This window comes from Agrobacterium tumefaciens, from assembly GCF_031801495.1.
GTDB classification, from domain to species: Bacteria; Pseudomonadota; Alphaproteobacteria; order Rhizobiales; family Rhizobiaceae; genus Agrobacterium; species Agrobacterium tumefaciens_K.
In genome coordinates, this window is the sequence record NZ_JAOEGC010000002.1 from 1,756,678 (window position 1) to 1,987,363 (window position 230,686).

Here is a 230,686-nt window from a genome sequence, read left to right on the forward strand (position 1 = left end):
AACGTGACCGATCGTGCCAATGTTGACGTGCGGCTTCGTCCGCTCAAACTTGCTCTTTGCCATTAGTGGCTCTCCAATTTTGTCCCGAAGCGGGAGTAAACTTCAAATCTCGTTTGGGGATACCCCGGTCATTTCTGACCGGAGTACTTTGCCTGGATTTCAGCAGCAACGTTGCTTGGAACCGGCGAATAGTGATCGAACGTCATCGAGTACTGTGCACGGCCCTGCGACATGGAGCGCAGGTTGTCGACGTACTTGAACATGTTCGCAAGCGGAACGTGTGCGCTGATCACGATCGTGATGCCGCGCGATTCCTGACCCTGGATCTGACCGCGACGCGAGTTCAGATCGCCGATCACGTCACCGACGTAATCTTCCGGAGTCACGACTTCGACCTTCATCATCGGCTCGAGAAGCTGTGCGCCAGCCTTCTTCGCTGCTTCACGGAAGCAGGCACGCGATGCGATTTCGAACGCCAGAACCGACGAGTCGACATCGTGGTATGCGCCGTCGAACAGGGTTGCCTTGACGCCGAGCATCGGGAAGCCAGCCAGCGGACCCGAAGACAGAACGCTTTCGATACCCTTCTGAACGCCCGGGATGTATTCCTTCGGAACAGCACCACCAACGATCTTCGACTCGAACTTGAAGTCTTCGCCTTCAGGGTTCGGTTCGAACAGGATCTTCACGCGAGCGAACTGACCGGTACCACCGGACTGCTTCTTGTGCGTGTAGTCTTCTTCATGCGCCTTGGTGATGGTTTCGCGGTAAGCAACCTGCGGAGCACCAACGGTCGCTTCGACCTTGAACTCGCGACGCATACGGTCAACGAGAATGTCGAGGTGAAGTTCGCCCATGCCTGCGATGATCGTCTGACCGGATTCTTCATCCGTCTTCACGCGGAACGAAGGATCTTCAGCAGCCAGGCGGTTGAGCGCGAGGCCCATCTTTTCCTGGTCGCCCTTGGTCTTCGGCTCGATCGCGATCTGGATGACCGGCTCGGGGAATTCCATGCGCTCGAGGATAACCGGCTTCAGCGGATCGCAGAGCGTATCGCCAGTCGTGGTTTCCTTGAGGCCAGCCAGAGCAACGATGTCGCCTGCAAAGGCTTCTTCGATGTCTTCACGGCTGTTGGAGTGCATCTGCAGCATACGGCCGACGCGCTCGCGCTTGTCCTTGACCGTGTTGATGACAGACGTGCCCTTTTCGAGCTTGCCCGAGTAGATACGTGCGAAGGTGAGCGAACCGACGAAGGGGTCGTTCATGATCTTGAACGCGAGCATGGAAAGCGGCTCGGAATCGTCGGCATGACGCTCGATTTCAGCTTCTGTCTTGAAGTCGATACCCTTGATCGCAGGAATGTCCAGCGGAGAAGGCAGGTAATCGACAACGGCGTCGAGAAGCGGCTGAACGCCCTTGTTCTTGAACGCGGTGCCGCAGAACATCGGGTGGAACTTCACGTCGATGGTGCCGCGACGAACGAGTTCGCGAATCTTGTCGTTGTCCGGCATGTCGCCGTTCAGGTAGGCTTCCATCGCTTCTTCGTCGATCTCGACAACAGTCTCGATCAGCTTTTCGCGATATTCTTCAGCCTTGGCCTTCATGTCTTCCGGGATTTCAACGACATCCCACTGAGCGCCGAGCGATTCGTCGCGCCAGATGAGTGCGTTCATCTCGATCAGGTCGACAACGCCCTTGAACTCGGTTTCTGCACCGATCGGCAGCTGCATGACGACAGCCGTTGCACCGAGACGGGTCTTGATCATCTCAACCGAGCGGTAGAAGTCCGCGCCGGTCTTGTCCATCTTGTTGCAGAAGATCATGCGCGGAACGTTGTACTTCTCAGCCTGACGCCAGACGGTTTCCGTCTGCGGCTCTACGCCTGCGTTGGCATCGAGAAGAGCGATCGCACCGTCGAGAACGCGCAGCGAACGCTCGACTTCGATCGTGAAGTCAACGTGGCCGGGGGTGTCGATGATGTTGAAACGGCGCATCTTGCCATCGCGACCCTTCCAGAAGGTCGTCGTAGCAGCGGAGGTGATGGTGATACCACGCTCCTGCTCCTGCTCCATCCAGTCCATCGTGGCCGCGCCGTCGTGAACTTCGCCGATCTTGTGCGACTTACCGGTGTAGTAAAGAATACGCTCGGTGGTCGTCGTCTTGCCGGCGTCGATATGCGCCATGATACCGAAATTGCGGTAGTCTTCGATTTTATATTCGCGAGCCATAATGGACTGCCTTTCGATATTCGACCGGTTAAGATTACCAGCGGTAATGCGAGAATGCGCGGTTGGCGTCGGCCATCTTGTGCGTGTCTTCACGCTTCTTGACAGCGGAGCCGCGGTTGTTCGCAGCGTCCATGAGTTCGCCGGAAAGGCGATCGATCATGGTCGTTTCGTTGCGCTTGCGCGCAGCAGCGATCAGCCAGCGGATAGCAAGAGCCTGACGGCGCTCGGGACGAACGTCGACCGGAACCTGGTACGTTGCACCACCAACGCGGCGCGAACGAACTTCAACGTGCGGAGCAACGTTGTCGAGCGCGGAGTGGAACACGCCGAGCGGCTCCTGCTTCGTCTTGCCCTGAACGACGTCGAACGCGCCGTAAACGATGCTTTCTGCAACGGACTTCTTGCCATGAAGCATGATGGCATTCATGAACTTGGTGACGATCAGATCGCCGAACTTCGGATCCGGGTTGATCTCACGCTTTTCTGCACTATGGCGACGGGACATATTCTTTGTCTCTCAACTGTTATGGCGCTTTACCACGCGGAGAACCTCGCGCAGCGCCGGAATCTGTTTAAACCGAATTACTTCGGACGCTTCGCACCGTACTTCGAACGGCGCTGCTTGCGGTTCTTGACGCCCTGGGTATCGAGAACACCACGGATGATGTGGTAACGAACACCTGGCAAGTCCTTTACGCGGCCGCCGCGGATCATGACAACGGAGTGTTCCTGAAGGTTGTGACCTTCACCAGGAATGTAGCCGATGACTTCGAAGCCGTTCGTGAGGCGGATCTTGGCAACCTTACGCAGAGCCGAGTTCGGCTTCTTCGGGGTCGTCGTGTAAACGCGGGTGCAAACACCACGCTTCTGCGGGTTTTCCTGGAGAGCAGGAACCTTGTTGCGCTTTACCTGTGCCTGGCGAGGCTTGCGGATAAGCTGGTTTACGGTAGGCATATAACCATCCCTTGTAAAAACTACTTTAGCCACCCTTGCGAGTGGCGGTTATGCCGTTGCCGGCGACGAAGCACGCATATATCCTCATGCGCAAAACGTGGCCCGACCCGCTTTCACGGATGGACCACCAAGAGCAGAGGACGACCTAGAAGGCGTCGTGCGTGCAACATTCGTGTCTTCTACGTGCGATGAAGATCTGTTTATGAAGAACTTCAGGAAAAATATTCCCTGACGGCCAGCACATACAGAGGCTCCGATGGCGGGCGTACTACTGTTTTAGCCAGCTTTCGTCAAGGGCGAATCCACATATTGCCCTATGGCATCGGGGGTTAAGGCGATCCGGACAGCCATTTCAGTTCCCTTTTAACACAAGTCGGGGTCCAATGCTGTGAATTTCATATGCAGCCTTTGGCTTTTCACAAAATCCGTCTATTGATTCCCTCTGCTCCGCAAAACATGCGCCAGCAGCATGAAGGGCCGATTCCCGATCGGCCGACAGGAAACGAACCCGAGATCAAGGAACCGCGTCATGAATGCATCCCCAGACAACGACAACGGACGCGATGAGCCAATGGTCTTCATCGTCATCGGCAAGGCGTACGAGCAGGAGGGCTCCGAGGGGATCGATATCCACGTCATCTTGAAAGCTCCCGACGACGACACGGCCGTCCGCGAGACGCTGAACGCCCTCTCCGAGGAAGGGTTCATCGAGGCCGACCTCGACCAGATCGGCATGCTGACCGACGTGCCGGACGATGAGCCGCATGCTTCTGCCTATCAGGGCGCCCTAGAGGGCGAAGTCGCAATCATCCGCTTCGCCTGACCTCAGAAGGCTGCGGCGCGCAGCGAGGCTCCTGCCTCAGCCAGATAGGCATATCGCGCCCGCCACTGAACGTTCTGCCATTCAAAAAAAACGCCCGGATCACTCCGGGCGTTTTTTGTATCTGGGTGATCAGGGGCTTTGAAGCCCCCTGCCCGGCTGCCTTATTCGGCTGCCGGAGCCTGATCTGTCATGTCCTGCAGCATCTGCGTCGCGGAACCTGCACCGGTACCCTTGCGGCGCTCCTCCAGGATGAGGTCGTCGCGCGAGGTGGCGATGCGGCGGATCTGCGTCATGGTGCCGCCGGTACCAGCCGGGATGAGACGGCCGACGATGACGTTTTCCTTGAGACCCTGCAGCGTGTCCGTCTTGCCGGCGATCGCAGCTTCCGTGAGAACCTTGGTGGTTTCCTGGAACGATGCGGCCGAGATGAAGGACGGCGTCTGCAGCGATGCCTTGGTGATGCCGAGGAGAACAGGATCGCCGTAAGCCGGCTTCTTGCCCTCTTCGATCAGACGGTCGTTCATGTCGTCCAGTTCGATCCGGTCGACATTGTCGCCAACGATGTACTGGCTGTCGCCAGCATCGGTGATTTCGACCTTCTGAAGCATCTGACGGACAATCACTTCGATGTGCTTGTCGTTGATGATAACGCCCTGCAGACGATAGACTTCCTGGATTTCGTTCACGAGGTAGGAAGCGAGTGCCTCCACGCCCTTGATCGCCAGAATGTCGTGCGGTGCCGGGTTACCGTCGAGGATGTATTCACCCTTTTCGATGTAGTCGCCTTCCTGAAGGTGGAAGGGCTTGCCCTTCGGGATCAGGTATTCGACCGGCTCGACACCGTCTTCAGCAGGCTCGATCATGACGCGACGCTTGTTCTTGTAGTCGCGGCCGAGGCGGATCGTACCATCGATTTCGGCGATGATAGCGTGATCCTTCGGACGACGCGCTTCGAAGAGTTCGGCAACGCGCGGCAGACCACCGGTGATGTCCTTCGTCTTGGCGCTTTCCAGCGGCGAACGTGCAAGCACGTCACCCTGAGACACCTTGGAGCCCGGCTCGACCGACAGGATGGCGTCGACCGACAGATGGAAGCGAGCTTCACCACCACGGGAGAGCTTCGCAACTGCGCCGGAAGCGTCCTTAATGACGATCGCAGGCTTGAGGTCCGAACCACGCGGTGTCGAACGCCAGTCGATAACCTGACGCTTGGTGATACCGGTGGATTCGTCGGTGGCTTCCAGAACGGACAGACCGTCGACCAGATCCTCGAAGTGAACGGTACCTTCCACTTCCGTCATCATCGGACGGGTGTAAGGATCCCACTCTGCGAGACGCTGACCGCGCTTAACCTTGTCGCCATCATCGACGAAGATCTTCGAACCGTAGGCAACGCGCTGCGACGAACGCTCCTGACCACGCTCATCGAGAATGGTGACCGCCATGTTACGGCCCATTGCGATGAGAGTGCCTTCGGAGTTGCGCAGGATGTTGCGGTTTTTGATCGCAATCGTGCCTTCATAAGAGGCTTCGAGGAACGACTGGTCAACAACGTTAGCCGTACCACCAAGGTGGAACGTACGCATGGTCAGCTGCGTGCCCGGTTCACCGATCGACTGTGCGGCGATGACGCCAACGGCTTCGCCCATGTTGACAGGCGTACCGCGTGCAAGGTCACGACCGTAGCAGACGCCGCAAACACCGACCTGCACTTCGCAGGTAAGAGCCGAGCGGATGCGAACGGACTGGATACCAGCCTTTTCGATGGTGGCCACATCGGCCTCATCGATCAGCGTGCCAGCCTTCACGATGTTTTCGCCGGTAACCGGATGATCGATGTCGTCCAGAGCCGTACGGCCGAGGATACGTGCGCCGAGCGAAGCAACGACCTGACCGGCATCGACGATGGCAGTCATGGTGAGGCCCGTTTCGGTGCCGCAATCCCTGGAGTTGACGATGCAGTCCTGCGCCACGTCGACGAGACGACGGGTCAGGTAACCGGAGTTCGCGGTCTTCAAGGCGGTGTCTGCCAGACCCTTACGGGCACCGTGCGTCGAGTTGAAGTACTCGTTAACGGTCAGGCCTTCCTTGAAGTTCGAGATGATCGGCGTCTCGATGATTTCACCCGACGGCTTCGCCATCAGGCCGCGCATGCCGCCCAGCTGGCGCATCTGGTTCGGAGAACCACGAGCACCCGAGTGCGACATCATGTAGATGGCGTTCATCGGCTTCTGGCGGTTGGTTTCCGGGTCGAACTCGACGGCCTTAATGCGGGCCATCATGTCCTCGGCGACCTTTTCCGTAGCCTTGCCCCATGCGTCAACGACCTTGTTGTACTTCTCGCCCTGAGTGATCAGGCCATCGTTGTACTGCTGTTCGTATTCCTTCACCAGCGTTTCGGTATCGCCGACGATCTTCGCCTTGGTTTCAGGAATGATCATGTCGTCCTTGCCGAACGAAATGCCGGCGCGGCAGGCATGAGCAAAGCCAAGCTGCATGATTCGGTCGCAGAAGATGACCGTGTCTTTCTGGCCGCAATGACGGTAGACCGTGTCGATCATCTTGGAGATGTTCTTCTTGGTCATCTCCTGGTTGCAGATATCGAACGGAATGTTGCCGTTCTTCGGCAGCAGTTCGCCGATGATCATGCGACCTGGCGTCGTCTCATAGATCTTCGAAACCGGGTTGCCGTCGAGGTCGACGGACTTGAAGCGGCCGCGGATCTTGGCATGCAGCGTGACGACCTTGTTTTCCAGAGCATGGTGCAGTTCGCCCATGTCGGAGAAGGCCATGCCTTCACCCGGCTCGTTCTGGTTCAGGATCGACAGGTAGTACAGGCCGAGAACCATGTCCTGCGAAGGAACGATGATCGGCTGACCGTTTGCCGGATGCAGAATGTTGTTGGTCGACATCATCAGCACGCGCGCTTCAAGCTGGGCTTCCAGCGAGAGCGGTACGTGAACAGCCATCTGGTCACCGTCGAAGTCGGCGTTGAAGGCCGTGCAGACGAGCGGATGCAGCTGGATGGCCTTGCCTTCGACCAGCGTGGGTTCGAAAGCCTGGATGCCCAGACGGTGCAGCGTCGGTGCGCGGTTCAGGAGAACCGGATGCTCGCGGATGACCTCATCGAGGATATCCCAGACTTCCGGCTTTTCCTTTTCAACGAGCTTCTTGGCCTGCTTGACGGTCGAGGAGTAACCCTTCGCGTCGAGGCGGGCGTAGATGAACGGCTTGAACAGTTCGAGCGCCATCTTCTTCGGCAGGCCGCACTGGTGCAGCTTCAGTTCCGGACCGGTCACGATGACCGAACGGCCGGAATAGTCGACGCGCTTGCCGAGAAGGTTCTGACGGAAGCGGCCCTGCTTGCCCTTGAGCATGTCGGAGAGCGACTTCAGCGGACGCTTGTTGGCACCCGTGATGACGCGACCGCGACGGCCGTTGTCGAACAGCGCGTCCACGGATTCCTGCAACATACGCTTTTCGTTGCGGATGATGATGCCCGGTGCACGAAGCTCGATGAGACGCTTCAGACGGTTGTTACGGTTGATGACGCGGCGGTACAGATCGTTGAGGTCCGACGTCGCGAAACGGCCGCCATCCAGCGGAACCAGCGGACGCAGGTCCGGAGGAATGACCGGAACGACCTTCATGATCATCCACTCGGGACGATTGCCGGACTCCATGAAGTTCTCGACGATCTTCAGGCGCTTCATCAGCTTCTTCTGCTTCAGATCAGACGTCGTTTCCGCCAGATCGGTGCGCAGTTCGCCCGCAATACGCTCGAGGTTCATCGACGCGAGCATCTCGTAGATGGCTTCGGCGCCGATCATGGCCGTGAACTGGTCTTCACCGAATTCATCGACGGCGATCATGTATTCTTCTTCGGAAAGAAGCTGGTTCTGCTTCAGCGAAGTCAGACCCGGTTCCGTCACGATATAGTTTTCGAAGTACAGAACGCGCTCGACATCCTTCAGCGTCATGTCGAGCAGCGTCGAGATACGCGAAGGAAGCGACTTCAGGAACCAGATGTGTGCAACCGGCGCTGCGAGCTCGATGTGGCCCATGCGCTCACGGCGAACGCGCGACAGCGTGACTTCAACGCCGCACTTTTCGCAGATGATGCCCTTGTACTTCATGCGCTTGTACTTACCGCACAGGCACTCGTAGTCCTTGATCGGTCCGAAGATACGCGCGCAGAACAGACCGTCGCGTTCAGGCTTGAACGTACGGTAGTTGATGGTCTCCGGCTTTTTGATCTCGCCGTAAGACCAGGAGAGGATCTTCTCAGGCGACGCAATGGAAATCCGGATCGAATCGAAGTGCTGCGCGGGCACCTGCGGATTGAAAAGATTCATGACCTCTTGGTTCATGCCTTGTCTCCTTGAGGGGTTTTGCCCCTTGCTTGCATCTGGCGCGATTTATTCCCGGGTAACCGGCCAGTGCCTAAAAACACGATTAACCGCAAAATGCGGCGAAAATTTCCGCCTGAACGATCACGTCCTGCGGCGGAAACCGGCAGGCGCCTCTAAAGGCGCCCGCCTTCTCGTTTCTTATTCCGCTGCGTCCGGAAGCTGCCCTTCCGCCGCCGTGTCGATCTTGGAGTTCTCCAGTTCGACTGACAGACCGAGCGACCGCATTTCCTTCACGAGAACGTTGAAGCTCTCCGGGATACCGGCTTCGAAGGTGTCGTCGCCACGGACGATCGCTTCGTAAACCTTGGTGCGGCCCGCCACGTCGTCCGACTTGACGGTGAGCATTTCCTGCAGCGTGTAGGCTGCGCCGTATGCTTCCAGTGCCCAGACTTCCATTTCCCCGAAACGCTGTCCGCCGAACTGCGCCTTACCACCGAGCGGCTGCTGGGTGACGAGCGAGTAAGGACCGATCGAGCGAGCGTGGATCTTGTCGTCGACAAGGTGGTTCAGCTTGATCATGTACATGTAGCCAACGGTGACCTTGCGGTCGAAGGGCTCACCCGTACGGCCATCGTACAAGACGGACTGACCGCTCTCGTGCAGACCCGCCTTCTTCAGCATGGCAGCAACGTCAGGCTCATGCGCACCGTCGAAAACAGGCGTAGCGATCGAAACGCCGCGCTTTGCTTCTTCGGCAAGCTTCACCAGGGACTCATCGTCGAAACGCTGAACCTCGTCATGCGATTCACTCGCATAGATCTCGGTCAGCTCCGAACGAAGCTCGCTGATGTCCATCGTCTTGCGATACTCTTCGAGCATCTCGCCGATCTTCTTGCCCATACCGGCGCAAGCCCATGCGAGGTGCGTTTCGAGAATCTGGCCGACGTTCATGCGCGAAGGCACGCCCAGCGGGTTCAAGCAGATGTCGACGTGCGTACCGTCCTCGAGGAACGGCATGTCTTCGACAGGCACGATACGCGAGACAACGCCCTTGTTACCGTGACGGCCGGCCATCTTGTCACCCGGCTGGATCTTGCGCTTAACGGCAACGAAGACCTTGACCATCTTCATGACGCCCGGAGGCATTTCGTCGCCGCGCTGGACCTTCTCGACCTTGTCCATGAAGCGCTGCTCAAGGCGCGACTTGGATTCGTCGTACTGACCACGCAGAGCCTCGATCTCGGACTGAACCTTCTCGTCCTCGACCGCGAACATCCACCACTGCGAGCGGGGGTATTCGGAGACGACGGCGTTGGAGAGTTCAACACCCTTCTTGAAGCCCTTCGGACCGGCAATCGATACCTGACCACGAAGCATGTCGATCAGGCGACCGTAGACGTTGCGGTCCAGAATGGCCTGCTCGTCGTCGCGGTCCTTTGCCAGACGTTCGATTTCCTCGCGCTCGATAGCCATCGCACGTTCGTCTTTTTCGACGCCGTGACGGTTGAACACGCGGACTTCAACGACCGTACCGAACGTGCCCGGAGGCATACGCATGGACGTGTCGCGAACGTCGGAAGCCTTTTCACCGAAGATGGCGCGCAGAAGCTTTTCTTCCGGCGTCATCGGGCTTTCGCCCTTCGGCGTGATCTTGCCGACGAGGATATCGCCCGGCTGAACTTCCGCACCGATGTAAACGATACCGGCTTCGTCGAGGTTCTTCAGCGCTTCTTCCGAAACGTTCGGAATGTCGCGCGTGATTTCTTCTGGACCAAGCTTGGTGTCGCGCGCCATCACTTCGAATTCTTCGATGTGGATGGAGGTGAACACGTCGTCGGAGACGATGCGCTCGGACATCAGGATGGAGTCTTCGTAGTTGTAGCCATTCCACGGCATGAACGCGACGAGCGCGTTACGGCCGAGTGCCAGGTCGCCGAGGTCGGTCGAAGGACCGTCCGCGATGATGTCACCCTTGGAGATAATGTCACCGACGGATACCAGCGGGCGCTGGTTGACACAGGTGTTCTGGTTGGAACGCTGGAACTTCTGCAGGCGATAGATGTCAACACCGGACTTCCCGGCATCGAGGTCTTCCGTTGCACGGATAACGATACGGGTCGCATCCACCTGATCGACAACACCGCCACGGCGGGCTGCGATGGCAGCGCCGGAGTCGCGGGCAACGATCGGCTCCATGCCGGTACCGACAAACGGTGCCTCGGCGCGCAGAAGCGGAACGGCCTGACGCTGCATGTTCGAGCCCATGAGAGCGCGGTTGGCGTCGTCGTTTTCCAGGAACGGAATGAGAGCCGCCGCGACCGAAACGAGCTGCTTCGGCGAAACGTCCATCAGGTTGATGTTGTCGCGCGGTGCGAGCATAACTTCGCCCGAGTGACGGCAGACAACGAACTCTTCCGAGAAAGAGCCGTCTTCGTTGAGAGGTGCGTTGGCCTGCGCGACGTAATACTTCGCCTCTTCCATTGCGGAGAGGTAGATCACGTCGGTCGTGACCTTGCCGTCAACGATCTTGCGGTACGGGGATTCAATGAAGCCGTACTTGTTGACGCGGGCAAAGGTTGCAAGCGAGTTGATCAGACCGATGTTCGGGCCTTCCGGCGTTTCGATCGGGCAGATACGGCCGTAGTGGGTCGGGTGAACGTCGCGGACTTCGAAGCCTGCGCGCTCGCGGGTCAGACCACCCGGTCCAAGAGCCGAAAGACGGCGCTTGTGGGTGATTTCCGAAAGCGGGTTCACCTGGTCCATGAACTGCGAGGAACCGAAGAATTCACGAACAGCGGCAGCTGCCGGCTTCGCGTTGATCAGGTCCTGCGGCATCACGGTGTCGATTTCGATCGAGGACATACGTTCCTTGATCGCACGTTCCATGCGCAGAAGGCCGAGGCGGTACTGGTTTTCCATCAGTTCGCCGACCGAACGGACACGACGGTTACCGAGGTTGTCGATATCGTCGATCTCGCCCTTGCCGTCGCGCAGTTCGACCAGCATCTTGACGACAGCAAGGATGTCTTCCTTGCGCAGCGTGCGCACGGTGTCTTCCGCGTCGAGGTCGAGACGCATGTTCATTTTCACGCGGCCAACAGCCGACAGATCGTAACGCTCTGCGTCGAAGAACAGCGAGTTGAACATGGCTTCCGCGGAATCCATGGTCGGCGGCTCACCCGGACGCATGACGCGGTAGATGTCGAACAGGGCTTCCTGGCGGTTTTCGTTCTTATCCGCAGACAGGGTGTTGCGGATGTAGGCACCGACGTTGACGTGGTCGATGTTGAGAACCGGGATTTCGTCGAAGCCGGCAGCAAGGATGATGCCAAGCGTCTTCTCGTCGATTTCATCGCCTGCTTCGAGATAGATTTCACCCGTCTCGTAGTTGACGATGTCTTCAGCGAGATAGTTGCCGTACAGATCGTCATCCGTCGCCTTGAGAGCCTTGAGGCCCTTGTCGGTCAGCTGGCGGATCAAGCGCGGCGTCAGCTTCTTGCCACCTTCGACAACGACTTCGCCGGTGTCGGCGTCGATCATGTCGGTGATGACCTTGGTGTTCTTCAGCGCTTCAGGCTGGAACGGAATGCGCCAGCCATCGCCGTCGCGCTCGTAGGAAGCCTTGGTGTAGAAGGTCGACAGGATGTCTTCGCCGTCCATGCCGAGCGCCATCAGCAGCGACGTCGCAGGAATCTTGCGGCGACGGTCGATACGGGCGTAGACGATATCCTTGGCGTCGAATTCGATATCGAGCCAGGAACCGCGGTAAGGAATGACGCGGGCAGCGAAGAGCAGCTTGCCGGAAGAGTGGCTCTTGCCCTTGTCGTGGTCGAAGAACACGCCCGGCGAACGGTGCATCTGCGAAACGATGACGCGCTCGGTGCCGTTGACGATGAATGTACCGTTGTTGGTCATGAGCGGCATATCGCCCATGTAGACGGACTGTTCCTTGATGTCCTTGATGGACTTGGCGCCCGTATCCTCATCAATATCGAATACGATGAGACGCAACGTCACCTTTAGCGGCGCTGCATAGGTCAGGTCGCGCTGACGGCATTCCTCGACGTCAAACTTCGGCGCTTCGAATTCGTAGGAAACGAACTCGAGCATCGAAGCACCGGAAAAGTCGGTGATCGGGAATACGGATTTGAAAACGGCATTCAATCCCTCGTCGGGACGGCCACCCTTGGGCTCGTCAACCATGAGAAACTGGTCGTACGAAGCCTTCTGAACCTCGATGAGGTTCGGCATTTCCGCTACTTCTGGAATCTTGCCGAAAAACTTGCGTACGCGCCTACGACCGTTAAACGAAAGGGTCTGAGCCATCGTCGCTCCTTTAAAATTGCATCCGGGCCTGCAACGGACGGGAACCGATGGCCAGTCGATCCCGTCAATCAATGGGTAAATTCAATCTCGTTCCACATCCCGGATCGATCAGGCCGGATTGCCTTGATGAGCCGGTTCGGAACCATTCTCTTGAAGAACCCATTACCCAAGAACCGTTTTCACGCGGTTCTTGGGTAATCGGTTTCAACAAAGCGAAAGATGGGAGAAGGATTTCCCTCTCCCATCCAGCAATCGCGAGATTACTTAACGTCGACCTTAGCGCCGGCGTCTTCGAGCTTCTTCTTGAGGTCAGCAGCTTCAGCCTTGGAAACAGCTTCCTTGACAGGCTTCGGAGCGCCTTCAACGAGGTCCTTGGCTTCCTTCAGGCCGAGGCCCGTGATGCCGCGAACTTCCTTGATGACGTTGATCTTGTTGGCGCCAGCGTCAACCAGGATAACGTCGAATTCAGTCTTTTCTTCTTCCGGTGCAGCAGCGGCAGCAGCGCCACCAGCAGCAGCAACTGCTACAGGAGCAGCAGCGGAAACGCCCCACTTTTCTTCGAGCAGCTTGGAAAGCTCAGCAGCTTCCAGAACGGTCAGAGAGGAGAGGTCTTCAACGATCTTTGCGAGATCAGCCATTTTATAGTTCCTTTAATTCGGTTCGAACCGGTTTGAATATTTACAGCGAAAAACCGCCTTAAGCGGCTTCGTCCTTCTTGGAGTAAGCCGAGAACACACGCGCAAGCTGGCTTGCTGGTGCTGCGACAACCGTAGCGACGCGAGTTGCCGGGGCATTGAGAAGGCCCAGCAGCTTTGCGCGCAGCTCGTCCAGCGAAGGCAGGGTCGCAAGCGACTTGACTGCTTCCGCGTTGAGCGCGGTCGCGCCCATGGCGCCACCAAGAATAACGAGCTTGTCGTTGGTCTTGGCGAAATCCATGACGACTTTCGGAGCGGTCATCGGGTCATTGCTGTATGCAATGAGCGTCTGTCCCTTGAAGAGATTGGTGATCTCTTCCGACTCCGTACCCTGAAGAGCGATCTTGGCCAGACGGTTCTTCGCGACTTTAACTGTGCCGCCCGCAGCGCGCATTTTCGAACGGAAGTCGTTCATCTGCGCAACGGTGACGCCAGCATAGTGGGCCACAACAACCGAACCGGAAGCCTTAAAGACTTCGTTCAGCTCTGTGACGAATTCGCGTTTTTCCGCTCTTTCCACTGTCTGTCTCCAGTTGACGGGACCGCAATCATGCTGGCCCCATCGGGTTTGCCTTTGCCCCAAGGAACCTTGAAACCAAGGTTCCGAGTGACGCTCGAGGATCCTGTCCCCCTGCTCTCTCACCCGAAGGCTGAAGGCACAAGGCACACCAGGTTCGAACCGGATTATTAAACACCGTGAACGATGCGAAAATCCGGGTCTTACCCGTCTCATGCAGGTTAAACGATTAAGGCCAACATCCCGAAGGACAGAGACCACCTGCAATCTCGGACAGGAATTCCGGGTTTCCCCGGAAACTTCCGGCCGGTGAGGGCCGGAAATCTGTATTGCCGCGCCTTACGAAAAGGCGCGGCGAATTCATTAGGCCGTGACCGACGACGGGTCGATCTTGAAGCCCGGACCCATGGTCGAAGAGATCGCTACGCGCTTGACGTAGTTGCCCTTGGCGCCAGCCGGCTTCGCCTTGATGACGGCGTCAGCGAAAGCCTTGATGTTCTCTTCCAGCGCCTTGGCGTCGAAAGAAGCCTTGCCGATGCCAGCGTGAACGATACCGGCCTTTTCGACGCGGAATTCAACAGCGCCACCCTTGGAAGCCTTAACGGCACCAGCGACGTCCATCGTAACCGTACCGACCTTCGGGTTCGGCATCATGCCACGTGGGCCGAGAACCTTACCGAGACGACCGACGAGCGGCATCATGTCCGGGGTTGCGATCACGCGATCGAAATCGATCTTGCCGCCCTGGACGATTTCCAGCAGGTCTTCTGCACCGACGATGTCTGCACCGGCAGCCTTGGCTTCATCAGCCTTGGCACCACGAGCGAAAACAGCAACGCGAACGTCGCGGCCCGTGCCGTTCGGCAGGTTGACAACGCCGCGAACCATCTGGTCTGCGTGACGCGGGTCAACGCCGAGATTCATCGCGACTTCGACGGTTTCGTCGAACTTCGCAACAGCCCGTTCCTTGACCATCGAAATGGCGTCGGTCAGGACGTAGAGCTTGTTCGGGTCAACGCCTTCGCGGGTCTTCTGTACGCGCTTTGCAAGCTTAGCCATGATCAACCTACCACTTCCAGGCCCATGGCGCGGGCAGAGCCCTCAACCATTGCCATTGCGCCTTCGATGTCGGCTGCGTTCAGATCCTTCATCTTGGCTTCTGCGATCGTCTTGACCTGAGCCTTGGTGATGGAACCGACCTTGGCGCCCTTGCCAGGCGTCTTGGAACCGGAGGTGATCTTTGCTTCCTTCTTGAGCCAATAGGTCATTGGCGGCTGCTTCATGACGAAGGTGAAGGACTTGTCCTGGTAATAGGTGATGACGACCGGAATCGGCATACCCTTTTCCATTTCCTGCGTGGCGGCATTGAACGCCTTGCAGAATTCCATGATGTTAATGCCACGCTGACCAAGCGCAGGACCGATTGGCGGGGACGGGTTAGCCGATCCTGCCTTGACCTGAAGCTTGAGCTGGCCTGCAACTTTCTTAGCCATTTCTCTCTGCCTTTCAATTCGAGCCGGTTACCCGACCCCTCTAATGCCGGAAACCCGGCGGCTGCGGTTGCGTGGTGCGGCGCCCTGCCCCGGCTTCAAGAGCCAGATTGCCTTCCACGCGGTTCGGGGCTTACCGCCCCGGCACTCAGACCTTTTCGACCTGAGCGTATTCCAGTTCGACCGGCGTAGCGCGGCCGAAAATCGAAACTTCAACCTTCAGGCGCGAACGCTCTTCATCGACATCCTGAACAACGCCATTGAACGACGCGAACGGACCATCGGAAACACGAACCTGTTCGCCGATCTCGAACGAAACCGAAGACTTTGGACGCTCGACACCTTCCTGAACCTGACCAAGGATACGCTCGGCTTCATAGTCAGGAATCGGAACAGGCTTGCTGTCCGAACCAAGGAAACCGGTAACCTTCGGCGTGTTCTTGATGAGGTGATACGCCTCATCCGTCAGGTTTGCGCGCACCAGCACGTAACCCGGGAAAAACTTGCGCTCGCTATCGACCTTGCGGCCGCGACGCACCTCAACGACCTTTTCGGTCGGCACGAGGATTTTCTCGAAAAGATGATAAAGACCCTTCTGACGAGCCTTCTCTTCGATCGACTCAGCGACCTTCTTTTCGAAATTCGAATATGCGTGAACGATATACCAGCGCGCTGCCATCTTTACTCTCCGTTCAATCCGTTACCGGCCAACGCTCAGCACAAGGCCAAGAATCCAGCCTATGAGCTGATCGGCAGCAAAGAAGAACAGCGCCGCAAAAATAACCATCACCAGCACCATTGCCGTGGAAATCATGGTCTCGCGGCGCGACGGCCAAGTGATCTTCGACGCTTCGGCGCGAACCTGCTGCAGAAACGTAAACGGATTGGTTTTGGATGCCATTGACTGCCCACGCAATTACGGCGCGTAAAGCCGAACTAATCAGCCCCACGCACCGCGTGTCTGTTTTGACCCTACATAAACACCGATTCCAATTTTAACAAGAGGAAATCGACATTCGGCGAAATTCGCCGGAAAACCGGCACCTCATCCGCCATGCAGCGAAATGCGCGCTTGCGAGTGAGGAAGTGGCAGGGGCAGAGGGGCTCGAACCCCCGACCTGCGGTTTTGGAGACCGCCGCTCTACCAACTGAGCTATACCCCTTTAGTCCCGAATCCGGCTGCGAAATCCGCTTGGCGAAATCGGTATGGCGCTCCTTTAAGGTGATGCGGAAAGAATGGCAAGCGCTTTCTGCACGCTTCGGGAATAATATACACAGACCATAGGGTTGCGCGTTTTGGCTAGTCGGTGGCGCCCGTGCGACGGCGGACGTCCCCTGACATCCGCCACACAAGATGCGTCACGAAAACCGGCATTGAAAAGCAGTCTTACCGGCAGCACGCATCACGCCGGAAACGAAAAATCCTCTGCCCTCACCTCGATAAAACGTCGACGCGCGACGAAAAAGCGGAAGATACGACCGAAGAAAAGGCCGAGCTGCTCCGACACCCGGCGCCGCTTCAGCCTCAGAAACAGATACAAGGGGATATTATAATCCGGCTTGCCGCCATCACCAATCGACGAGACGGTCTGCAATGGCGCAGGCAGATCATAATGTCCGCACATGTCGAGTTGCAGCGCATAAGCAGGCGTTGTCTGATATTTTTCGAGATAGCTCGCAGCCGACAGAACAGCATCCGCCAGACCTGCGCGCAGCTCCGTGTCGGCGAGCAGTTTGCGAGCTCCCGCGGGCCAAAGGACGTAAGCAGCCGCCCCTCCACCGCTTTGATATAGCCTGTACACCTCCGAAAGCCCTCGCATGGGCTCCCGGCCGAGCAGCTTCCGTTTACCCCGAACCTCGAGATTGAGAAGATCCAGATCGGCTCGCCCGGCAAGCGACTGCAGGAGCGCCGGAAGGCGCCTCGAGAGCAGCGCGTCATCTTCAAGGATCAGCATCGGCTCGTTGGCTGCGACAACAAAACGCCATGCCTCGACATGGCTTAGCATGCACGCCTTTTCGTTGTTCCGCAGGGGGCGCTGCCACGTAAACCAGTAATCACGGCTGCGCATGGCGTCAGCCTGATCAGCGAGAACCGCGCCTATACGGGTAAATTCCAGCCCCAGACGGCGCATCTGTTCTGCCTGGAATGCCATGCGCTCCTTGGCGGACGGAAGATTGATGATGAGAACCCGCATTTTAAACAACCCTGGCAGCCGTCCGAAACATGATCTGCCGCCATTTTTCAGCATGCGGCAGACAACAAAAAAGCGGCGGTGTTGTTCACACCGCCGCCGTACTGCATTTCAGATCGAGAGATTACTCGACGATCGAACGTGACCGATCGTGCCAATGTTGACGTGCGGCTTCGTCCGCTCAAACTTGCTCTTTGCCATGTGAATTTGCTTCCTGTGAACGTGAAGTAGTTTCCCCGGCGAACCGGTTTGGTGTCGCCGTTTAAGGCTTTGTAAGCGAATGCGCAAGACTTAATTGTTAAAGCGCTCTCACACGCGCATGAAGCGCGACTTCGATGCCCACATATGGTGCCGTTGACGCGAAAGTCAAACTCGATCACCCGAATAACCTTGCCAACCGTACATTGAAAATACTGTCTGCGTCTGCCTGTTCTTCCGAGACGGCGACAGCACCCTGATCGATAACGAACTATTTATCGCCGATCACGCACTCTTTACCAGCGACCATATCTTGGCTTATGGAAACGGACACGTCCGGGGAGAGACGCCCACCGCCTTGCACCGAACGACATCTCGGCCGGCCGCTTTCTCCGGCTCGCACACTTCCATCCGTTTCAGGGCATTCACATGGAAATCTTCACCGCTGCCGGGTTCATGGCATTTCTACAGGTCATCGCGATCGATCTTGTTCTGGCAGGCGACAACGCCATCGTGATCGGCCTCGCCGCCGCCGGCCTGCCGGCGCATATGCGTCGCAAGGCAATTCTCGTCGGCATCATTGCCGCAACGGTGCTTCGTATCGGCTTTGCCGCTGTCACCGTCCAGCTTCTGGCCCTTGTCGGCCTGCAACTTTTCGGCGGACTGCTTCTGGCGTGGGTCTGCTGGAAAATGTGGGTCGAGCTTCGCGAACAGAACGGCTCGATGGAGGACGAGGTAACCGACGAAGAAGCCGACCTCACCAAGGGTCACAAGACATTTTTGCAAGCAGCGACCCAGATCGTCATCGCCGACGTTTCGATGTCTCTGGACAATGTTCTCGCCGTCGCTGGCGCAGCACAGGAACATGTGACGGTCCTCGTGATCGGCCTGATCGTCTCCATCGCCCTGATGGGCCTTGCCGCAAACTTCGTGGCGAAACTGCTGCACCGTTATCGCTGGATTTCCTATCTCGGCCTGATGGTCATCATCTATGTGGCGCTGAACATGCTCTACCACGGCATCCTGGAAGTACTGCCGCACATCCAGCCCTACTTCAGCTGACATCAGAGAAAAAATCAGACGACATCACGGCCCGGAAACGCAATGTTTTCGGGCCTTTTTTATTGCCCGCACGAGGCGGTGAATCACGCATGCGTTGCGCTGCAACATTTCACAACGGTCCGAAAATCACCAATTTTCGCCCCTCGCTTTTGACAGTTGAGGTCAGCCACGGGCAAGCATAGGGAGCTAAACATCAGGTTAATAAAAACAAGAAGAAAGGCATAACGAACAATGGCTTATGACTGGGGTGGTGGCCGTACGCGCCGTCTTCGCTGGATGAAGCTCGGTTGCGTCGGAAGCTCACTTGTCCTGACTGCCCTGCTGGCGACGTTCTTTCTCCATTAGGACACGCCAACTGAAATTTTGACATCGACCGGCGGCACGGCACGGGCCTGAAAGCCCCGTCCTGCCGTCGGTTTCATTTACGCGGCAAGCATATCGCTCAGGATTTGATAGCCGCGCAATGCAGCGGCTTCTGCATCTGCGGGTCCGCCATCAGATCGTAAAGATCGGCCTCTTCTCCCTTGGACCACCAGACGTAAGCACCCCCCCTGATATTTCGCGCCCGAACCGGAGATGACGCTCGACGCGACAATGATTCGGCCAGCAAATGCGATTCGCACAAGGCCGACATCCCCGGTGGTGAGATAGGTGGCGCCGACTTTTTCGCTGCCGCACTGATAAACGGCTTCCGTTTTCTCGACCGTTGTCTCCTCCGGCAGCGGAATCACGAGATTTTCCGCAATCGCACCGGTGAAAAAGAGTGAGGAAACGGCGGTCATGAAAGAGATGATTGCTGCAGATTTTTTCACGGGTTTCCCTCGCCTTAGCGACAAACATAAACGCATCGCATAAGGGCAGGAATCAGGCATACCGGCATCATGCAAAGAATCGGTACGCGCCTCTTTGCATGGCAGCCCACAATATCAGACAAAATGACCAGCACGACGAGATAATTTCCAAGTCGTTTTGTCATTCGCGTCCATTCGCCTGGCAGCTCGCTTTACTGACGACACACCGTCTGACTGGCGAAAGCGTCTCCGCCCCTTCAAGTCTATGTACCAAGGAAAAAAAGCAAACTCTTCGGATATTCTACCCGATGGAATGCGCAGGTGCGTCAGTCAAGCGCACAATCAACCGCGCAGAGACGATCAAGCACTTACAAAAGCTGAATCCGAGCATGCGGACGCGTTATACGCGGCATCCTGCAACATGGAAAACGGAATTTAGCGCGAAAACAGTAGTTCAAATTTAACGGAGAAATTGGAGCGGGTAGCGGGAATCGAACCCGCGTATTCAGCTTGGAAGGCTGCTGCTCTACCATTGAGCTATACCCGCGGCGGTGATTCGATCCGTGCAGAATGGTGGAGGAAGTTGGATTTGAACCAACGTAGGCTGAGCCAACGGATTTACAGTCCGTCCCCTTTAACCACTCGGGCATTCCTCCAGTATTCTGCGAGGATCAAGCGACCAAGCTTTATCCAGATTTCCGTCCGGCGCTGCGCCGTTCGTCGTCTGTTGGGGGCGTATATGACGGCCTCATTCGCTTCTGTCAACACGCTGTCACACGAATTTTTCCGAAAAAATTCGTTCGCCTTCAAAGCCCTGTGGATTGTTCGTGGCGGCAGGAGATAATTGCGCCCGACGCTGTAGGGGCTGGTGCAGGCAACAGGCCGGAGATATAAGGCGACATGAGCAAAGACGCCCCCAAAGACAAATCCACCCGCGATACGCACTACGCCAATCTTCGTCGCGCCGTGCGCGATGCAAAGCGCGAGCGCGGCGAAATTCCAACCCCACCGCAACAGAAGCGCAAACATAAAGGCGCAGATGACTGGAAACCGCCGCAACTGGCGCCGGATCAGGTCTACCTTTATGGCCTGCATACGGTGCGTGCCGCCCTCTCCAATAAAGAGCGACAGATCATCAAGCTGTCGGTCACGCAGAATGCTTTCGTCCGCCTGGGCATCGGCGACGCGGAAGGCCAGCCCTTCCCGGTCGAGTTCGTCGCCCCACAGGATATCGACAAGGTGCTTGGCCCCGAGGCGATCCATCAGGGCGTGATGCTGGAAACGAAGCCCCTGCCCGTCAAAAGGCTTGGCGCACTGAAAGACAGCCCGCTGATCCTCGTTCTCGATCAGGTCACGGACCCGCACAATGTCGGCGCCATCATGCGCTCGGCCGTCGCCTTCAACGCGGGCGCGCTGATCACCACCATGCGCCACAGCCCGACCGAATCCGGCGTGCTCGCCAAATCCGCATCCGGCGCGCTGGAAATGATCCCCTATATCCAGATCACCAATCTGGCCGATGCATTGGGAGAGCTGCACAAGCTGGGCTTCACCTCCATCGGACTGGATTCGGAAGGACCGGCCCCCATCGAGAAGACCTTCAGCGGCGACAAGATCGCTCTGGTCCTCGGTGCAGAGGGCAAGGGGCTGCGCCAGAAGACGCGCGAAACCGTGTCTGCACTCGCACGCCTCGACATGCCTGGTGAAATCAAATCGCTGAACGTGTCGAATGCGGCGGCTATCGCCCTTTACGCAACGCAGCAATTTCTTGGAAAAGCGTCGTCTTAAGCGACGTCTTTCTTGCGAAAGAACAGCGCGCGACGCATGCTGCGCCTTATTCTGACGCATGGAGACAATGAAACGATGCCCGATATGATCAAACCGGCCGGCGAACTGACGCTTAGAACGCTCGCCATGCCCGCAGACGCAAACCCTGCGGGCGATATTTTCGGTGGCTGGGTCATGTCGCAGATGGACTTGGCAAGCGGCATCCGCGCCGCCGAACGCGCCCGCTGTCGTGTCGTCACGGCAGCGGTGAAGGAAATGGCCTTCGAACTGCCGGTCAAGATCGGCGACACCCTGTCGATCTACACGGAGTTCGTTCGCGTCGGACGAACCTCCATTACCCTTTCAGTGGAAGCATGGGCGCAGCGCTCACGCTTCGACAAGCTGGAAAAGGTCACAGCCGGAACCTTCATCATGGTGGCAATGGACGAAGAAGGTAAACCCACCCCCATTCCGCCTGCGGAGTAAGTCCGTGGAGGCCGCCGTCAACGCTGCGGAAGCCTATTCGCACATTCGTGCCGTCATGGGCATGATCGTCGGCCTCAGTCTCGCCCGCCTTCTGACCGGGCTTGCAGGGTTCGTGCAGCACCCGAAGAAGGAGCGAATGTACCCACTGCATCTGGGCTGGGTCGCGTTTCTCTTTCTCATGCTGGTGCATTTCTGGTGGTGGGAACACCGGCTTGCCGCCACCGGCCACGTTCTCGGCTTCGGCGCGTTCCTGTTCCTCATCCTGTTCTGCTCGCTATTCTATTTTCTCTGCGTGCTCCTCTTCCCCACGGACATGAAGGAATACACCGGATACGAAGATTATTTCTTCTCGCGCCAAGGCTGGTTTTTTGCGTTTCTGGCCGCGCTCTTCGTCACCGATATTGCCGACACGCTGCTGAAAGGCCGCGACTATTTCGCCGCTCTTGGTCTGGAATATATTCTCCGCAACATTGTGTTCGTGGCCTTGTTCACGACGGCGGCTTTCGTCGCCAATCGTCGCTTCCACCAGGGCCTCATCGCCTTCGCACTCATCTACCAGGTCGTCTGGATTTTCCGCACTTACGACCTGCTGACCTGAGCAGTCGTCAGACATCATGGCCCGGGAGGGCCGATGCCTGTTTCGAAGCGACCGGCACCACGGGCGTAAGCGTACCTCCTCGCATGAAAGCAAGCTCAACGTACTTTTTGTAGCAATACATCGAGCAGAACCGGCTCGTTGCCATAACCCAACGGATCTGCGGATTACCGCTCGAGGGCAGCTTCGGTTGGCTTTTCTCGATCATCGGCACTCTTGTAGAACGAATCCGGGTTTCCGACGATTGCGCCGCTTGGCGTCAGCAACCCGGGATCACCTTTGTCGCAGTGACAACGGAAGAAGAATGTGGCACCTCAGAAGCCATGAGATTTATTCGCAGGATCATGCAGGATCGCAGTTCGGCTGGCGCCATCGCCACGCTGGCGCTTTTGCTGTTCTTGCTGCAGGGCCTTGTAAATGGCGCTGCTAACGGCGGCATGGCGGCCGCCGCTGTGGCAGCGGGTGACATCATCTGCTCCACCCATTCGCCTGACGGTACGACTGGCAAGGAAAATCCGGCTTCCAGACTGGCCAACAATTGCTGCGGCACGCTTTGCCGCCTTGCTTCCCTCTCCACGGCCGCACTTCCCGTCACACCCGATGACCTGCCCGTCGAAATCACCCCGAACCTGCGTATCGCCGTCCTGCCAGCCGACGCGCCCCTGCCGCCCTCTCCGCCCAACAGGGAATCGCGAGCCCGCGCCCCACCCCTTTCTCTGCAGATCTGACGCATGAACCATCCGGCCGGGAAAAGCCGGACCACCCTTATCTTGCGGAGACATCCATGTCCGTCACAACCTCTTTCGAAGGGGAGCGCCCGAGTGCGCGATCTTCGTCCACCAGCCTTTACCGCGCCGTCTGGCGCTGGCACTTCTATGCTGGTCTTTTCGTCCTGCCGTTCATGATTTCGCTCGCCATCACCGGTGCGCTGTATCTTTTCAGGGATGAGCTGGACAATATCATCCATGCCGATCTGAAACGCATCGAGGTGGTCCAGAACGCACCGAAGGCACTTCCTTCCGATATCGTCGCGGCTGCCCTTGCAGCCTTTCCCGGTACGGCAATCAAATATACGACACCAGCCGATACCGGCGTCTCAACCGAGATAACCGTCAATACTGCGGAAGGCAGACGCGCTGTTTATGTGAACCCCTATAACGGCCAGGTTCTCGGCTCGCTGCAGGATCGCGGCACCGTCATGTGGACGATCCGTTACCTCCACAGCCTGAAATATTTCGGCGCCTACACCCGTTATCTTATCGAGATCGCTGCCGGATGGTCCATCCTGCTCGTCGCAACCGGCATTTACCTGTGGTGGCCCCGCAATCAGACAGGCGGCGTCCTTTCGGTGCGTGGCACACCGAAGAAACGCGTCTTCTGGCGCGACACCCATGCTGTCATCGGCATCTTCGTTGGTGTCGTCATCGTTTTCCTCGCCATCACCGGCATGCCCTGGTCCGGCGTATGGGGCGCGAAGGTCAATGAATGGGCCAATGGCAATAATTTCGGATATCCCGCAGGCGTGCGCGTCGACGTTCCCATGTCCACAGAAAAGCTGGATCAAATCTCCAAGACATCATGGTCACTGGAACAGGCACAGATCCCCCTGTCAGAGGGCCACGATCACGGTCAGCACGATAGCGGGAACGTGGCGCCGACGGTCGCCGAAACTGTCCAGCCTGCCGGTTCCATCGGTCTTGATAGAGCGATTGCCCGTTTCGATGAACTCGGCCTCACACCGGGATACGCCGTGGCATTACCGATCAAGTCGAGCGGTGTCTACAGCGGCTCGATCTATCCGGACGACCTGTCGAAGCAACGCGTTATTCATCTCGATCAGTACAGTGGCAAACCGCTGGTCGACGTGAGCTATGCGGATTACGGACCGCTGGGCAAGGCGCTGGAATTTGGCATCAACATCCATATGGGCCAGCAATTCGGCGTCGTGAACCAGATCGTGCTTGCCCTTGCGTGTCTGGGCATCGTGCTGCTTGCCGTCTCCGGTGGCGTCATGTGGTGGAAACGCCGCCCGAAAGGCTCCCTCGGTGTGCCGCCTATGCCGCAGCAAAAGCGCATCCTTTACGGCCTCATCGCCATCCTTGCCATTGGGGGAATCATTTTCCCATTGGTCGGAATGAGCCTACTTGTCATGTTGCTTGCTCGATCTCTTCATACAGTCGCGCGCAAAGCGCGCTGGCGTCTGAAAAACAGCGGCCGGGAGCAATCCCGGCCGCTGCGCTTTGGCCGTCAGGATCTGAAGATGAACGACGCACCCAGCGCGATCAGCGCAAAACCGATGAGGTGATTGATGGTGATGCTTTCCTTCAGCCAGAAGACCGAAAACAACGCGAACACCGCCAGCGTGATGACCTCCTGAATGGTCTTCAGCTGAGCGGTCGAGTAGACCTCCGATCCCATTCTGTTGGCGGGTACGGCAAGGCAATATTCGAAGAAAGCGATGCCCCAGCTCGCCAGAATGGCCATGAACAGCGCACTGCCCTTGTGCTTGAGGTGTCCGTACCAGGCGAAAGTCATGAAAACGTTGGAGGCGACGAGCATCAGGACAGGCCAGATGTGAGCGGGGCTGATGGAGAAAGGCATGATCGACCTTTGAAAACCGGGAGAGGGAATAGTCTGCGAAGCAGGGAACCTGTTTCGATTTGCGGCGTATTGCTTATAGCATCGGGTAAAAAAATGTAGCGGTTTTCTGATAAGCCGACGCAGATGGGAAACATTAAGAGCGGGAAATGCTGAAGCCTCCATGCCGATTGCCTCTACTCATGTTTCCTTTTTGTACTCATTTTTTCACTGCTGCCCCTTTCCTTTCAACCGGACTGTCTCCATATTCCGACCATGGCCAGATCACCGAAAAATTCTACCGATAGCTCCCTTTCCGACGGCTTCGAAGAAATGCCCCAGGCAGATTTCGAAGGCGCACCGCTTTCCGGCAGCGTTGCCGACTGGGTGAAGCAGCTCGAGGCCGAGGCGGAAGCATCGTCCGTGGAAACGCAGCGCGAGATCGCCTCCAAGGCGGGCAAGCATCGCAAGAAGATCGAGATCGAGGCGCGCAAGCAGGCTCTGGACGAAGCGGCGAAGGAAAAATCCGGCGCAAACAAGAAGGCTACGGCACAGAAGACCGCACGCGGCGTTTCCATCGGCGCCTCCAGCGACCCGAAAACCCGTGCTGCAGCCGGCCTCAATCCGGTCGCGGGTCTGGACGTCTCGCTTGAAGACGCCGCCAGCCTCGCCACGGGCTCGGTCACGGCCACGGTCGATGCGCTGGCGAAGCTCATCGAAAGCGGCAATCCGCTGTTCAAGGACGGCAAGCTGTGGACACCGCATCGCCCTGCCCGCCCGGAAAAATCCGAAGGCGGCATTTCGATCCGCATGGTTTCGGACTACCAGCCAGCAGGCGACCAGCCCACGGCGATCGCCGATCTGGTGGAAGGCATCAATTCCAACGAGCGCAGCCAGGTGCTGCTCGGCGTCACCGGCTCCGGCAAGACCTTCACCATGGCAAAGGTCATCGAGGCCACCCAGCGCCCCGCCGTCATTCTCGCCCCCAACAAGACGCTGGCCGCCCAGCTCTATTCGGAGTTCAAGAACTTCTTCCCCGATAATGCGGTGGAATATTTCGTTTCCTATTACGATTATTACCAGCCGGAAGCCTACGTGCCGCGCTCGGATACCTTCATCGAAAAGGAATCCTCGATCAACGAACAGATCGACCGCATGCGCCACTCCGCGACCCGCTCGCTGCTGGAACGCGACGACTGCATCATCGTCGCATCCGTTTCCTGCATTTATGGTATCGGCTCGGTCGAAACCTACACTGCCATGACCTTCCAGATGGCTGTCGGTGACCGGCTGGATCAGCGCCAGCTTCTGGCAGACCTCGTGGCGCAGCAATACAAGCGCCGCGACATGGATTTCCAGCGCGGCTCGTTCCGCGTGCGTGGCGATACCATCGAAATCTTCCCCGCCCACCTGGAAGATGCCGCATGGCGCATCTCCATGTTCGGGGATGAGATCGATGCCATCACCGAGTTCGATCCGCTGACGGGTCAGAAGACAGGCGATCTGCAATCGGTCAAGATCTACGCGAACTCCCACTATGTCACCCCGCGCCCCACGTTGAACGGGGCGATCAAGTCCATCAAGGAAGAGCTGAAGGGCCGCCTTGCCGAACTGGAAAAGGCCGGACGCCTGCTGGAAGCACAACGGTTGGAGCAGCGCACACGCTACGATATCGAAATGCTGGAAGCCACCGGCTCCTGCGCGGGTATCGAAAACTACTCCCGTTACCTCACCGGCCGCAATCCCGGTGAACCACCGCCGACGCTGTTTGAATATATCCCGGACAACGCCCTTCTTTTCATCGATGAAAGCCACGTTTCCGTCAGCCAGATCGGCGGCATGTATCGCGGCGACTTCCGACGCAAGGCGACACTGGCTGAATACGGCTTCCGCTTGCCCTCCTGCATGGATAACCGCCCGCTGCGTTTCGAGGAATGGGACGCCATGCGCCCCCTCACCGTTGCCGTGTCCGCCACCCCCGGTGCCTGGGAACTGGAGCAATCAGGCGGCGTCTTCGCAGAACAGGTCATCCGGCCCACCGGCCTCATCGATCCACCGGTCGAGGTTCGCTCGGCCCGCACGCAGGTGGATGACGTATTGGGTGAAATCCGCGAAACCGCCGCCAAGGGTTATCGCACCCTCTGCACCGTGCTGACCAAACGCATGGCGGAAGACCTGACCGAATACCTGCACGAACAGGGCGTGCGGGTGCGTTATATGCACTCGGACATCGACACTTTGGAACGCATCGAGATCATCCGCGACCTGCGCCTCGGCGCATTCGACGTACTGGTCGGCATCAACCTGCTGCGCGAAGGGCTGGACATCCCCGAGTGCGGCTTTGTGGCCATTCTGGATGCGGACAAGGAAGGCTTCCTGCGTTCGGAAACATCCCTCATCCAGACCATTGGCCGCGCCGCCCGTAACGTCGACGGCAAGGTCATTCTCTATGCGGATAACATCACCGGCTCCATGAAACGGGCAATGGAAGAAACCAGCCGTCGCCGCGAAAAGCAGATGGCGTATAACGCCGAGCATGGGATCACACCGGAATCGGTCAAGGCGAAGATTTCCGATATTCTTGATTCAGTTTATGAACGCGACCACGTAAGGGCCGATATATCCGGCGTTTCCGGCAAGGGCTTCGCAGATGGCGGCCATCTCGTTGGCAACAACCTGCAGGCCCACCTCAACGCACTGGAGAAATCCATGCGCGACGCCGCCGCGGATCTCGACTTCGAAAAGGCAGCCCGCCTGCGCGACGAAATCAAGCGCCTCAAGGCTGCCGAACTCGCCGCCATGGACGACCCTATTGCGAAGGAAGAAGCAAAATCGCTGGAAAGTGGCGGAAAAGGCAGGGCCGCATCCGGCGGCGCGAAGGAAAAGTCCCTTTTCGCCAAACCATCTCTGGACGATATGGGACCGGGCACGGATACCGCCAAACCGCTGTTCCGCAAGAACACGCTCGATGAAATGACCGTTGGCCGCACGGAAAAACCCGTGCGCGGCGACATACCGGAGAAGCCTGCGGAACCCGGCAAACGTTTCTCACCGCTTCTGGAAGGCCAACCGGAAAAACGAACCGACGACCCCCGCCCGCTGGTGCGGGGCAAGATCGGCGCTGGCTCCTACGAGGATCCGGTCGACGAAAAACGCAAGGGCCGCACCAAGGGCAAGACAGGACGGCCAGGGCGGTAGTCGAAGTGCTGAACGTCACGAACAACTAGCGAGACCGTGAAATGGAAGTAATGAGGGAATAGGCAAGTTATCGCCTATTCACTGCCTTTCCCTTCCCATTCACCTCCACCGCGGCCCGAATGAGCGCCGCCAGCGCCTCCTCATCCACCTCGTCGCCCTCATGAAAATCGATGGCGCGGCGGGTGTTGCCTTCTAGGCTGGAATTGAACAGGCGGCTTGGGTCTTCGAGAGACGCGCCTTTCGCAAAAGTCATCTTCACGACGCTTTTATACGTCTCGCCGGTGCAGATGATGCCGTCATGTGACCACACCGGGACGCCACGCCATTTGACCTCCTCCACTACATCCGGGTCGGCTTTTTTGATGACTACTCTGAGGCGTTCCAGCAGGTCGCCGCGCCAGTCGCCAAGCTCGGCAATCTTGCGGTCGATAAAGAGGGACGCCGAAGCTTCGTCGTTTTGATTTTCCGCTCGCTTTTTGACCACGAAATCCTCCCGGTTTCCTTTGTTTTGACGGCTGCATCCTCCACGCAAGTGGCCACAGGCATCATAAACTCGATTTTTCATTCCGTCGTGGGCGGAACCAAATCTGCCTCGCCTCGTTTCCTCCCCGAACGCAACGTTCAGCATGCAAAGGGAAGAAACATCATGAAAAACAAGGTTTTCGTACTGGCTGCCGCCGCAGCCCTGACCTCTTCTGTTGCCTTCGCGCAGACGGCTACAACGGCCCCTGCGGCTACGGCACCTGCCGCGGTTGGCGCCGATGCAACACTGTCGGGTCCGGGCTTCACCATGGGCACCAAGGCCACTGGCCCACTGAAATTCATCAATGTGCAGAAAACCGACCTGACCGCCTCGCAGCTTGACGGCATGGATATCTACAACGCCCAGAACGAAAGCATCGGTGAAATCGAGGATGTCGTCATCGGTGACGGCAAGTCGGTCATCGGCCTTGTGGCCAGCGTCGGCGGTTTCCTCGGTATCGACAAGAGCTATGTCGTGCTCGATCCAGCCTCGGTCGCCGTGAACAACGATAACGGCACGTGGAAGGCCTATGTCGACACCACCAAGGAAGCGCTGCAGAACGCTCCGAAGCTCGATTACGACAAGCTGGACGACTGATCTCCCCTCCAGTCGCACGCTTGCCACACCCCCGCGCTCTGTCGCGGGGGTTTTTCGTGACGGGATGAGCGAAACACGCAACCGGGCTATCGCACACCCTTGCCTTGCCGCCCGGCCCTCGCCTATCTTCGGCGCGCCAAACCATTCAAGGATCGATGCGTGCCTGCCTCAAGATTTCCGTCCCTTGCCTTCATCGCGGCTGTTGCACTGTCGGCACTTTCCACTCCCGCAGCCAGGGCCGCAGACTGGAAACCGGCTGAACAGATCAAGACCTACGCCATTACCGGCAATACGGGTGCGGCTCTTTACGATTCCATCGGCGAGCGCGGCCCCATGGCTGGCGTACAGGCCATAGCACACACCACATTCAAGCTGACATGGCGGCGCGATTATCGCCCGCAGCCTGATGGAGCCTGCGTGCTGGCTACGGCGCGCCCGAACCTCACCATCATCTACACCTGGCCGAAGGCACCGGCGAAGCTGCCGCCCGCCGTCGCGGCAAGCTGGAAAACCTTCATCAGCGGGGTCGAAACGCATGAACGCGTGCATGGCGAGCATGTTCTCGACATGGTGAAAAAGATCGAGGCATTCAGCGTCGGTCTGCGGGCGGAAAGCGATCCGGGCTGCCAGAAGGTCCGCGCGGTGTTGCAACAGCGGCTGGGCGAGCTTTCCAACGAACAGCGCCAACGCGGCAGGGATTTCGACCGCGACGAGCTTTCGCCCGGCGGCGAGGTGCATCAGCTTATTCTGGCACTGGTCAACGGACCCTGACGGATATGGGGCTGAAGCGGTTTACTCCGCCGCCTCGCCTTTCAGGATCGGTTCGGGCAAGGAGATGGCCTCAAGCTCGTATGAGTATCCTTCCAGCATCGTATAGGCCTGCTCGATAGCCTCGATCTGGGTTTCGGCATTGCGGATCGCCTCGGCGATCGACTGGCTGCGGGCGCGCAGCATGGAGCCAAGCACATCTGCCTCCGGCTTTTTGCCCAGCCTGTCCATGTGTTTGCGAACGCGGGTCCGGTGACGCTCAAGCTCCAGAATATGGAAACGGCTTTTCAGGATATCGTCCGTCAGCTTGCGGCGCATCGCCGCCACCGGATCGAAGCTGCCGGGCTCACGCTCGTCCAGAATGAATTCGTTGACCAGCGTTTCCAGCATCAGCAAGCCCTTGAGATCCTTGGCATCAGCCAGTTGCGGATCGTATCCTGTGTCATCGAACACCTTCCGGCGCACCGGGTCTTTCAGCAGTTCGTAGGCCGTCTGAAGTTTTGCGAACTGCTCGGCGTCGCCACCGCTGTCCGGATGGGCGGTCTTCACCACCTTCCGATAGGCGGATTTGATCGCGGCATCATCGGCATCGCGCTCCACGCCAAGCAAAACATAAGGATCGATCACGAAAACACCTTCAAACGCAACTCTTCACCAGCGTGCCGACCATATCCGACGGCAGCGGACCTATCATAGGCGAAAACCGCGCTACGGGGCACCCCTGCTGCACCAGTCAAAGCGACGCCCCCCCAAAAAAGGATGCTCTGCCATGGCGATATGAAACCGGGCGAAAAGCCCTTGGCCCCGAAATTTGTCGAGGCCAAGGCCACGATGACGACTGGCCGGACAAAATTGGGGACAGCCGAAACGAAAGAACTTTCTCCGCCTGTCTATCGCACGAACGGAGGCGTCCTGGCGGGCGGCGAAAAATCGCTAAAACACTGTGTGACAAGGGGTTGTGGCGAAATGCCATCAACGGGTGTACTCTCGATCATCGATCTGAAGGGAGGGTCAGTCCGATGCCGCAAACGATCACACAGACCGTCACGGACTATGTTCATGCCATGGCCTACGCGGATGAAGGACTGATGCGCGATGTTTTCCATCCGCGCGCCTCAATCGTCGGCAATTACCTTGGCGAAACCGAGTGGCTTTCGCTCGATGATTTCGTCGGCCAGATCCGGGAAAACGAGCGCGGCCTTCCCGATCACGACCCGTCCTTCGAGATACTGGGGATAGACAAGGAGGGTGACAGCGCCTCCGTCAAACTCACGACCAGCTTCGACGGCATGGATTTCTGCGAATATCTGTCACTGCTGGAGCGCGATGGAAACTGGTTCATCGTCCACAAACTCTATCACTTGAAACCGTAACAAGCCGCGCAAATGCACGGACTGAATGAAACGGCAAGCAACGACGCTTGCCGGATCATTTATGGCTTGCCTTACAGCCACTTCGGGACTTCAACGCGCTGATAGGTCTGCAGTTTTTCGATCAGGGCTTCCGCATCCGCGTCGACAGAGGCCGACTGCCGATGAGCTGCAGGCAGGAATTTTTCGACAACCATGTGGTCGATGAAACCCAGGAAGCTATTGAAAAAGCCTCTTGTATTCAGAAGGCCGATCGGCTTGTCGATTTCGGAAAGCTGGTTCATCGTCCACACTTCCATGAACTCTTCCATGGTGCCGATGCCGCCAGGCAAAGCGATGAACGCATCCGCCAGTTCGGCCATGCGCTGTTTGCGTTCACGAAGCGTCTGCGTCACCTCGTAGAACGTCAGCCCCGCATGCGAGTGACCTTTTTCCTGAAGGCGGGCAGTGATGACGCCGTGGACGTCACCACCGGCTGAAAGTGCGGCATCGGCAACCACGCCCATCAGCCCCTTGGTCGTGCCACCATAGATCAGCTTGATCCCGGCCTTGCCGAGCGCGCTCCCAAGCGCCCTTGCTCCGTTCGCAAACTCTTCCGAAGCACCGAAATTGGAACCGCAGAACACGGCAATCGATTGGATAGTGCGGGTCGTCATGGCATTCCCTTGGTCAGACGTGGCGAGCGAAAGCGCCGATCCGGGATCATCACATGCGCCAACTGCTTCAGGTTGGAGAGCGCGATGTCCGGACGTCTATTCGTGCCCGTTCGCTGCCGCTCTTTACGGAACCCCATAAAGAGCAGATGAGTCGGTGTCTCGGCAAAAAGATCATTGCATGAAGATGGATTGGAGAGCGTCGAAGGAACGCGAGGAACGTCCTGAGCTATAAAACGATACGTAAGCGTTTGAAAATACTGGTGCCCCCGACAAGGTTCGAACTCGTGACCCCCTGATTACAAATCAACCAAAAGGTAAAACACAACCTTTTCGGGTAATGTCTTGCTCATCAGGAACCGCCACTATCGCTCTGATATAACTATGAAAAGTTTACATTTTAACGATTTAAGAAAGCTATTGAGAAGACCTCCAGTGCTACCTGTTCCACTCTTGCACAAGAAACACGGTGGCCCCAGGGTGGCCCCAATCAGAGTTGGTGGCCCTAAAAAATCAGGAGGTCTGAGTGGCCGAATACATCGATAAGAAAACCATCGAGAAGGCGCGGTCCGCCGCTCAGTCTCGTACCGCCGCCGTGTTCCGGGACAGCGACGTCGCCGGCTTGTGTATCCAGGTGAAGAACGGAAGTGCCCACTGGTGGGTCATGACCAAGAACAACAAGATTTCCTTCTCACCGCTGGATGGGTTCAGGGTCGACCAGATGCCTCTCGTTCGAGAGATCGCCGCAAAGATCAAGGCAAGCTGGAAGGCTGGTCGGAAAAACGACGACATCAAAATTATGGTTGCCGCTCTTTTATCGCAGCCTACGGCTACACCATCCGTCGAAGTTGCGGAGAACGTCGCCGCCGTGAAAATCGACGGTGCATGGACGTGGGAGGTTTTACGGAACGAATATCTCGCGTGGGCGAAGATATACAAGAGCGATGCGATGTACTCGACTTATCGCTCGGCGCTGGGAGCCGCGAAAAACAGTAAACTGGCCTCCGACTTCGCCCACATCGCAGGCCGGCCTATCGCGAACATCACTCAACTCGACATTCTCACCGTCCGTCAGAATATTCTTGAGCGCGGAGGGATGGTCAACGGGATTCCGAAGGACAATGTTCGTGCGGCTGAGCAAACAGAGAACGGGCTGAAAGCAGCCTTCAAGTTTGCGATGGACCCTCGGCGCGTCACTGGGTTGAAAATGAATCCGACCATCGGATTGCCTGCGGTCGATCAACCCGATTTGAAGAAGCGTGACGTCATAAACGCAGACGACATTTTTGATCGTCCATTCATGTCCCTCAAACAGCTTTACGATTTCCTTTTTTGGGTAGATGAGCAGGACTTTGCCCACGAGGCGAAGAGGGCTGTCACACTCCAAGCTCTCACTGGGCAGAGGATAGAAACGGTTACGACGACATTCCATAACCAGATGGCTCGAACCTACAATACCTCTGGGCGGTTTGATTACGTCTGGTATTTAGGTCCCGATAAGAACAAGCGATACCGTCCTCTGCCCCTGCCGTCTTGGGCGGCATGGGCAGGGCATTCCGCCCTGATGCGATACCGCGAGCGATCCCCCGATAAAGATGCCAATAACTTCCTCTTCCCCCAGTTGAAGAAGCGTTACGCCCACATCCCTGGCAACGGACATATATCAAACAAGCTCGTCAACGATATTTTTCAGGCTGCGCGAAAGCCTGGGGGACCGTTAGAAGGAACGGACTTCGCCAGTCACGACCTGCGACGGGCCTTCGTCACTCACATGGGAAAAAAGGGCCGCAAGCTCGGATTCCCTTATGACGATATCGTAAGCGAGGTTGCGAAGGTCACGCACAAGGGCGAAGGCAAGATTAGCGTCATCCAGAGGTTCTATGATCTCGACACTGATTCATCGCTGAAACTGCGCATGCTGGAACTCTGGCAATACATGATCCTCGGAGCACACGGCGAAGCCAAGCGCCCAGATGAACGCTGGTTCGAACTGGATGAACCCGAAGTGCCATTAACCCGTGAAGAATGGCTCCGGATACAAGAGCAGACAGAAAGCGATTTTCAGGAGTACGGCGTGTTTGGGGAGCACCGTGTTTGATTAGGCTTTCATCCGTCTGAGAAGAAGGGCCTCTCTCAATTATGAACCAGCCTTTGCGCTCAGTTCGACGGTCGAGGATCACACCTGCCGTATGTCCTTTGTCCCTACGCGCTTTCGATAATGGCGATTTCTTCGGGCTTCAGCCCATAGAGAACGTATACCTGAGCGTTCAAATCGACCTCGGTATTTTTGATCTCGACTTCGATCTCTTCAAGCTTCTGCTGCTTCTCAATGATTTGCGCGACCAGCGCGGCGTTGCTGCTTTCCCCGATCTTCCTAAGGGCGCTGGCAAACTTCTTGCCATCTGTTTTCTCCGTGACGGAATAGGTGGAAGCCAGCACCTTCCACTGGGCAGCAATGAACTCCCCCTCAGCGTTCGCTACGAAGATTTGGTCAATGGCGGTTTTCCCCCCGATGAAAAACTTTAGTTCGCCATCCCTGAACTCTGCATCGAGCTCGACGCCGGGTGCCAAGTTCGAACCCAGATCGTCAAGAATCGCTTCCAATGCCAATTGATACCGCTGAGCCGCCCATGCTTTTTTCTGATCAACGCCCAGGTTGACTGGAGCGTCGCTTTCGAACTCCTTCTTGCTTCTCAAGGTGGGGAACAGCCACGTCTCTGGTTTGGAACGGTATTTGAGGACTTCGGTTCGTCTGGCGATGTCTCGCAATAACGCCCGTCTTTGTCCATGCAATGTCTGAAGACGCTGGGCTGCGGTGCTAAGCGATATACGATCCGCCTTGTTCGTCACAGGTATTGGAAGAGGTGCAATGAACTGCTTATTCGCTGAACGATATTCTCCTCTAAAGGGCTTGGATATTAAGCGGAATACATAGTTGGCAGCGTGCGAATTCAAAATGGCTGCCAAAACATACGTGCTCGCGCTGTTTCCAGGTGATATGCCGCCTACGTCAACGTTATCCAAGTAATAGACACCAGATTCGTCCACGGAAACTGCGAGACGCGACACTAGACGAGGAACTATTACTTTTGGATGTTCCTGCTTATCTAGGTTTTTTGGATAGTTATAGGCCCACCAGCTATTGTCCTCATCCATTTTTCCTCCCTCACGATTTCTCAAGGTTTCTTCCCAAGATCGCAGATAGGACCACGCCTTCGGATAATATTCGGATAGTTCTTCTTTGGTGAGCAAATCTACTTTTCCGCTATCGCTCTTGTAGGGAAACAGCAGAAACGTTGACGTCTCGGGTTCAAGGTATCGCTTTGCTTCAGAACCAGACACCAGAGGCTTCATAATGCCGTCTTCAATTTCAACTTCATACGGCGGCGGTGCGTCGTCGCCCTTAGGCGTACAAACATATCTTCCTGGCGAGATCATCTGAAGATGATATATCGAGTCTGCACTTGTCTGAATTCCAACAAAGATGCTCTTGCTATGATCGCCATGATCAAGCCTGTTGCTTTTCTTGTACATCTTTTTTAGGACACGGCGCTCGTTGCCCGTTATCAGGAGCCATCGATCACCGAATTGCATTTCGGCGTAAGACAGCGCCGTATCTGAACCAGCCCAGGGTTCGTCGGCTATGATACCTTTTGGAGAGTAGGCGACTTTGACTGAATCGTTGGGGGTTTTGGAGAAGAACTGCAACGCAGTGTAGGTCGTCGCTTCGTCGAAAATTTGAAATGCTTGGAAGTCTATCCAACCATATAGATGCTTGCCAGCGGCGACGAACTTCCGCAGACCATCGCCATACTCGTTCATGATCCAGAGACTGGGGGCAATGTAACCGAGCCTGCCATCGCCGTTGAGTAGCTGTATGCCTTTCTCGATGAATGGAAGGTACAGGTCGAAATTGCCCGTCTGGGTACTGGCATAGGTTTTATTGCCGGCTCGATCGGTTTTCAAGAATCCCGCCATGTCGGCATGGACCTTCCGAAAGTTCTGCAACTTGACGTAAGGTGGATTACCCACGACCGCATCGAAACCACCGCGCTCAGATACCTCCGGGAATGCGGTCCACCAATCGAATGCGTTGATGCGCTCCTGCTCTTCGGCGTCGTATGGTAGCAGACCCGTGTAAAACGACGTGTCGATCAGGCTGTTGCCCTCTCGTATGTGCGTGTCCAGGGAGGATAGGGGCTTGTCCCCTCTGGCGGTGTGAAGCCACAACGCGAGTTTGGTAAGCTCCACCGAGGCCGGATTGATATCAACGCCATAGATGTTCTCGCGCAAAATATCTCGGATGAGTGAATCCACCTCGCCTTCGCGGGTCGTAAAATCCTTACTGACCTGCTTGCGCACCTCTTGCGTCGCACGCCATTCATCCACCAGGAAGCGCAGCACAGTGATCAGGAATGCGCCCGAACCGCAAGCGGGATCGACGATTTTGAGCTTCTTGAATTCCTCCTCGAAGGCTTTGATCGCTTCCTCAGACGGAAGCTTGTTCGCACCGATCGCCGGCCAACCGCATTTAGATTTTAAGTCTATGATTCTGGAACCGACAGTCTCGGAGACAATCCGTTCGACCACCCATTCCGGGGTGTAATAGACGCCGTCTCTCTTGCGCTTTCCTTCTTTATTGACTGAGGGCCTGCCATCAGCCTCAGCTTCGAGGATTTCAAGTTCGGTAATCGATTGTTCAAAAATGCGTCCCAGAGTGTAGAGACCAAGGCTTTTGGATGGGTCCAGCTTGGCGGCCTCGCCCAGTTGTGGTTCGCCATTCAAAGGGGGCTTCGTGAGGCCTTCGGCCCATCCGGACGCATAGTTGTAAGAGGCCGAAAGGTATAACAGGGTGAGTTTGTAGCCGTACAGGCTTGCCTCGTTTTGACCCTGACCTTGCTGGCAAAATACCTTGTTCGGCACTTTGAGGCGCTCGAGTTCTGCATCCGCGGCGAAAAGCCCGCCATTGAACTTGTTGAGCTTCTTCTCCCCGAATGCCGTTCCATCGTTCATGGCGCGAAACAGGGACAGAAGCTTTTCCCAAATCGTGGTGCCGTTCGGATCGAAATACGGGTCCTTGCTCTGGTAAATTAGGAAATCTCGAAGCAGTTGGGGCGGAAAGCCAAGGGCTCCGCCCATGTCTTCGCAGAAAAACACGAACAAGCACCGATCAAGAATCTTCTGCGCCAGGCGCACCAGCCGACCGCGCGTGCCAGGGAAGCGATCCGTCCCTTCCGGATTGTTTTCAAGCAGGGCTTGGTAGAGGTTATCCCTGAAGGCCCGATATTCCGCATAAAACTCAGACTCAAGCTTTCGCTCCCGAACCCACTGTTGCGCGATGATCTGAGCAAGCGGTGATTTTCCAGCGAGACCTTGAACCAAAAGAGTGTCCCGGTGGAACATCCGCGCAAACAGAAAACGGTCAAAACGGGCGTCTTCACCATCCCCCAATAGCCCCTGACCTTGAAAGAGGTCCTTGGGCTGAATGGTGAACCGCATAAATTGTTGATGGCCACGATCGGCCCAGTACAGGCGGAACTCGTTCATGTCGGTAATGATCGCCCACGTTGGCAAGATGGGGTCATCGATCATGTAGTCACGACGGGCAGCCGCCAGATAATCCAGTCCCTGTTTGACTGGCGACCTTGTATTGCCTTTCCGCTTCTGTGGGGCGTCCAGTGAACTCTTGATGTCTTTAAATTCACACAAGACCTGTGGGACGAGCGTGGGGTGATCCTTCTTGAAGTGACCGAGTGCCGCGTCGGCCTCGCCCTTTCCACCGCCGGCACCGGCTCCCTTCACTTGAAATTTGGGATAGAGCGAAAACGCCTCGGCTTCGTCCTTTTGGCCGGATTCCGAATAGCCCCATGTCTTTTTAAAGAACTCATCGAGAAGAGCAGACTCCGCCGACGTCTCCTTCAGGTCTGCGCGTTTCGACCAGTTTGCGAGGCGCGTCAGAAGAGCCTTTTCTTCTTCGCTGTCCTTGAAAGCCTCATAGTCGAGCGCCCACACCGACCGCAGAAATAACTTAGTGACGAATGGATTATGAAGATCACGCATTGAGGGCCTGAACAAAAAACTGATTCTGTTGAACCTCACCTTCCTCAATCGCTGACTGTATGGCAAGGAGACGTTATGAGGACGTCGTCGAGCATAGTCTGAGACCTTATCGGTTCTCATGCCGCAGCACGATCTTGCCAGACTTCGTCAGGCTGCCCTCGGAGAGCCGACACTATGACCGAAGGGAATAGTGGTAGTCGGTCACTACGTCTGATTTTTCCTTTCCGCCGGCGGTATTCGGGGGCACTCTTGGGCATTCCTTTGAGTGCCTGTGATGCCCTGCTACGAACGTCCTGTTGTAATCGTTCATGAGGATAGAACCGAAGAAGGTCGACTGCTCGGAACCCGGGGAACCAACTTCTGGCGGGCAGAGGTTTGGGAGGGACCTTGGCTTCTCACCAACTTCGATCACACCGGAACACGTAGTAGCCACGATCTCTCCAATCTCGGTATGCCCGCCTTTTTCGAAAGGCTCCGAACGATTGCGGAATGCGCCCACGGGGTAGATTTCGATTTCAGGGCTGGGGGCTGATCTATGGCCTACCAGTTCGTCCATCTCGAATCCTGGTCGCGGAAGCCTGACGATAAAGGCCGTTCCACGGATTTCATTTTCGACGAGGCGAGCCGCAAGCCGGAGGCGTCCGTCCACGTCGCTAAACCGAAACCGCCAACAGTCATCTATGGCCTTGACGTCGAAGAAGTCCGGGCGATGCACGACGTGGCGGCTGCCGTGGCGACGACGACGGTGAAGGGCAAGCCTCGCAAGATCAGGCTCGACCAGAAGACGCTCCACAGCGTCGTCGCCTCGCATCCGTACACCGTCGAGGAAGTCCGAGCCGATCCGAAGAAGGCCAAAGAGGTGAGGAAATGGGAACGGCTCACGGTCGTCTGGCTCAAGCGCCAGTACGGTCTGGCGCTCAAGTCGGTTATTCGCCACACCGACGAGCAGCAATGGCACATCCATGCCTACGTACTGCCGAGCGAGGACCGGGAACTCAAGGCGGCGGTCTTTCATCCAGGCGTCGTGGCAAAGCGGGCGGTGAAGGCGGCCGGTGCCCAACCCGGCGAAGACGGGAAAGCCCTCAATAAAAGAGCCGATGTCGCTTACAAGTCGGCCATGCGGGACTGGCAGGATTCTTATCACGACGCCGTCGCTGTGCTTTGCGGATTGACGCGTCTCGGCCCTGCGCGTCGCCGTTTGACGCGCGAAGAATGGAAGGCCGAGCAAGCCCAGGCCAAGGCGCTCAAGAACGCCGTCGAGCGGGCGGCGGTCGTGAAGCGGCAAGGGCAGGCCTACGTTGCCAGAACGAGGGCGGACGCGGCGGCGATCAAGGCGGATGCCGCCCAGATCAAAGTATCCGCCGCCCGTCTGGCGGGGATCGGCGGGGCCGTTCGCGCCGTCGTAGACGGAATCAAGGAGTCCCGTATCCGTGCCGAAATTCGTCGGGAGTTCGCCCGCGATCTCGCTGCGGCGAAGGCTGCCGCGGCGAAAGCGAAGTCCGAAGCCGGCAGGGAACGCGCCTCGCGGCGTGAGACGGAGAAACAGGCTTCCGAGCAGCGCCACGTGTTCCGGCAACAGGGGCAGCGCCTCGCATCCGCCCAGCAGGAAATCAGGACCTTGTCTGCCGCGCTCGCCGCAGCGCTGGACGAGCCGACACCAACACCGGGAGGAGTACCTACACCATGACGACAGGCGAGAATATTTTCTGGCAGCAGGCGCGCGCTGTCCTCTGGGACATCGACATGCTGCGCCTCGACCCGGCGCATGGGGCGGCGGTGGAAATCGTGCGGTGGTGCCTACGACACCGAGGCCGTCCGACACACCACCGACAGGCATTCCTCGAAGCGGAGTGTCTGCCGTTGCTGGTGTACCTCGAAAAACTGGCGTCCACTGGAGAGGCGTCAGACTGGCGGACGCTGGAAGAGCGTATACGGCTCCGCCTCGAAATCCTCCGTGAAGGCGAGATGCAACCCTGCGCGAAGCCTTGGCTCGCGGCAATCTGGCACACCCTGCCCGAACTCGCGGCCATCGGCCAGACGATTCTCGACGAGGCGGACAAACCCAAGGGCGTTGCCGCATTCGAAGTCGCGCCCGTGTACACGGACGCCGACCCGAATTCCGGCAGCGGCGGCGATGACAAGGGAAGTGCGGGGAAATCGGGATCGGCGGGAACGGCGGCGAAACCGAAACCCTCGCCGCGGCTGGCTCTGCCGGTCGTCTCCATCGTCTTGACCGAGGCCGAAAAGAAGGCGCTCGGCCTCGGCAAGCGCAATTCGGACGCCCACGCGAAGAACGAGGCCACGCCTGACGATCCAGATGGAACGAGCGGCCCAACGGGGCCGAAGATGCCAGGAGGCCCGAAATGATAGACCTGTTTGCTGAACCGTCGGCCTCGAACCTGGCATGGCAGCTTGTCAAAGCTGTCCTGCCGACGGACACGACGTCGGCATGGGGCCAGACATTGCAGGTATTCACGTCGGCGCTCTTCGGGTTCTGCACCGTGATACTCAGCTACGGTGTCATTTCCGGGATCGTACAGTCGGCGTATACAGGTAAAACGCTTGGGGACCGCTGGCATCAGATATGGATGCCACTGCGGGTTATCGTCGGTTTGGGCCTCCTGATTCCGACGCCGTCGACGGGGTTTTCTCCGGTACACTACCTGCTGCGTGACGTCGTTGCCCGAGGCGGCATCAATTTGGCGGACGCCTCGTGGAGCGTGTTCGTGAAGACTGTGGCGTCTGGGGAAACGACAATCCTCCCGGTGTCGTCTTCGGGATCGACGGTCGCCATGGCTATCCTGCAACACGAAATTTGCGCCGCGACCTACAATCAGGCGGGCTCCCTGTGGGGTTGGCAAGCGCCGTTGCCTGAACCGGCCGGCGATGTCGCGGGCCTCGGTATCCCTGGTTTCGGCAAGAAGGTCGTATGGAGTTACGGGCCAACATGCGGGCATTTTTCGTATACTGTCCCCGACAACCGGGAGGATTTCTCGAACGCACGGCGTGAGGCGGTCAAGGAAATCATTTCCGCCTACAGGACCGAAGCTCAACGTTACACGACGCTGGCCGCCGAGACTTCGGGCCTCTCGTCCGCCGACGCCATGACGAAGGCGCTCGGCAGCAAGGGCCTGTCCCTGACGATCGTGCAGGATATCCGCGCCCGTGGGGCAGCCTTCGACGTGCAGATATCCGAGGCGGCGAAAACGGAGGCCGCAACGGTCGAAAAAGAGTCGAGGTCAAAGCTTGTCAAAAATGCCGAGCTCGAAGGCTTTTTAAGCGCGGGGACTTACTTTCGCGCGCTGGGCCAGATCAGCGAACTGACGACGGCGCTTTCGAACGAGACCTTGGAAGATGTTGCGCCTCGGACAGATGGAGATTTCGGGTTGGCGTTAGATCGGGCCTTCGCAGTCCTGCGCCTACAGGTTTCCGGAGAGACTGACAGGGCAAACCTGACGGCCAATGACTTCGCCGGTGCAGGAGATGAAGGTTCGAATTTTCTCGTCAAGCTCCTTGCGCCAATTTCACGTGGTCTTGCAGAATGGGGGGCGTCATCATCGGCCAAATCGGGTGACGCGATGTCGAACCTGATTTCCTCGGGTCACGCGATGTTGTCGATTGCCTGGACGGCCATTGCCGCAGGAGCGACGTTGATGGTCGCGTCCTCCAACTGGTTTTTGTCCGCGGTCGGTGCAGGTGGGGCAGCCGATTTCCTGCTCGGCTGGGGCAACTGGGTCATCGGAGCCCTCATGTTCATCGGCGGCTTACGCGCCTACGTGATTCCGATCCTTCCATTCCTATTCGTCCTTGCCGCCGGGATCGCTCTTGTCGCCGCCCTGCTTGAGGCGATGATCGCACTGCCGTTGTGGTGTCTGAAATGGCTGAAAATGGAGGGCGGCGACGACTTCGCCGCCGAGGGCGTGCGCATGGGGTTGATGCTGACCGTCAACGTCTTCCTGCGTCCGTCTCTCGCGATCCTCGCCTATTGCGGCTCCTACCCGGTTTTCAACGTCGTTCTCAGGACGATGGATTCGATGTGGGCGACCGCCTTCCTCGCGCAGACTGGCGGCGCGGTCGTTGGCCTCATCGGTTTCCTCGTGATGTCCATCATCCAGCTATACCTGACCTGGTACGTCAGCCTGAAGTTGTTCGGACAATCGTGGGCGCTTCCAGATCGAGTTCTCGGCTGGCTCGGCCTTCCGGGAACGGCGGGGGAATCGGGCATCGCCTCCGGGGCTATCGGCGGAATGCTCGGTCTTGCCGGACGCGGGTTATTGCCGAAAACTGGTATGGCGATGCTCACCAAAGGAGGCAAATCGAAATGAAGAAACTGATCTGGTGGACGGCTGGCGGGCTTGGTCTGGCAACGGCCTGCGGGCTGGCGGGACTTCATCACTTGTCGGCGTCAGTGGTGACGTTGACGGCATTTTGCTCGGTTCAAGGGGGCATCATTATGGCACTCGATACCCTTTCGCGCATAAGGGCTTCCTCATGACTCCGCTGGACCTTCACATGGATAAAGCACAAGGGGTGATCGGGCAGTTTCTGGAATGGACTATACGGACGCCTTGGCGAGTCATCGTTGGTTTGGGGCTCCTGATACCAATGTCATCGACGGGGTTTTCTCCGGGGTACTACCTGCTGCGCGATGTTCTTGCCTTGATTACCACCGTCATCCTGATGGCGATCTCGACGGGGAACGCGAGCGCCGAAACCTTCCGGTTTCCTGCTGCGGCGCGGGCGGCTTATGGTGTCCCGCAGGTCGACATTGCCATGTCCGTGTACATGCACCCTGATTGCGCAGGCCGTTGGTTTGTCGAATATCCGCCAGGCTTCGCGTTTCGGCGGGGGGGACCTAACGGGGGGAACCTCTACGGTAATCCTGGCAGGGGTTCGTATGACGTCGCCATAAAAACAGACGCCTGCCCGTCGTGGGATTCCGATTACGTCGAACCTGCTCGCACAACCTGGCACAAAGTGGTCGTTTACTGAGAGGCCCCATGAAAACGCTCCTGACCACCCTTTTCCTCGCCCTGGTGACCCTACCGGCTAACGCGGGATCGCTCCTGCAGCCGCCCGCCGACGCGCTACGCGTCGAGTTCACAAGTCCCGATACGTCGCCCGCTGATCGTCTCAAGGCAGGTCAGACGTTGACCGTGGGCGTCGTGGTCTCACGGTCGACGGGGGCCGTGGAGGTCGTGCCGACGGCAAAACCGGATTGGATGACCTACGACGCTGCCGCTCGCCAGTTTTCAGGGGTTCCCGTAGTCGGTGATCACGAGCTTTCGGTGCGCGTGACGGACGCCGAAACGGGGCAAACGGCAACGGGTGTCCTGTCCTTCAACATCGATGCGATGCAGAGCAAGTTTTAAAATACAATTTGCAACTTACTGTTTTTATTGATGTAAGGTCGTTTCCTTGTTGACGGATGTCGCGGGATCGCGCCATCCTTAAAACATCGAAGGAACGCAAGGAACTTCTGTGGTTATCTTCCCCCTTGAGGGCTCAGAAGAACCGTAACGGCGAGAAATTGCCTTTGCACTGTTATGTTTCCCCATGAGGGATTAGGAGAGATCAGGTCTTTGACTTGAAATGTCCGTCATCGTTCCCCGCGAGGGATCATTTCGACCACCCAAAGGCGGCTCTGAAACATATGGGTTTGTCGGAATTCAAACTGACGAGACCACCGTTGACCGCCTCACAGGCGGATTTGGAAAAGGGCGGCAGAAATGCCGCCCTTTTGGCTTAGGGTGGTCAGTCAGATTCCCCCTTTATGCGTCATGTGAAAGTCCGTGACATCATCGGGTGCATCGCCTTGCTCGGAATGGTACAGGCTTGGAGCTACGCCCCGCATCAACTCCTGAAGATCGATCGGGCGCGGACGACGGCGCTCTTCTCCGCCTTGCACGGGTTCCGGAGTATTGCCGTTGCGGGCGTTTTCAAAGGCGCGGTAATGGCGCAATGCCTGACGAAGATCAGATTTGGTGCTATTGCGGAGGCCTGCGAAACCGGGCGCACGTTCCAAAGCCGCGATCTCCAAGGCCTCATTCTCGAAAGTGCGGCCCAAGAGCATATACCGGGCACGTCCAAGGCTTGATTTGATGTTGCGGGCGGTTGCGCGTGAGCGCTGATTGCCGCGGACAAGCCACTGCATGAAGCGCTCCTCCGTCTCCGGGGAAATCTTCCCTATCTGGCGGTCGAGAATGACCTTTCCGATGATTTCGGCTGCGGTCGGTGGAACGGCGTTGGCGATCATCACCATGATGCGGCGCTTGTTCTTCGAACACCATTTCCAGCCCTCAGGAAAACCTTGGATACGGGACAGGAATTTCTGGTGGCCAACAGCGGCGTCCTCCAGCGGAGCGCTGTCGTTCGGGTGTGCCTCGTACTTTGCCTTCAGCGCTGCCGACGGAGGCTCGCCCGAGGTTCTGGTAATCGTCGCATAGGGCTCATCAACGCTACGGACGGCACGGCCGGCGCGAAGCGGCCGCGTGTAGACATGTCCTTTCACGACGATATCGAGATTGTATTCCGGTCGCCACTGGTTCTCCGCAGTCGGCATTTCTCCCATCTCTTTGGCGAATGCCCGCCGCACGGATTTCGGAACGTCCGTCGCCGCGTCCGAAATGGCACCTTCGATAAAGCCGTCACGTTCGCCGAGGCGTCCCACGACGATCAGGCGACGTCGCGCCTCTGGTGTGTTGTAGTGGGAGAAATCGACCCGGCACTCTGAGATACCGTAGCCAGCTTTTTTCAGCATGGCGCGGGCTTCTGCCCATGAACGGGACCGCGCAGCCTGGATGACATTCTCCATGATGAACCATTCCGGGCGGACCGATGCGATCGTGATCGCGTATGCCAGGGTCAGTCGGGCGTTCTTGCCCTCCGCACGCTTGCCGGCCACGGAGAAGTCTTGGCATGGAGGGCCACCCGCGATGAGGTCGGGTTTCAGGTCCACGATATCCGGGATGATTCCGAGAAGATCGGACAGATCGCGTTGATGGACGTGGTCGCCAATGTTGGTGCGGTAGGTCTCGACGGCGTCTGGCATGCTGTCATAAGCAGCGACAACGTCAAAGCCGGCGCGCTGGAGCCCCAGCGACATACCACCTGCACCACAGAAAAGTTCCACAACCTTCATTCGCTCTTCCTTTCGCACGGCCCGTTTCACGAGCTGTGTAGCGGTGGCGTGTTAATGGAAGTCCGAAAAAGTCGTTAAAGGTTTATCGAAGGTGTAAATTCCTTGATATCGAAATTAAACACCCATCACGTAGTTCTACATGACGCTGATGCGGGCAGATGCCCGCCATTTAATGCTTCGCTTCCCGGTGCCCGATTTCGCTGATCAGTTCCCATGCATCGCCAAGAGCGGCGTGGATTTTCTCCATCTTTTTCGCGACCGCTGTCCCGTTTGGTGTTCCGAGGTCGGAAAAACGGGCTGCTATAGAGCCTACCTCATTGCGGAGACGACAATATGTGTCGCGGTTCATGGGGAATTTTTCGACTGGTATATCGGAGAATTTGGTCATGATTTTTCACGGGTTCTCATGTTGAAAGGCGAACGTAAGCAGTCGCAAGCGAATTTGCCGCGCCGTAAACAATCATGGCGGCCCCCAGGAAGTTGAAGACTTTGTTTTGCCAACGCGAACAGAGACTGTTGTCGCCAAGGATAGCGAAACCGAGGAAAAGGAAGAGTACATTGATATCGTCCACCTTCCTCAGGCCTCGGTCTCAAAGGATTGTACTCCCACCGGCCTGAACGCCGCTGCCAAAAAACGGTCCCGTGCCGCCTCGGCCTTCTCCCCAGCCCGGATGACGTCCTCCATGTCGCTGAAGTCACATTCATATTCGGTCGTGTAACTTCCGAGATGCTGACGCAGCACACGACGGGCATCTTCATCGCCCTCGCCATCGCTCCCGATGAGATCGAACCGGACGCAGCTCTTGCCTGGGATGCCCTCAATGATGGGCTCGACCCATTCGAAGTTTCCCGCTGGATCGACAATCGCCAGTTTGCCGTCGAAGCCGAAGTCGTCGAATTTGAATTTCGCGTTCATGCATGTTTTCCTTGTTTGATGGCTTTTTGAACGAGGGTGGTGACAACCTCCCGGATCGTCATTTCATGTTGCGCGGCGTGAACCTTCAGCGCTGTCAGCGTTCCGGAAGGAAGGTCCACCGTCAGTCTGTCCGCGCGGCCTCGTCGCGATGGGCGGCCTTGTTTGGTGAAGGATGCCTGAACCATGTCACGCATCTTCGATAACAAAGAAGCGGGCAATCGTGTCTTCGTTGGCGTGCTGTTCGGCGAAATCGCGAGCTTCCGACGTGTCAATAGCATGCAGCCCCTCGCCACCTGACCGCCCGCCCTGGACAGACTGAGCCCACCGGGTCATCGCTCCTCCGTGCCCAGCGAGGAAGAAACGTCCGCGAGGCGTTCGGTACAGAGACGTGACCTCGTAACGAAAATCTCCCCTATCGGAGTCGCTCTCGAAAGAGCAGATTTCCTCCGCCGTCGCCGTGTTGTAGCGGAGACCGTCGATGATTTTGCTGATGTTCATTCCATTCCCTTTCCATTGACCTTCGGGCAAAGCTTCGCCGCCGCGCGAAGGCGCGTTATTCTCTGTTTCTACTTCCGTTTTCAGGAACTCATTTGATGTGGACAGGTGCGTTTGTGACTGCCCACATACAAAGTGTTGGAGCATTCCGACGGTGACGCAAGAGCGAAAATGCGCCGACGGTGAAGTTTTTTACGACACCAGAACAGGGCCGCTGACGATGCGGCGGATAGCTTCCTCGACAGCCGCGACGGCTTCTTCCCGGGTATGGACGATGCCGTTGGCAAGGGAGCGGAGGCGCTGCGGATAGCCGTCCTTGTCGCGAGACTGCATGGCTGGAATGTCGACGGAATAAACCCACCGTGCATCGGGGCATTTCCGGAGCTCTTCGATCCAGACGCACATCACATGCGGATATGATGGATGATCGACCTCAGCGGCATCGTGGACGGCGAACTCGTATTCGGCGTTGTACCAGTCAATCGCGATAGCGGTCATCATGCATGCCTCCTGACGAGTTTGCCGACGATCAGCAATGGGAGCACGATCCAGACAATGAGGTTGCCGGCCTCGACCGCATCCGGGGCTTTGATGGCGACGGTGTAAAGGATTGCAAAAAATAGCATGGCAATTGGCAGGCAGAGGACTCGTAAAACAAGCATGTCATGTTCCTTTATGTGGGAATGTGGGTTTCAGGTGCGCGAAAAACGCCGAAATGCCTGGATACCGTCACGTTGGATTTCCCGTTTCATCTCGTCAGCGGCACCGGGTAGACGTGACTTCCCGACGAGGCGGCGCACGGACGTCGCCTTCTCTACCGCGTAGATGGATGCCACGTAGCAGAGGAGACCCCCGCACGGTGCCCGCTCGTTAACCTCCTCGATCAACAGGTTAAAGGTCAGACTCGGAATGAGTGTGGTCTTCACTGCCATTTGAACCTCGAAAGCGACTGTTTTCATTGATCTATTTATAACATTTAGAAAGAATCGAGCCCAGGGAATAACGCGGAAGGGTTGAGTTGTGCCGGAGGCGGAGTTAACGGGATCGCTAGAACTTTAAGGGTTCTTTTTGAAAACCGTGCTCCCTGTTCGATGCGGGCCGCAGGCCAAGCTTCGAACCCGCGCGCAGCGTGGTCTTGTGATGCTCCCCGTCCCGATGCCTCCAATCCGACCGGCACGCGCAACGGCAGTCACCCGAAGGGCCGAAGCAACGCGGCGGACGGCACCGCCGTTGACATAGTGAGCATGTCGGTAGGCTTGCTGGTGAGGGTGGGGAAATGGTTTCAGGGGTATCTTGGCCCATCCGAACGTACAAACTTGTTGTACGAGGCTCTATACGCGCCCGCAGAACGCCTTTGACTACAAAATGGTCCCGTGGACCATTGGGGCGCGGGAAGCGCGTCTGCGACGAAGAAGAACGCACCAGAGCTCCAAGCATAGCGGTCCCCGGTGACGGAGATGGCGCGGGAATTCGCACATGCCAAGAACGATCAAAAGGGCCACCGCGAGAGATTCAACACAGATGTGCTAGTCGGCTTCATGCCTTTTTTATCTTGCCACATGAGAAGTTTTAACCGCCATCAGTTTGACGCAGACCGCGCTACCACCTTTAAGAGGGACCTTTTTCGGGCAGGAGAGTGCCAAGTGCCGCCATCTGTGCCGAAACGGAAATTCAAGATGAAGAAACGGTCATTGCTACGACAACAAATCATCCTTTTTTTGCTCGGCAGGCCATGCGTCTGCAGGTAGTATAGGCTCGGAGAGAATACTGACCAGGTTTTCAACTTTCACTCACACTCGTGAATAGGGATACGCATTCTTAATGTAGGTGTTCAAAAATTGTCCCTTTGAAGGGGCGCTCATTAGTTGCTCGTAGAGAGCGATAGAAACATTGTAGTACTGATACACAGTCCCGCTAGTGAACTCCACTTCGAGGGTTTCTGTCGCTTCATCATAACCAATGGATACCAAATTTGTTGATCCAACATGTTCACGCATCATTGTCCTTACCCTCGTCGTGGTCTTCAATGGAGGTTCGTTCGATGTTGAGGTCATTGACGACAGCCGTGGTGCGCTGGGCTCTCCATGAAGCAACTACGCGATCATAGCCCTCGGCCGTACGTTTAGATTTCCAAGCTTGCGTGACTCTCGGATCGGAACTCTGTGGCATTTGATCAACAGACGGCAGAAATATCCGCGTCCTAACGGGCAAGCGGGCTGCTTCCCCGGTTATAATTGCTTCACCTGTACGCAAAACAGGCAGCAGGTCTGTCAGGCCCGCAAGGTTGTCAGGCAATGCGCCTCGGACGCGACCGCGATCCGACGGGTTCGACAGCCTGAGGGCTATTAGAGTGCCGCATTGGGATAGGATTGTCTCATCTATCTCCGCCGGCCGCTGCGACACCACCATAGCGCCGACACCGTATTTACGTCCTTCCTTTGCAATGCGCTTGACAACGTCAGCCGCTACGTCCCCGCTGTCTGACGAAACGTAACGGTGAGCTTCCTCCATTACAACGAGCAATGGCCGCAAAACGCCGCCTTCTGTCTTTTCTCGGCTCCAGAAAAGCGCTTCATAGACGATCCTTAGGATCGACCCTATCAGCCGAACCAAAACTATGCTTGGGACGCCCGAAAGATCGAGAATGGTAATTGGCTTTTCGTGGCCCAGCCAGTCCTCAAGCAAGACGTCCAAATCTTGCTCGGAGAAACCTGCAAGGTCCGGTTCCCAAGGACCGGGGTGAAGAAGGAAGTCAAAGCGGCGGTCCAATAGCCTAGAGCGCAACAAATTCAATTGTCGCCGGATACCTCTCGCCGCAGTATTCGTAAAAGGGCCAGTTGAGCCCATGGCATGGGGCTGATATTTGGGAGGGGCTAAGGTCGCCGCATCCCCCTCATCCTCAACGGCGGGCTGGTCTCTGTTCACACCGACGAATGTCTTCGTCTCAAAGTCCACGAGATCATACCAGAGCTTTTTCAGCGAAAAGGGGACAGGACTGTCAACTGTCAAAGATTGGGCCGGCAGGCCCGGAAGCGCCTCAGCCTCAATCCGTTGAGTTTTGAGTTCCTGTATCTTGTCGGTGAAAGCGATGAGCTGGTTATCATTGAGGCTTCCTGCTAGAAATTCTAAGAGTTCTCCTGTTTCCAATGCCCAATATGGGACATACAGCGGACGCTCACCCGATTGGGGCGTGGCGCTGAACACCTTCGCGACATCCCCTAGAGCAGCCGCATATTCACCGTGAATATCTAACAAGAGGATGCGTGCCCCCGGCGATCCCTCGGAGCCGCCGCGACCAACAATCGACCGCAGAATACTCGCCACCGTCGTGGATTTTCCAGAGCCTGTCGAACCAAGAATGGCGGAATGGCGGGTCACCAAGGCGTCTAGCGACAGTCGCACAACGATATTCTCGGCGCTCGAAAGCGTTCCAACCGCAACCTGGTTCTCCTCTTCTCCACCGTAAATTCGGCGGAGATCGCCCTCCGTCACTATATGGACGGTATCATTCACGTTCGGATGCTGGCTAAGGCCTCGTTCAAAATGCGACCCGATAGCCTCTCCTGCGAGTTCGATCCGCATCCAGCGACCTGAGTCCACATCGTCTAAAGCGACACTGGCGGGCGCTGCCGAGGCACCAACCTCCGAGACAATCCCGAAAAGGTCCTGATACCCTTGTGGGATTCGGACGAAGCTGCCGACTTGTCCGACCCGGTAAGCGTGCCCAGCGATTATAGCAGTACCCGAGGCCAAAGACTCGGAGAGCCTTACGGTAATGGAGGCACCGGAGACGGCCGTCACTTTGCCGAGATAAGTGGGATCGGTTAAAGTTGCCACGTTGTTTGCACCTACGTCCCTGGGGCGGCCGGCGGCGCGACATCCGCCGAATATGAGATCGCCAGAAATCTGCAGAATGTGGCGAAGTCACCGAGCAAGAATACAGGATCGCCCTGTCCCCAGCGCTGACCCCAGAAGCTGCTTCTGATCTCACTCCAATTCTTTGGAGGATCACCGAGCCTCCACTTACCTGCAACCCCGTTTATAACCGCTCCGTCCGAAGCGTATACGGACACGTTAGGCCGGTCATAAGCCAGTTTACACGCGGGTTGTTCCGAATTCAGGTCAAGGAATTGGAAGGCGAATACCGACGTGTTCGCGTTTACCGCGAGTGCCTCATCGATGACAGCGCATATATGCGCGTCCCTGAAGGAAAAACCTGTTGTGAGAAGGAGCGTATCGGGCGTCATGAGAAAGCGCTTCAGCCGTTCGAACAGAGCTGCGTATGGTTGCTTCTGGGTCAAATCGTATTTCAAATGATCAGGATAGATAAGCTCGGTACTGTCATAGCTTCCTGTTCGGACTACGCGCCCATTCTCGACCATCCAGCCGAGAGAACCATGCATTTTCCAGAGCCGAACCCATCTCGCAGGAAGATCGTCTCCTGCAACGGTCACAGGATCGAAAAAGGGGGCATGACCTCCGCTGAAACCATCAAAATATGGCACCTTGGCTGCCTCCAACGCGGTTTCAAAAAGAAGGTCGTAGTTCGTCGTGAACAGTTCCACGGAATGAGGTCTCTGCGCCCCAGCAATCCAGGCAACTAACTCGTGAAACGCGCTCCGGGCGTTCGGTAGCTTCGCGCCGACGATTTTGCCGATCCCTTCGCAGATTTTCTCTCCAAGCGCTTTGTATCCGTCCCCATCGAGTCCGTTGGCCTTGACGTCTCCCAAAGCCGTCTGCATCAACCTGACCTTGGAGAGGATATTCTCGATATTCCCATTTTGTGGGAGTGAAGCACGAATTGCGTCAACGGCAGCTTTCTCGTCTCCAACGAAGTCCTTGAGCACTGCGTCAGTCAAAGCATCCACCCCGGGAATGAGCGGAGTTCCGTTCGGGTCCAAATTACCGTTCTGATCGATCCGAACCGAGAGTGGCGCTCCCGCGCCAACAAGCAAGCCGATACGTTTACGACCTTGGGATAGCACTTGACGGAGGTCCGCCATGAACCGATCCGGATTATGAACGGACTCCATCGCCAATTTTTCCTCAACCACCGCGTTATTGTTCGACCCGAACTCTACACACTTTCAGCGAGTATTAGCTAGCAGAGATACAGGTGTTGTCCAAGTTTCCGCTTTCGGGAGCGTTGATAGACAAGCCATGGAGTGAGCGTGAACCAAGCTTTACTTCGCCTGCCGATTGGAAGCGCCTGTCGCGACTTGAACCGGGACCAACTACCCCCGGATCGGCATACCGTTTCATGTGATGGTGCCGAGGGTAAATCTACCTTTGGAAATTGCGGTTTTCCTAACCGAGTTTCTTACGCAGCCTTTAATAGCCGTCGGGCACATCTGACCCTGCTTTGATTGAGCAAAGGGGATAAGACATGAAACCAATATTGATATGCGTGATGGCGGCGCTGCTGCCGTTCGCGGCGCATGCCGAGGAAAGCGTCTGGCCGGGAGAGTATGCCGGCGATTGCGGCAACAAGGTCCAGTGCATCATCGAGATCGCTGACGACGGCGGCGATGAGGTCGACGTCAAGCTCGTCGTCGCCAACCGCGTCGACTTCCAAGACGTCAAATGCAGGCTCGAAGGGCGCTTCAGGCGTTCGGCTGTACTTGGAATATCCGGAACATTCAAAGGCGCGTCCGATGTCATGATCGGCAGGTACCGGGAGGGTCTCGAGGTGTTCGGCATACCCAAGAAGGCCTGCGGCCTATCATTAAACAAGAAGTACGTGATGTTCGGAGACTGAGTCTATGAAGACGCTTTTGAGAATGGCTCTGTTGTCCGCCGTCGTGCTCGCATCGCCCGTCCATGCCGGGACACTGGACACGTCGATCCTCGACCTCAAGATCGGCATGCCTTTCGACACTGCTAGGAAGTGGGTGAACGAACGCATCCCGAATGCCAAGACGCGGATGGCGGACCAGGCACGGGGATCGGACGGGAAGCAGTTCTTCACGTACCTGCAACTGACGACGTCGGGAACCATGAGCAAGGGCATCGAGAAACTGAAGGCCGAGAACGGGTTCGTTGGGGAAACCTGGACGCTATACGGTGGCGGGCCGGCCACTGGCGCGCAGGCTGTCGGACTTGCGAGGTCCGTGCGCTACGAAGATGGCAAGGGACCCGACGTCGAGGAGACGAGAAAAGCGCTGGTCGCCCGTTATGGCGAACCGTCGAAAACGGAAGATGACGGCGAGAAGCTATACTGGGTCTCGAAGGATACGGCATTGGAGCAATCCTCCTCGACCTGCGCGCCCGATTATCGCAGCCTGAAGTATTCCCCGGATTGCGGGACCTACATCTTCGCATCCATCGATGCCGGCCAAGACCGTCTTGTCACAGAACTGTCGATCTCGATCCTCAACCATGATCTGGCGATTTCCACGATCAAGGCGGAGCGGGCAGCATTGCAGAAGGCAGCGGACGAGAAGATGCAAAGCGACCGTCAGAACCGGGCCGCCGTTCCGAAGCTCTGAGAGATCATCTCGGCCCGATGGCCGATACGATTGAGAGCGTGGCGAGATGCGCCACGCTGCGGGCACCGAACGCGGCCTTGAGCTTTTCGAGCTTGTGCTCGACGGTGCGGGGTGAGAGGCCGATCCGAACGCCGATATCACGTGCGGTATATCCTTCCCGTAGCAACTGGAGGATCGCGAGTTCGGCGATGTCCGGTTCGGGTGCCGGCTTTGTCGTAGGCAGCAGGCAGCGGATGCGGACCAGCGAAACACACCATGAGCCATGCCGTCCCGTATTTCTCGATGGAAGGATGATGCGGTCCCCGAACATCCTGACATTGGAGAGACAGGCGTCAACGCTGTCGATCTCCGGGCGCGCCTGCGTGATCGCCCGCTGCCTGCCCCTAACCAGAGTGCCGAGCGTGAATTCTCGATCCGGGAGGCTGTGAAGCGGCGGGTCCGTTCCGACGGGCACGATGTCGGCGAGACCAGACGGAACCTCGTAGCCACGAATGAGCGAAAACGTCCAGTCGAGCGGGTCAGTCGCCGTTGTCCCGGTGATGGTGAGGATCATATCGGGCGCGAGGTAATCCAGCACGCTACCGCAGATGATATCCGCGCCGTCGGTATCGGCCCCGGCGCTGATCCAAGGCATCCATGAGCCGTGCCGCGCATCGATCGAAACTGAGCGGCTGCCGTGTCCGGTATGGAAACGAACCCTTTTGTCATCACCGCCGAACAGGCTTTGTTCCTTGCATAAGCCCTTGCCACGATTTGCAAATCGAAAGGGTCGCACGACCGCATGTCCACCCCACGAAAGGGTTCCATTTTGTCAAGGTGGCGGTGCTACGGGGAGGCCGGCACAGGGTTTCGGACAGCATGGCAATGATAGGATATGCACGGGTATCGACGAACGACCAGAATCTCGACCTCCAGGTGAACGCATTGCGTTCGGCGGGGTGCGGACGTGTGTTCGAGGATCATGGCGTCTCCGGCGCTGTCGAGAAGCGACGCGGCCTGAATGCGGTCCTCAGGACCCTGCGCAAAGGCGATACGCTGGTTGTATGGCGGCTGGATCGCCTCGGGCGGTCGATACGCCATCTGATCGACGTCATCACCAGGCTTCAGGCGCGTGGGGTGGAATTCCGTTCGGTAACGGAAAACATCGACACCAACTCGGCCGGCGGACGAATGATCTTTCATGTCATCGCCGCCATGGCCGAGTTCGAGCGCTCGATGATCAGCGAACGGACGGTTGCCGGGATGGCGGCCGCACGCCAGCGCGGACAAAACCTTGGACGCCGCCGCTCAATGACGGAGGAGCAATGCGCCGAGGCAGTCACGGCGCTGGGACAGGGTGGTGAAAGCCTCGCCGACGTCGCCCGGCGTTACAAGGTCCATCCCCGGACGCTCAAGCGGTTGATCAGTTGAATGATCGACGTCGAGTGCCGTAGATTGCTCTGCGAGTATGAGGATGTTGGCAGCCTGTGTGCCGACAACATCTGGTCTGGAGGTATTCATCTTCCCCTGCCTCTATAAGAATAATCCCTTACTATATAAGAAAAACGGGACACTTCCTGTTATCCACTTGATGTTACATAGCAATATCAAAAATCGTTTCGTTTTCCTCCTCGGCCTCGGTACTTGCCGTGACAGGGAGGTATGGTGCCAGCGTTGCGGGATCAGGAGCCTGCCATTCGCCGGCCTTCTCTAACTCCAGCATCCGTGCCAGATGATCCCGGACGTCGAGGTAATCGTCACCGCCGGTTTCGAACCAATCCCGGATATAGGCCAGCCTTGCAAAGCTTCCAGGAGCGGTCTCAGCGGTCTTGTCCATGAAGCCGAGCACGAAATCAGCCATCTGGAACGCATCGTAACAAGTCGGGTATCCACCCATGAACGCTTTCAGGTCATGCAGGATTTTTGCAAGGCGTCTGGTCGCCTTCTTGACTCCAGGATCGTTGATCTTGTCCGCAAGGTCGTAGAGATTTTGCGCCATGTCGTCGCCAGCATACGAATGATAGGCCCGTTCGATCCATGGCAGGACAGGCGTCATGTCCAGCAGCAGGCGCTCCAAACGGAAAATCGCGTTCAGCTTGTCCAGAGGATAGAAATGGCCGGACACGCTCATGTCTATTACCGACATGACGTCTGCCACAACTGGGTCGGCCCAGAAGTAGTTCTGTTCGGCCACGGCTACAGGCTTGGGGCGCAGAATGGCGGGATAGCGTCCCAGGCGCTGGGCCTCCGCGATCCAGGTGTTTGCTTCGGACAATGAAGGAAAGCGACGCCCCCGACGGATGCCACAGACATCCCCGATGGTGATGATGCTATACCCGACGCCCGCTTTCGAAATTTCCGACAGCAGCGTGGCAAGTTTCTTCTTCCGTGAGGCCTGTGTCGTGACTGGAACATGACGCGGCTCACCGTCATCCCACAGAGTTGCTCCCAGTCTGCCCAACTGAAGGATGCCTTCGGCTTTTGTGTCAAATGTCGCATCGAGGATGCGGACAAGCTGCTGCGCTGTCTTGGAGAGCTTACGGATTTTGGCATCCCGCCGTGGGGCGATACCCTGCCTTGCCAAATGCCTGGCAACTGTGCTTTTCGACTGCTCGGTGATCCGGGCAGTGTTGCGGACGGACGCCCTTCCGAAATCCTCCCCGGAGAGTTGAAAGACCACGGGGGTTGCGAGGAAGTCTCTGGCCCGTTGTTCACGGCTGCGCTTGGGCTTGTAACGGGGGATATTGTACCTGTTCATCGTCCAGCGGAAGACATCGTTGATGAGCCTGCGATCATCGTGGCCGCTCGGGCCGTGGGTTTCACGCCAATTGCGTATGAAGTCTTCGCAGAAGACGTGCAGACGGCCGGCATCCTTCCCGTGCTTATTCACGAAAGAATATGCCGCCTTGCGCAGCGCTTCGAATTCTTCCTGGTTGTCGCTCAGCGATCTCATCCCCTTTCTGAGTTGGTAGTTGTCTATAAGGTTGGCTGAGAGCGTGAGAAAGGCAAGTGCATCGAAACACTCACCACTACCCGTTTACCGCGCATTCAGTTTTTGAAAGCTAATGAAAGGTAGATGTGCAACGGGTTAGGAAACCTAAAGATTCTGCGGCTGGGTTCATGACGAAAATACGTCGAATAAAAATTGAAAACTTTCGATCCATCGCCGAACTCGATATGAGTGCGACAGACCTAACTGTCATTGTCGGAGATAACGATTGTGGCAAGTCGAATGTCCTTCGCGCGTTGAATTTGTTCTTCAACGGACAGACCAATCCGAGCACGCCGTTTAGTTTCGCGAATGATTACAATCGATATGCCGAACCTCGTGCCAAAAAAGCACCTGAGATCGCTGTAGAGTTACGCCTCGAGCTCCCAGAATCTTATCGGGGTAACAACGGCGAACAGGTCATGTGGCGAAAGAGATGGCGAGTTGATGGCCTGCAATCTCGCACAGAAATTAAAGGCATCAGATTCATTAGAAAGAAGCGAGGCAATGGCTTTGTTGAAGAACTATTCGATTTGCCAGGTAGGTCCAAAGTCCCCTCGCTCCTCAATCGCATACAATTCGAATACGTTCCTGCAGTGCGCGACGCGGATTTTTTTCGGAGCCTGCGTGGACGAATATTTGAGGTGATCGCCCAAGCCTCGGAAAGCGTTGTCAGAGAAAGCAGCGAACAATTTGAAACAGTGATTGGCGATTCTGTTGCGGGGCTTCTTACAGATATTTCACAAGAGCTGAATGATAGCTCGAAGTTGAGGCTCCCGAACGATCTGACCTCGATCTTCGAAAGCTTAGACTTTCTGAACGGCGAAAAATCAATATCTCTGGAAAGTCGAGGAGATGGGATAAAAGCCCGATATATTCCTCTTATTCTAAAATTTATCGCCGAAAAAAGCAGACAGTCGCCCGGTCTATCGCCGACTTTCATTTGGGCATACGAGGAGCCCGAGAATAATTTGGAGTTTCGTCGGGCAAAAGCATTAGCAGATTCATTTAAGAAACTCGCTCAAGACGAGTTTTCGCAAGTTATTTTGACTACGCACTCACCCGTTTTCTACAATATGCACCTGTATGAGGATCACGGTGGGTTGTGTACGGCGTACCATCTCTCTAATACGTCAACCAGGTTGGGAACAAAAGCCAACTCGGCTGCGGAGGCCAACATTTCGTTGGATGAGTCCATGGGGGCGATGGCTATAATCGCGCCGCACATTCAAGCAGCGCAGGAGGCCCTGGCAGAAGCTTCTGCCCAGTCGGAGGACCTCCGCCAGAAACTGTCAGCTTTCAATTCGGACAATCTCCCAACCATTTTTGTTGAGGGTCAAACGGAGTATCTCGTTTTCACGTCTTTGCTACATCGGTTTAGGCCTGAAAAAGCAGCGCTTACCTTTATCGCAGAGCCGCCGGCTCGAGCCGGATCGCACTACGTTACAAATATGCTTCGATCTTGGGAGTACAGAACTAGACACATACTCCCTGTAGAAAAACGCATGAAAGCGGTAGGAATCGTCGATTCCGACAGCGAAGGCGATAAGGCGGCCAATAAGTTTAATGAAGAGCAGGGAAACTGGAAATTTGTGAATCTAATGCAGTTACCAGTTCCCAGTCACCTGATGCCAGTTCGCGAGCTTGGTATCGACCTTCCGATATGTTTCGAGGAAATGTGGCCTGAAACTTGTTGGACCGAGGCAAAAAATAAAAACTGGTTAGTTGAACGATCCAAGAAAGACTTACTGAGTAGCAAGCTTGTTAATCGCCTCGCCGCGGAAGACCTCAAACTTAGTGAAATTATCGACGCATCTTGGCAGGAATTTTATAATTACGCAGTCGATGGTAGAAATGAGTCGCACGCTAAAATGGCGTGGGCTCAGTATATGGTCAATTTGAGCGATGATATACTTGAGCCAATCGCGTCCGAACTTCTAAAGGCGCTGGACGCAGCTTTGTTGAAAATTGGGTTGTGAAGACGACGTGCAGTGCCGTCAACGTCAGGCAGTAGAAGTTGGCTGTTTTCGAGTAGGTGGGCCGCGCTCGGTCGGGAGGTTTCCAATTGCACGGCCCGAGGAAATTGATCAGTCGATGTGCCCAGCTTCGCGCAGGATTGATATCTGCTCCTGCGTCTTCGGCTGAAACGAAATGAACTCGTCGGCGGTGACCGGGCCAAGGCCAAGTTGATCAATCAATGCTCGGTCGCGCTGTCGCCAAAGCAACGCAATACCTTTCGGTGCAAGAATGTCCCTCGCACCACCGTTCCTCCGGATACGTTTCATGTAATCATGTTGATCTAGCCTCCCAACAGCTTAGATCATACCGAAGATGGGCGTGCCAATAACAGCCTCGTACTTCTATGATCTTTCGCCGTGGTCCAAAGGTCAGGTCGGGTTTCCCAGGGAGGTTCTTACGATGTAGCCTATATCTGTAGCCGAGAGAATGGACGAGCCGGCGAATAAGCACTTCTGGCTTTGTGTCTTTGGAGCGAATACGGGACATCGTCCTGCTTCGCTGCTCGATGGTTTTAACAATTACCCTCTCCCGCCCCCCCATAAAGCGTACAATACAGCGGTATATTCAGAGGAGCGCCGATGTGTCGGAGCCAACAAAGTGATGACACTACACCGAAAGCGCGAAATCAAACAAAGCTGTTAACAACTGCCAGAAAAATCGCGGTGGCCCCAGGGTGGCCCTAAAAACAAAAACGCTGCGTCTCTCTTCCGAGAATAACGCAGCGTTTTCAGTGAATTAGATGGTGCCCCCGGCAGGGTTCGAACCCGCGACCCCCTGATTACAAATCAGGTGCTCTACCAACTGAGCTACAAGGGCAATCCAGTGCCATGCCAACTAGCAGATTCTGATTTTCTGTAAAGCAAAAAACTCGCAATTTTCTCCCGACAAGTGTTTTTCCACACAACACCGGCCGCAAGGCACCACAAAAAGGCTCGGGCGGTTTGGAGAGTAAGCGAAGTGTTTACGCGACATGGCTAGAATTGAGGTTAAATAAAAACAGGCAAAGAGAATTATTCCGGCAATGCGCGCCAGCATTCAAAAAATACAGCTCACCGGCACCATCCTCATCGCTGTGAGCTCTATCCTGCTTGCAACGCTTGCTGCCTTCCCCAGCGTCACCAACTATCTTCGGTCGAACAAGAATACGCAACAACTGAGCCGTTTTGAAATCGCTCTGCGTACAGCCTGGCTGGTGTCGAGCGAACGTGGACCTTCCAACAATCTCCTCGGTTCGGATGTCGTCACCGATGAACTGACATCAGAACTTGCCGCCGCCAGACATGCGACGGATGAAAAATTCGCGCAATTGCGCATCTCCTTTGCCGACGAACTCCACCGGAGCCCGGAACTGGAAAAATCCTTTGCAGAAGCCGAGCATCAGCTTGTGCTGTCGCGAAGAGACGTTGACGCTTTTGTCCAATCCCCTGTCAGAACTCGCGACAAAAGCCGGATACCTGCCATCATACAGTCGATGTTCCTGGCTGCGGACAAAACCAATGCGTTACGTGGCAGGCTGGCTGGCGTCATCATCCACGAAAGGCCGGATGTGGCCATGGAAGTTGCAGCAACGGCAACGGCGGGCGTCATGAGGGATCGCATCGGGCGCCTCGGATCCTACGTTGTCATGAGCCTTTCGGCGAGTGCATCTGAACGGCGCGCCTACCAGCTGAAATTCGAGGGTGACCTGCAAAGCCTCGCGCTGCTGAAATCATCGTTGACAAACTACACGGCAGCCTATCTTTCGGCTCCCGGGATCGATGCGGCCCTGAAGGAGCTTGAAAGCTCATATTTCGGTGAAGCCCTCGGCTATGCGCAAAACACGATCGCCATGGCGGTGCCTGCGGCAAGGCCAAGCGTCGTCGACTTTTCGGAAAACTATATTCGCGGCATGAAGTCTGCCGATAAGCTGCGCGATCTGGTTGTTGCCGAAACCGCTGCAAGGACAGCTGCTGTGCGGGACAGGGCGCTCTTGTCCGTAATCGCATCCGTTCTGCTGGCCGCTCTCGCCATGTACGTGCTGCTGCGGCTGGCCGCGGTTTACAAAACGGCGCTGTTCCAACCCATGCAGTCCGTCAGAGCACAGATTGCCGCCATTGCGGCTGGCGACCTTTCGGACATCAAATATCAGACGCGTGCGGCGCCAGAAGTCCATAAGATGTTTCAGGAGCTGGATTTTCTGCGGGAACAGTTACGTCAGAAACGGCAGATGGAAGAACAGCAGCAGGCGCTGGCGGAGCGGTTGCGGCAGCTTTCCGAAACTGATGCCCTGACGGGCGTGTTCAATCGCCGTGCGCTCGAAAAAGCCGTTCACACGCTTCTCGACACCAAAGATCCCCATGGCACATTGGGCGTGATGATCATTGACATCGATCATTTCAAATCAATCAACGATCGCTACGGCCACGCCATGGGCGATCTGGCACTGCAGAAAACGGCGGAACTCCTCACCGGAGCCCTGCGGGAAAGCGATATCCTTGCCCGCTACGGCGGTGAAGAGTTCGTGATCATCCTGCAGGACGTCAGCCACGCGACGACAACCGCGACGGCGGACCGTCTACGACGCCTGATCGAAACGAATATCATCGATCCGGAAATCGGGCTTTCGCTGACCGCGAGCTTCGGCGTTATCTGGCAGGAGACGCGCACCGTCAGTAGCTGGGATAACCTGATCGCAATTGCCGACGAGCGTCTCTATCAGGCCAAGAGAGCCGGAAGAAACCGTGTCTGGGCAACCTACTACCAGAAAATCGCCAGCGCCTAAGCGAACGCGGCAAAATACCTCAGATCAGATCGAGCGTCATCACCACTGCGCAATGGTCAGATGCCTTTGGCCGATCCCAACCCGTGCGGGGATAACGCTCCACTTCCTGACCCGGCGGGAAGATCGTGCGATATGGCTGGCCGTTACGGACGACTTCCGGAATACGCGTCGCATTCGTCTCGGCAAGATGGGGCGAAAGCCAGATGTAATCGAGCTGGCACAGGTGCTGCTCCTGCGGCCCGCGGGAATGGTAAAGCGTCCAGCGGTCCATGACGTCCCGACGCAGCATCGGGTTAACGGCAAAACCATCGTTGGAGAAGATGTCGAGCGCGCTGCGTTCCTCTTCAACCGGCGTGAATGTATAGCCGTCGCGCCTGTCCCCGGAAATCACGACACGTTCCTGATAGTCGTTCATGTCACCGCAGATGGCAAAGTTCTTGCGCCTTGCGCCATCGGGACCCCACCGCTCCTCGATGATGCGCCGAACGGCCCGTGCTTCCGCCTCCCGGATCGGCATCGTGCCAAGACGTGCATCTACCGCTTCACGGGAATTCGTCATGGATTTGAAATGGGTGACGTAAAGCGTCAGCGGTTTGCCGCCAATCCTGAGATCGATCTCAAGGCAATCACGCTTGAAGATCTTGTCATCGATCTGATGCGTCAGGGCGATATCGGCGTTGAACAACCCGAGATTTCGGTAGGTTACGGCTGCATGGCTCTTGATGTCCACCACTTCGATCCGGTCGCCATCTCGCGTCTCCTCACGCATGACAACAGCAACATCGATGCCTCGGCTGTCGTTGCCTTCCACCAGATATTTCTGCCGGTATCCGTTGCCGACCATACGGTAGAGATAACCGTATTCGAAAGCCTGGAGGGCGGCCATGTTGTCAACTTCCTGAAGGCAAAGAATATCGGCATCCGTGTCGGCGATGGCGAGTGCGGAAAGCTGCCGCGTGTCATCCGTCGAGGAAACGAGGCGGGCACTCTCCAACGCCTGATAGGTCGCCTCATCGCGAATGTCGTAGAGCTGGATAGCCCGGTCCCGCCGCGTCTGGTTGCGGAAACCGGTAAAATCGAAACGGGTCAGAAGGTTCTCGATATTGAAGGTGGCAAGCCGAAGCGACATGTCTCATTCCTGTTGCACTTGTCGAAGCTTAGCCGTTCGGCAGGTGGCTTGCCAACCTCCAGTTTCAGAGCCGCCATGCCTCCCGGATCACGACCGGCAGGCGCTCACCTGCGACGGCAGGAAAACGCGAATAGGCTCTGAGCGTCTGACCGTTTGGCAGCTCGAGGCGCACCGCATAACGCTCGCCCTCGTAAAGAGCAGAAGTGACGGTGGACATGATCCCGCCGTCCTCGAAAGCGACATCCTGCGGACGAACCAGAACATCAGCGACAGGTAAATCGCCCGCGCCGCCGTTCAACGCCGGATGCAAGGCTGGCCAGTCGAGTTCGCGTGGGGCGCCCATCGCGACAGGAAGGGACAGAATGGCGCCCTGCCCCACCAGTGAGCCGACAAGCTTGCCTTCCGGCCGCGCATATAGCTCGGCGGGCGGCGCCACCTGCAACAGCTTGCCATGCGCCATGACGGCGACATCCGTGGCCAGCGCCATCGCTTCCGCCTGATCATGGGTGACGTATACCATCGTCGCACCGGAGCGGGCGTGAAACTCACGGAAAGTTTCCTCCATCTCCTGCCGCAAATGACGGTCAAGATTGGCAAGCGGTTCGTCGAGCAGCACGACGTCCGGCTCTGTCACGAGGCAGCGGGCCAATGCCACGCGCTGCCGCTGTCCACCGGAAAGCTCAGACGGGCGACGATCGGCAAAGGCTTCCAGCCGAACGGCGGCAAGCGCCGAGCGCACCTTCTCGCGATATTTTTCGCCGGAAATTCCACGCACCTTCAGCGGATAACCGGCATTATCGGCGACCGACATATGCGGCCAAAGCGCGTAGGACTGGAACACCATCGCCATGTTGCGCCGTTCAGGGGCCACCATGGTTGCCGCATCGGCCATCACGCGCTCACCGAGCAGGATCGAACCGTCCGACGGCTGTTCAAAGCCGGCAATCATGCGCAGCACCGTCGTCTTGCCACATCCGGACGGGCCGAGCAGCGCCAGAAAACCGCCCTCGCGAACGGTAAGCGATACATCATCGACGGCGGGTTTCGCGTTCGCTGCGAAACGCTTCGAAAGACGATTGAGGATCAGTTTCGCCAAGGGACGACTCCTTTCGGCAGATAGCGCCCCAGAACTTCGAGCAGCAACATCAGCATTATGACCATGATGACGACCAGTACCGAAAGCGCCGAGGCAAGATCGAAGCTGCCACTGTCATCGAGATTGTAGATCAGCACACCGAGCGTCTGGGTTCCCGCCGACCACAGCAGCGCGGACACCGTCAGTTCGTTGCAGGCGATCAGGAAAACGAGGATCACGGATGCGCCCGCCGCAGGTCCGACCAGCGGCAGGATGATATCCCTCATCCTCTGCCAGAACCCTGCACCTGACAGCCGCGCAGCTTCTTCCAGCGACGGATCGAATTGCAGGAATACGCTGACCATGGGTTTGAGGCTGACGGCAAAGAAGGACGAGAAATAGGCCAGCATGATGATCCAGATCGTGCCGTAAAGAGTGACGCCGAGCAACGGAATGGGCGCCGCAAACAATAGAACGAAGGATACCGAAATGACGACACCCGGCAGCGCGTAAGGAATATCGACGAGTGCCGAAAGCAGGAACATGAAACGGCTTTTGCCACGCACCAGGAAATAAGCTGTCAGGACAGTCACCGCAAGGAGACATATGGACGTGGCCGACGCAAGAAACAGCGAGTTGCGGAAAGCGGTGCGCGTGACCGTCTGCCGGTAAAGCAGTTCCTCATAGGCATGCAGGGTTGCCGTCTTGAGGCTGAGCGGCACGCCGTAAGCGGGGGCGAGAGAGCTGGCAACCAGCGCCGCGAGCGGTGCAACCAGCATGAAAAACAGCATCGTCCATAGTGCGATTTCGACCACAGGGCGCAAGCGTGACAGACGAAACGTCGCCGCCTTTCCGGAAAGACCGATGATCCGATAGTCCCTGCCCCTCAGCGCCCGCTCCTGGAGCGCAAGTCCGGCGACGGAGATGACGGCGATCATCGTGGAAAGAACGGCAATATCGCCGAAAGTGCTGGAACCGAAGCTGGCGAAACGGCTGTAAATGAGTGTCGGCAGCGTGAAGATCGACGCGGGGATGCCGAGGATCGCCGGAATACCGAAGTTGCCGATCCCCGAAACGAACGAGATGGCCGCGCCCGCGATCAGCCCCGGCGTGGAGAGCGGCAGAATGATGTCGAACAGCACTCGACGTGGCGATGCCCCCGAAAGCTTCGCGGCCTCGATACCGTCCTGCGGCAAGGCCAGCAGCCCAGACCGTAATGCTAGGAACACCAGCGGAGCATGCTGCACACCGAGCAGCAAGGCGATGCCTGCAACGGAATAGAGCGGCTGCGGCGAGCCCATCGCCGGGGCAATGCCAAGAGCCTTGAGAAGCGTGCTGGAGGGACCCGTCATGCCGATCCACGACAGCGCCGTGACCTGCGGCGGGATCATCATGGGCAGCATGAACAGGAAGCTCAGGATCGATTTTCCGCGCACGTCGCAGAGCGTCAGGGCAAGCGCAAAGGCGCCACCGATGGCGAGCGAGATCAGCATGCCGAAAAAGGACGTGGACAGCGTGTTGAGAACCGCATCCCACAGGGCCGGATCGCCAAGCAGGCGCCAAACGTCACCATTCAGTGACGAAATGATCCCGGTATAGGCCAGCCGTCCGAGCGGCAAGGCGCTCAGTACGAAAACGACACTGACCACAAAAGGAAACAGCCAGCGTGGCTGGCTGCCTCCATAAGCATTGGAATGCGACATGCTCGCTTATCAGCCCTTGGAGCCGAAGATATCGGAGAAGGTCTTCAGATCCTGCTCGGAGTTCTTCAGTGCATCGGCGGCGTTGAGCGGCAGCACCTTGATCGTCTCACGAGCCGGGAAGCCTTCAGGCATGCCCGCATCGGCACGAGCCGGAATGTAACCGAGCTTCACGAAGCCCTGCTGACCCTTTTCCGACAGCACGTAGTCCACGAACTTCTTGGCAGCTTCCTCGTGCTTGGTACCCTTGAGGATCGCGACCGGCTCGGTCACGGCAGAAACGCCCTCTTCCGGGAACACGAACTCGACTGGAGCGCCCTTGGCCTTTTCGCGGATCGGCATGTAATCGACCACGACGCCGTACGCCTTTTCGCCAGAAGCAACCGACTTCAGGATGGCGCCGTTGCCACCGGCGGCGACCGCTTCTTTGGCCTTGAGAGCCTTGTAGTAGTCCCAGCCGAGATCCTTGGAGCCGGCAAGCGTCTGTGCGTGGATAAGAGCTGCACCAGACGTCAGCGGGCTCGGCATGGTCACAAGGCCCTTGGCTTCCGCCTTGGCAAGATCCTTCCAGCTCGTCGGCTTCATGGCAGCCGACGTGTTGTACATGATGCCGGTGGTGATGAGCTTCGTGGAGTAATAGAAGCCGTCAGCATCGTAGAGCGAGGCGTCGATGTTCTTGGCTTCAGCAGACTTGTGGGCGAGAAGCTGGCCCGCCTGCTTCATACGCTCCAGCGTAACGGTGTCGGCGATCAGCAGAACGTCGGCAACCGGGTTTCCAGCGTCGATCTCAGCCATCAGCTTGGCCATGATCTTCGGCGTTCCGTCACGAACCCACTCGACCTCGATGCCGGGATTGGCAGCCTTGAAGCCGTCAACGGTCGCCTGTGCGTCCTCGTTCGGCTGGCTGGTGTAAAGCACCAGGTCGGCTGCATTGGCAGCGGTTGCGATAAAGCCGAGCGAGACGATCGCGGTGAAAGCGGAGAGCAGCGTCTTCATGGGTCCATTCCCTGTTGAAATTCGGGACCGCTAAAACACGCTTCCATAACATGTATATGACAGACAGGATTTCCGGCTGCCGTAAATGAAAAACCCTCCCGCTTTATCTGCGGGAGGGTCCTTTTTCAGCCCATCGGAAGATCAGATGGCGGGGATCGTCTCGGTTGGCAGGGGACTCGCCTGCGCGCCAGCAATCAGGCGGCCGAGTCGCTTCATGCCTTCCTCGATCATCGCCTCGTTGGCGCACGAGAAACTGATGCGAAGCGTGTTCGCTCCCGAACCATCCGCAAAGAAGGCGCGGCCCGGAACGAAGGCAACCTTTTCCGTTGCGATGGACTTCGCAAGCAGTGCGGCGCCGTCCATGCCCTCGGGCAACGTCAGCCAGATAAACATGCCGCCCTCCGGCTTTGTCCACTGCGTCCCCTGCGGCATGTATTTCTCGAGCGCAGCAAGAAGTGCATCGCGACGGGCGCTGTAGGCGGCCTTGATCTTGGCAACCTGCTTGTCGAACCCGCGCGAGGCGACGTGTTCGACGGCGATCTGGTTGATGGTCGAGGAATGCAGATCGGCGGCCTGCTTCATCAGCACCAGCTTGCGGATGACCGGCGTGGCCGCGACGATGTAACCAACACGAAGGCCCGGTGCGAGCGTCTTGGAGAAGCTCCCGCAATAGATGGTGCGGGTTTTCTCGATGCCGCCGGAACGGGCGATATCGAGCGAAAGGATCGGCGGAACGGCCTCCCCATCGTAGCGCAGCGATTGATAGGCTGCGTCCTCGATGATCGCGATGTCCAGTTCGTCGGCCAGCGCCAGCAGTTTTTCGCGGCCTGCGAGATCAACGGTTTCGCCGGTCGGATTGGAGAAGTCCGCCGAAAGGTAGGCAAACTTGACCGAACCACCGAGCTTGGCTGCATTTTCGCGGTAGGTTGCCGGTGTGCGATTGCCGCCGGGATTGAGCTGGTCGTAGTTCGGCTCATAGGCATTGAAGGCCGAGAGCGCGCCGAGATAGGTCGGCCAGGTTACGAGTGCGGTATCTTTCGGAGACAGGAACAGCTTGCCGAGATAATCCAGCCCTTGCTGCGAACCCGAAACGATAAAGACGTTCTCGGCCGTGCAGTCGATGCCGATCTTGCCCATTTCGCCAGCCAGCCAGTCGCGCAGCGGCTTGTAGCCTTCGCTGACCGAGTACTGAAGCGCGGCGCTGGCCTGCGGGCCGGAGAAAATCTCGGAATAGGCCTGCTTGAAGTCCTCATCGGGAAACAGCGCCGGGTCGGGAATGCCGCCCGCGAAAGAGATGATATCGGGCTGTTCGAGCAGTTTCAGAAGCTCGCGGATTTCAGACGCTTTCATGCGCGAAGAGCGCGTGGCGAAAATATGTTCCCAATCAAGCATGGGCACGTTTCCTCTTGTGTCGTTTTTATGCGCGCTTGTTTACATATATTTCGATAAGTCAGCAATACTGACTTATCAGTTTTTCAAACTATTTGTGGCTCGGCACCGCCGCTTTTCGGTTGTCGGCAACGCCAGATATACGCTTCGGCCTAGCTTAACAATTGTCCGTTTGCGATTGACGCGAGAACGTTTTCCAGCTGGATTGCGAGGGAATGCCGCAAGGCGGCAACAGCATGAACGGGAGGCTTATGACATGCTCAAGAATATCGATCCGGCACTCAACGCAGACGTCCTGCACGCACTTCGCGCAATGGGTCACGGCGACACGCTGGTTCTGACCGATACGAACTTCCCATCCGACAGCGTGGCGCAATTTACCAGCGTCGGTCAGGTTCTGCGCATGGAAAACATCTCCGCCGCCCGCGCCATGAAGGCCATCCTTTCCGTGCTGCCGCTCGATACGCCATTACAGCCTTCGGTCGGCCGCATGGAAGTGATGGGTGCGCCCGACCAGATCGAGCCGGTTCAGGCTGAAGTCCAGAAAGAAATCGATGCAGCGGAAGGACAGTCCGCCCCCATGTACGGCATCGAGCGCTTCGCTTTCTATGAAAAAGCGAAGGAGGCTTACTGCGTCATCACCACCGGCGAAACGCGTTTCTACGGCTGCTTCCTGCTGACCAAGGGCGTGATTGCACCCAGCGCCTGACCCCTGCCGTCAACAGAAAGGCCGGAGCTTTCGCTCCGGCCTTTCGCAATTCAGTTGATGTACTGAAGCCTGGTTGACAGCCTTTGCCGACCAGCTTGTTCTTGCCGATACCGCATCGCCGAGGCGTGCAGGCGAACAACGGGGATCGGCAATCCAGCTTAGTTGACGGCCTTGTCGACCAGCTTGTTTTTGCCGATCCACGGCATCATGCCGCGCAGCTTGGCGCCGACTTCTTCGATCTGGTGAACGTCGTTCATGCGGCGGATGCCCTTGAAGCGTGCGCCGCCAGCCTTGTATTCCTGCATCCAGTCAGACGTGAACTTGCCGGTCTGGATGTCGTTGAGAACGCGCTTCATTTCAGCCTTGGTTTCGGCAGTGATGATGCGCGGGCCGGTGACGTATTCGCCCCACTCGGCCGTGTTGGAGATCGAGTAGTTCATGTTGGCGATGCCGCCTTCGTAGATCAGGTCTACGATGAGCTTCACTTCGTGCAGGCACTCGAAATAGGCCATTTCCGGAGCATAACCAGCTTCCGTCAGGGTTTCGAAACCAGCGCGGATCAGTTCGACGAGACCGCCGCACAGAACGACCTGTTCGCCGAAGAGGTCGGTTTCGCACTCTTCACGGAAGTTGGTTTCGATGATGCCCGAACGGCCGCCGCCAACGCCGCAGGCGTAGGAAAGCGCAAGTTCAAGAGCGTTGCCCGAAGCGTTCTGGTGAACGGCAACGAGGCAGGGAACGCCGCCGCCCTTCTGGTATTCGCCGCGAACCGTGTGGCCCGGTCCCTTCGGCGCGATCATCACGACGTCGAGCGAAGCCTTCGGCTCGATGAGGCCGAAGTGAACGTTGAGGCCGTGTGCGAAGGCGATTGCAGCACCATCACGAATGTTGTCGGCGATCTCGGCCTTGTAGATGTCGGCCTGAAGTTCGTCCGGGGTCGCCATCATCACGAGGTCGCCCCACTTGGCGGCTTCGGCAACGGTCATGACCTTGAAGCCATCGGCTTCGGCCTTCTTGACGGTCGGAGAACTGGCCTTGAGCGCGATGACGACGTTCTTGGCGCCGGAATCCTTGAGGTTCAGCGCGTGCGCGCGACCCTGGGAGCCGTAACCGACGATGACGACGTTCTTTGCCTTGATCAGATTGAGATCGGCATCACGATCATAATAAACGCGCATTTGATAATCCTTCCCTATGCTTGTCTCTGTTTGTCTGGACCGGAACCGTCAGGCGACCTTGCCACCCAGTTCCGAATGAACTTTTTCCGTTCCATAAAGGGTCAGAAAGGCAATAACCGCCTTCTTCGCCCGCATGGAAAAATCCTTGCCCGGCGCTTCGCCCAACAGCATGCGAACATGCAGGTCCGAAACGATCAGGCCGTAAAAACTGCGATACGCCTCCTCGACGTCATCGAAACGCAGGTAACCGGAGCGACGGCCAGCCTCGATCAGACCACGCGCACGGCGATCGATCTGGCGACGACCACGCTCGAGAAGCAGATCGCCGAGCTTCGAACCGTCGCGGCTTGCCTGCCCGATGGCCAGACGATTGAGCGCCAGCGAAACATCGCCCGCCAGAACGTCGAGCAGATCGTGGGCAAACACTTCGAGGTGGTCGGAAAGCTGCGGCGCGGAAACACGGTCACCAGCCTTTTCAAAGGTACGGACCTTGCTCTGCTGGAAGGTAATCATCGCAGCCAGCAAGCCGTCCCGATCACCGAACCATTTGTAGAGGCTTTCCTTGGAACAGTTGGCGGCCCGCGCGAGGCCGGATGTGGTCAGCGCTTTTTCGCCACCCTCGACCAGGAGACGCAATGCCTGGTCCAGAACAACGTTCTGGCGCGGCGAAAATTCCTGCGCTGAGATCGTATCCGAGGCCACGTATCCACTCCAGAGGCTCGATTAATGTACCGTACGGTACGGTTCGAAAGACGTTTATGCGCAGACTGCTTTCCGGTCAAGCGCTTTCTTAAGGGCAGGAAAAGAATTGGTGCGACGCAGCAATAATCCACTTAACGACAACAGACCGAAAGATTGTTGCGCGACGAAACAGTTGGCGGCTATTCGACGGCCATGCTCTCGCGCGCTGCGCCGATATCGCGGGATGGAGATACCCCATAAACACGACTGTATTCGCGGCTGAACTGCGACGGGCTTTGATAACCGACACGATGGCCCGCCGTGCCTGCATCCACCCTCTCGAGAAGCATCAGCCGGCGCGCCTCATGCAGCCGCAACTGTTTCTGATACTGAACCGGCGTCATCGCCGTGATGGATTTGAAGTGGTGATGGAAGGAAGAAACACTCATGCCGATGTGCTCGGCGAGTTCCTCGATACGCAGCTGGCGGGCGAAATTCTCTCGCAGCCAGGCTATGGCGCGCGCAATCCGGTTGCCTTGGCTGTCCGCCGCCACGATGTTCATCAACTGACCACCCGCTGGACCCGTCAAAATGCGATAGAGAATTTCCTGTTCGATCAATGGCGCCATGGCCGGAATTTCGGATGGATGATCAAGTAGACGCATTAGCCGGATTGCAGCATCGAGCAACTCCGGCGTTGCCGTGTTGACCATGATGCCGCGCTGTCCGTTCGCCTTCTCCGCAGGACGCTCGATGTGGGCGCGGCTCATCAGATCGAGCAGCTTCTCACTGCTGAGCGCGAACGAGATGCAAAAATGCGGCACCGCCTCGCTCGCCTCCACCACACGCCAGGCAACAGGAAGATCGAGCGACGTCAGCAGATAATCGCCAGCGCCGTAATTGATCGTATCCGTTCCTAGCTGCAGGCTTTTCGCGCCTTGTATGACCATGGCGAGGCAAGGGCGATAGCTGCCGTGGCACGGCGCGCTTGGCGCTGATCTCCGGCTGATACCGAGCGCCTCGATTGCCGTCTGGTTTTCACCATCCGCGGGCGCGTGACGCCCGGCGATGGAGACGATCTCCTGATAGAGACTGAAAGACAGGGTCATGGCGAATGTCCATAAATGCCGGCAACGTGGCTGATACCGTCTATCTAGAGGATGGCACGGTTTCCGCAAAGAGCGCCACAGAGATTTTTGCAGGATCGTGCAAGAAGCTCGGAGGATCGCTCTAACGCATCAGCGCCCGCGCATTGCATGATCCGCCATCTCCTTCCCAACCCCGAAAGGACATTCAGATGGCTATCGCAAGAGGCTATGCAGCCACCGACGCATCGAAGCCGCTCACGCCGTTCACCTTCGAACGCCGCGAACCGAACGATGACGATGTGGTCATCGACATCAAATATGCCGGCATCTGCCACTCGGACATTCACACCGTCCGCAACGAGTGGAAGAACGCGGTTTACCCGATTGTTCCGGGCCACGAAATCGCCGGTATCGTAACCGCCGTCGGCTCCAAGGTCACGAAGTTCAAGGTCGGCGATCACGTCGGTGTCGGCTGCTTCGTAGACAGCTGCGTCGGCTGCGCAACCCGCGACCTCGACAACGAGCAATACATGCCGGGGCTGGTCCAGACCTACAACAGCGTCGAAGCCGACGGAAAGACCGCGACGCAGGGCGGTTACTCCGACTCGATCGTCGTCAAGGAAGGCTACGTCCTGTCCATTCCGGACAATCTTCCGCTCGACGCTTCGGCACCGCTGCTCTGCGCTGGTATCACGCTCTACTCGCCGCTTCGCCACTGGAATGCCGGACCGGGCAAGAAGGTCGCGATCGTCGGCATGGGCGGCCTTGGCCATATGGGCGTCAAGCTCGGCGCGGCCATGGGCGCAGACATCACAGTGCTTTCGCAGACGCTGTCGAAAAAGGAAGACGGCCTGAGGCTCGGCGCGAAGGACTATTACGCCACGAGCGATGCCTCGACATTCGATAAGCTGGCTGGCACCTTCGATCTCATCATCTGCACCGCAGGTGTTGCCATCGACTGGAACGCCTATCTCGGCCTGCTGAAAGTCAACGGCTCGATGGTCATCGTCGGCGCTCCGGAACATATGATTCCGGTCCATGCCTTTTCGCTGATCCCCGGTCGCAAGAGCCTCTCCGGCTCCATGATCGGCTCGATCAAGGAAACCCAGGAGATGCTGGATTTCTGCGGCAAGCACAACATCGTTTCGGAAATCGAGAAGATCAACATTCAGGAGGTCAACGAAGCCTATGAGCGCGTCCTGAAAAGCGACGTTCGCTACCGCTTCGTCATCGACATGGCTTCGCTCGACGCGTGATCCGTCGTCTCGAACGACCCTTTGGCCGTTCCTCACACACAAAAAAGGGCGGGATGCAGAAGCATCCCGCCTTTTTTATATTTTATTTGAGACTGTCAGGACTCGTCCTTCAACGTTTCCTTCTGCGTGATCAGGCGAGCGCTGTGCTGGCCGCTCAGATAGATCCACAGCCAGCTCCATGCGACGGCGAGCCGTGAGCGTGTGCCGATCAGGAAGTAGATGTGGGCCAGCCCCCATATCCACCACGCAAGACCGCCCTTGAGCTTGATCTTTCCGAAATCGATAACCGCGGCGCGTTTGCCGATCGTCGCAAGATTGCCCTGATGTTTGTAGCGGAAAGGTGCAGGCTCAGCCTTGCCCGCAAGGCGGGCCTTGAGGAGTGCGGCAACGTAGCTTCCCTGCTGTTTTGCAGCGGGCGCGATACCCGGAACGGGCTTTCCGTCTTCTTGCGTGACGGCAGCGGTGTCACCGATGACGAAGATATTGGGATCGCTGTCGAGATAAAGATGCGGCCCGACCACCGTCCGCCCGGCCCTGTCAGCGGCAGCGCCAAGCCACTTGGCGGCAGGAGACGCCTGCACGCCTGCTGCCCAGACGACCGTGCGGCAAGGATAATATGTCTCGCCAACCGTAACGCCCTCATCCGTGCACGCCGTCACCGGCGTCCCGAGCAGAACCTCCACGCCGAGCTTTTCGAGCGCTTCCTTGGCATAAGTGGAAAGTTCTTCGGTAAAGACCGGCAGCACGCGCGGCCCCGCCTCCACCAGCAGTACCCTTGCCTTGGTCGTATCGACGTTGCGGAATTCCGGCGGCAGGACCTTGTGCGCAAGCTCGGCAATCATGCCCGCCATTTCCACACCGGTCGGGCCTGCCCCGATGATCACGAAGGTCAGCAGCGCCTGCCGCTCTTCTTCACTGGTCGCAAGCTCCGCCTTTTCGAACGCCAGCAACAGGCGGCGACGGATCGTTGTAGCGTCCTCAAGCGTCTTCAGGCCGGGAGCGGAACGCTCCCATTCGTCACGGCCGAAATAGGCGTGTCGAGCACCGGTCGCCAGAACCAGGGTGTCGTAACTGATCGTTTCGCCGGAACTCAAGTGCACCGTACGCGCATCCCGGTCGACGCCGGTCACTTCCGCCAGAAGCGTGGTGACTTCCTTGCGGTCGCTGTAAAGCCGCCGGATCGGCCAGGCGATTTCCGATGTCGCCAGGACCGTGGTGGCAACCTGATACAACAATGGCTGGAACAGATGATGATTGCGACGGTCGATCAGCGTTATGCGTACAGGAGCCCCCTCCAGCCCATGTACGAGTTGCAAGCCGCCGAAGCCTCCACCCACGACGACAACATGATTTTCTTGCATAGTCTTCTGCCTTCAAAAAAGCGCGCGCACGGAGCATGCGCGCACCTGACTATAGGCAAAAAAATTGACTTTAGTTATGAAATAGACTGCCCGCAGGCGCGACAAAAACGCCGTACCGTCTCAGCCATTCCATATTCCAGCGCATCGGCCGTCAATCCGTGGCCAATCGAGACTTCGGCTAGAAAAGGAATACGTTCCATGAGCTTAGGCAAATTGGCAACAGTCAGATCATGCCCCGCATTGACTTCAAGCCCCAGCTCTTTCGCATAATCGGCGGTCTGGCCGAGTTCTTCGAGAAGAGCAGCACCCCGCTGCGGATCGTTAAAACACCCACCATAAGGTCCGGTATAAAGCTCGATGCGTGCGGCACCGGTTTCGGCCGCCAGTTCCACCGGTTCCCGCTCACCGTCTCCATCCGCGAAAAGCGAAACCCGCATGCCGCCAGCCTTGAGGCGCGAAACCGCGTCTTTCAAGAACGTCGCATGCGTGCGGAAATCCCAACCGTGATCGGATGTTGCCTGTGCCGGATCGTCCGGAACCAGCGTCACCTGCTCGGGCTGCGTTTGTTCGCAGAGAACGAGAAAATCTTCGCTCGGATACCCCTCAATGTTGAATTCCGCCGCCGGAAAGACGTCGTCAATCAGGGAGCGCAGCACCGGAAGATCCGAAAATCGGATGTGGCGCTGGTCCGGACGGGGATGCACCGTCAGTCCGCTTGCCCCCGAGGACAGGGCGATATGCCCAAATTGTGCAACATCCGGCCAAGGAAGATCGCGACGGTTGCGCAACATGGCAATTGCGTTCAAATTGACAGATAGTTTTGCAGGCATAGCAATCGGCTCACATTCGGAATCTCATTCCTGTTTCACGCAGCTTGTGGCCATTCGCAAGGAGGAACACCAAAATTTTTGCAGCGACGGAACGAAAATAGAAAATATACGTTCGTGTCATTTAACGCGTTCTGCATGAAGCTGAGATATAATAACGGGATAGCCGCCGGGGATCAAAGCGGCCTCTCTCCACATCAGCAGACTGTCATGCGGCGCAGAAGGGGGAGACAATGCAGGATGGCCGGATGCCGTTTGATAAACACGGCGACGAGGAAAGAGCGCATCAACGTCCGGGTAGCTTTCTTCCGGATATAACCCTGCCTTCACCCATCCCCCCCGAACCCGTCCCCATCGCCGATATGGCAAATATATTCGGCGTGACACACCGGACCTTGCATTTCTACGAGGAAAAAGCGCTCCTGACATCCAAACGCGTCGGCCAGATGCGCGTTTACTCCTATCGCAACGTGCACCGGATGGCCGTCATCAATTTCTGCCGTGAAGTAGGCATCTCAGTTGCGACGATTACCGAAATCATGGAGCGCCTTGCGCGTTGCCCCTCGCAGGACGAGGCGGATGACATTTTTCATCGCGCCCTGCAGCAACGCAAAAGGGAGCTGACCGCTGAGCTTTCCACCATCCAGCGACAGGTCCAGCAGATCGAAGACGAACTTGTGACCGGCCCGGATTCGGACGAACCGGATCATCGCCGGCCCGGCTACACCAATGATATTTCTCTTACGGAAAACGAGCGCAAATGCCTCGAGCTCATGGCAGAGGGTTACGCACCCGTGCGGCTTGCCCGCGCTCTCGGCCTGTCAGGCGAAGAGCTCCATGAGCTTGAAACAAGAATTATAGGCAAGTTCAGCGCCACCAACCGCTTTCAGGCGGTTGCCAAGGCTGTACTGCTCGGCGTCATCCGCGCCTGACCGCATTGTCGGAAAACGTGGAAATCCTGGCTGTCAGCGAACGATGGTCAGTGTTTCCGCGGCACGGGTAATCGCCGTATAAAGCCATCGCTCGCGCGAATCGCGGAACGCGTAGCTCTCATCGAACAGAACGACATTGTTCCACTGCGAACCCTGAGCCTTGTGCACGGTCAGTGCATATCCGAAATCGAATTCGTCGTAACGCTTGCGCGTGGACCAAGGAATTTCCGTTTCCGTCTCCTCAAAGGCCGCCTTGAGAAGTTTGATTTTCGCGGCACCGCGATCCATGTCGTCGTCTTCGGGCCGGATCATCAGGTTGATGCCCGGCTTTACCGTTTCGCGCGATGAACTCATCACCTGCCACAAAGAACCGTTCAGCAGTCCCTTCGCCGGGTCGTTGCGCAGGCACACCAGCTTGTCGCCGGACTGCGGATAATCGGCGGAGAACCCTTTCAGCTCGCGGAGCCGCTGATTGTAACGGCGTCGGGTACGATTGGTGCCGACCAGAACCTGATCCGCGTCGAGAACGAGCGATTGCGTGACGTCGGCTTTGGAAATCACCTGTGCCGAACCGTAGTCACCGCGCATGATCTCACGGCCTTCGCGAACATCCATGGCAAGCTGGATGATCGGATTGTCTTTTGCCTGGCGGTGAATTTCCGACAGCAGGAAATCCGGTTCCTGCTCGGTGAAGAACCCGCCACCCGTCACCGGCGGCAACTGTCCCGGATCGCCGAGCACGAGGATAGGCGTGCCGAAGCTCATCAGATCGCGGCCGAGCTGTTCGTCCACCATCGAACACTCGTCGATGATGATGAGAGCCGCTTTGGCGAGCGGACTCTGGCGGTTGATCGAGAACATCGGCGAAATGGAGGTCTTGCCAGTTTCTTCGTCCGCCACCTCTTCCTCCCCGCGCGGGCGGTAGATCAACGAATGGATGGTGCGAGCATTCGATGCGCCACGCGAACGCAGAACCTGTGCGGCCTTGCCTGTGAAAGCCGCAAACAGCACCTCTCCGTCGACATTTTCCGCAAAATGTTTGGCAAGCGTGGTCTTGCCCGTTCCGGCATAGCCGAACAGCCGGAAAACCGGCGACCGGCCTTCCTTCAGCCAGTGTGAAACAGCCTTGAGCGCTTCGTCCTGTTGCGGTGAAAATTGCATCAGCCCTCATCGCAGGATTCGAGCGCGAAGCGCAACCGAAAAAGAACGAAAGAGGAATATTCGCCACTCTACGCCGCATCTGATCGAGACCATACGCATTTTTTTCTGAAGCCATGGAATAAATACCCCACCGACGGTGTCTCATACTCGTTGGCGGCCTTGCACCGCCCGAACCTCTGGAGGAAATCCAATGAAAATGCGCGTTGTAATCTCGCTGGCCGCTCTCGCCATCGCAGGCATGGCCTACGCCGCACCGATGGTCGAGACCGTCAAGACCGACAAGGGCGATGTGCTTGCGGGCGCAAAGGGTATGACGCTCTACACCTACAAAAAAGATACGAAAGGCGCGTCCAGTTGCTATGACAAATGCGCCACGAACTGGCCGCCCTTCCTTGCATCGGACAGCGACAAGGCGGATGGTGCCTATACCATCGTCACCCGCAAGGATGGGAAGAAACAATGGGCCAAAGACGGCATGCCCCTTTATTACTGGGTGAAGGACATGAAAAAGGGCGATATGACGGGCGATGGCATGGGCGGTAACTGGGATGTCGCAAAGCCATAACGGCAACGGTACTGACCGGCGGGGACAATTCGCCCCCGCCCCCGGTTCTTTCGAGTCCGAAATGCTGGCGCTGATCCCCATGCTTCGACGGTACTCCCGCAGCCTCTCTAGAAGTGACGCCGATGGCGAGGATCTGCTTCAGGACTGCGTGGAAAAGGCGCTCGCCAATCGCAGGCAATGGCGCGGGACCGGTTTGAAATCATGGGCTTATACCATCATGACAAACCTTTACCGCAACAGGCACCGGTTCGAGGTTCGGCACCGTGCCGAAAGCCTCGACGATCATGAAAACATAAGCGGCACGGAGACGCTGAGCGATACGCTCGAAAATGATCGCTTGCACGGCGCTCTGGCTCTACTGTCGCCAGAAATGCGCGCGGTGCTGATGCTGGTCACGGTGGAAGGCTACAGCTATCAGGAAGCGGCGGATACCATGTCGGTGCCCGTTGGCACCGTCATGTCGCGACTTTCCCGCGCCCGTGAAACCCTGCGCCGCCATCTGGAGGCTGATAACATCATTCCCATGCGGAGACCGAAATGACGAGGCTGGACGCCGTTACCGAAGACGATCTGCACGCCTATGCCGACGGGCTTCTTCCCGACGGGCAAAAGGCCATCGTCGAGGCGTGGCTGGCCGAACGGCCGGAGGAACAGCAGCGTGTCGATGCATGGAAAAGACAGGCCGAGATGCTGCGTGTCGCATTCGCGCCTTATGAGACGCCCCGCCCGCATGACACGGCATTGCTGAGCGTGAAAAAATCGCCCTCCGCGTTCCGTTTGAAACCGCTGCTGATACAGGCCTCCGCCGCTTGCCTGATCTTTGCCCTGGGAACTGCGACCGGCAGATTTCTGCCGTTCACATCCCCCGCAGACGAGGCAACGCCAAAGTCGTCCGATATTTCGGCCCAGGCGAAATCGGCGTATCTGATCTACGCCAGCGAGGTGCGCCACCCCGTAGAGGTCGGCGCTGGCGAGCAGCAGCACCTTGCCTCATGGTTGGGCAAGCGGCTGGGATATCCCTTTGCCATCCCGGATCTGACGAAGCTCGGTTACGATCTCGTTGGTGGCCGTCTCGTACCCGTCAGCGGCAAACCCGGTGCGATGCTGATGTATCAGGACAAAACCGGCAAACGCGTGACAGTCCTCATTGGCCACAACGAGGAAAACCGCACGACCAGCTTCCGCGTGGCAAGCGCTGGCGGCATCGAAACGTTCTACTGGATCGACGAGGAACTCGGTTATGCCGTATCGGCGGAATTGACCCAGGCCGAAGTACAAAAGATCGCCGAGGAATGTTACCGGCAGTTTCCGACGTGAAAGACGACGCTCATGCTCCGGGTTCGGGAAAGAAGTCCCACTCGAAGTCGCGGATGACAGAAGCCCAAAGCGTATTTTCGAGGGGTGGCAATATCTCGCGAACCTGACCGCCTGCGTCCTTGATAACTTTGGCGACGTCCTCCGGAGTATTACTCACCGGAATAGCGATCTTCCCCAGCCTGAAAGCAGACTGCACTCCGTCTCTCAGTTCGCTTTTGTATAGCTGCAGCGGCCCGGATGCCTTCTCGCCCGCAAAATAGATGGACCAGTTTCCCGGACTTTTCAGAATACTCAGCGGAGTTTTGCGCTCTTCATCCGCCAGCTGACGCAATTCGTCCCCAGCTTCGACGGTATAAACGAAATCAGACTTTGTCTGCACTTTCCCGAAGGCCTGCGCGTCTTTTGGAACTTCAAGCACGGGAATTATGTTTCGAACAAAAAGAAGATCAGCAATTTCGATGTCTTTAGGGCCATGTCTGTATGTCGTCACTTTCATCGGCCATCCCCTTGCCCAACTATTTCAAACGATAGTTGCATGTCGGATATTTTCCCGCAAGCGGGTGCCTACGCCAGCATGGGCCAGAGACTGACGACCAGCAGCACGGCCATCGTGATGTTGAACCATTTGAGCCGGACCGGCACCGACAGCCATTCGCGCAGCGCCGAACCGAACCCTGCCCATGTCGAGACGCTGGGCAGGTTTACGGCGGCGAAGGCAACACCCACGAGCATTACGGTAGCGAAATATTGCTCTTCACTGGTATAGGTCGCCATGGCCGTGACGGCCATGACCCATGCCTTCGGGTTTACCCACTGGAAGGCGGCCGCACCGAGAAACGTCATGGGTGAAGCGCCCGCCGACCCTTCCGTCAGGCTTCTCGACGTCCCGATCTTCCAGGCAATCCACAAAAGATAAAGACCGCCCGCAAATTTCAGCGCCGTGTAAAGCAGCGGGACGGAGTGCAGCAACGCGCCCAGCCCCAGACCGACACCGATCAGCAGCGACAGAAACCCGGCCCCGATGCCCAGCATATGCGGGACGGTGCGGCGAAATCCGAAGTTCACACCCGAGGCGAACAGCATCATGTTGTTCGGGCCGGGCGTGATGGACGTGGTGAAGGCAAACAGCACCAGCGCGATGAAGGTTTCGATTGTCATGACATCTCCTCAGGCGAAGGAACGTATCCGCCTGAGCGTCGGCTAACCAGCCAGAACGTCTAATCGGCTAGGTCAATTCTTTTGATGGATCGCCACGGCTCTCTTGGTTGTTTGAGAAGGGAGAACAAGACGCTATTGTCTTGCGGACAACCATGGGAGCACACCGATGCACGACGACATTCCTTCCGTCACCTTGCCTTCCGGAAAGGAAATTCCCGCACTCGGCCTCGGCACCTGGAACATGGGCGAGCAACGAGCAGACGAGGCACGGGAAATCCGTAGTATCCGCAAGGCAATAGATCTCGGCATGACACTGATCGACACCGCCGAGATGTATGCAGACGGCAGATCGGAGGAAGTGGTCGGCAAGGCGATTGCAGGTCGCCGTGACGACGTGTTTCTGGTCAGCAAGATCTATCCGTGGAATGCCAGTGCCGCAGGAACCGCAGAAGCCTGCGAACGCAGTCTGGAAAGACTCGGCACGGAGCGCCTTGATCTATATCTGCTTCACTGGCGCGGCGGGCATCCGCTGGAAGAAACGGTTGCCGCCTTCGAAAAACTGAAAGCGCAGGGCAAGATCGCCGAATGGGGCGTGTCGAACTTCGATGTCGAGGACATGGAAGCGCTCCATTCCGTTGCCGATGGAAAAAAATGCGCTGCCAATCAGGTGCTCTACAATCTGTCCCGACGCGGTCCGGAATTCGACCTGCTACCGTGGTGTCAGGAACGGGGCATTCCGCTCATGGCCTACTCGCCCATCGAGCAGGGCCGCATCCTCGACAATCACACACTGATCCACATTGCAAAGGCCTATCAGGCAACTCCGGCCCAGCTTGCGCTGGCGTTTCTGCTGGAACGCGATGGCGTCATCGCCATTCCGAAATCGGCAAGGGCGGAACGTGTCGAGGAGAATCGCGGCGCGACCGATCTGGAAATCAGCGATGAGGACTGGGATGCGCTCGATGCCGCCTTCCCGCCACCCCGTCGCAAGATCGCGCTCGAAATGCTGTGATATTTCATGGAGATGAAAGCGTTTCCGGAATCGATCCGAAAGCGCCTTGAATCAGATTGTGAAATACTGGATGCGCAAGGAAAATTAAGATCAGGTCGCCCGATCCGTCCGGGCGACCGTTTGCATATGAACCCGCTCAACGCGGTATTCTGCCGTCATATTCCTTTTTCAGTACCAACCAGCGGTCCCAGAATGGACCCGGAATCTTGTCGTGCAGAAGATCGGCAAGAATATCGAGATGGACATGCCAGCCCGAGCTGACACCCAGCATTTCCGCACGGTTTGCCAGCCGACGATGAACGAGCGTCAACAGGACCTCCTTGCCCAGAGCCTCGAGTTCGATCGACACCTCCCCGGCCTCATCCCAGCTGAAAACAAGTCTGTGCGGTGGAACGACGGTGATGATGCGGCTCGCCATCCTGTGTTCTTCCGAAAAACCGTCCGGGCGCTTGCCCGGCGGATCCGTCAGCTCGTCATTACGCCAGACCAGTTCGAAAGGCGCGCCGGCGGCAAGTTTCATCTCGCCCGAAGCCAGCCATCGACGACGGAGATCGCTGTCCGTCAGATAGGACCACACCCGCTCGATCGGCCCCGGCAGAAGCCGTTCGATCTTCACCGTCGCGGGCTCGACAATACGACCATAAGCGTCAGGCACTACAATATCAGCCATTGTCATTTCCTCCGTTTTCAATGGGTTTGTCCCGATCCTGCTCCCTGAGCATCCGCTCGAGGACATCGAGGCGAGTGCTCCAGAACTGGCGATAGAAACCAAGCCACTCATGCGCCTCCGCCAGCGGCCCGGGCGCCAGACGGCAGACATGCGTCCTCCCCCTCACCTCCCGCTTGATGAGGCCCGCATTCTCCAGCGCCTTGATATGCTTCGATGCCGCCGCGAGCGACATGTCGAAAGGCTCCGCCAACTGACTGACGGTCCGCTCTCCGCGAGATAACTCGCGAAGCATCGTACGGCGCGTTGCATCGCCGAGAGCATGAAATACCGTGTCGAGATGTGAATCAAGAAATTCAACCATGTTGTTGAATATACGCTTGCACATCCAAAAGTCAACCGAATGGTTGAATGAAGTGTAGCGGACATGGCGCAAACAAAAACGCCCGCGGTTTCCCACGGGCGTTCGATTAAGCGGCAAGGATTGCAGAACAGTTTTACATGCCCTGCGAACCGCGGTTCATCGCGGCAATGCCCGTACGGCAGATCTCGATCAGGCCGAGCGGCTTGATGATCGCCACGAACTGGTCGATCTTCGAGGACTTGCCGGTGATTTCGAAGATGAAATGCTCAACCGTCGCATCGACCACCTTGGCCTGGAAGGCATCGGCAAGACGCAGGGCCTCGGCACGGTCTTCGCCCGCACCGGCAACCTTGATAAGCGCCACTTCGCGCTCGATCGGACGCTCCTGCCCCAGTTCGCGAGCGCGGACGGTCAGGTCGAGAACCCGGTGTACCGGCACGATGCGCTCGAGCTGCGCCTTGATCTGCTCGAGAACGACCGGCGTGCCGCGCGTAACGATCGTGATACGCGACAGATGCGCCTCGTGTTCCGTCTCGGAAACCGTCAGGCTTTCGATGTTGTAGCCGCGGCCCGAAAACAGGCCGATGACGCGCGCAAGCACGCCGGGCTCGTTATTGACGAGAACCGAGAGGGTATGGTTTTCCGCGACCGCCGTTTCCTTCTGAATGAAGTAGGCCGAGCCGGTAGGCTGTAGGTGTGCGTTCATGTCCTTGTCCTCTTCCCGCTCTTAGACTAGCTGACGGCCCTTGGCGTCGATGGCATTGGCAACGGCTTCGTCCGTCGCCTCATCCGGCAACAGCATCTCGTTATGAGCCTTACCAGACGGGATCATCGGGAAGCAATTGGCGAGATTGGCAACGCGGCAATCGAAGATGACCGGCTTCTTGACTGCAATCATCTCAGCAATCTTGTCGTCCAGTTCCTTCGGATCATCGCAATACATACCGACCGCGCCATAGGCTTCCGCCAGCTTCACGAAATCCGGCATCGCTTCGGTGTAGGAATTGGACAGGCGGTTGCCATGCAGCAGCTGCTGCCACTGGCGAACCATGCCCATGTACTGGTTGTTGAGGATGAAGATCTTTACCGGCAGACCGTACTGGATGGCGCAGGACATTTCCTGAATACACATCTGGATCGAGGCGTCGCCGGCAATGTCGATGACGAGCGCTTCAGGATGCGCAACCTGGACGCCGATGGCGGCAGGCAGGCCGTAACCCATCGTACCGAGGCCGCCGGAGGTCATCCAGTGGTTCGGCTTCTCGAAACCGAAGAACTGCGCCGCCCACATCTGGTGCTGGCCAACTTCCGTGGTGATGAAGGTGTCGTGCGCCTTGGATGCCTCATACAGCCGCTGCAATGCATATTGCGGCATGATGACATCATTGGAGTTTTTGTATGCGAAGGAATTGCGGGCGCGCCAGCGGTCGATCTGGTTGTGCCACTCTTCCGTCTGCGCCTTTTCCGGCTTCTTCGGCAGGGCGCGCCACAGGCGAACCATGTCTTCCAGAACGTGGCTGACATCGCCGATGATCGGCACGTCGACACGAACGTTCTTGTTGATCGAGGACGGATCGATATCGATGTGGATCTTCTTGGAATTCGGCGAAAACGCATTCAGGCGGCCGGTGATACGGTCATCGAAACGCGCACCGACGCAGACCAGAACGTCACAGTCATGCATGGTCATGTTGGCTTCATAGGAACCGTGCATGCCCAGCATGCCGAGCCAGTTCTTGCCCGATGCCGGATAGGCGCCGAGGCCCATCAGGGTCGACGTGATCGGGAAATTGGTCAGCTCGACCAGTTCACGCAGCAGACGGGTTGCTTCCGGACCGGAGTTGATGACGCCGCCGCCGGTGTAGAAAACCGGCTTCTTCGCCTTCGACATCAGTTCGATGGCGGCATTGATGGCGTTCAGGTCGCCCTGAACCTTTGGCTTGTAGCTCTTCTGCTGAACGGCAGCGGAAGGTGGCGTATAAGTGCCGGTGGCGAACTGGATATCCTTCGGAACATCGACGACGACCGGACCCGGACGGCCCGTCTGGGCGATGCGGAAGGCTTCATGGATGATGCCAGCCAGCTCGTTGACGTCCTTTACCAGCCAGTTGTGCTTGGTGCAGGGGCGCGTGATACCGACGGTATCGCACTCCTGAAACGCATCGGAACCGATCAGCGTGGTTGGAACCTGTCCGGAAATGCAGACGAGCGGAATGCTGTCCATCAGCGCGTCCTGCAGCGGCGTCACGGCATTGGTGGCACCAGGACCGGACGTGACGAGCATGACGCCGACCTTGCCGGTCGAACGGGCGTAACCTTCAGCGGCGTGGCCTGCACCCTGCTCGTGACGCACGAGAATGTGCTGGATCTCTTCCTGCTGGAAAATCTCGTCATAGATCGGAAGTACGGCACCGCCAGGATAACCGAAGATGTGCTCCACACCGTTATCCTTCAGGGCTTTCAGAACGATTTCCGCGCCCGTCATACGATTGCTGTTTTCCGTATTGTCCTTATCCGTCATTGCCTGTTCCATCCCGAGTTGGCTTTGGATATCGCCTGAGCCTTTCGGCCCATGTGAAGACATAAAAAAAGGCTCCTAGAGGAGCCTCGTTTAGCGCATGGGTGCTTTCGCCGGATGGTTACACCATCCTGCCCATGCGCCGTCCCACCACGATAAGTACGTTAAGATTTTTCATGGGGCGGAGTGTTAGACACAAAAGCGGCAGTCGTCAACGCATATTGCGGAAAAAATCATCTTCCGTTCATTTTGTTGCGGCAATCAGCCCCAAAACGAAATTTTCGAATCGTATCGCTACACCAGTTGTTAAATACGATCATATAGCCTTTGAACCACAGAGGCTGCCCGAAATGCGGTTCTGTCCAGCGCCCGGGATGACATGTGAATAACGGCGAGTTTCATACATCGTCCAGGATGGGCGAAAACGAGCGGCGATCCAGCCAGCAGGCACCCGGCAGGCAGCTTGGGCGCGTGATCGCCTGCGACGGCGCACGCGCGACGATTGCCGCCGATATAGACCCCGGCTCCACCGAACTTTCGCAACTCTGGTCCGTCGGCCGCCTCATCTCCATCGAAATGGGCACGAGCCGCGTTGCTGCTCTCACCTGCTCCATGCGCACCCGAGACGAAGGATGGTCAAGCGACGGCGGCAACACCCTGCTGATCGAAGTCGATCTTCTTGGTGAAGTCTACCGCACCGAAGATGGCAGTGAGCGCTTCTCGACGGGCATTTCGCGATATCCGTATCTCGGCGCCGTTGCGCATCGCATCCGCACCAGCGACCTGTCGAAAATCTACGATAGCGGCAAACGCGATGACTGCGTGATCGGCAAGCTGACGCAGGATGACGCCATCGACGCGACGATCAACATTCAGCAGATGCTGGCCAAACACTTCGCCGTTGTCGGCTCGACCGGTGTGGGCAAATCCACCGCCGTGTCGCTGCTGCTGAACAAGGCGATTGAAACCGATCCGAAGCTGCGCATCCTCATTCTCGACCCGCACAACGAATTTGCCGCCGCCTTCCCCGGCAATTCGGTGGTGATCGACACTGATACGCTCGACCTGCCCTTCTGGCTGATGCGTCTGGATGAATTCGCTGAAGTCGTGTTCCGCGGACGAAAACCCGTTCCCGAAGAAATGGACATCCTTCGCGACCTCATTCCCGATGCCAAGCGGGCCTTCCGCGGCTCGGAGGGGTCCGGCGTGCGGCGAACATCCGACAAAAGCGCGGTGACCTCGGATTCGCCGATCCCCTACCGGATCGCGGACCTGCTGGCGATGATCGATGAACGCATCGGCAGGCTCGAAGGACGAAGCGACAAGCCCGCCTTGCGCTCCCTCAAGATCCGCATTCTCTCGGCGATCAATGACCCGCGCTACCACTTCATGTTCTCCAGCAACACGATCAGCGACACGATCATGGAAACGCTGGCGCACATTTTTCGCGTGCCGGGCGATGGCAAGCCGATCTCGGTTTTCCAGCTGTCCGGCATCCCGGCTGAAGTCGTCAATTCCGTCGCGTCCGTTCTGTGCCGCCTGTCGTTTGAACTGGCCGTTCTCGCGCGCGGTTCGCTGCACATGCTGGTAGTGTGCGAAGAAGCGCACCGCTATGTTCCGGCCGATGCCGAAAGGGGCTTTTTCCCGACCCGGCAGGCCATCGCACAGATCGCCAAGGAAGGCCGGAAATACGGAATTTCGCTCGGCGTCATCACCCAGCGGCCAAGTGAACTGGATCAGACGATCCTGTCGCAATGCTCGACCGTTTTCGCCATGCGCCTCTCGAACGAGAACGACCAGAAGATCATTCTCTCGGCGGTGCCGAACGCGTCGACCTCGACCACAAGTTTCCTGTCATCTATTGGCAACGGCGAAGCGATCGCATTCGGCGAAGCCGTCAGCGTTCCGATGAGGATGCGCTTCGACCGCGTTCCGACCGCCAAGCTGCCAAAAGCAAGCGGCGCGACCAGTCATGCGGTTCCGGATACGCCGGACACGGTCGATCTCAGTTCCATCGTCACACGCATGCGCTCCGCGGCGCGGCCTGCCATCACCGGTTTTCAGCAGAGCTTCGACGCAGCCTTTGCGTTTTCCGATACCCCGGAACCGCTGGCCGTGGAAACGGAACTCTGGAAACAGGAACTGCATACGCCTGCAAGCCCCGTCGAGAGCACCGGAAACTATGAACCTTACCGGCCCGACATGCTGCCTGGACGCGCAGTGAAGGTGAGCAGCGCCGCCGAACCCGATCCCGTCAACGACCTGCGGCGCGCCTCTTTCCAGTTGCAGGCGCAGAACGCCCCACCGCCCGTCGAGAACAGACCGTCGCTGCGCGAAAGCCTGCTCAAGAAACCGCTCGGTAGCCTCTACCGCAAGGATTGACGCCGGTTTTCAGGGCTGGATGCGTTCCCAGTCGTCGCCCATCTGATTGCGGAACCAGGTCATCTGCCGCTTGGCATATTGACGCGTCGCTGCTGCAGACTTTTCGATGACGTCCGCCTCGCTCATACGGCCATCCAGCATCGCTGCGATCTGCGACACGCCGATCGCCTTCATTGCGGTGGCATTGTCATCCAGCCGCAGCGCGAGCAGCGCCTTCACCTCTTCGACAGCGCCGTTTTCCATCATCTTTTCGAAACGGCGATTGATACGGTCGTGCAGAAGCGGCCGCTCAGGCAGGACGACGAATTTCCGGGCGCGCTCGGGATCGACGATGACCGGACCACGCACCAGCTGGAAGTCTCGGATGGATTTTCCGGTCGCTTCCAGGACCTCCAGCGCGCGCACGATGCGCTGTCCGTCGCCCTCGTTCAGCGTCTGCGCCATATCTGGATCGCGAACCGCCAGTTCCGCGTGAAGAAATTCTGCGCCCTCATCGACGAGGCGGCCTCGAAGCCGGTCACGTACATCGTCAGGAATGGCGGGCATATCCGACAGGCCGCCGGTCAGCGCCTTGAAATACAGCCCTGTACCCCCGACGATGACCGGAGGGCGTCCCTGCCCGTGCAATTCCTGCAGCAAGGCGCTGATATCCCTCAGCCACTCGCCGGTGGAATAGAGACTGCTGGCCGGCACATGGCCATAAAGGAGATGTGGCACGCCCTGCATATCCTCCTCGGAAGGCCGGGCGGTCAGCACCTGAAGCGTATCGTAAACCTGCATGCTGTCGGCATTGATGACGACACCATCGCGCTCCCGTGCCAGACGAAGCGCAAGCGCGGACTTGCCGCTTGCCGTCGGGCCGGTTATCAGGATCGCATCAAAATCGTCATCAAGGTTTTTCATCATGGCTCTCGTTGCCACGCTTATCGCCAATCCGTCAAATCCTGTTCTGACACCTGCCCTAGGCGAAGCGGCCGCGAAGGCCGTCAATGCCTCCGGTCTGTACTGGCTTGCAGACGGTATCGCCTGCGATCTCGCCCTGCCGGAAGGCACCGATATCGCATCGGCCTATGACGTTCTGCGCTTGGCGATCCTTGACAGAAAAATCGATGTGGTCATCCAGGAACAGGAAACGCGCCGCAAGAAGATTCTGATTGCCGATATGGACTCCACCATGATCGGACAGGAATGTATCGACGAACTGGCCGCCGAAGTCGGATTGAAGGAAAAGGTTTCCGCCATCACCGCCCGCGCCATGAATGGCGAGATCGCGTTCGAACCCGCTCTGCGGGAGCGCGTGGCCCTGCTCAAGGGACTGCCGGTCTCCGTTGTAGACGACGTCATCGAAAAGCGCATCACGCTGACCCCCGGCGGCAAGGAGCTGATCGCCACCATGAAGGCGAAGGGCTATTACACTGCACTGGTTTCGGGTGGCTTCACCGTCTTTACCGGCCGCGTGGCCGCTATGCTCGGCTTCGATGAAAACCGCGCCAATCTGCTCGGCGAAGAAAACGGCCTGCTGGATGGCACCGTCGCCGAACCGATTCTCGGCAAGCAGGCCAAGGTCGATGCCCTGAACGATATCGCCGGAAAACTTGGACTTACCCCGGACGAGGCAATGGCGGTTGGCGATGGCGCCAACGATCTCGGCATGCTGCATCTGGCTGGCTCGGGCGTCGCCCTGCATGCCAAGCCCGCCGTTGCCGCGGAGGCGCAGATGCGGATCGACCACGGCGACCTGACTGCCCTTCTTTACATTCAGGGCTATCGGAAGACGGATTTCATCACGGCATGATCATTCGCGAAACACCCCGGCTCATCCTGCGCGAGTGGAAGGAAAGCGACCGCGACCTGTTCCGCGAAATCAACGCGGACGCCAAGGTCATGGAGTTCTTTCCTTTCCGCCGCAGCCATGCGGAAGCGGACGCGGTGCTCGAAACCATCAATGGCATGATCCGCGGCAGCGGTTACGGCTTTTACGCCATGGAACTGAAGGAAACCGCGGAGCCTATGGGGTTCTGCGGTATCTCGCCGGTCATGAACCTCGACCCGCCCTTCCCGCTCGGCACGATGGAAATCGGCTGGCGGCTCGCCACCCGGTACTGGGGGCACGGTTATGTGACGGAAGCGGCCAAGTCGCTTCTGACCATGGCCTTCGATGAAAAGGAGACGCCGGAAATCGTCTCCTTCGCCGTCGATAACAACCATCGTTCGACGTCCGTGATGGAGCGCATCGGCCTGAAACGCGACCCGTCCCGCGATTTCGACCACCCGCGCGTGCCCGAAGAGACGCATCCCCATCTGCGTCCGCACGTCACCTATGCGCTGACGCTTGCGGAATGGCGGGCGAACCGGCAAACGACCGACGACTAAACGAAGGCCGCTACTTCACGGCCGCATTGCCGCCATCTGCATAGAGCGCCGATCCCGCCACGAAACTGGACATGGAGCTGGCGAGGAACAACGCGGCCTGCGCCAACTCTTCTGGTTGTGCGATGCGCTTCAATGCGTGCAGGCCTGCAGCCCAGTCTTTCTGCGCCTCATCGCCTGCCATGGCGGTATCGACACCGCCAGGCAGCAGGGCGTTGGCGCGAATACCCTGTGCCGAATAATCGGCTGTAATGCCCTTCACCAGCCCCATCAGAGCAGCCTTCGCTGTGCCATAGGCAGACATGCCCGGCAGGCCGACGCTGGTTCCGACGAAACTGGAGGTAAACACAAGCGAACCACCGCCGCGTTTGAGCATCGCCGGAATCTGGCTCCGCGCCCCGAGAAATCCCGACGTGAGGTTGGCCGTCAACGTGTGGTGCCATTCCAGCGGTAAAATCTCGGCCAGCGGCTTCATTGCGCCGACCGCGCCGGCATTGTTAAACGCGACATCAAGACCACCAAAGATGTTTTCCGCAGCGTCTACGAGACGCGTATGGGTTTCCGGCAAACCGACATCGCCAGCTATCGCATGCGCGCGACCGCCACGTTCGACAATAGATTGGTAAACCGCCGCCAATGCAGCCTCGCCCCGTGCATTGATGACGACGGATGCGCCATGCTCGGCGAAAAGAAACGCAGTCGCCCGGCCTATGCCCGACGACGCGCCAGTGATGATCGCAACTTTATTGTTCAGAAGTTTCATATCCTTGCCCTCCATTGATGAGGGCAAGGAATAAGATCAGCGACAAGCGCCAGCCACCCGATTCCTGCGTGCTGACAGGATCGTCTTATTCCAGTGGAAGCGCGACGACCCGCAGGTTGCCCTGTGCATCCGCCACCATCATGTGGGCGTTCTTGCGACCTTCGGATTTCAGGCCGTTCACACGAACCAGAACGTCGCCCGGAACCTCCATGAAATCCTGGCCGACTTCCACGATCACGTCGCCCGCCTTCATACCCTTCTGTTCGGCGGTCGACCCGGCCTCGACGCTCGCGACGAGAACCCCCTCAACACTCTCGGCAATGCCTTTCTCGGTGCGCAACTCATCGCTCAGCATCACGAGGTTCATGCCGAGCACCGCCTGCGGTGCTTCGCGAACTTCCGGAGACTGGTCCTGTGCCTGACCGTCCGTACCGCCATCCTCTTCCGGGGCGATCACGCCTCCATCGCCGTCCTCGCCCTGCGGATCCTCGGCCGATGCCTTTTCGTCAGCCGTATCCTGTAGCTGACCTAGCTTGACCTTGACGGTCTGCTCCTTGCCGTCGCGCAGCACGACGACATCGACTTCCTTGCCGACCGGGCTTTCCGCAACGATACGCGGCAGATCGCGCATTTCTTGAATGTCCTTGCCGTCGAATTTCAGGACCACATCGCCCGCTTCGATCGGGCCATTTTCGACCGGTCCACCCTTGACGACGCCGGAGATCAGCGCGCCCTTGGCAGTTTCCATGCCAAGGCTTGCCGCCACGTCATCCGTAACCGGCTGGACGCGCACACCGAGCCAGCCGCGGCGCGTTTCACCAAACTCGATAAGCTGCTGCACGATGTTCTGCGCAAGTTCCGTCGGCACGGCAAACCCGATGCCGATGGAACCGCCGCTTGGCGAAATGATCGCGGTGTTGATGCCGATGACCTCGCCCTTCATGTTGAAGAGCGGTCCACCGGAATTGCCCTTGTTGATCGCCGCATCCGTCTGGATGAAGTTGTCATAGGGGCCGGCATTGATGTTTCGGCCGCGTGCGGAAATCACGCCGACCGTCAGCGATCCGCCGAGGCCGAACGGGTTCCCGATGGCCATCACCCAGTCACCGATACGCAAGCTGCGGGAATCACCGAACTTGACGGCCTTCAAGGGCGCCTTCGGCTCCACTTTCAGCACGGAAAGGTCGGTCTTCGTATCGGTGCCGACAAGTTTCGCCTTGAGCTTCGTGCCGTTCGGGAAAATCACCTCGATGGCGTCAGCACCTTCGATGACATGGTTGTTGGTCACGACATAACCGGTCGGGTCGATCACGAACCCCGAACCAAGTGAGCTGACCTTACCGCCATTGTCCGGCTTCTGATTGTCGAAATAATCCTTGAAGAATTCCTGGAACGGCGAACCTTCCGGCAGTCGTGGTGGCGTTGGTCCCTTGCCCTCGCTCTTGACGTTCTGGGACGTCGAAATGTTCACTACCGCATCGAGAAGCGGTGCTGCGAGATCTGCGACCGAATCCGGCCCGTGGCTTTGCGCTCTTGCTGCAACCGGCATGGTCAGCCCACCGGCGACGACAGCGATGCCTGCAACGGCGGCAAGGCTGCTGCGAAAGGGCGAAAGAAGGGTCAGGGCCATAAGCGTCCTCGCGTTTCAAATAAACTCGCGTTGAATATATGCTCAAAGCATAAGGCGGAATGATGAAGTGTAAAAATACCTTTTCGTGAACAGGCAAATCCTCCCTGCCCCGCAACGACAAGCCCTACAACAAACCGCTACAGGTTCAAGGGTTGCCTGGGAGAAATCCAGAACCACGCAAAAGAAAGGGCCAGTTTTCACCGGCCCTTTCAATCGCAGACGTTCCGCCGTCAGTTCGCCGGTGCGGCGGGCGCCGCGGGCGTTACAGGCGGCGTACCGTTGATGTTGTTGAAATAGCGGAAGAAGGTCGAATCCGGCGAAAGCACCAGCGTCGTACCGGTTCCGTTCAACGCCGTGGCATAGGCACCCATCGAACGATAGAACTCGAAGAAATCAGGATCGCGCTGGAATGCTTCGCCGAAGACCCTGTTGCGTTCCGCGTCGCCTTCACCGCGCAGCACTTCCGACTGACGGTTTGCATCCGACTCGAGTTCGACGACCTGACGGTCGGCGATAGCACGGCGGCGCTGTCCTTCTTCATTACCGCGGGCGCGGATGAGTTCAGCCTCGGCCAGACGTTCCGCCTTCATGCGGTCGAAGGTCTGCTGCGACACTTCCTGCGTCAGATCGGTACGGCGGATACGAACGTCGACAATGCTCAGGCCGAGCGATTCCGCATCGGGACGGAGATCGTCGCGAACGTCCTGCATCATCGATGCACGTTCATCCGACAGGGCCGCTTCGAAGCCACGCAGACCGTAGACACGGCGCAGCGAGGCATCGAGACGGGTGCGAAGACGAGATTCCGCCGACATCTGGTCGCCCGAGACGGTTTCGCGGAAGCGGCGCGCATCCGTGATGCGATACACCACGAAAGCATCGACTTCGTAGAACTTGCCGCCGGAAACCTGAACGCGGATGTTGTCGTGATCGAAACGCAGTGCGCGGTTTTCGATATACTGCACGCGGTCGGCATCCATGAAGGCGAACGGGAGCTTGAAGTAAAGACCTGGTTGGGTCTTTACATCCTGAATCTCACCGAAGCGCACGACGATGGCCTGCTGGCGCTCGTTGACGACGAAGACCGACGAATAGACGAAGAACATCAGAACGGCGAGACCGAGAAGAATGGCCGTAAAACGGTTGCTCATATCAGTTGCCTCCCTGCTGTGCTGCGCCGGTATTGCCGCGCATGATTTCGTTGAGAGGCAGATAAGGCACGACGCCCTGCTTTTCGTCGATGATGACCTTGTTGGAACCCTTCAGAACCTGTTCCATGGTTTCCAGGAACATGCGCTGGCGCGTTACATCAGGTGCGGTGCGATACTGGTCGTAGATCGACACGAAGCGCTGCGCCTCACCCTGAGCCTCGTTGACGACACGGCTCTTGTAGGCGTTCGCTTCTTCGAGGATCTGCGCGGCCTGACCGCGTGCGGCACCGAGCTTCTGGTTTGCGTACTGGTTGGCTTCCTGCACGAAGCGGTCTTCGTCCTGTTCGGCACGCTGAACTTCGTCGAAGGCGTCGGCAACTTCGCGCGGCGGGGCCGCATCTTCGATTGCCACGGCATTGATGGAAATGCCGGCGCCGTAACCATCCATGGTGGACTGGATAATGCTGCGCACGTCGGCGGCAATTGCCTGACGGTTATCGCGGAAGATATCCTGCGCCGGGCGGCGACCGACGATCTCACGCATGGCGCTTTCGGCGACCTGCTGCAAGGTTTCCGCTGGGCTGTCGACGTTGAAGAGATAGGACTTCGGATCGGAAACCGTAAACAGCACCGAGAACTGAACGTTGACGATGTTCTGGTCGCCGGTCAGCATCACGCCGCTGCTGGAGGACGAGGACGCACGGGCGCCGATGTTCTGCTGCTGCTCCGTAACCTTGACGATTTCCACCGTCTCGATGGGCCAGAGATGGAAGTGCAGGCCCGGCATCGAGACTTCATCCTTCGGACGACCGAAACGAAGTTCCACGCCCCGCTCATCCGGCTGGACGGTGTAGATGGACTGAATACCGAGGAAGACCAGAACGACGAGAGCGATGATCGCAACGACGCCGCCGTTGAAATTGCCCGGCATGACGTTCTTGAAACGATCCTGGCTGCGACGAATGATCTCTTCCAGATCCGGAGGACCACCGTTTCCACCGCCGCCACCGCGAGGCCGGTTCGGTCCCTGTCCCCACGGGCCACCGCCGCCGCCCTGATTGTTACCTCCACCGCCGCCGCCCCAAGGGCCGCCGCCGCCTCCATTTTGATTGCTCCAGGGCATCAATACCTCTTTATATAAGCCTCCCGCCTCCGTTCGAACCGGTCGCTCGCGTCCGGCGGGAATATCGACCTCGTTATAGGAAGGAGAAGCGCCCGTTTCAACGCAGAGGTGGTAACTAAATACCCACTTGGGGCAAATAGTTCACTTTGACGCAGCTCTTCGTAAATAAGTGGCAAATCTGACGGGGTAATCGTCCTTTTCCCCGGCAGGAACGGCAGTTTCTTCGACTTTCTCAAAAACCGCGAAATCGATTTCCGGGAAAAACGTATCACCTTCGAGCTCAACGCCAACATGGGTGACGGAAAGTTGATCGGCTAACGACATTGCCTGGCGATAGATCTCCCCACCACCGGCGACAAAAACCTCATCGACGCCCGCTTGCACGGCCTTGGCCTTCGCCAGCGCCAGAGCCTCTTCCAGCGACGACGCAACGTCCACACCATCCGGGCGGTAGTTGCTGTCGCGGCTGACAATGACATGCGGCCTGCCGGGCAAAGGACGCCCACCGACGGATAGAAACGTCTTGCGACCCATGATGAGCGGCTTGCCCATCGTCAACGCCTTGAAGCGCTTCAGATCCGTGGAAAGCTTCCAGGGCATGTCGAGATCACGGCCGATGACACCGTTCTCCGACACCGCGACGATGATCGTGACACGAGGTTCACTCATACTGCGATCGGTGCCTTGATGCTTGAATCGGCTTCGTAATTTTCCAGCGTAAAGTCTTCGAACTTAAAGGCGAAAAGATCCTTCACATCCGGGTTGATGCGCATCGTCGGCAATGGTTTCGGCGTGCGCGTCATCTGCAACTGGGCCTGCGCGAAGTGGTTCGAATAGATGTGCGCGTCACCCAGCGTGTGTACGAAATCTCCGGGTTTCAGCCCCGTCACCTGCGCCACCATCAATGTCAGCAGCGCATAGGACGCGATGTTGAACGGTACGCCAAGGAAGATATCCGCCGAACGCTGATAGAGCTGGCAGGACAGCTTGCCGTCCGACACATAGAACTGGAACAGGCAGTGGCAGGGCGGCAGAGCCATCTCGTCCACCAGCGCCGGGTTCCATGCCGAAACGATATGGCGACGGGAATTGGGATTGGTCTTGAGGCTTTCGATTAGAAGCGCGATCTGATCGATATGCCGACCGTCCGGCGCAGGCCATGAGCGCCACTGCGCACCGTAGACAGGACCGAGATCGCCGTTATCGTCGGCCCACTCGTCCCAGATCGTCACGCCGTTATCCTTGAGATAGGCGATATTCGTATCGCCTTTCAGGAACCAGAGCAGTTCGTGAATGATCGAGCGCAGATGCAGCTTCTTGGTGGTGAGTACGGGAAAGCCTTCCGAGAGATCGAAACGCATCTGGTACCCGAACACGGAGCGTGTGCCGGTGCCTGTGCGGTCTCCACGGTCGGAACCGGTTTCCATCACATGCCGGAGAAGGTCGAGATATTGCTTCATGCGGTCCGCCGTCGTTTCAGTCACTATACGGAATATAGTGGCAAGCGGCGGCGGAACCAACGAGAGATTGGGGTTTTTCCCCGAAAAAGCTGGGGGGCTTCAGAGCGTCTGAAGTTTGCCGAGTTCCTTGGCGACAAGATAATAGAAGGTGACGCGGGACTTGGAGCGATCCGCCGACATGGCTTTCGCCGCAGACGCGATTGCCTGATCGGCGCTGTCATCCGTCACGCCGAGCTTCTTGCCGCACCAGCTTGCCTTCACGCGCGCAAGCTCATCCGGATCGGAAGCGGACACAAGCGAGGAGTCCCGGTTGCGCAAGGCAATGCCGAGATGCTTGACGATCTTGCCCACGACAGCCTCGTCGGCCAAGGCGTCGTATTTTTTCACATCTGCGAAGTAGTCAGTCATGTCTGCTCCTTGTGTGCCCCGGCCCGGTGTTTCTTGAAGCGACCGGTTGCGGGAAGAATGTGCCAGCAATTTCTTCGCGTCAAGGATGCGCTGGAGCAGAGCGAATGATAAAAGCCTTCACCGATTTGTCACGTTCCCTCTTTTCTCGCGCCTCGGAAACCCCTATATGAGCCGTGCCGGGATTTATCCCGGCTATGGCGATAAACGGTCGGTGTAATAAACCTATTGGACCCGGGGGCGGTACCCGGCGCCTCCACCAAAAACCGGCGGACCTTTTGCAAGGCCGGCTTTTGATGGGGGCGAAATAGGATCGACAAGGGCGTAAAGATCGAACTTTTGCTCGGCATGATACCGCCGTTATCGGGTCACAAGTGTAGTTGCAAACGACAACAACGCTAAGGAATACGCTCTCGCTGCCTAATGGCGGTGCGGGAATTCCGCTCTAAAGCCCTTACGGTTAGCCCCGTAAGGCGGGGTTCGGAGGTACCTGGCAACAGAAACCTCCACCTTCTCCATTTTGCCGGAATTCGTTTTATGATAGCTGAGACGCATGCGGCTTCGGCTTTTCCGTTGCTGCGCTTTAAGACATTGCGTATACTTGGTTAAAAGACGTTCGAATAAGGAAAGACAGGACCGCATGGGGCAGGATCATATCCGTTACGACATTCTCGCACAGGATGCCCTTCGCGGCGTTATTCGCAAGGTATTGAGTGAGGTTGCCGCAACCGGCCGCCTTCCCGGCGACCACCACTTCTTCATCACCTTCCTGACGGGTGCGCCCGGTGTGCGCATCTCCCAGCATCTCAAGGCGAAATACGCCGAACAGATGACAATCGTCATCCAGCACCAGTTCTGGGACCTGAAGGTGACGGAAACCGGCTTCGAGATCGGTCTTTCCTTCTCGGACACGCCGGAAAAGCTCGTTATTCCTTACAACGCCATCCGCGGTTTCTACGATCCGTCCGTCAACTTCGAGCTGGAGTTCGACGTACCGCTGTCCGACGAGGAAGAGGTGGAAGAGGCCGAGATCACCGCTTACCCCGTTTCCCACGAGGCGAAGCCCGCAGCGTCTGCCGAAGCACCGAAGGCCGGTGAGGAAAAGAAGGAAGGCTCCGTCGTCTCCCTCGATGCATTCCGCAAGAAACAGTAAGCAGTTCGCGTGAACTGACGAACAGAATTCAAGGAGAGATATCCGCATGGCTGCCGATATCGTCAATCTGCGTCAGTTTCGGAAACAGAAAGCGCGAAGTGAAAAAGACAGGCGGGCGGAACAGAACCGTCTGTCTTTCGGTCGCACGAAGGCCGAGAAAAATCTGACATCCGCCCTCAACGACAAGGCAGAAAAGACGCTCGACCAAGGGCGTCTTGAAAAGCCCGATGATGCGCCGAACAAGGGCTGACGCTCCGCAACCGCACCGGCAACACCCCCGGAAAAGAATCGTCAAACAGGGACTTGCGGAGAAAACATGATCCAGATTTCGAACCGGAAAAGTGTACACCGGAGGCAAATCTGATGATCCGCAAACATTCCGCGACATTGCATGGTCATCGTACAAGCATTTCCCTTGAAGATGCATTCTGGGATGAGCTCAAGATCATCGCCGAGAAACGCAAGATCAGCTTTGCGACCCTTCTGGCGGAAATCGACGACAACCGTCCCGCCGACAGCAACCTGTCTTCGTCCCTGCGCGTCTTCGTGCTGAACTGGCTGAAGGGTACCTGAAACGCTTCGCGTGCACTATAATTCAATTCTGCCGAAAACTCGTAATGCCGTGAAAGCATTCCTTAATCATTCACGGTCTAATTTGCGCTGCAAGGCATTTTTGGTATTGCGTAGCCTTGTTCCGATAGCTGTTCCGGCACCCCGTCTCCCGAATGAAACCATCGTTTCCGGAACAGGTGCGACGGCAAACCTCCCCGATGATACCAATCCGATAATTCCGAAAAACAATCGACGCACGGCCGACAGGCGTCTGGCGCGCTTGAACCGTGTTGTACCGTACTTGCGCTGTCGCCCTTCAAGGCGTCGCAGCGCCCCCATCCGGTGGAGCCAGTTGCCTGATGGCATTTTCGGTCGGTGGAACAGTCAGCACCGGCGCTGATTGCCGCTCAGGCACGGGCTGCTGTTGCTCTTGCTGCTGCAAGCGTTCCTGCTGTTCCTTCTCCTGACGAAGCCGTTCCTCCGCCTGTGCTTTCAGGCGCGCTTCTTCCTCTGCCTTCGCTTTCGCTTCAGCCTCGGCGCGCTCCTTGGCTGCCTGCCGTTCCGCAGCCTGAAAACGGTAGAGCGCAACCTCGCGGCGCAGGCGCTGTTTCTCAAGCACGCTCGCCTGCATGGCTTCGACGCGCCGTCTTTCCCGCTCGAAGGCCCGAAGCGACAGATAGCCTGTCAGGCCGGATACGTCCGTCGTCAGCGCCGGCGCAGCAAGAGGTCCATTGTAGTCCAGCCGAAGCGAGGGATCGGCACCGGCAAGCGTTTCCGTGCCTGCATTGAAAAGAAGATCGAGATCGCCTTTCAACGTCGCTCTCGCAAGATCGATCGATGCCTCGGCGGAAAGCATCACCTGCGGCTGCTCCACACGCAGGTTTTTGAAATGAACGGCGCCACCGCTCAGCGAAAACGGCAGGGAAACATCACCGAGCGGAATATCGCCCTGCCACAGGTTCTGGTCGACAAGCGGACGAACCTTCGCCGCATCGATCGGCGGCTGCAGCGCATCGGCGGCTTGCAGGATCGGCTGGAAGGCAGCCGGATTAAGTCCCTTCAAAACAAGTCCGCCAGTGCGAATTTCACCGGATCCTCCAGCAGATCTGAGAATTTCGCTGACGCTCTTGCCAGTGGATTCGGCCGTGAAGTCGAGGGCCACGCGACCGGTTGCAACCGGTCCGTTCGCATTTGCCCAGAGAACGGATTGAGGATCGGCGTCCGAAAGCGCGATCTTGGTGCGGAAAATGCCAGCACCTTCGCCTGTCGACATGGCCAGACGCCCGGAAATCTTCCCTCCCAGGAAAGCACCGGACATATCATCGATGGAGAACGTACCGGCCTTTTGCGCAAGATTTGCGGAAAAACTCGTAATCGTTCCGAATGGCCCAGTCTCGAAGCTTTCCGCTTTGAATGAAACAGCGGCATCGAGCCCCGGAAACGCCGCCATGGCCAGCGTTTTCGCATTCAACGCGCCAGTCTCGGGATCGATCACCGGACCGTAAACGGCATCACCGAACCAGGCAATATCGGCGGTCCTGACGGAAAGATCGCCCGTGACGGAATACGGCGCCGCCCTTTGCAGGGTCAGATTGCCGGAAACAGGATTGCCACCCGCCTGCCCGTTGATAGCGGACAGCGCGATCTTTTCCGGGTCGATTGCGACTTTCGCGCCCGCTTTCAGCGCCATGCCCCCGCCAAGCTGGGGAAGGCCGACGGCGTTCATGATGAGATAGGGCTCGATATCGGCGCTCTCCAGCGCAACATCGGCCTCACCGCTGCCAAAATCGGCTGCTCCGAGTGCCAGCGATCCGTTGAGCGAAAAATGCGTCCGCTCCGTCGAAAAACGGATATCGGTCTGCGCAGCGGAACCGAGTGTGCCGTTGAGCTTGACGGAAAGAAGCCCCTCCCCGTCCGCATCGAATGGCAACGGATCAAGCCCGGCCTGTCCGAACAGGATCGCGGTGGACTGGTTCTTGAGAACCGCTTCCAGTGTCATCGCCGTGTCGTCGGTGATCGACAGGAAATCCGGCATCTTGGCGACCGCCGAAAGCCTGCTGCCATTGACCGTGCCGGACACGGCAACGTTCGCGCCACCATTTTCGCTGTTGACCGAAACATCGACTGCAAGATCGGAATTGGCGTACCAGGATGCGCTGGCCGCAAGGCGGTTCAGCAAGGGGTGGTGCGGCAGCTTCTGTTGCAGCATCGCGAAGAACGGCTGCATGTCCGCCGCGCGCAGATTGATCGTTCCCTTGCCGGCATATTTCAGCAGCGAACCCTGCAATTCGCCCCGCGCCCGAACCTCGGCACCGGCAACATCGCCCGCAGTCAGGTTGTCCAGCGAAAGCACGCCACCCGCCAGCGTAAATGCCGTCTGCACGTGGCTTGCCGCGACACCCGCCATGGTGAAACGATCCGCCTTGAATTTCGCCTCGATGCGATGATCGAGCACCGAACCTCCCACCTGGTCGCCAAGAACGAGACTTCCAAGCGCTCTTAGCGCATCGACGTCGATCTCGTTGCCGGACAGGTCGATTGCGAGGTTCTGGGCTTTGCCATCCGAACTGCGATCCAGTTCGCCCTTGAGGGAGGCGTCACCGATGGCAAGCTCGAGATTGGCAAATCGCTGATGTAGCGTTGTGAGGGAAACGTCTGCAGAAAAGCCCGCCGCATTCAGCTGGCGGATTGCCGGATCGACGGAACCTGAAAGCCAGTTGGCCAGCCCCGACGGCTGGTTTGACGCGACAAGCAGATTGCCGTTGAAGGCAGGACCGCCTGAAAGCGTCAGCAAGCCCTTTGCTTCAAGCTGGGTGCGTCCGGGCAGCGTCGCAACGGCATTGACCACCTGCCAGCCGCTTCCTTCGGGTCGGACATCAAGGCGGATATCGCGAATGGTCGTGTCGTCGGATACCAGCGCCGGAAGCCGGATGCTCGCCTTGCCGGGCACAGGTGGCACGGGTATGCGCGCCACCATAGCCGCAAACGCTTCTATGCGCTGACGAACCGACGTCGCGGGCATACGGGACGTTTTGCCGGATTGGACGGCAGTCGGCGCAAACCGCTCCACATCGATCTGCTGTCCATCTGCCGTCAGCAGGAATTCCGGCTTGGAACCGGTATCGAGCGTTGCCTCGCCCGTCACGATGTAGGGATTGTCACTGCCGCCAAGCTCCATGCGGTAACTCGGGATGCGAACGCTTTCGTTCGTCAGCTCGAAGTTGCCGCGCGTGCGCGGAGCGGAGAAGATCGACTGGGCCGCCTGCTGTTTCTGCTTGTCGTCCTGACGGAACAGGAAAGAGAACGAACCGCTATAGACCGGCTTACCCAGAGCGGCGGAAACAATGCCATCGAGATCGATTTCGACCGGATGATCGTTCGGCATGATGCGAACGCGCAGGCCCATGCGCCCGGCCGCATAGTCCGGCTCGCTGCTCGACAACGAAAACGATCCGGAATTGCCGTCAACCGTCGCGTTGCCTTCGGCTTTCCACGGGCCAACCAGCGAACTCGCCGACATGTCGGCATTCAGGCCGGTGACGACGCGATTCCGGCCGGACTGTTCATCGATGAACTCTATCTGTCCGCCTTCGATCTGTACGCTTTCCAGAACGACGGTTCGCGCCGGAATTGAAGCCCGGCTGCCACGCATCCAGTCCAGCGTTCCATCCTTCAGAAGCCGGATGCGGGCTTTCGGTTCCTCGATACGCATATCGAAGATACGCGCTTCTCCGGACAGGAAAGGCGCCAGCTCGGCGTCCATCGAAAAACGGGCGATCTGGATAAGGGGCGATCCGTCGGCATCCGTTCCCGCCCGCACGTCATGCAGCGTCACGGATGGAAACGGCAGAAGCCGCGCCTCTACCGGACCATGAACGACAACTTTCTTGCCGACGATGCGGCTTGCCTGATCCTCGAAATCGCGCCGGAAATCCGTCCAGTCGATGAAATAGGGAATGAGCAGCGCCGAAAACAACGCCACAACAAGCAGTCCGCCCAGGAAAACCAGAATGCGTCCGAGCACTTGACCTGCATCTCCCTTCGCGATGCTGAAAATCTATTGCCTTCTGCCTTAACGGCAATCAGCCTTTTGTACCAATCAAATATGATACTGTTCAGGAAAGCCGAAAAAGTTTACCGGGATTGAAGATATTGTCGGGATCAAGCGACATTTTGATGGCACGCATGACATCAAGCGCATTACCCGCCTCTTCGGCAAGAAAGCTCATCTTGCCCTGCCCCACGCCATGTTCACCTGTGCAGGTCCCGTCCATGGCGATGGCCCGGCGGTTCAGCCGCGCAACGAATGCTTCCGTCTTGGCAACGCTCTCGGCATCCTTGCCATCGAAAAGAACGAGGACGTGGAAGTTGCCGTCGCCCGCATGACCGACGATCGGCGCCAGCATCCCGTTTTCAGCGATATCACGCTGCGTTTCCACTACGCAGTCGGCAAGCCGTGAAATCGGCACGCAGACATCGGTCGAAAGGCCGTCGAGATGCGGTGCAAGCGCCCGCGATGCCCAATAAGCGTCGTGGCGGGCCTTCCACAGCTTGTTGCGCTCGGCCGCATCGCTCGTCCATTTGAAATCGGTGCCGCCGAATTCGGCAGCGATCTCGGCGAACTGCTGAGACTGCAATGCAGCCGTTTCTTCCGTACCGTGAAATTCCAGGAACAGGGTCGGCTTTTCCTGATAATTCAGCCCGGAGTAAGCGTTGCAAGCCCGCACCTGCACCTCATCCAGAAGTTCGATCCGGGCGACCGGAATACCCATCTGGATCGTCATGATGACCGCGTCGCAGGCCGCCTTGATCGTATCGAATGTGCAGACACCACCCGCGATCTTTTCCGGAATGCCCTGCAGACGAAGCGTGATCGAGGTCAGAACGCCAAGCGTTCCTTCGGCGCCAACGAAAAGCCGTGTCAGGTCATAACCGGCGGAAGATTTACGGGCACGTCGCGCCGTGCGGATTTCCTCACCATTTGCCACGACAGCGGTAACGGCCAAGACATTGTCCTTCATGGTGCCGTAACGCACCGCGTTGGTGCCGGAAGCACGGGTCGAGGCCATGCCGCCGATGGAGGCATTCGCACCCGGATCGATCGGAAAGAACAGGCCCGTATCGCGTAGATAGGTATTCAGGTCTTCACGCGTCACACCCGGCTCGACGGTCACATCGAGGTCTTCGGCATTCACCGCAAGAATACGGTTCATCCTGCTGAAATCGATGGAAATACCGCCGTTCGGAGCATTGACCTGACCCTCCAGCGAAGATCCGGTTCCAAAGGGGATGACAGGCACCTTGTATTCGGCGCAAACTTTGACGACGGCTTTCACGTCGTCGGCATTCTCGGCAAAAACCACACCATCTGGTGCCTGCAGTGTCAGATAGGTCGTGGTATGGCCATGCTGCTCACGGAATGACTGCCCGGTCTGGATCTTGTCGCCAAGCTGCTGCTTGAGGATGCCAAGCACGGCGGCGATACCGTCTTCATTCCGTTTCCCCGCCACCACATCCTTCAAAGCCATCGCTGAATCTCCGCCATAACATCTGCGCGTAACGGACTCAGTCCGTTAACGAATTTCGACAGGTGGTATGGGATACGCTCACGGCTTTGTCCAGCATCGCAACGATTGCCGGAAAGGAATTTCCGGCAATCGTTTTCTATTCGGCGGCGAGCAGAGGCTTGTCTTCCTCCAGCGCCTTTCGGCGTGCAGCCATTTCCAGTTCGCGGTGCAGGCGCACTTCTTCGTCGGCCTGGGGCTTGGCGAAGCGTGCGATCAGCAGATAGGAAACCGGCGTGATGTAAAGCGTCACAAGCGTTGCGAAACCGAGACCGCCGACGATGACCCAGCCGAGGGCGATGCGCGCTTCCGCGCCCGCTCCCTGCGCCAGCACCAGCGGTACACCGCCGAGGATGGTGGCGATCATCGTCATCATCACCGGACGCAGACGGATGCTGCAAGCTTGCTCGATTGCCTCGCGGACACTCGCCCCCTGATCGCGCAGGTGATTGGCGAATTCCACGATCAGAATCCCGTTCTTGGCCATGACCCCGACCAGAAGCACAAGCCCGATCTGGCTATAAACGTTGAGGCTAGAGCCGGTGACCAGCAGTGCGATCACGGCACAGGCAAGACCAAGCGGCACCGTCGACATTATGATGATCGAACTCAGTACACTTTCGAACTGCGCCGCCAGAACGAGGAAGATGATGGCGATCGCAAACCCGAAGGTCAGCAGCATGCCGCTGGAATTCTCCTCCAGCGTCGCCGCCTCGCCGAGTGGCAGCAGGCGTGCGCCGGTCGGCATGATCGACTGCGACAACTCGTTGACCTTGGCAACGGCCTCGCCGAGCGACACTCCGTCCCTGAGGTTGGCCGTGAAGCCGACGGACGCGAGCTGCTGTTCGCGATTGAGCTGTGGTGCAACCGCATTTTCCTTGAGCGTTGCGATCACCGACATCGGAACGATCTTGCCGTCACCCGTCTTCAGGAAGACGTTTTCGAGATCGGTAGGATCGTTGATCGGCCGGGTGGAGGACAGAAGACGCACGGGGATAGCATCGCCATCAACGAACACATCGACAATCGAGCGACCTTCCAGCAGCGACTGCATGGAACGCGACAGGCCGGTGATATCAATACCGAGATCGGAAGCGCGCTCGCGGTCGATGGAGACGGAAAGCTGCGCCTGATTGGGCTCGGTGTCGAAACGGGGTGTATCGAACAACCCGCTTTCCTCCATGGAAAGAAGCAGCTTCTGAGTCGCTTCGGTCAGTGCCGGATAGTTGCTGCCCACCATGGCCATCTGCAGGCCATTGCCGGCACCGCGAATGCGAAGGCTGTTCGGCTGCATGACGTTGCCACGCAACGCAGGTACCCGGTTGGCCGCCGATGTGACATCCGCAGCAATCTGGTTCTGCGTCCGCTCTCGATCAGCCCACGGCGCAAGTGTGAGAACCATGAAGCCGCTATTGGACGAGCCATTCATGCCGGTGATGGAATAGATGTTGCGGATTTCTCCACTGTCGCGAAGCGGCTGAAGGCTTTCCTCGATGCGCTGCAACTGATCACGCGTGTATTCCAGGCTGACGCCCTGCGGCGCAGTCACGCGCATCATGATCGACGAGCGGTCTTCGCGGGGCGTCAGTTCGTTCTGGATCATGCCGAATGCAATCCAGGACAAACCGGAAAAACCAAGTGCAACGACAATAACCACAAGCGGATTGTTGAGGCATGACGAAAGCGTTGCCTTGTAGGTCGAGGAGAACACATTGCCGAACCAGGCAAGCGGGCCGGTCGGCTCCTTCATCCCATGCTTCAACATGCGCGAGGCGAGCATAGGGCACAATGTCAGCGCCACGATGGACGAAAGGCCGACGGCAAAGGCAAGCACGAAGCCGAATTCGCGGAACAGACCGCCAAGCTGCCCGGGCAGGAACGACAGCGGAATAAAGACGGCCGCCAGCGTCGCCGTCGTTGCAATAACGGCGAAGAACACTTCCTGCGTACCGAGTACAGCCGCAGCACGCGGTCCCATGCCTTCCGCACGGCGACGCACGATGTTCTCCAGAACCACGATGGCGTCGTCCACGACAAGACCCGTCGCCAGCACGATGGCAAGCAAGGTCAGGATATTGATCGAGAACCCGACCATATAGATCGCGACGAGCGTTCCGATCAGCGCAACCGGCATGGTGATCGCGGGAATGAGCGTCGCACGCCAGTCGCGCAGGAAGAGATAAAGGACCACAACGACGATGAGGGCGGAAAGACCGAGTGCCAGCTCGACCTCGTGCAAAGCCCCTTCGATGAAAACGGCGTCGTCGCTGGTCACGACCACACGAGTACCCTCGGGAAGGTTCGGGGCCATGGCGTCGACCGCGGCCTTTACACCGGTCGAAATATTCAGGGTGTTGGACTGCGCCTGGCGAATGACACCAAGACCGACGCCCTGCACGCTGTTGGAACGCAGCGATGTGGATTCGTCGTCGGCGCCGAGCATGACGGTCGCCACGTCACGAAGACGGATATTGTCCTTGATAAGGAGATTGGAGAAATCCTCTGGCTTCGTCAGGCTTGCCGTGGCGCGTACGACGATATCCTGCGTCGTGCTTTTCAGCGATCCGGCCGGAACGTCCAGAGCCGCGCTCGCAAGCGCATTGGAAACATCCGTCACCGTCAGACCGCGACCGGCAAGTGCGGCCTGGTTGAGATCGACGCGGAAGACTTTTTCCTGATCACCGTAAAGCTCGACGTCCGCCACGCCATCCACGGAGGCCAACCGATCGATGATCTCGTCGTCCACCAGCTTTGTCAGGTCTTCCATGCTCAGCGACGATGACGTGACCGCAAGGCGCATGATCGGCTGGCTATCGGAATCCGCCTTGATGATCTGGGGCTCGTCGGCGTCATCGGGCAACTGGTTCGTCACACGGCCAATCGCATCGCGTACGTCGTTCGCGGCAACCGCCAGATCGACATTATCGCCAAACTCGAGCGTCACGCGGCTGGTGCCGAACTGCGACTGGGACGAAATCGTCTTCACGCCGCTGACGCGGGCAACAGCACCCTCGATCGTCTGTGTCACTTCCTGATCGATCGTTTCCGGCGCGGCACCGTCATAGGTCGTACGAACGCTGATCACCGGCCGGTCCACGTCCGGCAGTTCACGTACTTCCACGCCCACCAGCGCCGCAAGCCCCGCGACGACCAGAAGCGTGTTCAGAACCGCAGCGAGAATGGGACGGCGGACAAAAAGCGCCGTGAAAGCGAGTTTCGAATCCTGACCTGACGGCGTTTGTGCTGTCATTGGCTGGCAACCTCCGCCGGTTTTTCGTTGGAAACACGGACCGCGCCGCCTTCACGGACACGCTGCAGACCCTCGATGACCACCGGTTCGCCCTGCGCCAGCTCACCCCTCACCAGAACCGCGTCGGGATTGCGCTGTACGATCTGCACACGCACCTTGGACGATTTCTTATCCGCGACGCGCCAGACATAGGAGCCTTCCGCATCCCATTGGACAGCAAGCGGATCGACCGACGCGTATGTCTCACCCGTAAAGCGCATGGTCACGCCAAACGACATGCCCGCGCGCAGCTCATCCTTTGCGTTGTCGAGTCGGGCACGGACGCGGATGGTGCGACTGGCCTCATCCACACGGTTATCGACGGCCTCGATCTCACCCTTGAAGGTTTCACCCGGACGCGAAATCGACGTCGCTTCGACCGGCATCCCGGCACTGATCGCGGTCGTGAAGCGCTCGGGCGCCCAGAAATTCACGAAAATCTTCGAGCGGTCATCGATACTGACGACGCTCGACTGGGTTGTGACGTTATCGCCGATGTTGACCGCCACGATCCCGGCTATGCCGTCGATGGGCGCCACGATATCGCGACGCTTGAGGTTCAGCTCCGCAGTGCTGAGCGCAAGCTTTGCAGCCTCTTCCGCAATCTGCGCATCGAAGACATCGAGACGCGAAACCGACTTCAGGTTCTTGTAGGAACTGGATTTTTCAATCGCGCTTCGCAACGCGACCTGCGCCTTGTCGCGTTCGATGATCTGTTCGTCGTCGTCCAGTCTCGCGAGCACCTGCCCCTTTTTGACCTTCGCACCCGAAGAAATGAGAATTTCAGCGATCGTACCGGAGGTCTGCGGCATGACGACGACAGACTGGATCGCCTCACCGTTACCGATGGCATTCAGCCTGTCATTGACAGTCCCCTGCTTGACGGGAGCCGTCGCCACGAGCGTCGCGTTACCGCCGCTCCGGGCAGGTTTCGCAGCCTGACCGCCAGACGTTGGCTGCGCGACCTCAACCGCGGCAGTTTTCTCAGTAGCCAGACCGAGACTTGCGAGCACATTCCGGGCGTCGGGCGACAAAAAAGCCCACGAACAGAGCCCCGCCCCAACGACGGCAGCACTGACACCCACCTGTTTCCAGACCCGCATACATATCTCCGATTGATCCGCGCAGCAAAATGCATTCCCATTGACGACAGCCACCGGGATTGCTTGCAGTATTCCCACTCGCCGCCAGCAAGGCAACGCACAAATACGTTCCTTACGTAATTGTAATCTGACTGTTTTTCCGACCACCGCCGGGAACTGCGCATTCGTATCGCAAATATCCGCCGTTCAGATAATCTGTCGTTCAACGCTCAACGAAGCAGCCGATACCGGAGGACACCATGAGCACCATAACAAAACGCGAAAATCCGGAAGCAGACCCGCGCGTCAAAGCTGTATTTGACGATATCCGCACGACCAGAAAATCGGATTTCATCAACAATATGTGGCTTTATCTGGCCTTCGATCCCGATCTTCTCGAAAAGACATGGGGTGAGGTCAAATCCGTGATGGCGACGCCATCGGCGCTCGATCCGCTGGTCAAGGAGATGCTTTATATCGCCGTTTCGGTCACCAATGGCTGCTCCTATTGCGCTCATTCGCATACGGCCGCGGCCAAGGCCAAGGGCATGACGGCCGCCGAACACGCCGATCTCATACGCGTCATCGCCCTTGCCGCCAAGACGAACCAGCTGGCAACGGCTTTACAATTGCCCGTCGACCATGCTTTTGACGCCGATACACCGTCCTGAATCGAAAATGCCTTGGAATAGGCGCTTTGGCGGGCGATACCAGAATAAAAGCAGAACGTAGTTCTGGCCTTTACATCCCGAATCACTACATTGGGCCGCATGAGCAACAGTTTCGACGATATGCCGTTCTTCGATGAAGAACCCTCCGAGCCACGCCGACAATCACCCGCGACGCCCTCCGCTGGCGGCCTGGGCATTGCCGCACGTGCCATGGCGGCCCGCGATCAGGCCCGTTCCGCTCCCGACTATCTCTCCGGACTCAACCCGGAACAGCGTGAGGCCGTTGAAACGCTGGACGGCCCGGTTCTGGTTCTCGCAGGCGCCGGCACCGGCAAGACCCGCGTTCTGACGACACGCATCGCACATCTTCTCGCAACGGGCAGAGCCTATCCGAGCCAGATCCTCGCCGTGACCTTTACCAACAAGGCCGCGCGCGAAATGAAGGAGCGCATTGGCGTTCTCGTCGGCGGTGCGGTCGAAGGCATGCCGTGGCTCGGCACCTTCCACTCCATCGGTGTGAAACTGCTGCGCCGTCATGCCGAACTCATCGGCCTGAAATCCGATTTCACCATTCTCGACACCGACGATGTGATCCGCCTGCTGAAGCAGCTCATTCAGGCAGAAGGTCTGGATGACAAGCGCTGGCCGGCCAAGCAGTTCGCTGGCATGATCGACAACTGGAAGAACAAGGGTCTGACGCCGCCGGATATTCCCGAAGGAGACAGCCGCGCCTTTGCGAACGGGAAAGGCCGAGAACTTTACGCCGCCTATCAGGCCCGTCTGAAGACGCTGAACGCCTGCGATTTCGGCGACCTGCTGCTACATCCGATCACGATCTTCCGACGCAACCCGGATATACTGAGAGAATATCACCAGAAGTTTCGCTACATTCTGGTGGACGAATATCAGGACACCAACACCGCACAATATATGTGGCTGCGTCTTCTCGCCCAGCGCCCGAAGGGCGAGCCGCAGAACGTCTGCTGCGTTGGCGACGACGACCAGTCGATCTATGGCTGGCGCGGCGCGGAAGTGGACAACATCCTGCGCTTCGACAAGGATTTTCCCGGTGCCAAGGTCATCAAGCTGGAACGCAACTACCGCTCCACAGAACATATTCTCGGTGCGGCCGGTCACCTGATCGCCCATAACGAAGGTCGCCTCGGCAAGACGCTGTTCACCGAAAAGAGCAGTCCGGACGACGAAAAGGTTGTCGTGCATGCCGCATGGGATTCCGAAGAGGAAGCCCGCGCCGTGGGTGAGGAAATCGAGCAGCTTCAGCGCAAGGGCAACAATCTCAACGACATGGCGATCCTTGTGCGCGCATCCTTCCAGATGCGCGAATTCGAAGACCGCTTTGTCACGCTTGGCCTGAACTACCGCGTCATCGGCGGCCCGCGCTTCTATGAGCGCATGGAAATCCGCGATGCCATGGCCTATTTCCGTCTTGTCTGCCAGCCTGCTGACGATCTGGCATTCGAGCGCATCGTCAACACGCCCAAACGCGGACTTGGGGATACCACCGTTCGCGCGCTGCACGATTACGCCCGCGCCCGTGACATTCCGATGCTGGCGGCTTCAGCCGACATCATCGAGACGGACGAACTGAAACCGAGGGCGCGCAAGGCGCTGTTCGATGTGGTGCAGGATTTCCGCCGCTGGCAGGGCCTTCTCGAAAACACCGAACACACGACGCTAGCCGAACAGATTCTCGACGAAAGCGGCTACACCGCCATGTGGCAGGCCGACAAATCCGCGGAAGCGCCGGGCCGGCTTGAAAACCTGAAAGAACTCATCCGCTCGATGGAATCATTCGAGAGCATGCGCGGGTTCCTCGAACATGTCGCGCTCGTCATGGATGCCGAACAGAACGAGGAACTCGACGCGGTGTCGATCATGACGCTGCATTCGGCTAAGGGTCTGGAATTCGACACCGTGTTCCTGCCGGGCTGGGAAGAAGGATTGTTCCCGCACCAGCGTGCACTCGATGAAGGCGGCCGCTCCGGCCTGGAGGAAGAACGCCGTCTGGCTTACGTCGGCATCACACGCGCCAAGAAGCTGTGCCATATCTGGTTCGTCTCGAACCGCCGCATCCATGGCCTGTGGCAGTCCACCCTGCCCTCCCGCTTTCTGGACGAACTGCCGCCCGCACATGTCGACGTTGCCGCATCCGACAGCAATTACGGCGGTTACGGCGGGCGTGGCGGTTATGGCCAGTCGCGCTTCGACAAGGCCGAACCATTCGCCAACAATTACTCGACGCCCGGCTGGAAGCGCGCGCAGGCCAACAAGACCGATGCCACCCGCGACAACTGGGGCACCCGCTCCGGTCACGCGGTGGAACGCATCGGTTACGGCGAAAGCGGCCCGAAAACGCGCACCATTGATGGCGAACTCGTTGCGAAATCCGTTGCGACCACCCCATCGAAGTTCTTCGTCGGCGACCGGGTTTTCCATATGAAATTCGGCAACGGCAATGTCTCGGCCGTGGAAGGCAACAAGCTGACGATCGATTTCGACAAGGCCGGACAGAAACGCGTTCTGGACGGCTTCGTGGAAAGGGTCTGATCGACCGCCCTATGCGTGGCCCACGACGATAGCGAGAGGACGGACTCACCCCTAATCCATCGCCCTCCCTTGGGCGATGATCTGCTAGGCACTAACGGCCTGTCGTGAAATCGGCCAGCTGGATCGCAGATCAAACCTCTCCCGGCGTGAACCCGATGAGATAGATCGCTGCGATGACGGCAGCGGCGATGAAAATTGAAATGACGAAAATCGTCATTCGCGTCAGGGGCTTGCGTGTCGTTTTCTGCATATGTTGATAACGGCGTCTCCGCCGTTTTTGTTCCGCGTCGCGGAAACATGGCTGATGATGACCGTGAGAAAGCCCGACAATTCGTTTCCTCCGCCACGGTATAGCCGCCAGGGCGTTTTCGTGTTGAAGGGATCAAACAGAACCGGTTCCATTCAACGAGGAAACGCTCTACAGCTGAGGAACATCCTCAGTATTTCGGCTTTCCATGACTGACCCCGTCCATTCCCGTCTCAATCCGCTGCATCTCGCCGCCGCATTCGCAAGCGGTGGCCTGTTGACCTTGATGGTGCACTTCAACGGCCAGCTTGCCCATTATGGCAATGCGCTGTTTTCCTCATGGACTGCGCATGGCACGGGCACGGTGGCAGCGCTGATCTATCTCGCCATACTGCGGGGAAATAGCACCCCGGATGGAGCCGCCAAACCCAGGGCACCGCTCTGGGCCTATTGTGGCGGCGTTGTCGGCGCAGCGATCGTCATTCTCACCTCTACTGCCGTCAACTCGCCTCTCGCCCTGTCGGGTACGATTGCGCTAGGGCTTGGCGGACAGGTGATCTTCAGTCTGCTCGCCGATCTCTTCGGCCTCTTCGGCCTGCCGAAACGTCGGCCGGATTTGCGCGACATGGCAGCCGTCGCGCTGATCCTCGGTGGCAGCGCGCTCATCATTCTGGTCGGGAGAGCGTCATGATTCTCTGGATTGCGATGGCATTCGCCGGCGGCCTCTTCGTGTCGCTCAGCCGGCAGATCAACGGTCGCCTTAGCCTCTCCACCTCGCCGCTGATGGCGTCGTTCTGGAACCACATCGTCGGTTTTGCCGTGCTGACCGTCATCGGCATCATCGTCGGCGGGCTGATCCCGCCGGGAGCCGCCGATGCGCCGTGGCTTGCCTTCATCGGTGGGCCGATAGGCGTCATCTTCATCGCGTCGGGAAGCTGGCTCATTCCACGTATCGGGGCAGTCAACACGGCGCTTCTGGTGATCAGCGGACAGATGGTATCGGGCGTCATTCTCGACCTTTTCAGCGAGAACCCGCCCCATGTCTGGCCGAGCGCACTCGGCATTCTCCTGATCCTCGGCGGAATGGCGCTGACGCAGCGACGCGGGAAATAAAGATCAGGAATCTGTCCCGCGGGAGAACATGCCAAGCAGCGTCTTGCCGCCGCTTTTCGTGCCGCTTTCGCCGCCCGTGCTGGCCAGCGTCGGACGGTTACCATTCAGCTTCGGCACGACAACCATGCGCTTGACCTCACCGCGTTTGAACGCGGCCAGGAAACGCGGATAATCCCTGAAAACCACACAGCCGTTGGATTCACCGCGCTTCGCCAGCATGTAGGTATGCGCCAGAAGGCCGTCGCGTCCATGCGGCTTCACGCCGTTTTCCGGCGTCAGGCGAATGGCCTCGACACCATGAAACAGTGCTTCGCGCATCGTCAGCTTGTAGCTGGAAGGCGGCGTCGAGCCGCGCATCTTCACATGCACGAAATCCGGGTTGTCGCGCATCTTGCCAATACCGGAATGCGCTTCGAGCTTCTCGCCGTTCGGCATATGAACGACGCCTGCGGAAATGTCGTAAATCGCCGTGCCACCACCACGATTGGGCCACGGAACGGCGTCCATCTTGCTTGGCTCGCGAACCGGATTATCCGGCTTCGCGAAGGCGAGCATGGCACCCGTTCCGTGTCTCTGCTGTTCCGGCGCACGCGCAGGAACCGGCGCTGCGGCCATCTGCGGCACGCTGTCGCTTGCTCTCGGCAGCGCTGGGCGGGGCGAAGGCTCGACCGTTTCGGCCTTTGCCAGTTCCGGCCGGAAACTCGGCAGCGGAACTTCGTCCGGAAGGGCGGCGCTTGCCTCTTCCTCGATCTGCGGCCGAGCCAGCGCGACCGCAAAGGCGGGATGCTCCGCCTCGGTGCCACGATAGGCCACTTCCGACGTACGGCCCAGAGCTGAATCGACGATGGCGGCCGGTTTCAAAGCTGCCAGTTCACCAGCATTTGCGGGCGCTTTTGCATTCGCGGCCCCACCGAAACGGCTGGCGAATTCCCTGGAGTTGATCTGCGGCGCAAGGCTGGCAACGCGCGTCGCCTTCTGGTTCCCGTGGCCCTGATCGTTCAGACGAGAAAATTTCCGGACATGGATGTTCCGCTCGGCCGTTTCGATCATCGCGTCCTTCGCCAGATCCAGCCTGGCGACCACGGTCTTTTCAAAATTGCCGATCCCGTGCGAGGCTGCAGCCATCGAATGGAGCGAAGCGAACGCGGTAATGGCACAAACACCGGCGAACACGCCGCCACCGAGGAGGGCCGACAAGCGGCCAAGAGATGAGGTTTCGCCTCTCTTTAAAGAAGACGCACCGGCAGGGCCGGAGCCGTTAAAGGCTGCCGCAGAAAACGCCATGATACTCGCTACTCGAACCGTTCACGCATGTCCGGCTGACGCCGGAGAAATTCGGGGACATCCGAATCGGGGGTAAGTACCACGCCGGTTTCGGAATTGACTGGCTCGAAGCATGACGAATTATGGTAACCAAATTCTTTACATGTCCCCAAAAAATGAAAACCCATCGAGCTCGATGCATTGACGTGAAACAAGGCAGCATGTCTTTCGTGAAAGCTGGAACGCCTGCAAAACCGGCATTTACCCCACCGCATGGTCAGGTAACGGGGGACTTGGCCGGAAGTTTGCTGCAATTGCGGCAGCACCGGGACAACATCGCCTCACAACGCCCCCTCATCGGCGGCCATAAAACAACCTTCACAAAGGGGCTTGATCGACCAAACCGGCCTTGGCATCCTCACGGGTAAAAATCCGGGAGGTCACCATGAAGACGCTGCTGCTCATCGATATTCAGAACGGTTTTTGCCCGGGCGGCAATCTTGCCGTTGCGGATGGCGACAAGGTGGTACCCATCGCCAATTCCCTGATTGAAAACGGCGGCTATGACCTCATCGTCGCGTCGCAGGACTGGCATCCGGCAAATCACGGCAGCTTCGCATCCCAGCACCCCGGCAAGAAACCCTTCGATATGGGCGAGCTTTCCGGCAAGCCGCAGATGATGTGGCCCGACCATTGCGTGCAGGGAACGGCGGACGCGGAGTTTCACCCCGACCTCAAGACCGACGCCTTCGACTATATCCAGCAGAAGGGCGAAAACCCTGCCGTCGACAGCTATTCGGCGTTTCGTGACAACGACCAGTACGCGGCCACGGGTCTCGCCGACTATCTGAGCCGTCAGGGCGTAACCGTGCTCGACGTCTGCGGTCTGGCGACGGACTACTGCGTCAGCTTCTCGGTGCTCGACGCCATCGACATGTTGCCGGGTGTCAAGGTGCGGTTCATCGAAGATGCCAGCCGGGGGATCGATCCTAAAGGCATCAAGGCGGCAATCGCAGCGATGCAGGCCAAGGGCGCAGCCACCATAAAAAGTCGAGACATACTGCGCGCCTAACCCTAACGCCGCGCAGGCTTTTCCAGAACGTCGATATCGCTCGCCGCATCGTCGAGGCGGCGCATGACTGCTGCATGGGCATCGCGAAGCCCCTCGTTGTAAAACGAGGCGCCCACCTCTTGCGCCAGAAAGTCGACAAAGATTTCCGCCTGCAACAAACCGATCTCGATATCCGTTTCCTGTGCGAGATAATCCCGGATACGGGCGGCCAGCGCGCTCTTTTCCTGTTTCTGCAGCATCGTCATGCCTCTGTTCATTTACTCAGGGTTTCTAGCGTGGCGCGACTGTCGGGCAAAGGTTCAAGAGAATCAATCGATCCATTCATGCAATTCGTTTGTCATGTCGACAGGAGGAATATACGAGCTGCCTTGTCAGGAGTTACCAGAAATGTTTGACGCAGATTTTCGCGAGGGTCTTCGCAACGGCCTTCCGATTGCCCTTTCCGCCGCCCCCTTTGGCGCGCTTTTCGGCGCGGTCGCCGTCGACAATGGCCTGAGCGTACTTGAAGCTACGATCATGAGCGGCACCGTCTACGCAGGCGCAAGCCAGCTCGTGGGCATCGAACTGTTCGGCCAGAAGGTCGCCCCGTGGCTCATCGTGCTGTCGGTCTTTGCGGTCAACTTCCGACACATTCTCTATTCGGCAGCGATTGCGAAGATGATCGCGCATTGGACCTTCGCCGAGAAAACAACGGGCTTTTTCCTTCTCGTCGATCCGCAGTTCGCGGAGGCGGTCAGACGTTATGAAAACGGCCAGAAGCTCGGCTTTTCCTGGTACATGGGCTTTGCCGCGCCGGTCTATGTCTTCTGGCTCGTCATGACGATCATCGGCGCATCACTGGGCAATCTCGTCGGCGATCCGAAGGCCATGGGCCTCGATGTGCTGTTGCCGATCTATTTCATGGGCATGGTCATGGGCTTCAGGACACGCGCCAATTTCTATCCCGTCATGCTGGCAAGCGCCTTAGGCGCAACCGCAGCCTACCATTTCGTCGGATCGCCGTGGCACGTCAGCATCGGCGCTGTGGCAGGCGTTCTCGTCGCTGTTCTTTATCCGCCAGCGGCAAACGGCACTGTAACAGGCAAAGGGGAAAAACAGTGAGCGATATCCTTCATGTCGATACGCTGCTGCTGATCGCTCTTGCAGCCATCGCCACCTATCTGACGCGTATTGGCGGTTATGTGCTGATGACGCGCATGAAATCCATTCCGCCGCGTATGGAAGCGGGCCTGAACGCCGTTCCCGTCGCAGTTCTGACGACACTCGTCGCACCCGCCTTTTTCGAGGGCGGGTACGAGTTCAAAATCGGAATGATTGCGGCGCTTGTCATCGCCCTGCGCTTTCAGGGGCTGACCATGCTGGTGGCGGGCTGGGCGATCGTCATCGCGCTGCGCCATTTCGCTATCGTGTAAGCGGCTTCGTGGCCTCGGCCAGCCATGCCTTCACAGTCGCATCGCTGATGATCGGCGAAACCTTTTCCGATACGGCAGCGTGATAGGCGTTCAGCCAATCCAGCTCTTCATCGGTCAGCAACGACGTCACGACCAGCCTGCGGTCGATGGGGCACCACGTCAGCGTTTCGAATGACAGCATCGGCTGATCGCCGCCTGCCACCTCTTCAGCCTCGCGCACATAGATGAGGTTCTCGATGCGGATGCCGAAAGCGCCGGGTCGGTAATAACCCGGCTCGTTGGAGAGGATCATGCCCGGCAGCAGTTCCTGTGTCGCGAGCCGGGAAATACGCTGCGGCCCTTCATGAACCGACAGGTAGGAGCCGACACCATGCCCGGTGCCGTGAGCATAATCCGCGCCCGCCTTCCATAGAGCGATGCGCGCCAGCGGATCGAGATCGCATCCACGCGACCCCTTGGGAAACTTTGCCAGACTGATGGCGATCATGCCCTTGAGGACCAGCGTGAAAAAGCGCTTCTGCTCTTCCGGCACAGAGCCAATCGCGACCGTGCGGGTGATGTCCGTCGTGCCGTTGATGTATTGCGCGCCGGAATCGACGAGGAACATTTCCCCATCCTTCAACAGACGGTCGCTTTCCGTCGTCACGCGGTAATGGATGATCGCGGCGTGTTCCCCTGCCCCGGAAATGGTGTCGAACGAAATGTCCTTGAGAGGGTTCTGCATCGCCTCACCGATACGCGCCCTCGCCGCCTCGAGCGCCTTGACGGCCGTGATTTCGCTAATGCTGCCGGGTTTCTGGCCATCCAGCCAGCAGAGATATTCGACCATGGCGGCACCGTCCTGCACATGAGCGGCAGCCGAACCCGCAAGCTCGGCACCATTCTTGCGGGCCCGCGGCAGACGAACGGGATCGGCCGCCTCCACCAGATCGCCACCAGCCGCGGTGATCGCACGCGTCAGAGCGACCGGCGCCAGATCGGCATCGACCATGATGCGCCCACCGGCACTCGCAATGGCATGCAGCCGGGGCTCGATCTGCGACGGCGGCAGCTGCGTCGAAAGCTGGGCGAGATAAGCTTCGGCCTCGATCTTCGTTTTGCGCTTGTCGAGGAAAATATCTGCCCTGCCGTCGGCATAGATGATGGCGCGGGCCAGCGGATGTGGCGTGTGCGGCACATCATTACCGCGGATATTGAAGATCCAGGCAATCGACGAAGGGTCCGTCACCAGAACGGCCTGTGCGCCCTTTGCCACGACCGCTTCGGCCACCTCGGCAATTTTCTCCTTCGCCAGCTTACCGGTGAAGGCATCGGGCTGGATCGTCACCGGCTCCAGAGGCTCGGAGGGGCGGCCCTCCCACAACGAATCGAGCGGGTTCCTGTCCAGAAGGACAACCACGCCCCCCTTGGCCGCCAGCGCCTTTTCCAGACGCTTCAGCTCCGCATCGGTGTGCAGCCATGGATCAATACCGAGACGAAAACCCTGCCCTGCATGCTCTGCCAACCAGACCGGGGGCGGCGCGCCGACCAGATCGCCGCCGCTGAACACCGACTGGTCCACCTGCGAGGTAAGCTGTGTCGTATAACGCCCATCGACAAAAACCACAGCCTGATCGCGCGTTATCAGCGCGATACCGGCGGAACCGGTGAAGCCCGTCAGCCAGGCCAGACGTTCCGATGCCTCGGGAACATATTCGCCCTGATACTCGTCGGCACGCGGCACCAGAAATCCATCGATCCCCAGAGCGTCGAATTGACTCCGCAGGGTATCGACGCGAGCCTTGCCGAACTGCGGGGTGGATTTGTTTTCGAAGGTCTGGAACATGGGTGTTTTCCGGAAACTGTCATCTGGATGTGATTGTCGATTGCAACCGGCGAAGCGGCTGCGAAGGGCGACAATGGCATGTGCGGCGATGTGGTTTCAAGCGGCTATATCAAGCGCAAAATTTACGCAGACTTCAGCTCAATAGTCATACATAAATTCACGACTTATGCGAATAACGCATGCCTACCGTGACATCTCGCCACTAATCAAACAAAAAGGCATCGCTTATATTCAACTCATCGAACGGGGAGACAAACTTTCCCGTACAAACAAGGATTTGAAAAATGGCAAAGTCTTTCCTCCGCACGGCTTTCGATCGCGTTATTGAGGCACGCGAGCGTCAGGTAAGCCGCCACGTTGACGCCGCCCTGCTGAACCTCGACGACGCGTCGCTCGCAGCACTCGGCAAGAGCCGCGCAGAACTTCGCCGCACGGCAAAGTCCAGCTACGTATTCTGATTGCTTTCAGGTGCGGATCTCCTCCCTCCACCGCCCCTGAAAAACGGAATACGCCAGCCCGCTTGAGTTCCTCCTCCTCGACTCGCGGGCAAGATCAGCAAGACTGATCACAGGCGGCGCGCAAGCGCCGCCTTTTTTATGTCGACGGATGAGGATCATCGGTCCTTGCGAAGATGCAGCGTGACCCAGCCATTGCGCCAGATCGTGCGGACATGCGAAAGCCGCGCACCATTATAGGCGGCGAGCACCTTCCAGCGCTGCGATGCGAGAATACCCGAGAGAATGACGGTACCGCCCGGTGCCAGATGCGACACGAGCTGCGGCGCCATCTTGATGAGAGGCCGCGCCAGAATGTTGGCGATGATCAGGTCGAACGGGCCGTGCTTGCGAAATGCATCCGAGTGAAAACCCGGCGCCGTTTCAAGCGTCATGCCAGACGCTATACCGTTCAGGCGAACATTTTCCTTGGCAACCCTGACCGCGATCGGATCGATGTCCGTCGCCAGAACCGGAATGGGACGCATCTTGCGCACGGCAATAGCCAGAACGCCGCTGCCGGTGCCGAGGTCGAGCGCATTGCGAATGGTGCGCGCCCGCAGCACATCCTCGATCATTTCAAGGCAACCCGCCGTCGTACCGTGGTGGCCGGTCCCGAATGCCTGCCCCGCCTCGATCTCGATGGCCAGATCGTTCGGCCTAACCTTGTCGCGGTCGTGCGAGCCATGAACGATAAAGCGGCCCGCTCGGACGGGCTTCAGCCCCTCCAGAGACTTGGCAATCCAGTCGATATCGGGAATGCCTTCCTTGTGGATGACGAGATCGGGAAAGGCGGGCGCGAGCAACTCAGCCACGCGGGCCCGATACTCTTCTTCCTGATCGGCCATGAGGTAGACCGATGCTTCCCAGATGTCGCGCTTCTCATCCACTTCGGTCGTGGCAATCGCAACGTCTTCCTCGCCGAAATAGTCGGACATGAGATCGAGGATTTCACCGGCCTTCATTTCGGTCGTGGTGACGTAAAGTCGGATTTCGCTCACGGCAGGCTGCTTTCCTTGGCTTGGGGTCTGCCTTTGCCTTTGCCACAAAAAGCCCGCCAATCCAATAAGCAAAGGGGCGAAACCCGCACGGGTTTCGCCCCCTCATCGTCTTGACGATCAGGCGTCGCGCCGATCAGCTCTTCACGAGGTTTTCCAGCTTCTGCACGGCAACGTCGGGGTTTTCGCCATAGGCGATGGTCCCGGCAAAACGGGCTTCCGAGTCAAGCAGGATCACTGAGGCGGTGTGATCCATGGTGTAATCGCCGTTCGGATCTTTCTCGTCGACCGGAACTTTCTTGGCGTAAATCCTGTAACCCTTGAGCGTCTCTGCAATCTTGTCGGCAGAGCCCGTAACGCCAATTATGCGCTTGGACACATTCGATACATATTGCTGCATGATCTCAGGTGTATCCCGCTCAGGATCGACCGAAATGAAATAGGCCTGCATCTTGTCGCCAGCCGGATCGACCTTCTCCATCCAGCCGTTCAGCTCGAACAGTGTGGTCGGGCAGACTTCCGGGCAATGGGTGAATCCGAAGAAAATCGCCGTCGGCTTGCCTGTAAAGGCTTTCTCGGTAATCGGCTGGCCATTCTGCGCCGTCAGCTCGAAGGGAACGCCATAGGCGGTTTCCACCATTTCTTCCCGCGCCTTGGTCATTTCCAGCGTCAGCCAGCCAATGATGCCACCGAGAACAACAACGACGGCCCACAATGCAATGCGAATATTTCTCATTTTCGATCCTGCCCATCCCATCGGCGTAACCGCCAATCTTCGCCGTGTGGATAATCAACAGTGCACACGACGGCAAATCAACTCGGCGTATTTCGCCTGCCCGCGCTGATTTGTCACAAACGGCAAACGCGGATCAGCAATTCAGAAACACCAGGAAATTCCGCTCTGGACTGCGGAAAGGAAAATGTCGGTGCCATGCCGCATCCAACCATCGAAGGTCAAAATCACGACAGCCACCACGGCAGCCGTGGCAACGCCACCGAGAGCGAATTTGAGCGGACTGGAGAGAAGCGCGTTCATGCCAACAACTATATCCGGCATTCGCTTCCGCGAGAACCGATAAAATACGTGCCGTTCCGGAGCACTTGGGCAAAACTGTTAGGGAATGTTTAAAATCTTGCTGTGCATTATCGCTGACAGCGGTTTTCAAGCGCCGACATGATGTCTCCCGGGAAAAATCCCGCTTCCGCATAACGCCTCAATACCATGCCAGGCCTGCCAGAGAGCCATCAGGGGAAAGTTCCGGCCATGTCCAACGCCATCAAACAATCCGGCGCGTATCTCGAAATCGTTTCCTTCCATCTCGGCGATCAGGAATTCTGCATCGACATCATGGCGATCCGCGAAATCCGCGGCTGGGCGCCGGTGACGCCGATGCCGCATACACCGCCTTACGTTCTGGGACTCATCAACCTGCGCGGCGCCGTCATCCCTGTCATCGACATGGCCGGCCGCCTCGGCATGAAGATGACCGAGCCTTCCGAACGCTCCGCGATCATCGTCACCGACATCGGCGGCAAGCTCGTCGGCCTGCTGGTCGAACAGGTGTCAGACATGATGACGATCAGCGCCGAATCCCTGCAGCCTGCGCCGGATATCATCCCGGAAGAGCAGCGCAATTTCTGCCGCGGCATCGTCGCGCTGGAAAAGAGCATGGTCTGCTTCCTCAACCTCGATACGGTCATCGCCGACGAACTGGCGCGCGAAGCCGCCTGATCGGCAAGCAGCATCGATGGATTTTACGAAACGGCGAGCCTCACGGCTTGCCGTTTTTCCATGTGACCTGCTGGTTATAAAGCGGCACCGTGGAGATCGCCATCTTGGCGGAACCGTCCGTCAGTTCCCGCGCATGGATCAGGTAGATCAGCGTGTCGTTCGTCTTGTCGTAGACACGGCTGACGACAAGTTTTTTCCAGATCAGCGACATGCCCTGCCGGAAAACCTCTTCTCCACCCTTGGACAGATTGATGTCACCGATTTCCACCGGGCCGGTCTGGCTGCACGAAATCGCGTTGTTCGAGGGATCCTCGAACCAGTTGCCGTTCTTCAACCTGTCGATCATGCCACGCTCGAAGTAGGTAACATGGCAGGTGACGCCGCTGATCTTGGGATCGGCGACGGCCTCTACCATGATATCGTTGCCGATCCAGTCGACACCCACCTCTCCGACCACCTCGGAATGCGCAGCGGATATCGGAACCAGGGCCAGAAAACCCGCAAAAAGCGCCCGCAAACCCTTCGTCTTCATCGCATGTTCTCCATTGCGTTCAGATGGAAGATAGGAAATCCGCTCCGTCAGGCAAGCCGGGAAGCGACGCGTTTTTTCATGCTGCACGGCTCATAACCCGTGGCAGTCAACCGCCCGGCAACCATGCCGATCCGCTCAGGCACATCGCGGATATCCGCAACCTTCAACGATTTTGCAGCGGCAATCGCGGCAGCGGCACAAACCACCGCATCTTCCGCCGCATTGTGATGGACGAAACGAAGCTGGAGGTGATCGGCAATGACATTGAGCTTGTGCGACGGCAGGTGCGGCCAGACGCGCTGGGAAATCTTGACGCTGCACAGGTAGGAGAGCTGCGGATAACGCTGCCGGTATTTGTCGAACGAGGCGCGCATGACGCTGAAATCGAAGGCGGCGTTATGGGCAATCATCGTTGCGTCATGGAAGTCGTCGATGAACTCCTCCATAACCTCGGGAAACTCCGGCGCATTCTCGACGTCGGCCGGGCGGATGCCGTGAACGGCGATATTGAACGGCGAAAACCGCATGTCTCTGGGGCGAATGAGCCGTTCCTCGACACGCACGATCTCACCTTGCTCTATCCACGCCAACCCGACGGAGCAGGCACTGCCCCTCTCCTCATTGGCGGTTTCGAAATCGATGGCGATGGTTTTCAAAAGTGATTCCCGTGTCTGTCTCACCCCCGGCATAAACCGGAATCGGTTCAAAGAGAACCGTCGCCGCCAGAATGGGCTTGCGAGAGCATCCAGTCGCGCAGCTTCACTAAATCAGGATTGTCGAGCATTCGCGGCGGATAGACGAGGAAATAGGCAAGCGTGCTGGTGATGTCTTTTTCAAAAGGCGCCAACAGTGTCCCCTCAGCAAGCTCCCGCGAAACCAGCGACCGCCGCGTCAACGCAATGCCGTGCCCCGCCTTGGCGGCATCGAGCGCGCCGTTGCTGTCGATGAAGACCGTCCCCCCGGACGCATCGACGTCCGCAGCACCCGCTGTTTCCAGCCAGAGACGCCACTCGTTCCTGTTCTCGTCATGCAGCAACGGAACGGATTTCAGATCACCCGGCACCCGCAGCGGCCCGCGTTTTTCGATCAGCATCGGTGAGCACACCGGCAACGTGCTGTCGTCTATGAACCGGATGCTTTCCAGTCCCTCATAACGGCCATAACCATGCCGCACGGCAAGATCGACGTCATCCTTGGAAAAATCCACCAGACGGTTCGTCACGCTGATGCGTACATCGATGTGCGGATGCTGTTGCTGGAAGGCCGGTAGCCGCGGCATCAACCATTGAGCTGCGAAGGTCGGCGTGCAGCTGAGCGTAAGAACCGTGATATCCGAGCGCGCCGTCAGTTCCGCCGTGGCCTCGCGCATCATACGGAATGCGGTGCGAAGCGCACCGTAATATCGTTCACCCTTACGGGTCAGCTGAATGCTGCGCGGTCTGCGGAAGAACAACTGCACGCCAAGGCGCGTTTCCAGATCGCGGACCTGAAGGCTGACCGCACCCGGCGTCACGTTGAGCTCGTTCGCGGCAAGGGTGACACTTCGGTAACGCGCTGCCGCTTCGAAAGCCTGCAAGCCTTTGAGGGATGGAAGTTCTGCAGCCATGATTTAGCCAACCTCAATCATTCAGCGAAAAACAATCGTTTGAAAGTAGCCTGCAACAGGCAGTAAATAAACATAATTCGCAATGAAAAGTCCGATAAGAAAAAAATGATGCAGAGGAAAACTCAACCGATATCGGGTGGAGTTTTGCTTCCGTGTCAGCAATTATTCAACCCTCGGAGGGAACATCATGTCGGTACAAAAACAGATGAACGCCACAGAATGGGCAATGCTCGTGGCGCTCTCCCTGCTCTGGGGGGGATCGTTCTTTTTCGTCGGTATCGCCGTGAAGGAGTTACCGCCGGTGACGATCGTGACGCTACGTGTATCTCTTGCGGCGATCGCGCTCCTGATCGTCTGCCGCATCATGGGTCTTCAGCTGCCCCGCCAGTGGACGGTATGGCGTGCCTTTTTCGGCATGGGGCTGCTCAACAACATCATTCCCTTCTGCCTGATCGTCTGGGGCCAGACGCATATTGCAAGCGGCCTCGCTTCCGTTCTGAATGCAACCACGCCGCTGTTTACGGTGATCGTCGCCCATTTCCTCACCGCCGACGAGAAGATGACCGGCAACAAGCTGGCGGGTGTCCTTGTTGGCTTCGCCGGAGTAGCAACGATGATCGGTCCGGCCGCCCTGGCTGGCGCAACATCCGGTCTGGTCGGACAGATCGCCGTCCTCGGCGCCGCCATCTCATACGCCTTCGCCAGCATATTCGGCCGCCGCTTCAAGGCAATGGGCGTACCGCCGCTGATGACAGCAACCGGTCAGATCTCCTCCTCGACGCTGATGCTGATTCCGCTGGCGCTGCTGATCGACAAACCGTGGACGCTCGCGATGCCCGGCCTCGAAACATGGGGGGCGCTGGTCGGCATCGCGCTCCTGTCGACGGCACTCGCCTATCTCATCTTCTTCCGCATTCTGGCGACGGCTGGTGCGACCAATCTCGCCCTCGTGACCTTCCTCATTCCCGTCAGCGCCATCCTGCTCGGCTCCATGTTTCTCGGTGAACGGCTGGAACCCAAGCATTTCGCAGGAATGGCGATGATCGCCGCCGGACTGGCAGCAATCGACGGAAGGCTGCTCAGGCGTCTGCGGCTCGCGTAAAACGGGAAGAGGCGTTGACAACAAACCACACCACCAGCATTCTGACGCGCATGATCGCACAGTTCAAAAATACGATGCTCAACCGTACGACCTCCGGCAAGCCGGCTGGCGGTGGAGCATTGTCGCGGTAAACCTGCGATCATTATCCATCCAGCCCTGCCGAAAAGAGCAGGGCGAATGGACACCTGCTCTCCGGCCGACATCAGGAGAACAGCATGGTAAACTCACAAGACGACGCTCCACCCTATTGCGATTTCAGGATCGATGAGCTGATGGTCCGCGGCATCAGGCCGGAAGACGCGGAAGGCTTGACGGAAGTTCTGAACATGCCCGGCGTCCGCCATGGCACCCTGCGCCAGCCCTTTCAGAGTATTGCCCGCACACGGCAATATATCGAAGGGCTTTCGCCTTCCGATATTGTCGTTGCAGCGGAATGGCGTGGCAGGATACTCGGCAACGCCGGACTGCACGCGAAATCCGGACGGCAGAAGCATGTCGCCACGCTCGGTATCGGCATCCATGACGATTTCGCTGGCAAGGGTATCGGATCGAAGCTTCTGGCAACACTCATCGATGCCGCTGAAAACTGGCACGATATCAGGCGTATCGACCTCAACGTTTTTACCGACAACACGCCCGCAATCGGGCTGTACAGGAAATTCGGCTTCGAAATCGAAGGAACCTTGCGAAACTACGCCTTCCGCGATGGCACCTATGCCGATTCACATATCATGGCCCGCATACGATGACGGCACCTCACGCCGGACGCCGCACCTGATGATCCTCAAACACCTGCCGGATGGTCCGCCGCGACCATTCGGCAAGCTTTTCGTTATGGCCACGCTGTGCAGCGAGCGTGATCAGCGCCTTCCAGAGCGCCCAGCCTCTTCCACGCTGCCACGTCGCTTCTTTGAGGGGCAGAGCCTCGCGAAATATCTTCCGGCTGTCGTGATCCAGCACATTCCATGCAAGGATGAGATCGCAAGACGGATCGCCAACACCTGAACTGCCGAAATCGATCACCGCGGAGAGGCGACCGTCTCTGACCAGCAGATTGCCTTCGGCAACATCGCCATGAACCCAGACGGGTTTGTTCTGCCAATGGCTGGACAGGGCAAGCTGCCAGACATCGAGTGCAAGTCCCGCATCGATTTCATCCTCGACTGCCAGCATGGCCAGCCGCGCCTCTTCGTCATAAACCTTCAGTGAACCGCCCCGATGAAAATTATGGTCGCCAGCAGGCGGACCATCGGAAGCATCGATGGCATGCAAGGCTTTCAGAAAATCCGCCACGTCACGCGCGAGGGCCGACAGATCAACAGCGTCCGGACGCCGGATCAACGGCTCGCCTTCGAGCCATGCATAGATGGACCAGGGAAACGGATATCCCTCCCCCGGCTCACCGCGGGCCAATGGTACTGGAATGGGAACAGGCAACGCAGGCGCCAACCTAGGCAACCAGAGATGCTCCTTGTCGATTTGCGGAACGTAGCGCTTCGCGCTTGGCAAACGGCCAAGCATCGTATCGCCAAGACGGAAACTGCGATTATCCCAGCCGCTCAGCTCCACCGGCTGCACATCCAGCCCCGCCCATTGCGGAAACTGGTCGGCGATCAGCGCGCTGACCTGCTCTGTCGAGACGACAAAACGATCATCCATGCTCCGTCTCCCGTTCTCAGGATCCACCCTTTACCCGTGAAACGCAAGGCCGCGATGGCGCCGCCTCATCCCCCGATCAGCGCCAGCCACTCATCCTCATCCATGGTCTGCACGCCAAGCTCCTGCGCCTTGGCGAGCTTGGAGCCTGCACCCGGCCCCGCGACCAGAATATCGGTCTTTTTCGACACCGAACCGGCGACCTTCGCACCAAGGCTTTCGGCACGCGCCTTCGCCTCGTCGCGGGTGAATTTCTCCAGCGAGCCGGTGAAGACAACCGTTTTGCCCGCCACGGGACTACCTTCCGTCGAAGGCTTTTCGGCCTCCTTCGGCTGCAACTCCCGCATCAGGCGGTCGATGACATCGATATTGCGCGGCTCCTTGTAGAACTCGACAATGGCGCGCGCCACCACCTCACCGATGCCGTCAATGCTGTTGAGTTCGCCCCACGCATCGCCGGAAAGATCGGCCGCCGCCTTCATGCTTTCTTCGAAGTGCGCATAGGTGCCATAGGATCGTGCCAGAAGCTTCGCCGTCGTTTCACCGACATGGCGAATACCGAGCGCGAAGATCAGACGGTTGAGATCAATCTCGCGGCGCGCGTCAATCGCATCGAACAGCTTCTTGACGCTGACCTTGCCGAAACCATCGATGTTTTCCAGCTTCGTCAGCGACGAGGCCTCCTGCCGCGCCTTCAGCGTGAAAATATCCGGCGCGGTTTTGATCGATAGCGTCGGATCTTCGCTTTCGAAGAAGAAATCGATCTGCTTGGTGCCAAGCCCCTCGATGTCGAAGGCGTTGCGCGAAACGAAATGTTTCAGGTGCTCCACCGCCTGCGCCCGGCAGACGAAACCGCCGGTGCAACGCGTCACGGAATCCAGCTTTCCGGTCTTTTCGTTGCGCTCACGCACCGCATGGCTGCCGCAAACCGGGCATTTCTCCGGGAACGCATATGGCACGGAGCCGGCATCGCGTTTCTCCAGCAGAACGTCCAGAACCTGCGGGATGACGTCACCCGCACGCTGCACGATCACCGTGTCGCCGATGCGGATATCATGATCGTCGGGGCGGATGCGCTCGCCGCTGTTGCCGATGCCATTGATGTAATCGGCATTGTGCAGCGTCGCGTTCGTCACCACCACGCCGCCCACCGTCACCGGGGTCAACCGCGCAACGGGCGTCAAAGCGCCGGTCCGTCCAACCTGGATTTCAATATTCTCGACCGTGGTGAAAGCCTGCTCGGCCGGGAACTTGTGGGCCGTCGCCCAGCGCGGGCTGCGTGAACGGAAGCCCAGCCGCTCCTGAAGGTCGAGGCGGTCGACCTTGTAGACCATGCCGTCGATGTCATAATCGAGGTCGGGACGCGCGATGCCGATTTCACGATAATGCTCAAGCAGTTGCTCGGCGGACGTGAATCGCTTCATGAACGGATTGACTGGAAAACCCCACGCCTTGAACATTTCCACGATGCCGAACTGCGTATCGGCAAGACGTGCCGGCTGCCCGCCATTGGAAACCTCGCCGAGCGCATAGGCGAAGAACCGCAGCTTGCGTCTGGCCGTCACGTTCGCATCGAGCTGGCGCAGCGAACCGGAGGCCGTGTTGCGCGGGTTCACATAGGTCTGCTTGCCCTCCGCCTCCATCTGGGCATTCAGCGCGAGAAAGTCGCTCTTGGCCATATAGACCTCGCCACGCACCTCCACCACATCCGGCGCACCCGCAGGCAACGTGTTCGGAATTTCCTTGATGGTCAGGATATTTGCGGTGACGTTTTCGCCGGTCGTACCATCGCCGCGTGTCGCCGCCGTCTTCAGCCTGCCGTTCTCGTAGCGGATCGACATCGAAAGCCCGTCGATTTTCGGCTCCGCCGTGAAGGCGATGGAATTGTCCGGCAACTGACCGAGGAAGCGATAAACGGACGCGACGAAATCCTGCACGTCCTCATCCGAGAACGTGTTGTCCAGAGACAGCATCGGCCGCGCATGCACGATGGGTGCGAAGGTTGGCAGCGGCGTGAAGCCGACTTTCTTCGACGGGCTATCGGCACGAACCAGATCTGGAAACGCCGCTTCGATGGCATCGTTCCGGCGTTTCAGCGCATCGTAGTCCGCATCGGAAATCTCCGGCGCGTCCTTGCCGTGATAGAGCGCATCGTGCCGGGAAAGCTCTGCCGCGAGAAATGCAAGCTCGGAGGACGCCTCAAGCTCGGTCAGGTTTTCGACGGGGATATGGTCTTTCGACATGGCGGCCTCACAGTGAAATACCGAACGCTTTTAGCCGAAACAGAATGCAATCAAAACAGTTTTGCCACGCCACCCACAGCGCTGAGAACTCGCCGCGAAAACTTCGTAACGTTAGTCCTTGGCCGCCAGAAGGCGAGCCGCTGCCGCCCTCGCCTCGTCCGTCACAGAAGCACCGGCCAGCATGCGGGCGATTTCTTCCGTACGGTGTTCCGGCTGCATGGTGGCGACACGGGTGGCGATCCGCTCGCTGCCATCGCCGGATGGCCCCTTGGAGATCAGCAGATGCGTGGCAGCGCGGGCAGCGACCTGCGGCGCATGGGTCACGGAAAGCACCTGCACGGTTTTGGAAAGACGGCGAAGCCGTTGGCCGATGGCGTCCGCCACCGCACCGCCCACACCCGTATCGATTTCGTCGAAGACCAGCGTCGGCGCCGAACCACGGTCGGCAAGCGCGACTTTCAGCGCCAGCAGAAAACGCGACAGTTCACCACCCGATGCGACTTTCATGATCGGACCGGGGCGCGTGCCTGGATTGGTCTGAACGTGGAACTCCACAACGTCGATACCGTCAGCCGTCGCCTGCTCCGGGTCGGAGGAAACTTCGACCGAGAAACGCGCCCTTTCCAGCTTTAGCGCCGGCAGTTCCGCCATCACGGCTTCAGAAAGCGAATCGGCGGCATGGTGACGCTTTTCCGACAGCGATTTGGCGGCGTGATCGAAATCAGCCTTTACGATGCCGAGATTGGCCTCGAGTTTGCCAAGCTGCTCTTCGCCCGCATCGAGATCGGCAAGATCGGCAACCATGCGTTCGGCAAGTGCGGGCAGATCGACCACCGCGACATTGTATTTGCGGCCAGCGGCGCGCAATGCGAACAACCGTTCCTCGACACGCTCCAGTTCGCGTGGATCGAACTCGGTACGCCGAAGCGCCGCTTCCACTTCCATCTGGGCGTTGGAAAGGTTGTCGAGCGCGGCATCCAGCAACTGCACGGTATCTTCCAGCAGGCCCGGCGCTTCGTGGCTCTTGCGCTCCAGGCGCCGCATCATCGAGGCAATCATCGGAACGGGCGAGGCATTACCATTCAGGAACTCGCTTGCCTCGGCGATGTCGCCCGCAATGCGCTCGGATTTCTGCATGACGGCACGGCGCTCGGCAAGCTCGTCTTCCTCGCCGTCGCGAGGCGAAAGAGCCTCAAGTTCTTCGACGGAAGCCCGCAGATAATCCGCTTCGCGGGCAGCAGCCTCCACCTTGGCACGATGGGTTTTGAGCGCGCGCTCGGCATCCTTCCAGGTCCGGTAAAGCCCCTGAACACGCCGCACGTCATCGCCAAGCATCGCAAAGGCATCCAGAAGCGTGCGATGCGCGTCGGTATCGACAAGAGCGCGGTCATCGTGCTGACCGTGGATTTCAACGAGAGTCTGACCAAGCTGGCGCATCATCTGCACGCTGACGGCCTGATCGTTGACGTAAGCCTTGGTTCGGCCATCGGACGATTGCACCCGACGGAAAATCAGATCGCCATCGTCATCCAGACCGTTCTCCCGCAGCAAGGCGCGCGCGGGATGATTTTGGGAGACCTCGAAGCTGGCCGTGACCTGCCCCTTGTCCTCGCCGTGACGGACCAGTCCGCCATCGCCGCGACCGCCAAGTGCCAGCGACAGGCTGTCCAGCAGGATCGATTTGCCCGCGCCGGTTTCACCCGTCAACACGGAAAGGCCCGCCTCAAAGCCGAGGTCGAGCCTTTCAATCAGGACGATATCGCGGATGGAGAGCTGGACCAGCATGGCCTATGCCCTATCTCAAGCGCCAATCAGTTTCTTGCCGGCACGCGAAATCCAGGACCCCTTGTTTTCACGCGGCTCAAGCCCGCTGTTTTTCAGCAGCTTGAAGGAATCCGCATACCATTGGCTGTCGGGATAGTTGTTGCCGAGGACGGCGGCTGCCGTCTGCGCTTCGTCGGCAAGACCCATTGCGTAATAGGCTTCGGTCAGACGGGCCAGCGCTTCTTCGATCTGGTTGGTATTCTGGTACTGCTCCACAACGATGCGGAAGCGCGAGATGGCCGCCAGATATTCCTTACGCTCAAGATAATAACGGCCGACCTGCATTTCGCGGCCTGCGAGCTGGTCGCGGGCGAAACGGATCTTGGCCTGTGCATCGGCAACATATTCTGAATCGGGATAGTCGTTGACGACCTTGCTCATCGCCTCGACCGTGCGCTGTGCGGCGCGCTGATCCTGCGTGACATCGGCAATCTGCTTGGAATAGGCAAGACCGATCATGTACTGAACGTAGGCGGCATCTTTGGCACGCGGATACTGGCGCAGGAACCGGCTACCGGAGGAAATCGCCACGTCGTTCTTGTTGGTGCGGGTCGCAATGAAGGTCTGCATCACCAGCGCCTTCTGACCCCATTCGGTGAACGGATACTGCTTGTCGATCGCCTCGAACTTGCGCGACGCTTCCGTCATGTTACCGGCATTCATGTTCGCAAGCGCCTGCTTGTACAGCACATCCGGCGGATCGGTTTCCATGCCGAGCTTGGTGATGTCGATATCCGGATCCGACTGGCAGGCCGTGACCACCACGCTGGCGCCAACCAACATCAACGAAACGGCGATCCCTCGCATCGTACCCTTCATTGCACCAGACCCTACATGCTTCATTCGACAGTTCCCACTTCCCGCGCAAATACATAAGCATCGGCTTTGTATTGGCGTTCTAGCCATAAAAGTATCCGCAGAGCAACGCAATGATGACGCATTAACGCATTTTTATGGCATTGGAGCGCCGTGAAACCATTTGGACGTGTAAAGAACGCCCTAAATATTTGAATCTATGGATTGTACTTTTCGAAAATCGTGCCCGGTTCGCGAAACAATGCCTCCTGAACAACCCGAATATCAACCACGCCAGACATTGCGTACGGCCACTTGAAGAAAAAAGCCGCCCTCGATGGAGCGGCTTTTCCGTCAATTGATAATCTCGACCGGATCAGGCGGACCAGGGCGCGAATTCCGGCATGTTGACTGCGACGAATTCCCGGGCGCGCACCATCTGGGTGCGGGCGGCCGGAGCCTCGACAATCTCGTAAGCGGAGCGATCGCTGAGCAGCGCCTTGAGCGCGTTCGCGTTCACCTTGTGACCGCCGCGATATGAACGGTAGCAACCGATGAACTGTGCGCCTGCAAGTGCCAGATCGCCAACCGCGTCCAGCGTCTTGTGACGAACGAACTCGTCCTTTGCGTAACGCAGGCCTTCCATGTTGATGACGGTGTTGTCGTCCGAAATGACGACAGAATTCTCAAGCGACGAACCGAGCGCGTAACCGGCGGCCCAGAGCCGCTCGACGTCACGCATGAAACCAAAGGTACGGGCTCGCGACAGTTCGCTCTTGAAGCTTTCCGCCGTCAGGTCACCCTTCCATGACTGCTTGCCGATCAGAGGTGTATCGAAATCGATGTCGACTTCGAATCGCGTGCCGTCATAAGGACGGAACTCCGCCCACGACGCACCGGCGTCGATCCGGACAGGCTTCGTGACGCGGATATAACGGCGCTTCACACCGAGGTTCTTCATGCCAACCGATTCGATTGCTTCGATGAAAGGTGCAGAGCTGCCGTCCATGATCGGAACTTCAGGGCCATCGACCTCGACGACGAGGTTGTCGATACCGACGGCATAGATCGCGGCCATGACGTGCTCGATCGTCGCCACTGACTGGGATAGCGAACGACCAAGCACGGTGCACAGGTCGGTATTGCCGACATTGGAAGACACCGCCTTCAACTCGGTTACACTGCCATTCTCATGGAGGCGATGGAACACGATGCCCGTTCCCGCTTCTGCCGGCTGGAAGGTCATCGAAACCGGATTGCCGGAATGCACGCCAATGCCTTTAAGCTGAACAGCATTTGCGATTGTTGTCTGAAATCCGAGCAGTCCGATGGTCATGCGTATATGCCTTGTTTTATGAGCCGCGCCGATGGCAGCGCCGCTCCCGTTTTCGCCGGTCATTGACGGCCGGAAGCACCAGTAAATCCTTTACCCATGCTCATACATACGCACATGTACGCGCCAGAACAAATCACTGTTCGTTTCGGATTGTTACAAGACTAAACCATTGAAAAAATGAATTAATTTAACGTTAATACGGCCTATTGCAACAAAAAGCCCGGACCTCTCGGTCCGGGCTTTTTTCAATGCGGGAGAATCGCCGGGTCAGTTCGACTGGCGGCGCAGGAACGCCGGAATTTCGAGCTGATCGTCTTCGTGGTGGCTGGACGATGCAGGCGTCTGACGGCCGTGGTCATCAAGCTGGCCGCGACGCGGTGCATAGAGGCTCGCTTCCGGAGAAAGCTGGCGGCGCTGCTGTGGAGCCATGCTCGGAGCATCCATCATGTCAGAAGGAACTTCTTCCTCTTCGCGACGACCAAGCGAGTTGGTGATACGCTTCAGAAGACCCATCGGACCACGCTCTTCCTGGGCGACAGGAGCGGCGTGAGCGCGATGATCCATCTCTGCCTTCACGACCGGAGGAAAGTCTTCGACCTTCGGCATGCGGACAGGTTCAGGCTGACGGGCAACCGGCGCTGGCTCCTGATAGACCGGGGCCTGCGGCTGGTGCATGCGAGGAGCCGGTGCGGCGACCTGCTCCGGAGCATGGTAGACCGGTGCTGGGGCGACCGGAGCCGGAGCGGCCTGCTGAACAGGAGCAGCCGGGCGAAGGGCAACCGGAGCTTCAGCTGCAGGCGCTGCTGCGAAGAGCTTGCTCTGCGGACGGAAGTCCTGAGCAGGCTGCTGGGCGGCAAAGCCGAGTTCGCGTTCCATTTCGGCTTCTGCCGAACGGATGGTCTGGGCGATCGGGTCTACGACCTTCGGTGCCTGCTGTACTGGGGCAGGCTGAACTGCGGCCGGAGCCTGAGCAACGGCCGCCGAAGGACGGATAAGGGGCTTTGCAACGGCTGCTGCACGCATGTCGGCGACGTTCTGCTCCATCTGGCCGGGAACACGGTCGATACCGGTCGCAACGACGGAAACGCGGATGAGACCTTCCAGAGCTTCGTCGAAGGTTGCGCCGAGAATGATGTTCGCGTCCGGATCGACTTCTTCGCGGATGCGGGTCGCAGCTTCGTCGACTTCGAACAGGGTCAGGTCGCGACCGCCGGTGATGGAGATCAGCAGGCCCTGTGCGCCCTTCATCGAGGTTTCGTCGAGCAGCGGGTTGGCAATGGCGGCTTCCGCAGCCTGCATTGCGCGGCCCGGACCCGAAGCCTCGCCGGTACCCATCATTGCGCGGCCCATTTCGCGCATGACCGAGCGGACGTCAGCGAAGTCGAGGTTGATGAGGCCTTCCTTCACCATAAGGTCGGTGATGCAGGCAACACCGGAGTAGAGAACCTGGTCGGCCATCGCAAAGGCGTCGGCAAAGGTCGTCTTGTCGTTGGCAATACGGAAGAGGTTCTGGTTCGGAATGACGATCAGCGTATCGACGGACTTCTGCAGTTCTTCGATGCCCTGTTCAGCCAGACGCATGCGGCGACCGCCTTCGAAGTGGAAAGGCTTGGTGACGACACCAACTGTCAGGATACCCTTGTTGCGTGCGGCCTGCGCGACAACCGGAGCAGCGCCCGTACCTGTACCACCACCCATGCCGGCGGTAACGAAGCACATGTGCGTGCCGTTCAGGTGATCGATGATCTCGTCGATGCACTCTTCAGCGGCTGCGCGACCGACTTCCGGCTGCGAACCGGCGCCGAGGCCTTCCGTTACGTTGACGCCGAGCTGGATGACCCGGTCTGCCTTCGTCATGGTCAGCGCCTGCGCATCCGTGTTGGCGACGACGAAATCGACGCCCTGGAGGCCAGCCGTGATCATGTTGTTGACAGCGTTACCGCCACCGCCGCCGACACCGAAAACGGTGATGCGTGGCTTCAGCTCGGTGATATCCGGCTTTTGCAGCTGTATCGTCATTTTACCATTCCTTCTTTCTCTGGCCGCATCGCCCCGCTGGCCGATTCCTGAAAACTCAACTCGAAAACCTCCGGCATTGCCTCGAGGCTACTCAAAAACTCTCTTTCAGCCATTGCCCCACACGGGCTATCCGGCCGCTGCCCCCGAAGGGCGAAAACATTCCGCCTTGCGAGGCATGAATTTCGATGTCTGCCACCTGCGGATAGATCATCAATCCGCACGCCGTCGAAAACGCTGGTCCCTTGGCTGCAACGGGAAGACCGGCGACGCCCATTGGCCGACCGATGCGAACGTTGCGGGCCAGAATCCGCCGTGCCGTTTCCGGCAGGCCCGTAAGCTGGCTTGCGCCGCCTGTCAGGACGACACGCTTGCCGACGATGGGACTGAAGCCGGACTTCTGGATACGATCACGGATCAATTCCAGCGTCTCTTCGATACGCGCCCGCACGATGCGGGTTACAAGTGCTCTTGAAACTTGCGATGGTTGATCGCGATCATCTTCGCCAATTGGCGGGATCGAAATCATGTCGCGCTCATCCGCGCCATTCAGCAATGCCGAACCATGCACCACCTTCAGTCTCTCCGCATCTTCGATTCGTGTCGAGAGGCCACGTGCAAGATCTGTGGTAACGTGATGACCACCAAGACCGATTGCATCGGTGTGAATGAGGCGGCCTTCGGCAAAAACCGAAATCGTCGTCGTGCCGCCGCCCATGTCGATGGCTGCACAACCAAGCTCGACCTCATCGTCGACCAGCGCGGCAAGACCGCTCGCATAAGGCGTCGCAACAATGCCCTCCACCGACAGATGCGCACGATTGACGCAAAGCTCGAGGTTCTTCAGCGCAGTGCGCTCAACCGTCACGACATGCATGTCGACGCCGAGCAGATCGCCATACATCGACAGCGGATCGCGGATGCCGCGCTCACCATCCAGCGAATAACCGGTCGGCAGCGAATGCAGGATGGCGCGATCCTGACGCATGGACTGCTGGCTTGCAGCCACGAGAACCTTGCGCAGATCGCTAGCTTCGACTTCCTGTCCGCCGAGATCGATGCTCGCCGTGTAGATATCGCTTGCCAGGCGTCCGGCCGAAACGTTGACGATCAGGCTGTCGACCGTCAGGCCCGCCATCCTCTCCGCAGCGTCGACGGCAAGACGGATCACGCCTTCGAGTGCGTCCAGATCGGCAATCACGCCGGACTTCACACCGCGCGAACGCTGATGACCGATACCGATGATCTCGACCTTGTGCGTGCGACCGGGAAGGATTTCGCTTTCCTGGCGCGGCGTCAGCCGACCGATCATGCACACGACCTTGGTCGAACCGATGTCGAGTACGGACACGATATGGCTGCGCTTCGAAGAAAGCGGCTTCAGGCGCGGCAATCCAAAATGGGAAGAACCGAAAAAGCTCATGTATTCTTCTCCGCCTTCTTGAGAGCTTTCGTACGCGCTTCCACCGCCGCCTGGCGGCGTTCGGCAGCACCTTCGGTCAGTTGAATGGTGGTACGATCCGGCAGGCGCAGATCAACGGCGGCCACATCGCGAGACAGAACCTGTTCTTCCAGATCAAGCCGCGCCAGAAGCTGCAGCGCCTTCGGCACGTTCTCTTCCGGCAGCTTGATCACGATACCGTTGTCGAGATGCAGATCCCAACGACGCCCGGCGATACGCACATAGGCGCGAACCCGGTTGCGGATTTCCGGCCAGTCAGCCAGCTTCTCGACAAAACCGGCCGCCCCCGTTTCCGCATCACGGCCGACGAACAGCGGCAAAGCGGCAAACTTGTTGTCGCGCAGCGGCGCGATCACGCTGCCGCTTTTCTCGATCAGCGACAGTTCCGAACCGTGCTGCCAGATACCGAAAGCCTGACGTTCCTTGAGACGAACCTCGATGGTCTTCGGATAGATCTTGCGGACATCCACATCCTCGACCCAAGGCAGCTGCACGAGCTTACGGCGCGCCGCATCGATATCCAGAGAAATCAGCGACGTGCTGCCATCAAGACCGAGCAGCTGGAATATATCGATTTCAGAGGTCTGCAGATTGCCGGAAACCTTGACGTCCTCGACCGCGAAGCCTGCGGCGGAGGTGGTCGCCTGCGTGACGATATCCGCATGCCCGCCGAGGGACATGCCGTAAAGACCGGTCGCGGCATAAAAGGCAACCGCAGAAATCGTTCCCGTATGGGCAGGAATATGAATGCGCCCCGTCGCGAGGCTTACACAGAAGCGCACGACGCGACGAAGCGGCCGCGGCAAAACCATGCGGTCGTCGCCACCGGCCGACGCCATCATCTGCTCGCGCTTTTTTGCCGTCGACTTTTTGCCGGTCACCTCAAACACGAAGCATCCTCCACCATCCAACGGACAAGCTCACCAAAGGAGCGGCCCGCATGAGCCGCCATTTCGGGCACCAGGGAGGTCGGGGTCATGCCCGGCTGGGTGTTCACCTCAAGCCAGATGACTTCGCCATCTTCCGAAAAGCGATCGTCGTAACGGAAGTCTGAACGACTCACGCCACGGCACCCGATCGCCCGGTGCGCCATAACCGCCAATGATTGGATTTTTTGGTAAATTTTCGGTGAAATTTCTGCCGGGATGACATGCTTTGAGCCACCCACCGCATATTTCGCATCGTAATCATAGAAATTGTGGCCGAGCGGCACCACTTCCGTGACGCCCAGAGCCTCGCCGTTCATGACACCGCAGGTCAACTCACGACCGTATACATAGCGCTCGACCATGACCTGATCGCCGTAACGCCATTCGGACGAGGTGAGAACCTGCGGCGGATGCGACTGGTCTTCCTTGACGATGACGACGCCGAAGCTGGAGCCTTCGCGAACCGGCTTCACCACATAAGGTGGCGGCAGCGGATGCTCGCTGGTGAAATCGAAGCGGTTCATCACCCGCTCCTGCGCGACCGGAATGCCGGCGGCAGCCGCAACCTTCTTCGCCTGCGCCTTGTCCATTGCGAGCGCAGAGGCCAGAACGCCGGAATGGGTATAGGGGATGGCGAGATATTCCAGGATGCCCTGGATCGTACCGTCTTCACCGAAGGGGCCATGCAAGGCATTGAAAGCAACGTCCGGACGCAGGGCATCGAGAACCGCAGCGATATCGCGACCGACATCGACACGCGTAACCTTGTAGCCCTCACCCTCCAGGGCAAGCGCACAGGCCTCCCCCGACGACAGGCTGACCGGCCGCTCGGAAGAAATACCACCCATAAGAACAGCTACGTGCTTGCCGCTCATGAAACCCTCTGACACCAACTCTCCGCTTCGGAACCGATACCCGCTGATTCCGGGACACGATCCTCTAGATCAGTTAAACGCTATTAAGGTTAATGAACCGTTTACTTTCGTTAACCGCCCCGCTCGACAAACCGAATTCCGTTAAAGAATCAGCCTCTGTTCGGATTCCCTCCTTGGAATCAGAGAGTTGCAGCGATTGCAACATGCAGATTTTCAATGATCTGAAATGGAAAGGCCGACTTCGGCTGATACAGGGCCGGTAAAAGCAAGCCCGAAACGTTAAGACACCAGGGCTTTCCCCAGCTAAAAACCGCATGGCTTTCAGCTTGTTAGAAAGGCGACCTGAATCATTCTTTTAACGAAACCTTAACCGCCGCCACCGGCATTTTTCACCCTTTTCGCAATTGCGAAAAGAAAATTGCGCTTTATTTCTTTTTTTGCATTTCAAAGGACCGAAAATTGCGTTAACGCATTTTGCGCCTGCGAAGGCCATATAGTTTAATCACCGAAAATGGAACCAATACCATGACCGACGCGATATCACCGGTATCGCCGACCGCTGACAATTCGAACGCTGTAAAGACAAATTCTCCTGCACGAGTTCTCACTGCCAGCCTGGTCGGCACGACCATCGAGTTCTTCGATTTCTACGTTTACGCCACTGCTGCAGTGCTTGTGTTTCCGGTGTTGTTCTTCCCGAACAACGACCCGATGACCGCCTTGCTCGCATCCTTCGCCACGTTCTCCATCGCCTTCTTCGCCCGTCCGCTCGGCGCGGTCGTTTTCGGCCACTATGGCGACCGCGTGGGACGCAAGGCAACGCTGGTGGCGGCCTTGCTGACCATGGGCGTCTCGACGGTCGTGATCGGCCTTCTGCCGTCCTACGAAACAGCTGGCGTCCTTGCTCCGCTGCTGCTGGCGCTTTGCCGTTTTGGTCAGGGCTTCGGCCTTGGTGGCGAATGGGGCGGCGCAGTGCTACTGGCCACGGAAAACGCACCACCCGGCAAGCGCAGCTGGTACGGCATGTTCCCGCAACTCGGCGCTCCGGTTGGTCTTTTCCTGTCCTCCGGCGTATTCTGGATTCTGCTTCACTTCATGTCGCAGGAATCGCTGCTGAGCTGGGGCTGGCGCATTCCTTTCGTCGCCTCGATCATTCTGATCGCAGTTGGCATGTGGGTTCGTCTTTCGATCACCGAAACGCCCGACTTCCAGAAGGCCATCGACAAGGAAGAACGCGTTGCCGTTCCTGTTGCCGAACTGTTCCGCAACCACAAGCGCAGCCTCGTGCTCGGCACCTTCGTGGCTCTGGCAACCTTCGTGCTCTTCTATATCGGCACGGCCTACCTGCTGTCGTACAACGTCAAGGTCCTGAAGATTCCGTTCCTCGACGCACTCGAAGTTCAGATCCTCGGCTCGATCGTGTTCGGTATCTTCATTCCGATCGCTGGCAAGCTCGCAGAGCGCTTCGGCCGTCGCGAAGTCCTGATCCTGACGACGGTGCTGATCGGCCTGTTCTCCTTCCTGCTGCCTGGCCTGATGACCGGCAACGAAGGCTCGATCTTCGTATTCGCCGCTCTGGCGATGATGCTCATGGGTATGACCTACGGTCTGATCGGCACGGCGCTGGCTGCTCCCTTCCCAACCCGCGTCCGCTACACCGGCTCGTCCATCACCTTCAACATGGCCGGCATCTTCGGTGCCTCGCTGGCACCGTACATCGCCACATGGCTGCAGGTGAACTACGGCATGGGTTATGTCGGTTATTACCTCTGCGTATCGGCGATCATCACGCTGGCCTGCATCCTGCTGTCGGGCAAGGACGAAGTCTGAGCCTGACGATTGAATCGCAACAACAAAGAAGCCCGCGAAACCTCTGGTTTCGCGGGCTTTTAATGCCAGCCTGTAAGGCTATCAGACGCCCAGGAACGGCTCGACTTCGCGGCCTGGCATGAAGAGGCCGAGGCGCTTGATTTCCCATTCGAGACGAATGCCGGAATTCTCGAACACGCGCTTGCGCACCGCTTCGCCCAGATACTCCAGATCATAGCCGGTCGCGTGGCCGGTATTAATCATGAAGTTGCAGTGCAGTGACGACATCTGCGCGCCGCCGATCACCATCCCACGGCCGCCAGCTTCATCGATCAGTTCCCAGGCAGAATGACCTTCAGGATTCTTGAAGGTGGAGCCGCCGGTCTGTTCACGGATCGGCTGAACTGTCTCGCGATGATGGCGAACCGCATCCATATCGGCACGGATTTTCGCGCGGTCTTCCGGATAACCTTCAAACAGCGCACCGGTGAAGATCAGTCCGGCATCGGCGCTGGAATGACGATAGCTGTAGCCCATATCGGCATTCGACAGAACATGCTCGTTACCCTGACGATCGACGGCGTAAACCTCGACGACGCGTTCGCGCGTCTCGCCGCCATTCGCACCGGCGTTCATGCGCAGCGCACCGCCGATAGAGCCGGGAATACCGTAATAGAAGTGGAAACCACCGATGCCATTGTCCATGGCCATCGCGGCAATATGCTTGTCCGGGCAGATCGCACCGGCCTTGATGCGGTTTTCACCGGCAAGCTCGACCTGACCGAAGCCCTTTGCGGACAGGCGAACGACCACACCAGGAATACCGCCATCGCGAACGAGAAGATTGGAGCCGACGCCGACAACCGTCAACGGAACGTCTTCCGGCAGAATTTTCAGAAAAGCGACCAGATCTTCCGTATCGTGCGGCTGGAACATCACTTCCGCAAGACCGCCTGCCCTGAACCACGTCACGCGGTCCATGGGCGCATCCGCCGTCAGACGTCCCCTTAATTCCTTAACCCCGTCGCCGAGCCTCCCCAGCAATTTAACCCCATCGACCTGTCTCATGCAGACTTTCCTGATATGCTCTTCAATTCCGAAGGCAGCACCGCTGCCCATTGGGTAATGTTCCCAGCCCCCAAGAGAACCACGAAATCACCCGGATTCGCAATGCCTGCGACGACGGAAGCAAGATCCTCACGGTTTTCGAGGAAGCGGGCATCACGATGCCCCGCAGCCTTGATCGCCGAAACCAGAGTTTCCGAGTTCGCGCCTTCGATCGGATCTTCGCCTGCGGCATAGACCGGAGCAAGGAGAATCGTGTCGGCATCGTTAAAACAATGGGCGAAATCTTCAAAAAGGCTCGAAAGGCGGCTGTAACGGTGCGGCTGATGCACCGCGATGATACGCCCCTTGCACGCCTCGCGGGCAGCCTTGAGCACGGCCTTGATCTCGACCGGATGATGACCGTAGTCGTCGAAAACCTGCACGCCGTTTGCTTCACCGGTCAGGGTGAAGCGACGCTTGACGCCGCCGAAAGAGGCGAGCCCCTTCTTGATGTCTTCCACCGAAATGCCGAGACGGTTGGCAACGGCAATCGCAGCCGTTGCATTCGAAACGTTATGACGACCGGGCATCGGCAGCACCAGATCCGTGAAGGTGAAGACCTTGCCAGTGCGGCGACGGCGGATTTCCACATCGAAGATCGAGCGCGTGCCATCGATCCGCACATTGGAGAAACGCACGTCCGCCTGCGGGTTTTCCCCATAGGTGATGACCTTGCGATCCTCGATCTTGCCAACAAGCGCCTGCACTTCCGGATGGTCGAGGCACATCACGCCGAAGCCATAGAACGGCACGTTTTCCACGAACTGGCGGAAAGCGGCACGCACGGCGTCGAAGTTGCCGTAGTGATCGAGATGCTCCGGGTCGATATTGGTGATGACGGCGACATCGGCAGGCAGCTTCAGGAAGGTGCCGTCGGACTCGTCGGCCTCAACCACCATCCACTCGCCCTCACCCATGCGGGCATTGGTGCCGTAAGCATTGATGATGCCGCCATTGATGACGGTCGGATCGAGGTTTCCGGCTTCAAGCAGCGTTGCGACCATCGAGGTTGTCGTGGTCTTGCCGTGCGTGCCGCCAATGGCAATGGCATTGCGGAAGCGCATCAACTCGGCAAGCATTTCCGCACGGCGCACGATCGGAAGATGTTTTTCACGCGCTGCGATAAATTCGGGGTTATTCTTCTTGATCGCAGTGGAAACGACCACGACTTCCGCGTCACCAAGGTTTTCCGCCGTGTGACCGACAAAAACCTCGATCCCCTTGTCACGCAGACGCTGCACGTTGGCGCTGTCGGCCTGATCGGATCCCTGCACGCGATGGCCGAGATTGTGAAGCACCTCGGCAATGCCGCTCATGCCGATCCCGCCTATCCCGATGAAATGGACAAGACCTATGGCTTTCGGCATCTTCATGCCTGCACTCCTTCAATGTTCTTTTTGAATTCCTGTACGGACTGGCCGTTCGCAACGGCTTCCACCAGATCGGCTAGCGCATCCGCAGCATGCGGTTTACCCGTTGCTCTGGCTGCCGCGGCTGTCTCCGCCAGACGCTGTGGTTCGGCAAGCGCGGAGGACAGGAGGCTGGAGAGTTTCTGCGGCGACAGTTCCGCCTGCTTGATGACCTTGGCTCCGCCCGCAGCCGAAAGCGCCGCGGCATTGGCGGCCTGATCGTGATCCAGCGCATGCGGATAAGGGACGAGAATCGACGGGCGACCGATCACCGACAGTTCCGAAACGGTCGATGCACCTGAGCGGCTGATGACCAGATCGGCATCGCCGATACGGGCTGCCATGTCGCCGAAGAACGGCGAGACGTCCGCCTTCACGCCAAGTTTCTGGTAGGACGCGATAACGCTGTCCTTGTCTTCAGGGCGGGCCTGCTGCGTCACCGTGATACGGGAGCGCTGCTCGTCGTTCATCAGGCAGATTGCCGCCGGAACGGCGCTGGAAAAGAACTGCGCGCCCTGGCTGCCGCCGAATACGACGAGCTGGAACGGCTCACCGGCCTGCGAAGGCGTGTAGGGTATTTCCGACGCATGCAGAACGGCCGGACGCACCGGGTTGCCCGTCGCAACGGTCTTTTCGGAATATTGTCCGCTGGCAGGAGGCAGGAAGCCGCCTGCGATGGCCTTCACGCGTCCCGCCAGCGCCTTGTTGGCGCGGCCCATGACGGCATTCTGTTCGTGAATGATCGAAGGAACGCCAAGGCCGGTCGATGCAAGAAGCGGCGGCACGGTGGGATAACCACCAAAACCGACGACGGCGACCGGCTTGAGTTTCGCCACCAGCCTGCGGGCGGAACGAAGCCCGACCCAGAGCTTCCAAAGCGAACGCGCCAGCGAAACCGGGTTCTTCGAACCGAGGGTTGCGGACGGCACGACATGGATTTCATCAGCAGGAAACTTGCCTGCATAACGCTCGGCGCGACTGTCCGTCACCAGATGCACGTCGTAGCCTCGCGCCTTCAGCGTATGCGCCAAGGCCTCGGCTGGAAAAACGTGGCCGCCGGTTCCCCCGGCGGCAAGCAGAACGATACCCTTGCTCATATAATATTACTCCGCAGGAACGCCCGAACCGACACGGAAGAAGCTGCGCTCCTGCGCTCTCTTTTCCGGTCTGTGGCGCGTCAGAGCCAAAAGGAAGCCCGCCGTCACGCAGATCGCCATCATCGACGAACCGCCGTAGGAGATGAGCGGCAGGGTCATGCCCTTGGCTGGCATCAATTCGAGATTGACGCCGATGTTGATCATGGACTGCATGCCGATCTGCAGAACGAGGCCCGCCACGGCGAAACGGCAGAAATCGTCCTTCTCCTTGAAGGCGTGGCTCAAGCCCCGCAGCACGATAAAGGCAAAGATCGCAACGAGGAGCATGCAGAATACGATACCGAATTCCTCCGCCGCAACGGAGAAGATAAAGTCGGTATGGCTGTCAGGAATGATGCGCTTGACGATGCCTTCGCCCGGCCCTCGACCGAACCAGTCGCCGCGGATGATCGCTTCACGCGCCGTATCCACCTGGAACGTATCGCCCTCGCCCGTCCAGAAACGGTCGATACGTCCGGCAACGTGCGGCAGCATCAGATAGGCAACCACGATGCCGCCGACACCGACACCGCCCAGCATGATGATCCAGAACCATGGAACGCCAGCCATGAAGAACATGCCGCCCCAGACAACCGATGTCAGAATGGTCTGGCCGAAGTCCGGCTGGGCGATCAGAAGTGCCGCAACGACACTGAAGGTGATGATGGCGAACAGGTTGCCCGGAATTTCCGGGTGACGCGCCCGCTCGGCAAACAGCCACGCGCAGACGATCACGAAGGCGGGTTTCATGAACTCGGACGGCTGGATGGAGAACGTGCCAATGGAAATCCAGCGCCGCGCGCCCTTGACCTCGATTCCGAAGAAAAGCGCGAAAATCATCATCAGAAGCGATGCGATCAGCAGAATGATCGCCACGCGCCGCACCTGACGCGGCGAGAGGAACGACAGGCCCACCATGATCGTCAGCGATGGCACCATGAACATCGCCTGACGCTCAACGAAGAAGAAGCTGCCCAGACCGATCCGCTCGGCAACCGCCGGAGACGCTGCGAAGGACAACATCAGGCCGATGCCCATCAGTGCGATGAACGCTGCCAGAAAGAAACGATCGATGGTCCAGAACCACTCAGCGACTGGACCGCGGTCAACACGGCTTACCATGACGTCAGCTCCCCTTTCCCGAATCAACCAGCATCGTCACGCCCGCAAGCGCTGCAACGTGCGACACGAACGAATCGCCCCGCACTTCAAAGTTCTTGTACTGGTCGAAGCTTGCGCAAGCCGGTGATAACATCACCACGTTTCCGGCGCTGGCATCCTTTTCAGCGTCGGATGCGGCATGCTCAACGGCTTTGTCCAGCGTGCCGGAGATTTCGTAAGGCACGGCCTCACCCAGCGTCGCGGCAAATTCCGCCGCAGCTTCGCCGATAAGATAGGCTTTGGCGATGTGGGAAAACAGGGGTGAAAGACTGCTGATGCCGCCCGCCTTGGCCAGACCGCCAGCAATCCAGTAAATACGCTCATAGCTCGACAAGGCAGGTGCCGCCGCATCCGCATTGGTCGCTTTGCTGTCGTTGACGAAGGTGACATTGCCGCGCTGGCCAACCGGCTGCATGCGGTGCTTGAGGCCGGGGAAGGACTTCAGCCCGGCACGGACCTCGTCCTCCGAAACGCCGACAGCGAGGCAGGCGGCAATCGCCGCCGCCGCGTTCTGCGCGTTGTGAGCGCCTCGCAGCGTCTGGATACCATCGAGGTCGACGAGCAGCGACGAGGTGCCGCCATGCGCCTTCAGGATACGGCTGCCCTCGGCGTAAAGCCCTTCGGAAACGACATTGCGCTTCGAAATGCGCTCAATCTTGACCCCGGCGCGCTCGATGCGATCGGCAATCAACGTCGAGTAGCTGTCGTCCACGCCGACAACCGCCGTGCGGCTACCCGCCACAAGCCGTTCCTTGACGTCGGCATAGTGCTGCATCGTGCCGTGGCGGTCGAGGTGATCGGGTGTGAGATTAAGCAGAATGCCAGCCGTCGGATTGATCGTCGGCGCCAGATCGATCTGGTAAGACGAGCACTCCACAACATAATAACGTTCTGCTTTTGGCGGATCGAGGCTCAGCACCGCCGTACCGATATTGCCGCCGAGCTGCGTGTCACGGCCGGACGATTTCAGGATATGGGCAATAAGCGCCGTCGTTGTCGATTTGCCGTTCGTGCCGGTGATGGCTATGAAGGGGCAGTCCGGCGTATGGGCGCGACGCTCGCGGACGAAAAGCTCGACATCGCCGATGACTTCGACATCGGCAGCACGCGCCAGATCGACGGACCAGTGCGGCTTGGGATGCGTCAACGGCACGCCAGGTGCAAGCACGAAAGCGGAAAGTACGGACCAGTCTATCGTTCGAAGGTCGGCGGTGGCGATGCCTTCGGCTTCAGCCCTGGCGACACTGTCGGGATTGTCATCGTAAGCGACGACATCCGCCCCACCTGCCACCAGCGCTCTCGCGGTAACGAGCCCGGAACCTCCGAGCCCGAAAAGAGCGACCTTTTTACCTTTGAACGATGTGACGGGGATCATCGCCTCACCTCAGCTTCAGAGTGGCGAGGCCGAGCAGCGCCAGGCCAACCGAAATGATCCAGAAACGGATGACCACCTGGCTTTCCGTCCAGCCCTTCTTTTCGAAATGGTGGTGGATCGGCGCCATCAGAAACACGCGCCTGCCGGTACGCTTGAACCAGAACACCTGAATGATGACCGACAGCGTTTCCATGACGAACAGGCCGCCAACGATGACCATGACGATTTCGTGCTTCACGGCAACGGCGATGGAACCGATCAGGCCACCGAGCGCCAGCGAACCGGTATCGCCCATGAAGATGGCGGCAGGCGGCGCGTTGAACCACAGGAAACCGAGGCCAGCGCCGATCACGGCACCAACGATGACAGCAAGCTCCCCCGTTCCCGGTACGAAATTGATCTGGAGATAATTGGCGAAGATGGCATTTCCGACGAGATAGGCAATCACGCCGAAGGTCGCGGCGGCAATCATCACCGGCACGATGGCCAGACCGTCAAGACCGTCGGTGAGGTTGACGGCATTGCCGGCGCCGACGATCACGAAAGCGCCAAACAGGACGAAGAAGTAACCGAGGTTGATGACGAATTCCTTGAAGAAGGGAAACGCAACAGAACTGCCGAGCGTGCCGCCATGCGGCGCGGATGCCAGCGCCATCTTCATCATGAAGAAGACAGCGATTGCCGCGATCACGAACTCGATGCCAAGACGGGCCTTGCCGGAAAAGCCCTTGTCGCTCTGCTTAGTCACCTTGAGATAGTCGTCGTAGAAGCCGATGGCGCCAAAACCGAGCGTTACCATCAGGACGGCAACCACGTAGACGTTGGAAAGGTCGCCCCACAGAAGCGAACCACCGAGAATACCGGCAAGGATCATCAGGCCGCCCATCGTCGGTGTACCCGCCTTCTTGAAGTGCGTCTGCGGCCCATCGGCACGGATCGGTTGGCCCTTACCCTGACGGATGCGAAGCGAATTGATGATCGCCGGACCAAACAGGAACACGATCAGCGCGGACGTGAACAGCGCGGCCCCTGCCCGGAAGGTGATGTACCGGAACAGGTTGAAGATTTGAATTTTGTCCGACAGTTCTACGAGCCAGATCAGCATAAGTGCCCTTTCGCAAGGCTAATTCAGATTTGGCGTTCCGTCTCGGGGAATGCCGGAAACTTGTCAAGCAGTGCTGCGACAATCTTGCCGAAACCGAGGCCCAACGACGATTTTACCATCAGCGCGTCACCCGGCTGCACCCATTGCAGCGCGAAATCGACGAGTTCGGCCGTTGTCGGGAACCAGATCACCGTCACGCTGTCGGGCAAGGCATCGCGCAACGCAGCCATCGCTTCGCCCGCCAGCCAGACATGTTCGATACCGGCGGCGAGCAATGGCCCGGCCAGTTCCTCATGCACTTGCGCGGAAAACTCGCCCATTTCCAGCATGTCACCGAGAACGGCGACGCGACGGCCATGGCCCTGCGTTTCCGTCGCGGCCAAAACCGCAATTGCGGCACGCATCGAGGCCGGATTGGCGTTGTAGCTCTCATCGATCAGGAGGAACGACCCGCCATTGATCGCAAGACGATGCCGCTGCCCGCGCCCCTTGACCGCCTCGAGCGTTCCAAGTGCTTCGAATGCCTTATCGAGATTGGCGCCGGTGACGGCTACTGCACCGAGAGCTGCCATGGCGTTATCGGCGATGTGCCTGCCCGGAACGCTGAGCTGGAGTTCGCTCGTTTCTCCGTTCAGGATTGCCCAGATGGTAGAACCGTCGGCGGTTGCCTCGAAATCCGCCAGACGGAAATCCGCCTTGGCATGCTGCCCGAAGGTCAGGATGTGCGTGATACCTGCCTCCTGTGCCGCCGTCTCCAGCTGCTCGAACTGAGCGTTGTCACGGTTGAGAATGACCGCACCGCCCTCTTCCACGCCTTCGAAAATCTCCGCCTTGGCGGCCGCAATTTCCTCGATGCTGCTGAAGTTGCCGAGATGGGCGGCGGCAATGGTGGTGATGATCGCCACATGCGGACGCACCATCTTCACCAGCGGGCGGATTTCACCCGGATGATTCATGCCAACTTCGAAAACGCCGAATTCCGTGTCGGCGGGCATGCGCGCCAGCGTCAGCGGCACGCCCCAGTGGTTGTTGAATGACGCGACAGCCGCATGAACCCGGCCGGACGGCGCCAGAACCTGCCGCAGCATTTCCTTGGTCGTCGTTTTGCCAACCGACCCAGTGACGGCAATGATCCGCGCCGACGTGCGTTCACGCGCCGCAACCGCCAGCTTTCCGAGCGCCGCCAGCACGTCTTCCACAACGATCATCGGAACCGTAAGACGGCCAAGCGCAGGCAGTTTTCCTTCCGCCACGACGAGTAGCCCCGCACCATTGGCAACGGCGAAACTCGTGAAATCATGGCCGTCGACGCGGTCACCCTTGATGGCGAAGAACGCCTCGCCCGGTTTGACTGTCCGGCTATCGATGGAAATGCCGGTGATACCCTGTGGCAGATTGCCGACCGGACGCCCTGCCGTGACGGCGATCATCTCCTCCACTGTCCATAGCCAGTTCAAATCTTCAATCCTTCCAGCGCGGTACGCACCTGTTCATGATCGGAAAACGGCAGCGTCACGGAACCGACGATCTGCCCTTCTTCATGCCCCTTGCCCGCAACGATCAGCGTGTCGCCGTTCGAAAGCAGCGATACCGCATGACGGATCGCTTCAGCCCTGTCACCGATTTCCAGTGCGCCCGGCGCTGTCGCCATGATCTCGGAACGGATCGTGGCAGGCTCTTCCGAACGTGGATTGTCGTCAGTGACGATGACGATATCGGACAGGCGCGTCGCCACCTCGCCCATGATCGGGCGTTTGCCCTTGTCGCGATCGCCGCCGCAACCGAAAACCGTGATGATGCGTCCCGATGTGAAGGGTCGCACCGAGGTCAGAACGTTTTCAAGCGCATCCGGCTTGTGGGCATAATCCACGTAAGCGAGTGCGCCATTTTTCGTCTGCCCAACAAGTTCGAGGCGACCGGCAGCACCGATCAGTTTTTCGAGCGCCTTCAAGGCAACGGCGGCAGGTACGCCGGTGGACATCGCAAGACCGGCCGCGACCAGAGCATTTGCAACCTGGAAGTCACCCGCCAGCGGAATATCGACCTCGTAGATCGTGCCCTCGTGATGCACTTCGATCATCTGCTTGTGACGGAAGTGCTCGACCCGCTTCAGCGTGAGATATTCACCCTTGCGACCAACGGTGCGAACCTCAAGCCCGGCATCGCGCGCCGCACGGATCGCCTGATCCGACCATGGATCATCCGCAAAAATGATCGCAGGCGCGCCTTTTGCCATCAGCGTATCGAAGAGCCGCATCTTGGCGGCCATGTAGTCCTCGATCGTCGGATGGTAGTCCATGTGGTCACGGCCGAGATTGGTGAAACCGGCCGCCGCCAGCTTCACGCCGTCGAGACGGCGCTGATCGAGACCGTGGCTGGAGGCCTCCATCGCCGCATGCGTCACGCCTTCGGATGCAAGCTCGGCCAGAAGCGCATGCAGCGTCACCGGATCCGGCGTCGTCAGGGAGCCGTAATCTTCCCGGCCCGGCGCAATCACGCCCGTTGTGCCGATCTGCGCTGCGGCATGACCGGCGAAGGCCCATATCTGGCGGGTGAAGGAGGCAACGGAGGTCTTGCCTGCGGTGCCGGTAACGGCAACCATGGTCTGAGGCTGTGTTCCATAGAAACGGGAAGCGGCAAGAGCTAGATACCGGCGCGGATCGGCAACGGTGAGGACCGGGACACCTGCATCGACGCCATGATTGGAAACGACCGCAACGGCGCCCCTCGATATAGCGTCCTGAATATAGGCCGATCCGTCAGCCTTGCTGCCTGCCAGGGCCACGAACAGGGTAGCGGGACCGGCCTTGCGGCTGTCTGCGGTTATCCCCCCGATTTCGATCGCCCCGATGTCGGAGCGCAACAATTCGTTCAGTTCCGGAAACTCGGCTCCGGATAGATCTCGCAAATTCATCGACTGTTTCCGTCTTGTCCCCCCGGCACGAATCACCGGAATATCATAAGCTGTAACAATCAATAAGACACGAGCAAGGCCGAGCCGTCCTTCCCGAACTTCGGCTTTACACCCAAAATACCTGCCGTGCGCGTGATGATGTCGTGTACCATTGGAGCGGCCGACGAACCTGCAAGCGCCGCGCCGTTACCCTTGTCCGTCTTCGGTTCGTCGATGAAGGAAAGAACCACGTATTGCGGGTTATCCATCGGGAAAGCCGAAAGGAAGGCATTGAAGTTCTTGTCATGGGCGTAACGGCCGTTCACGACCTTGTCGGCGGTTCCCGTCTTGCCGCCCACATTGAAGCCTTCGACACGCGCGTTGCGGCCTGAACCATTGACGCCGTTCCATTCGAACAGGAAGCGCATGTCCCGGCTGGTGTTGGGCTTGAGAACCTGCTTGGCGACCTGATCCGCCTGATCGCGGGTGCGCGGCAGGAAGGTCGGCTCGATAAGCCTTCCGCCGTTCACCAGCGCCGCACCGGCGACAGCCGTCTGTAGCGGCGTTGTCGAAACACCGTGACCGAAGGAGATCGTGATGGAGTTGATCTTCTTCCACTGGCGCGGCTGCGTCGGCATCGCCACTTCCGGCAACTCGGTCTGCATGCGACTGAGCAGTCCAAGACGCGTCAGGAATTCCTTGTGCCCTTCCGTGCCGACCGTATCAGCGATTTTCGCCGTTCCGATGTTCGAGGAATACTGGAAGATTTCCGGCACGGACAGAACACGGCCCTTGCCGTGGAAGTCCTTGATCGTGAAGCCACCGATGCGGATCGGAAAACGGGCATCGAAGGTGGAGCCCAGAGAGATGCCGGCTTCATCAAGCCCCATGGCGATGGTGAAGGACTTGAAGGTCGAACCCATTTCGAACGTACCGTTCGACATGCGGTTCAGCCAGCCTTCCTTTGCACCCTCGGCCGGGTTGTTCGGATCGTAATCAGGCAGGGAGGCCATGGCGAGAATTTCGCCGGTATTCACGTCCATCACCACTGCGCCTGCGCCGATGGCCTTGAACTTGTCGATCGCCGAGACAACAACGTCACGCACGATCGCCTGCACGCGAAGGTCGATAGATAGCTTCACGGGTTCGAGCGGCTGGTCGCTGGTCATGCCAAGCGCCGTCAGGTCCGCAAGCCCCTGGCTGTCCACATAGCGTTCCATGCCCGCAACGCCGCGGTTGTCGATGTTGACGTGGCCGACAACGTGGGCCGCAGTCGGACCGCCGGGGTAAAACCGCCGTTTTTCCGGACGGAAGCCAATGCCGGGAATACCGAGCGCCAGAATCTGGCTCTGCTGCTTCGGCGTCAGCTGACGCCGCAGCCACTGAAAGCGCGAATTGGAAGACAGTTTTTGATAGGTCCCGCGCTGATCGAGGTCTGGCAGAACGGTGCGCAGCTTCTCGATGGCTTCGTCGATATCGACGATGCGATGCGGTTCGGCAAACAGCGAAACGGTGCGGATGTCCGTCGCCAGCACTTCGCCGTTGCGATCCAGCAGGTCAGGACGGGACGCCATCAGGCGGTCGGCGGGCGCAATGCTCGAAACCGTTTCCTGTTCTGCCATGCCGTATTGAACGAGGCGGCCGCCGACGACGCCGTAAAACGCCACGAAGCCAAAAATGATAAGCCCGACACGGTTTTTCGCCTGCGCCGCCCGCTTCTTGCGTGCGCCTTCGAAAGCCGAATGGTCGGTGTATCCGCTGGTGCTTGCGGAGAAGTGAGCCTTGCTCTTCAGAACCATGACGCGAGAAAGAAAAGACATCAGTGGCTCACCGATCCTGTAATGGTTTCATCCATCTCGTCGGACTCGTCGCCTGGCCTCGCGGCCATGACGGGAGCTGCCGGACGCGCGACATTCACCCGAGGGGTAGGAACCGGAATCCCGTTCACCGCGATCTGCCCTGCCGGTGGCGACTTCGGTTTTGAGCTGCCGCCGAGTGTCGCGCCTGGCTTGGAACCGTTCACCGCCGCGGCGATGACATCCTCTACGCTCATGCCTTCCGGCTCGGGCGGCTGGGGCAATTGCGAACGCAGCATGGGCAGCTCACGCGGCTGCGAGAGCTGCGTCGGCAGCGTCGGCGACAGGTTCAGTTCCGCCTGATAGGCGTTGACGAGGCGATGCAGACGGTTCGGCTGCGTCAGCAGCGCCCAGTCCGCGCGCAGAAGATCGATGGTGTCTTTCTCAAGCTTGATTTCCGCTTCAAGCTTGCGGACTTTCTCCAGCTTCAGATCGGCCTTGTGCTTGATGGAATAGGTCACGACTGCCGCGGCGACCATGATACCCATCAGAATGACGTCGAAGGTGCGCAGCATGTCAGCCTCCCAACTTTTCAAGGCTTGCGAGATCGGGAAGTTCGAAGATCGAGAAATCGGCGGGACGGGCCGGAGCCGAGGTACGCAAGCCTGCACGCAGTTTCGCCGAGCGGGCGCGCGGATTGAGCTCCGCCTCCTCTTCGCTTGCTGCGATCATCGGCTTGCCGATGCTGTCGAAGACTGCGGGCTTGTCCTCGACCATAGGCATATGCCGCGAACCGGCCGCCCGGCCGGAACGATCAGCGAAGAATTTCTTGACGATACGATCTTCCAGCGAATGGAACGTGACGACAACCAGCCTGCCGCCCGGCTTCAACGACTGCTCGGCGGCGAACAGCGCCTGCGCCAGCTCTCCCAGTTCGTCATTGACGAACACACGAAGTGCCTGAAAGACACGGGTTGCCGGATGGATTTTGTCCTTGGCCTTGCGCGGCGTGACGATTTCGATGAGCCCTGCCAGATCGCGCGTCGTGCGGAAAGGTTCTTCCGCGCGCTTTTTCTCGATGGCGCGGGCTATGCGGCCCGGTTGCTTTTCCTCGCCCAGAAAACCGAAGATGCGGATCAGATCGGACACCTTGGCGCGATTGACGACATCCGCCGCCGAAACGCCGGATGCCGACATTCGCATGTCGAGCGGGCCGTTCTTCTGGAACGAGAAACCGCGCTCCGCCTCGTCGATCTGCATGGAGGAAACGCCGATGTCGAGAACCACGCCATCCAGCCCGCCCTCCGGCGCATGCGCGGCAAGATTGGAGAACTGCGACTGAATGAGGGAGAGCCTGCCGCCATTGGCCGCAACCATCGCCTGCCCGCCTGCGATGGCGGTCGGGTCACGGTCGAGCGCGATGACGTTTGCACCCTGATCGAGAATGGCTTGCGTATAACCGCCGGCACCGAAGGTTCCGTCGAGGATAACCTTGCCCGGAGCGGGTTCGAGCGCGGTGATAACCTCGCGCAGCAGGACCGGGATGTGGCGAACAGGTCCGCCACCGGCATCAGAAGATCGTCCGCCAGAATTCGCCGCCATCCCGTATCCCCGTTCTACGCAGGGCGAGCAGCCGAAAAACCGCGCCCTGCTCTTGCTTCCGCCTGCGCCGCCAAAAACGCCTGAGGTTGCCAAAGCTGAAAATGATCCGCCCGTCCGACGAAGGTGACCTCGGCCGTGATACCGGTGAATTCCCGCACGAAATCCGTCACCATCAATCGACCTTCCTGGTCGAGCTTCATGAAAACACCGCCACCGTGAACCAGCAGCGACATTGCATTCGCCTGCGATGAAAACGCGTCCATGGACGCGATCTGCCGCTCGTAACGCTCCAGCAAATCCGGACCACCTACGCTGATCGCAGGAAACGCGAAATCCTGAAGACAATAAAGCTCCTGAATGCCGCGCTGCGTCAGCACCGAACGAAAAACCGAAGGAACCGAAACGCGCCCCTTGGCGTCGACCCTGTTCGTCACGTTCGATAAAAAGCGGTCCATAACTCAACTCGCCCAAACCGCACTCCGCCAAGCGATACATCCGCTCGACAGGCAACACCGATACGCACGACATATCGCTGAGCGCCAAGACGGAACGCCCTGTAGCAGCCCCTCGCAGGCTCCTAAACTGTTTCAGCGATTGCGGGTCAGAAACACGACCCTTTGTGGTGTGCATTTGGGATACCATGGGACACTATGGGCGTCAATGGGAGAAGATGGAACGATACCGGCTTCGCATCGTAAATTCATAAGCCGTTAAGATTAACGAATGGTTTACTTCAGCCGTTTGCACGCGCTGCGCCATTGGCGCATATGGCCAAAAACACTTGGTTTTCAGCTGAAAACGCGGACATACCCGAACGGGCCGGGTACCTGTGAAGAGAAAGAAGTTCGCCAGTTGGCCTGTAAGCCGGGTTCTGTATGGCCCCGGTTTGACCCGGAACGTGGCAGCCATTCATCTGGGACGACATTTGCATGCCGCCTCGCGCAACCCACCCGGATGACTGGCCCGGAAACAGGCTGTAGACAGACTTGCGCCTGCCCCTCGTCATCCCTATTCGGTCTTGCTCCCGGTGGGGTTTACCTTGCCACCGCTGTTACCAGCGGCGCGGTGGGCTCTTACCCCACCCTTTCACCCTTACCACGACAGGCGTGGCGGTTTGCTCTCTGTGGCACTTTCCCTAGGGTCGCCCCCGCCGGACGTTATCCGGCACCGTGTTTCCGTGGAGCCCGGACTTTCCTCACCTTACCGTCTTTCGACATTGGTAAAGCGCGGCTGCCCGGCCAACTGGCATCGGCTCCTTAGAGCGTTTCGGAATGAAAGCCAACGGAAAAGCGCAGGGAAATCTCAAAGAAACGCAGGCGCGAAATCCGTGGAGAAACCATCATCGGTGATTTTACCGTCGAAGAGCAGCCCGGCGCCGAGACGCCCGATCTCGTCCGAACTCTTCGCCGCGGTGCCATTGCCACCTGTCATCACCGCGATGCGTGGTGACTCCGTGAAGCCGATTGCAGGGTAGCCGCTTCCGGTCTTCGTAACCACGCAGGCGGCCATGGAAATGCGCGACCGATCTATGGACGGCACCAGCGCCCCGACAATCTCCGAAAGATGGTCACGAACGCTCTCGCGGCCGCCCGAGCGGAACCATGCGCGGATCTCCGGTTCGCTTTTCACCAGTACATCGTCAGGATCGCCACCGATCTTGAGATACACCTTGCCGTCCGGATAGGGGATGGGCGGCAGCAGATAGATATGCTTTCGCGTATCACGCGGCTCGTAGATCAGGGAGGGCATACCGGCATAACGATCCAGCTCGCCCTCTGGAATCTCGAAGAATGCGACCGTGCGGGCATACACATTCAGCGCGACGGGACGAGGCAACAGGTTTTCGGCGATGGAAAAGCCACCCGCGGCGACCAGTACGCGTTCCGCAGTATAAACCTCCCCCGACGCCGTTTTCACTGAAACGCGACCGCCTTCATCCTGCGTAGAAACGACGACATCATCGATGAGGGTCACGCCCGCCTTCTTCGCAAGCACGCTCTGCGCTTCCACCATTGCCCGCGGATTGACGTAACCGGCATTGTCCTTTTCGAACACGCCCTCGCACGCGGCCTCGAACGAAAAATAAGGGAAGCGGCTTTTCAGCGCGGCGTCATCCATCATCTCGGTCGAAACACCGAGCCGCTCCGCCGCTGCACAGACGTTATCGATGTAAATATTATCGCCGCCGCGCTTGGGACCGACGATCAGCGCGCCGACCGGCCCGTAGAAATCGACACCGCTGCGTGTCGCAATATCGCCGTAGCGGGCAATGGATCGGTTGGCGAGCAAGGCCCAGTCGGCATTGCCGTCAATGGTCCGGGTAATGCGCGCCTCATCGTAGTGGCTGGCAAAGACACCCTGATGCGACTTGATATCGTCCGGCTCACCGGGGCCGATCAGGGCGATACCGTCAGTTTTTTCTGCCAGATGGCGGGCAGCCGCAGCACCCATCATGCCGCGACCAACGACGATATACCTGAAATGCCCCGACATGCTTGCCTCTCGCCACGATGATTTTCGATTTCGTGGCGAGATTTGTAGCTGTTTCGCTATCTCATGTCAGACAAAAACCGGTGACATCTGCACAGCAAAATCATCTTCCGTCAGCTGGCCTTCGAGAAGCAGCACTGATCCGAGACGACCGAGTTCGTCCGACGACTTCGCCGAAACGAAGTTGCCACCGGTCAACACAGCGATGTTAGAAGACTGGGTGTAGCCGATATAGGGATAACCGGTCCGAGTGATCGACGCCACGCAGGAACCGGAGGTGACCGGGCATCCCGCCAGCGCCGGCATCAGCGAAATTGCCTTGCGCTTCAGGAACTCTACTTCGGAAGGCGTGCCGTCCGAATGGAACCAGCCGATCGCCTCATCGAGGGTTTCCAGCCGCCCTTTCTCGCTTTCGCCGCCGATCTTCAGATAGACCTTGCCATCGGGATATCGCACCGGCGGCAGGATGTAGACGATATCGTCCTCGCTCTCGGCGAGAACGATGGTCGACGGCATGTCGCGGAAATGCGCCAGCTTTTCCTCATCGAGTTCGAAAAACGCAATCGTTCGTCCCGTCGCCGCCATATCGACCGGTGCGGGCAAGAGTTCCGCCATGTTCGTGAAACCGCCAGCCGCGACGATGACCTTTTCCGCCGTATGGACGGCTCCTTCACGGGTCGAAACCTCAACGCCAGCAGACGTATCACGGACTTTGCTCGCCGTTTCATGGATCAGCCGAGCGCCCTGCTGCCCGGCAACGGCACATTGAGCCTTCACCAGCGCGCGGGGATTGATGTGCCCCGCCCCCTTTGCCTCGAAGTAACCATCGTGATCCGAAGGCAATGAAAACATCGGAAAGCGGCCACCCATCGCACCACGGTCGACCGTCTCGATATCTAGACCGGAAGAGAACGACAAAGCGCCCGACACATAGGTGCCGGCAAGTCCCTTGCCATTTCCGGTAAAGAGGCAGCCCGCCTCGGTGAAAAAGCGGATTCCGCTCTGCGCCCCAAGCCCCGAATAACGCGCAATGGAGCGCCGGGCGAGTTCCGCCCAGACAGGATCGCCGTCGAAACTTCGCGTGATCCGCGCCTCGTCATAGTGGCTGGAAAACACGCCCCGATGCCTCTTACGGTCTGCTGGCTCGGCTGGGCCGATCAGCGCCACGCCGCCCGTTTGCGCGGAAAGATGGCGGGCTGCCGCCGCACCCATCATTCCCGCACCGATGACGATGTATTTGAAGTCTGGCATTTCCGGCATCCCTGTTTGCTATCGCTGAATAGCAAAGCATTTACGTCCGTAAAAGCCCCACCTAATTGGTGGAAATCAACCTTGCAGCAATGCCTGCACCTTGCCGCAGTAACGCTTGGAAACCGGGTTCATGCGCTTGGCACCATGGCCTGCATTATAGCGCAGAATCGTGCCGCAGACTTCGCCGCCACCGAGCTGGTGGGCCGTTGCCAGGTACTGCATGCCCCAGCGGATATTGGTTTCGGGATCGAAGAGCGCCTTGGTCGTGCCGCGATACCCCATCATCCGCGCCGTCGCGGGCTTGATCTGCATCAGTCCGACTTCACCGGCACCGCCGCGCGCCTTCGGATTGAACCTGCTTTCGACGGACACAACCGCGTGCGCCAGATTGACGGGCACGCCGTAACGCTTTGCATATTTGACGATCAGGTTGGAGTAGTCGTTCTTGAGCGACGCGGGCAGTATCTTTTCAGGAATGGGATAGCCAGTGCTTCGGAAATAGGTTTCCAACGATACAGTCTTTTTCTTGACGTCTTCGTCTTTGGCAAAAACGGTCCCCGCCTGCGCAACGAGCATGACAACGCACGTGGCGACAGCAACTACAACTCTGTTCATATGCAGAAAAAATCTCCAGAACGGATGACTGGCACAATGCTGGCGCATCCAACTGAAAATCGAAATCGATTCTCGACAGGAACGATGCGCGGTTTCAAGTGTTGGAGCGTCTTTTGCAGGTTCACAAGAACGTGCGGCACCCCAAGGCACAAATGTCCAGCGTTCGGAAAGTCTATCCTGACCTTCCGTGGTTCAGTCTCCTTGATTGATATTAACGGCCGGTTCCCCTGAAGAACAACGCCGCGTCCGGTGCCGTTCTTAAACTTCCTCAATGCGGATTAACTGTGGCACTGGAAAAATGCGACTTCACGCAGGCTGAAATTCTTCAGAAAATTTCCGCAAAAGAACTTCAAGCGCCGGAAAATCTCGGCAGGCTCGAAATCAACCTGTGAAGCGTGTCGATCGTCGAAAAATCAGCGATGCCATCCACCAGCGAAGGGCGGAAGTGCCGTTGGAAGGCAGCGACGGCGCCTTCTGTCTGTTCACAGTAAGCGCCTGTTATTTCAACGCCGTATCCGTAGATGGACAGCATCGACTGCAACGCTTCGACCGGCTGCCCCTGATCGCCGCGCTGAAAAAACCGTCCCCCGGCAATCGCCGCCGGTGGGACCCAATGCCCGACACCCTTCTGCGACAGGATGTCCCACGGGAACTTTTCACCCGGATCGACCTTACGAATCGGCGCGACATCCGAGTGCGCAAGCACTCTTTCGGGGGCAATGGACCACCGATCGCCACAATCCCGACACAATTCGATAACTGCCGCGATCTGTTTTTCCGGAAATTCCGGCAAACCGCCCGGATGACCCAGGTTGGCGATCTCAATACCGATGGAGCGGGAATTGATGTCGGTTTCACCGCCCCATGAGCTTTTGCCGGCATGCCAGGCACGGCGGTTTTCCGCAACGAGCTGGACAACACGCCCGTCCTCGAACACGAAGTAGTGGCTGGAAACCTGGCTTTCGGGATTGCAGAGCCACGACAGGGCGCCGTCCGCCGTCGTCATGCCGGTATAGTGAAGAAGAATGATATCCGGTCCGCCGACGCCCAGCCGTTCTCCATGGTTAGGCGAAGGCGCAACGCTTGCGCCTTTGAAATCCGGAATAAAATCGATCATGCGACGCGGCGTTCTTTCTCGATGGCCGCATATGCGGCGTTGAGAGCCGCCATACGCTCATTTGCAGCCGCATGCAATTCCATGGGAACGCCACGCGCAATGAGCTTGTCCGGGTGATGCTCGGCAACGAGCGAACGATAGCGCCTGCGGATGTCGGAAAAATCATCCGAAGGCGAAACACCGAGCACGCGATAGGGATCGCGCCCGTCCATATGGACGTGCCGTGCCATGATCGTTTCGAAATGATCTTCGGTGATATGAAAGATTTCCGCGATGCGACCGAGGAAGGCCAGTTCCCGCTCGTGGATCAGACCATCCGCCTTGGCGATATGGAACAGCCCGTCGATCACGCTTTCCAGCATCTCGCAATTGTCGTGACCGGAGCCGCAAAGACCGGCAAGCCGTTCGGCATATGCCTCGTAACCGGCGACGTCCTGACGCGCAAGATTATAGAGGCGGGCAACGTTCTTGGCTTCCTCATCGGGAAAATCGAAGATTTGCCGGAAGGCGCGAACCTCTGCGTCGTTGACCACCCCGTCGGCTTTCGCCATCTTGGCGGAGAGAGCAATGATGGCAACGGAAAAAGACACCCTGCGACGGGTTTCCGGGTCGCCCTCGAAGACGGTGCGAACCGCTTCGATGACGCGTGTCAGCACATTCCCGGCCGCGTCGCCGATTGCGCCGAGCAGACGTTCCCAGAGGGATGAAATTTGCAGACAGGCGAAATCGATAATCATGCCTTTAAGCATACGGCTTCGCACCCTGATTGCAATATACATAAAGGTCGTAGGCCATTAACTTTTATTCATCTTTGCAACAGCTTCGCTTCACCTTCCCGGCGGCCCGATGAAGCGGGGACTAAGAGTTTTCCACAGGCAGGACCATCGCATGCCCCGCTTCGGCAATTGAAACGATTATATTCCGGATCATTCTCCAACCCGCTGAAAAACCGCAAGAAATCGCCATTTTTCTTGATAAATTCACTTTACACCTACACGCACCTGTCGCATCCATTTGCCAGACATATTCACGCAAGCGTGCAAACGAAGGAGAGTCATGATGGCCAAACAGAAAGTCGCAATGTTGACCGCGGGCGGTCTCGCTCCCTGCCTTTCGTCCGCCGTGGGTGGACTGATCGAGCGCTATAGCGACATCGCACCTGAACTCGACATCGTGGCCTATCGCTCCGGCTATCAGGGCGTTCTTCTCGGCGACAGCATCCAGATCACCAGGGACATGCGCGAGAAGGCGCACCTGCTGCATCGTTATGGCGGCTCGCCGATCGGCAACAGCCGCGTGAAGCTAACAAACGCCGCAGACTGCGCCAAGCGCGGCCTCGTCAAGGAAGGCGACAATCCGTTGCGCGTCGCCGCCGAACGCCTGGCCGCAGACGGCGTCACCATCCTGCACACCATCGGCGGTGACGACACCAACACGACCGCCGCCGATCTCGCCGCCTATCTCGGCGCCAATGGCTATAACCTCACCGTTGTCGGCCTGCCCAAGACGGTCGACAACGATGTCGTGCCGATCAAGCAGTCGCTCGGCGCATGGACTGCGGCCGAGGTCGGTGCGTCCTTCTTCGATAACGTGAGCAATGAACAGAGTGCCGCACCGAAAACCTTCGTCATCCACGAGGTCATGGGCCGTCACTGCGGCTGGCTGACGGCGGCAACGGCACGCGCCTACATCCAGAAGACCAGCGGCAACGAATATGTTGAAGGTCTGATGATGAACTCCCAGATGAAGAACATCGACGGCATCTACCTGCCGGAAATGGCCTTTGACATCGAAGCCGAGGCGGAGCGCCTGAAAAAGGTCATGGAAAAGAACGGCTATGTGACGCTGTTCGTTTCCGAAGGCGCAGGCCTCGATGCCATCGTCGCCGAGCGTGAAGCGGCAGGCGAAGCGATCAAGCGCGACGCCTTCGGCCACGTCAAGATCGACACCATCAATGTCGGCGGCTGGTTCCAGAAGCAGTTTGCCGGCCTCATTGGCGCGGAACGCTCCATGGTACAGAAATCCGGCTACTACGCACGTTCCGCCGCCGCCAACGGCGACGATCTGCGCCTTATCCAGGGCATGGTGGATCTCGCCGTCGAAAGCGCCCTCAACAAGGTGTCCGGCGTGACCGGCCACGACGAAGACCAGAACGGCAAATTGCGCACCATCGAATTTCCACGCATCAAGGGCGGCAAGCATTTCGACCTCTCCGCAAAATGGTTCGGAGAAGTCATGGATCATGTCGGCCAGCCGTTCACAGCTGCCTGATTTTACGCTACGCTCATGCATGTCTCGCAAAAGTGTTCAGCATTTTTGCGATAACGGCATGCATGACGGCAAAAGAAATGCGATGACTGGGAAAGCGAACGCGTCAGCGTGCAGGTTGCAACCCCTTCGTCGCGCCTTGGAAGAAGCGTAGTTTCAGTAGAATTAGAGCGCCAGCATTGCCCCGGTTCGGACGCATGGCGCTCTAAGGAGGAAAGAGAATGTCTGGAGAGGCCTGGCTGATTTTCTGTACAGCGTGTGCCGTCATGTTCGCACTTCCCTCTCCCCTTGCATTCTCCGTGGCATCCTACTCAGCCATTCGTGGCAAACGCACGATGTTCGCCGCCATCACCGGCGGCGCAACCGGCATCACCACGGCCATGACGCTGGCAGCCGTTCCGACGGTCGCATTCGCCTACCTGCCCCAGTCCTTTCTCGACATCATCCGCTGGGCCGGAATCGGCTGGCTGATGCTTTTTGTCCTGTGGATCATTGCGACGCCTGTGGCGAGAGCGGCAAATGCGGACAACGACAATCTGCAAGGCAAGACATCCGGCGGTATTTTCCGCGACTGTTTTGCCGTGGCGGCGCTACGGCCGCGCTATTTCAGTTTCTTTCTGGCACTGCTGCCGCAGTTCGTGTTCCATCCCGCCACGGCCATCGAAACTCTTGCAATCGCGCAGAGCGGCATTTTGATTGCGGCGCTGGTCATTCTGGCAGGACACGCGCTTTTCGCACAATCCATGCTTGGCCTCATCCGCCGCATGTCAGGCGGCAAAAAGGTCAGGCCGAAGTACCGGACGTACTTCATTTCAGGCCGCGCCGTCAGCGCCGGTTACCGGCGCATCGCAGCGTGAAAACAGCTCCGAAATCTCACAGCTTGCCGCTATCCTTACAATAGGTTAATGAACATCCGACGGGACACAGCCTGCTTCGTTCGACGCGGGGGTATCGAGCGACAGGCTTAACGAAGGCGGCAGCATGCAAAATTCGGGCAAATTCCGCGGAAAAACGGCGCTTTTTCTGTCTTCCACCGTGGGACTCGCACTGACACTGGCTGGATGCACAAGTGTCGAATACACAGCGAAAGAAGGCTCGGACGGCCCCAAGATCGCAACCGTTGCGCCGGTTGCCCCGGCGGAAAACGCCGCAGGCAACGCACCCTCCGAAACGGCCTCAGCGACAACACCTGCCGGCACGACAGCCGCACCCGCAACAGCAACGGCAACGGCCGAGCTTAACCCGGCCCAGCAGCAGGCTCCGCTTCCAAGCGTCGCAGCCGTGAAGGGCGGTCGCGTAGCACTGCCGCCCGCAGCAGAAATCGCCGCAGCAGCGGCCATCGCAAACCAGATGCAGCCAGCTCCGGAAACCCAGCTTGCCATGGCGGCAACCGCGCCCGCAGGACAGGCGGCAACGACGACCACCGCCCTTGCTTCGCCAACAGCGACACCGGCCGTTGCAGCCGTCGGCGCAACAGGACCGGCCGCCCACCCGACAGCCAGCGACTTGCCGCAGGTCGTTGCCGTCAAGGGCAGCTTCCCGCCTGCGCCGCCGCCACCAGGCGCACCGTCGATCGGCACGGAGCTGACTGCGGAGCGCAAGGTAATCCCCTTACCGAAACCCGATAGCACCGTGCTCGCCTATGCCGCCGGTCCTACCAACGCCGCGCTCGCAGCCGTCAATGCAAACGGCACCATGACTGCGCCGCTCAACCGTTCCCCGGCAGGCCGTGAAAACCTGAGCGGCCTGATCTCGAAATATGCAACCATGTATCAGGTGCCGGAAGATCTCGTGCACCGGGTCGTGCAGCGTGAAAGCCGCTACAATCCCGCCGCTTATAATGGCGGACACTTCGGCCTGATGCAGATCAAGCACGCCACGGCGCGTTCCATGGGCTTCGACGGCCCGGCCTCCGGCCTCTTCGATGCCGAAACCAACCTCAGATACGCCGTGAAGTACCTGCGCGGCGCTTGGCTGGTTGCCGATAACGACCGTGACAATGCCGTTCGTCTTTATGCACGCGGTTATTATTACGACGCAAAACGCAAGGGCATGCTGCACGTTCTGCGCAAGTAACGCTGCACGTCATGGATCAAGTGAAGGCGCCCGTTGGCGCCTTTTTGTTTGCGGCAAGACGCCCTGGACTGCCTCGATCCGTCATCAAACTGTAGTCTCATAACTGTAGACGCCTCTCAACCAAGCGAGAGGTGGAATCATATGACGAGCGCCGCACCGAAAACCGGCTTCAGCAGAAACGTCAAACTCAAGTCCGCATTGCTTCAGCACAAGGCTCTGTCCAAGAGCGGTTTCTCCGAACGCCTGTTCGGCGTGCTGTTTTCCGGTCTGGTCTACCCTCAGATCTGGGAAGACCCGGAAATCGATATGGAGGCCATGGAGCTTCGCGACGGCCATAGCGTCGTCACCATCGGCTCCGGCGGCTGCAACATGCTGGCCTATCTCTCCCGCAACCCCGAAAGCATCGATGTCGTCGACCTCAACCCGCACCACATCGCGCTGAACAAGCTGAAGCTGGCCGCCTTCCGTCACCTTCCCGGCCATCAGGATGTGGTCAGGCATTTCGGCAGGGCCAATACGAACGTCAACAGCAAGGGCTTTGATCGTTTCATCGCCCCGCATCTCGACGACACCACCAGGGCATACTGGTCGAAGCGCACCATGTCCGGCCGCCGCCGTATCTCGGTGTTCGACCGTAACATCTATCGCACCGGCCTCCTCGGCCGCTTCATCGGCGCCGGACACCTCATGGCGCGTCTGCACGGCGTCAGGCTCACGGAGATGGCGAAAAGCCGCACACTGGACGAGCAGCGCCAGTTCTTCGACAGCAAGGTAGCCCCCCTGTTCGATAAGCCGGTGGTTCGCTGGCTGACCAAGCGCAAAAGCTCCCTTTTCGGACTCGGTATCCCGCCGCGCCAGTATGACGAACTGGCAAGCCTCTCGTCGAACGGCACTATTGCCTCCGTCCTTCGCCAGCGGCTTGAGAAGCTCGCCTGCGACTTCCCGCTCAGCGACAATTATTTTGCCTGGCAGGCCTTTGCCCGTCGTTATCCCGAACCGCACGAAGGCGCCCTGCCCGCCTACCTGAAGCGGGAATATTACGAGGCGATCCGCGACAATGCCTCGCGTGTTTCCGTTCACCATGAAACCTACACGGAGCTTCTGGCCAGAAAGCCGGCAAGCAGCGTCGATCGCTACATTCTGCTCGATGCGCAGGACTGGATGACGGACGCGCAGCTGAACGAGCTCTGGTCGCAGATCAGCCGCACGGCAGCCCCCGGTGCCCGCGTCATCTTCCGCACGGCCGCAGAAAAGAGCGTCATAGAGGGACGGCTTTCGCCCGACATCCGCAATCAGTGGGCCTATCAGGAAGATCGCTCGAAAGAACTGAATGCCAGAGATCGCTCCGCCATTTATGGCGGCTTCCACATCTATGAGAGGGCTTCGGCATGAAAACCATCGGTGAGAATGTCGGTCTTGCAGATAGCAACCATGCAGGTCTGATGGATCGCATGTACCGCCACCAGCGGCACATCTACGACATCACCCGCAAATATTACCTTCTCGGTCGCGACAGAACCATTGCCGCGCTCGCCGTTCCGGATGGCGGCTCGCTGCTGGAGGTCGGTTGCGGAACCGGTCGCAATCTGCTTCTCGCCAACCGCGCCTTTCCAGAAGCACGGCTGTTCGGCCTCGATATTTCCGCCGAAATGCTGGCGACCGCTTCGGACAATTTCAACGGTAGGAAACAGCGCCCACAGCTTCGCGTTTCCGACGCGACGACGTTCAGGGCGAGCGAGTTCGGTGAGCCGAACGGTTTCGACCGCATCATGATTTCGTACTCGCTGTCGATGATCCCGGACTGGGAAAAGGCGATCGAGCGCGCCCTGGCGGCACTGGCGCCCGCTGGTTCGCTGCATATCGTCGACTTCGGCCAACAGGTGCAGCTCCCCGGCTGGTTCCGTTTCCTGTTGCAGGCATGGCTGGCGCGCTTCCATGTGACGCCGCGCGCCAATCTGCGTTACGTGCTCGCAAACATGGCAGGCAGCAACGACGCGACACTCGAATTCGAGGAGATCGCTCGCGGCTACGCGTGGCGCGCAGTTATCACCCTGCCGGCTGCGGAACCGCAGAAAAAGCCGGTCCGCATTCTCGAAGACGCATGAACCGAACGCTGAAAACCGCCGAGCCCCTCTTGCCATAACCGCTTGTTTACCATGTTATGGTTAAACAGGGAGATGCGGCGCGTTTCGTGTGCTGCCTGACGGGCAACGACATTTTTCAGGGTTTCAATGCGGTTACGTTTATCGGCGATACTGTCTGCCTTGCTGCTGGCCAGCGGTTGCACATCCACGAGCTACGATCTGCTTGAAACGGCCTCCGTCGCCAAGCCGAAATTCGCCGACACCGACCCGCAGGATTTCGGCCACAACAATCCGCACCGCCACGAGGTCCATGGCATCGACGTTTCCAAGTGGAACGGCAGCGTCGACTGGCAGACCGTGCGTAAATCCGGCGTCTCCTTCGTGTTCGTCAAGGCAACGGAAGGCTCCGACCGCATCGACCCGAAATTCGACGATCACTGGCGCAATGCTGCGAGTGCAGGCATCGCTCACGCCCCCTATCATTTCTATTATTTCTGCTCGACCGCCGACTCCCAGGCCGACTGGTTCATCCGTAACGTTCCCAAGGGCGCGGTAACGCTTCCCCCTGTTCTGGACGTGGAATGGAACCCCGCCTCGCCCACCTGCAAAACACGACCTGCACCTGCTGTCGTTCGCGTGGAGATGCAGCGCTTCCTCGATCGCATCGAGGCGCATTACGGCAAGCGGCCGATCATCTACACCTCTGTCGACTTCCATCGCGACAACCTCGTCGGCCAGTTCAAGAACTACCATTTCTGGGTCCGCTCCGTCGCTGCCCACCCGGCCAAAATCTACGAAGACCGGCAATGGGCTTTCTGGCAATACACGGCCACCGGTGTCGTACCGGGTGTCAGCGGGCCAACGGACATCAATGTTTTCGCTGGAACGGAAAAGAACTGGCGCAAATGGGTCGCTGAAGCGAATAAGAACGGCTAAGAAGCAACACTTTCAAAAAAACAGCGTTCTGACGTGCAAGTTGAAACGACTGCCCGTTTTTTTGTCGCAAACATAACGCTAAAGCGGGCATAAGACCTATCGAGGAAACTTCTATGCCTACTTTGTGCTCGCGCAGCGTTCTTTTTGCTGCCGCCATGTCTCTTCTTTCCGCCGGTTCGGCTCTCGCCGTCACGCCCATGGCTTCACCTGAAGATCCCAAGCAGGTTGCCTGCGGCGGCGATCTCGCGGATTTTCTCGCTGGCGTAAAGACCGAGGCGATCGCCAAGGGCGTTCCTGCGGAAGCCGTGGACAAGGCGCTGGCTGGCGCCCAGATCGATCCGAAGGTTCTGTCCCGTGACCGCGCACAGGGTGTGTTCCGCCAGACCTTCCTCGAATTCTCGCAGCGCACCGTCAGCCAGGCCCGCCTCGACATCGGTCGCAAGAAGCTTCAGGAGCTGTCCTCCACCTTCAAACGCGCAGAAGATGAGTTCGGCGTTCCCGCAGGTGTGATCGCCGCCTTCTGGGCCATGGAAACCGACTTCGGCGCCGTACAGGGCGACTTCAACACCCGCAACGCGCTGGTTACACTTTCGCATGACTGCCGCCGCCCGGAACTTTTCCGTCCGCAGTTGATTGCGCTGACGGAGATGGTGCAGCATGGCGATCTCGACCCGGCCACCAACACCGGCGCATGGGCTGGCGAAATCGGCCAGGTACAGATGCTGCCAAAGGACATCATCGCCTTCGGCGTCGACGGGGACGGTGACGGCCACGTCAACGTCAAGGGCAGCGGTCCGGATGCGATCCTGACGGCCGCCAAATTCATCCAGCATCTGGGCTTCAAGAAGGGCCAGCCGTGGATTCAGGAAGTATCCCTGCCGGAGAACCTCCCCTGGGAAAAATCCGGTCTTGGCGGTCCGCTGACGGCTGGTGACTGGTTTGCGCTTGGCGTGACGCCGCGTGATGGCAACAGGAACTTCGCCGATCTGCCGGCCGCACTCATCATGCCACAGGGCCGCAAGGGACCGACCTTCATCACCTATCCAAACTTCAACATCTACCTCGAGTGGAACCAGTCATTCATCTACACGACGTCTGCGGCCTACTTCGCGACGCGTCTGATGGGTGCGCCCGTTTATGAAAAGGGCAACCCCGATCCGGGCTTTGACGATGCGACCATGAAGCAGCTTCAGACGAAGCTGGAAGCGAAGGGACATAACGTCGGCAAGGTGGACGGCATCCTCGGCTCCGGTACGCGTGTTGCCATCCAGAAGGAACAGCAGCGCCTTGGAATGCCCGCCGATGGCTGGCCGACAACCACGCTTCTGGAAGCCCTTTAACCTGTCTTAACGAGCCTGTCCGGCGCTTAATTCCTGCGCCGGAAACAAGGCAAAAAGCGTTAATCTCTACCGGATGACTGGGGATAAAACCCCGGTCATTTACTTTTTTTAAAGATATGAAGCATTGCGTGATGCCGAAATAACGATTTAATTTCAAATAATTACGCGAAGAAAATTTTTCTCGCCGCAAAAACCGTGCTGCACCGCATCACAGAATCCGCTTTTCAACTGCCATGAAACCGTCATAATATCTTCCTGTCAGCAACAGGAGGCACCCATGGGACTTACAAAATCTCTTAATGCCTTGGCAGTCGGTTTGGCGTTTCTGTTCGTAACGATGATGCTTTTCATCTAACGAGGAGAGCGGGCGGAACGCGAGTGAAGCCGCATAGTATGACACAGTTAAAAAAAGCGCAGGTTCGGCCGAACCCGCGCTTTTTTATTGTCCTTCAGAGCTGAAATCAGGCGGCGCTGCGACGCAGCTTTTCCATTCCGAGATTTTCGAGAACGGCATTCACCAGCGGCGCGCGATTCATCGTATAGAGATGGAATTCGCTGGCGCCACGCTTCTGCAGATCGGCGATCTGCTCGGCAGCGACTTCAGCAGCCACGCGTGCGCGACCTTCCGGATCTTCGTCATATCCGGCAAAACGATCATCGAGAAAGGCCGGAACGCTCGTGCCGCAACGGCCTGCAAAACGCTTGAGCTGCGTGAGGTTCTGGATCGGCATGATGCCTGGCACGACGGGAATGGTGATACCAGCCGCCGTCACACGTTCCATGTAACGTTCGAAAACATCGTTGTCGAAGAAGAACTGCGTGAGTGCACGGGTGGCACCGTTGTCAGCCTTGCGCTTGAGCATGTCGATATCGACGGCTTCGCTGGCGCTTTCTGGATGCTTTTCCGGATAAGCCGATACCGAGATTTCGAAATCGCCGATGTCCCGCAGACCTCTGACCAGCGCGGCAGCGTTCTCATAGCCTTCCGGATGCGGCGCATAAGCCGTGCCGATACCGGTGGAGGGGTCGCCACGCAGCGCCACGAAATGCTTCACACCGACGCTTTTGAACTCTTCGATGACCTGATGTACCTCATCGCGGCTCGCATCCACGCAGGTCAGATGCGCAGCCGTTGCGAGACGGTTATCCCCGATCATGCGGCGTACGGCATCCAGCGTCGGTGCCTTGGTCGATCCACCGGCGCCATAGGTTACGGAAACGAAATCCGGATCCCACTTCTGCAGCTCAGCAACGGTTTCCCATAGCTGGGTTTCCATGTCCGGGTTCTTGGGCGGGAAAAACTCGAAGGATAACCGGATATCGCCGTCGCGATGCAGGGTTTCTGGTCTGGTCATGTCATGCCCTCCCGGCAGCAAGTAAAACGGCCTCTTGCGCCACATCGTCTGCAATCAGAAGACGCTGGTCGCGGGCAACCCAGATGGTCACGTCCAGGGCTTCGCCGGACGCTTTTTCGGATTTGAGATCGACGGTGCGATCCAGTTGAAGGCCGGTTTTTTTCAGCCACTCATCCATGAGCTGATGTGAAAAGCCGAGCCTGACATGCGCATGTTCGTTGCGCAGGTATTCGAAGGAATGAGGCGCGAGATCAATCACGATCAGCCGCCCGCCGGGCCGAAGCATGCGCGATGCCTCTGCAAGGGCGATTTCCGGCTGATCGAGGAAATGCAGGACCTGATGAATGACGATCAGATCGAAGTCCTGCCCTTCCAGCGGCAGATTGAGGATATCGCCATGTCGAACAGAGGCATTGACGACACCCGCCTTGTCGAGATTGGCACGCGCCACCGACAGCATGTCACGACTGGCGTCGACGCCAATCGCCCGGCGATAGACACCGCTCAGAAGCTGCAGGATGCGTCCAGTGCCTGTTCCCAGATCGAGCAGGGAATCGATGGGCGTGGTACCGACCAGCTTCACCAGAGCGCCTTCCACAGCCTCGTCACTGACGTGCAGGCGGCGCAGCTCATCCCATGCGGATGCGTTGCGACTGAAATAATCCTGCGCGCGTTCGGCACGCACCCGCTTCACGGCCGCCAGACGTTCGCTGTCCCGCTGCAGAACCGCGTCCGATATCGACGCCGCTGCAAGAAGCTGGCGGATAAGACCAGCCGAAGGACCATCCTGCATCAGACGAAAATAGGCCCAGGCACCTTCCTGATAGCGCTCGATCAGACCTTCTTCCGCCAGAAGTTTGAGATGTCTGGAAATACGGGGCTGCGACTGACCGAGAATTTCAGTAAGATCGGTCACGGTGAGGTCGCCAGCCGACAGAAGCGCGAGCAGGCGAAAGCGCGTCGGCTCCCCTACCGCCTTCAAGATATCCACCAGATTGTCCAGCCCGAAGTCCAAATCCATCACCGCGCCTAATCAAGACATAAAGATATCTTTATGTGATTTAAAGCGAGTGTGCAATAGGAATTACAGGGGGGGGGGCAATGAATATAGTCAGGAAATCGATGGTATCATAAAACAAAGGGCAACCACAGGGTTGCCCTTTTTAGTTCGTGCCGAAGGTGCCTATTCGAAGCGCACCGTTGCCGCAATCAACGCGTCAAGCGCTTGTAAGCCTGGCTGCCGGGGTTCAGAGCGTCCGGACCAAGGCGACGGATCTTGTCTTCCTCGTAATCCTCGAAGTTACCTTCGAACCATTCGACATGACCATCGCCTTCGAAGGCGAGGATATGCGTCGCCAGACGGTCGAGGAACATGCGGTCGTGCGAGATGATGATCGCGCAGCCGGCAAAGGCTTCCAGAGCGCTTTCCAGCGCGCCGAGCGTTTCGGTGTCGAGGTCGTTGGTCGGTTCGTCGAGAAGCAGAACGTTGCCACCGGCCTTCAGCATCTTGGCAAGGTGAACGCGGTTACGCTGACCACCCGAAAGGTTGCCGACCTTCTGCTGCTGATCGCCACCCTTGAAGTTGAAGGCGCCGCAATAAGCGCGGGAGTTCATGTCGAACTTGCCCAGCTTGATGACTTCGGCACCACCGGAAATTTCTTCCCACACGGTCTTTTCGGCGTCGAGAGCATCACGGCTCTGGTCGACGTAGCCGAGATGAACCGTATCACCGATGCGGATCGAACCGGCATCCGGCTTCTCCTGGCCGGTGATCATCTTGAACAGCGTCGATTTACCAGCACCGTTCGGGCCGATGATGCCGACGATGCCGCCCGGTGGCAGCTTGATCGACAGATCGTTGATCAGCGTGCGTCCTTCAAATCCCTTGTTGATGCCTTCCAGCTCGATGACCACGTTGCCGAGGCGCTCGGATACGGGGATGATGATCTGGGCATCGCCGGGACGGATGTTCTCAGCTGCATCGACCAGCTGTTCGTAGGCCTTGATACGGGCCTTCGACTTGGCCTGACGGGCCTTCGGGCTGGATGCGATCCATTCCTGCTCACGCGACAGCGCCTTCTGGCGACCGGCTTCTTCGCGGGCTTCCTGCTGCATGCGCTTGGCCTTCGCCGTAAGGTAGGCGGAGTAGTTGCCTTCGTACGGGATGCCGCGGCCACGGTCGAGCTCGAGAATCCAGCCCGTGACGTTGTCAAGGAAGTAGCGATCGTGGGTGATCATCATCACGGCGCCGGGGTAATCGCGCAGGTGCTTTTCGAGCCAGGCGATGGTTTCCGCGTCAAGATGGTTGGTCGGTTCGTCGAGCAGCAGCAGGTCCGGCTGCGACAGAAGCAGACGGCAGAGCGCAATACGACGCCGCTCACCACCCGAAAGAACGGTAACATCCGAATCCTTCGGCGGGCAGCGCAGGGCTTCCATCGCCATTTCGACCTGCTGCTCCAGATCCCACAGGTTCTGGCTGTCGATGATGTCCTGAAGCTTCGCGCCCTCATCCGCCGTTTCGTCGGAATAGTTCATCATCAGTTCGTTGTAACGGTCGAGAACGGCCTTCTTGTCGGCAACGCCTTCCATGACGTTTTCGAAAGCGGTCTTGGTCGGGTCGAGATGCGGCTCCTGCTCGAGGTAGCCGACGGTCGCGCCTTCGGCGAGCCAGGCTTCACCGGTGAATTCCTTGTCCTGACCGGCGATGATGCGCAGAACGGTCGACTTACCGGCACCGTTAGGACCGAGAATACCGATCTTGGCATCGGGGTAGAAGGACAGGTTGACGTTTTCGAGAATCTTCTTCGCACCGTAGGACTTGTTCAGTCCCGACATGTGATAGATGAACTGACGTGCCATTGTAGCGAATGCTCCAGGTCGGATTTTAAGTTCGGAATGGGAAATTTGCCGCTATGTAGGGTAAATGGGGTTCCGGGGCAACCTCTGGCACGATTATGACCCCATGATTATGACAATACGCCAGCATGAACGGGGCCAAAGATGGACGAGATGGAATTCAGCCGCATCCAGAGGCTCGACGCCCCCTCCGGCGCATCCATCGCCTTTCGCCATCAGCCATCGGCGCTGCCTGAACCCTGCGGCGTTCTAATGATCTGCCACGGCCTCGTCGAACATGCCGGCCGCTATCGCCGATTTGCAGAGGTCATGTCGAAACAAGGCTTCGAAGTCTACGCGCATGACCATCGCGGCCACGGACAGACGAAAGCGGCAGATGCCCCGCTTGGCCGTTTCGCCTGGAAGGATGGCGCCAGCAAAGTGGTCGATGACGTGATGGCGGTGCGCCGGATGGTCGGCGAAAGACATCCCGGTCTTCCGGTGATCCTGTTCGGCCATTCGATGGGCGGTCTGGTCGCGCTCAACACAGCAGTCAGCCACCCCGATGCGTTCGACGGCGTGTCGATCTGGAACTCCAACCTCAACCCCGGCGTGATGGGCCGTGTCGCCCAGGTGGTGTTGCGGCTGGAAAAAATGCTGAAAGGCTCGGACGTGCCAAGCGCCATCCTGCCGAAAGCCACATTCCGCGCCTGGAATGCAAAGATGCCGGAGAAACGCACCCATGCCGACTGGCTGAGCCATGACAAGGCAGCCGTGGATGCCTATGTCGCAGATCCACTCTGCCAGTTCGAGGCAAGCGTTTCACTGTGGCAGGATGTTTTCGACCTATCTTATCGCGGCCCGAAACTCATCGAGCGCCTGCCGAAAAACCTGCCCCTGCTGCTTGTCAGCGGCGATCAGGACGCCGCCACAAACAACGGCCGGGAGATCGGCTGGCTGGCGGAACGCTTCAGGCAAGCAGGCTTCAGCCGTGTGGAGCACACCATCTACAAAGGTATGCGGCACGAAACGCTGAACGAGATCGGCTGGGAAGCCGTGGCGGCGGACTTTGCCGCGTGGTGCCGGAAAGTGATCGGTCACTGAGGGCACATGTGTGCAAACGGAATAGGATTATGACATAATATCAAATGCAATGTCGTCGTCGGCTGGCTATACATTGACCTGCGGTTACACAACCATGCGAATGAAAGTGTCGTATGCATGACCTCAGGTTTCGCTCCCAGAAAAACGATGAACACACCTAAAGCGACCCGAACGAACGTCCCCACCGGCATGCTGCTAATGTTCCTGGCGGTCATGGTTTCGCCGATTATCGACATTTTCGCCAAGCTCGCCATCACGACCATTCATACGACCGAAATCAGCGCTGCACGCTTCATCGTCCAGTCGCTGGCCATGCTACCGATCCTGCTCATGCGCCCCGGACTTCTGTCATTCTCGTGGAGCGGCACCGGCTTCCACATTATTCGCGGCGGCATTCTTGCACTGTCCATGGTCAGCTTCGTCGCGACGCTGGAATTCATGGAAGTGGCGGATGCGATCGCGATCTTCTTCGTGGAGCCGATCATTCTCACCATCATGAGCAGCGTCCTGCTCAAGGAAACGATTGGCTGGCGCAGATACACCGCCTGCGGCGTCGGCTTTTTCGGAGCAATCCTCGTCATTCAGCCGAGTTTCTCCGAAGTCGGCTATGTCGCGCTTCTGCCAGTCCTATCGGCTTTCTGCATCGCCATCTTCGCGATACTGACACGGGTTCGCTCCCGAACCGAAGATCCGTGGAGCATGCAGTTTCAGACGGGCATGTGGGGTTTTGTCTTTTGCGCCGTGCCGATGCTTTTCGCGGGCGCCCTGGGCGTACCCGGCCTCTCCTTTATCATGCCGGATGTGACAACCTCGCTTTATCTGCTCGGTGTCGGCATTTCAGCAAGCCTCTCCGGAATTCTGAGCGTTTACGCCTATCGCGCAGCACCCGCGTCGACACTCGCTCCGCTGCAATATCTCGAAATCGTCTCGGCGACGATCTTCGGCTGGCTGGTGTTCAATCATTTCCCGGATCCGCTGAAATGGCTCGGTATTGCCATTATCGTCGCCTCCGGCCTCTACATCATCTGGCGGGAGCGACGCTTTGCATCCAAACCCGTTTCGGATGTCGAGAACCAACCGCTAGCCCCCTGACTTTATGGCTGTTTACATGACCCGTCAGATCACCGAGAAACAACCACCCCTCTCCGGCATCCGGGTTATCGAACTGGCCCGTGTTCTCGCCGGTCCATGGGCGGGACAGATGCTGGCCGACATGGGGGCCGATGTCATCAAGGTCGAAAACCCCGAAGGCGGCGACGATACGCGTGCATGGGGGCCGCCCTTCGTGGAAAGCAGGGATGGAGAAAACCTCTCCGCGGCCTATTACCACGCCACCAACCGCGGCAAGCGCTCCATCGTCGCGGATCTGAAGACGGAAGAAGGCTGCGAACTGGTGCGCCGCCTGATCAGAACAGCCGATGTGGTGATCGAAAACTTCAAGCGCGGCGGCTTGGAAAAATACGGCCTCGATTACGAGAGCCTCAAAGCCAGCAATCCCCGGCTCATCTATTGCTCCATAACCGGCTTCGGCCAGACTGGCCCTTACGCGGATTTCGCCGGTTACGATTACATCGTTCAGGGCATGTCCGGTTTCATGTCGATCACCGGCGAACCCGACGGCCAGCCGATGAAGGCAGGCGTCGCGGTGGCCGATATCTTCACAGGCATCTATTCCGTCACCGCCATTCAGGCGGCCCTCATTCACGCCATGCGCACCGGCGAAGGCCAGCACATCGATATGGCGCTTCTCGATGTGCAGTCGGCGGTGCTGGCCAACCAGAACATGAACTACCTCATTTCCGGCAAGGCACCTGTAAGGCTTGGAAACGCACACCCGAATATCTCACCTTACGAGGTGGTTCCAACGGCAGACGGATTCCTCATCCTCGCGGTCGGCAATGACGGGCAATTCCGCCGCCTCTGCAAAATCCTCGGCATGGAATCCATTGCGGACGACGATCGTTATGCGACCAACAAGGCGCGTGTGGCCCACAAGGCGGATGTTCGCCGGATCGTTTCAACCGAAACGCTGAAGTGGATGAAACGCGACCTTCTGACCGCCTGCGAGACGAACGCCGTTCCGGCTGGCCCGATCAACTCCATCGAGGAAATGTTCGCCGACCGCCAAGTGCAGGCCAGAGGTCTGCGCGTCGATCTGGAAGCGGCAGACGGCACGGTCATCCCCGGCGTCCGCACACCGATCGTCATGTCGGAAACACCGCTGCATTACGACCGTCCAAGTCCGCGTCTGGGAGAGCACCAGCAGGACGTGCTGGCGGAGCTGGAGGAAATCGAAGGGAGGATTTCGGCACAATGAGGAAAACGGGTGGAGAACTGATCGTCGATGCGTTGAAGGCCAATGGCGTTTCGCGTGTCTCATGCATTCCGGGCGAGAGCTATCTGGCGGTACTCGACGCACTTTACGACAGCGGCATAGAAACCATCGTCTGCCGTCAGGAGGGCGGCGCTGCGATGATGGCCGATAGCTGGGGCCGACTGACCGGCCAACCGGGCATCTGCATGGTCACGCGCGGTCCGGGTGCCACGAACGCCTCGGCAGGTCTTCACATCGCCCGGCAGGATTCGATCCCGATGATCCTGTTCATCGGTCAGGTGCAACGCGATGCCCGTGAGCGCGAGGCTTTTCAGGAAGTGGAATACCGCCGCGCCTTCACCGAATTTGCCAAATGGGTGGGCGAGATTGATGATGCCCGCCGCATTCCCGAATTCGTCACCCGCGCTTTTGCAGTCGCGACCTCCGGCCGCCCCGGCCCGGTCGTGCTGACCTTGCCGGAAGATATGCTGGTGGAAGAGGTTGAGGCGCCGGAAGCCAAACCTTACATGCCGGTAGAAAATCACCCCGGCCGCAATCAGATCGCCAGATTTGCCGAACTGCTTGCCAGCGCCAAGCGCCCAATGGTTATCGTCGGCGGCACGCGCTGGACGGAAGAAAGCGTCACGAAATTCAAAGCTTTCGCCGAGAGATTTAAGCTGCCTGTCGGCTGCTCATTCCGTCGTCAGATGCTGTTCGACCACCTCAGCCCCTCTTACGCGGGCGATGTCGGCATCGGTATCAATCCCGCACTGTCGAAGGAAATCAAGGACGCCGATCTCATCGTGCTTCTCGGCAGCCGCCTGTCGGAAATGCCATCTTCCGGCTACACGATGCTGGATATCCCCTATCCCTCGCAGACGCTGGTGCACATCTTTCCTGAAGCGGAGGAGCTTGGCCGTATCTACCGCCCGGATCTCGCCATCTGCGCCTCCACCAGCGATTTCGTCGACGCACTGGAAACGCTTGAAGCGCCCACCAGCCCCGTCTGGGCGGACCGCACCGCCGCCATGCATGACGCCTATCTGAAATGGTCGACGCCACCGAAAACCGGCCCTGGCCCGGTACAGATGGGTCCGATCATGGAGTGGATCGAAGCCAACGTGCCAGAAGACGCGATTTTTACCAATGGCGCTGGCAACTACGCCACGTGGCTGCACCGCTTTCATCGCTTCCGCCGCTTCAACACGCAATCGGCGCCGACCTCCGGCTCGATGGGGTATGGCCTGCCTGCCGCCGTCGCCGCAAAACATCTGTTTCCGCAACGCGAAGTCGTCTGCTTCGCCGGTGACGGTTGTTTCATGATGCACGGTCAGGAGTTCATCACCGCCGTCCGATACGGTCTGCCGATCATTACCGTTCTGGTGAACAACGGAACCTATGGCACCATCCGCATGCATCAGGAGCGGGAATATCCCGGCCGTGTCAGCGGTACCGATCTCGTCAATCCGGATTTCGTCGCCTTCGCGAAAGCCTATGGCGGCCATGGCGAACTTGTCAAAGAGACTGAGGAATTTGGCCAGGCCTATGAACGTGCCCGGGCTAGCGGCAAGCCGGCGATCATCGAGGTCAGACTGGATGCAGAGGCAATCACGCCTGCCCGGACGCTGACGCAGATTCGTGAGCGGACCTGATATCAGGCATGGACAAGCCTCCGGCATGATGTAAATCCTGACTTGATTGAAAAACTCAGGAAAACGGCATGCCGGACGCTACCCTCCCAGTCATCACGCCCCGCGGCGCGAAAATCGAACCCTCCGCAGGAGCGCCCTTCGAGGCGGTACGTGTAGCCCGCGACGTGCTGCACACCTCGCGCACCGCCGGTCTTGCCACAATCGATCCTGAAAGCAGCTATCCCTACAACACCGCGACAAACGTTGCGCTTGAGCCGGATGGCACGCCGTTCTTTTTCGCGGCCCGCCTGGCGCTGCATGCCCGCAACATCGAGGCGGACCCGCGCATTTCTCTAGTTCTCGCGCCCTTCAACAAGGGCGATGCGCTGACGCTGCCACGACTGACGCTGGTGGGCGAAGCAGTGCTGATCGATGACACGGAGGTCCCGCTGGCCAAGGCGCGCTATGTCGCCCGCTATCCGAAAGCCAAGCTCTATCTTTCCCTTCCCGACACGCAGCTTTACCGCATGAAGACAGAAGGGGTGCAGATCAATGGCGGCCCTGCCCGCAACGCCTCCAACATCACACCTGCCGATCTGCGGACAGACTTTTCCGGCGCGGAAGAGCTCATGGCGGCATCGGAAAACGAAGCCGCTCGCCTCAACGCCATCAGGGGAGAGGCATCCCGGCTCGCCGTTCTGGCAGGCAAGAAATCAGCGGCATGGAAAATTACCGCAATCGATCCTGACGGCATCAACCTCGCCTCCGCCAACGATCTTGCGCGGCTGTGGTTCGAAGAACGCGTAACAGATATGAATCAGCTTGCGAAGGCCTTGCAACAGCCTTCGAAGTAAAGCGCCCAACAGATTCAAAACAAACAAAAAGGCCGGTCGGCATATCACCGACCGGCCTTCTTTTTCAGCCCGTCAAAGCGCTCAGAGAGCAGCCGTGACGATGAACTCGACCTTGTATTCCGGCGTAGCAAGAGCTGCTTCGCTGGTGGCACGCGCCGGCGGGTTTGCCGGGTCGATCCAGCCTTCCCAGACAGCGTTCATTTCGCCGAAGGTGGACATGTCGGAGAGGTAGATGATCGTCTGGAGGATCTTCGACTTGTCCGAACCAGCCAGGGCCAGCAGACGATCGACTTCAGCGAGAGCGGACTTGCTCTGCTCGGTGACGGATACACCCTCGCCGACCTGACCGGCCAGATAAACGGTGTTGCCGTGAACAACGGCACCGCTCATACGCTTGCCCGGCTCGATACGCTTGATGGTCATGATAGGAACTCCTGTAGATTGGCTTGGTAAAATCGAATGCTTCGCGAGCGATCAGCCGCGCAGATGGTGGGTCTTTTCGTAGATCGCCGTCGAACGTGCGCCTGAACGGCAGTAGCCGAGCATCGGACGCTGCAGTTCATCGAGCGCATCCACCATGCCGGCAACCGCATCGGCATCCACGCCGAAACGGCCGACCGGCACGTGTACGATGGTGATGCCGAGCTGTTCTGCGCGTTCGGCAATATCGGCAAACAACGGCTGGCCTTCCTCTTCGCCGTCCGGACGATGGCAGACGATGGACTTGAAGCCCTGCGCCTTGATCTCGTCGAGATCGGCAACGCTGATCTGACCGCTCACAGAATATTCGTCGTCGATACGTCTGATATCCATCTTCATATCCTCCGATAACGCGACAATCTCGCATCCGGGTGCCGCGCAGTCCTGAATTCTGCATCCGATTTAAGGGGTTAAAACCGGTGCGTCAATGATACGCCGTTCCAATTCGGAAGCTGTTCAGAGAATAGAAAAGCGCAAGCCGTAGCTAAGGCTCTCACCGGGTTTCAGCACCTGAAACTCGCCCGCTTTTTCCAGTTCCGCCCGCCCGACCCAACGGTGTGAAACCGGCTCGATGCCAAGCACATTCGCCGGAGCCTTCTGGTTGCGCCACATCTGCAGGTAGGGCAGCGTGTCCGTGCGGAACGCGACCTTGAGAGAGCGTCCACCGATGGCGGCAATCGGCCCAAGCGTCAGCTCCGCCCAGTCCGTGTCGTTTTGTCTGGCGTCTACGCAAAAGACGCTGCCCGGCTCGGCACCGAAACGCCAGCCATGACCGCCATTGTCGAGCATGGCGCCCTCCACCCGCACGCCGTCATCGAACAGACGCGCACCGATGTTCATGTGGTACATATGAAAGACGGGGCGGGCGTCATCGCTGGTGTTCGTCACACGATCCGCAAGGCTCACCTCGCCGCTTGCCCCATCGATCCGCCATACCCTCTCCAGCAATGCGGTTCCACCATCGGCAAGCGTCACGGGAACCTCAGCCCGCACAAGCGCATTTGCCTCTGTGACCTCTGAAGCCACAATCTTAGCGGGATGAGAGGAGAAGGAGCCATGCAGCGGATATTTCCGGCCAGCCGCATCCCCCTCGATACGTTCGGGATGGCGAATGTGGTCAGGGCCGCAGGTGAAGAGAAAGCCTTCCAGCGAGTGGTCGATACGCGGATCGCCATCGTCGGGAATGGCACGGCCGGGTGCGATATCGATGTCTCCGACGAAAAGCGAGCCGATATCCAGCACGGAGGTTTCGTCGAGGAAAACACGCGGAGAACGACCCACCTGAAACTCGCGCATAACAACCTCCTCCGTGGCAATAAAATCGCAGCGATCACGCAAACGCTATCAATCGCTGGTAAAATTAAGATTGCATTAACCGCGAATTCACCTTTTTCACAATAGGGTCAAGATTGCGGTGTGTTTGTCGGTGAGCAAAACAAGGATAGCAGAATCGTGAAACAGTTTCTTAACGCAGCTATGAGCCTGACGATTGCAGCGGCCGCAGTTCTTGCACCGCTACAGGCCGGTGCGCAGCAGCGTTATGGCTATCAGGAACAGCCGGTTCTCGTCACACCGGATGGCCGCGTTCTCGACTTCGTGCCCGACCGCAACGATATCGTCATCAGCCGCGACGCCATGGGCCGCACCGTTCTTTATGACCGCTACGGCAACCTGCTGGCGACCGAAATGCCATCGGGTTACGGACAGCGGCGTCAGGCGCAGCGCGACGCAGACTATTATCCTCCGGCACCCGGCGGCCAGTATCGTGAGCAGCAACGCGACTACGGTTATCGAGACAATGGCAGCATGCGCGATTACAGAGAATATCGCGGCGACGGTAGCGACGACGATTTTTACACCGGCTCCGTTCCAGGACCAGGCTCGGTGGAAAGCGCCCCTCTGAACCAGCCGATGCCGGGCGAATCCACAACTGCCGCAGTCCCCCAGCCGGATCGCCTGATCGAGCGCCACACCCCTGTCACCGCGCCGGTCAACCGCTCCCGTCAGGAGATCGTGGCGCTTCAGGCCTTCCTCGACCGCGAAGGCATCTCGCCGGGCGTCATCGACGGCAAGATGGGCGATAACGTCAACAAGGCCATCGCCGCTTGGCAGGACATGACCGGCGAGAAGCTCGACCCGAACAATTCCGACGACATTCTTGAGCGGCTGCGGTCCTCCGGCGGCATGCCGATTGTCGACTACACGATCACCGCAGCCGATGCGGCCGGTCCCTACGTCGCTTCCATTCCGGACGATTATGCAGCGAAATCGCAGCTTCCCGCCATGTCCTTCACCTCGACGACGGAGGCGCTGGCGGAACGCTTCCATATGGATGAGAACTATCTGAAGGAACTGAACCCCGGCATCGATTTCACGGTCCCAGGCACGATCATCAAGGTCGTGAATCCCGGCGAGACGAAAAAGGGCCAGGTTGCGCGTATCGTGGCGCACAAGGGCATCAAGCAGGTCTTCGCTTATGGGCAGGACGGCAATCTGATCGCCGCCTACCCGGCCACCATCGGCTCCTCGGATACGCCATCGCCGAGCGGCACGCATACGGTGGAACGCGTAGCCCTGAACCCAGGTTATACGTATAATCCGAAGATCAATTTCCAGCAGGGCCAGAACACCCAGATCCTGCAGATTCCGCCAGGTCCGAACGGCCCGGTCGGCACGGTCTGGATTGCCCTGTCGAAGCCCACCTACGGCATCCATGGAACACCGGAACCTTCCAAGATCGGCAAGACCAACAGTCACGGCTGTATCCGCCTGACCAACTGGGACGCCACGGAACTGGCAAAGATGGTCCGCCCAGGCGTCGTGGTGGAATTCGCGGAGTAAGATCATCCGACGGACGAACAAAAAGCCCCGAAGCATACGCTGCCGGGGCTTTTTTTAATGGGATGCAATGTTATCCGCGTTTCTCGGTCAGGAAATATACGAGAGCAGCAGCGGGCATCGCAAAACCGACCCACGAGGCCAAAGACCACTCCCCGACGGAATACGCCCAGCCGCCAACCGCCGAACCGATGGCGCCCCCCATGAAGAAGGTAGCCATGTAAATGCCATTCAACCGGCTGCGGAATTCGGCACCAAGGGTAAAGATGGCGCGCTGCCCCAGAACGAGGTTGGTGGTAACGCCGAAGTCCAGCACGATCGCGGCCGCCACGAGGATCGCCAGCGCAAGATGCGAGCCTTCCGGCGCAAGGTGCGTCACGACGAAGGAAAGCCCCACCATCACCATGGCCGCAAACGTCGCCGGATATGTCCAGCCGCGATCCGCCATGCGCCCGGCAATCGGCGCTGCCACGGCACCCGCCGCACCCGCAAGGGCAAAAAGCGCAATCTCGCCCTGGCTCAGGTTGAAATGCGGGCCGCTGAGATAGAGCGGCGTCGTTGTCCAGAAGAGGCTGAAGGCGCCAAACATGAAGGCGTGATAAATAGCGCGACGTTGCAGCAACGGCGTATTGGCGGCAAGCTTGCCCATCGATGCCATCAGCGCACCATACCCCAGCCTGGCTTCCGGCATGCGAACGGGCAGCAGGCGGAAGAGCACGACCGCGAGGATTGCCATCACCACAGCCGACGCCAGATAAACGCCTCGCCAGGAAACGAATTCCGACAGGAGGCTGGATACGGGGCGCGCCAGCATGATGCCGACCATCAGGCCGCTCATCACGTTACCGACGACACGTCCACGAATGGCGTGCGGTGCCATATGCGCGGCATAAGGCACGATGACCTGAACCGCGACGGAACTGACGCCGATCAGGAACGCAGCAAACAGAAACTGGCTGGCATGCGGCGCGAGAGCGGCGGCCACTAGCGACAGCACCGCCATCGACACGGCAATGACAACCAGCTTGCGGTTTTCAACCAGGTCGCCAAGCGGCACGACAAACAAAAGGCCCACGCCATAACCGATCTGCGTCAAAGTCACGATCAGGCCGGTGGCAGCGGAAGAAAAACCAAGCTCTGCGCCAATGATGCCAGCCAGGGGCTGACCGTAATAGAGATTTGCCGCGATCAGGCCACAGGCAGCGGCCAGCAGAAACGTCAATGCCGGGGAGATGGATGCCATGTTCGCATCACCCTGCCCGTCAAACGCCCGCCCTTCAATTGTATCTGTCGTCATCATCTTCTCCAGATTCGGAAATATTCATTTCCTAATTAAGCATGTCGGACAAAACTGTTGACCGTTTTGCGTACCGACATGCGATCACTAAAAACTGAGGCGAAAGAGCGTGCCCAGAGGGTCGCAGTGCGCTTCAGCCGTAAAAATCAGATGGCAAGCCGCATGGCGAGATCCACGACGGCTGTCATTTCCTCAAGCGTGCGGCCGGTTTTTCCGACCACCCTCATCCCGTACATCATGCATAACAGCGACCGGGCCAGATCGTCGGGATCGATATCGGCGTTGATCGAGCCATCCTGCTGGCCTTCGCGTACGATGCGCGCAACGATCCGCTCCCTTGCCTGCACGGCCCTGTTGACCACCGCCGCCATATCCTCATCGAGCGCGGCAAGATCGGCGACCGCCCCAACCACGAGACATCCTTCGAAACCGGATGCACCATGCGAGCGGGACGCATAAAACATCAGCGCGGCACGAAGCCGTTCACGGCCATTGCCGAGCCCGGCAAGAGCCTCTTCAAAACGCGCCGTCTGAACAGTTCTGTAACGGTCCATGGCAGCGATGAAGACCGCCTTCTTGTCCTTGAAGGCTTTATAGATGCTGCCTTGCGCCAGTTCCATCGCCTCGGAAAGATCACCGATGGACGTGGCATGATAACCGCGCTCGGAAAACACCCGGATCGCTCCATCGAGCGCGGGTTCGATTTCGAACTCGCGCGGACGGCCGCGCTGGCGGTTGTCATGGCTGGATATCTCAGTCTTGGTGCTCATGATCGACATATAGAAAACGATCATTTCCAAATCAAGCAAAAAAATCGGGCCGCCTCCGAAAAGACAGCCCGGATGCCTTCAGGCAGCCTTGCGCATGAAGATACGGTGCGGCTGCGCGCCGGAGCGCATCATTCGCCCCGGCAGTAAACGAAGCACTTCCGTGGCGAAAGCGCGGGCGTTTTCCTGCGCCTTGTCGACATTGCTGACTTTGTTTTTATCAAGACAGTGCAGCGTGCCGCCGTAATCGAAAAGGTCGCGATAGGCCGCACGTTCCGCGATCGGCGTATTCAGAACCGAAACGTTCCTTTCCGCCAGCAGCATCTTCACGAGCAGCAGGGAACGGGTGGTGACCATGGCATTCACACGGGTCAGGACGACGGAATGGGAGATGGCCTTGCCCATCTTGCGGTTCAGGAAATCGATATGTTCAAGCACTTCGGCGGCACCGCGCGCATCCATGGCGCAGCCCTGGACGGGGATAAGCACATGGTCGGAAATGCCGAGCGCCATGGTGAGAAGCGGATTTTTCGTTCCCGGCAGATCGATGATGAAACAGTCCGTGCTGGTCCTGTTTTCACGGATATGCCCCTCCAGCGACGCCATGGTGACGTGCGAGATGACGGAGAGATTGTCGATCTGACCCGAGAGTTCGAACCAGCGCGAAATCCACAATTGCGGATCGGCGTCGAGAACGGTGACGCGGTGGCCGGAGCGGGCAAGCTCCGTAGCAAGCAGCAGCACAGCGGTCGTTTTTCCAGCCCCGCCCTTGGTATTGGCAAATGTAATGACGGACATGACGTCTCCGATAACTCGGAGCCGGATCATGCTCCCATGCGCACCGGGCAAATCATGGTGCTTTCCATAACGTTAACGATCACGGTTAACAAAAGGCTAAGATCGTTTCGCAGCATAACAAAAAACCCGCGAAGACATCGCGGGTTTTCCATAAGTGGAAGCAATTCGGACTACGCCACGCATCCGGCATGACGGACGAGAGCGGCCAACCTCGCAGTTTCCGAGCTGTTCTCAAAAGCAGTCTTCGAACAGTTTTTTCGTATTTTCCAGTGTCATCTCGACGGGATTTCCGCCGCAGCTTGGATCCTTGATCGCCTCTGCCGCAAGTTCGTCGATCCGGTCCGGCTTGATGCCCATTGCCGTCAGATTTTCCGGCACACCCAGTTCCTTGCGAAGCTCCAGCACGTAGTTGTAGAAGCCGTCGAAACCGCCCGAAATGCCAAGATATGCGGCAGCGCGGGCGATCTTGTCTTCGATGGCCGGACGATTGAAGCGCAGCACCGCAGGCATCACCACCGCATTGGTCATGCCGTGATGGGTATTGTAGACGGCGCCGATCGGATGTGACAGCGAATGGATCGCGCCAAGTCCCTTCTGGAACGCCACGGCTCCCATGGCGGCGGCAGCCATCATGTTCGTCCGCGCCTCGATATCCGTTCCCTCATGATAGGCACGGGGAAGGAATTCCTTGACCAGCCGCAGACCTTCCAGCGCGATGCCCTGGCTCATGGGGTGGAAAAAGGGCGAGGAGTAAGCTTCAAGGCAATGCGCGAAGGCGTCCATGCCGGTGCCAGCCGTAATCGCCTTGGGCATGCCAACCGTCAGTTCGGGATCGCAGATCACCACGCCCGGGAGGAACTTCGGATGGAAGATGATCTTCTTCACATGCGTCCGCGAATTGGTGATGACGCTGGCGCGACCGACCTCTGATCCGGTGCCGGCAGTGGTCGGAACCGCGACGATGGGCGCGATGCCCTCGGCATTGGCGCGGGTCCACCAGTCGCCAATATCCTCGAAATCCCAGACCGGCCGCGTCTGCCCGGCCATGAACGCAACAGCTTTGCCAAGATCGAGGCCGGAGCCGCCGCCGAAGGCGACCACACCATCATGCCCGCCATCCTTGAAAGCCTTGACGCCCGCTTCGAGATTGATCTCGTTCGGGTTCGGGTCCACATCGGCAAAGATCGCGCGACCAAGGCCCGCTTCATCGAGAATATCCAGCGCGTGCCCTGTGATCGCCATATTGGCAAGGCCGCGATCCGTTATCAGAAGCGGCCTTTTGATACCGAGCGTCTTGCAGGCGTCCGCCAGTTCCTTGATGCGGCCGCGTCCAAGCTTGACGGCGGTGGGATAGCTCCAGTTGGCGACGATATTCATTTCGTGACTTTCTTCAGATGATAGGATTTCGGACGGGTCAGGTTCTGGAAACCGAGGACGGAAAGCGAGCCGCCACGACCGGTTTCCTTGACGCCGGTCCAGCAGAGCGCAGGGTCGAGGTAGTCCGCGCGGTTCATGAACACGGTGCCAGTTTCGATCTCACGGCCAATGCGCCCTGCCCGCGCCGCATCCTGCGTCCACAGCGAGGCGGTCAGGCCGTATTTGCTGTCGTTCATCAGCGCGATGGCTTCCTCGTCGTTTTTCACCTTCATGATGCCGACGGCTGGTCCGAAGGTTTCCTCCGTCATGAACTCCATGGAATGATCGACATTGACGAGAACCTGCGGTGCGACATAGGCACTCTCGCCGTCATCCGCCGGGAAAAGCTTCGGATCGACCAGCGCCTTGGCACCTTTCGAAACTGCGTCGGCGATCTGCGCACGAACGACCTTGGCGAAACGCTTGTTGGCCATAGGCCCGAGCGTCGTTTCCTCAACCAGCGGATTGCCAAGCTTGTAATTCGAAACCCATGCAACCGACTTCTCAACAAAGGCGTCGTAGAGATTTTCGTTGACGTAGATGCGTTCTATACCGCAGCAGCACTGCCCGGAATTATAGGTTGCGCCATCCATCAGCGTGTCGACGGCGGCGTCCAGATCGGCATCCTCCATCACGTAGCCGGGATCCTTGCCGCCAAGCTCCAGACCAAGCCCGGTGAAGGTTCCGGCGGCAGCCCGCTCGATGGCGCGACCGCCCTCGACCGAGCCGGTGAAGTTGACGAAGTTGAACAGCCCTTCCGAAATCAGCGCCGAGGTCGTCGCATGGTCGAGGAAAACGTTGATGAACACATCGTCCGGCACGCCCGCCTCGACAAAGGCGCGCACCATGCGCTCGCCAACCAGCAGCGTCTGCGCCGCATGTTTGATGACAACCGTGTTGCCTGCCATAAGTGCAGGCGCAACCGTATTGATCGCCGTCATGTACGGATAGTTCCAGGGCGCGATGACGAAGACCACACCATGCGCCTCGCGCTCGATACGGCGTTCGAAATTGCCGCTTTCCTCGATCACGAGCGGAGCCAGCGCATCCGCCGCAATGGAGGCGACATAATTCGAGCGCTCGTTGAAGCCTTTGAACTCGCCGCCGTAACGCACGGGGCGGCCCATCATATGCGCCAGTTCAGGCACCACCTCGCCCACCATCTCGTTCAGACGCGCAACGCCTTTCAGCACGAGTTGAACGCGGTCCTCAAGCGGGCGTTTTGCCCAATCCTTCTGCGCCTTGCGCGCCTTGGCTACGGCGGCACGCGCCGCCTCCAGCGGCATCGCCTCGCGTTCGGCGTAAACCGAACCGTCGATCGGCGAAATATTCTGGATCATGGTCATAATGCTTCTTTCCGTAATTGTTATGCCCGTTCAAAACCGCGGGCGACTTCCCAGTCGGTCACGCGGCGGTCGTATTCCGCCTGTTCCCATCTTGCGGCATGCACGTAATGATCGACCACATCGTCGCCAAATGCGCCCCGCAGCATATTGGAGCCATTGAGGTGATCCGTGGCGTCGCGCAATGTCTTGGGGATTTCGCGAATCTCTTTGCCGCCATAGGCATCGCCGACAAAAGCGGGCTCAAGTTCCAGCTTATTTTCGATGCCGTCAATGCCTGCCGCGAGCAATGCCGCCATGGCGAGATATGGATTGAGGTCGGAGCCGCCGACACGGCACTCAACACGGATAGCCTTCGTGTCTGCGCCGCAAAGGCGGTATCCCGCCGTGCGGTTGTCCATACTCCAGATGGCCTTTGTCGGCGCGAAGGTTCCAGCCATGAACCGCTTATAGGAGTTGATGTAAGGCGCCAGGAAATAGGTGATTTCGCTCGCATGCGCCAGAAGCCCGGCAACATAGTGCCGCATCGTCTGCGACATGCCGTGCTCTGCGTCCTTGTCGAAAAACGCCGAGGTTGTTCCGTCAGCGCTCCACAGCGACTGGTGAATATGGGACGAGCTTCCCGCCGCACTGTAATTCCATTTGGCAAGGAACGTCACGGCCTTACCCTTGGACCAGGCGATTTCCTTGGTGGCGTTCTTGATAATGGCATGCCGGTCAGCCATGGTCAGCGCGTCGGCATAACGAACATTGATTTCTTCCTGTCCGGGCGACGCCTCGCCCTTGGAGTTCTCAACGGGAATGCCCGCAGCTTGCAGCCCCTTGCGAAGCGCGCGCATGACATCTTCCTCCTTCGTCGTCTGGAAGATGTGGTAGTCCTCGTTGTAGCCGCTGGCGAGGTTCAGATCGCGGTATCCGCTGGCGCGGGCGGCATCGAATGTCTGGTCGAACAGGAAAAATTCCAGTTCGCTTGCCATATAGGCCTTCAGTCCCATAGCCTCCAGCCGCGCTACCTGCTTCTTGAGCATCGCACGAGGCGAATGCGGCACTTCGGCATGGGTGTGGTGATCCAGAACATCGCACAGCACCAGCGCGGTCCCCTCCAGCCACGGCACCTTGCGCAGCGTCGAAAGATCCGGCTTCATCGTATAGTCGCCGTAACCGCGTTCCCAACTCGATGCCTTGTAACCCGGAACCGTTTCCATCTCCATGTCGGTAGCCAGGAGATAGTTGCAGCTATGGGTTTCCTGAAACGCGCTTTCGACGAAAAACTCCGCCTGAAAACGCTTCCCCATCAAACGGCCCTGCATGTCCACGAGACATGCCAGAACAGTATCGATGCGCCCGTCGGCAACATCCAGTTTGAGGGCATCGAATGTGTAGCTCGCCATGTTTTGTGTCCGTTCCCTTTTAACGTCTGGCGGGCGGCCGTTTTCCGGCCGCCCCTGTTTTTATCGATGTCAGGCCTTTGCAGCCGCCGCGTCGAGCGCAGCCTGCTTGTGTTCCAGCGCGAATTCTTCCTCCGGCGACAGGATGAGGCGATGACGGCCGACCAATGCGAAATAGGCAATCGCAACGGCGAACCACAAGGCAACCCAGACGACGCCCTTGGTGAAGTTCGGATCCTGGATCTGATAGAGCAGGGTGATGACGGCGATGATGATGGTCAGCACCGCGCCCGGGATGCCGAGTGGAGAACGGAACGGCCGCTCGATGTTCGGCAGGTTACGGCGCAGCATGATGAACGAGATCGCCTGCATGATATAGGAGAACATCGCTCCGAACACGGCCATGTTGAGCAGCACGCTGCCAATGATGCTGCCGCCCTGCTCCGCTCCAAGCGCGAACCAGATGACCATCATGACGCTGAGGCCGACAATTGCGCCCGTCAGCATCGCGACATGCGGTGTCTTGAACTTGGAATGCGTGATGGAAAGCGCAGTCGGAAAGTAACCCGCACGGGAAAGCGAATAGATCTGGCGTCCCTGCGCATAGAGAATGGTATGGAAGCTGGCGATCAGACCCGTGAGCGCCACCAATCCCAGAATAACCACGCCGCCATCACCGTAAACAGCCTTGAAGCCGTCCAGCAGCGGCTCCAGCGACGAACCGAGATGGAACGCGCCAACGCCCGGAAGCGAAGGGTTGAGCAGAACGATCATGAAGGCGGAGATCATCAGCGTGATGATGCCCAGAATGATGCCCTTCGGCATATCGCGTTTCGGATCGACGGATTCTTCCGCCGCAAGCGGCAGCTGCTCGATGGCCAGGAAGAGCCAGACCGCAAAAGGCAGCGTGGCCAGAACACCGGAAAAGCCGAACGGGAAGAACGAGCCATTGCCTTCCGGCAGCTCGACCGCACTTCCGTCCGGTCCGACGCCGATATTCAGCGCCCAGCGCGAAAAATCCATGTTCGGAATGGCGCTGACCCAGAAGAACACCAGAACACCCAGCGAAATCAGTGTGATGACCAGCGTTACCTTGAAGGAAAGTTCGAGTCCGAAGACGTTCAGCGCAAGGAAGATGATGTAGAACAGCACCCACAGGAACGGTGAATAAGCCGGATCGAGTCCAAGGATCGAATTCACATAGGCCGTGATGAAGGTGACGATGACGGCAGGCGTCAGAACATATTCAACGTTCTCGCAAAGCCCCGTGATGAAACCGCCCCACGGTCCCATCGCCGTACGGGCGAACGAATAGGCGGCACCCGTATGCGGCAGCGCCGGGCTCATCTCCGCAATCGAGAATGTCAGCCCGAGATACATGATGGCGATGATGATGCCAGCGACAAGCATGCCGCCCCAGCCGCCGGTAGCAAAACCGAAGTTCCAGCCGGAAAAATGCCCCGAGATCACGGCGCCAACGCCCAGTGACCACAGGGACCATACGCCTGCGTAACGGGAAAGACCCCGCTTCTCAAAATAGGATGCGTCCGCCTTTTTATAGCTGACGCCTGCTGATGAACTGTCCATGCCCTTCTCTCCTGATCTCAAGAAAAAACAAGCCAGTCAGCCGCTATTGGCCGATTGTGCCCCAGTCTCCGGCGCAGCCGGCACGCATGCACGACAACACCTCACGCACTCGCTGTTCCCTGCCCGCATGGCGCCTTTTCGGCTTTTCTGTGCGGTCTTTCCGTTATGAAAAGGCTGGCCCCGGTGTTTTCACCATCGGCCAGCCAGTTGCTCCCTCACTCATCGCAAGATGAGAGCGCCTTCCCCATAAGCTCGTATAGAAAATCTGCCATGACCGACTGCGCGGCAGCGTCGGCGATCAGATCGTTGCGGATCTCGATCATGACATTCAAAAGACCGTCAGGCAGCGCATGCAGCCTCAATGTGTGGGTGACGCCATCCTGCGGTCCATAGGGCTCGTTTCGCCGGACCTCGAGCCGCGCACCCGCAGCCTGCTCGAGCATCGCATCCGCCAGACGGCTGTCCGTATCGTGCAGGATGCCCACTTCCACGTCACGAAACCGCCCGTGATAGACCGGCGTAAAGCTGTGAACTGTCACGATGATCGACTTGCGCCCGGCGGCCAGCCGCTCATTGATGAGGGCATCGATCCGTTCGTGAAACGGCACGTAGAGCGCCGAAGTCCGGGCAAATTTCTCCGCCTCCCCAAGATCGCGATTGCCGGGAATGTCGTAGATTTCACTTTTCGCAGGCATGGCCGAGGCCGATTCCGGCGGGCGGTTGCAATCATAGATCAGCCGCGAAAAGCGTTGGTAGACGAGCGTTGCATCAAGTTTCTGCGACAGCAGTCGCGAAACGGCAAGCGCGCCCGGATCCCATGCAATGTGGCTTGAAAGAATCTCAGGCGTCAGCCCCAGCGTTCCGAATTTTTCCGGGACGGTTGCAGACGCATGCTCGCACACCAGGAGTACATCGCTCCTTGCCGCTGCATTTTCCACGGCGACGGTTTCCCCTTCCGCCTCAGTGAAAAACCGTGAACGTACCGTCATGCACGCACCCCGTCCGAAAAGCCCGCTGCCCCATCAGCCCGAAAAGAATTCTTCACATTCCAGCGACTGTCAAATGGAATTTTGAAATTATCTTTTCATTTTTCCATTGACTCCACGGCGGGCACAGATGTTTATTTTTCCCAATTGCACCGGCGAAAAGACCGGAAGGGGAAAAGTTTGCGAAGCTCGACGGCAACCGTGTCGGACGTCATTCATGCGCATTATGAGACGCTGACCCGCTCGGAAAAGCGGCTGGCGGAAAGCCTTCTCGGCAATTATCCGGTATCTGGCCTGGGCAGCATCACGGCGATAGCGGAAAACGCGGGCGTGTCGACGCCAACCGTGGCCCGCATGGTGCAGAAACTCGGTTACAAGGGATATCCCGAATTTCAGGCGCATCTGCATCAGGAACTCGAAGCGACGATCTCCGGCCCCGTCGCCAAGCATGACCGCTGGGCGACGAACGCGCCGGGACTGCATATCCTCAACCGGTTTGCCGAAGCGATCACGAGCAACCTCCGCGACACGCTGAGCGATCTGGATACCGCCGACTTCGACAACGCCGCCACCCTTCTTTCGGACAGGAAGCGCAGCATCTATTTTGTCGGTGGGCGCATCACCGGCGCCATCGCCGAGTATTTCTTCACCCACATGCAGGTCATCCGCCCCAAAACCGCGCTGATGTCCTCCAACTCCAGTTCATGGCCGCAATATATGCTGAACATGAACGCTGGCGACGTGCTGGTGATGTTCGATATCCGTCGCTACGAACGGGACATGGTAACACTGGCGCAGGTCGCTGATGATAACAATGTGAGCATCTTGCTGTTCACCGATCAGTGGACATCGCCCGTTTCCCGCTTTGCCAAACACACCTTTCGCGTCAGAATAGAAGCTCCCTCGGCGTGGGACAGTTCGGTGGTGACACTGTTCGTCGTGGAAGCGCTGATCGAAGCTGTCCAGAACAACGGCTGGGAAGAAACCCGACAGCGCATGAATTCGCTGGAAGGATTGTTCGAACAGACCCGGCTCTTCAGAAAACCGGGGAAAGGGGAAACTTAAAAACCGGCGTCGTATTTGCGTATTATCGTCACAGAAGACGCAACACGAACTTATTATGTCGTTTCTCAAATATCACGGCGACAACAAGGCGCAATGATGGCAAGAAAACGGCCGGGACCATGACAGGGGCGGAAAACCGCTCTACGAAGTTGTCACATAACATTCATGCAACCCACGTATCAGCGTCCGCCGACGCATGAGACACGAAGAGGAGAACCAAAGTGATCTCACACAGCCGCCGACTGCTATCGCTCACCACAGCCATGGTCATCGCATCCACTGCGATCGCCGCTGCGGAACCGAGCGCCGAACTGATCGCAGCAGCCAAGAAAGAAGGCATGCTGACGACGATTGCCCTGCCCCACGACTGGTGCGGTTACGGCGATGTGATCGCCTCCTTCAAGGCAAAGTATCCTGAAATTCAGGTCAACGAACTGAACCCGGACGCAGGCTCTGCCGACGAAATCGAAGCGATCAAGGCCAACAAGGACAACAAGGGTCCGCAGGCTCCTGACGTGATCGACGTCGGCCTCGCATTCGGCCCGCAGGCCAAGAAGGAAGGTCTTCTCCAGCCTTACAAGGTTTCCACCTGGGACGAAATTCCCGAGAACGTGAAAGACGCCGAAGGCTACTGGTACGGCGACTATTACGGCGTGATGTCGCTTTTCGTGAACAAGGATCTCGTCAAGAACACGCCGAAGGACTGGGCCGACCTTCTGAAGCCGGAATACTCCGGTCAGGTTGCTCTGGCAGGTGATCCGCGCGCTTCCAACCAGGCGATCCTCGGTGTGCTCGCGGCTGGTCTGGCGACTGGCGCGAAAGGCGGCAAGGAAGCCGGTGAAGCTGGCCTGAAGTACTTCGCAGAGCTGAACAAGGCCGGGAACTTCCTGCCCGTCATCGGCAAGGCTGGTACACTGGCACAGGGTGCAACCCCTATCATCGTCGCATGGGACTACAACGCACTGTCATGGGCGAAGACGCTGGACGGCAACCCGCCGACCGAAGTCGTGGTTCCCGAGAAGGGCGTTCTGGCTGGCGTTTACGTTCAGGGTATCTCCGCTTACGCGCCGCACCCGAACGCTGCCAAGCTGTGGATGGAACACCTGTACTCCGACGACGGTCAGCTCGGCTGGCTGAAGGGCTTCTGCCACCCGATCCGCTTCAACGCCATGGCGAAGGCAAACAAGATTCCGAAGGATCTTCTGGATGCCCTGCCGCCCGCAGCAGCCTATGAAAAGGCGATCTTCCCGACGCTCGAAGACGTTGACGCCAACAAGGCTGCCGTCACCGGCGGCTGGGACAGCGTTGTCGGCGCGAATGTGAAGTAAACTGTTGAAAACACTCACCCCGGCTTTTCAAATGGCCGGGGTGCTTATTTGATGAAGACGTCTATGCATTTTCCTTGCGAACCTTTGCGCAAGGGCATGCTCAAAAGATTAAATCTGGGCATCGTTCTCGTCGGAAATCTTTCCGGTGTTCGATCGATGCGCGAAACAGACCGTTTAAAGCGGCGTTCGGGGACAAGGCATGCCATCACCAAACACCGGCGGACCATCCACCGTGAGCAGCAAGCTGCCGCTTCACTGGATAGGTGTGTTGCCATTTGCCGTATTTGTCCTGCTCTTCCTGATTCTGCCGACGATGAAGATCGTCGTCGGCGCTTTTCAGAACGCGGATGGCAGCTTCACCTTTGACAACATCATCGGCCTGTTTACACCTTCGATCCTTGCCGCCTACTGGATTTCGATCAAGATCAGTATCGCTTCCGCATTCTTCGGCTGTCTCATCGGTTTTGCCGTCGCAGCCGCCGTGGTGCTTGGCGGACTGCCTCAGAGAATTCGCGGACCGCTGCTGACGTTCTCGGGCGTTGCCTCGCAATTCGCGGGCGTACCGCTCGCCTTCGCCTTCATCGCGACGCTCGGTCCCGTCGGGCTGCTCACCGTGTTTCTGAAAACACAGATCGGCATCGATCTGCGCATGCTCGGCTTCAACATCCTGTCCTTCTGGGGACTGACGATCACCTATCTGTTTTTCCAGATACCGCTGATGATCCTCATCATTACCCCGGCCCTTGACGGCTTGAAGCGCGAGTGGCGCGAGGCGGCCGAAATACTCGGTGCAAGCGGCGCGCAGTATTGGCGCATGGTGGCTTTTCCCATCCTTCTGCCGTCGCTTCTCGGCACATTCTCGTTGCTGTTCGCCAATGCTTTCGGCGCGGTCGCGACGGCGATCGCACTTACCGGCTCCTCTCTTAACATCGTTCCGATCCTGCTTTTCGCACAGATTCGCGGCGACGTTCTGGGTAACCCCAATCTTGGTTACGCACTGGCTTTCGGCATGATCGTCGTCACCTGCATCGCCAACACGCTCTACATCTGGATGCGCACGCGCAGCGAAAGGTGGCTGAAATGAAACGGCTTTTCGCTTGGGGCGCGCTCGCCTTCGGGATCCTCTATTTCGCCCTGCCGCTGATCGGCATGACGAACTTCTCGCTGAAAATGCGACGCGGCGAATATTCCTTCGACGCCTACGCCAAGGTGCTGGGCGATCCGCGTTTTCAGGAGACGTTCAGCTATTCCGTGATGATGGCGCTGTTCACCATCATATTCGGCGTGGTGCTGGTGGTGCCAACCGCCTACTGGGTGCGTCTGAAACTGCCGGCCCTGCGCCCGGTCATCGAGTTCATCACGCTTCTGCCCTTGGTGATCCCGGCCATCGTCATCGTGTTCGGTTATATCCGGCTCTACAACACGTCCAGCTGGCTGCCGCTGACCGGCACGATAACTGGCACCAACCTGCTGTTGATGTTCGGTTACACGACGCTGGCTCTGCCCTACATGTACCGCGCCGTCGATACGGGACTTCGCACCATCGACGTGACAACGTTGACTGAAGCCGCGCAAAGCCTTGGCGCCGGATGGACGACGATCCTTGCCCGCATCATCCTGCCGAATGTGCTGGTGGCGGTACTGTCGGGTGCATTCCTGACATTCGCCATCGTCATCGGTGAGTTTACCATGGCGGCACTTCTCAATCGCCCGGCCTTCGGCCCCTACATGCAGTTGCTCGGCGCCAACCGCGCCTACGAACCGGCAGCGCTTGCCGTGATTTCCTTCGGCATTACATGGGGTTGCCTTGGTTTGATTCAACTCGTTTCCCGTTATCAAAAGGGCACCCCTCCCAAGGGCTGAGAAAGAAATTTTAATGAGCTTTTTGACACTTCAGAACATCAGAAAATCCTTTGGGCAGGTTCAGGTCGTGCATGACTTCAACATGGCCATCGAAAAGGGCGAGTTTGTTTCCTTCCTCGGACCATCGGGCTGCGGCAAGACAACCGTTTTGCGCATGATCGCCGGTTTTGAAACGCCAACCGACGGATCGATCACCATCGACGGCAAGAACCAGACGACGCTGAAACCCAACCAGCGCAATATCGGCATGGTGTTTCAGGCTTACGCGCTGTTTCCCAACATGAACGTCTTCGACAATGTCGCGTTCGGCCTCAAGGTGGCAGGAAAGCCGAAGGCGGAAATCGAAGCCCGCGTGAAGGAAATGCTGGCGCTGATCCATCTGGAGCATCTGGCGGATCGTTATCCCTACCAGATGTCGGGCGGACAGCAGCAGCGCGTGGCGTTGGCGCGCGCGCTTGCCCCGAAACCCCAGGTGCTTCTGCTGGACGAGCCGCTCTCGGCGCTGGATGCCAAGATCCGCGTCTCGCTGCGCGAGGAAATCCGCCAGATCCAGCAACAACTCGGCATCACGACGATTTTCGTCACGCACGATCAGGAAGAGGCGCTGTCCATTTCCGACCGCATCGTTGTCATGAATGCCGGACGTGCCGATCAGATCGGCTCGCCGTTCGAAATCTACAACAATCCGGCAACCCGCTTCGTGGCGTCTTTCGTCGGAACCCTGAACCTGATCGACGCGACCGTTATAGATGCGTCAGCCAGCACCATTCGCATCGGCGACCAGCAGGTTTCCCTGAAAAAGCCGCTCGGCAAGGGCAATGGTGAAAAGGTGACGGTGGCGCTTCGTCCCGAAGCCGGATCGCTGGGTGACGCCATGAACGGAGACGTGGCCATTTCCGGCACCGTCACCTCAAGCCACTTCCTCGGCTCGGTCATTCGCACACGGCTGGATGTCGGCGGCGCAATCCTGTCTTTCGACATGTTCAACGATCCCGGCACCGCACCGCCATCCATCGGTGAGCGCGTGACGCTGAAATTCGCATCAGAAGATTTGATGATCGTAGCAGAGTAACGGCCTTTTTCCTCCTGAGAAAAAGAGGTAGCCATCCTCAATCTCAGGAGTGAATTCATGCGTGCACTGTTTTACGAGCTGTTTGGCGAAGCCCCGAAAATCGCAAACCTGCCGGACCCAGAACCGACGCCGGGCGGCGTGGTGATCGAGGTCAAGGCAACCGGGCTTTGTCGCAGCGACTGGCATGGCTGGATGGGCCACGACAGCGACATTCACCTGCCGCACGTACCGGGCCACGAGTTTGCCGGTGTCATTTCTGCCGTTGGCAAAAACGTCATGCGCTTCAAAGTTGGCGATCGCGTAACGGTGCCGTTTGTCTCCGGCTGCGGCCATTGCCAGGAATGCCGCTCCGGCAACCAGCAGGTCTGCGAGACACAGTTCCAGCCCGGCTTCACCCATTGGGGTTCCTTCGCCGAATATGTCGCCATCGACTATGCCGACCAGAACCTCGTGCACCTGCCAGAAGAAATGGGCTTCGACACAGCAGCCAGCCTTGGTTGCCGCTTCGCCACCTCATTCCGTGCCGTGGTCGATCAGGGACGCCTGAAAGGCGGCGAATGGCTGGCGGTGCATGGCTGCGGTGGCGTAGGCCTCTCCGCTATTATGATCGGTGCCGGGCTCGGCGCACAGATCGTTGCCATCGACATTGCCGAAGACAAGCTGGCGCTCGCCAGACAGCTGGGTGCAACCGTCACCATCAACAGCCGCAACGTCGCCGACGTGACCGAAGCCGTTCGCGACATCACCGGTGGCGGTGCGCATGTCTCGGTCGATGCGCTCGGCCATCCGCAGACCTGCTGCAATTCCATCAGCAACCTTCGCCGCCGTGGTCGCCATGTGCAGGTCGGCCTGATGCTGGCCGACCATTCCCTGCCGCAGATCCCCATGGCGCGGGTCATTGCGCATGAGCTTGAGATTTATGGCAGCCACGGCATGCAGGCGTGGCGGTATGACGACATGCTGGCGATGATCAAGACCGGCAGGCTATCGCCGGAAAAACTGATCGGCCGCCACATCACGCTCTCGGATGCCGTGACCGCCCTGCCCGCCATGGACAGTTTCAAGGATAGCGGCATCAGCATCATTGATCGTTTCGAATGAGATCCTACATCAAGAAGTCAGACATTCGTCACGGCCATGTCCGTGTTTTCGACGGTCTATCGGACAGCAAGGGATAGGATATGCTGTTTCTCGACAGCATCAGCATGAAGGATCCGGTGAGCGGAGGGGATGAATATCCATTCTCCGTTCCAGCCTTGCGCAACATCGAGCGCCTTCGGTTCAAGACGCCCATAACCTTCTTTGCCGGCGATAACGGTTCGGGGAAGTCGACGCTTCTCGAGGGCCTGGCGGCCGGAATGAACGCCTATGCCATCGGCGCGCACGGTCAGGTTTCCAGCGACGTCTATCTTCAACATGCAGGCACCGTCGCGAATGCCTTTTATTTCGCCCGCAAGAAATATCCGAAAGTCCGCATGTTCATGCGCGCCGAGGACGTTCTGGGTTATGTCCGCCAGCTCAACGAAGAAAGGCTTGATGACTTCCGATGGGAGCGTGAACTGGCATTGAAGAAAGGACAGGATTTTCCGGAAGAGACACCGGAAACATTCCGTCGCATCGTCAGAACCAACCCCATTGATCGACGTTCTCATGGCGAGGGTTTCATCGACATCATGCAACAGCGGCTGCATGGCGCAGGCCTCTACTTTCTCGACGAACCGGAGAGTCCTCTCTCACCGCAGAAGCAGTTGCAACTGGCGGAAATCATCCGGCAGACGGCCGAAAGCGGCGCCCAGCTGATTGTCGCCACCCATTCTCCCGTGCTCCTCGCCATACCGGAAGCCACGATCTACAACTTCAGCGAGGCGGGCATTCACGAACGGCTTTATGATGAACTGGAGAACATCCAGTTTCTCCGGCGTTTTATGGATCGCCCCGGCAGATATATGGAAGACTGATTATCCCTTCTGTTTCATGGCAACCTCGCCGCCGAGGATGTCGGGAAATGACGGCTCCAGGCGGCATTGCAGACACAAAAGGGCTTGTAATTCCGGCCTTATTGCCGCATGCGAACCTGCATAAAGTAATATGAGAAGAACGTGCCATGTCACCCACAACGACACCCGCTTCTGCGCGTCCGCTGAACGCCCAGGATTATAGAACGCTCGGCCTGTCCGCTCTCGGCGGCGCGCTGGAATTCTACGACTTCATCATCTTCGTGTTTTTTGCCACCGTCATCGGCCACCTGTTCTTTCCGCCGGAAATGCCTGACTGGCTGGTCATGATACAGACCTTCGGCATCTTCGCCGCAGGTTATCTGGTCCGCCCGATCGGCGGTATCGTACTTGCGCATTATGGCGATAAGTATGGGCGCAAACGCGTCTTCGCTTTCTCGATCCTGCTGATGGCGCTGTCGACGCTCGGTATGGCTCTGATGCCGACCTATGCGACAATCGGTGTAGCGGCCCCGATCCTGCTCGTGGTACTGCGCATGTTGCAGGGCGCTGCCATCGGCGGCGAGGTTCCCGGCGCATGGACATTCGTGTCCGAACACGTACCCTTCCGTCATGTCGGTCTAGCCTGCGGTTTCCTCACCTCAGGCCTGTCCTTCGGCATCATGCTCGGCTCGCTCATCGCATTTGCCATCAACTCGATCTTCCCTCCGGAAGATGTGGCAGGCTACGCATGGCGCATTCCCTTCCTGCTCGGCGGCGTCTTCGGCCTGATCGCAGTTTATTTGCGCCGCTGGCTGGAAGAAACGCCGATCTTCACTGAAATGAAGAAGTCGAAATCGCTGACGGACAAGCTGCCGCTTGGCCTCGTGCTGAAGCATCATATGCGCGGCGTGATCATTTCCGCACTGCTGACTTGGGTTCTCTCGGCGGCCATCGTCGTCACGACGCTGATGACGGCGACTTTCCTGCAAAAGCTCTATGGCTACACGCCAACGCAGGCGCTGGCGGGCACCAGCTTCGGGACGCTGTTCCTGATCTTCGGCGTCATCATTGCAGGCGCGCTGATCGACCGCATCGGCAGCGGCATCTTCTTCATGGGCGCAAGCATCTTCTTTGGCGTCGCGACCTTCACCTTCTACAGCTATGCCGGCACATCGCTGACGACGATGTTCGCACTGTATGCAGTCATGGGCCTGTCAGTCGGCATGGCAGGGGCGGTTCCATACGTCATGGTCCGAGCGTTTCCGGCATCAGTGAGGTTCTCAGGCCTGTCTTTTGCCTACAATGTCTCATACGCCGTCTTTGGCGGGTTGACGCCGATTGCAGTCACCACGGCTCTTGCCGTCAATCCGATGGCGCATGCGTGGTATCTGGTGTTCATCTCGATTCTCGCCTTCTGCATCGGCCTTTATCTCTATATGCGCGGCAGCGAAGTGGAAAGCCACGTAGGCATCGAGGAACTGGCGACGCTGCGCTCCTGAGACAGGACGGGACTGAACCGAAACAAGAAAGGCGCGGATCACTCCGCGCCTTTTGCATTTGATGACAAGTGACGGCCGTTGAAGTCGTCAGGCCGCGCTGTCGATCTCTTCCTCGGCGTTCGTCGGCACATAGTTCAGAACCGGCCCAAGCCAGCGCTCAACCTCCACCACCGGCATGTCCTTGCGGCGGGCGTAGTCCAGAACCTGATCGCGCTCCACCTTCGCCACGCCGAAATAATAACTCTCCGGATGGCCGATGTAGATGCCGGAAACGGAAGAGCCGGGCCACATGGCGTAGCTTTCCGTTAGTTCAACGCCGGTGGCATTGGTCGCATCCAGCAGCGAGAACAGCGTCTTCTTTTCTGTGTGGTCGGGCTGAGCGGGATAACCTGGCGCGGGACGAATACCCGCATAGGCTTCGGCAACCAGTTCCTCGGCATTGAAGTTTTCCTGTGGCGCATAGCCCCAGAACTCGGTGCGCACCCGCTCGTGCATGCGTTCGGCAAAAGCCTCGGCAAAACGGTCGGCCAGCGCCTTGACTAGAATGGACGAATAGTCGTCGTTCGCCCGCTCGAAGCGCTCGGCGATTGCCACTTCCTCGATACCCGCAGTAACCACGAAGCCGCCGACATAATCGGCAACACCGCTGTCTGCCGGCCCCACGAAGTCGGAAAGCGCCACATTCGGGCGTCCATCGCGCTTGGAAAGCTGCTGGCGAAGCGTGAAGAAGGTCGCCAGTTCTTCGCTGCGATTTTCGTCCGTAAACAAGCGGATATCGTCACCAACAGTGTTGGCAGGCCAGAAACCGATCACGGCACGCGGCCTGAACCACTTCTCCTCGATGATCTTCTTCAGCATCGCCTGCGCATCGCTGTAAAGCTGCCGTGCCGCCTCGCCCTGCTTCTCGTCGTCGAGGATCGCCGGGAAGCGGCCCTTCAATTCCCACGTTTGGAAGAACGGCGTCCAGTCGATATAATGCGACAGCTCTTCCAGATCGTAGGTTTCGAACACCTTCGTTCCGAAGAACTGCGGCTTGACGGGCTGATACGCGGACCAGTCGACCTTCTGGGCATTCTCGCGGGCGCGGGCAAGCGGCAGACGCTGCTTCTCGCGTTCGTTACGTGCGTGTGCTTCGGCCACCTTTGCATATTCGGTGCGAATACCATCGATATAGGCGGGCTTCTGCTCATTCGACAGAAGCGCAGACACGACACCCACCGCGCGCGAGGCGTCGGTAACGTAGATCGCCTGCCCCTTTTCGTAGCGCGGATGGATTTTCACCGCCGTATGAACGCGGCTCGTCGTCGCCCCGCCGATCAGAAGCGGAATATCGAAGCCCTGACGCTCCATTTCAGCCGCCACATGCACCATCTCATCCAGCGACGGGGTGATGAGGCCGGAAAGGCCGATAACGTCAACCTTTTCGGCAATCGCCGTCTCAAGGATTTTTGTGGTCGGAACCATGACGCCGAGATCGATGATCTCGTAATTGTTGCAGGCCAGAACCACGCCGACGATGTTCTTGCCGATATCGTGCACGTCGCCCTTAACGGTCGCCATCAGCACCTTGCCGGCTGCGCTGCGTTCGGAACCGCCGTTCAGGCGCTTTTCCTCTTCCATGTAGGGAAGCAGAACGGCAACCGCCTGCTTCATCACGCGTGCGGACTTCACCACCTGCGGCAGGAACATCTTGCCGGAGCCAAACAGATCGCCGACGACGTTCATGCCCGCCATCAGCGGACCTTCGATAACGTGCAGCGGCCGCGCAGCCCCAAGGCGCGCCTCTTCCGTATCGGCTTCGATATAGTCGGTGATGCCGTTCACCAGCGCATGTTCCAGACGCTTCTCGACCGGCAATTCGCGCCAGGAAAGATCCTGCGCCTTGGCTTCCTTTGCACCGGCACCACGGAAACGTTCAGCGATTTCCAGCAGCCGCTCGGTCGAATCCTCACGGCGGTTCAGCACCACGTCTTCGCAGGCGTCGCGCAGCTCAGGATCGATGTTGTCATAAACGGCAAGCTGACCGGCATTGACGATGCCCATGTCCATGCCGACCTGAATCGCATGGAAAAGGAACACGGCATGCATGGCTTCGCGCACCGGCTCATTGCCGCGGAACGAGAAGGACAGGTTCGAAACGCCACCGGAAATATGCGTCAGCGGCATGGTTTCGCGGATCGTCTTCGTGGCCTGAATGAAGTCCACGCCATAGTTGTTGTGTTCCTCGATGCCGGTCGCCACAGCGAACACGTTCGGATCGAAGATGATGTCTTCCGGCAGAAGGCCTGCCTTCTCGGTCAGCAGCTTGTAGGCACGCGAGCAGATTTCCACCTTGCGAGCGTAGGTGTCCGCCTGCCCGACCTCATCGAAGGCCATGACGACGACGGCCGCACCGTAATTGCGGACCAGCTTCGCCTGCTGGAGAAATTTCTCCTCGCCTTCCTTCAGCGAGATCGAGTTGACGATCGACTTGCCCTGAACGCATTTCAGGCCAGCCTCGATGATCTCCCATTTGGAGCTGTCGATCATCACCGGAACGCGGGCGATATCCGGTTCGGCGGCAATCAGGTTGAGGAACTCGACCATCGCCTTTTCGGAATCGATAAGACCCTCGTCCATGTTGATGTCGATGATCTGAGCGCCGTTCTCGACCTGATCACGGGCAACCGCCAGCGCCGCCGTATAATCACCAGCGGTGATGAGCTTGCGGAAACGGGCCGAACCGGTAACGTTGGTGCGCTCGCCAACGTTGACGAAGGGGATTTCCTTCGTCAGCACGAAAGGTTCGAGGCCGGACAACGACATGAACGGCTTATGTTCCGGGATCGGGCGCGGCTTGTAGCCCTTCACCGCCTCAGCAATGGCGCGGATATGCTCCGGCGTCGAGCCGCAGCAGCCGCCGACGATGTTGACGAGGCCATCGCGCGCAAAACCTTCGACCTGACGCGCCATCATCTCAGGCGTTTCGTCGTACTGGCCGAATTCGTTCGGCAGACCGGCATTCGGATAAGCGCAGATGAAAGTGTCGGCGACATCCGACAGTTCCTGAAGATGCGGGCGCATCGCGTCGGCACCCAGCGCACAGTTCAGGCCGATTGTAAACGGGCTTGCGTGGCGCACGGAATTCCAGAAGGCCGATGGCGTCTGGCCGGAAAGGGTACGGCCGGACAGATCGGTGATCGTGCCGGAAATCATCACCGGCAGATGAATGCCCTTGGCCTCGAAGCGCTCCTCGCAGGCGAAGATCGCCGCTTTGGCGTTCAGCGTATCGAAAATCGTTTCGATCAGGATGATATCGGCACCGCCGTCTATCAGGCCGTCGATCTGCTCGCCATAGGCAATGCGCAGGTCGTCGAAGGACACGGCGCGGTAGCCCGGATTGTTGACATCCGGCGAAATGGAAGCCGTACGGTTGGTCGGGCCGATGGCGCCAGCCACGAAACGGCGCTTGCCATCTTCGCGCTCTGCCCGCAACGCGGCGCGGCGCACAACCTCGGCACCTTCCTTGTTCAGATCGTAGACAGCCCCTTCCATCTCATAATCGGCCTGCGCAATGCGCGTCGACGAGAAGGTGTTGGTTTCGAGAATATCAGCACCGGCCATCGCATAACGATAATGAATGTCTTCGATGGCATCCGGCTGGGTCAGGATCAGAAGGTCGTTATTGCCCTTCTGATGGCAGGCGCAGCCAATGAAACGATCACCACGGAAATGGTCCTCATCGAAACCAAGTCCCTGGATCTGCGTTCCCATTGCACCATCGAGAATGAGAATCCGCTCACTGGCAGCCTTACGCAGCGCCTTCATGATTTCCGCGCCGTCGCGCTTTGCACCTTCCGGGCCGAACAGGTCGTCAAACACGGGCACACTCCTCATTTCGATTTGCAGATCGCAACGCGTCAAGTCACATAAAGATATGTTTATGTCAATATATCTTCAATGCACAGGTATGACTTTGCGCGGTTGCGGGAGACTACGAAATTTCCCTGACAGATGACAGGCTTATAAGGCAAGGATATAAGCCGAAACAGCAATCAGTATGGAGGACCGAATGCCTGACGATGACCGCAAGAACCAGAACTGGAACACGTTGCCATGGCACCGCCAATGGCTGGTCAAGCAGGCAGAAGGGCTTTTCGATTTCTTCCAGTACCGCGCCATCAACCCGGCAGGCGGCTTCCATGATCTCGACGGCAAGGGCGCTCCCTTGCAGCCTGACAACCCGGTGCGTGGCATCCACGCCTCGGCGCGCATGGTGCACTGCTTCTCCATCGGCCATCTTCTGGGGCGTCCGGGCTGCGGCGATATCGTCGATCACGGCATGACATACCTCTGGAACAACCATCGCGATGGCGAACATGGCGGCTACTTCTGGCAGGTAAACGATAACGGCCCGGTTGATGCAACGAAGCAGGGATATGGTCACGCCTTCGTGCTGCTTGCAGCATCGTCGGCCAAAACCGTCGGCCATCCGCTTGCCGACAGGATGCTGGCGGACATTACCGAAATTCTCGAAACGAAATTCTGGGAAGACAAACACGGCGCCATCGCAGAAGAATTCAACCGCGACTGGTCGCCCATCGACACCTATCGCGGCCAGAACTCCAACATGCATCTGACGGAAGCGCTGATGGCGGCCCATGAGGCAACCGGCGAAACCCATTACCTCACCAAGGCGGAGCGCATCGCAGACCTCATCATCCGCCGCTGCGCGGGTGAACTGGATTTCCGCGTCCCAGAACATTTCGACGAGAACTGGACGCTCGACAAGAATTATCGCGGCAACGAGATGTTCCGCCCCTCCGGTTCGACCCCCGGCCACTGGCTGGAATGGGCGCGCCTGCTGCTGCAATTGTGGGTCTTGGGCGAGCGCAGGCACGACTGGATGCCGGTCGCGGCCAAATCGCTGTTCGTACAATCCATGGCGCTCGGCTGGGACCGCGAAAAAGGCGCCTTTTTCTATACGCTCGACTGGAACGATAATCCCGACAAGACGGCAAAGCTCTGGTGGCCGATGTGCGAGGCGGCGGGTGCGGCGCACTTCCTCAACGAGAACCTTCCCGCAGACGGGTTCTACGAAGACAGCTATCGCCGCATCTGGAGCACGATCGCCAACAACTTCCTCGACCATCAGAACGGCGGCTGGCATGAGGAACTGACGGAAAACCTTGTTCCGGCGCGTACACTGTTCCCCGGCAAGGGCGACATCTATCACGCACTTCAGGCGTGCCTCATCCCGCTCTTCCCGGCAACGGGAAGCCTGACGAAAGTCATTGCGGAAAACGGCGGCTCGTACTGAGCCGTCTGCCCGCTAAGGCCACATTCAGAACCCGAGAGTTTCTTCAAACTCATCCCAGGATTGATACATCTCATAACGGCCAATCCCGCGAACAGGGACATGGCCGTAATAGGGCGAAAGCTGGAATTCGGCTGCGGCCTCGCTTTTTCCGGCTACAGCACCGACATAGATCGCCGAGGCGAGCCCCGTCCGGTTCGCGCCATGCTCGCAATGAATCAGGATCGGCTTTTCCGCATTGCGCATGACCGCAGCAAGCATTTCCGCCTCCTCCACCGGAAGCTTTTCGCTGGAACTTAGCGGATAGTCGACAAGCCGGATACCGTGTTCCTGCGCGGCGGCGCTTTCGGCCTCGTACCACGCCTCACGCTTCTCGTTCCGCAGATTGATGATGGTCTTGATACCGTGTTTCCCGGCGTAGGATGCGATATCCTCACCACTCGGTTGCGCCGACCTGTACAGCTCTCCTGGAAGGACCTCGTGGAAATTGCCAGTCAGCTGGCCGATGCCCATATGCGCACCCGCCAGAACAGGCAAGGCGACAGACGCAACGGCAGCGATTTTCAGAAACCCGAGGACGGAACGCAAAACTCAAACCCACTCAAATTCAACGGACGGATCGGGGAGTGCCACCCCAAGCGGGCGAAAACAAGTCGAAACGGACAGACCTCAGTCGAACTCTGCTGAATTGATCGTTACCAGCCATTCGAGCCTGCTCGGCTCCACCCGCTCATTGTTACGCAGCCTGAATGCCCGGCAAACCGTTAAGGTGCCATCGGGCTCTATCCTCACGTTGCTTGCCTGGTAGGGCTCGAAAACCACGGATACCCGAAATCCCGGCTCGAACCCCTCAAGCGTGTAGGTGAGATGCGTCACGGCAACGCTGTTCCCGTTGCGGATCGTGACGCGCAAAGGCGATGCCGGATCGGAGCATGTAGTATCGAGCGCCGCTGTTGCGATGACATGTTCGAGCCTCTTACCACCCTGAAACCAGTCATACATGACGAAAGCGGCGGTGGTTCCCCACACAAGCCCGAGGCACAGAACGGCAGGTTTGAGATATCTCGGAAAGGCGATCAGCGTCATCAGAAGAAGCGCGCTGAGGACGGCAGCAAAAATCACGCCGATCCTCCTCGACCTGAATCAAACTTCACCCGCTTGCTCCTCCCGTGCCACATCGTCGCCAACGATGGCGAAATATTTGCCGCAAACTTATGGGCGATCTCCAAGCTGTCAAGACAACCTAGCGTGACAATAACGACACCTGAACCAGCTCCTTGGACCGTAGCGCCGACAAAACCGGAACCAAATCGCGCACGAAAACGTTGGCGCGTCGGTACACATTCAGGGATCCGGCAACGGGCGTCAACTTCAGGCCTTGGCTGTCACCTCCCGTAACCCATATTAAATGCGCCTAATACATGATATAGAGGTTCGTCAGCTCAGGGAGATAAACAATGAAAACGCTGATCGCATCATCACTGTTCGCCTTGGCGGCAAGCACGGCAATGGCCGCGGATGCCGTTTACGAAACACCCACGCCACCTGTGGCGCAGGAAGTGGTTCCGACCTTTACGTGGTCCGGCCCATACCTCGGTATTCAGGGTGGGGCTGGCTGGGCGAACGGGGATTTCTCCGCCGGCGGGCCCGTAGCGTCTGATAATTTCGATGGCGGTATTCTCGGCGTTTTCGCCGGTTACAATTATCAGTTCGACAACAACTTCGTTCTCGGTATCGAAGGTGACGTCGACTATAACTGGAACGACAACGATTACGCTGGAACGGAAATCGGCACCGATTGGCAAGGCTCCGTTCGCGGTCGCGTTGGCTACGCCTTCGATCACGCCCTGATCTATGCGACAGCGGGCTGGACAGGGACGCGCGGCTTCATCGACACGCCTGCAGGCAACGACAGCACCACCTTCAACGGTTATACCGTGGGTGCGGGACTTGACTATGCCTTCACCGACAATGTGTTCGCCCGGATCGAATATCGCTTCAACGACTACAGCGACAAGGATGTCCTCGGCATCAACACGGATCTCGACCAGCACACCATCAAGGTAGGCCTAGGTGTGAAATTCTGATCTGTCTTAACGGCATGCAACCACAAAGCCCGGCATCAGTCGGGCTTTTTTACGGTCGGATGGCTTTTAGAGATACCGGCACGGTCTTGCCGCAGATGAAATGCAAACAACCAACCATTCACAAACGGTTCAGCAGGTTCGTGCCATCATCCGGGCATAATGAGCCTCTATCTCCTGACGCAGGCTTATGGAGTAGCCCTGATGAAAAAAGTGATTCTTTCGACCCTTGCCGCGCTCGTCGCCACCGGCAGCATCCTCGTATCCTATGGGCCGGTTGCCGCGCAGGAATATCGTCCGCGCTACGACCGTGGCGGCCCGCCTCCCCCGCCCTACCGGGAACACCGTGAACATCGCCGCCACAACGATGGCGCAGCCATTGCCGGTGGATTGGCAGCAGGTGTTATCGGCGGCCTCATCGGCGGCGCGATCGCCAACAACAGCGGACCGCGCTATTACGAGCCGCCACCGCCGCCGCGTCCACGCTGCTGGTACGAAGATCGCCGCGTTCCCAACTCCTATGACGGTGGTTGGCACATGGAAACCATGCGCGTCTGCAACTGACCCGCACGTTACTGACCGGTCAGCCCAAGGCTGGCCGGCCCCCTCCCCGATAAAAATCACCCTCTCGCCAGCCATCACACCCCGCGCAAGTCCGAGGGAGGCGGTGCATTGAAGGCTCTACGCTGCCTGCAAAAGACCGACCGTAAGCCAGCCACTCGCACATACCGGAGTGCCGAAAAACACGTGCTCAGATTCGCGAAGGGTAAAAGGATAAATGGTGGGCCCGGAGGGACTCGAACCCCCAACCAAGCGGTTATGAGCCGCCGGCTCTAACCATTGAGCTACAGGCCCTTTCGGAACAGCAGTCCGAAGCACCGGTTTCGCAATGGTTCAAAACCGGCGGGTCACGCTCTAACCCATATTTCTTGAGCCGACAAGCCATTCATGCTGTCGCAACAGAAGGTTGCCGTAATAGCTTCACAATCTCTGGCAATAGCTGGAGAATGTCGCGCAAAAGTCTGCAGCGGTTTTGTGAGAACGGCATACGACAAATAAAAAGCTGACGCGCGGGGAGCTGATCTGACAGACCGTGACGCGCTTCAGCGCAGAGACACGATCAACGAGGAAACATCATGATGACAAAAACGGTCCGCCTTTTCGCCCTGACCGCGTTCACCGCAGCAACCATCATACCGCTTGCCGGCGCAGCGCTTGCGCAGGAAGCAGGCACGAAAGAAGCAACGATCAGCGTTTCTGGCGAAGGTCAGTCAGCAGTTGCACCGGATATGGCGATCCTGAGTTTCAGCGTCGTCAAGCAGGCGGAAACCGCCGCTGCGGCCCTGTCGGAAAACTCGAAGGCGCTGTCTGAAGTTCTGAAGGCGCTGAAGGCGTCGGCCATCGAAGACCGCGATCTTCAGACCAGCAATTTTTCCGTGCAGCCGCTTTACAAGCACTACGAGCCGAAGGATGGCGTCTACGTCGCCCCCGAAATCACCGGTTATCAGGTCAGCAACGGGTTGACGGTGCGTGTACGCGACCTCAAGAAACTGGGTGAAATCCTCGACACCTCGGTCAAGCTCGGCATCAACCAGGGCGGCGATATCTCCTTTACCAACGACAAGCCCGAAGCAACGGTGACGGAAGCCCGCAAACTGGCGGTCGCCGACGCGCTGGCAAAGGCAAAAACCCTGACCGAAGCAGCAGGGGTGAAACTCGGCCGCGTGATTGAGATCACTGAAAACACACCCCGCCCGATGCCGATGCCCCAGGGCGCGATGCGCGCCTCGATGATGAAGGAAGCCGATAGCGTGCCGATCACATCCGGCGAAAACAACTACAGCGTGGTCGTCAACGTCACCTTCTCCCTCGAACAGTAATAGGGACGTCTGCTCCGGCAAAGTGAAACCGAAAGGAGGCGCCTGTCGCCTCCCTTTTTTATGGCTCCACGCATGCCGTATATCCACGAACGGAAACGCCCCGCCTGACATTTTGCCAGACGGGGCGATCCATTTGATCCGCATGAGGGGGACGGGGATGGTTCTGCGGATCAATTCCTCATGAACGGCGCCGGATTAGCGGCGGATAACCGGGCAACCACGCTCATTGGCGAATACCACGCGATCACGGCCGTGGCGGTCGAAACCGGCGACAACGACGCGACGCGGCGACATATCGACAACGCGAGCACGGCGCAGGCCCATGCGGTTTGCCTTTTCTTCCGCAAGCCATGGTGCGCAACCGCGACGCGGGCCATCCGGACGGCCCCATCCATGACGCGCATCGCCGTGGTAGCCGTCACGAACCTGAATACTAAACTGCACATCAGGACCAGCCGATGCGACCGAGGCCGTTGCGGAAATTCCACCGAAGGCGATAAGCGCTGCAAGACCGGCTTTCGTAAAAGTGCTGAACATGATTCACTCCGTTTCGCTTTTCCGCCGACAGATAACCTGTCCAGCGATTGAGGAGACAATAGGATCCAGCGCCTGAACGGAGTCAGAACCGCATATTCAGCGAAGGTTCATGGTTGCCGCAGGAGTTGTGAGCGAAGCAGCGGCACCTATGGAGAAAGGTGAAGTACGATTTCGCGGCGATGCGGCTGATCGCGATGTTCAAAAAGATAAAGCCCCTGCCAGGTACCAAGTATCGGCTTCCCATCGCTGACGGGTATCCCGATCGAAACGGCTGTCAGAGCCGCCTTGATATGCGCTGGCATGTCGTCTGGCCCCTCCAGCGTGTGACTGACCCAGCGCATCGACGCATCGCTTGAAGGCGGAACGAGACGGCTGAAAAATAACCTCAGATCCCGTTTCACATCCGGATCGGCATTTTCCTGAATCAGCAGCGAACAGGATGTGTGCCGAACGAACACGGTCAACAGCCCCTCGTCCATGCCGCTTTCACTGACGAACCGTCTAGCCTCTGCGGTGAACTCGTACAGCCCCTGCCCTTTCGTAAGAATAGTCGTCTTCTTTTGAGGCACATTATTTCCTTCATATATCGGGAACCAAACACACGTTAAGGACGTTACATCCCATTATTTGGGGGTAGACCACCATCGGCACGTCTGTAATCGCGGGATAAGCCATCCGGCAAGCAGGCGTGTTGCATAAAGGGGAAGGACAACAGATGCTCATGAATGATAAAATCCCCTCCCCTGGAGAACGGGTTCAGTCTTTGTATCCGGCAACGAAAACGGATGCGAAAGACTGACATATGGCATCCACGGATTATCAGGTCGATCTGACGAACTGCGACAAAGAACCCATCCACATTCCCGGTTATATTCAGCCGCATGGCTGTCTGATCGCCTTCGACACTGCCATGCGGGTCACGCTTCGGCACTCGGAAAATTGCGCCGAGATGCTGGGCCTCGAAGGAAACATCAATGGCAGGTCCGCGGAAGAGGTGCTTGGTGCAAAGCTCACGCATGATCTGCGCAATGCACTCACGGTAACGGGCAGATCCATCCGCCCGTCGCTGCTGCCCGGCATCAAGACCAGCAGCGGGAAAATCTTCGATATTGCACTTCACCGGCACAAGTCGGTCACGATCGTGGAATTCGAGCCGTCACGCTCCGAAGCCCAGCCGCTCGGCACGGCCCGCAAGATGGTAGACCGAATTCGCGAGGCCGACAGTGTCGACAGTCTTATATCAAGAACAGCACGACTGATAAAGGCGACGCTCGGTTATGACCGGGTGATGATCTACCGCTTCGAGGAAGACGGCTCCGGAAAGGTTGTTTCGGAGGCCAAGCAACCCGAGCTTGAAAGCTTCCTCGGCCAGTACTTTCCCGCCAGCGATATCCCTCAGCAGGCGCGAACCCTCTACCTCAAGAACACGCTGCGCATCATTTCCGATGCGCGGGGTACTCGTGTTCCCGTTCTTCCGGCGCTCGATGCGTCAGGGGAGCCGCTTGACCTCTCCTTCGCCCATCTGCGCAGCGTTTCTCCAATTCACCTGGAATATCTGCGCAACATGGGTGTCGCGGCCTCCATGTCCATTTCCGTTATCGTGGACGGTGCCTTATGGGGGCTGATTGCCTGCCATCACTATTCGCCGCGCATCCTGTCCATGCAGGTCAGGATTGCCGCAGAAATGTTCGGCGAATTCTTCTCCATGCATCTCCAGGTTCTCAAGCAGAAGCGGCGCCTGAATACGGTCAATCAGGCCCATGGCGCGCTGGACCGTTTTCTGCGCCTTGCCGCTCACCACTCCAATATCGAGGAGCTGCTGGTCGATAGCTTTCAGGATTTCTCCGACCTCATGCCTTGCGATGGCGTCGGGCTGTGGGTGAATGAAAACTGGCACGGCCACGGCAGCGTTCCACCGGACAATGCCATTCCCCGCCTCGCCCGCTTCGTTTCTTCCGTCGCAGAAAACAAGGTCTGGGCAACCCACGCCCTTTCACAGGCAATACCCGAAGCGGAACCCTATGCACATCTTGCCGCCGGGGTGCTGGCGATCCCGCTTTCGCAGGTCAAGAACGACTATCTCCTGTTTTTCCGCAAGGAAATCGTCCAGACGCTGAACTGGGCGGGCAACCCGGAAAAATCCTATGAAACGGGACCGATGGGCGACCGTCTGACCCCGCGCAAGAGCTTTGCCATCTGGAAGGAAACGGTCAGTCTACAGGCGCAACCATGGTCAGAATCGGACCGGGAAATTGCCGAGGCGGCAAGGATCGCGCTGGTCGAGGTTGCTTTCCAGCACAGCGAACTGATGGCGGGCGAACGCGACAGGGCCGAAGTGCGCCAGCGCATGCTGAACGAGGAGCTGAACCACCGCGTCAAGAACATTCTGGCGATCATCAAGTCGCTCGTAGGCAATCCCTCACAGGACGGCAAGACGCTGCAGGAATATGTCGCGGCCCTCAAAGGCCGCATTCAGGCATTGTCCTTCGCCCACGACCAGATCATCCGCGGTGAAGGTGGCGGTGCTCTTCGCGACCTGCTGGAAGCGGAACTCACGCCACATCGCTCTCCGGCGACCGTCGTGTTGCTGAACGGTCCCGAGATCACGCTGGATTCCCGCGCGTTCTCGGTGATGGCGCTCGTTCTCCACGAACTGGCAACGAATGCGGCCAAATATGGGGCGCTTTCTCCGCACAACGGCAACCGCCTGGAAATAAGCTGGGAAATGGACGGCAACCATGATTGCCGCATTCTGTGGCGTGAAACATTGTCCGGCCCCTTGGCCGCGCCATCGCGTGCCGGGTTCGGCACGGCACTCATCAGCCGCAGCATTCCCTATGATCTTGGCGGGCGCAGCAGCATCCGCTACCACCTGGACGGGCTTGAGGCTGAGCTGATCCTGCCTGCACGCAACATATCCGTGAAAATGTCCTCTCTGTCACCGCCGACAAGGAGTGAAATATCCGGTTCGAGGAAAATCCATGATCGGGAGGAAGCATTGAAAATACTGCTTGTGGAAGACCAGATGCTGATTGCCATGGATGTCGAGAACATGCTCGAAAACAACGGCATCGAACGCATCGAAACTGCAACGTCATCGGCAATGGCCATCGAAAAGCTGAAAGCCTATCTGCCGGATATCGCCATCCTGGATATCAACCTCGGCTCGGACACATCCATTCCCGTGGCCAAGGAACTGCACAGGCGCGGAATCCCCTTCATGTTTGCAACCGGTTATGCCGATGGCGTCATGGTGCCGGAAGAATTCTCCAGCGCTCCGATCATCCGCAAGCCCTATGACGAGGACGCCCTGATGTCCGGCATTGGTCTGTTGATCGACAGCATGGAAAGAGCCTGAACAGAAGGGGCATCAGCGCAGTGCGGCCAGCCCTCGCTTTGCCGCATCGGCTTTTGTAACGGCGCCACCGATTTTGAAGCGAAAGGCTGTCACGGCGTAGTTTTCAACGTCGACTTCGCACTGGAACGAAATATCGTGCCACTGACTGCCGACATTGAAAGCGCCGCCCGTCGCGTCGAGCCTGTTGTCTGAAATCAGGCCACCTTTATCCGAAAAGGGCACCATGCCCTGCAGCGCAAACCCGGCGTTCTGAACCTGCGCGATCGCCTCGCTGCTGCAAAGCTGTACGATGCGTCGCCTCGGCGGCAACTCTCCGAACATATGCCGCCTTTGCGCTGGCGATAACATCGTTGAAGACAAGACGCTCTTTGCCGCCGGAAGCTTCTCGGCATTCTGCCTGGCAGCGTCGTCGGCAGGCTTGTCTTCCACGGGTTTCGGCTCCGGCACCGGTGGCTTTTCCGGCGGCGCATCTTCGGTCGGCGCGAGGGATGCGGCGATCTCGCCATCCTCAGACTGGGACGCCAGATCGCTGTTCCGGGCCTCTTCGGTCTTCTCCTCGGTGGCGGGCTTCGGCGGTGTTTCTGGCTCCGCGTCCGCCTTCTCCGGCTCCTCGACCTTGCCGGGTTTATCGACCGGATCGTTTTGCGCCTCCTCCGGCCGCATCGCAATCGACGGCAGGGTCGGCATCAGCGGTGGCGATTGAGGCGTCTCTTCGGCGGCAGGTTGCGGTGGCGGTGGCTGAGGCTCTTCCTTGGCCTGTTCCTCCGTAGCTTGCTGCTGCCCCTCCGGCTTTTCCTCGCCCGCTTTCTGCTCTTCAGGCGGCGGAACGAGATCGACGCTGATACTTTCCGGCTCCTGCGGTTCGGCCATCCGTTCAGGCAACTGAAAAAAGAAAGCTCCGACCACAAGCAGATGCAGCAGCACGGAGGCAGGTATTGCCCACCCCCCTACCCGCCTTTTGCTTGCTGGCACATTCTCTTGCATCGCTCACGCCCGAATCCTGTACGGCCTTACACATAAGCCTTGTCACGAAGTTCGCCAGTGCGCGAAACAAAAAACCCGGCCAGACACTCTGACCGGGTTCAATTTCACGGGAAGCGAAACGCTTAGCTGTCGAGGAACGACCGCAGCTTGCGCGAGCGGCTCGGATGCTTCAGCTTACGCAACGCCTTCGCCTCGATCTGACGGATACGTTCGCGGGTAACCGAGAACTGCTGGCCGACTTCTTCGAGCGTATGGTCGGTGTTCATGCCGATACCGAAGCGCATGCGCAGCACGCGCTCTTCGCGCGGCGTCAACGATGCTAGAACGCGGGTCGTCGTCTCACGCAGGTTCGCCTGAATGGCGGCGTCGATCGGCAGAAGCGCATTCTTGTCCTCGATGAAGTCACCGAGATGCGAATCCTCTTCGTCACCCACAGGCGTTTCGAGCGAGATCGGCTCCTTGGCGATCTTCAGGACCTTGCGGACCTTTTCGAGCGGCATTGCGAGCTTTTCGGCCAGTTCTTCCGGCGTCGGCTCGCGACCGATCTCGTGCAGCATCTGGCGCGAGGTACGAACGATCTTGTTGATCGTTTCGATCATGTGCACCGGGATACGGATCGTGCGGGCCTGGTCGGCAATCGAACGGGTGATCGCCTGTCTGATCCACCATGTCGCGTAGGTCGAGAACTTGTAACCGCGACGATACTCGAACTTGTCGACGGCCTTCATCAGACCGATGTTGCCTTCCTGAATGAGATCGAGGAACTGCAGACCACGGTTGGTGTATTTCTTGGCAATCGAGATCACGAGACGCAGGTTGGCCTCGACCATTTCCTTCTTGGCGATACGGGCTTCACGTTCGCCCTTCTGCACCATGGAAACGATGCGACGGAATTCGGCGATGGAAATGCCGGTTTCGGTCGAGAGGTTCTGAATTTCCTGACGGATTTCCCGGATCGTGTTGCTTTCCTCGCGGGCGAATTCCTTCCAGCCGCGAGCAGCGAGATTGGCAATCGACTTCATCCAGTTCGGATCGAGTTCGGCACCGTGGTACTGCTCGAGGAAGCTGTCGCGCTTGACGCCGTAGGATTCGGCCAGACGCAGCAGACGGCCTTCGTTCTGCATCAGACGCTTGGAAATGTCGTAAAGCTGCTCGACAAGCGAGTCGATACGGTTCTGGTTCAGCGACAGCGACTTGACCGCCGTGATCAGCTGATCCTTCAGTTCCTTGTAGCGACGCTCCTGACCGGAAGACAGCGTACCCGTGCAGGCAAGACGCGCCTCGACCTGCTGATCCTGAAGCTTGCGCAGCTTCTTGTAGGTATCCGCAATGGTATCGAGCGTTTCCATGACCTGCGGACGCAGTTCGGCTTCCATCGCAGCGAGCGAAAGGTTCGACTCGTCGTCGTCCTCTTCTTCCTCTTCCGGCGGAAGACCGTCCCCACCGACGTCAGTCACGTCCTCATCACCGGACGGCGCACGCAACTTGCGTGTCTTTTCCTTCTCTTCGGCAGCCTTGCGGTCGGCTTCGATCTTTTCCGGACTCTGGAACTGCGGCGCAGCCTTGGCTTCCGGACCGGAATAGGTCGTTTCGAGATCGATGATCTCGCGCAGAAGCGTCGTGCCTTCGTTCAGTTCGTCGCGCCAGATGATCAGCGCCTGGAACGTCAGCGGGCTTTCGCACAGGCCCGATATCATCGTCTCGCGGCCGGCCTCGATGCGCTTTGCGATGGCGATTTCGCCTTCGCGCGACAGAAGCTCCACCGAACCCATTTCGCGCAGATACATGCGTACCGGGTCGTCGGTGCGGTCGGTCGGTTCTTTCTTCTTGGTCGTCGCAAGCGCGGTGCCGCCGGAAGGCGCCAGTTCGCCGCCTTCGGAATCGTCACTGTCGGAATCGTCGTCGCTGTCGTTGCTGCCAGCTTCTTCCGCTTCCTCATCCTCGATGACGTTGATGCCCATGTCGGACAACATGGCCATGGTGTCTTCGATCTGCTCGGACGTCACCTCTTCCGAGGGAAGGACGGAGTTCAACTCGTCCATGGTCACATAGCCGCGCTTCTTGGCGGCCTTAATCATCTTCTTGACCGCGTCATCCGAAAGATCGAGAAGCGGACCGTCCGTCGCACCGTCGCGTTCGTTTTCTGCTTCTTCGTTTTCTTTGACTTTGGTTGCCATCTATCTCGTCGCTTTCCCTGACGCTAACACCTGCTTCGCCGCCGCGCCGTCTGCCCTGAAGCATCCGGCTGTATGCCGCGAATCATTGTCAAACACCTAACGGAGTGATCTTTAATTGCCGATTAACCACGGCAGCCGCTGGCGGAATGCAAAGACAGTGCATCCTGAAATGCTTGCTCATGCAATTTCGATCCACCAAGGCCCAATCCACCTTATTTTCCTGAAACGGTGATTCCCGCTATTTCTCGCCCCGTCAAGTCTTTGAAGACAAGACAGACAAGGAAAATCTTAAAAAATGCCGCTTTTGCGGGTTATCACCAGACTATCCCCTATTTAGGATGCCTGCAGCAAAAGGCAACCCCACTTGCACTTTCAATTCGATGGCGCCACCGTTCAACCATGTCCGAAGGCTGGCCCCTTCACCCTGCCCGACATGACGCCGAACCCGTCGATGATCGCTTCCTGGTTCTCCATGCGACCAATTTCAAGCTGCACTTCCGCAAGCGCGCGCACGAGAAGCGTGCCGCGCTCATTATCGGTCGCGTCGGCGATTTCGCGCTCCAGTTCACGCTTCTGCCAGAGCAGCGACTTGGTGCGCTTGTGCAGGGAAAGTGCCTGCACATAGCCCTCGCGGGCATCTTCCAGCGCCGCCTTTTCCGTCGCCGTCCAAAGCCGCGCGTTGCGTACCTGCTGGTCCATGGCCTTCAGAAGCGGCTCGAACTCCTGCTGGCCCAACCGCTCCACCAGCCCTGCCCGCGATATATCCGCCGCACTCTCGGCCGCATAGGTCAGCACCGCCGACCACAGCCGCTGCAGATCGCGGTTCTCGTAATCGATGGCTGCGATCTCGTCATACTCCTCCAGCAGCAGTTCCGGATGGTTGACGATGGTGATGGCAAGAACGCTTTCGCGCAGCGAAGGCTTGGTCTGGTAGCCCTTGACCAGGCCGGACTGCGCCAGCCGGTCGGAAATCGTGCTGGAGGCAGCAGACATCGCCCCGCCTCTGCCTGACTGACCGCCGCGCTGGAAACCGCGACCGGAACCGCCCGCACCACCGTTTCGGCGGAACGTGTTGGCCGCATTGCCACCCTGCTGGAAACGCGGCTGGAAAAACCCGTTCAGCCGGTCCCGCATGTCCTGCTGATAAAAGCGGCGCACCGTCTCATCGGCGATAACGGCAACGATCTGCCGCAGGCGGCTTTCAAGCTGCGCACGTTTTTCCGGCGTATCGAAGGTAACGGACGAGGTTTCGCGGTTCCAGATCATCGCCGCCAGCGGCTTGGCTTCGGAAAGCACCCGATCAAAGGGCGCACGGCCCTCCAGCTTCACCAGATCGTCAGGATCCTTGCCATCGGGCAACAACGCGAAGCTGACGGAACGATCCGGCCTGATATGCGGCAGCGCCAGATCGGCCGCACGGTTTGCAGCCCGGATACCGGCGCCGTCGCCGTCAAAGCACAGGATGGGCTGCGACGACATCTTCCACAGCAGGTCGAGCTGGTTTTCCGTCAGAGCGGTGCCAAGCGGCGCAACCGCGTTTTCGACACCTGCCTGATAGAGCGCGATGACGTCCATATAACCTTCGACGGCAATCACCGTTCCCCCGGCCGCCTGCGAGGCCCGGCGCGCGCGCGCAAAATTGTAAAGGACGTTGCCCTTGTGGAAGAGTTCGGTTTCATTCGAATTGAGATACTTCGCCACAGCATCCGCCGCCATGGCACGCCCACCGAAAGCGATGACCTTTTCCCGCGACGACAGGATCGGAAACATGATGCGGTCGCGGAACCGGTCATAGGATACCGGCACATTTTCATGAATGACGAGACCGCAGGCCTCGATCTGCTCCTTCGGAACGCCCTTGCTGGCAAGATGCTCCTTCAATGCATTACGGCTTTCCGGCGCATAACCCAGCCGGAACGTCTCGATGGTACGCCCCGTCAGGCCGCGATCACGCAAATAGGCACGCGCCCGAGCGCCCGCAGCTGTCTGAAGCTGATCCTGAAAGAACAGCGTCGCCATTTCCATGACGTCTTGCAACGAGGTACGCTCACGCTCGCGCCGTTCCGCCTGCGGGTCGGGCTGAGGCATGGCAATGCCGGCCATGTCGGCAATCTGCTGAACGGCCTCTGGAAAACTCAAGCCTTCGAGGTCCGTCAGGAACCGGAAATGATCGCCGGAAACGCCGCAGCCGAAGCAATGGTAACGCCCCTTGCGATCCTCGCAATGGAAGCTCGGGCTCTTCTCGCCATGGAACGGGCAGCACGCCCAGTAGTCGCCACGGGACGTATTGGTCTTCTTCTTGTCCCAGGACACACGACGGCCGATCACATCGGAGATGTGCACGCGGTCGCGGATCTCATCGAGAAAAGAATTGGAAAAGCGCATGGGTTACCTGTTCGAGGCCAGTCTTTCATATAAGCGCACAAAGGCCGCAACACCAAACCCTAACGCGAACAATACCCGATATTCACAGGTGGCAGCGGCGCGAACCGCTTCCCCCATCCATCGCGTTCCGCCAATTTCGTGGCGATGCAAGATCACCAAAAATTATGTTTTTGTAATTTGAGTGTGCATCTGCGCGATTGTAAAACACCACCTACAGGCAGCGTTTACAAAGATGGCTGCTGGCGGGTGCAGGCATGTCCCCCCACAAAAAAATCGCCTGCGACCATGCGCTTTCGATCCGCCGCAGCGCATCCTCGCCAGCAGAAAAAAGGCAGGGCAGACCACATCTGCCCTGCCTTTATCGTTTACCGAAAGAGAATGCGTTACTTCAGGAGGTCCTTGACGACGCCGGAGGCCTTCGCAAAGTCGATCTGACCCGGGTAGCGCTCTTTCAGCGCGTTCATGCATTTGCCCATGTCGCGCAGACCGGAAGCACCGGTTTCCGAGATCACGGCCTGACACAGTTCACGCACCTTCTCGGCCGGGATTTCTTCCGGCATGAATTCCTTGATGATGACGATTTCCTCGCGCTCCTGAGCAGCGAGTTCAGCGCGACCGGCACCCTCATAGATATTGGCCGATTCTTCGCGCTGCTTGACCATCTTGGTCAGGATCTGCATGATTTCGTCATCGCTCACGGGATCCTTGCCCAAGCCGCGATTGGCGATGTCACGGTCCTTGATCGCTGTCTGGATCAGCCGCACGGTGGACGTACGTCTGGAATCACGAGCCTTCAGAGCGACCTTCAAAGCTTCTGCGAACGTGTCGCGCATCATTTCTTCTTCTCCTTGGGAAAGCACGTTTTGCGCCCTGTGACGCATAAACTTTGCGCCTTATTTTTTTGAACGACATAAACGAGCAGGCACACTCTCGCAAATCAATTGCGTAAAGCCTTGAAAACACGAGGGTTTAAATCCAGGTAAATCGCGCACCCGCAGTTGACCGGTTGGGCTCCTTTCGTTATTTTCCGGCACCTGCACGAGAATTTAACGAAGGGTTGAAACGCGAGGTTTTCGCGCGCCCTTGCCTGCGACCAAAAAATGGCCCCTTTCCCCCTGCCTTTCAAGAGGCGGGATGAGAAGCGGCAGAAACGGAACGAGATGACCGAGACAGCTCCCTGGACAACCCGCAAACCCACCGCAATGCTTGTTCTTGCCGATGGCACAGTGATCGAGGGAACCGGCATCGGCGCGACTGGCAAGGTGCAGGCCGAAGTCTGCTTCAATACCGCACTGACTGGCTACGAGGAAATCCTGACCGATCCGTCCTACCTCGGCCAGATCGTCACCTTCACCTTCCCGCATATCGGCAATGTCGGTACGAATGACGAAGACATTGAAGATCTGACGCCCGCCGCCCGTCGCGGCGCTGTCGGCGTCATCTTCAAGGCCGATATCACCGACCCGTCGAACTTCCGTGCTGCCAAGCACCTTGACGCGTGGCTGAAGGCCCGCGGCGTTATCGGTCTCTGCGGCATCGACACACGCGCCCTGACGGCATGGATCCGCGAAAATGGCGCCCCGAACGCCGTCATCGCCCATGACCCGAACGGCGTTTTCGATATCGAGGCGCTCAAGGCCGAAGCCAAGGCATGGAGCGGTCTGGTCGGCCTTGACCTCGCCATCGAGGCAACCTCGGGCCAGTCGTCTACCTGGACCGAAACCCCGTGGGTGTGGAACAAGGGTTACGGTACGCTCGGCGATGCCGACGCCAAGTATCACGTCGTCTGCGTCGATTTCGGTGTGAAGCGCAACATCCTGCGCCTCTTCGCCGGTCTTGACTGCAAGGTCACGGTCGTTCCGGCCCAGACGTCTGCGGAAGACATTCTGGCGCTGAAACCCGATGGCGTGTTCCTTTCCAACGGTCCCGGCGACCCGGCCGCGACCGGCGAATACGCCGTGCCGGTCATTCAGAACCTCATCAAGACGGACCTTCCGGTGTTCGGCATCTGCCTCGGCCATCAGATGCTCGGCCTCGCCGTTGGCGCCAAAACCGAAAAGATGCATCAGGGCCACCACGGCGCGAACCACCCGGTCAAGGATTACACCACCGGCAAGGTGGAGATCGTGTCCATGAACCATGGTTTCGCGGTCGACACGAAGTCGCTGCCGGAAGGCGTCGAGGAGACTCACGTTTCGCTGTTCGATGGAACCAATTGCGGCCTGCGCATCACCGGCAAGCCGGTCTTCTCGGTCCAGCATCACCCGGAAGCATCGCCTGGCCCGCAGGACAGCCACTACCTCTTCCGCCGCTTCGTCAATCTGCTGCGCGAGAAGAAAGGCGAACCGGCACTCGCAGAGCGCTGATCCGGATCGGTCACATCACGAAATCGGAAACGGCGGGGCAATCCCCGCCGTTTTTTTATTGGGCCTTTTTCATCTCACGCTTCACCAGCAGGACAAAGCGTACCGTCAGCAGAACCGCGGCCGTCGAAAGCCCTATCAGGAAGCCGAACCAGATACCCCGGCCGCCAAGACCGAGCGGAAAGGCCATGATCCAGGCAAGCGCCAGACCAATCGGCCAATAGGACACAAGCGCCAGCATCGCTGGAATGCGCGCATCTTTCAGACCACGCAGCAGCCCGGCCGCAACCGCCTGAATGCCATCGACCAGCTGGAACACACCGGCAATCACCACCAGACCGCTGGCATAGGCAAGCACTTCCGTCGCTTCGGGCAACTTCGCATCAAGGAACCATTTTGCCAGAAACTGCGGTGCAACGGCAAACAGGATACCGCCGCAGATCGCGATGATGCAGGCGATGAGATAGACGGTAACGGCCGCACGGACGAGGCCGGTAAAATCCCGCTGTCCGTGCGCGATGCCGATCCGAACTGTCGCCGCCTGCGAAAGCCCGAGCGGGATCATGAAGGCGATGGACGCAAGCTGAAGCGCAATACCGTGGGCAGCAAGCTCGACGGTACCGATCTGCCCCATCAGGATCGACGCAGCGGCAAACAGCGTCACTTCGGCAAGAATGGTGATGCTGATAGGCAGCCCGAGGCGCAGCACTTCCCACAGGGCATGCCAGTCAGGCCGCCAGAAGCGCACGAACAGTTCGTATTTCCGTGTCTCTTCGCGTGTCTGCACGTATGCGACGATGAAGACGAAGCTGAACGCGTTGACGATCACCGCGACGACCGCTGCACCATTCATGCCCATCGCCGGCAGGCCGAAATGGCCAAGTACCAGCGCATAGGCAAGAAAACCGTTCATCACCAGCATGATGATGGTGACGTAAAGAATGATGCCCGCGCGGCCGATGGCGCTGACAAGTCCGCGCAGAACGTAGAAAAGCAGGGCTGGCAGCAGAGCGAACTGCGCGATGGCAAGATAGTGTCCCGTCAGTTCGGCGACGGCCGGATTTTGCCCGAGAGCAATCAGGATGTTCTCGGCATTGAAGAAGATCGGAAGCGCAAGCAGCCAGTAGACGATGGCGACCCACATGCCCATGCGCAGCGAACGGCGCGCAGCCGTCGCATCACCCTGACCGTAGGCCTGCGCCACCATGGGTACCACAGCCACCGAAAAGCCGGAACCGAAAATGAAGACCACAAAATAGAACTGGCCGGCAAGCACCATGGCCGCCAGTTTTTCCGCACCAAGCTGGCCGACAATGACCATATCGGTTGTATGAATGCCAAGCTGCGCGAGCTGGGCGCCGATAAGCGGGATCCCGAGCGCAAGCGTAGCCTGAAAATGCGAGAACCACGAACCCGTTCCAGCAGGAGCGGGCCCTGTCATGACCGACGAAGACATTTAAATTCACCCGATTGGTAAGCCATGCCACAATTTGGCAAGCGATCAGACGTTGACGAATAAAATATTCGCTTCCGTGAAGCAAGCAGGGCAATCAACGATTAAAATTTATGCAAATCAGCAAAATTCTTGATCGGTTTCCGGCGCGTTTGCGAATAGTCAAATTTAACCGAATGTTACTAAATCTAGCTTATCGATTTTAACATCGCTTAAACCCATTGGGCGTGCGCTGCATGATGCAGAATGTTCCGGCCGTTCAGGCATGTCTCCTCAATACGTCGAGAAGCGCCCGGCCGGGCGCATCCGCCCTCCCAAGGACGTGTAGCTTGTCAAAAAAAACCAATCTGATGACGCGTATTCTGCTCGCTGCATCGCTTCTCGTCATCGCCGCCTTCGTCGGCTTCTCCACCTACATCGATGCCCTGCAGCGCAGGGTCACGACCAATTCCGTGGCCGAAAACATCGAATCCTCGGGCAAGGAAGCCGCCCAAGGCATCGCCAACTGGCTGAACGGTCGCGTCATGCTGACGGATACCGTCGCAAAAACCATGGGCAAGGTTCCCGATGACAACGCGAAACTGCAGTTCCTGCAGAACGATGTGCTGGTCGGACAATTCATGTCCACCTACTTCGGAGACGCCTCGAACGGAAAGTTCACCACATGGCCGCTGCAGCAGCTCCCGGAAGGCTATGACCCGCGCAAGCGCCCGTGGTATCTGGAAGCAGTCAAGGCTGGCAAGCCTGTCCTGACCGAACCTTACGCCGATGCCTCGACAGGCGGCCTCATCATTACCGCAGCTGTCCCCGTCAGCGTGAACGGCACGCTTTCCGGCGTCACCGCCAGCGACTTCTCCCTCGACACGCTCGTCAAGATGATCAAGTCGGTCGATGCAGGCACCGATGGCTACGCCTTCCTTGTCAGCAAGGATGGCAAGATCCTCATCCATCCGGATGCGAAGTTCGTCGACAAGCCGATGACCGATCTTTTCAAGACGAACGCACCCGCCATTTCCTCGGCCATTTCCGAAACGGAAATCGACGGCAAGGGCAAGATCATCAGCTTCATCCCCGTGTCCGGCCTGCCATCCGTCGACTGGTACCTTGGCTTCGTGGTCGACTCAGATGTCGCCTACAGCGCGATCGGCGAATTCCGCCTTGCTGCAACCGTGGCCACCATCCTCGCCGTCATCGTCATGATTGGCCTCCTGGCAACGCTTCTGAGCAGGATCGTCATCCATCCCGTCACGCAGATGACCAGCGCCATGGAAGGATTGGCCGCGGGTAATCTCAATGCCGCGATTCCCGGACAGGAGCGCACGGACCAGATCGGTTCGATGGCCGCGGCCGTCGCCGTGTTCCGGACCAATGCGCTCGAACGTCTCCGCCTTGAGGATGACGCCGAACATACGCGTCATCTGTCCGAGCAGGAACGGAACGAACGTGAGAGATCGGCGGCAAAGGATGCGCAGGACATCCAGTTTGCGGTTGACGCGCTGGCAACGGGCCTTGCGCACCTGTCGGAAGGCGACCTCAATTATCGCATCCAGACACCGTTTGTTGCGCGTATTGACCGCCTTCGTGACGACTTCAACAATTCGGTTGCAAAACTGAACGTTGCCCTGACGACCGTTGGCCAGAACGCACGCGCCATCGATGCCGGCGCAAGCGAAATCCGCCAGTCGGCGGACGATCTGGCCCGCCGTACCGAACAGCAGGCAGCTTCGGTCGAACAGACCGCTGCGGCACTGGAGGAAATCACCACCACGGTCAAGGATTCCGCCCATCGCGCTGAAGAGGTCGGCAAGCTCGTCGCTCGCGCCCGCACCAATGCCGAACAATCCGGTGTCATCGTTGAAGATGCCGTTCGCGCCATGGAAGGCATCGAAAGCTCGTCGTCGGAAATCTCCAAGATCATCGGTGTCATCGATGACATTGCCTTCCAGACGAACCTTCTGGCGCTGAACGCCGGTGTCGAAGCCGCGCGTGCGGGTGAGGCCGGCAAGGGTTTTGCCGTCGTGGCACAGGAAGTGCGCGAACTGGCACAGCGGTCTGCCAATGCCGCGAAGGAAATCAAGACGCTCATCAACGCCTCGACAACGCAGGTTCAGTCCGGTGTGGCGCTCGTCGGCAATGCGGGCAAGGCGCTGGAAACCATCGTTCGCGAAGTGCAGGAAATCAACAAGCATATCTCAGCGATCGTTACCGCCTCGCGTGAACAGTCGACCGGCCTTCAGGAAATCAACACCGCCATCAACACCATCGATCAGGGCACCCAGCAGAACGCGGCCATGGTCGAGGAGCAGACGGCGGCAAGCCACGGGCTGGCAACCGAGGCAGCCGCGCTTAACGAACTGCTGGCGCAGTTCAGACTGGCCGCAGCGGAGCGGCACCGGTCCGAATACGGCCGCGCGGCATAACCGAAGCGCACAACAGAGAGAATAAAAGTGGCCGGAGCGATCCGGCTATTTTTATTTGAGGCGCGTTCAGGAAAACCCTCTTCTGTTCCGCGATCAGTCCTGTAGACATGAGCCTGGGAAATTTCACGGAGGGAAAAAATGTCGGACTTGTTGTGGCGCGGTGTCGCGATGGGCATCGGCGGAACCGTGTTCATGGATATCTGGGCGATCGTTCTGCACAGGGTTTTCGGCCAGCCCGCGCCGAACTGGGCGCCCGTTGGCCGCTGGTTCTGGCACCTGCCGAAAGGCACGGTTTTTCACGACAGCATCGCCAATGCAGCGCCTTACGAAAACGAACTCACGCTCGGCTGGATATCGCACTACGCGGTCGGCATTCTCTACGGCATCATTCTGGCATTGGTCGTTCCAGCCGCATGGTTTCAGGATCCCTCGTTCATCCAGCCATGGATCGTCGGCATCGTGACCGTCGGCGCGGGCTGGTTCCTGCTTCAGCCTGGTCTGGGGATCGGTTGGGCGGCATCCAAGACGCCCAATCCCAACAAGGTGCGGTTTCTGAACCTCGTGGCACATACGATCTTCGCGCTTGGCATGTATGGCGTGGCGCTGCTGATACGCTGAAAGAACAAAGGGGCCGAAAGGCCCCTTTTCATTGTCTCCTGTCAGATGTTGGCGGAGAACGTGTCGCAATCCTCGACGCGCCCGCTCTGGAAGCCGCGCTTGAACCATTCCGCACGCTGGGCGGACGTACCGTGGTTGAAGCTGTCAGGCACCACGTAACCCTGCGTCTGCTTCTGCAGGGTATCATCGCCGATCTGATGGGCCGCGTTCAACGCCTCCTCCAGGTCGCCAGCTTCCAGGATGCCCTTCTGGTCGGTGAACTTGCCCCAGATGCCCGCATAGCAATCGGCCTGAAGCTCCACCCGCACCGACATACGATTGGCATCCGTCTGGCTCATCGACTGGCGGCGGCGGTTGAACTCCGGCAGAACGCCGGTCAGGTTCTGGATATGATGGCCGACTTCATGCGCGATCACATAAGCCTGCGCGAAATCACCGGATGCGCCGAACCGCTGATCCAGCTCACGGAAGAAACTCGTATCGAGATAGACCTTGCGGTCGGTCGGGCAATAAAACGGGCCGCTTGCCGCGGATGCATAACCGCAGGCAGACGATACCTGTCCGGAAAACAGAACGAGCGTCGGCTTCTGGTAGGTTTCCCCGGCGGACTGGAAAATGCCGCTCCATGTATCTTCGGTTTCGGCAAGCACCGTGCGGACGAACGCCGTCGTTTCATCGGAAGACTGGCCCTGCGGCCGCGTACCTGACTGCTGACTCGTAGTGGTCCCACCACCGTCAAGCGAAATGTCACCACCGGAAAGCAGCGTCAGGGGGTTGATTCCCAACACCCAGCTTATGATCAGAATCAGCAGAATACCGCCGATCCCGATACCGCCGCCGCGCCGCCCTACCGGCACACGCAACCCACCACGCCCGAACGGGTCACGCCCGCCACCACCCGGCCCGGCCGACATGCCACGCCGGTCCTCAATGTTGTCCGACTGACGGCGCCCTCTCCATTCCATGCTTTTCTCCCGGCGAAGCCCGCTTTCCTGATCTGCCCAATAACGGCACTATAATACATCTTGTTCCGGAAGGCAGCAGAAGAGAAAGCCGGTTTGCCGGCCCAATTGCCAGGGCACGTAGAGTTTCTGTCGATTCACGAATTTATGGGGTTCCGTTCGTGAAGACATTTGCCTATAAGCCGCTTCTAGCCTGAAATGATTGGAATTGCGCGCCCCGGCCGGTGATCTCTCACCGTGGCCGATTTTTGCGCAACACGAAAGCGGAGAGCCATGCCAAAGCGCCAAGATATTAAATCCATCCTCATTATTGGCGCAGGACCGATCGTCATCGGTCAGGCATGCGAATTCGACTATTCCGGCACACAGGCTTGTAAAGCGCTGAAGGAGGAAGGCTACCGCGTCATCCTCGTCAACTCCAACCCGGCAACGATCATGACCGACCCGGGCCTTGCCGACGCCACCTACGTCGAGCCGATCACGCCGGAAGTCGTCGCCAAGATCATCGCCAAGGAGCGCCCGGACGCGCTTCTCCCGACCATGGGCGGCCAGACGGCTCTCAACACCGCACTGTCCCTGAAGCGCATGGGCGTCCTCGACCGCTACAACGTCGAAATGATCGGCGCGAAGCCAGAAGCCATCGACATGGCCGAAGACCGCGCCCTGTTCCGCGAAGCTATGGCGCGCATCGGCCTCGAAACCCCGCGCTCCATGCTGGCCAACGCCACCGAGATCAAGGACGCCGATCGCAAGAAGCATGAAGCAGCTCGTGCCGAACTGAAGGGCAAGCTTTCCGGCGCAGAGCTGGACAAGGCGCTGGACGAGCTGGAAAACCAATGGAACCTCGGCGAGACGGATCGCAAGCAGCGCTACATGGCACACGCCATGGCGATTGCCGCGCAGGCGATCGATCACGTCGGCCTGCCGGCCATTATCCGCCCGTCCTTCACGCTCGGCGGCACCGGCGGCGGCATTGCCTACAACCGCTCGGAATTCTTCGATATCGTGTCCGGCGGCCTCGACGCCTCTCCGACGACCGAAGTTTTGGTCGAAGAGTCCGTTCTCGGCTGGAAGGAATACGAAATGGAAGTGGTCCGCGACAAGGCGGACAACTGCATCATCATCTGCTCGATTGAAAACATCGATCCGATGGGCGTCCACACCGGCGACTCCATCACGGTAGCTCCTGCCCTCACCCTGACGGACAAGGAATACCAGATCATGCGCAACGCCTCGATCGCGGTGCTGCGCGAGATCGGCGTGGAAACCGGCGGCTCGAACGTTCAGTTCGCCGTGAACCCGAAGGACGGCCGCCTCGTCGTCATTGAAATGAACCCGCGCGTGTCGCGTTCTTCCGCGCTAGCCTCCAAGGCCACGGGCTTCCCTATTGCCAAGGTCGCGGCAAAGCTCGCCATCGGTTACACACTGGACGAGCTGGAAAACGACATCACCGGCGGCGCGACCCCCGCCTCCTTCGAGCCGTCCATCGACTACGTGGTGACGAAGATCCCGCGCTTCGCCTTCGAGAAGTTCCCCGGCGCATCTCCGATCCTGACTACGGCCATGAAGTCGGTCGGTGAAGTCATGGCGATTGGCCGTACCTTCGCAGAATCGCTGCAGAAGGCGCTACGCGGCATGGAAACCGGCCTGACGGGTCTCGATGAAATCGAAATCCCCGGCTACGAGGAAGGCGAAGGTTCCAAGAACGCCATCCGCGCCGCCATCGGCACGCCGACGCCGGACCGTCTGCGCATGGTCGCACAGGCGCTGCGTATGGGCATGTCAGAAGAGGAAGTGCACGAAAACTCGAAGATCGATCCATGGTTCATCGCCCAGTTCAAGGCGATCGTCGACATGGAAGCGCGCATCCGCGAGCACGGCCTGCCGACCGACGCCGAAAACCTGCGCATGCTGAAGGCCATGGGCTTCTCCGATGCCCGCCTTGCAAGCCTGACCAGCAAGCGTCCGAAGGAAGTTGCCGAACTGCGCAACAGCCTGAACGTCCGCCCGGTGTTCAAGCGCATCGACACCTGCGCCGCCGAATTCGCCTCGCCGACCGCCTATATGTATTCGACCTACGAAATCCCGTTCGTCGGTGCTGCCCGCTCGGAAGCGCAGGTTTCGGACCGGAAGAAGGTCGTCATTCTCGGCGGCGGCCCGAACCGTATCGGCCAGGGCATCGAGTTTGACTATTGCTGCTGCCATGCAGCCTTCGCGCTGAAGGATGCGGGCTTCGAAGCCATCATGATCAACTGCAACCCGGAAACCGTGTCGACCGATTACGACACCTCCGACCGCCTGTATTTCGAGCCGCTGACCGCGGAAGACGTGATCGAAATCATGCGCGCGGAGCAGGAAAAGGGCGAACTCGTCGGCGTCATCGTGCAGTTCGGCGGCCAGACCCCGCTGAAGCTCGCGGAAGCGCTGGAAAAGAACGGTATCCCGATCCTCGGCACCGCGCCTGACATGATCGACCTTGCCGAAGACCGCGACCGCTTCCAGAAGCTTCTGATGAAGCTCGACCTTGCGCAGCCGAACAACGGCATCGCCTATTCCGTCGAGCAGGCCCGCCTCGTTGCCTCCGAAATCGGCTTCCCGCTGGTGGTTCGTCCGTCCTACGTTCTGGGTGGCCGCGCCATGCAGATCATCCATTCGGAAGGCCAGCTCCAGACCTACCTGCTGGATACCGTTCCGGGCCTCGTGCCGGAAGACATCAAGCAGCGTTACCCGAACGACAAGACCGGCCAGATCAACACCCTGCTCGGCAAGAACCCGCTTCTGTTCGACAGCTACCTGACCAACGCCGTCGAAGTGGACGTCGATGCGCTGTGCGATGGCGAAAGCGTCTTCGTATCGGGCATCATGGAACACATCGAGGAAGCCGGCATCCACTCTGGCGACTCGGCCTGCTCGTTGCCGGCCCGTTCGCTCAGCAAGGAAGTGCTCGACGAACTGGAACGCCAGACGACAGCGCTCGCAAAGGCGCTCAATGTCGGCGGCCTGATGAACGTTCAGTACGCCATCAAGGACGGCACGATCTACGTTCTGGAAGTCAACCCGCGCGCCTCGCGTACCGTGCCATTCGTGGCCAAGACCATCGGCGCGCCGATTGCCAAGATCGCCGCCCGAGTCATGGCTGGCGAGAAGCTCGATCCGGCGATTGCCGCCTATGGCGAGAAGCCCGACCCGCGCAACCTGAAGCATATCGCGGTCAAGGAAGCCGTCTTCCCGTTCGCACGCTTCCCAGGCGTCGACATCCTGCTCGGACCGGAGATGCGCTCGACCGGTGAGGTCATCGGCCTTGACACCGATTTCGCACTGGCGTTTGCCAAGTCGCAGCTCGGCGCGGGCGTCGACCTGCCGCGTTCCGGCGCGGTGTTCGTCTCCGTTCGCGATCAGGACAAGGAAGGAGTTCTGCCCGCCATCCGCATTCTGGTCGAGGCCGGTTTCAAGGTTCTGGCAACCGGCGGCACGCAACGTTTCCTTGCGGAACAGGGCATCAACGCCGAGAAGATCAACAAGGTTCAGGAAGGCCGTCCGCACATCGAGGACGCCATCCGCAACCGTCAGGTCCAGCTGGTCATCAACACCACCGACAGCAACAAGGCGATTTCGGACTCGAAGTCGTTGCGCCGCGCGACGCTGATGCAGAAGGTGCCGTACTACACCACGATGGCTGGCGCGGAAGCAGCTGCTCTCGCCATCAAGGCACTGAAGGCCGGCAATCTGGAAGTTAAGCCGCTGCAAAGCTACTTCTGATCCGTTATGCTATAAGTGACCGGCTAGCAGCGATGCTGGCCGGTTTTCTTTTGCCCGGATTTTGCCGGGCGCATGGTTTTGGAGATACGGCATGACCGACAAGATGGAGGTTCTGAACGAACGGCTGTTTCCTGTCGATGGCGACACCCTGTTTCGTGCCTTCGCCGAACCTGAACTGCTGGCGCAATGGTGGGGGCCGCACGGCTTCACCAATAAAATCGGAGCATTCGATTTCCGGCCCGGCGGCACATGGCAGATCACCATGACAGCCTCCGACGGTACCGATTTTCACAACACCTCCACGTTTCGGGAAATCACCGCGCCAAAGCGCATCGTCTTCGAACATCACGAGCCGATGCACGTCTACGTCATGGAAATGGACTTGACCGAACAGGCAGACGGCACCCTGCTCAACTGGCGCATGCTGTTCGATGCGACGGATGAAAACCTGCAGATCCGGAAATTCATCGCAGCCGCCAACGAACAGAACTTCGACCGTCTGGAAGAGGTTCTTCGCCAGATATCGAGGAACGGATAACGCGCCACGTCGCGGCGAATACCGGCCGCAGCACTTCCCGGCGTTGATCCGGCATCTTTTTTGACGTTTGCTCGTTTTCGCATTTGCAGAAAAGCCTTCGCGCACAGGGTAAGCCAGGAATATGAACACGACACGGGACGACGAACAGGCAACTCAGCGCGAATGGATTGGTCTGCTCGTCCTTTCCATTGCCTGTCTCATCTATTCGATGGATCTGTCGGTCCTGTTCCTCGCCATTCCGGCAATCGTTGCGGACCTCGATCCCTCCGCCTCTGAACTCCTGTGGATCAACGACATCTATGGCTTCATGGTTGCCGGATTTCTGGTGACGATGGGAACGCTGGGGGACCGTATCGGACGCAGGCGCGTCTTGCTGATCGGCGCTTTCGCCTTCGGCGTCGCCTCCGCGCTTGCCGCCTTTTCCGCAACGTCGCAACAGCTCATCATATCGCGCGCCCTGCTCGGTATTGCGGGGGCGACGATTGCCCCATCCACCCTCTCCTTGATCGTCAACATGTTCAAGAACGAGGCGGAGCGGAACCGCGCCATCGGAATTTGGGGGACAGCCTTTTCCCTCGGCGGTCTGATCGGCCCATTGATCGGCGGTTTCCTGCTGCAACATTTTCACTGGGGATCGGTGTTCCTCATCAATATCCCCATCATGCTGGCGCTTCTTGCCGTCGCGCCCTTCCTGCTGCCGGAATACAGGAACAGCGAAGGTGCGACGATCGATCTCCTGAGCGTCATCCTTTCGCTGGGAACCGTGCTACCGGTCATCTACGGCTTCAAGCACATGGCGGCATACGGCTTTGCCGGGGATCAGCCGCTCGCCATCCTGATTGGCCTTGGCTTCGGTTTCATGTTCGTGCGCCGCCAGAAACGGCTTGCACACCCGCTTATCGATCTGCAACTGTTTCGTATTCCGGCTTTCACAGCCTCGCTGGTCGTCAATCTCGCCGGTGTGTTTTTCGTTTTCGGCGTTTTTCTCTACCAGAACCTCTTTCTGCAGCTGGTGCTCGATCTTTCGCCGCTGTCGGCGGCCCTCTGGTCCGTACCCTCAGCGCTGGTTTTCACCATCATGTCGCTTCAGGCCTACCGCTTCACCAATCGCTTCGGTCCAGTAAAAACGGTGCTGCTCGGCCTTGTCGTCAACGCCATAGGCACGACAGCGATGGCCGCCGCCGTCTACAGTCAGAACATCTATGGCGTGCTTTGCGCCAGCATGCTGGTCGGCATCGGTTTCGTCCCGGTTATCCTGACCACAACGGGACTGATCGTCGGCACGGCACCGCCCGAGCGGGCAGGATCGGCATCAGCGATCTCCGAAACCAGCGCCGAATTCGGCGGCGCTCTGGGCGTCGCGCTTCTGGGCAGCCTCGGCACGATCATCTACCGTGTGGCCATGAACCAGGTGGACCTGAACGGCCTCAGCGAAGGTCAGATTACCGCAGTCTCATCCACGCTCGCAGGCGCGGTGGAGACGGCAAAGGCAATCGGCGCACCGACCGCACCGGAATGGCTGGCCGTCGCACGGGACGGCTTTTCGCTTGGCTTTGCCGCATGCTGCCTGCTGGCATCGGTAACATTGCTGCTGCTTGCTTCGGTCGCGAGACGAATCTATGCGAAAGCCCATATCGATGAAGCGGCCATGGCTTCACATTGACATGACATCCGGCTCAGGCCAACAAACCAGCCTCCACCAACCGTCTGACGCTCGCCATGTCCTCCTTGAACCGCTGCAACTCCTCGGACCGTTT

201 protein-coding genes, 5 tRNA genes, 2 other RNA genes and 3 pseudogenes (1 of these 211 cut by a window edge) are annotated in these 230,686 nt (G+C 58.4%); 82 read left to right on the top strand and 129 right to left on the bottom strand.

The window, feature by feature from the left end; translation table 11 throughout:
• Nucleotides 1-128: 128 nt before the first annotated feature.
• The 3 genes from fusA to rpsL all read right to left on the bottom strand — a co-directional run bounded on the left by fusA (nucleotide 129) and on the right by rpsL (nucleotide 3,182).
• Nucleotides 129-2,228, bottom strand: coding sequence for an elongation factor G (gene fusA, locus N7578_RS18015; RefSeq protein ID WP_311111610.1), 2,100 nt, complete (start codon nucleotides 2,226-2,228; stop codon nucleotides 129-131).
• A gap of 34 nt (nucleotides 2,229-2,262) precedes the next feature.
• Nucleotides 2,263-2,733, bottom strand: coding sequence for a 30S ribosomal protein S7 (rpsG, locus tag N7578_RS18020; protein ID WP_311111611.1), 471 nt, complete (start codon nucleotides 2,731-2,733; stop codon nucleotides 2,263-2,265).
• Nucleotides 2,734-2,810: 77 nt separating this feature from the next.
• Nucleotides 2,811-3,182 carry a 30S ribosomal protein S12 gene (rpsL, locus tag N7578_RS18025; protein WP_003507760.1) on the bottom strand — a complete coding sequence of 124 codons (372 nt, stop codon included), beginning with the start codon at nucleotides 3,180-3,182 and terminating at the stop codon, nucleotides 2,811-2,813.
• A 529-nt stretch (nucleotides 3,183-3,711) separates the two neighbouring features.
• Between rpsL and N7578_RS18030 the strand changes: the two genes are divergently transcribed.
• Entirely contained in the window at nucleotides 3,712-4,005 is a 294-nt protein-coding gene (locus N7578_RS18030; protein WP_311111612.1) for a transcriptional regulator, read from the top strand.
• Nucleotides 4,006-4,166: 161 nt separating this feature from the next.
• Here the strand turns inward: N7578_RS18030 and rpoC are convergent, their stop codons facing one another.
• The 11 genes and pseudogenes from rpoC to N7578_RS18085 form a co-directional block, all read right to left on the bottom strand.
• Nucleotides 4,167-8,375, bottom strand: coding sequence for a DNA-directed RNA polymerase subunit beta' (gene rpoC / locus N7578_RS18035; RefSeq protein ID WP_311111613.1), 4,209 nt, complete (start codon nucleotides 8,373-8,375; stop codon nucleotides 4,167-4,169).
• A gap of 180 nt (nucleotides 8,376-8,555) precedes the next feature.
• Nucleotides 8,556-12,683, bottom strand: coding sequence for a DNA-directed RNA polymerase subunit beta (rpoB, locus tag N7578_RS18040; RefSeq protein WP_311111614.1), 4,128 nt, complete (start codon nucleotides 12,681-12,683; stop codon nucleotides 8,556-8,558).
• A 260-nt stretch (nucleotides 12,684-12,943) separates the two neighbouring features.
• Nucleotides 12,944-13,321, bottom strand: coding sequence for a 50S ribosomal protein L7/L12 (gene rplL, locus N7578_RS18045; RefSeq protein WP_004442635.1), 378 nt, complete (start codon nucleotides 13,319-13,321; stop codon nucleotides 12,944-12,946).
• Between the two features lie 58 nt (nucleotides 13,322-13,379).
• Nucleotides 13,380-13,898 carry a 50S ribosomal protein L10 gene (gene rplJ, locus N7578_RS18050; RefSeq protein WP_311111615.1) on the bottom strand — a complete coding sequence of 173 codons (519 nt, stop codon included), beginning with the start codon at nucleotides 13,896-13,898 and terminating at the stop codon, nucleotides 13,380-13,382.
• A gap of 360 nt (nucleotides 13,899-14,258) precedes the next feature.
• Nucleotides 14,259-14,954 carry a 50S ribosomal protein L1 gene (rplA, locus tag N7578_RS18055; protein ID WP_311111616.1) on the bottom strand — a complete coding sequence of 232 codons (696 nt, stop codon included), beginning with the start codon at nucleotides 14,952-14,954 and terminating at the stop codon, nucleotides 14,259-14,261.
• A 2-nt stretch (nucleotides 14,955-14,956) separates the two neighbouring features.
• Nucleotides 14,957-15,388 (bottom strand): 50S ribosomal protein L11, encoded by a 432-nt coding sequence (gene rplK, locus N7578_RS18060; protein WP_027677153.1) that lies wholly within the window; start codon nucleotides 15,386-15,388, stop codon nucleotides 14,957-14,959.
• Between the two features lie 145 nt (nucleotides 15,389-15,533).
• On the bottom strand, nucleotides 15,534-16,064 hold the full coding sequence (nusG, locus tag N7578_RS18065; protein WP_311111617.1) for a transcription termination/antitermination protein NusG: 531 nt from the start codon (nucleotides 16,062-16,064) through the stop codon (nucleotides 15,534-15,536).
• 21 nt (nucleotides 16,065-16,085) lie between these two features.
• Complete coding sequence (secE, locus tag N7578_RS18070) at nucleotides 16,086-16,286, bottom strand: preprotein translocase subunit SecE (protein WP_311111618.1); 201 nt, start codon at nucleotides 16,284-16,286, stop codon at nucleotides 16,086-16,088.
• Nucleotides 16,287-16,472: 186 nt separating this feature from the next.
• Nucleotides 16,473-16,548: transfer RNA gene (locus N7578_RS18075), tRNA-Trp, on the bottom strand.
• A gap of 240 nt (nucleotides 16,549-16,788) precedes the next feature.
• Entirely contained in the window at nucleotides 16,789-17,580 is a 792-nt protein-coding gene (locus N7578_RS18080; RefSeq protein WP_311111619.1) for a glycosyltransferase family 25 protein, read from the bottom strand.
• Between the two features lie 135 nt (nucleotides 17,581-17,715).
• A pseudogene (locus N7578_RS18085) lies at nucleotides 17,716-17,778 on the bottom strand (elongation factor Tu); the annotation flags it as partial.
• A gap of 426 nt (nucleotides 17,779-18,204) precedes the next feature.
• Between N7578_RS18085 and N7578_RS18090 the strand changes: the two are divergent.
• Nucleotides 18,205-18,837 (top strand): TerC family protein, encoded by a 633-nt coding sequence (locus tag N7578_RS18090; RefSeq protein WP_311111620.1) that lies wholly within the window; start codon nucleotides 18,205-18,207, stop codon nucleotides 18,835-18,837.
• A gap of 422 nt (nucleotides 18,838-19,259) precedes the next feature.
• On the opposite strand, the gene N7578_RS18095 is transcribed toward N7578_RS18090, so the two are convergent.
• The 3 genes from N7578_RS18095 to N7578_RS18105 all read right to left on the bottom strand — a co-directional run bounded on the left by N7578_RS18095 (nucleotide 19,260) and on the right by N7578_RS18105 (nucleotide 20,284).
• Entirely contained in the window at nucleotides 19,260-19,649 is a 390-nt protein-coding gene (locus N7578_RS18095) for an MliC family protein (RefSeq protein WP_311111621.1), read from the bottom strand.
• Nucleotides 19,650-20,101: 452 nt separating this feature from the next.
• Nucleotides 20,102-20,175 (bottom strand) — tRNA-Gly (locus tag N7578_RS18100).
• Between the two features lie 24 nt (nucleotides 20,176-20,199).
• Nucleotides 20,200-20,284 (bottom strand) — tRNA-Tyr (locus N7578_RS18105).
• 244 nt (nucleotides 20,285-20,528) lie between these two features.
• Between N7578_RS18105 and N7578_RS18110 the strand changes: the two genes are divergently transcribed.
• The 5 genes and pseudogenes from N7578_RS18110 to N7578_RS18130 all read left to right on the top strand — a co-directional run bounded on the left by N7578_RS18110 (nucleotide 20,529) and on the right by N7578_RS18130 (nucleotide 24,680).
• Nucleotides 20,529-21,416, top strand: a complete 888-nt coding sequence (locus N7578_RS18110; protein WP_311111622.1) for an RNA methyltransferase — start codon at nucleotides 20,529-20,531, stop codon at nucleotides 21,414-21,416.
• Between the two features lie 75 nt (nucleotides 21,417-21,491).
• A complete protein-coding gene (locus tag N7578_RS18115) occupies nucleotides 21,492-21,881 on the top strand; it encodes an acyl-CoA thioesterase (protein WP_311111623.1) in 390 nt (129 codons plus the stop codon).
• A 4-nt stretch (nucleotides 21,882-21,885) separates the two neighbouring features.
• Nucleotides 21,886-22,479, top strand: a complete 594-nt coding sequence (locus tag N7578_RS18120) for a hypothetical protein (protein WP_311111624.1) — start codon at nucleotides 21,886-21,888, stop codon at nucleotides 22,477-22,479.
• A 320-nt stretch (nucleotides 22,480-22,799) separates the two neighbouring features.
• Nucleotides 22,800-23,204, top strand: a complete 405-nt coding sequence (locus N7578_RS18125; RefSeq protein ID WP_311111625.1) for a DUF2946 family protein — start codon at nucleotides 22,800-22,802, stop codon at nucleotides 23,202-23,204.
• Between the two features lie 56 nt (nucleotides 23,205-23,260).
• Nucleotides 23,261-24,680 (top strand): annotated as a pseudogene (locus tag N7578_RS18130) (PepSY-associated TM helix domain-containing protein).
• A 43-nt stretch (nucleotides 24,681-24,723) separates the two neighbouring features.
• On the opposite strand, the gene N7578_RS18135 reads toward N7578_RS18130, so the two are convergent.
• On the bottom strand, nucleotides 24,724-25,077 hold the full coding sequence (locus N7578_RS18135; protein ID WP_311111627.1) for a DMT family protein: 354 nt from the start codon (nucleotides 25,075-25,077) through the stop codon (nucleotides 24,724-24,726).
• 252 nt (nucleotides 25,078-25,329) lie between these two features.
• Between N7578_RS18135 and uvrB the strand changes: the two genes are divergently transcribed.
• Nucleotides 25,330-28,251, top strand: coding sequence for an excinuclease ABC subunit UvrB (uvrB, locus tag N7578_RS18140; protein WP_311111628.1), 2,922 nt, complete (start codon nucleotides 25,330-25,332; stop codon nucleotides 28,249-28,251).
• 67 nt (nucleotides 28,252-28,318) lie between these two features.
• Here uvrB and N7578_RS18145 read toward each other — a convergent pair whose 3' ends face one another.
• Nucleotides 28,319-28,735 (bottom strand): DUF1801 domain-containing protein, encoded by a 417-nt coding sequence (locus tag N7578_RS18145; RefSeq protein WP_311111629.1) that lies wholly within the window; start codon nucleotides 28,733-28,735, stop codon nucleotides 28,319-28,321.
• A 162-nt stretch (nucleotides 28,736-28,897) separates the two neighbouring features.
• Here N7578_RS18145 and N7578_RS18150 point away from each other — a divergent pair, with 162 nt between their 5' ends.
• Together N7578_RS18150 and N7578_RS18155 are read left to right on the top strand one after the other, a co-directional pair.
• The gene (locus tag N7578_RS18150) at nucleotides 28,898-29,371 is read left to right on the top strand and encodes a PRC-barrel domain-containing protein (protein WP_311111630.1); all 474 of its coding nucleotides are present in this window, start codon (nucleotides 28,898-28,900) and stop codon (nucleotides 29,369-29,371) included.
• A 192-nt stretch (nucleotides 29,372-29,563) separates the two neighbouring features.
• Nucleotides 29,564-30,142: a DUF922 domain-containing Zn-dependent protease gene (locus N7578_RS18155; RefSeq protein ID WP_311112553.1), complete on the top strand. Its 579-nt coding sequence runs from the start codon at nucleotides 29,564-29,566 to the stop codon at nucleotides 30,140-30,142.
• Nucleotides 30,143-30,163: 21 nt separating this feature from the next.
• On the opposite strand, the gene N7578_RS18160 is transcribed toward N7578_RS18155, so the two are convergent.
• Nucleotides 30,164-30,766, bottom strand: coding sequence for a J domain-containing protein (locus N7578_RS18160; RefSeq protein ID WP_311111631.1), 603 nt, complete (start codon nucleotides 30,764-30,766; stop codon nucleotides 30,164-30,166).
• A 392-nt stretch (nucleotides 30,767-31,158) separates the two neighbouring features.
• Between N7578_RS18160 and N7578_RS18165 the strand changes: the two genes are divergently transcribed.
• A complete protein-coding gene (locus tag N7578_RS18165; protein ID WP_311111632.1) occupies nucleotides 31,159-31,512 on the top strand; it encodes a nuclear transport factor 2 family protein in 354 nt (117 codons plus the stop codon).
• Between the two features lie 71 nt (nucleotides 31,513-31,583).
• Here the strand turns inward: N7578_RS18165 and N7578_RS18170 are convergent, their stop codons facing one another.
• Nucleotides 31,584-32,165, bottom strand: coding sequence for a TIGR00730 family Rossman fold protein (locus N7578_RS18170; RefSeq protein ID WP_311111633.1), 582 nt, complete (start codon nucleotides 32,163-32,165; stop codon nucleotides 31,584-31,586).
• Nucleotides 32,166-32,688: 523 nt separating this feature from the next.
• On the opposite strand from N7578_RS18170, the gene N7578_RS18175 reads away from it, so the two are divergent.
• Nucleotides 32,689-34,260: a hypothetical protein gene (locus N7578_RS18175; protein ID WP_311111634.1), complete on the top strand. Its 1,572-nt coding sequence runs from the start codon at nucleotides 32,689-32,691 to the stop codon at nucleotides 34,258-34,260.
• A 104-nt stretch (nucleotides 34,261-34,364) separates the two neighbouring features.
• Here N7578_RS18175 and N7578_RS18180 read toward each other — a convergent pair whose 3' ends face one another.
• Nucleotides 34,365-38,222 carry an Eco57I restriction-modification methylase domain-containing protein gene (locus N7578_RS18180; RefSeq protein ID WP_311111635.1) on the bottom strand — a complete coding sequence of 1,286 codons (3,858 nt, stop codon included), beginning with the start codon at nucleotides 38,220-38,222 and terminating at the stop codon, nucleotides 34,365-34,367.
• 535 nt (nucleotides 38,223-38,757) lie between these two features.
• Between N7578_RS18180 and N7578_RS18185 the strand changes: the two genes are divergently transcribed.
• The 6 genes from N7578_RS18185 to N7578_RS18210 are packed head-to-tail and all read left to right on the top strand — an operon-like array spanning nucleotide 38,758 to nucleotide 43,594.
• Entirely contained in the window at nucleotides 38,758-39,909 is a 1,152-nt protein-coding gene (locus N7578_RS18185; protein ID WP_311111636.1) for a hypothetical protein, read from the top strand.
• Entirely contained in the window at nucleotides 39,906-40,589 is a 684-nt protein-coding gene (locus N7578_RS18190) for a hypothetical protein (RefSeq protein ID WP_311111637.1), read from the top strand. The genes N7578_RS18185 and N7578_RS18190 overlap by 4 nt, the downstream gene beginning before the upstream one ends.
• The gene (locus tag N7578_RS18195) at nucleotides 40,586-42,547 is read left to right on the top strand and encodes a DotA/TraY family protein (RefSeq protein WP_311111638.1); all 1,962 of its coding nucleotides are present in this window, start codon (nucleotides 40,586-40,588) and stop codon (nucleotides 42,545-42,547) included. The genes N7578_RS18190 and N7578_RS18195 overlap by 4 nt, the downstream gene beginning before the upstream one ends.
• Nucleotides 42,544-42,717, top strand: coding sequence for a hypothetical protein (locus N7578_RS18200; RefSeq protein ID WP_311111639.1), 174 nt, complete (start codon nucleotides 42,544-42,546; stop codon nucleotides 42,715-42,717). The genes N7578_RS18195 and N7578_RS18200 overlap by 4 nt, the downstream gene beginning before the upstream one ends.
• Before the next feature lie 17 nt (nucleotides 42,718-42,734).
• Nucleotides 42,735-43,214, top strand: a complete 480-nt coding sequence (locus N7578_RS18205; protein WP_311111640.1) for a hypothetical protein — start codon at nucleotides 42,735-42,737, stop codon at nucleotides 43,212-43,214.
• A gap of 8 nt (nucleotides 43,215-43,222) precedes the next feature.
• A complete protein-coding gene (locus tag N7578_RS18210) occupies nucleotides 43,223-43,594 on the top strand; it encodes a hypothetical protein (protein WP_311111641.1) in 372 nt (123 codons plus the stop codon).
• Nucleotides 43,595-43,980: 386 nt separating this feature from the next.
• Here the strand turns inward: N7578_RS18210 and N7578_RS18215 are convergent, their stop codons facing one another.
• The 11 genes from N7578_RS18215 to N7578_RS18265 all read right to left on the bottom strand — a co-directional run bounded on the left by N7578_RS18215 (nucleotide 43,981) and on the right by N7578_RS18265 (nucleotide 51,642).
• On the bottom strand, nucleotides 43,981-45,363 hold the full coding sequence (locus N7578_RS18215) for a DNA cytosine methyltransferase (RefSeq protein ID WP_311111642.1): 1,383 nt from the start codon (nucleotides 45,361-45,363) through the stop codon (nucleotides 43,981-43,983).
• 169 nt (nucleotides 45,364-45,532) lie between these two features.
• Nucleotides 45,533-45,751: a hypothetical protein gene (locus tag N7578_RS18220; protein ID WP_311111643.1), complete on the bottom strand. Its 219-nt coding sequence runs from the start codon at nucleotides 45,749-45,751 to the stop codon at nucleotides 45,533-45,535.
• A gap of 189 nt (nucleotides 45,752-45,940) precedes the next feature.
• Nucleotides 45,941-46,279, bottom strand: a complete 339-nt coding sequence (locus N7578_RS18225; protein ID WP_311111644.1) for a hypothetical protein — start codon at nucleotides 46,277-46,279, stop codon at nucleotides 45,941-45,943.
• The gene (locus tag N7578_RS18230) at nucleotides 46,276-46,464 is read right to left on the bottom strand and encodes a hypothetical protein (protein WP_065114907.1); all 189 of its coding nucleotides are present in this window, start codon (nucleotides 46,462-46,464) and stop codon (nucleotides 46,276-46,278) included. Before N7578_RS18230 ends, N7578_RS18225 begins: the two co-directional genes overlap by 4 nt.
• A 1-nt stretch (nucleotide 46,465) precedes the next feature.
• Nucleotides 46,466-46,777 (bottom strand): hypothetical protein, encoded by a 312-nt coding sequence (locus N7578_RS18235; protein WP_311111645.1) that lies wholly within the window; start codon nucleotides 46,775-46,777, stop codon nucleotides 46,466-46,468.
• A gap of 189 nt (nucleotides 46,778-46,966) precedes the next feature.
• Nucleotides 46,967-47,275, bottom strand: coding sequence for a hypothetical protein (locus N7578_RS18240; RefSeq protein WP_311111646.1), 309 nt, complete (start codon nucleotides 47,273-47,275; stop codon nucleotides 46,967-46,969).
• Nucleotides 47,272-47,436, bottom strand: a complete 165-nt coding sequence (locus N7578_RS18245) for a hypothetical protein (protein WP_161490902.1) — start codon at nucleotides 47,434-47,436, stop codon at nucleotides 47,272-47,274. Before N7578_RS18245 ends, N7578_RS18240 begins: the two co-directional genes overlap by 4 nt.
• Nucleotides 47,437-47,466: 30 nt before the next feature.
• Nucleotides 47,467-47,706 (bottom strand): hypothetical protein, encoded by a 240-nt coding sequence (locus N7578_RS18250; RefSeq protein ID WP_311111647.1) that lies wholly within the window; start codon nucleotides 47,704-47,706, stop codon nucleotides 47,467-47,469.
• An 858-nt stretch (nucleotides 47,707-48,564) separates the two neighbouring features.
• Nucleotides 48,565-48,828: a KTSC domain-containing protein gene (locus N7578_RS18255; RefSeq protein WP_311111648.1), complete on the bottom strand. Its 264-nt coding sequence runs from the start codon at nucleotides 48,826-48,828 to the stop codon at nucleotides 48,565-48,567.
• Complete coding sequence (locus N7578_RS18260) at nucleotides 48,764-50,356, bottom strand: ATP-binding protein (RefSeq protein WP_311111649.1); 1,593 nt, start codon at nucleotides 50,354-50,356, stop codon at nucleotides 48,764-48,766. Before N7578_RS18260 ends, N7578_RS18255 begins: the two co-directional genes overlap by 65 nt.
• A 266-nt stretch (nucleotides 50,357-50,622) precedes the next feature.
• Nucleotides 50,623-51,642 (bottom strand): SIR2 family protein, encoded by a 1,020-nt coding sequence (locus tag N7578_RS18265; protein ID WP_311112554.1) that lies wholly within the window; start codon nucleotides 51,640-51,642, stop codon nucleotides 50,623-50,625.
• 518 nt (nucleotides 51,643-52,160) lie between these two features.
• Between N7578_RS18265 and N7578_RS18270 the strand changes: the two genes are divergently transcribed.
• Together N7578_RS18270 and N7578_RS18275 are read left to right on the top strand one after the other, a co-directional pair.
• Nucleotides 52,161-52,532, top strand: coding sequence for a hypothetical protein (locus tag N7578_RS18270; protein ID WP_311111650.1), 372 nt, complete (start codon nucleotides 52,161-52,163; stop codon nucleotides 52,530-52,532).
• A 4-nt stretch (nucleotides 52,533-52,536) separates the two neighbouring features.
• Nucleotides 52,537-53,262: a hypothetical protein gene (locus N7578_RS18275; protein ID WP_311111651.1), complete on the top strand. Its 726-nt coding sequence runs from the start codon at nucleotides 52,537-52,539 to the stop codon at nucleotides 53,260-53,262.
• A gap of 4 nt (nucleotides 53,263-53,266) precedes the next feature.
• Here the strand turns inward: N7578_RS18275 and N7578_RS18280 are convergent, their stop codons facing one another.
• Entirely contained in the window at nucleotides 53,267-53,896 is a 630-nt protein-coding gene (locus N7578_RS18280) for a helix-turn-helix transcriptional regulator (RefSeq protein ID WP_311111652.1), read from the bottom strand.
• Nucleotides 53,897-54,120: 224 nt separating this feature from the next.
• Between N7578_RS18280 and N7578_RS18285 the strand changes: the two genes are divergently transcribed.
• The gene (locus N7578_RS18285; protein ID WP_311111653.1) at nucleotides 54,121-54,672 is read left to right on the top strand and encodes a recombinase family protein; all 552 of its coding nucleotides are present in this window, start codon (nucleotides 54,121-54,123) and stop codon (nucleotides 54,670-54,672) included.
• Nucleotides 54,673-54,835: 163 nt separating this feature from the next.
• Here N7578_RS18285 and N7578_RS18290 read toward each other — a convergent pair whose 3' ends face one another.
• Nucleotides 54,836-56,194, bottom strand: a complete 1,359-nt coding sequence (locus N7578_RS18290; protein ID WP_311111654.1) for a hypothetical protein — start codon at nucleotides 56,192-56,194, stop codon at nucleotides 54,836-54,838.
• 167 nt (nucleotides 56,195-56,361) lie between these two features.
• Here N7578_RS18290 and N7578_RS18295 point away from each other — a divergent pair, with 167 nt between their 5' ends.
• Complete coding sequence (locus N7578_RS18295; RefSeq protein ID WP_311111655.1) at nucleotides 56,362-58,209, top strand: AAA family ATPase; 1,848 nt, start codon at nucleotides 56,362-56,364, stop codon at nucleotides 58,207-58,209.
• Between the two features lie 108 nt (nucleotides 58,210-58,317).
• Here the strand turns inward: N7578_RS18295 and N7578_RS23780 are convergent, their stop codons facing one another.
• The 3 genes and pseudogenes from N7578_RS23780 to N7578_RS18305 form a co-directional block, all read right to left on the bottom strand.
• A complete protein-coding gene (locus N7578_RS23780) occupies nucleotides 58,318-58,515 on the bottom strand; it encodes a hypothetical protein (protein ID WP_422646714.1) in 198 nt (65 codons plus the stop codon).
• A gap of 46 nt (nucleotides 58,516-58,561) precedes the next feature.
• A pseudogene (locus tag N7578_RS18300) lies at nucleotides 58,562-58,789 on the bottom strand (very short patch repair endonuclease); the annotation flags it as partial.
• Between the two features lie 200 nt (nucleotides 58,790-58,989).
• Nucleotides 58,990-59,065 (bottom strand) — tRNA-Thr (locus N7578_RS18305).
• Nucleotides 59,066-59,270: 205 nt separating this feature from the next.
• Between N7578_RS18305 and N7578_RS18310 the strand changes: the two genes are divergently transcribed.
• Complete coding sequence (locus N7578_RS18310) at nucleotides 59,271-61,010, top strand: GGDEF domain-containing protein (protein WP_311111657.1); 1,740 nt, start codon at nucleotides 59,271-59,273, stop codon at nucleotides 61,008-61,010.
• Between the two features lie 19 nt (nucleotides 61,011-61,029).
• Here the strand turns inward: N7578_RS18310 and N7578_RS18315 are convergent, their stop codons facing one another.
• From N7578_RS18315 to N7578_RS18335, 5 genes are all read right to left on the bottom strand, one after another.
• Nucleotides 61,030-62,139, bottom strand: coding sequence for an endonuclease/exonuclease/phosphatase family protein (locus tag N7578_RS18315; protein WP_311111658.1), 1,110 nt, complete (start codon nucleotides 62,137-62,139; stop codon nucleotides 61,030-61,032).
• A 64-nt stretch (nucleotides 62,140-62,203) separates the two neighbouring features.
• A complete protein-coding gene (locus N7578_RS18320; RefSeq protein ID WP_311111659.1) occupies nucleotides 62,204-63,235 on the bottom strand; it encodes an ABC transporter ATP-binding protein in 1,032 nt (343 codons plus the stop codon).
• Nucleotides 63,223-64,917 carry an iron ABC transporter permease gene (locus N7578_RS18325; protein ID WP_311111660.1) on the bottom strand — a complete coding sequence of 565 codons (1,695 nt, stop codon included), beginning with the start codon at nucleotides 64,915-64,917 and terminating at the stop codon, nucleotides 63,223-63,225. Before N7578_RS18325 ends, N7578_RS18320 begins: the two co-directional genes overlap by 13 nt.
• Nucleotides 64,918-64,926: 9 nt before the next feature.
• On the bottom strand, nucleotides 64,927-65,910 hold the full coding sequence (locus N7578_RS18330; protein WP_311111661.1) for an ABC transporter substrate-binding protein: 984 nt from the start codon (nucleotides 65,908-65,910) through the stop codon (nucleotides 64,927-64,929).
• A 141-nt stretch (nucleotides 65,911-66,051) separates the two neighbouring features.
• Nucleotides 66,052-67,302: a PLP-dependent aminotransferase family protein gene (locus N7578_RS18335; RefSeq protein WP_311111662.1), complete on the bottom strand. Its 1,251-nt coding sequence runs from the start codon at nucleotides 67,300-67,302 to the stop codon at nucleotides 66,052-66,054.
• A gap of 253 nt (nucleotides 67,303-67,555) precedes the next feature.
• Between N7578_RS18335 and N7578_RS18340 the strand changes: the two genes are divergently transcribed.
• Nucleotides 67,556-68,008: an RbsD/FucU family protein gene (locus N7578_RS18340; protein WP_311111663.1), complete on the top strand. Its 453-nt coding sequence runs from the start codon at nucleotides 67,556-67,558 to the stop codon at nucleotides 68,006-68,008.
• Between the two features lie 158 nt (nucleotides 68,009-68,166).
• Here N7578_RS18340 and ilvC read toward each other — a convergent pair whose 3' ends face one another.
• From ilvC to N7578_RS18355, 3 genes are all read right to left on the bottom strand, one after another.
• On the bottom strand, nucleotides 68,167-69,186 hold the full coding sequence (ilvC, locus tag N7578_RS18345; protein WP_311111664.1) for a ketol-acid reductoisomerase: 1,020 nt from the start codon (nucleotides 69,184-69,186) through the stop codon (nucleotides 68,167-68,169).
• A gap of 48 nt (nucleotides 69,187-69,234) precedes the next feature.
• Nucleotides 69,235-69,888: a TetR/AcrR family transcriptional regulator gene (locus tag N7578_RS18350; protein WP_311111665.1), complete on the bottom strand. Its 654-nt coding sequence runs from the start codon at nucleotides 69,886-69,888 to the stop codon at nucleotides 69,235-69,237.
• Between the two features lie 179 nt (nucleotides 69,889-70,067).
• Nucleotides 70,068-70,976 carry an AraC family transcriptional regulator gene (locus N7578_RS18355; protein ID WP_311111666.1) on the bottom strand — a complete coding sequence of 303 codons (909 nt, stop codon included), beginning with the start codon at nucleotides 70,974-70,976 and terminating at the stop codon, nucleotides 70,068-70,070.
• A gap of 188 nt (nucleotides 70,977-71,164) precedes the next feature.
• Here N7578_RS18355 and N7578_RS18360 point away from each other — a divergent pair, with 188 nt between their 5' ends.
• Nucleotides 71,165-72,211 (top strand): NAD(P)-dependent alcohol dehydrogenase, encoded by a 1,047-nt coding sequence (locus N7578_RS18360; protein WP_311111667.1) that lies wholly within the window; start codon nucleotides 71,165-71,167, stop codon nucleotides 72,209-72,211.
• 95 nt (nucleotides 72,212-72,306) lie between these two features.
• Here the strand turns inward: N7578_RS18360 and N7578_RS18365 are convergent, their stop codons facing one another.
• Both N7578_RS18365 and N7578_RS18370 read right to left on the bottom strand, forming a co-directional pair.
• Nucleotides 72,307-73,572 carry an NAD(P)/FAD-dependent oxidoreductase gene (locus tag N7578_RS18365; protein ID WP_311111668.1) on the bottom strand — a complete coding sequence of 422 codons (1,266 nt, stop codon included), beginning with the start codon at nucleotides 73,570-73,572 and terminating at the stop codon, nucleotides 72,307-72,309.
• A gap of 74 nt (nucleotides 73,573-73,646) precedes the next feature.
• Nucleotides 73,647-74,402 carry a pyridoxine 5'-phosphate synthase gene (locus N7578_RS18370; protein ID WP_311111669.1) on the bottom strand — a complete coding sequence of 252 codons (756 nt, stop codon included), beginning with the start codon at nucleotides 74,400-74,402 and terminating at the stop codon, nucleotides 73,647-73,649.
• Nucleotides 74,403-74,632: 230 nt separating this feature from the next.
• Between N7578_RS18370 and N7578_RS18375 the strand changes: the two genes are divergently transcribed.
• Nucleotides 74,633-75,331: a MerR family transcriptional regulator gene (locus tag N7578_RS18375; protein WP_311111670.1), complete on the top strand. Its 699-nt coding sequence runs from the start codon at nucleotides 74,633-74,635 to the stop codon at nucleotides 75,329-75,331.
• A 33-nt stretch (nucleotides 75,332-75,364) separates the two neighbouring features.
• Here the strand turns inward: N7578_RS18375 and N7578_RS18380 are convergent, their stop codons facing one another.
• The gene (locus N7578_RS18380; protein WP_311111671.1) at nucleotides 75,365-76,492 is read right to left on the bottom strand and encodes an ATP-dependent RecD-like DNA helicase; all 1,128 of its coding nucleotides are present in this window, start codon (nucleotides 76,490-76,492) and stop codon (nucleotides 75,365-75,367) included.
• A 190-nt stretch (nucleotides 76,493-76,682) separates the two neighbouring features.
• Here N7578_RS18380 and N7578_RS18385 point away from each other — a divergent pair, with 190 nt between their 5' ends.
• The 3 genes from N7578_RS18385 to N7578_RS18395 are packed head-to-tail and all read left to right on the top strand — an operon-like array spanning nucleotide 76,683 to nucleotide 78,374.
• Complete coding sequence (locus tag N7578_RS18385) at nucleotides 76,683-77,057, top strand: hypothetical protein (RefSeq protein ID WP_311111672.1); 375 nt, start codon at nucleotides 76,683-76,685, stop codon at nucleotides 77,055-77,057.
• On the top strand, nucleotides 77,041-77,598 hold the full coding sequence (locus N7578_RS18390; protein ID WP_311111673.1) for an RNA polymerase sigma factor: 558 nt from the start codon (nucleotides 77,041-77,043) through the stop codon (nucleotides 77,596-77,598). Before N7578_RS18385 ends, N7578_RS18390 begins: the two co-directional genes overlap by 17 nt.
• Complete coding sequence (locus N7578_RS18395) at nucleotides 77,595-78,374, top strand: anti-sigma factor (RefSeq protein ID WP_311111674.1); 780 nt, start codon at nucleotides 77,595-77,597, stop codon at nucleotides 78,372-78,374. Before N7578_RS18390 ends, N7578_RS18395 begins: the two co-directional genes overlap by 4 nt.
• 10 nt (nucleotides 78,375-78,384) lie before the next feature.
• On the opposite strand, the gene N7578_RS18400 is transcribed toward N7578_RS18395, so the two are convergent.
• Both N7578_RS18400 and N7578_RS18405 read right to left on the bottom strand, forming a co-directional pair.
• Nucleotides 78,385-78,870: a hypothetical protein gene (locus N7578_RS18400; protein ID WP_311111675.1), complete on the bottom strand. Its 486-nt coding sequence runs from the start codon at nucleotides 78,868-78,870 to the stop codon at nucleotides 78,385-78,387.
• Nucleotides 78,871-78,938: 68 nt separating this feature from the next.
• Entirely contained in the window at nucleotides 78,939-79,532 is a 594-nt protein-coding gene (locus N7578_RS18405) for a LysE family translocator (protein WP_311111676.1), read from the bottom strand.
• 166 nt (nucleotides 79,533-79,698) lie between these two features.
• On the opposite strand from N7578_RS18405, the gene N7578_RS18410 reads away from it, so the two are divergent.
• The gene (locus tag N7578_RS18410) at nucleotides 79,699-80,544 is read left to right on the top strand and encodes an aldo/keto reductase (RefSeq protein ID WP_311111677.1); all 846 of its coding nucleotides are present in this window, start codon (nucleotides 79,699-79,701) and stop codon (nucleotides 80,542-80,544) included.
• A gap of 136 nt (nucleotides 80,545-80,680) precedes the next feature.
• Here the strand turns inward: N7578_RS18410 and N7578_RS18415 are convergent, their stop codons facing one another.
• The 4 genes from N7578_RS18415 to N7578_RS18430 all read right to left on the bottom strand — a co-directional run bounded on the left by N7578_RS18415 (nucleotide 80,681) and on the right by N7578_RS18430 (nucleotide 84,096).
• The gene (locus N7578_RS18415) at nucleotides 80,681-81,214 is read right to left on the bottom strand and encodes an SRPBCC family protein (protein ID WP_311111678.1); all 534 of its coding nucleotides are present in this window, start codon (nucleotides 81,212-81,214) and stop codon (nucleotides 80,681-80,683) included.
• On the bottom strand, nucleotides 81,207-81,575 hold the full coding sequence (locus N7578_RS18420; protein WP_422646732.1) for an ArsR/SmtB family transcription factor: 369 nt from the start codon (nucleotides 81,573-81,575) through the stop codon (nucleotides 81,207-81,209). The genes N7578_RS18415 and N7578_RS18420 overlap by 8 nt, the downstream gene beginning before the upstream one ends.
• Before the next feature lie 133 nt (nucleotides 81,576-81,708).
• Nucleotides 81,709-82,281 (bottom strand): acetolactate synthase small subunit, encoded by a 573-nt coding sequence (gene ilvN / locus N7578_RS18425; RefSeq protein ID WP_138790937.1) that lies wholly within the window; start codon nucleotides 82,279-82,281, stop codon nucleotides 81,709-81,711.
• Nucleotides 82,282-82,302: 21 nt separating this feature from the next.
• Nucleotides 82,303-84,096 (bottom strand): acetolactate synthase 3 large subunit, encoded by a 1,794-nt coding sequence (locus tag N7578_RS18430; RefSeq protein WP_311111680.1) that lies wholly within the window; start codon nucleotides 84,094-84,096, stop codon nucleotides 82,303-82,305.
• Between the two features lie 378 nt (nucleotides 84,097-84,474).
• Here N7578_RS18430 and N7578_RS18435 point away from each other — a divergent pair, with 378 nt between their 5' ends.
• Nucleotides 84,475-86,475, top strand: coding sequence for a helicase HerA domain-containing protein (locus N7578_RS18435; protein ID WP_311111681.1), 2,001 nt, complete (start codon nucleotides 84,475-84,477; stop codon nucleotides 86,473-86,475).
• A gap of 9 nt (nucleotides 86,476-86,484) precedes the next feature.
• Here N7578_RS18435 and miaA read toward each other — a convergent pair whose 3' ends face one another.
• Nucleotides 86,485-87,381: a tRNA (adenosine(37)-N6)-dimethylallyltransferase MiaA gene (gene miaA / locus N7578_RS18440; protein WP_311111682.1), complete on the bottom strand. Its 897-nt coding sequence runs from the start codon at nucleotides 87,379-87,381 to the stop codon at nucleotides 86,485-86,487.
• On the opposite strand from miaA, the gene serB reads away from it, so the two are divergent.
• Complete coding sequence (gene serB / locus N7578_RS18445) at nucleotides 87,380-88,270, top strand: phosphoserine phosphatase SerB (RefSeq protein WP_311111683.1); 891 nt, start codon at nucleotides 87,380-87,382, stop codon at nucleotides 88,268-88,270. The genes miaA and serB overlap by 2 nt on opposite strands.
• A complete protein-coding gene (locus N7578_RS18450; protein WP_311111684.1) occupies nucleotides 88,267-88,848 on the top strand; it encodes a GNAT family N-acetyltransferase in 582 nt (193 codons plus the stop codon). Before serB ends, N7578_RS18450 begins: the two co-directional genes overlap by 4 nt.
• A gap of 10 nt (nucleotides 88,849-88,858) precedes the next feature.
• Here N7578_RS18450 and N7578_RS18455 read toward each other — a convergent pair whose 3' ends face one another.
• The 7 genes from N7578_RS18455 to N7578_RS18485 all read right to left on the bottom strand — a co-directional run bounded on the left by N7578_RS18455 (nucleotide 88,859) and on the right by N7578_RS18485 (nucleotide 95,380).
• Nucleotides 88,859-89,608 carry an SDR family oxidoreductase gene (locus N7578_RS18455; RefSeq protein ID WP_311111685.1) on the bottom strand — a complete coding sequence of 250 codons (750 nt, stop codon included), beginning with the start codon at nucleotides 89,606-89,608 and terminating at the stop codon, nucleotides 88,859-88,861.
• An 85-nt stretch (nucleotides 89,609-89,693) separates the two neighbouring features.
• Nucleotides 89,694-91,238, bottom strand: a complete 1,545-nt coding sequence (locus N7578_RS18460) for a Do family serine endopeptidase (protein ID WP_311111686.1) — start codon at nucleotides 91,236-91,238, stop codon at nucleotides 89,694-89,696.
• A 230-nt stretch (nucleotides 91,239-91,468) separates the two neighbouring features.
• The gene (locus N7578_RS18465; protein WP_311111687.1) at nucleotides 91,469-92,389 is read right to left on the bottom strand and encodes a protease modulator HflC; all 921 of its coding nucleotides are present in this window, start codon (nucleotides 92,387-92,389) and stop codon (nucleotides 91,469-91,471) included.
• 1 nt (nucleotide 92,390) lies between these two features.
• Complete coding sequence (hflK, locus tag N7578_RS18470; protein WP_311111688.1) at nucleotides 92,391-93,512, bottom strand: FtsH protease activity modulator HflK; 1,122 nt, start codon at nucleotides 93,510-93,512, stop codon at nucleotides 92,391-92,393.
• A gap of 141 nt (nucleotides 93,513-93,653) precedes the next feature.
• Complete coding sequence (locus N7578_RS18475; RefSeq protein WP_311111689.1) at nucleotides 93,654-94,181, bottom strand: dihydrofolate reductase; 528 nt, start codon at nucleotides 94,179-94,181, stop codon at nucleotides 93,654-93,656.
• Nucleotides 94,178-94,972, bottom strand: a complete 795-nt coding sequence (locus tag N7578_RS18480; RefSeq protein WP_311111690.1) for a thymidylate synthase — start codon at nucleotides 94,970-94,972, stop codon at nucleotides 94,178-94,180. Before N7578_RS18480 ends, N7578_RS18475 begins: the two co-directional genes overlap by 4 nt.
• A gap of 99 nt (nucleotides 94,973-95,071) precedes the next feature.
• Nucleotides 95,072-95,380 (bottom strand): DUF2853 family protein, encoded by a 309-nt coding sequence (locus tag N7578_RS18485; RefSeq protein ID WP_311111691.1) that lies wholly within the window; start codon nucleotides 95,378-95,380, stop codon nucleotides 95,072-95,074.
• Between the two features lie 136 nt (nucleotides 95,381-95,516).
• Between N7578_RS18485 and ssrA the strand changes: the two genes are divergently transcribed.
• From ssrA to N7578_RS18505, 4 genes are all read left to right on the top strand, one after another.
• Nucleotides 95,517-95,888, top strand: a transfer-messenger RNA (tmRNA) gene (gene ssrA, locus N7578_RS18490).
• 129 nt (nucleotides 95,889-96,017) lie between these two features.
• Nucleotides 96,018-96,530, top strand: a complete 513-nt coding sequence (locus tag N7578_RS18495; protein WP_311111692.1) for an SspB family protein — start codon at nucleotides 96,018-96,020, stop codon at nucleotides 96,528-96,530.
• Between the two features lie 46 nt (nucleotides 96,531-96,576).
• Nucleotides 96,577-96,780: a DUF4169 family protein gene (locus tag N7578_RS18500; RefSeq protein WP_311111693.1), complete on the top strand. Its 204-nt coding sequence runs from the start codon at nucleotides 96,577-96,579 to the stop codon at nucleotides 96,778-96,780.
• 113 nt (nucleotides 96,781-96,893) lie between these two features.
• Nucleotides 96,894-97,103: a ribbon-helix-helix domain-containing protein gene (locus N7578_RS18505; RefSeq protein WP_311111694.1), complete on the top strand. Its 210-nt coding sequence runs from the start codon at nucleotides 96,894-96,896 to the stop codon at nucleotides 97,101-97,103.
• A 295-nt stretch (nucleotides 97,104-97,398) separates the two neighbouring features.
• On the opposite strand, the gene N7578_RS18510 is transcribed toward N7578_RS18505, so the two are convergent.
• The 4 genes from N7578_RS18510 to N7578_RS18525 all read right to left on the bottom strand — a co-directional run bounded on the left by N7578_RS18510 (nucleotide 97,399) and on the right by N7578_RS18525 (nucleotide 107,038).
• Nucleotides 97,399-101,106 carry an AsmA-like C-terminal region-containing protein gene (locus tag N7578_RS18510; protein WP_311111695.1) on the bottom strand — a complete coding sequence of 1,236 codons (3,708 nt, stop codon included), beginning with the start codon at nucleotides 101,104-101,106 and terminating at the stop codon, nucleotides 97,399-97,401.
• 91 nt (nucleotides 101,107-101,197) lie between these two features.
• Nucleotides 101,198-102,610: an FAD-linked oxidase C-terminal domain-containing protein gene (locus N7578_RS18515; RefSeq protein ID WP_311111696.1), complete on the bottom strand. Its 1,413-nt coding sequence runs from the start codon at nucleotides 102,608-102,610 to the stop codon at nucleotides 101,198-101,200.
• A 136-nt stretch (nucleotides 102,611-102,746) separates the two neighbouring features.
• Nucleotides 102,747-105,896, bottom strand: coding sequence for an efflux RND transporter permease subunit (locus tag N7578_RS18520; RefSeq protein WP_311111697.1), 3,150 nt, complete (start codon nucleotides 105,894-105,896; stop codon nucleotides 102,747-102,749).
• Nucleotides 105,893-107,038, bottom strand: a complete 1,146-nt coding sequence (locus N7578_RS18525) for an efflux RND transporter periplasmic adaptor subunit (protein ID WP_311111698.1) — start codon at nucleotides 107,036-107,038, stop codon at nucleotides 105,893-105,895. The genes N7578_RS18520 and N7578_RS18525 overlap by 4 nt, the downstream gene beginning before the upstream one ends.
• A 239-nt stretch (nucleotides 107,039-107,277) precedes the next feature.
• Here N7578_RS18525 and N7578_RS18530 point away from each other — a divergent pair, with 239 nt between their 5' ends.
• From N7578_RS18530 to N7578_RS18545, 4 genes are all read left to right on the top strand, one after another.
• A complete protein-coding gene (locus N7578_RS18530; RefSeq protein WP_311111699.1) occupies nucleotides 107,278-107,688 on the top strand; it encodes a carboxymuconolactone decarboxylase family protein in 411 nt (136 codons plus the stop codon).
• A gap of 99 nt (nucleotides 107,689-107,787) precedes the next feature.
• A complete protein-coding gene (locus tag N7578_RS18535; protein WP_311111700.1) occupies nucleotides 107,788-110,256 on the top strand; it encodes a UvrD-helicase domain-containing protein in 2,469 nt (822 codons plus the stop codon).
• A gap of 455 nt (nucleotides 110,257-110,711) precedes the next feature.
• Nucleotides 110,712-111,194 carry a DMT family transporter gene (locus N7578_RS18540; protein ID WP_311111701.1) on the top strand — a complete coding sequence of 161 codons (483 nt, stop codon included), beginning with the start codon at nucleotides 110,712-110,714 and terminating at the stop codon, nucleotides 111,192-111,194.
• Nucleotides 111,191-111,616, top strand: coding sequence for a DMT family transporter (locus N7578_RS18545; protein WP_311111702.1), 426 nt, complete (start codon nucleotides 111,191-111,193; stop codon nucleotides 111,614-111,616). The genes N7578_RS18540 and N7578_RS18545 overlap by 4 nt, the downstream gene beginning before the upstream one ends.
• 3 nt (nucleotides 111,617-111,619) lie before the next feature.
• Here N7578_RS18545 and N7578_RS18550 read toward each other — a convergent pair whose 3' ends face one another.
• Nucleotides 111,620-112,900, bottom strand: a complete 1,281-nt coding sequence (locus N7578_RS18550; RefSeq protein ID WP_311111703.1) for a DUF2778 domain-containing protein — start codon at nucleotides 112,898-112,900, stop codon at nucleotides 111,620-111,622.
• Between the two features lie 424 nt (nucleotides 112,901-113,324).
• Between N7578_RS18550 and pncA the strand changes: the two genes are divergently transcribed.
• A complete protein-coding gene (gene pncA / locus N7578_RS18555; RefSeq protein ID WP_311111704.1) occupies nucleotides 113,325-113,951 on the top strand; it encodes a bifunctional nicotinamidase/pyrazinamidase in 627 nt (208 codons plus the stop codon).
• Nucleotides 113,952-113,953: 2 nt separating this feature from the next.
• On the opposite strand, the gene N7578_RS18560 is transcribed toward pncA, so the two are convergent.
• A complete protein-coding gene (locus tag N7578_RS18560; protein ID WP_311111705.1) occupies nucleotides 113,954-114,190 on the bottom strand; it encodes a DUF2164 domain-containing protein in 237 nt (78 codons plus the stop codon).
• A 148-nt stretch (nucleotides 114,191-114,338) separates the two neighbouring features.
• Between N7578_RS18560 and N7578_RS18565 the strand changes: the two genes are divergently transcribed.
• Together N7578_RS18565 and N7578_RS18570 are read left to right on the top strand one after the other, a co-directional pair.
• Nucleotides 114,339-115,052, top strand: a complete 714-nt coding sequence (locus N7578_RS18565; protein ID WP_311111706.1) for an AzlC family ABC transporter permease — start codon at nucleotides 114,339-114,341, stop codon at nucleotides 115,050-115,052.
• Nucleotides 115,049-115,363 (top strand): AzlD family protein, encoded by a 315-nt coding sequence (locus N7578_RS18570; protein ID WP_311111707.1) that lies wholly within the window; start codon nucleotides 115,049-115,051, stop codon nucleotides 115,361-115,363. The genes N7578_RS18565 and N7578_RS18570 overlap by 4 nt, the downstream gene beginning before the upstream one ends.
• Here the strand turns inward: N7578_RS18570 and N7578_RS18575 are convergent.
• Nucleotides 115,353-117,188, bottom strand: coding sequence for an aminopeptidase P family protein (locus N7578_RS18575; RefSeq protein ID WP_311111708.1), 1,836 nt, complete (start codon nucleotides 117,186-117,188; stop codon nucleotides 115,353-115,355). The genes N7578_RS18570 and N7578_RS18575 overlap by 11 nt on opposite strands.
• 284 nt (nucleotides 117,189-117,472) lie before the next feature.
• Between N7578_RS18575 and N7578_RS18580 the strand changes: the two genes are divergently transcribed.
• A complete protein-coding gene (locus N7578_RS18580) occupies nucleotides 117,473-117,646 on the top strand; it encodes a hypothetical protein (protein ID WP_311111709.1) in 174 nt (57 codons plus the stop codon).
• A gap of 155 nt (nucleotides 117,647-117,801) precedes the next feature.
• Here N7578_RS18580 and N7578_RS18585 read toward each other — a convergent pair whose 3' ends face one another.
• Nucleotides 117,802-118,683: a 50S ribosomal protein L11 methyltransferase gene (locus N7578_RS18585; protein WP_311111710.1), complete on the bottom strand. Its 882-nt coding sequence runs from the start codon at nucleotides 118,681-118,683 to the stop codon at nucleotides 117,802-117,804.
• A 133-nt stretch (nucleotides 118,684-118,816) separates the two neighbouring features.
• Complete coding sequence (locus N7578_RS18590) at nucleotides 118,817-119,416, bottom strand: SCO family protein (protein ID WP_311111711.1); 600 nt, start codon at nucleotides 119,414-119,416, stop codon at nucleotides 118,817-118,819.
• 60 nt (nucleotides 119,417-119,476) lie between these two features.
• Between N7578_RS18590 and N7578_RS18595 the strand changes: the two genes are divergently transcribed.
• Both N7578_RS18595 and N7578_RS18600 read left to right on the top strand, forming a co-directional pair.
• Nucleotides 119,477-119,809, top strand: a complete 333-nt coding sequence (locus N7578_RS18595; RefSeq protein WP_311111712.1) for a hypothetical protein — start codon at nucleotides 119,477-119,479, stop codon at nucleotides 119,807-119,809.
• Nucleotides 119,810-119,944: 135 nt separating this feature from the next.
• Nucleotides 119,945-120,412, top strand: a complete 468-nt coding sequence (locus N7578_RS18600; protein WP_311111713.1) for a chemotaxis protein CheW — start codon at nucleotides 119,945-119,947, stop codon at nucleotides 120,410-120,412.
• Nucleotides 120,413-120,452: 40 nt separating this feature from the next.
• On the opposite strand, the gene N7578_RS18605 is transcribed toward N7578_RS18600, so the two are convergent.
• From N7578_RS18605 to gcvA, 3 genes are read right to left on the bottom strand one after another with little or no spacing between them, the layout of a single operon-like run.
• Complete coding sequence (locus N7578_RS18605; RefSeq protein ID WP_311111714.1) at nucleotides 120,453-120,944, bottom strand: CreA family protein; 492 nt, start codon at nucleotides 120,942-120,944, stop codon at nucleotides 120,453-120,455.
• Between the two features lie 47 nt (nucleotides 120,945-120,991).
• Nucleotides 120,992-121,600 (bottom strand): 3'-5' exonuclease, encoded by a 609-nt coding sequence (locus N7578_RS18610; RefSeq protein WP_311111715.1) that lies wholly within the window; start codon nucleotides 121,598-121,600, stop codon nucleotides 120,992-120,994.
• 47 nt (nucleotides 121,601-121,647) lie between these two features.
• Nucleotides 121,648-122,550, bottom strand: a complete 903-nt coding sequence (gene gcvA / locus N7578_RS18615; protein ID WP_311111716.1) for a transcriptional regulator GcvA — start codon at nucleotides 122,548-122,550, stop codon at nucleotides 121,648-121,650.
• 187 nt (nucleotides 122,551-122,737) lie between these two features.
• Between gcvA and N7578_RS18620 the strand changes: the two genes are divergently transcribed.
• Both N7578_RS18620 and N7578_RS18625 read left to right on the top strand, forming a co-directional pair.
• Nucleotides 122,738-123,652 (top strand): DMT family transporter, encoded by a 915-nt coding sequence (locus N7578_RS18620; RefSeq protein WP_311111717.1) that lies wholly within the window; start codon nucleotides 122,738-122,740, stop codon nucleotides 123,650-123,652.
• Nucleotides 123,653-123,867: 215 nt separating this feature from the next.
• Nucleotides 123,868-124,401, top strand: coding sequence for a GNAT family N-acetyltransferase (locus N7578_RS18625; RefSeq protein ID WP_311111718.1), 534 nt, complete (start codon nucleotides 123,868-123,870; stop codon nucleotides 124,399-124,401).
• Between the two features lie 7 nt (nucleotides 124,402-124,408).
• On the opposite strand, the gene N7578_RS18630 is transcribed toward N7578_RS18625, so the two are convergent.
• From N7578_RS18630 to N7578_RS18670, 9 genes are all read right to left on the bottom strand, one after another.
• Complete coding sequence (locus N7578_RS18630) at nucleotides 124,409-125,311, bottom strand: aminoglycoside phosphotransferase family protein (protein WP_311111719.1); 903 nt, start codon at nucleotides 125,309-125,311, stop codon at nucleotides 124,409-124,411.
• A gap of 65 nt (nucleotides 125,312-125,376) precedes the next feature.
• The gene (gene ligA, locus N7578_RS18635) at nucleotides 125,377-127,551 is read right to left on the bottom strand and encodes an NAD-dependent DNA ligase LigA (RefSeq protein WP_311111720.1); all 2,175 of its coding nucleotides are present in this window, start codon (nucleotides 127,549-127,551) and stop codon (nucleotides 125,377-125,379) included.
• Nucleotides 127,552-127,662: 111 nt separating this feature from the next.
• Nucleotides 127,663-129,336, bottom strand: coding sequence for a DNA repair protein RecN (recN, locus tag N7578_RS18640; RefSeq protein WP_311111721.1), 1,674 nt, complete (start codon nucleotides 129,334-129,336; stop codon nucleotides 127,663-127,665).
• 15 nt (nucleotides 129,337-129,351) lie between these two features.
• The gene (locus N7578_RS18645; protein ID WP_311111722.1) at nucleotides 129,352-130,218 is read right to left on the bottom strand and encodes an outer membrane protein assembly factor BamD; all 867 of its coding nucleotides are present in this window, start codon (nucleotides 130,216-130,218) and stop codon (nucleotides 129,352-129,354) included.
• A 328-nt stretch (nucleotides 130,219-130,546) separates the two neighbouring features.
• Nucleotides 130,547-131,506 carry a UDP-3-O-acyl-N-acetylglucosamine deacetylase gene (gene lpxC / locus N7578_RS18650; protein WP_311111723.1) on the bottom strand — a complete coding sequence of 320 codons (960 nt, stop codon included), beginning with the start codon at nucleotides 131,504-131,506 and terminating at the stop codon, nucleotides 130,547-130,549.
• A gap of 267 nt (nucleotides 131,507-131,773) precedes the next feature.
• Nucleotides 131,774-133,525, bottom strand: coding sequence for a cell division protein FtsZ (gene ftsZ / locus N7578_RS18655; RefSeq protein ID WP_311111724.1), 1,752 nt, complete (start codon nucleotides 133,523-133,525; stop codon nucleotides 131,774-131,776).
• 91 nt (nucleotides 133,526-133,616) lie between these two features.
• On the bottom strand, nucleotides 133,617-134,945 hold the full coding sequence (ftsA, locus tag N7578_RS18660; protein WP_311111725.1) for a cell division protein FtsA: 1,329 nt from the start codon (nucleotides 134,943-134,945) through the stop codon (nucleotides 133,617-133,619).
• On the bottom strand, nucleotides 134,942-135,874 hold the full coding sequence (locus N7578_RS18665) for a cell division protein FtsQ/DivIB (protein WP_422646715.1): 933 nt from the start codon (nucleotides 135,872-135,874) through the stop codon (nucleotides 134,942-134,944). Before N7578_RS18665 ends, ftsA begins: the two co-directional genes overlap by 4 nt.
• The gene (locus N7578_RS18670) at nucleotides 135,862-136,788 is read right to left on the bottom strand and encodes a D-alanine--D-alanine ligase (protein ID WP_311111726.1); all 927 of its coding nucleotides are present in this window, start codon (nucleotides 136,786-136,788) and stop codon (nucleotides 135,862-135,864) included. The genes N7578_RS18665 and N7578_RS18670 overlap by 13 nt, the downstream gene beginning before the upstream one ends.
• 525 nt (nucleotides 136,789-137,313) lie before the next feature.
• Between N7578_RS18670 and N7578_RS18675 the strand changes: the two genes are divergently transcribed.
• Complete coding sequence (locus N7578_RS18675) at nucleotides 137,314-138,618, top strand: MFS transporter (protein WP_311111727.1); 1,305 nt, start codon at nucleotides 137,314-137,316, stop codon at nucleotides 138,616-138,618.
• 81 nt (nucleotides 138,619-138,699) lie between these two features.
• Here N7578_RS18675 and murB read toward each other — a convergent pair whose 3' ends face one another.
• The 18 genes from murB to N7578_RS18765 all read right to left on the bottom strand — a co-directional run bounded on the left by murB (nucleotide 138,700) and on the right by N7578_RS18765 (nucleotide 158,391).
• Complete coding sequence (gene murB / locus N7578_RS18680; RefSeq protein WP_311111728.1) at nucleotides 138,700-139,665, bottom strand: UDP-N-acetylmuramate dehydrogenase; 966 nt, start codon at nucleotides 139,663-139,665, stop codon at nucleotides 138,700-138,702.
• Nucleotides 139,662-141,077, bottom strand: a complete 1,416-nt coding sequence (murC, locus tag N7578_RS18685) for a UDP-N-acetylmuramate--L-alanine ligase (protein WP_311111729.1) — start codon at nucleotides 141,075-141,077, stop codon at nucleotides 139,662-139,664. The genes murB and murC overlap by 4 nt, the downstream gene beginning before the upstream one ends.
• A complete protein-coding gene (murG, locus tag N7578_RS18690; protein ID WP_311111730.1) occupies nucleotides 141,074-142,210 on the bottom strand; it encodes an undecaprenyldiphospho-muramoylpentapeptide beta-N-acetylglucosaminyltransferase in 1,137 nt (378 codons plus the stop codon). Before murG ends, murC begins: the two co-directional genes overlap by 4 nt.
• Before the next feature lie 6 nt (nucleotides 142,211-142,216).
• A complete protein-coding gene (gene ftsW, locus N7578_RS18695) occupies nucleotides 142,217-143,371 on the bottom strand; it encodes a putative lipid II flippase FtsW (RefSeq protein ID WP_311111731.1) in 1,155 nt (384 codons plus the stop codon).
• Nucleotides 143,372-143,375: 4 nt separating this feature from the next.
• Nucleotides 143,376-144,785 (bottom strand): UDP-N-acetylmuramoyl-L-alanine--D-glutamate ligase, encoded by a 1,410-nt coding sequence (gene murD, locus N7578_RS18700; protein WP_311111732.1) that lies wholly within the window; start codon nucleotides 144,783-144,785, stop codon nucleotides 143,376-143,378.
• A 4-nt stretch (nucleotides 144,786-144,789) separates the two neighbouring features.
• Nucleotides 144,790-145,890: a phospho-N-acetylmuramoyl-pentapeptide-transferase gene (mraY, locus tag N7578_RS18705; RefSeq protein ID WP_311111733.1), complete on the bottom strand. Its 1,101-nt coding sequence runs from the start codon at nucleotides 145,888-145,890 to the stop codon at nucleotides 144,790-144,792.
• A gap of 23 nt (nucleotides 145,891-145,913) precedes the next feature.
• Nucleotides 145,914-147,347, bottom strand: a complete 1,434-nt coding sequence (locus N7578_RS18710; protein ID WP_311111734.1) for a UDP-N-acetylmuramoylalanyl-D-glutamyl-2,6-diaminopimelate--D-alanyl-D-alanine ligase — start codon at nucleotides 147,345-147,347, stop codon at nucleotides 145,914-145,916.
• Nucleotides 147,344-148,804 (bottom strand): UDP-N-acetylmuramoyl-L-alanyl-D-glutamate--2,6-diaminopimelate ligase, encoded by a 1,461-nt coding sequence (locus tag N7578_RS18715; protein WP_311111735.1) that lies wholly within the window; start codon nucleotides 148,802-148,804, stop codon nucleotides 147,344-147,346. Before N7578_RS18715 ends, N7578_RS18710 begins: the two co-directional genes overlap by 4 nt.
• A gap of 59 nt (nucleotides 148,805-148,863) precedes the next feature.
• Nucleotides 148,864-150,603: a penicillin-binding protein 2 gene (locus N7578_RS18720; protein WP_311111736.1), complete on the bottom strand. Its 1,740-nt coding sequence runs from the start codon at nucleotides 150,601-150,603 to the stop codon at nucleotides 148,864-148,866.
• Entirely contained in the window at nucleotides 150,603-151,154 is a 552-nt protein-coding gene (locus N7578_RS18725; protein WP_311111737.1) for a cell division protein FtsL, read from the bottom strand. The genes N7578_RS18720 and N7578_RS18725 overlap by 1 nt, the downstream gene beginning before the upstream one ends.
• A gap of 1 nt (nucleotide 151,155) precedes the next feature.
• Nucleotides 151,156-152,181: a 16S rRNA (cytosine(1402)-N(4))-methyltransferase RsmH gene (gene rsmH / locus N7578_RS18730; RefSeq protein ID WP_311111738.1), complete on the bottom strand. Its 1,026-nt coding sequence runs from the start codon at nucleotides 152,179-152,181 to the stop codon at nucleotides 151,156-151,158.
• Between the two features lie 14 nt (nucleotides 152,182-152,195).
• Nucleotides 152,196-152,636, bottom strand: coding sequence for a division/cell wall cluster transcriptional repressor MraZ (mraZ, locus tag N7578_RS18735; RefSeq protein WP_311111739.1), 441 nt, complete (start codon nucleotides 152,634-152,636; stop codon nucleotides 152,196-152,198).
• Nucleotides 152,637-153,025: 389 nt separating this feature from the next.
• An RNA gene (gene rnpB, locus N7578_RS18740) (RNase P RNA component class A) lies at nucleotides 153,026-153,427 on the bottom strand.
• 56 nt (nucleotides 153,428-153,483) lie between these two features.
• On the bottom strand, nucleotides 153,484-154,674 hold the full coding sequence (locus tag N7578_RS18745) for an FAD-binding oxidoreductase (RefSeq protein WP_311111740.1): 1,191 nt from the start codon (nucleotides 154,672-154,674) through the stop codon (nucleotides 153,484-153,486).
• Between the two features lie 66 nt (nucleotides 154,675-154,740).
• Nucleotides 154,741-155,922, bottom strand: a complete 1,182-nt coding sequence (locus N7578_RS18750) for an FAD-dependent oxidoreductase (RefSeq protein ID WP_311111741.1) — start codon at nucleotides 155,920-155,922, stop codon at nucleotides 154,741-154,743.
• A 75-nt stretch (nucleotides 155,923-155,997) separates the two neighbouring features.
• On the bottom strand, nucleotides 155,998-156,537 hold the full coding sequence (locus N7578_RS18755; RefSeq protein WP_311111742.1) for a lytic transglycosylase domain-containing protein: 540 nt from the start codon (nucleotides 156,535-156,537) through the stop codon (nucleotides 155,998-156,000).
• Between the two features lie 349 nt (nucleotides 156,538-156,886).
• A complete protein-coding gene (locus N7578_RS18760) occupies nucleotides 156,887-157,654 on the bottom strand; it encodes an N-acetylmuramoyl-L-alanine amidase (protein ID WP_311111743.1) in 768 nt (255 codons plus the stop codon).
• Nucleotides 157,651-158,391: a DnaJ family molecular chaperone gene (locus N7578_RS18765; RefSeq protein WP_311111744.1), complete on the bottom strand. Its 741-nt coding sequence runs from the start codon at nucleotides 158,389-158,391 to the stop codon at nucleotides 157,651-157,653. Before N7578_RS18765 ends, N7578_RS18760 begins: the two co-directional genes overlap by 4 nt.
• Before the next feature lie 322 nt (nucleotides 158,392-158,713).
• Between N7578_RS18765 and N7578_RS18770 the strand changes: the two genes are divergently transcribed.
• The 7 genes from N7578_RS18770 to N7578_RS18800 all read left to right on the top strand — a co-directional run bounded on the left by N7578_RS18770 (nucleotide 158,714) and on the right by N7578_RS18800 (nucleotide 166,358).
• Nucleotides 158,714-159,925: a pyrophosphate--fructose-6-phosphate 1-phosphotransferase gene (locus tag N7578_RS18770; protein ID WP_311111745.1), complete on the top strand. Its 1,212-nt coding sequence runs from the start codon at nucleotides 158,714-158,716 to the stop codon at nucleotides 159,923-159,925.
• Between the two features lie 218 nt (nucleotides 159,926-160,143).
• Entirely contained in the window at nucleotides 160,144-160,779 is a 636-nt protein-coding gene (locus N7578_RS18775; protein ID WP_311111746.1) for a LysE family translocator, read from the top strand.
• A 124-nt stretch (nucleotides 160,780-160,903) separates the two neighbouring features.
• Nucleotides 160,904-161,998, top strand: coding sequence for a lytic transglycosylase domain-containing protein (locus tag N7578_RS18780; RefSeq protein WP_311111747.1), 1,095 nt, complete (start codon nucleotides 160,904-160,906; stop codon nucleotides 161,996-161,998).
• A 141-nt stretch (nucleotides 161,999-162,139) separates the two neighbouring features.
• Nucleotides 162,140-163,390, top strand: coding sequence for a DUF3419 family protein (locus tag N7578_RS18785; protein WP_311111748.1), 1,251 nt, complete (start codon nucleotides 162,140-162,142; stop codon nucleotides 163,388-163,390).
• Nucleotides 163,387-164,103 (top strand): class I SAM-dependent methyltransferase, encoded by a 717-nt coding sequence (locus N7578_RS18790; RefSeq protein ID WP_311111749.1) that lies wholly within the window; start codon nucleotides 163,387-163,389, stop codon nucleotides 164,101-164,103. The genes N7578_RS18785 and N7578_RS18790 overlap by 4 nt, the downstream gene beginning before the upstream one ends.
• Before the next feature lie 126 nt (nucleotides 164,104-164,229).
• Nucleotides 164,230-165,018, top strand: a complete 789-nt coding sequence (locus N7578_RS18795; RefSeq protein WP_311111750.1) for a GH25 family lysozyme — start codon at nucleotides 164,230-164,232, stop codon at nucleotides 165,016-165,018.
• A 113-nt stretch (nucleotides 165,019-165,131) separates the two neighbouring features.
• Nucleotides 165,132-166,358, top strand: a complete 1,227-nt coding sequence (locus tag N7578_RS18800; protein ID WP_311111751.1) for a lytic murein transglycosylase — start codon at nucleotides 165,132-165,134, stop codon at nucleotides 166,356-166,358.
• Nucleotides 166,359-166,819: 461 nt separating this feature from the next.
• Here the strand turns inward: N7578_RS18800 and metF are convergent, their stop codons facing one another.
• The 3 genes from metF to ettA all read right to left on the bottom strand — a co-directional run bounded on the left by metF (nucleotide 166,820) and on the right by ettA (nucleotide 170,572).
• On the bottom strand, nucleotides 166,820-167,713 hold the full coding sequence (metF, locus tag N7578_RS18805) for a methylenetetrahydrofolate reductase [NAD(P)H] (protein WP_311111752.1): 894 nt from the start codon (nucleotides 167,711-167,713) through the stop codon (nucleotides 166,820-166,822).
• A gap of 1 nt (nucleotide 167,714) precedes the next feature.
• Nucleotides 167,715-168,728: a metalloregulator ArsR/SmtB family transcription factor gene (locus tag N7578_RS18810; RefSeq protein ID WP_311112556.1), complete on the bottom strand. Its 1,014-nt coding sequence runs from the start codon at nucleotides 168,726-168,728 to the stop codon at nucleotides 167,715-167,717.
• A 194-nt stretch (nucleotides 168,729-168,922) separates the two neighbouring features.
• On the bottom strand, nucleotides 168,923-170,572 hold the full coding sequence (gene ettA / locus N7578_RS18815) for an energy-dependent translational throttle protein EttA (protein WP_311111753.1): 1,650 nt from the start codon (nucleotides 170,570-170,572) through the stop codon (nucleotides 168,923-168,925).
• 141 nt (nucleotides 170,573-170,713) lie between these two features.
• Here ettA and N7578_RS18820 point away from each other — a divergent pair, with 141 nt between their 5' ends.
• The 5 genes from N7578_RS18820 to N7578_RS18840 all read left to right on the top strand — a co-directional run bounded on the left by N7578_RS18820 (nucleotide 170,714) and on the right by N7578_RS18840 (nucleotide 176,451).
• Complete coding sequence (locus tag N7578_RS18820) at nucleotides 170,714-171,652, top strand: alpha/beta hydrolase (protein WP_311111754.1); 939 nt, start codon at nucleotides 170,714-170,716, stop codon at nucleotides 171,650-171,652.
• 147 nt (nucleotides 171,653-171,799) lie between these two features.
• The gene (locus N7578_RS18825; protein ID WP_311111755.1) at nucleotides 171,800-172,744 is read left to right on the top strand and encodes a DMT family transporter; all 945 of its coding nucleotides are present in this window, start codon (nucleotides 171,800-171,802) and stop codon (nucleotides 172,742-172,744) included.
• A gap of 16 nt (nucleotides 172,745-172,760) precedes the next feature.
• Nucleotides 172,761-173,969, top strand: a complete 1,209-nt coding sequence (locus N7578_RS18830) for a CaiB/BaiF CoA-transferase family protein (protein WP_311111756.1) — start codon at nucleotides 172,761-172,763, stop codon at nucleotides 173,967-173,969.
• Nucleotides 173,966-175,618, top strand: a complete 1,653-nt coding sequence (locus tag N7578_RS18835; RefSeq protein ID WP_311111757.1) for a thiamine pyrophosphate-binding protein — start codon at nucleotides 173,966-173,968, stop codon at nucleotides 175,616-175,618. Before N7578_RS18830 ends, N7578_RS18835 begins: the two co-directional genes overlap by 4 nt.
• Before the next feature lie 68 nt (nucleotides 175,619-175,686).
• Nucleotides 175,687-176,451 (top strand): pyridoxamine 5'-phosphate oxidase family protein, encoded by a 765-nt coding sequence (locus N7578_RS18840; RefSeq protein WP_311111758.1) that lies wholly within the window; start codon nucleotides 175,687-175,689, stop codon nucleotides 176,449-176,451.
• An 81-nt stretch (nucleotides 176,452-176,532) separates the two neighbouring features.
• On the opposite strand, the gene N7578_RS18845 is transcribed toward N7578_RS18840, so the two are convergent.
• The 3 genes from N7578_RS18845 to N7578_RS18855 all read right to left on the bottom strand — a co-directional run bounded on the left by N7578_RS18845 (nucleotide 176,533) and on the right by N7578_RS18855 (nucleotide 178,227).
• On the bottom strand, nucleotides 176,533-176,874 hold the full coding sequence (locus N7578_RS18845; RefSeq protein WP_311111759.1) for a RidA family protein: 342 nt from the start codon (nucleotides 176,872-176,874) through the stop codon (nucleotides 176,533-176,535).
• A gap of 51 nt (nucleotides 176,875-176,925) precedes the next feature.
• Nucleotides 176,926-177,264 carry a TIGR01244 family sulfur transferase gene (locus N7578_RS18850; protein ID WP_262523046.1) on the bottom strand — a complete coding sequence of 113 codons (339 nt, stop codon included), beginning with the start codon at nucleotides 177,262-177,264 and terminating at the stop codon, nucleotides 176,926-176,928.
• Between the two features lie 123 nt (nucleotides 177,265-177,387).
• The gene (locus N7578_RS18855; protein ID WP_311111760.1) at nucleotides 177,388-178,227 is read right to left on the bottom strand and encodes an aldose 1-epimerase family protein; all 840 of its coding nucleotides are present in this window, start codon (nucleotides 178,225-178,227) and stop codon (nucleotides 177,388-177,390) included.
• Between the two features lie 156 nt (nucleotides 178,228-178,383).
• On the opposite strand from N7578_RS18855, the gene N7578_RS18860 reads away from it, so the two are divergent.
• Entirely contained in the window at nucleotides 178,384-179,772 is a 1,389-nt protein-coding gene (locus N7578_RS18860) for a L,D-transpeptidase (protein ID WP_311111761.1), read from the top strand.
• A 70-nt stretch (nucleotides 179,773-179,842) separates the two neighbouring features.
• Here N7578_RS18860 and N7578_RS18865 read toward each other — a convergent pair whose 3' ends face one another.
• The 8 genes from N7578_RS18865 to N7578_RS18900 form a co-directional block, all read right to left on the bottom strand.
• Nucleotides 179,843-181,069, bottom strand: coding sequence for an MFS transporter (locus N7578_RS18865; RefSeq protein WP_422646716.1), 1,227 nt, complete (start codon nucleotides 181,067-181,069; stop codon nucleotides 179,843-179,845).
• A 143-nt stretch (nucleotides 181,070-181,212) separates the two neighbouring features.
• The gene (locus N7578_RS18870) at nucleotides 181,213-181,860 is read right to left on the bottom strand and encodes a TetR/AcrR family transcriptional regulator (protein WP_311111763.1); all 648 of its coding nucleotides are present in this window, start codon (nucleotides 181,858-181,860) and stop codon (nucleotides 181,213-181,215) included.
• A gap of 54 nt (nucleotides 181,861-181,914) precedes the next feature.
• Nucleotides 181,915-182,631 (bottom strand): ParA family protein, encoded by a 717-nt coding sequence (locus N7578_RS18875; protein ID WP_311111764.1) that lies wholly within the window; start codon nucleotides 182,629-182,631, stop codon nucleotides 181,915-181,917.
• A 231-nt stretch (nucleotides 182,632-182,862) separates the two neighbouring features.
• On the bottom strand, nucleotides 182,863-184,008 hold the full coding sequence (locus tag N7578_RS18880) for an iron-containing alcohol dehydrogenase (RefSeq protein WP_311111765.1): 1,146 nt from the start codon (nucleotides 184,006-184,008) through the stop codon (nucleotides 182,863-182,865).
• The gene (locus N7578_RS18885; protein ID WP_311111766.1) at nucleotides 184,005-185,393 is read right to left on the bottom strand and encodes an aldehyde dehydrogenase family protein; all 1,389 of its coding nucleotides are present in this window, start codon (nucleotides 185,391-185,393) and stop codon (nucleotides 184,005-184,007) included. The genes N7578_RS18880 and N7578_RS18885 overlap by 4 nt, the downstream gene beginning before the upstream one ends.
• A gap of 20 nt (nucleotides 185,394-185,413) precedes the next feature.
• Nucleotides 185,414-186,781 carry a glutamine synthetase family protein gene (locus tag N7578_RS18890; RefSeq protein WP_311111767.1) on the bottom strand — a complete coding sequence of 456 codons (1,368 nt, stop codon included), beginning with the start codon at nucleotides 186,779-186,781 and terminating at the stop codon, nucleotides 185,414-185,416.
• Nucleotides 186,782-186,850: 69 nt separating this feature from the next.
• Nucleotides 186,851-188,365 (bottom strand): amino acid permease, encoded by a 1,515-nt coding sequence (locus tag N7578_RS18895; protein ID WP_311111768.1) that lies wholly within the window; start codon nucleotides 188,363-188,365, stop codon nucleotides 186,851-186,853.
• 215 nt (nucleotides 188,366-188,580) lie between these two features.
• Nucleotides 188,581-189,354, bottom strand: a complete 774-nt coding sequence (locus N7578_RS18900) for an N-formylglutamate amidohydrolase (protein ID WP_311111769.1) — start codon at nucleotides 189,352-189,354, stop codon at nucleotides 188,581-188,583.
• A 177-nt stretch (nucleotides 189,355-189,531) separates the two neighbouring features.
• Here N7578_RS18900 and N7578_RS18905 point away from each other — a divergent pair, with 177 nt between their 5' ends.
• The 8 genes from N7578_RS18905 to N7578_RS18940 all read left to right on the top strand — a co-directional run bounded on the left by N7578_RS18905 (nucleotide 189,532) and on the right by N7578_RS18940 (nucleotide 198,115).
• On the top strand, nucleotides 189,532-190,416 hold the full coding sequence (locus N7578_RS18905) for a MurR/RpiR family transcriptional regulator (protein WP_311111770.1): 885 nt from the start codon (nucleotides 189,532-189,534) through the stop codon (nucleotides 190,414-190,416).
• 221 nt (nucleotides 190,417-190,637) lie between these two features.
• On the top strand, nucleotides 190,638-191,744 hold the full coding sequence (locus tag N7578_RS18910) for an ABC transporter substrate-binding protein (protein WP_311111771.1): 1,107 nt from the start codon (nucleotides 190,638-190,640) through the stop codon (nucleotides 191,742-191,744).
• 199 nt (nucleotides 191,745-191,943) lie between these two features.
• Entirely contained in the window at nucleotides 191,944-192,828 is an 885-nt protein-coding gene (locus tag N7578_RS18915) for an ABC transporter permease subunit (protein ID WP_311111772.1), read from the top strand.
• On the top strand, nucleotides 192,825-193,607 hold the full coding sequence (locus N7578_RS18920; RefSeq protein WP_311111773.1) for an ABC transporter permease: 783 nt from the start codon (nucleotides 192,825-192,827) through the stop codon (nucleotides 193,605-193,607). Before N7578_RS18915 ends, N7578_RS18920 begins: the two co-directional genes overlap by 4 nt.
• A gap of 13 nt (nucleotides 193,608-193,620) precedes the next feature.
• Nucleotides 193,621-194,679, top strand: coding sequence for an ABC transporter ATP-binding protein (locus N7578_RS18925; protein ID WP_311111774.1), 1,059 nt, complete (start codon nucleotides 193,621-193,623; stop codon nucleotides 194,677-194,679).
• A 57-nt stretch (nucleotides 194,680-194,736) separates the two neighbouring features.
• Complete coding sequence (locus N7578_RS18930) at nucleotides 194,737-195,780, top strand: zinc-dependent alcohol dehydrogenase family protein (RefSeq protein ID WP_311111775.1); 1,044 nt, start codon at nucleotides 194,737-194,739, stop codon at nucleotides 195,778-195,780.
• A gap of 80 nt (nucleotides 195,781-195,860) precedes the next feature.
• Entirely contained in the window at nucleotides 195,861-196,637 is a 777-nt protein-coding gene (locus N7578_RS18935; protein WP_311111776.1) for an AAA family ATPase, read from the top strand.
• A 146-nt stretch (nucleotides 196,638-196,783) separates the two neighbouring features.
• The gene (locus tag N7578_RS18940) at nucleotides 196,784-198,115 is read left to right on the top strand and encodes an MFS transporter (RefSeq protein ID WP_311111777.1); all 1,332 of its coding nucleotides are present in this window, start codon (nucleotides 196,784-196,786) and stop codon (nucleotides 198,113-198,115) included.
• 87 nt (nucleotides 198,116-198,202) lie between these two features.
• Here the strand turns inward: N7578_RS18940 and metH are convergent, their stop codons facing one another.
• The gene (metH, locus tag N7578_RS18945; protein ID WP_311111778.1) at nucleotides 198,203-201,976 is read right to left on the bottom strand and encodes a methionine synthase; all 3,774 of its coding nucleotides are present in this window, start codon (nucleotides 201,974-201,976) and stop codon (nucleotides 198,203-198,205) included.
• 178 nt (nucleotides 201,977-202,154) lie between these two features.
• Between metH and N7578_RS18950 the strand changes: the two genes are divergently transcribed.
• Nucleotides 202,155-203,414, top strand: a complete 1,260-nt coding sequence (locus N7578_RS18950) for an AGE family epimerase/isomerase (protein ID WP_311111779.1) — start codon at nucleotides 202,155-202,157, stop codon at nucleotides 203,412-203,414.
• 24 nt (nucleotides 203,415-203,438) lie between these two features.
• Here N7578_RS18950 and N7578_RS18955 read toward each other — a convergent pair whose 3' ends face one another.
• On the bottom strand, nucleotides 203,439-203,999 hold the full coding sequence (locus N7578_RS18955; protein WP_311111780.1) for a dual specificity protein phosphatase family protein: 561 nt from the start codon (nucleotides 203,997-203,999) through the stop codon (nucleotides 203,439-203,441).
• A gap of 81 nt (nucleotides 204,000-204,080) precedes the next feature.
• Complete coding sequence (locus N7578_RS18960; protein ID WP_311111781.1) at nucleotides 204,081-204,533, bottom strand: hypothetical protein; 453 nt, start codon at nucleotides 204,531-204,533, stop codon at nucleotides 204,081-204,083.
• Nucleotides 204,534-204,868: 335 nt separating this feature from the next.
• On the opposite strand from N7578_RS18960, the gene N7578_RS18965 reads away from it, so the two are divergent.
• Together N7578_RS18965 and N7578_RS18970 are read left to right on the top strand one after the other, a co-directional pair.
• Complete coding sequence (locus N7578_RS18965) at nucleotides 204,869-205,498, top strand: porin family protein (RefSeq protein ID WP_311111782.1); 630 nt, start codon at nucleotides 204,869-204,871, stop codon at nucleotides 205,496-205,498.
• 201 nt (nucleotides 205,499-205,699) lie between these two features.
• Nucleotides 205,700-206,059: a hypothetical protein gene (locus N7578_RS18970; protein WP_311111783.1), complete on the top strand. Its 360-nt coding sequence runs from the start codon at nucleotides 205,700-205,702 to the stop codon at nucleotides 206,057-206,059.
• Between the two features lie 215 nt (nucleotides 206,060-206,274).
• Here the strand turns inward: N7578_RS18970 and N7578_RS18975 are convergent.
• Nucleotides 206,275-206,350, bottom strand: a tRNA-Ile gene (locus tag N7578_RS18975).
• A gap of 281 nt (nucleotides 206,351-206,631) precedes the next feature.
• Here N7578_RS18975 and N7578_RS18980 point away from each other — a divergent pair.
• Nucleotides 206,632-207,375, top strand: coding sequence for an SIMPL domain-containing protein (locus N7578_RS18980; protein ID WP_311111784.1), 744 nt, complete (start codon nucleotides 206,632-206,634; stop codon nucleotides 207,373-207,375).
• Nucleotides 207,376-207,570: 195 nt separating this feature from the next.
• Here N7578_RS18980 and N7578_RS18985 read toward each other — a convergent pair whose 3' ends face one another.
• Together N7578_RS18985 and N7578_RS18990 are read right to left on the bottom strand one after the other, a co-directional pair.
• The gene (locus tag N7578_RS18985; RefSeq protein ID WP_311111785.1) at nucleotides 207,571-207,912 is read right to left on the bottom strand and encodes a hypothetical protein; all 342 of its coding nucleotides are present in this window, start codon (nucleotides 207,910-207,912) and stop codon (nucleotides 207,571-207,573) included.
• Between the two features lie 146 nt (nucleotides 207,913-208,058).
• Nucleotides 208,059-208,481: a secondary thiamine-phosphate synthase enzyme YjbQ gene (locus N7578_RS18990; RefSeq protein WP_311111786.1), complete on the bottom strand. Its 423-nt coding sequence runs from the start codon at nucleotides 208,479-208,481 to the stop codon at nucleotides 208,059-208,061.
• A gap of 233 nt (nucleotides 208,482-208,714) precedes the next feature.
• Between N7578_RS18990 and N7578_RS18995 the strand changes: the two genes are divergently transcribed.
• Entirely contained in the window at nucleotides 208,715-211,270 is a 2,556-nt protein-coding gene (locus N7578_RS18995; RefSeq protein WP_311111787.1) for an HWE histidine kinase domain-containing protein, read from the top strand.
• Between the two features lie 12 nt (nucleotides 211,271-211,282).
• Here N7578_RS18995 and N7578_RS19000 read toward each other — a convergent pair whose 3' ends face one another.
• The 4 genes from N7578_RS19000 to N7578_RS19015 all read right to left on the bottom strand — a co-directional run bounded on the left by N7578_RS19000 (nucleotide 211,283) and on the right by N7578_RS19015 (nucleotide 217,652).
• The gene (locus N7578_RS19000) at nucleotides 211,283-212,206 is read right to left on the bottom strand and encodes a DUF930 domain-containing protein (protein ID WP_422646733.1); all 924 of its coding nucleotides are present in this window, start codon (nucleotides 212,204-212,206) and stop codon (nucleotides 211,283-211,285) included.
• Between the two features lie 170 nt (nucleotides 212,207-212,376).
• A complete protein-coding gene (rpoD, locus tag N7578_RS19005) occupies nucleotides 212,377-214,431 on the bottom strand; it encodes an RNA polymerase sigma factor RpoD (protein WP_311111789.1) in 2,055 nt (684 codons plus the stop codon).
• A 393-nt stretch (nucleotides 214,432-214,824) separates the two neighbouring features.
• Complete coding sequence (gene dnaG, locus N7578_RS19010; protein ID WP_311111790.1) at nucleotides 214,825-216,816, bottom strand: DNA primase; 1,992 nt, start codon at nucleotides 216,814-216,816, stop codon at nucleotides 214,825-214,827.
• Nucleotides 216,817-217,199: 383 nt separating this feature from the next.
• Nucleotides 217,200-217,652, bottom strand: a complete 453-nt coding sequence (locus tag N7578_RS19015; RefSeq protein WP_311111791.1) for a GatB/YqeY domain-containing protein — start codon at nucleotides 217,650-217,652, stop codon at nucleotides 217,200-217,202.
• A gap of 324 nt (nucleotides 217,653-217,976) precedes the next feature.
• Here N7578_RS19015 and carA point away from each other — a divergent pair, with 324 nt between their 5' ends.
• Nucleotides 217,977-219,182 carry a glutamine-hydrolyzing carbamoyl-phosphate synthase small subunit gene (carA, locus tag N7578_RS19020; protein WP_311111792.1) on the top strand — a complete coding sequence of 402 codons (1,206 nt, stop codon included), beginning with the start codon at nucleotides 217,977-217,979 and terminating at the stop codon, nucleotides 219,180-219,182.
• Between the two features lie 55 nt (nucleotides 219,183-219,237).
• Here carA and N7578_RS19025 read toward each other — a convergent pair whose 3' ends face one another.
• Nucleotides 219,238-220,635 (bottom strand): MATE family efflux transporter, encoded by a 1,398-nt coding sequence (locus N7578_RS19025; RefSeq protein ID WP_311111793.1) that lies wholly within the window; start codon nucleotides 220,633-220,635, stop codon nucleotides 219,238-219,240.
• Between the two features lie 326 nt (nucleotides 220,636-220,961).
• Here N7578_RS19025 and N7578_RS19030 point away from each other — a divergent pair, with 326 nt between their 5' ends.
• Complete coding sequence (locus N7578_RS19030; protein WP_311111794.1) at nucleotides 220,962-223,052, top strand: methyl-accepting chemotaxis protein; 2,091 nt, start codon at nucleotides 220,962-220,964, stop codon at nucleotides 223,050-223,052.
• 138 nt (nucleotides 223,053-223,190) lie between these two features.
• Nucleotides 223,191-223,670: a DUF2938 domain-containing protein gene (locus tag N7578_RS19035; protein WP_311111795.1), complete on the top strand. Its 480-nt coding sequence runs from the start codon at nucleotides 223,191-223,193 to the stop codon at nucleotides 223,668-223,670.
• Between the two features lie 41 nt (nucleotides 223,671-223,711).
• Here the strand turns inward: N7578_RS19035 and N7578_RS19040 are convergent, their stop codons facing one another.
• A complete protein-coding gene (locus tag N7578_RS19040; protein WP_311111796.1) occupies nucleotides 223,712-224,635 on the bottom strand; it encodes a neutral zinc metallopeptidase in 924 nt (307 codons plus the stop codon).
• Nucleotides 224,636-224,905: 270 nt separating this feature from the next.
• Between N7578_RS19040 and carB the strand changes: the two genes are divergently transcribed.
• The 3 genes from carB (at nucleotide 224,906) to N7578_RS19055 (ending at nucleotide 230,592) form a co-directional block, all read left to right on the top strand.
• A complete protein-coding gene (gene carB, locus N7578_RS19045) occupies nucleotides 224,906-228,391 on the top strand; it encodes a carbamoyl-phosphate synthase large subunit (RefSeq protein WP_311111797.1) in 3,486 nt (1,161 codons plus the stop codon).
• Nucleotides 228,392-228,482: 91 nt separating this feature from the next.
• Entirely contained in the window at nucleotides 228,483-228,929 is a 447-nt protein-coding gene (locus N7578_RS19050; protein WP_311111798.1) for an SRPBCC domain-containing protein, read from the top strand.
• Between the two features lie 121 nt (nucleotides 228,930-229,050).
• Nucleotides 229,051-230,592, top strand: a complete 1,542-nt coding sequence (locus N7578_RS19055; protein ID WP_311111799.1) for an MFS transporter — start codon at nucleotides 229,051-229,053, stop codon at nucleotides 230,590-230,592.
• A gap of 13 nt (nucleotides 230,593-230,605) precedes the next feature.
• Here N7578_RS19055 and N7578_RS19060 read toward each other — a convergent pair whose 3' ends face one another.
• Nucleotides 230,606-230,686: the final stretch of a UdgX family uracil-DNA binding protein gene (locus N7578_RS19060; protein WP_311112557.1), read on the bottom strand. Its footprint extends 1,386 nt past the window's final position; 81 of the gene's 1,467 nt are visible here — the last part of the coding sequence; the start codon falls outside the window, past its right edge — the gene reads right to left on this strand; it ends in the stop codon at nucleotides 230,606-230,608.

Excerpts from the sequence above, each read along its gene's own strand:
- fusA (WP_311111610.1), bottom strand. The coding sequence starts at position 2,228 with ATGGCTCGCGAATATAAAATCGAAGACTACCGCAATTTCGGTATCATG.
- rpsG (WP_311111611.1), bottom strand. The coding sequence starts at position 2,733 with ATGTCCCGTCGCCATAGTGCAGAAAAGCGTGAGATCAACCCGGATCCG.
- rpsL (WP_003507760.1), bottom strand. The coding sequence starts at position 3,182 with ATGCCTACCGTAAACCAGCTTATCCGCAAGCCTCGCCAGGCACAGGTA.
- N7578_RS18030 (WP_311111612.1), top strand. The coding sequence starts at position 3,712 with ATGAATGCATCCCCAGACAACGACAACGGACGCGATGAGCCAATGGTC.
- rpoC (WP_311111613.1), bottom strand. The coding sequence starts at position 8,375 with ATGAACCAAGAGGTCATGAATCTTTTCAATCCGCAGGTGCCCGCGCAG.
- rpoB (WP_311111614.1), bottom strand. The coding sequence starts at position 12,683 with ATGGCTCAGACCCTTTCGTTTAACGGTCGTAGGCGCGTACGCAAGTTT.
- rplL (WP_004442635.1), bottom strand. The coding sequence starts at position 13,321 with ATGGCTGATCTCGCAAAGATCGTTGAAGACCTCTCCTCTCTGACCGTT.
- rplA (WP_311111616.1), bottom strand. The coding sequence starts at position 14,954 with ATGGCTAAGCTTGCAAAGCGCGTACAGAAGACCCGCGAAGGCGTTGAC.
- rplK (WP_027677153.1), bottom strand. The coding sequence starts at position 15,388 with ATGGCTAAGAAAGTTGCAGGCCAGCTCAAGCTTCAGGTCAAGGCAGGA.
- nusG (WP_311111617.1), bottom strand. The coding sequence starts at position 16,064 with ATGGCAGCGCGCTGGTATATCGTTCACGCATATTCGAATTTCGAAAAG.
- secE (WP_311111618.1), bottom strand. The coding sequence starts at position 16,286 with ATGGCATCCAAAACCAATCCGTTTACGTTTCTGCAGCAGGTTCGCGCC.
- N7578_RS18080 (WP_311111619.1), bottom strand. The coding sequence starts at position 17,580 with ATGCGGGTTCTCATCATCAATCTTCCGTCCGCCAAGGAGCGCATGGCA.
- N7578_RS18090 (WP_311111620.1), top strand. The coding sequence starts at position 18,205 with ATGGAAATCTTCACCGCTGCCGGGTTCATGGCATTTCTACAGGTCATC.
- N7578_RS18110 (WP_311111622.1), top strand. The coding sequence starts at position 20,529 with ATGAGCAAAGACGCCCCCAAAGACAAATCCACCCGCGATACGCACTAC.
- N7578_RS18115 (WP_311111623.1), top strand. The coding sequence starts at position 21,492 with ATGCCCGATATGATCAAACCGGCCGGCGAACTGACGCTTAGAACGCTC.
- N7578_RS18125 (WP_311111625.1), top strand. The coding sequence starts at position 22,800 with ATGAGATTTATTCGCAGGATCATGCAGGATCGCAGTTCGGCTGGCGCC.
- N7578_RS18135 (WP_311111627.1), bottom strand. The coding sequence starts at position 25,077 with ATGCCTTTCTCCATCAGCCCCGCTCACATCTGGCCTGTCCTGATGCTC.
- uvrB (WP_311111628.1), top strand. The coding sequence starts at position 25,330 with ATGGCCAGATCACCGAAAAATTCTACCGATAGCTCCCTTTCCGACGGC.
- N7578_RS18150 (WP_311111630.1), top strand. The coding sequence starts at position 28,898 with ATGAAAAACAAGGTTTTCGTACTGGCTGCCGCCGCAGCCCTGACCTCT.
- N7578_RS18165 (WP_311111632.1), top strand. The coding sequence starts at position 31,159 with ATGCCGCAAACGATCACACAGACCGTCACGGACTATGTTCATGCCATG.
- N7578_RS18170 (WP_311111633.1), bottom strand. The coding sequence starts at position 32,165 with ATGACGACCCGCACTATCCAATCGATTGCCGTGTTCTGCGGTTCCAAT.
- N7578_RS18180 (WP_311111635.1), bottom strand. The coding sequence starts at position 38,222 with ATGCGTGATCTTCATAATCCATTCGTCACTAAGTTATTTCTGCGGTCG.
- N7578_RS18185 (WP_311111636.1), top strand. The coding sequence starts at position 38,758 with ATGGCCTACCAGTTCGTCCATCTCGAATCCTGGTCGCGGAAGCCTGAC.
- N7578_RS18190 (WP_311111637.1), top strand. The coding sequence starts at position 39,906 with ATGACGACAGGCGAGAATATTTTCTGGCAGCAGGCGCGCGCTGTCCTC.
- N7578_RS18195 (WP_311111638.1), top strand. The coding sequence starts at position 40,586 with ATGATAGACCTGTTTGCTGAACCGTCGGCCTCGAACCTGGCATGGCAG.
- N7578_RS18200 (WP_311111639.1), top strand. The coding sequence starts at position 42,544 with ATGAAGAAACTGATCTGGTGGACGGCTGGCGGGCTTGGTCTGGCAACG.
- N7578_RS18205 (WP_311111640.1), top strand. The coding sequence starts at position 42,735 with ATGGATAAAGCACAAGGGGTGATCGGGCAGTTTCTGGAATGGACTATA.
- N7578_RS18210 (WP_311111641.1), top strand. The coding sequence starts at position 43,223 with ATGAAAACGCTCCTGACCACCCTTTTCCTCGCCCTGGTGACCCTACCG.
- N7578_RS18215 (WP_311111642.1), bottom strand. The coding sequence starts at position 45,363 with ATGAAGGTTGTGGAACTTTTCTGTGGTGCAGGTGGTATGTCGCTGGGG.
- N7578_RS18220 (WP_311111643.1), bottom strand. The coding sequence starts at position 45,751 with ATGACCAAATTCTCCGATATACCAGTCGAAAAATTCCCCATGAACCGC.
- N7578_RS18225 (WP_311111644.1), bottom strand. The coding sequence starts at position 46,279 with ATGAACGCGAAATTCAAATTCGACGACTTCGGCTTCGACGGCAAACTG.
- N7578_RS18230 (WP_065114907.1), bottom strand. The coding sequence starts at position 46,464 with ATGGTTCAGGCATCCTTCACCAAACAAGGCCGCCCATCGCGACGAGGC.
- N7578_RS18235 (WP_311111645.1), bottom strand. The coding sequence starts at position 46,777 with ATGAACATCAGCAAAATCATCGACGGTCTCCGCTACAACACGGCGACG.
- N7578_RS18240 (WP_311111646.1), bottom strand. The coding sequence starts at position 47,275 with ATGATGACCGCTATCGCGATTGACTGGTACAACGCCGAATACGAGTTC.
- N7578_RS18245 (WP_161490902.1), bottom strand. The coding sequence starts at position 47,436 with ATGCTTGTTTTACGAGTCCTCTGCCTGCCAATTGCCATGCTATTTTTT.
- N7578_RS18250 (WP_311111647.1), bottom strand. The coding sequence starts at position 47,706 with ATGGCAGTGAAGACCACACTCATTCCGAGTCTGACCTTTAACCTGTTG.
- N7578_RS18255 (WP_311111648.1), bottom strand. The coding sequence starts at position 48,828 with ATGACCTCAACATCGAACGAACCTCCATTGAAGACCACGACGAGGGTA.
- N7578_RS18260 (WP_311111649.1), bottom strand. The coding sequence starts at position 50,356 with ATGCGGATCGAACTCGCAGGAGAGGCTATCGGGTCGCATTTTGAACGA.
- N7578_RS18270 (WP_311111650.1), top strand. The coding sequence starts at position 52,161 with ATGAAACCAATATTGATATGCGTGATGGCGGCGCTGCTGCCGTTCGCG.
- N7578_RS18275 (WP_311111651.1), top strand. The coding sequence starts at position 52,537 with ATGAAGACGCTTTTGAGAATGGCTCTGTTGTCCGCCGTCGTGCTCGCA.
- N7578_RS18280 (WP_311111652.1), bottom strand. The coding sequence starts at position 53,896 with ATGCCTTGGATCAGCGCCGGGGCCGATACCGACGGCGCGGATATCATC.
- N7578_RS18285 (WP_311111653.1), top strand. The coding sequence starts at position 54,121 with ATGGCAATGATAGGATATGCACGGGTATCGACGAACGACCAGAATCTC.
- N7578_RS18290 (WP_311111654.1), bottom strand. The coding sequence starts at position 56,194 with ATGAGATCGCTGAGCGACAACCAGGAAGAATTCGAAGCGCTGCGCAAG.
- N7578_RS18295 (WP_311111655.1), top strand. The coding sequence starts at position 56,362 with ATGACGAAAATACGTCGAATAAAAATTGAAAACTTTCGATCCATCGCC.
- N7578_RS23780 (WP_422646714.1), bottom strand. The coding sequence starts at position 58,515 with ATGAAACGTATCCGGAGGAACGGTGGTGCGAGGGACATTCTTGCACCG.
- N7578_RS18310 (WP_311111657.1), top strand. The coding sequence starts at position 59,271 with ATGCGCGCCAGCATTCAAAAAATACAGCTCACCGGCACCATCCTCATC.
- N7578_RS18315 (WP_311111658.1), bottom strand. The coding sequence starts at position 62,139 with ATGTCGCTTCGGCTTGCCACCTTCAATATCGAGAACCTTCTGACCCGT.
- N7578_RS18325 (WP_311111660.1), bottom strand. The coding sequence starts at position 64,917 with ATGTCGCATTCCAATGCTTATGGAGGCAGCCAGCCACGCTGGCTGTTT.
- N7578_RS18330 (WP_311111661.1), bottom strand. The coding sequence starts at position 65,910 with ATGAAGACGCTGCTCTCCGCTTTCACCGCGATCGTCTCGCTCGGCTTT.
- N7578_RS18335 (WP_311111662.1), bottom strand. The coding sequence starts at position 67,302 with ATGCTTGATTGGGAACATATTTTCGCCACGCGCTCTTCGCGCATGAAA.
- N7578_RS18340 (WP_311111663.1), top strand. The coding sequence starts at position 67,556 with ATGCTCAAGAATATCGATCCGGCACTCAACGCAGACGTCCTGCACGCA.
- ilvC (WP_311111664.1), bottom strand. The coding sequence starts at position 69,186 with ATGCGCGTTTATTATGATCGTGATGCCGATCTCAATCTGATCAAGGCA.
- N7578_RS18355 (WP_311111666.1), bottom strand. The coding sequence starts at position 70,976 with ATGACCCTGTCTTTCAGTCTCTATCAGGAGATCGTCTCCATCGCCGGG.
- N7578_RS18360 (WP_311111667.1), top strand. The coding sequence starts at position 71,165 with ATGGCTATCGCAAGAGGCTATGCAGCCACCGACGCATCGAAGCCGCTC.
- N7578_RS18365 (WP_311111668.1), bottom strand. The coding sequence starts at position 73,572 with ATGCAAGAAAATCATGTTGTCGTCGTGGGTGGAGGCTTCGGCGGCTTG.
- N7578_RS18370 (WP_311111669.1), bottom strand. The coding sequence starts at position 74,402 with ATGCCTGCAAAACTATCTGTCAATTTGAACGCAATTGCCATGTTGCGC.
- N7578_RS18375 (WP_311111670.1), top strand. The coding sequence starts at position 74,633 with ATGCAGGATGGCCGGATGCCGTTTGATAAACACGGCGACGAGGAAAGA.
- N7578_RS18380 (WP_311111671.1), bottom strand. The coding sequence starts at position 76,492 with ATGCAATTTTCACCGCAACAGGACGAAGCGCTCAAGGCTGTTTCACAC.
- N7578_RS18385 (WP_311111672.1), top strand. The coding sequence starts at position 76,683 with ATGAAAATGCGCGTTGTAATCTCGCTGGCCGCTCTCGCCATCGCAGGC.
- N7578_RS18390 (WP_311111673.1), top strand. The coding sequence starts at position 77,041 with ATGTCGCAAAGCCATAACGGCAACGGTACTGACCGGCGGGGACAATTC.
- N7578_RS18395 (WP_311111674.1), top strand. The coding sequence starts at position 77,595 with ATGACGAGGCTGGACGCCGTTACCGAAGACGATCTGCACGCCTATGCC.
- N7578_RS18400 (WP_311111675.1), bottom strand. The coding sequence starts at position 78,870 with ATGAAAGTGACGACATACAGACATGGCCCTAAAGACATCGAAATTGCT.
- N7578_RS18405 (WP_311111676.1), bottom strand. The coding sequence starts at position 79,532 with ATGACAATCGAAACCTTCATCGCGCTGGTGCTGTTTGCCTTCACCACG.
- N7578_RS18410 (WP_311111677.1), top strand. The coding sequence starts at position 79,699 with ATGCACGACGACATTCCTTCCGTCACCTTGCCTTCCGGAAAGGAAATT.
- N7578_RS18415 (WP_311111678.1), bottom strand. The coding sequence starts at position 81,214 with ATGGCTGATATTGTAGTGCCTGACGCTTATGGTCGTATTGTCGAGCCC.
- N7578_RS18420 (WP_422646732.1), bottom strand. The coding sequence starts at position 81,575 with ATGGTTGAATTTCTTGATTCACATCTCGACACGGTATTTCATGCTCTC.
- ilvN (WP_138790937.1), bottom strand. The coding sequence starts at position 82,281 with ATGAACGCACACCTACAGCCTACCGGCTCGGCCTACTTCATTCAGAAG.
- N7578_RS18430 (WP_311111680.1), bottom strand. The coding sequence starts at position 84,096 with ATGACGGATAAGGACAATACGGAAAACAGCAATCGTATGACGGGCGCG.
- serB (WP_311111683.1), top strand. The coding sequence starts at position 87,380 with ATGGCTCTCGTTGCCACGCTTATCGCCAATCCGTCAAATCCTGTTCTG.
- miaA (WP_311111682.1), bottom strand. The coding sequence starts at position 87,381 with ATGATGAAAAACCTTGATGACGATTTTGATGCGATCCTGATAACCGGC.
- N7578_RS18450 (WP_311111684.1), top strand. The coding sequence starts at position 88,267 with ATGATCATTCGCGAAACACCCCGGCTCATCCTGCGCGAGTGGAAGGAA.
- N7578_RS18455 (WP_311111685.1), bottom strand. The coding sequence starts at position 89,608 with ATGAAACTTCTGAACAATAAAGTTGCGATCATCACTGGCGCGTCGTCG.
- N7578_RS18460 (WP_311111686.1), bottom strand. The coding sequence starts at position 91,238 with ATGGCCCTGACCCTTCTTTCGCCCTTTCGCAGCAGCCTTGCCGCCGTT.
- N7578_RS18465 (WP_311111687.1), bottom strand. The coding sequence starts at position 92,389 with ATGAGCAACCGTTTTACGGCCATTCTTCTCGGTCTCGCCGTTCTGATG.
- hflK (WP_311111688.1), bottom strand. The coding sequence starts at position 93,512 with ATGCCCTGGAGCAATCAAAATGGAGGCGGCGGCGGCCCTTGGGGCGGC.
- N7578_RS18475 (WP_311111689.1), bottom strand. The coding sequence starts at position 94,181 with ATGAGTGAACCTCGTGTCACGATCATCGTCGCGGTGTCGGAGAACGGT.
- N7578_RS18480 (WP_311111690.1), bottom strand. The coding sequence starts at position 94,972 with ATGAAGCAATATCTCGACCTTCTCCGGCATGTGATGGAAACCGGTTCC.
- N7578_RS18485 (WP_311111691.1), bottom strand. The coding sequence starts at position 95,380 with ATGACTGACTACTTCGCAGATGTGAAAAAATACGACGCCTTGGCCGAC.
- N7578_RS18495 (WP_311111692.1), top strand. The coding sequence starts at position 96,018 with ATGGGGCAGGATCATATCCGTTACGACATTCTCGCACAGGATGCCCTT.
- N7578_RS18500 (WP_311111693.1), top strand. The coding sequence starts at position 96,577 with ATGGCTGCCGATATCGTCAATCTGCGTCAGTTTCGGAAACAGAAAGCG.
- N7578_RS18505 (WP_311111694.1), top strand. The coding sequence starts at position 96,894 with ATGATCCGCAAACATTCCGCGACATTGCATGGTCATCGTACAAGCATT.
- N7578_RS18515 (WP_311111696.1), bottom strand. The coding sequence starts at position 102,610 with ATGGCTTTGAAGGATGTGGTGGCGGGGAAACGGAATGAAGACGGTATC.
- N7578_RS18520 (WP_311111697.1), bottom strand. The coding sequence starts at position 105,896 with ATGACAGCACAAACGCCGTCAGGTCAGGATTCGAAACTCGCTTTCACG.
- N7578_RS18525 (WP_311111698.1), bottom strand. The coding sequence starts at position 107,038 with ATGCGGGTCTGGAAACAGGTGGGTGTCAGTGCTGCCGTCGTTGGGGCG.
- N7578_RS18530 (WP_311111699.1), top strand. The coding sequence starts at position 107,278 with ATGAGCACCATAACAAAACGCGAAAATCCGGAAGCAGACCCGCGCGTC.
- N7578_RS18535 (WP_311111700.1), top strand. The coding sequence starts at position 107,788 with ATGAGCAACAGTTTCGACGATATGCCGTTCTTCGATGAAGAACCCTCC.
- N7578_RS18540 (WP_311111701.1), top strand. The coding sequence starts at position 110,712 with ATGACTGACCCCGTCCATTCCCGTCTCAATCCGCTGCATCTCGCCGCC.
- N7578_RS18545 (WP_311111702.1), top strand. The coding sequence starts at position 111,191 with ATGATTCTCTGGATTGCGATGGCATTCGCCGGCGGCCTCTTCGTGTCG.
- N7578_RS18550 (WP_311111703.1), bottom strand. The coding sequence starts at position 112,900 with ATGGCGTTTTCTGCGGCAGCCTTTAACGGCTCCGGCCCTGCCGGTGCG.
- pncA (WP_311111704.1), top strand. The coding sequence starts at position 113,325 with ATGAAGACGCTGCTGCTCATCGATATTCAGAACGGTTTTTGCCCGGGC.
- N7578_RS18560 (WP_311111705.1), bottom strand. The coding sequence starts at position 114,190 with ATGCTGCAGAAACAGGAAAAGAGCGCGCTGGCCGCCCGTATCCGGGAT.
- N7578_RS18565 (WP_311111706.1), top strand. The coding sequence starts at position 114,339 with ATGTTTGACGCAGATTTTCGCGAGGGTCTTCGCAACGGCCTTCCGATT.
- N7578_RS18575 (WP_311111708.1), bottom strand. The coding sequence starts at position 117,188 with ATGTTCCAGACCTTCGAAAACAAATCCACCCCGCAGTTCGGCAAGGCT.
- N7578_RS18580 (WP_311111709.1), top strand. The coding sequence starts at position 117,473 with ATGGCAAAGTCTTTCCTCCGCACGGCTTTCGATCGCGTTATTGAGGCA.
- N7578_RS18590 (WP_311111711.1), bottom strand. The coding sequence starts at position 119,416 with ATGAGAAATATTCGCATTGCATTGTGGGCCGTCGTTGTTGTTCTCGGT.
- N7578_RS18600 (WP_311111713.1), top strand. The coding sequence starts at position 119,945 with ATGTCCAACGCCATCAAACAATCCGGCGCGTATCTCGAAATCGTTTCC.
- N7578_RS18605 (WP_311111714.1), bottom strand. The coding sequence starts at position 120,944 with ATGAAGACGAAGGGTTTGCGGGCGCTTTTTGCGGGTTTTCTGGCCCTG.
- gcvA (WP_311111716.1), bottom strand. The coding sequence starts at position 122,550 with ATGGCTGCAGAACTTCCATCCCTCAAAGGCTTGCAGGCTTTCGAAGCG.
- N7578_RS18620 (WP_311111717.1), top strand. The coding sequence starts at position 122,738 with ATGTCGGTACAAAAACAGATGAACGCCACAGAATGGGCAATGCTCGTG.
- N7578_RS18625 (WP_311111718.1), top strand. The coding sequence starts at position 123,868 with ATGGTAAACTCACAAGACGACGCTCCACCCTATTGCGATTTCAGGATC.
- N7578_RS18630 (WP_311111719.1), bottom strand. The coding sequence starts at position 125,311 with ATGGATGATCGTTTTGTCGTCTCGACAGAGCAGGTCAGCGCGCTGATC.
- ligA (WP_311111720.1), bottom strand. The coding sequence starts at position 127,551 with ATGTCGAAAGACCATATCCCCGTCGAAAACCTGACCGAGCTTGAGGCG.
- recN (WP_311111721.1), bottom strand. The coding sequence starts at position 129,336 with ATGCTGGTCCAGCTCTCCATCCGCGATATCGTCCTGATTGAAAGGCTC.
- N7578_RS18645 (WP_311111722.1), bottom strand. The coding sequence starts at position 130,218 with ATGAAGCATGTAGGGTCTGGTGCAATGAAGGGTACGATGCGAGGGATC.
- lpxC (WP_311111723.1), bottom strand. The coding sequence starts at position 131,506 with ATGACCATCGGACTGCTCGGATTTCAGACAACAATCGCAAATGCTGTT.
- ftsZ (WP_311111724.1), bottom strand. The coding sequence starts at position 133,525 with ATGACGATACAGCTGCAAAAGCCGGATATCACCGAGCTGAAGCCACGC.
- ftsA (WP_311111725.1), bottom strand. The coding sequence starts at position 134,945 with ATGAGCTTTTTCGGTTCTTCCCATTTTGGATTGCCGCGCCTGAAGCCG.
- N7578_RS18670 (WP_311111726.1), bottom strand. The coding sequence starts at position 136,788 with ATGAGCGGCAAGCACGTAGCTGTTCTTATGGGTGGTATTTCTTCCGAG.
- N7578_RS18675 (WP_311111727.1), top strand. The coding sequence starts at position 137,314 with ATGACCGACGCGATATCACCGGTATCGCCGACCGCTGACAATTCGAAC.
- murB (WP_311111728.1), bottom strand. The coding sequence starts at position 139,665 with ATGAGACAGGTCGATGGGGTTAAATTGCTGGGGAGGCTCGGCGACGGG.
- murC (WP_311111729.1), bottom strand. The coding sequence starts at position 141,077 with ATGAAGATGCCGAAAGCCATAGGTCTTGTCCATTTCATCGGGATAGGC.
- murG (WP_311111730.1), bottom strand. The coding sequence starts at position 142,210 with ATGAGCAAGGGTATCGTTCTGCTTGCCGCCGGGGGAACCGGCGGCCAC.
- ftsW (WP_311111731.1), bottom strand. The coding sequence starts at position 143,371 with ATGGTAAGCCGTGTTGACCGCGGTCCAGTCGCTGAGTGGTTCTGGACC.
- murD (WP_311111732.1), bottom strand. The coding sequence starts at position 144,785 with ATGATCCCCGTCACATCGTTCAAAGGTAAAAAGGTCGCTCTTTTCGGG.
- mraY (WP_311111733.1), bottom strand. The coding sequence starts at position 145,890 with ATGCTGATCTGGCTCGTAGAACTGTCGGACAAAATTCAAATCTTCAAC.
- N7578_RS18715 (WP_311111735.1), bottom strand. The coding sequence starts at position 148,804 with ATGAATTTGCGAGATCTATCCGGAGCCGAGTTTCCGGAACTGAACGAA.
- N7578_RS18720 (WP_311111736.1), bottom strand. The coding sequence starts at position 150,603 with ATGTCTTTTCTTTCTCGCGTCATGGTTCTGAAGAGCAAGGCTCACTTC.
- N7578_RS18725 (WP_311111737.1), bottom strand. The coding sequence starts at position 151,154 with ATGCTGCGCACCTTCGACGTCATTCTGATGGGTATCATGGTCGCCGCG.
- rsmH (WP_311111738.1), bottom strand. The coding sequence starts at position 152,181 with ATGGCGGCGAATTCTGGCGGACGATCTTCTGATGCCGGTGGCGGACCT.
- mraZ (WP_311111739.1), bottom strand. The coding sequence starts at position 152,636 with ATGGACCGCTTTTTATCGAACGTGACGAACAGGGTCGACGCCAAGGGG.
- N7578_RS18745 (WP_311111740.1), bottom strand. The coding sequence starts at position 154,674 with ATGTCGGGGCATTTCAGGTATATCGTCGTTGGTCGCGGCATGATGGGT.
- N7578_RS18750 (WP_311111741.1), bottom strand. The coding sequence starts at position 155,922 with ATGCCAGACTTCAAATACATCGTCATCGGTGCGGGAATGATGGGTGCG.
- N7578_RS18755 (WP_311111742.1), bottom strand. The coding sequence starts at position 156,537 with ATGAACAGAGTTGTAGTTGCTGTCGCCACGTGCGTTGTCATGCTCGTT.
- N7578_RS18760 (WP_311111743.1), bottom strand. The coding sequence starts at position 157,654 with ATGATCGATTTTATTCCGGATTTCAAAGGCGCAAGCGTTGCGCCTTCG.
- N7578_RS18765 (WP_311111744.1), bottom strand. The coding sequence starts at position 158,391 with ATGATTATCGATTTCGCCTGTCTGCAAATTTCATCCCTCTGGGAACGT.
- N7578_RS18770 (WP_311111745.1), top strand. The coding sequence starts at position 158,714 with ATGGCCAAACAGAAAGTCGCAATGTTGACCGCGGGCGGTCTCGCTCCC.
- N7578_RS18775 (WP_311111746.1), top strand. The coding sequence starts at position 160,144 with ATGTCTGGAGAGGCCTGGCTGATTTTCTGTACAGCGTGTGCCGTCATG.
- N7578_RS18780 (WP_311111747.1), top strand. The coding sequence starts at position 160,904 with ATGCAAAATTCGGGCAAATTCCGCGGAAAAACGGCGCTTTTTCTGTCT.
- N7578_RS18785 (WP_311111748.1), top strand. The coding sequence starts at position 162,140 with ATGACGAGCGCCGCACCGAAAACCGGCTTCAGCAGAAACGTCAAACTC.
- N7578_RS18790 (WP_311111749.1), top strand. The coding sequence starts at position 163,387 with ATGAAAACCATCGGTGAGAATGTCGGTCTTGCAGATAGCAACCATGCA.
- N7578_RS18795 (WP_311111750.1), top strand. The coding sequence starts at position 164,230 with ATGCGGTTACGTTTATCGGCGATACTGTCTGCCTTGCTGCTGGCCAGC.
- N7578_RS18800 (WP_311111751.1), top strand. The coding sequence starts at position 165,132 with ATGCCTACTTTGTGCTCGCGCAGCGTTCTTTTTGCTGCCGCCATGTCT.
- metF (WP_311111752.1), bottom strand. The coding sequence starts at position 167,713 with ATGACCAGACCAGAAACCCTGCATCGCGACGGCGATATCCGGTTATCC.
- ettA (WP_311111753.1), bottom strand. The coding sequence starts at position 170,572 with ATGGCACGTCAGTTCATCTATCACATGTCGGGACTGAACAAGTCCTAC.
- N7578_RS18820 (WP_311111754.1), top strand. The coding sequence starts at position 170,714 with ATGGACGAGATGGAATTCAGCCGCATCCAGAGGCTCGACGCCCCCTCC.
- N7578_RS18825 (WP_311111755.1), top strand. The coding sequence starts at position 171,800 with ATGAACACACCTAAAGCGACCCGAACGAACGTCCCCACCGGCATGCTG.
- N7578_RS18830 (WP_311111756.1), top strand. The coding sequence starts at position 172,761 with ATGACCCGTCAGATCACCGAGAAACAACCACCCCTCTCCGGCATCCGG.
- N7578_RS18835 (WP_311111757.1), top strand. The coding sequence starts at position 173,966 with ATGAGGAAAACGGGTGGAGAACTGATCGTCGATGCGTTGAAGGCCAAT.
- N7578_RS18840 (WP_311111758.1), top strand. The coding sequence starts at position 175,687 with ATGCCGGACGCTACCCTCCCAGTCATCACGCCCCGCGGCGCGAAAATC.
- N7578_RS18845 (WP_311111759.1), bottom strand. The coding sequence starts at position 176,874 with ATGACCATCAAGCGTATCGAGCCGGGCAAGCGTATGAGCGGTGCCGTT.
- N7578_RS18850 (WP_262523046.1), bottom strand. The coding sequence starts at position 177,264 with ATGGATATCAGACGTATCGACGACGAATATTCTGTGAGCGGTCAGATC.
- N7578_RS18855 (WP_311111760.1), bottom strand. The coding sequence starts at position 178,227 with ATGCGCGAGTTTCAGGTGGGTCGTTCTCCGCGTGTTTTCCTCGACGAA.
- N7578_RS18865 (WP_422646716.1), bottom strand. The coding sequence starts at position 181,069 with ATGATGACGACAGATACAATTGAAGGGCGGGCGTTTGACGGGCAGGGT.
- N7578_RS18870 (WP_311111763.1), bottom strand. The coding sequence starts at position 181,860 with ATGATCGTTTTCTATATGTCGATCATGAGCACCAAGACTGAGATATCC.
- N7578_RS18875 (WP_311111764.1), bottom strand. The coding sequence starts at position 182,631 with ATGTCCGTCATTACATTTGCCAATACCAAGGGCGGGGCTGGAAAAACG.
- N7578_RS18880 (WP_311111765.1), bottom strand. The coding sequence starts at position 184,008 with ATGAATATCGTCGCCAACTGGAGCTATCCCACCGCCGTCAAGCTTGGA.
- N7578_RS18885 (WP_311111766.1), bottom strand. The coding sequence starts at position 185,393 with ATGACCATGATCCAGAATATTTCGCCGATCGACGGTTCGGTTTACGCC.
- N7578_RS18890 (WP_311111767.1), bottom strand. The coding sequence starts at position 186,781 with ATGGCGAGCTACACATTCGATGCCCTCAAACTGGATGTTGCCGACGGG.
- N7578_RS18895 (WP_311111768.1), bottom strand. The coding sequence starts at position 188,365 with ATGGACAGTTCATCAGCAGGCGTCAGCTATAAAAAGGCGGACGCATCC.
- N7578_RS18900 (WP_311111769.1), bottom strand. The coding sequence starts at position 189,354 with ATGACGGTACGTTCACGGTTTTTCACTGAGGCGGAAGGGGAAACCGTC.
- N7578_RS18915 (WP_311111772.1), top strand. The coding sequence starts at position 191,944 with ATGCCATCACCAAACACCGGCGGACCATCCACCGTGAGCAGCAAGCTG.
- N7578_RS18920 (WP_311111773.1), top strand. The coding sequence starts at position 192,825 with ATGAAACGGCTTTTCGCTTGGGGCGCGCTCGCCTTCGGGATCCTCTAT.
- N7578_RS18925 (WP_311111774.1), top strand. The coding sequence starts at position 193,621 with ATGAGCTTTTTGACACTTCAGAACATCAGAAAATCCTTTGGGCAGGTT.
- N7578_RS18930 (WP_311111775.1), top strand. The coding sequence starts at position 194,737 with ATGCGTGCACTGTTTTACGAGCTGTTTGGCGAAGCCCCGAAAATCGCA.
- N7578_RS18935 (WP_311111776.1), top strand. The coding sequence starts at position 195,861 with ATGCTGTTTCTCGACAGCATCAGCATGAAGGATCCGGTGAGCGGAGGG.
- N7578_RS18940 (WP_311111777.1), top strand. The coding sequence starts at position 196,784 with ATGTCACCCACAACGACACCCGCTTCTGCGCGTCCGCTGAACGCCCAG.
- N7578_RS18950 (WP_311111779.1), top strand. The coding sequence starts at position 202,155 with ATGGAGGACCGAATGCCTGACGATGACCGCAAGAACCAGAACTGGAAC.
- N7578_RS18965 (WP_311111782.1), top strand. The coding sequence starts at position 204,869 with ATGAAAACGCTGATCGCATCATCACTGTTCGCCTTGGCGGCAAGCACG.
- N7578_RS18970 (WP_311111783.1), top strand. The coding sequence starts at position 205,700 with ATGAAAAAAGTGATTCTTTCGACCCTTGCCGCGCTCGTCGCCACCGGC.
- N7578_RS18980 (WP_311111784.1), top strand. The coding sequence starts at position 206,632 with ATGATGACAAAAACGGTCCGCCTTTTCGCCCTGACCGCGTTCACCGCA.
- N7578_RS18985 (WP_311111785.1), bottom strand. The coding sequence starts at position 207,912 with ATGTTCAGCACTTTTACGAAAGCCGGTCTTGCAGCGCTTATCGCCTTC.
- N7578_RS18995 (WP_311111787.1), top strand. The coding sequence starts at position 208,715 with ATGGCATCCACGGATTATCAGGTCGATCTGACGAACTGCGACAAAGAA.
- rpoD (WP_311111789.1), bottom strand. The coding sequence starts at position 214,431 with ATGGCAACCAAAGTCAAAGAAAACGAAGAAGCAGAAAACGAACGCGAC.
- dnaG (WP_311111790.1), bottom strand. The coding sequence starts at position 216,816 with ATGCGCTTTTCCAATTCTTTTCTCGATGAGATCCGCGACCGCGTGCAC.
- N7578_RS19015 (WP_311111791.1), bottom strand. The coding sequence starts at position 217,652 with ATGATGCGCGACACGTTCGCAGAAGCTTTGAAGGTCGCTCTGAAGGCT.
- carA (WP_311111792.1), top strand. The coding sequence starts at position 217,977 with ATGACCGAGACAGCTCCCTGGACAACCCGCAAACCCACCGCAATGCTT.
- N7578_RS19025 (WP_311111793.1), bottom strand. The coding sequence starts at position 220,635 with ATGTCTTCGTCGGTCATGACAGGGCCCGCTCCTGCTGGAACGGGTTCG.
- N7578_RS19035 (WP_311111795.1), top strand. The coding sequence starts at position 223,191 with ATGTCGGACTTGTTGTGGCGCGGTGTCGCGATGGGCATCGGCGGAACC.
- N7578_RS19040 (WP_311111796.1), bottom strand. The coding sequence starts at position 224,635 with ATGGAATGGAGAGGGCGCCGTCAGTCGGACAACATTGAGGACCGGCGT.
- carB (WP_311111797.1), top strand. The coding sequence starts at position 224,906 with ATGCCAAAGCGCCAAGATATTAAATCCATCCTCATTATTGGCGCAGGA.
- N7578_RS19050 (WP_311111798.1), top strand. The coding sequence starts at position 228,483 with ATGACCGACAAGATGGAGGTTCTGAACGAACGGCTGTTTCCTGTCGAT.
- N7578_RS19055 (WP_311111799.1), top strand. The coding sequence starts at position 229,051 with ATGAACACGACACGGGACGACGAACAGGCAACTCAGCGCGAATGGATT.